Genomic DNA, 230,686 nt, shown 5'->3' with positions numbered 1-230,686 from the left:
TCGCGCGCGCCGGTCAGTTTCGGCATGAGCGCTGTGAGCGTGGCGCCGACATCGCCGACCAGGCCGATATCGATCGCCGTCCGTCGGCCGAGATTTTCCGGGAGCAGGTCGATCTGCGCGACCTTCGCCTTTTCGGGATAGAATTGGCGATAGGGAAAGTCGGTGCCGAGCATCAGCAACACGTCGCAGGCCATCATCGCATCGTAGCCGCTCGAGAAGCCGATCAGCCCGGTCATGCCGACGTCATAGGGATTGTCGTACTCGACGAATTCCTTGCCGCCGAGCGCATGCACGATCGGCGCCTGCAGGATTTCGGCGAGCTTCACCAGTTCGGCATGCGCGGTCCGACACCCCCGCCCCGCCAGGATCGTCACCTTCTGCGCGCCGTTGAGCAGCGCGGCTAGTTCGGCGATCTGCGCCTCCTCCGGCACCGTCATCGATCGCGACGGCAACAGCGCGCCGGCCGAGCGCGCGAGCATACCCGTGGTCGAACGCAGCGCGACATCGCCGGGCATGGCCACGACCGAGACGCCGCGATGGCCGACCGCGGCACGAATCGCCGTTTCCAGTGTGCGAGGCATCTGGTCAGCGTCGGAGATCGTCTCGCAATATACGCTGCACTCGCGGAACAGCGCCTCGGGCCGCGTCTCCTGGAAATAGTTCGAGCCGACCTCGCCGCTTGGCACCTGTGCGGCGATCGCCAGCACGGGCACGCGAGTCCGGTGGCAGTCGTACAGGCCGTTGATGAGGTGCATGTTGCCAGGTCCGCACGACCCTGCACAGACGGCAAGCTTGCCGGTCAGTTGCGCCTCGGCACCGGCGGCGAACGCTGCGGCCTCCTCGTTGCGGACGTGGATCCACTCGATCTTGCCTTGCCGGCGCAAGCTGTCGGTAAGGCCGTTGAGACTGTCGCCGACGACGCCGTAGATCCGCTCCACGCCCGCGAGATGCAGCGTTTCGGCGAACAGATCGGCGATGATGGTCTTGGACATGGGAATGGCTCCAGGCGTGAAGAAGAACTGCCTCGATCGGCGCGACGGGCGGGCAACAAACGCGGCGAGGCGCGATCGGGATGCACCTGCAGATCGTGCATCCGCTTTCGCATTTCGGTTACGCACCGGAACGCTGCCGAACCGTTGGGCGCTGGCGATGACGCGGCATCTAGCCCGCGCCGCGCACTTGCGCTAGCAATCGGGCATGACCGTACCCGCTATTCTAAAAAACCTGCGACTGCCCGTGATCGGGTCGCCGCTCTTCATCATCTCGGGTCCCGACCTGGTGATCGCGCAGTGCAAGGCCGGGATCGTCGGATCGTTCCCGGCGCTCAACGCGCGGCCGCAGGCCATGCTCGACGAATGGCTGCACCGCATCACCGAGGAACTCAGCGCGCACAACCGTGCCAACCCGGACCGGCCCGCCGCGCCGTTCGCGGTCAACCAGATCGTCCACAAATCCAACGATAGGCTCGAAAGCGATCTCGCAACCTGTGCGAAGTGGCAGGTGCCGATCGTCATCACGTCGCTCGGCGCCCGCGAAGACCTGAACACCGCGGTGCACGGCTGGGGCGGGATCACGCTGCACGACGTGATCGACGACCGGTTCGCGCGCAAGGCCATCGAGAAAGGCGCCGACGGCCTGATCGCCGTCGCCGCCGGTGCCGGTGGCCATGCCGGTCGCCTGTCGCCGTTCGCGATCGTCCAGGAAATCCGCCAGTGGTTCGACGGCCCCCTCGCGCTGTCCGGATCGATCGCGACCGGCGACGCAGTGCTTGCAGCCCAGGCGATGGGTGCGGACTTCGGCTATATCGGATCGCCGTTCATCGCGACCACCGAGGCCAATGCGGACGAGGCGTACAAGGACGGCATCGTCGCGGGCCGAGCATCCGACATCGTCTATTCGAACCTGTTCACGGGGGTTCACGGCAACTATCTGCGCGCCTCGATCGTCGCGGCGGGGATGGATCCCGATGCACTGCCCGAGGGCGACCTGAAGACGATGGATTTTGGCGGCGGCAACGGCTCCAAGCCGAAGGCATGGCGCGACATCTGGGGCTCGGGCCAGGGCATCGGCGCAGTGACCGAAGTCGAGAGCGTGGCGCTGCGTGTCGATCGCCTGGAACGCGAATATCGCGCTGCCCGGGCGCGTCTCGCGCTCTGAACGCCGTACCGGAGCCCGCTCAACAGCCGTTGCCGGCTGGTTCCTAAAACGCGCTGGCGAGGCGGCGTTGCATCGACAGCGCCGGGCTCGCGCTGACGATCGGCGCATCCTGCGCCAGATCCAGCACCGTAACCCGGCGATGCAGGTCGATGCTGGACTGAATGAGATACCGGGCCTTAGACGGTAGCGCATCGATCACGACCTGCTCGGTCTCGGGCGCATCGCCTAGCCGCCGCGCCGGGTCCAGCGCGTCGCGGAACTCCAGTTCACCGGCGCGAACCGCGCGCTGGACCAGGAACCAGGCAATTACATGCATCAGCCGGGTCGTGACCTTCAGCGATTCGCAGCTGAACCGCACCCGCGTCGGGGGATCAAGCGAGTCGCGCTCGATCCGTCCACCCTCGTCGAAATAGTCGCGGGCTTCATCGGCCAGCAGCATCGCTTCGGAATACAACGCATCGATCAGGCGGTGGTGCATGCGCATTTCAGGGCCGGCGTTCGTCATCCCGATCGCAAATGCCATATCTTTACAATTCGGGCATCCGAGTTAACCACTCGTTAACTACTATCCGTCCCAAAACGCTACAATTTCTGGACGCACGCGGGCATGTCGGTCAGGCGATGATATCCGGGATGAGATGGTCTTCCAGCATGGCGATCTCGTCACGCAGCCGCAGCTTGCGCTTCTTGAGCCTCGCCATCTGAAGCTGGTCGGGAGTTGTCGCCATCGCCAGCGCCGCGATGGCATCGTCCAGGTCGCGGTGCTCGATCCGCATCCCGTCCAGTCGTATCCTGATCTGCGCGTCGTCCACCTCAGCCCCCGGTTTGTGCCGCTACCGCCGCGTCCTTAGCAAATGCGCAGCGACACGCGAGTGTTAAACCGATCGCGACCGATGGGTTCGCGACGACAGGCTGAATCGGGTCGTCGCCCAAAATGCCTCGATCAATCGATTCGATCGATTTCGGATGAAGACATTTCCGTGACGGAGTGGTTTACTTCGCTCCCCAACCCGAATGCAGGAGGCATCCCACCGTGCAGACGACTCATCAGACAGCCCTGGAAACCAAGCACGCCGTGCTGGATCAGCGGATCGCCGACGAGATCCATCGCCCGCTGCCCGACGCGAACGTGCTCGCGAGTCTCAAGAAGCAGAAGCTCCGGCTGAAAGAAGAGATCGTAAACCTGTAACACCGCTACAGCCGCCCCCGGTGTTCCGACTGGGGGCGTAAGCGCTGGCCGCCGTGTCGACCCACGGCGCGATCAGGGTGCCTTGATTTCGAACAGCTTACCTTCCGGCCTTGGTCCGACCGGCTTGCGCGCCATCTTCGGATCGATCGGCACATCGAGTGCAACGCCTGCTCGACCCGCCGTATACCAGGCGATCTTGCCCGATACCTCGCCGATCCCCCGAAGTCTCAGGAGGATCGACGTTCCGACCTCGACCGCCTTGTCGAGCTCGATCATCAGGCCACCCTCGGACAGGTTGCGCACCCGCCCCTCACGGATCCGCGTCTCGCCGCCCAACTGCAACTCCGCCATCAGGAGCAGGCTGTCGCGCGCCCGCTGGCGCTTGCCGTCGACGCCATCGACGGGAGGGTCTGTCGGGTCGGTCATGCAGGTTTCCGAATCGATGCATGCCATACGACATGCGACCCTTGGTTCACCCGTATGCGATTGAAGCTGTCCATACGCGATCCCGCATACCGCCTGTTCCGCCGCCGCACATCCTTAAAGTCTGCACGGTCGCATCCAAGCCTGCCTCCAGCGAATGCTTCCGCCCGATGCGTGGCCGTTCAATCCTCGCGCGAGACCTTCTCGTTCCGCTCGTGACGTTCCTGAGCCTCGACCGTCATCGTCGCGATCGGCCGCGCCTCGAGCCGTGCAAGGCTGATCGGCTCGCCGGTCACTTCGCAATAGCCATATTCGCCTTCGTCGATCCGACGGATCGCCGCCTCGATCTTCGATACGAGCTTGCGCTGGCGATCGCGCGTGCGCAGTTCGATCGACCAGTCGGTCTCGCTCGATGCGCGATCGGTCAAGTCGGCTTCCCGCAGCGAATCGACCTGCAACTGCGACAACGTCTCCTGCGATTCCCGGAGGATCGCATCCTTCCATACCTGAAGCTTGCGGCGGAAATACGCCTGCTGCTTCAGGCTCATGAACGGCTCGTCCGCCTCCGGCCGGTATCCTGCCGACGATTGGTCATCCGCAGCGTCATTCGCCGCATCGCGATCGAAACTTCCGGTATCGTTCATACGATTCATCACGGTCGCCATACCATTCTCCTCTGACATCGTCGGATCGACCTCGCCGATCTCCAGATGTCGCCCCCAGATGGTGAAAGCGCCTATAGTCGTACGCCCTGCCGACCACAAGCGACCGGACTTGCGCATACAACGCCGTCTACGACATTTTATGATACTGACCTGGATCATGGTTGCGCGAAGGATTTGATTTGCGCGAACGGGACGTATCGATCGCGCCAACCGATCGCCCGGACGGTAAACGACGAACTTCTGTCCCATGCCGGCACGTTAAGGATCACGTCGTGTCACGGCTTGAAGTAAATTCTTCTTTTACCATCCGGAATGTGGTTAACCGTCTTGCACTTAACGGTTTGTTTTGCAGTTAGTCGGATAGCGGCATCTGCGTGCTGTAACGGGGATCCGACACCCAGCAAAAAATGTCGGCAACGAAAGAGTGACGATATGTCAGTGCGGATGGCCTTGGCGAAATTGTGCGCATGCGCATGTGGCGGTGCCCTGATCGGCGGCGGCGCCGTGCATGTCGCCGAGAGTTCCAACCGAACCGCCAACACCAAGCGCGTCCTCGTCAAGCGCATTGCCCGACCGCAGATCGCGGCGGTGCGGCGCCCGCATGTCCGTCGCGTGACGACCACGACGCGGACGACCTGCGCACCGACGATCGTGACAGTCGCGAACGCCGCGCCTGTGCCTGTTCCGGACCCTGGCAATGGCTATATCGGTGGAGGCGGTGCTGGGGCGGCCCCCGCCGTCGTCGGCGGTAGCGGCGGTTTCTTCAGCGGCAGCGGCTTTGGCGGCGGTTTCGGTGGCGGCTTCGGCGGCAGCGGCGGATCGAGCGGCAGCGTCGTGATCTCGTCGACGTCGAGCGGCGGATCGACCTCGACCGGAGGGTCTTCGAGCAGCACCGGCGGTGCAGAGGTATCGAGCACCTCGTCCTCCGGCGGCTCCAGCGGCAACGTCTCGTCCGCGTCGGGCGGTTCGAGCGGCGACGTATCGTCGTCATCGAGCGGCAACGTGTCCACGTCGTCGAGCAGCGCTTCGTCGGCTTCGTCCGCATCGTCGGCTTCGTCAGCCAGCAGCGGTAGCTCGTCGGGGTATGGATCGAGCAGCAAGGGTTGGGGATCGAGCGGTGGCTGGAACTCTACCGGTGGCTGGAGTTCGAACGGATCGTCGGGCAGTTCCGCGTCCTCGGGCAGCAGCGGCTCGTCCGCCAGCAGCGGATCGAGCGCAAGCAGTGCCAGCAGCGCCTCGAGTGCGAGCAGCGCGAGTTCGAGCGGCAGCACAGGCTCAAGCGGTGGCCCGCCTGCTCCCGTGCCCGCCCCGCCGATGGTGTTGCTGTTCGGCGCGGCAGCAGCGGCGCTGGTCGCTCGCAAGCGCTTCGCCAAGCCAAAGGCGATTGCGGCCTAAGTATTGGAATAACGGAAAAGCCCCGCCGGACCTGATCCAGCGGGGCTTTTTTGTGCCTGTGGTTCAGGCGTTCTGGAGCGCCTTCTCGATGTCCTTGATCGGATGCCCGGTCAGGTCCTTGTCAAGTTCGCCCTTGAGGCGGCTGGTGACTTCTTTGTGATAATGCTTGCGCAGTTCGCCAAGCGTCTTCGGCGGCGCGATGACGATCAGCGAGTCGTATGTGTTCTTCAGCGCCCCCGTCTTCAGGAAGTCGGCGGCGTCGGCGACGAAGCGATCTTCCTCGATCTGGTGGAAGTCGGTCGGCTCTACAGAGCTCTGCACACCACCTTGCGGCGACGAGGCGCGTCCTGCTGAATCGGTCGCCTGGTCGCGCGTCGCCGGATTGTCCTGCTCCTGCGCGTTTTCGACGACGAGATTGGGGAACTCGGCATCGCCCTCGTTGCGCAGGAACAGCATTTTCCGGCCGTCCGCGACGAGCACGACGGAGTTGTGGGGAAGATGCATGCGGGTCTCTCCTTTTCGCTATGCGTATGCGGGATGAACGCGCCGCCTGCCGGGGAGGTTGCGCCGCCTTGCGCACGCCCCTCGCCCTCGGCATAGCCCAGCCATGCACGACATACGCCTGATCCGCGACGATCCCGCCGCCTTCGACGCCGCCCTCGCCAAGCGGGGGGTCGCACCGCAGTCCGCCTCGCTGGTAACGCTCGACGAGCAGCGCCGCGCGACGATCGCGGACTCGCAGACCGCGCAGACCCGCCGCAACGAACTGTCGAAGGCGATCGGCCAGGCCAAGGCGCAGAAGGACGAAGCCAAGGCGCAGGCGCTGATGACCGAGGTTGCGACCCTGAAGGAAGCGCTGCCCGCGCTGGAGGCGGAGGAAGCCCGGCTGGGTGGCGAACTTCAAGCCATGCTGGCCGCGATCCCCAACCTTCCCGCTGCCGATGTGCCGGAAGGCGGTGGCGAGGACGACAACGCGCTCGTCCACACGCGTGGCACGCCAACGACGTTCGCCTTCGCGGCGCGCGAGCATGACGCGATCGGTCCTGCGATCGGCCTCGATTTCGAGACCGGCGCGGCGATGTCGGGCGCGCGCTTCACGCTCGTCCGCGGACCTGCCGCCAAGCTGCAACGAGCGCTTGGCCAGTTCATGCTCGATCACGTCGCCGACGCTGGCTTCGAGCAGGTCTCGCCGCCGCTTCTCGTCCGCGACGAGGCCGTATTCGGTACCGGCCAACTCCCCAAGTTCTCGGAGGACCTGTTCCGCACTACCGACGGCCGCTGGCTGATCCCGACCGCCGAGGTGAGCCTTACCAACATCGTCCGCGAACAGATCCTCAGTGAGGCCGAACTGCCGCTGCGCTTTACCGCGCTGACACCGTGCTTCCGCTCCGAGGCGGGGGCCGCCGGCCGCGACACGCGCGGCTACATTCGCCAACATCAGTTCGACAAGGTCGAGATGGTCTCGATCGTCACCCCCGACATGTCCGAGGCCGAGCATGAGCGCATGACGGCGTGCGCGGAAGGCGTACTCGACGCGTTGCAGCTACCGTTCAGGCGGATGCTCCTATGCACGGGCGATATGGGCTTCACCGCGGCACGCACCTACGATCTCGAAGTCTGGCTGCCGGGCCAGGCGCGCTATCGTGAGATCAGCAGCGTCTCGACCTGCACCGATTTCCAGGCGCGCCGCATGAACGCGCGCTATCGGCCCGAAGGCGAGAAGGGCACGCGGTTCGTCCACACGCTCAACGGCTCGGCACTCGCGGTCGGGAGGACGCTGGTCGCGGTGCTGGAGAATTACCAGCAGGAGGACGGATCGGTCGCGGTACCGACGGTGCTCCAGCCGTACCTCGGCGGGCTGACCATATTGGAGCCGAAGCGCTGATGCGGATCCTGCTCACCAACGACGACGGCTATCACGCGCCCGGCCTCAAAATACTGGAGACGATCGCCAGGACGCTGTCCGACGACATCTGGGTTGTGGCGCCCGCCGACGAACAGTCGGGCGCGGGGCATTCGCTGACGCTCTCACGGCCCATCCGGGTGCGAAAGCACGGCGAGAAGCGATATGCCGTCGCGGGCACGCCGACCGACGCGGTGATGATGGCGCTGGCCAAGATCATGAAGGACTGCCCGCCCGACCTGATCCTGTCCGGCGTCAACCGCGGTGCGAACCTTGCCGAGGACGTGACCTACTCAGGCACCGTCTCGGCGGCGATGGAGGGTGCGCTGGGCGGCATCCGGTCGATCGCGCTGAGCCAGATCTACAGCCGCGAGGGCATGGGCGACAGCGTGCCGTTCGAGGCCGCCGCCGCCTGGGGCGAGCGCGTGCTGCGACCGCTGGTCGACGCGCCGCTCGCCCCGCGGACGTTGGTCAACGTCAACTTCCCCGCCGGCCCGGCCGATGCGGTGAAGGGCGTGCGCGTCGTCGGTCAGGGCTTGCGCGACTATGGCCGGTTGCAGATCGTCAGCAACACTGATCCCCGCGGCTACGAGTATCACTGGTTCGCGCTTGGCCGGACCGTCGAGACCCCAGCGCACGCGACCGACCTCGAAGCGACGGCGGCCGGATATGTATCGGTCACGCCGCTGCACCTCGACCTGACGCACTTCGAATCGATGGATATGCTCGCGAAAGCCTATCGTTGATGCGGCGTGCGGGCGTCCTGGTTTCGCTGGCGACGCTCGCGCTGACCGCGTGCATTCCGCACGTCGATCGTCCCGCCGGCTACGGCAATGCGCCACCGCGCCCGTACCGAGATCCGCCGCCCCGCCGCGACGATCCGCCACGCACACTTGAGGATACGCCGCGCGAGGACAGGGCGCGCGAGGATAGGCCGCCGCAGGATATTCCGGGACGCGATACCGGCGAGGTCACCACCCTGCCCGCCCCGCGCCCCGCCTGGGAGGCGCGGCCGGTCAATGCCGATGCGACGACGATCCCCGACACGACCTATGTCGTGCGGCCCGGCGATACGCTGAGCCGGGTGGCGGATCGCAGCGGTGCGGGCCTCGAGGCTATCGCGCGCGCAAACAACCTCGACTCGCCCTATTCGATCCGGGCCGGCCAGCGGTTGCAGATTCCCGGCGGGCGCTATCACCAGGTCCGCCGCGGCGAGACCGGCATCGCGATCGCGCGCGCGTACGGCGTCGAATGGTCGCGGATCGTCACGGCGAACGCGCTCGTCGAACCGTACGTGCTGCGCGCCGACCAGCGTATCCAGATCCCTGGCGACGCCAGCGGCGGCACTGCCAGTGCTTCCGAACGCGCGCGCGCCTTCACGCTCGACATCGACGACATCCTCACCGGCGGCGAGCCTGCACTCGCCAGCAATCAGGCGCCGGCGAGACCGATCGCGACGCCGCGCCGGGTGCTGCCGTCGAACGCCGTCGTGACTGCGCCGGCGCGTCTCGCAAGCGGCGGGTTTCTCTGGCCAGTCGACGGCAAGGTCGTGAAACGCTTCGGACACGGCGCGAGCGGCGAGCGCAATGACGGCATCAAGATCGCGGTACCGGTCTCGACCCCTATCCACGCGGCCGCGGATGGCGTCGTCGCGTATGTCGGCGACGGCATCGCCGCGCTCGGCGGGCTGGTCATCATCAAGCACGGCGGCGGCTGGACGAGCGTCTACGGCCACGCGTCGAAGCTGCTCGTGCAACGCGGGCAGAGCGTCAAGCGAGGCCAGACGATCGCGCTGTCGGGGGATACCGGGTTTGCGGATCGTCCCGAACTGCACTTCGAACTGCGCAAAGGGCGGACGCCCGTAGATCCAACGTCGCAGTTGCCGCGAACGTGATTCTCCCCTCCCGCTTGCGGGAGGGGTCGGGGGAGGGCATGGGGGCGAAGAAGCCCTTCCCCTAACCCCTCCCGCAAGCGGAAGGGGAACGAGACGCACCATGACCTACCAGTCCGACCTGCTCACCACGCTGACCTCGCGCGGCTATGTCCACCAGATGACCGATGCGGCCGCGCTCGATGCGCTCGCCGGCAAACAGGTGGTGCCCGGCTATATCGGCTTCGATCCGACCGCACCGTCGCTGCATGTCGGCAGCCTCGTCCAGATCATGCTGCTCCGCCGGCTCCAGCAGACCGGGCACAAGCCGATCGTCCTGATGGGCGGCGGCACCGGCAAGATCGGCGACCCGAGCTTCAAGGACGAAGCGCGCAAGCTGCTCGGCGAGGACGGGATCAAGGCCAACGTCGCGTCGATCCGTCGCATCTTCGAACGCTTCCTGACCTTCGGCGACGGGCCCACCGACGCGGTGATGCTCGACAATGCCGAGTGGCTCGACGCGCTCGAATACATCCCGTTCCTGCGCGACGTTGGCCAGCATTTCTCGGTCAACCGGATGCTTGCCTTCGACTCGGTCAAGCTCCGGCTCGACCGCGAACAGTCGCTGAGCTTCCTCGAATTCAACTACATGATCCTGCAGGCGTACGACTTCCTCGAACTGTCGCGCCGCGCCGAATGCCGGTTGCAGATGGGCGGCTCGGACCAGTGGGGCAACATCGTCAACGGCATCGAACTCGCGCGTCGGATGGACTCGACCGAAGTCTACGGCGTCACCACCCCGCTGATCACCACGGCGGACGGCGGCAAGATGGGCAAGACGATGTCGGGCGCGGTCTGGTTGCACGAGGATCAGCTGCCGCACTTCGATTACTGGCAGTTCTGGCGCAACACCGACGATCGCGACGTCGGCCGCTTCCTGAAGCTGTTCACCGACCTCCCGCTCGACGAGATCGCGCGTCTCGAGGCGCTCGAAGGCGCGGAGATCAACGCTGCCAAAATCGTGCTCGCCAACGAAGCGACCGCGATGTGCCGCGGTCGCGATGCTGCCGAACAGGCCGCCGAGACTGCGCGGAAGACGTTCGAGGAAGGCGCGTCGGGTGACTCGTTGCCGAGCTTTGCTGTCTCGAGCGGCACGATCGGTATCGTCGAGGCGCTCGTCGCACTCGGCTTCGTCGCCTCCAACGGCGAAGCGCGGCGGAAAATCGCCGAGGGCGCGGTGCGGGTTGACGGCGAACCGGTGCGCGAACCGACGACCAGCATCGATGTCGCATCACCCGTGCGCCTGAGCCTCGGAAAGAAACGACATGGGATGCTAACCCCTTCGTAATAGACGCATTCTCGTTTCGAAGTACACGCCGTTAAGCATGACCGTTCCGATCGGGTTCACTGCGTGCACCCTAGGTTGATGCGGTATTGATGACGGAGGAACGATCGATGCCGAGTTATGCAATGGCCGTTCAGGATGTCCGCGGTGCGCCGCGCGACGAGGTGATGCATGGCACGCGTGCCGTCGACGCGGCGGGGCACGCCATGAAACTGGTGCTGGTCAACATGTCCGCCAGCGGACTGATGGCGCGGTGCGAGGGCAGTCCCAAAGCGGGCGATTCGCTCCGTATCCAGTTGCCGATCGTCGGCGACGTCGATGCGGTCGTACGCTGGTCGCTCGGCGGGCGGATCGGATGCGAGCTGCGGCAGGTTTTGCCGCTTTCGGACTATTACGGGATGCTTTCGGTCATGATCCGCCACGCCTGAGGCGTTAGCCGGCGCGGACCAGCACCACGCCGCCGATCACCAGCGCGACGCCGGCAAGCCGCGCCATGCTGATCGGCTGCTGGCTGAGCCCGAGCAGCCCGAACCGATCGAGGATCAGCGCCGTGACGAGTTGGCTCGCGACCGCAAGCGTAAGGGCCGACGCGAGCCCCAGTCGCGGCGTTGCATAGGCTAGCGCAGCAACGAAACACGCGCCGTACAGGCCACCAAGCCATGCCCAGCCCGGCGCGCCTTTCAAGGCCGCCGGCATCGTCCGGTCGGTCGCCGCCCACACGCCGAACAGCACGATCGTACCCACGGCAAACGACACGAGCGATCCGAGCCAGAGCGACCCGGACGCCTTGACCAGCGCGGCGTTGGTGGGCGGCTGGATCGCGAGGCCGATGCCGGCGAGAAGTACGACGATGATCGGGAACAAGGCGGCCATGTCGGGTCCGTGACCGCTCGCCTTGCGAAGGTCAACCCGAGCGGAGCAGCGCCACGCCGGCGTCGCGGTCGAACAGATAGAGCGCGGTGCGCGCCGCCTGCCCTCTCGGCCCTTCCAACCCACCGTCGCGATCGATCAGTAGCCGCGCGTCATCGTGCGCGCATTGCAACAGGTCGGCCATCATGTCCGGAGTCGCGAGCCGGAACGCCATCTCGCCCGATTGTTTCGTGCCGAGCAGTTCGCCCGCGCCACGGAGGCGGAGGTCCTCCTCGGCGATGCGGAAGCCGTCGTTAGTCTCGCGCATCAGGGCAAGGCGCGCGCGCGATGTCTCGCTGAGCGACGATCCGCGCATCAGCAGGCAGATCGATCGCCCGGTGCCGCGCCCTACCCGCCCGCGGAGCTGGTGGAGTTGGGCGAGGCCGAAGCGGTCGGCGTGCTCGATCACGATCAGCGTCGCGTTGGGGACGTCGACGCCGACCTCGATCACCGTCGTCGCGACGAGGACCGAGGTGCGCGCGGCGGAGAACTCGGCCATCACCGCGTCCTTTTCCGCGGGCTTCATGCGGCCGTGGACGAGCGCGACCTTGTCCCCGAACCGCGCGCGTAGCACTTCCGCGCGCATCTCGGCGGCGGCAAGGTCGCTCTTCTCGCTCTCCTCGACCAGTGGGCACACCCAGTATGCCTGCCCGCCATCCGCAAGGTGGCGCCCCAGCGCGTTGACCACGTCGTCGAGCCGGTCCTCGGAGATCACGCGCGTCTCGATCGGCTGGCGGCCCGGCGGCATTTCGTCTAGGCGGCTTACATCCATCTCGCCATATTGCGCGAGCGTCAGCGTGCGCGGGATCGGCGTCGCGGTCATCGCCAGCAGGTGCGGCGGTGCGACACCCTTGGCCTGCAACGTCATCCGTTGCGCGACGCCGAAGCGGTGCTGCTCGTCGACCACGACGAGGCCGAGGTCCTTGTACCCGACCGCATCCTGGAAGATCGCGTGCGTGCCGACGAGGATGTCGATCTCGCCACTCGCCAGCGCCATCAGCGTCGCCTCCCGCACGCGGCCCTTGTCGCGACCAGTCAGCACGCCGATCTCGATCGGCAGGCCGGCGAGCGTTTTCCGCAGCGTCTCGTAATGCTGGCGCGCGAGGATCTCGGTCGGCGCGAGCATCGCCGCCTGCGCGCCGGCCTCGACCGCGATCAGCATCGCCATCGCCGCGACCAGCGTCTTGCCCGAGCCGACATCGCCCTGCAGCAGCCGTAGCATCGGCGCGGTCTGCGCGAGATCGCCCTCGATCTCGCCGACCGTCCGCGATTGCGCGCCGGTCAGCGTGTAGGGGAGCTTCAGCAGGTCGCGCAGCCGCCCGTCGCCTTGCAACGCGCGGCCCCGACGCTTGCGGGTATCCGCGCGGACGATCGTCATCGCCAACTGGTTCGCGAACACCTCGTCATAGGCAAGCCGTTCGCGCGCCTTCGCGTCCGATGGGTCGGCGTGGATGCGCTCCAGCGACTCGTGCCAGCCCGGCCATTCCCGTTTCGCCTTCAGCCCCGGCTCGATCCACTCGGGCAGGTCCGGCGCGCGCGCGACCGCCTGCGTGGTCAGTGCCGCCAGTCGCCGCGAGGTGAGGCCTTCCGACAGCGGATAGATCGGCTCACGCTCGCGCAACTCCTCGTCAGGTTCGACGATGTCGGGATGGACGATCTGCAATTCCTGGCCGTATTCGTCGAGCCGGCCCGAGATCCGCTTGGCTTCGCCGATCGGCAGCAGCTTCTTCGCCCAGCCGGAACTCCCGCCGAAGAAGACCAAGCTGACGTAATTGCCAAGCTCGTCGGTTGCCTGAACCCGCGTAGGCCCCCGCCCCGCACTGATCCTGTAATCGCGCGGAGTCAGCGTGATCGTGATGATACGCCCCGCATCGCTCGACATCAGCTCGGTGCGCGGCAGGCGATCGACGTAGCCGGTCGGCAGATGGAAGGCGACGTCGACCACGCGCGCGAGCCCGAGCCGGTCGAGCGGCTTGGCAAGCGCAGGCCCCACCCCTTTCAGAACGAGGGTTTCGGCGAACAGCGGATTGAGGATTTCGGGTCGCATGACTATCTGGCCTCTATAGCCTAGCCGACGCCCGCCGCCAGCGGGTCGCCGGCTCTTCGTGTTTGGAGATACGATGGACCACGAGACCCGCCTCAAGCGCCTGGGCTTCCGCAGCTCGCACCGCGGCACCCGCGAAGCCGACATGATGATCGGCGGCTTCTTCGCCACCTACGGCCGGACGTGGACGCCGGAAGAGCTCGACTGGTTCGAGGCGCTCTTGGAGGAACAGGACGTCGACATCATGGGATGGGCGATCGGCTCGATTCCGTGCCCGCCCCAGTGGGACGGCCCGATGATGCAGGCGATGCGCGACATCAACTACGTGACGGTCGTGAAGTAATCTTCTGCGCCCCTCCCTGGAAGGGAGGGGTTGGGGGTGGGTCGGCCGCTTGGCGGTCGTGACACGCGCCCCATACCAACCCACCCCCAGCCCCTCCCTTCCAGGGAGGGGGGAGTTCGAATGCCAGACCTCAAGACGATCCTTTCCGCGACGAGCCCACTGATTCTCTCGGGCGTACCGTCCGGCTTCCAGCCCTCGCTGCTCGCCGACCTCGCGCGTGCCGCGAAGACCCGCGCAGTGTTCATCGCGCCGGACGATGCGGCGATGCGCGCGGTCGCCTCGACCGCGGCGTATTTCGCGCCCGATCTCGAAGTGCTGAGCTTCCCGGCCTGGGACTGCCTCCCCTACGACCGCGCCTCGCCGACGCTCCGCATCATGGCCGAGCGCGTCGCCGCGCTGCAACGACTCCAGGGCAAGCCCAAGGGTCCGCAGCTCCTGCTGACCACCGCCAACGCCGCGACGCAGCGCGTCCTCACCCCGTTCCGCATCCGCCAACTCGTCGCGCGGCTTGCGCCCGGCGAACGGATCGGCCGCGACAAGCTCGCCATGCTGCTCCAGGCGAACGGCTATGTCCGCACCGATACCGTCCACGACCAGGGCGAGTATGCGGTGCGCGGCGGGATCGTCGATCTCTACCCGTCGGGCGAAGACCACGCACTGCGCCTAGATTTCTTCGGCGACGAGATCGAGAGCGTTCGCACGTTCGACGCGGCGGACCAGCGCACCACCGGCCGGATCGACGGCTTCGTCCTGCTCCCCGCCTCCGAAGCTTTGCTCGACGAAGACTCGATCAAACGTTTCCGCACCCGCTACCGCGACGCGTTCGGCGCGACCGCGACCGGCGATCCGATGTACCAGGCGATCTCCGAAGGCCGCCGCACCGCGGGCATGGAGCATTGGCTGCCGCTGTTCGAGGAGAAGATGGCGACGCTGTTCGACCATCTCGGCGCCGACGACGTGGTAGTCCGCGACAACGGCGTCGCTGCGGCGGTCGAGAGCCGGCTCGAATCGATCGCCGACTATTACGAGAACCGCAAGCGCGCCGAAGCCGCCCAGCCCGGCAGCTATCGGCCGATGCCCGCCAAGGCGCTCTATCTCGACGCGCAGGAATGGTCCGGCGGCGTCGAGGCGTTCGCGGCGCACATCACCTCGCCGTTCCACGAACCGCCAAGCGACACCGTGCTCGACTTCGACGTCGACGGCCCACGCGATTTCGGACCCGAGCGCGCCGCGCAAACGAACATCTACGAAGCCGTCGCCGACCACGTCGAGAAGCTCCGGAAACAGGGGCGGAAACCGATCCTCGCGAGCTACTCGATCGGCGCACGCGAACGCCTGGGGAGCCTGCTTGCCGACCACGGCATGAAAGGCGGCAAGCACGCCGAGACCTGGCAGGACGCGCTCGGCATCGCCGACGCCGCCAAAAGCTTCGGCGTCGCGCTGATCGTCCTGCCGCTCGATCACGGCTTCACCGCGCCGGGGATCGCGGTGCTCACCGAGCAGGACATGCTCGGCGACCGCCTCGTCCACCGCAAGAAGCGCAAGAAATCCGCTGATGCGTTCCTCGCCGAACTCGCGACGCTGACGCCGGGCGATCTGGTCGTTCACACCGAGCACGGCATCGGCCGGTACGAAGGCCTGACCTCGATCCCGGTCGGCCAGAGCCCGCACGATTGTGTCGCGCTGAGCTATGCCGGCGGCGACAAGCTGTACGTGCCGGTCGAGAACATCGACGTCCTCTCGCGCTACGGTTCGTCGGAGGAAGGCGCGACGCTCGACCGTCTCGGCGGCGAAGGCTGGCAGCGCCGTAAGTCGAAGATGAAGGAGCGGATCCGCGAGATCGCCGGCGAACTCATCGCGACCGCCGCCGAACGCGCGCTGCATCCGGGCGACGTGCTCGAACCCGATGCGAGCGGCTATCCGAGCTTCGTCGATCGCTTCCCGTACGAGGAAACCGAGGACCAGGACCGCGCGATCGAGGACGTGCTCGGCGATCTCGCGGCAGGCAAACCGATGGACCGGCTAGTGGTCGGCGACGTCGGCTTCGGCAAGACCGAGGTTGCGCTGCGCGCCGCATTCGTCGCGGCGATGGGCGGCAAGCAGGTCGCGATCGTCTGCCCGACGACACTGCTCGCGCGCCAGCATTACAACAACTTCGTCGCCCGCTTCGAAGGCTTCCCGATGAACATGGGCCGGCTGTCGCGGCTCGTCACCGCGAGCGAGGCGAAAGCGACCAAGGAGGGGCTGGCGAACGGCACGATCGACGTCGTCATCGGCACGCATGCGCTGCTGGCGAAGAATATCGACTTCAAGCGGCTCGGGCTGGTGGTGGTCGACGAGGAGCAGCGGTTCGGCGTCACGCACAAGGAGCGGCTGAAGGCGCTGCGGGCGGACGTCCACATGTTGACGCTGACCGCGACGCCGATCCCGCGCACGTTGCAGATGGCGATGTCGGGGATTCGCGAACTGTCGGTGATCCAGACGCCGCCGGTCGATCGCCTCGCGGTGCGGACGTACATCATGCCGTTCGACCCGGTCGTGCTGCGCGAGGCATTGCTCCGCGAGCATTACCGCGGCGGGCAGAGTTTCGTCGTCACGCCGCGGGTCGCGGATTTGCCCGAGATCGAGGACTTCCTGCGCGAACAGGTACCCGAGATCCGCTTCGTCGTCGCGCACGGCCAGATGTCGCCGACCGAAGTCGAGGAGCGCATGTCGGCGTTCTACGACAAGAAGTTCGAGGTGCTCGTCTCTACCACGATCATCGAGAGCGGGATCGACATCGCCTCCGCCAACACGATGATCGTCCACCGGGCCGACCGCTTCGGCCTCGCGCAATTGTACCAGTTGCGTGGGCGCGTCGGCCGGTCGAAGACGCGCGCCTACGCGTATCTGGTGACGCCGCCCGAGCGGCAGATGACGGTGACGGCCGAGAAGCGCCTCAAGGTGCTGTCCGATCTCGATTCGCTGGGGGCTGGCTTCCAGCTGGCGAGCCACGATCTCGATATCCGCGGCGCGGGCAACATGCTCGGCGACGAGCAGACCGGGCATATCAAGGAGGTCGGCTTCGAGCTCTATCAGGCGATGCTGGAGGAGGCTATCATGGATGCCAAGGCCGGCGGCATGACCTCGTCGCGGCCGCGCGATTTCTCGCCGCAGATCACGGTCGATGCGCCGATCCTCATTCCCGAGGATTACGTGCCCGATCTCGACCTGCGGATGGGGCTGTATCGTCGCCTCAACGATCTCGACGAGGGCCAGGAGATTGAGGCGTTCGCCGCCGAGATGATCGACCGCTTCGGCCCGCTGCCGGATGCCACCGAGAACCTCATCAAGGTCATCGAGATCAAGCTGAACGCGAAACGCGCGTGCGTGTCGAAGATCGACGTCGGTCCGAAGGGCGTGCTGGTGTCGTTCCACGACGACAAGCCGCCGAACATCGACAAGCTGCTGGCGTATGTCGAGCGGCTGAACGGCGTCGCGCGCTTGCGGCCGGACAGCAAGCTGGTGCTACAGCGGGCCTGGGGCGATCCGAAAGCGCGGCTGCACGGCGCGCTGCAGCTGTCGAAAGGTCTGGCGAAGGCCGCGGGGTAAGTTCTTGTTAGCCCTCTCCCCTCCGGGGAGAGGGTTGGGTGAGGGGCGCCGCGAGCGCTGCCCTCTGCAACAGCCCCTCACCCCAGCCCTCTCCCCGAAGGGGAGAAGGAGCAGCGTAACAAAAAGGCCGGACTACCCTCGGGTAGCCCGGCCTTTTTGGCATCTCGAAATCGACAGCTTACTTCGGCAGCACGACGCTCGGCCCGATGCTGTCCACAACCTTGCGTGCGTCAAACGCGCGGATGTTGTCGCGCGGGATCGGACCCTTGCGCATCACGATCTCCGCGGTCGCCTCATACCGATCGATCGTACGGATATCGAAGTCGTTGCCCCATGGGCCACCACCGAAACCGCCATAGCCGCCGCCGAAACCACCACCGAAGCCGCCATAGGGGCTCCAGTTGCGCCAGCCGAAACCGCGGCCGTAATAGCGCCACGACGGACCCCAATAGCCGCCGAAGCCGCCATAGCCAAACCCGCCACCCAGGCCCGGCGTCGAGTAGGTCCGCGACTGGAGGTTGGTGTCGCGGTCGGCCATCAGGTAATAGTCATAGCCGTTCTGCAACGTCAGTTCGGCGGCACGGAAGAACAGGTAACGCTCGACCGTATCGCGCGACGTCACGCTGTTGCCGGCGAAGCTGACGAGGAAGCGGCCCGGCTCGACCTGACGGTCGCTGTAGCCGGTGCGGCTGAACCCCTGCCCCGTTGCGGGCCGATAGGTGGTCTCGGTCGCGCATCCGGCCAGCAGCAGCGCGCCCGTTGCGAGCGCTGCGAGTGCGACCTTGCGACCCGGTGTCTTGAACATGGTGTCGTCTCCGTTCGCGGCGAATGCGGCGAAACGCCGCTTATTAGCCGTCAGTTGTGGAACGGTTGATGAACGGTATCGCTCCAATGCGCCACCATACTGACTCATTTTTCATGATCTGGGTCAGTCGCCGATGACGTGCAGCGCCAGTGTGCGGCGGTGCGGGCGACGGCGGTGTTCGAAAAGATAGATGCCCTGCCACGTGCCGAGCGCGAGTCGGCCATCGATCAGCGGAATCGAGAGTTGGACTTGGGTGAGCGCGGTGCGGAGGTGCGCGGGCATGTCGTCCGGGCCTTCGTCGTCGTGTTCATAGTCATGCGACTCGGGGGCGATCCGGGCAAAATAGGATTCGAGGTCGGTACGGACTTCGGGCGCGGCGTTTTCCTGGATCAGGAGTGAGGCGGAGGTATGGCGGCAGAATACCGTCAGCAAGCCCTCCGATATGCGTTGGTCGCGGGTCCAGCGGGCGATCTTGTCGGTGACGTCGACGAGGCCTTGGCGGGTGGTGTCGATGGTTAGGATCGTGGTGGCTTGGCGCATGGGGTCCTAACGATCAATCGGGAGAGTTGCTCCAGATACTGTTCCCCCGCGAAAGCGGGGGCCCAGGAATTGCATATACCATCGCCGATAGCCTGGACTCCCGCCTTCGCGGGAGAACGGAGGGCCACCCGCATCCTATTCACCACCCCGGCGAAGGCCGGGGCCCAATTGGGGGACGCCGCTAACGACGGATGCGCCCCGTTACTTTGACCTCACCAATTGGGCCCCGGCCTCCGCCGGGGTCGCAACACTTGGTAAGCTCAGCCCCTCAAACAGCCCCGTGGCACTGCTTGTACTTCCGCCCCGAACCGCAAGGGCAAGGCGCATTGCGGCTGACCACACCTTCCCAGTTCGCCGGGTCCTCGCCAATATCGGCCTCCTGCGGCTGAGGGATCTGCAAGGGCGGCATCGTCGAGGTGATGTGACCGCGCGTGCCCGCATCGAAGTCGTTCGAATCATCCTCACCCGTGAACGGGTCAAAATGCGTCGTGATGAAGTCCGGCAGCTCGGGCAGCCCGACCGGCGCCTGCATCTGGAACTGCGCATGCGCGATCGTCTTGGTCACGTCCTCGCGGATCGTCTCGAGCATCCGCTGGAACAGCGAGAACGCCTCCTGCTTATACTCGTTGATCGGCGTCTTCTGCGCGTACGCACGCAGATGAACGACCTGACGCAGCGCATCGAGCGTCGCCAGATGCTCCTTCCAGTGATGGTCGAGATTCTGCAACAGGATCGACTTCTCGACCGACGTCCACGTCTCCGTGTCAAGGTCGGCCGACTTCTGCGCGATCGCCTCGTCCGCCATCGCGCGCACGCGCTCCTCGATCACCTCGGGGTCGACCGACTCCTCCAGCAACCATGCATCGATCTGTGGCTCGAGGTTCATCACCTCGGCAAGCCGCGTCTTCATGCCCGCGACGTCCCACTGCTCGGGATACGAGTTGGGCGGGCACGCATCGCCGACGATCACGTTGACCGTCTCCGCGCGCATGTCGGTCACCACGTCGCCGACCGTATCGGCATCCATGATGTCCGCACGCTGCTCGTAGATCACCTTGCGCTGCTCGTTCATCACGTCGTCATATTCGACGACCTGCTTGCGAATGTCGTAGTTGCGCGCCTCGACCTTCTTCTGCGCGGTCTCGATCGCCTTCGACAGCCACTTGCTGCCGATCGCCTCGCCGTCCTCGATGTTGTTGCGCATCATCTTGGCGAACAGCGTGTCCGGTCCGAAGATGCGCAGCAGATCGTCGTCGAGGCTCAGATAGAAGCGCGACAGGCCCGGATCGCCCTGACGCCCCGAACGCCCGCGCAGCTGGTTGTCGATACGCCGGCTCTCGTGCCGCTCGGTGCCGAGCACGAACAGCCCGCCCGCGGCAAGCACCGCCTGCTTCTCCGCCTCGATCTCGATCGTGATCCGCGCCGCCGCCTCGTCATACTCAGGCGTGCCCTCGACCAGTTCGGGATGCTCGTCGAGCATGCGGAATTCGAGGTTGCCGCCGAGTTTGATGTCGGTGCCGCGACCCGCCATGTTGGTCGCGATCGTCACCGCGGACTTGCGCCCCGCCTGCGCGACGATGTGCGCCTCCATCTCGTGGAAGCGCGCGTTGAGCACCTTGTGATCGACGTTCTCGCCGACCAGGAACTCGCTCAGCATCTCGGACTTCTCGATCGACACGGTGCCGACCAGCACCGGCTGGCCCAGGTCCGCGTGGTGCTTGATCTTCTTGGCGATCGCCGCGAACTTGTCCTTGGTGTCCTTGTAGAACTCGTCTTCCTCGTCGACGCGCTTCACTTCGACGTTGGTCGGGATGCTGACGACGTTGATCTTGTAGATGTCGTAGAACTCGGCTGCCTCGGTCGCCGCGGTGCCGGTCATGCCGCCGATCTTGGGGTACATGCGGAAGTAATTCTGGAACGTGATCGAGGCCATCGTCTGGTTCTCGGGCTCGATCTGGACGCCCTCCTTCGCCTCGACCGCCTGATGGAGGCCGTCCGACCAGCGCCGACCGTCCATCATGCGACCGGTAAACTCGTCGATGATGATGACCTTGCCGTCCTTGACTATGTAGTCGATGTCCGACTTGAACATCACGATCGCGCGCAGTGCCTGGTTGAGGTGATGCACGACCTGCGTGTTCTCGAAGTCGTACAGGTTCTGCCCCTCGAGCAGCCCGGCCGCCTCGAGCATCCGCTCGACCTTCTCGGTGCCGTCCTCGGTGAGGATGATCGTCTTCTGCTTCTCGTCCTTGTCGTAATCGATCGGATCGAGCTGCTTCACGACCGCGTCGACCTGCATGTACAGCTCGGACTTGTCGTCGGTCGGGCCGGAGATGATCAGCGGCGTGCGGGCTTCGTCGATCAGCACCGAATCGACCTCGTCGACCACCGCGAAGTTGAACGCGCGCTGCGTCATCGCGCTGCGCTCGTACTTCATGTTGTCGCGGAGATAATCGAACCCGAACTCGTTGTTGGTGCCGTAGGTGATGTCGGCTGCGTACGCGGCGCGGCGTTCCTCGTCCGACAGGTTCGGGATGATGACGCCGATCGTCATGCCGAGGAAGGTATAGACCTGCCCCATCCACTCGGCGTCGCGCGCCGCGAGGTAGTCGTTGACGGTGACGACGTGGACGCCGTCGCCGGGGAGCGCGTTGAGATAGGTCGCGAGCGTCGCGACCAGCGTCTTGCCCTCGCCCGTGCGCATCTCGGCGATCTCGCCGCGGTGGAGGACGATGCCGCCGACCATCTGCACGTCATAGTGACGCTGGCCAAGCACACGGTGCGCGGCCTCACGGACGGTCGCGAACGCCTCGGGGAGCAGGTCGTCGAGCTTCTCGCCCTCTGTGAGCCGCGCGCGGAACTTGACGGTCTGCGCGGAGAGCTCCTCGTCGGACATCGCCTGGAGCGACGGTTCGAACGAGGCGATCTTGGCGAGGATCGGGTTGAGCGACTTGACGTAGCGGTCGTTGGACGAACCGAACAAGGATTTGGCGAGGCCACCGAACATGGGCTGATTTCCTGAATTTAAGACGCGGCGGCACACGGGGGGCGCACGCGGAAGCGGATCACGCGGATCCAAAGGTTACGATAAGGTCACACCAAGACGCTATTCGCGGCGGCGCTCTGCCCATAGCGGGGAGGCCACCACAGCGATCGTACGCAGCACGTCTGCGACGGCGATGTGAGGAAGCGTAGGAAGGCCAGACACAGGCCGTACCAAGACCTTGGCCGGCGTTGCTGCCACCGACTGCGAGCAGACGCTGCCTTGCGCGACGGCCTGCGCGGACTGCCCACGCACGCCCGGCACCGCACCAGTCAGCGCAGAGAGCAAGGCGGAAAGGAGCAGCAGCAGGTTCATGCAGGGCCGGACATAGGGAGTGTCATGGCGCTCGTCCAACCGAAACCTCATCGTCATGCGGTACGTGGCGCGTTACAGGGCCGCTGCGGCTAAACGCCATCCGGGCTTGGGCGACGACGCCAACCCGATCGATCGGTCACAACGCCGTCGGTCGCGACCGGCGAGCCGTCGAATGTCCGGTACCGCGGGGCTTCGGCGCAGGGCGACCTTGCAGTGCTGAACAATTCGCCGGATCTCTCTTCCCTACAGTCCGTAGCTCGACCCGTCTCATCGACGTGAAACCGGACCGTACGCCGTCCGATTTCGGTCAGCGGCTGCGGGGCCACCCCGGCGATCGGCTTCCCGGTAAATTCCGTCGTCGATTCGCTCACCAAAAATACGCCGTCAGGCGAATCCGGGCGATGCGCCACCCCGACGCGCGTCGCCGTTTCGCGCATCGATCGGCAAATCTCCATCGGCGGCGGTTGGTCTTGCGAACCGAACGTCATGCGACAGTTCACCAACGCACCTTCACGATCGAGTGTCGCGGAAAAAACTATCCGCATTGAGGTCGTCGGCATCCCCGCACTTGCGTCCTGAGGCACCGTCCAGGTGACCTTGCCATCATACGCACCCGAGCGAACCCGGCCGGCTCTGTCCTTCGCGGGTATGAACCGAGCCCTTTGCATGATGGACGCGCAGGACTGGTTATCGAGTGCCGGGACGCCGGACGACTTGGTCACGATGCAGGAAATGACGCCCCCATCATCGCCGACGAATACGCGGTAGCTTACCGTGCCATGCTGCCCAACTTTGACGGCCGACACCGGATAATCGTCGTACGAAAGCCAGGACGCAGGGTCGATCGGTACGGGTGCGGTGGCCTGGCCCCCGCCATACGCTGTGCCGGACACCAGCATCGAGACGATCGCCGCTACAAACCCGAACTTCATCGCTCCCCCCATGACGTCCGCCCGGTTTCATCCTATGGCGCAACCATGTCGACGTCTACATCCCCCCTCGCCCTGCCCTTTCCTGCCGCGCCGGCAATCGACGGAGTCACGCTGCATGTCACGCGCGCACAGTACAAGGCGTGGGATCGGTGCGATCTGACGTTCGTGACGCTCGATCCGGGGACGGTGGTTGCGGGCGTGCTGACGACGAGCAAATGCCCGTCGCCCGAAGTCGAATGGTGCCGCGCGGCACTGACGCTTGGTCAGGCGCGGGCGCTGGTGGTGAATGCTGGGAACTCGAACGCGTTCACCGGCTCGCGGGGGCGTGCGGCGGTCGAGGCGATCGCGGCGCGGACGGCGGCGCATCTCGGGTGCCAGCCTTCGGACGTGTTCGTGTCCTCGACGGGCGTGATCGGCGTGCCGTTGCCGATCGACAAGGCCGAGGCCGGGCTCGACGCCGCGTTCGCCGCCGCGCCGTGCGGCTGGGAAGACGCCGCCGCGACGATCATGACCACCGACACCTTTACCAAGGGCGCGGTGACGACGGCGGTGATCGGCGATTGCACGGTCACGCTGGTCGGGATCATCAAGGGCTCGGGGATGATCGCGCCGGACATGGCGACGATGCTCGGCTTCATCTTCACCGACGCCGCGGTCGAGCCGGAGTTCCTGCAAGTCGCGTTGTCGAAGGCCAACGCACCGAGCTTCTCGTGCATCACGGTCGACAGCGACACCTCGACCAGCGACACGGTGCTGGCGTTCGCGACGGGCAAGGCTGGTAACGTCGCGCTGGCGGACGATGACAGCGTGGGGGCGGACGCCTTCCGCGCTGCCCTGACCGACCTGTGCCATCAACTCGCCATGCTCGTAGTTCGCGACGGCGAGGGCGCGCAGAAGCTGATCGAGATCCAGGTGACCGGCGCGGACGGCGACCGCAGCGCACACCGCATCGCGATGAGCATCGCCAACTCGCCACTGGTGAAGACCGCCATTGCTGGAGAGGACGCCAACTGGGGGCGCGTGGTCATGGCGGTCGGCAAGGCCGGCGAACCAGCCGATCGCGACACGCTGTCGATCCGGTTCGGGAATACGCAGGTTGCCGAAGGTGGCTTGGCGCTGAGCGGCTACGACGAGGCTCCGGTCGCTGCGCACCTCAAGGGCCACGAAATCGAAATCGGCGTCGATCTGGCGCTGGGCGAAGGACGAGCCACCGTTTGGACCTGCGACCTCACGCACGGCTACATCTCGATCAACGCCGACTATCGAAGCTGATACCGCTAATGCCGTCACCCCAGCTTTCGCTGGGGTGACGGAGGGAGTTTAGCTTAGGCCAGTTCGCCTTCGAGCCAAGCCTTCAGCCGGCCCTTGGGCTCCGCGCCGACCTTGGTCGCTGCCGGTGCGCCGCCCTTGAAGAGGATCATCGTCGGAATACCCCGGACGCCGTACTTGCCGGGCGCGTCGGGGTTCTCGTCGATGTTGAGCTTGGCAATCGTCACCTTCTCACCGAGTTCTTCCGAAATCTCCTCGAGCGACGGCCCGATCATCTTGCACGGGCCGCACCATTCCGCCCAGAAATCGACGAGCACGGGGCCGTCGGCGTTCAGTACGTCTGCATCGAAGCTGGCATCGGTGATCTGCTTGGTCGCCATCGTGAATTCTCCTTGGTTGAGTCGTATCTAAGGTCGCTCGCGTGTGCGCTCAACCACCGGGGCGCTAGCTTTGCTCCGTGGGACGATAGTGCGGCTTGTTTGCGGCCAGCGTCTCGTCGTTCAGCACGATCAGACGCGGACCGGCCGTGTACAGCAAGGCTGCCTCGACCGACCGCCCTGGAAAGATCACGCTCAAGGCTTCGGCATAGGCCGCCATCTGCTTCAGATGGTATTCCGGCACGTCGTCGACGCTGCGCGGTGCGCGCCGCCCGGTCTTGAAGTCGACGACGCGTACGCGGTCGGGCTCGATCAGCAGGCGATCGACCGTCCCCGACACGACCATGCCGTTCGCGAGGGTCGCGGCAATCGGTGCTTCGGCGAGCGTATCCGCGCTGAAAAGCTCGGCAAAGCGCGGATCGTCGAGCACTGCGACCACGCTCTGCACGATTTCGGACCGTGCTGCGGGATCGTCGACGCCGCCTGCTTTCGCCAGCCAGCGGTCCGCGGCCTTCGCGCGGTCGGTGGCGGCAACCGCCGGCAGCCGCTCGAACAGTGCGTGGATCAGCCGCCCCCGCTCGGCTGCCACACGCATCGCTGGCGTCGGCGGTGGATCGGACACCGCGTCGTCACCCAGCGCCGACGGTGACAGCGGACGAGCCGGACGCGCTTCTTGCGGTGCAGGTTCGTGTGCCCAAGCCGGCAGCTGCGCATTGGCCGCAATCTCGACCGAAGCCGAAGCCTTGGCGATCACGGCAGGCTGAGGCTCGACCCCGGCAAACGTCCGCGCGCCCTCACCCCCCGGCACCTCGAGTGCCGTCAGCGCTCGATCGGACGCGGCGTACCAGCTGTTCTCCGGCGGCACCCCCTTGGCGCGAGGCCCGAGCGCACCGGCGATCACCAGCCGCTCTTCCGCGCGGGTGGCCGCAACGTAGAACAGCCGCCAATGCTCCTCCAGTTCGCGCTGCTCGGCGGCTGAGACGACAGCATCCAGCGGCCCGCCACGCTCGCTCGACCGTGGGCGGAACACCGGGATCGGCGCCGCCCCAGGCTCGGGCGCCCATTTCAGGATCGAGCGCGGCGCCGCCAACGGGTCCGCCGTCGCATCCGCCAGAATCACCAGAGGCGCCTGCAACCCCTTCGCGCCGTGTGCGGTCATCACCCGGACCGCATCGAGCGGCGCCGACGGATCGCGGACGATCTCGACATCGCCGCGGTCGAACCAATCGAGGAAACGCTGCAACGACGGCGTCGTCGTGCTCTCGAACGTCAACGCGGCATTGAGGAGTTCCTCGATCGGATCGCGCGCCTCGGTGCCCAGCCGGCGGATCAGTTTGCGGCGACCGTCGAGCGGGCCCGAGAGCAGTTCCTCCAGGAACTGGTACGGCGTGGCGATGTCCGCGCGCGCCAACATCGCCAGCAGTGGGGCGAGCCGTGTCGCGGGTTGCGTGCGTTGCAAGTGGCGCCACAACGGCCCGGCCTCGCGCGGTGCCGCGGCCATCAACTCGTCCTGCGTCCAGCCGATCAGCGGCGACACGAGCAGCGCCGCGACGCTGAGATCGTCCTCGGGCTGCAACACGAAGCGGATCGTCGCGAGCAGATCCTGCACCGCGAGCGGCGCGTTCAGCCGCAGGCGATCGACGCCCGCCACCGGCACGCCCTCGGCATACAGCCGCGCGACGATCAGCGAGGCGAGATCTCCGCGTCGCTTAACCAGGATCATGACGTCCTCGGGCCGCAACCGCCGCCCCTTGCTCTCCAGCATCAGGCCTGTCTCGGGCGCGAGCCAGCCCTTCACCGCGCGGGCGATATCGCTGGCGAGTTTGCGCACCGCGTCGTCGACCCAGCCTTCTTCGTCGTCCTCGCTGCCGCCAGCCGACACCGGCGGCCACAAGGTCACGGTGCCGGGGCCGGCGACCTCGCTGGCATGCTGTTCGACTTCGCCCGCGATCCCGAGCCCCGGCTCGCCGATCGCGTCGATTGCCGCGTCGACGAACTCCAGCACGGTCCGCGTCGACCGGAACGAGTGGCGGAGGGACAGTCGCGCCAATGGGAGCCCGCGCTCCTCCTCGGGCCAGCCATCGTCGCCTTCCGCCTCGCTCGCACGACCGCCGAAATACTGCTCGGCCGCCTGGAAGTTGAGCGGATCGGTGCCCTGGAACCCGAAGATCGCCTGCTTGTAATCGCCGACCGTAAACAGCGTCCGCGTCGACGGCGCATAAATGCCGCGGCCGACGAAGAACTCGTCGGCCAGCGCGCGGACGATCCGCCATTGGTGGCCGTTGGTGTCCTGTGCCTCGTCGATCAGCAGGTGCTCGGTCGCCTGGTCGAGCTTGTAGCGCACCCATTCGCCGATCCCCGGCTGGTCGAGCAGCGCCACCGTCGTCGCGATCAGGTCGTCGAAATCAACCGCCCCCGCGCGGCGCTTGGCCAGCGCATAGCCGCGCGCATAATCGCGCCCGACTTCCAGCCCGTCGGCGAGCAGGTCGCAGTACGTCGCGCGCTGGACCATCGACAGTACGTCGGTGCACGCCTCGCCCAGATCGCGGGCAAGCACCTCGTAATCCGGCTCGGCATCGATCAGCTTCTTCGACGCCTTGCGCTGCGTGCCAGTGCCGGTCAGCACGACGCTGGCGAGCTCATCCAAGGTCGCCGCGCGATCCTCGGTGTCGAGCCAGCGTTGCACGGTCGCCGCCGCGGCCTGCCCGGTTGCGGTCCCCCACGCGCGGTTCGCCGCGGCAATGCGCGCGATCGCATTGAGGTCGAGCGCATCGCACCATTCCGCGGTCGCCTCGTCGATATCCCCGGACGGAAGCCCGAGTTCGCGCCGAAGCCAAGGCTGGATCCCGACCGGCAACGCCTCCAACGCCGGGAGCGCACGCGCACAGGCGAGCAGAAAAGCCTCCGCCCCACCCTCGCCCATCCGCAGCGACAGCCGCCCGACGATCTCGACCGGGCGCTCGCGTCCCTCGCGCTCGGCATCCGACAGCATCGACGCCAGCGCTTCGCGGGCCAGGCCGGCTTCCTCGCGCGCTTCCAGCGGTCGGAAGCCTGGCGTCAGCCCAGCCTCGACGGGGAACGCAGCGAGTAGTCCTTGGCAGAATCCGTGGATGGTCTGGATGCGCAGGCCCCCGCCCGGCGCGTCGAGCACCTTGGCGAACAGGGTGCGGGCGCGGTCCTGCAACGCTTGGACCGGGCTCTCGCCCAGCGCGATCAGGTCCGCCGCCAGCGCCGGCGCGGGCATGCGCACCCATGCGGCGAGCCGCCCGTTGATCCGCTGCGCCATCTCCGCCGCGCCCGCCTTGGTGAAGGTCAGGCACAGGATCGCGCCGGGATCGACACCGCGCAACAGCAGCCGGAACACGCGGGCTGCCAGCACCTGCGTCTTGCCCGTGCCCGCCGAGGCGGACAGCCAGACGTGCGAGGCGGGGTTGCTCGCATCCGCCTGCGCGCCCCTCAGCCTAGGCAGCGTGGCGAGTGCATCACCGCTCACGGCCATACCATTCGTCGCGTCGCATCAACTGGTCATACTCGGCATAGGGGGCGTATTCGGGGACGAGTTTGGCGGTGAACGCGGCGCTGCCGGTCAGCCATTCGCCGACGACTTCGGTGAAGTTGTGCGCGGCGATAGCGGTGAACTCGGCGGTCGGGATCTTGTCACGCTTGCCCTCGGGATCGACCGGGCTCTCGATATAGCCGAACGCGTCGCGCTTCTTGCCGAGCGACCAATATTCGAACGCGCCCGCGGTGCCGGAGACGTCGGCGAACCCGCCGCGCTCGGCGATCAGTCCGAGCAGGCCAAGCTGGAGGCTGTAACCGGCGCGGACGGCGGTGGGCGAAGGGGGCTTGCCGGTCTTGTAGTCGATCACCGCGAGGCGTCCGTCGGGCAGCTTGTCGATGCGGTCGTAGCGACCCGACAAGGTCACGCCGGCAATCTCGATCTTGCCCTTGCCCTCGGCGCTGGCGACCGTGCGGCCGTCCTCGCCCTGCGCGACTATGGCGCCGGCAATCCAGTCGATCGCTTCGAGCAACCGCGGCTGCCACAACGCGCGCATCATCGGGTGCGTCCGCTCGTCATCGAGCATCGCCTTCGCGCGCGTCCGCAGTGTGTCGACGGTGCAGTTATCCTGCTTCCACCATTGCTCCAGGATGTCGTGCACCGCCGTCCCGCGCCATGCTGCGCTCGGATCGGCATCGACCGGATCGAGTGGCATCAGCCCGAGTACGCGGCGGGCGTAGAAGGCGTAGGGATCGGCCTTGAGGCGATCCACCTCGGTGACGGAGATCGCCTTCGGACGCAGCAGCGCTGGCGGCGACGGCGCGGGACGGTCGGCGGGAAGATGCTCGCCCGGATCGTCGAGCGCCCGGGTCCAGCCTTCCAGCGCCGAAGCCCGCTCGAACCTATCGCCTGCAAGCGCCTGCAACCGCAACCAGAGACGCGAGGCTAAAGCGGGTGACTTCGCGTCCCGCCGAGCTCGCGTGACGACCGCGCGAGGTGCGCCTAACGCCTGCGCAAAATCATGCGCCGCCGTGCCGACACGCCGCTCCAGACCCGGTAGGCCGAGCTCGATACGGATGCGCGGCGCCAGCCAGGGATCGGGCGCAGGTCGCCCCGGCCACACGCCTTCGTTCAGCCCGCCCAGCACCATGACGTCGGCGGTCTGCAACCGCGCCTCGATCAGGCCGTAGATTGCGAGACGGGGATGGCCGCCCGGTGCCGGCCGCACCGCGACCTCGTCGAGCAACGTGCGCAACAATTGTGGCAGCTCCCGCGGATCGATACGCGGTGGACCCGCGGGCGCTTCAGCTTCAAGGTCAGCCAGAAATTCGGCCGCCGAGCGTCCGGCGAGGCCCGACCAAAGATTGTCGCCGCACAAGGTCTGCGCCGTCTCGCGCAGGCAGGCGAGCACCGACGCCAAGGGTTGCGGCCCCTGGTCGAACGCGTTCGCCAGCGGTGTCAGCAACGGCTGGACGTCGGCCCACCATGTCGCTGCCGTGCCCTTGCGCTCCTCAAGATGCCCCGCGATCCCGTCGAGCCCCGCTGCCGGTCGCGGGCCGCGCAGTCTGCGATCGAGTGCGCGCGCGCCGTCGAGCCATTCGAGACGTATCGGCCGTTCGGAGGGCTTTTCGCCCGCGCGCACCAGCGGATGCTTCAGCAACGCCAGCAACGCGAGCGGCGAGAAGCGCTGCGCCGCCGCTTCGGCCAGCGCGAGCAGCAACGTGCCCGGCGGCAGAATCGACAGGGGCCGTCCCGCGCTGTCGTCGATGCCGATGCCCCAGCGCCCGAGATGTGCTGCCACTCTCCGTGCCAAGGCCCGGTCCGGCGTGACCAGCGCGGCGGTCCGCTCGGGCACTTCCAGCGCCTCGCGCAACACGAGCGCGATCGCTTGCGCTTCCTCTGCGGGCGTGGCGAGTTCGGCGGCGGTCACGCCCTTTAAGCGGCGATCCTCCGCCGCGATCTGTGTCCACTTGCCGGTGAAATCCGCGGGCGCCAGCGCGTTGGCGATCGCTCGGCCGCGCGCGGCGTCGGCGTCGTGCCCACCACCTTCGCGCCAAGTCTGCACCTCGCCTCGGGCGACGCCCATGCGCAGGAGCATCAACTTCGCGTCGAACTGTGGATGCGTCTCGATCGAACGACGCGTGAGCCCGGTCACCGGGTGCGGATCATGCGGGCCGAGCGCGTCCCATTCCTCGTCCGGCAGCGCGAGGTCGAGGCCGGCGAACACCACCATCCCCTGCGGCATATCGGCAATGCACCGGAGCAGACGCGCGACCGCGGGCGCGGAATCGGTAACGCCCGCCGCGCAGACGATCCCCGCGGGCGGCGTGTTCCGCCAGCGCTGGGCGAGCCGGTCGAGCAACGCCGAGCGCCGCGTCGCCGCGTCGATCCGCTCCAAACGCGCGAGTTCGCCCGGCCAGCGTTGCAGCACGATCTCGAACGTCGCCAGCGCGCGACGCCAATGCTCGGTGAGTTCGGGTCCAAGCTCGATATCGCGCAACCTTGTCGGCGGCACTTCCTCGACCAGCAACTGATCGAGCGTCCGCGCGAGTTCACCCGCGAGCAGCACCGCCTCCGCCGCATCGACCGGATGCCCTTCGCGCGCCCGCTCTTCCGACACCAGCCGCGCGAGGATCATACGCCGCTGATACGGCGGCACCGCAGGCAGCGGCGGATCGATATCGTCCGCCGGATCGAGCGCGGCGCCGACCGCCTCGCCCATCTCCGGATCGCCCAGCGCTACCAGCCGCGGCAGCACGAGCCCGCCGCCGCTCGCGCGCACGAACGCCTCAGTCACCGCCTTTACCGCGCGGTTGTTCGGCAACACGACCAGCGCGCGGGCGAGCGCCAGCGGATCGCGCCCCGCCCGCCGGGTCAGTCCGGCGACCAGCGCATCCGCAAACGCACGATGCGCGGGGATCGTGTACAGCGTCGGGCGAGCCGTGCCGTCGACATCAGGCATCCGCGAGCATCGCCTCGGTCTTCGGGATCGCGGCGGGCGTGCCGACATCGAACCACAAGCCCTGGTGGACCTGACCATAAGCGCGCCCGGCGGCGATCGCGCGGTCCCAGAACAGGTTGGTCGAGAATGGCCCCTCCGGCCAGTCCGCGATCAGCCGCGGGTGCAGGATCTGGATGCCGGTATAGGCGAACGGCGCGACCCGGCCGGGCTTGCGCCGCCCCGCGATCCGCCCGTCGCTGCCGAGATAGAAGTCACCCATGCCGCCGTGATTGTTGGCGCGCGCGAGCGGCACCATCAGCAGCAGCGCGTCCATCTTCGCGTCGTCCCAGCGCGACGCCAGCAGCCTGATCGCGTCGACCGGCCCGTCGATCCACAGATTGTCGCTGTTGACCACCAGCACCGGTGCGTCGCCGAGCAGATGCCGCGCCTGGACGAGCCCGCCGCCCGTCTCCATCAGCATTTTCCGCTCGTCGGAGATCACCACGTCGATCCCATCGAACCGGTCGGTGACGTGCGCCTCCAGCGTGTCCGCGAGATAATGCACGTTGACCACCGCGCGCTTGATGCCCGCGGCCTGCAACCGTTCGAACACATGGTCGATCAACGGCTTGCCCGCGACCTGCACCAGCGGCTTCGGCCGCGTCGCGGTCAGCGGGCGCATCCGCTTGCCCAGGCCCGCCGCCATCACCATCGCGGTTTCCGGCACGATTCCGCGCGGGACGGGGCGGATCGTCTGCTGGCGGCTCACGCGCTCAGGGCCAGCGGATCGCCGCGCAACGCCGTCGGCACGTTGGCATCGAACCATGCCGCGACCGGCGCCATCACCGGCTGCGCCAGATCGCGCTCCAGATAGGCCCACACGCGCGGGCACATCGTCGCGTAATGCGGCTTGCCGTCGCGTTTCCACAGCCGCGTGAAGATGCCGAGGATCTTCGCATTCCGCTGCGCGCCGAGCACGTGATACGCGTTCATGAAGGCATCATCCGTCTCTGGCCCCGCGTCCGCCGCCGCGCGATATCGCTCCAGCATGGCGGCCTCGACCGTCGGATCGACCGTCCGCCGCGCATCCTGCAACAGCGACACCAGATCATAGGCCGGATGCCCTGCCAAGGCGTCCTGAAAATCTAGTAGCCCGAGCGACCGCGCCGGTCCGACCAGCATCAGGTTTTCGGCATGATAATCGCGCAGTACCGTGACCGGCGTCTCGGCGATCGCATGATCGAACACCGCCTCCCACGCCGCGTCCCAGCCTGGCAGATCGGGCTCGATCCCGACCGCGGGGCAATACCATTCGACGAACAGCCGCGCCTCGCGGCGCAGGACTGCGCGGTCGTAGGGAGGAACGGGCCCCGCCGGATGGCCGCGTAACCGGATCAGCAAGTCGATCGCCGGCGCATACAGCGACAGTTCCTGCTCCGGTGAAGCATCGACTGCCTCGCGCAGCCGATCGTCGCCGAAATCCTCGATCAGCACGAGCCCCTGGTCGAGGTCGCACGCCAGAATGGCGGGCGCGGCGAAATCCCGTTCGACCAGCCATTCGGCGACCGCGATGAACGGCCGCGGATCCTCGTGTGGCGGCGGCGCGTCCATCAGGATCGCCTGACGGCCGCCCTCCTTGGCGCCATCGATCGCGCGGAAATAGCGCCGGAACGAGGCGTCGCCCGCGACCGGGAGGATCTGTGCCCCGCCCCAGCCATGAGCGTCGAGAAAAGCGGCGGCGCCGGGCGGCGGGGTCATGTCGGCCATCGCGACCTCCAAGCTTCCGGCACGCCGATAGTCAAGCCGCGCGTGCCGTCCGGCTCGATCGTGAGGCTGAGCCGAAGCGCATCCGGCCAGTAATCCGGGCCTGCGCGCTCCGGCCATTCGACGAGGAGCAGCGAATCGTAGCGCGCGTCGTCGAGCGCGAGTTCCTCGATCTCGGCGGGGTCGTCGATGCGGTAGAGGTCGACGTGCAGTACGGGAAAGCGCACTTCGGGTGGCTCGTAGGGCTGGACGATCGCGAAGCTCGGCGATGGTGCCTCGCCGGCGAGCCCGAGTGCGGCGAGCAGCCCGCGCGCGACGCTCGTCTTGCCCGCACCGAGCGTACCTTCGAGGGTGATCACGTCGCCGGGTTGGACGCGATCTGCCAACAGCGCCCCGAATGCTTCGGTAGCTTGCGGATCGGGTAGAAGGATCACGCGCATGAGCCCTCTCCCCTCCGGGGAGAGGGTTGGGTGAGGGGCTGTTCCGGGCAGAGCACTGCTTGGCTGCCCCTCACCCCAACCCTCTCCCCGAAGGGGAGAGGGAGTAGGTTCAAAATCATCATCGCCGCGGCAATTCTACGGTGATCAGCGTGCCGGCGCCCGGTTCGGAGACAAGTTCGATCGTCCCGCCATGCGCCTCGACGAACTGCTTGGCCAACGGCAATCCCAATCCCAACGCCCGGTCCCCCATCGGCTTGGACTCCGCAAACCGGTCGAACGCGTGCGCGACCGCCTCCGCGTCCATGCCTACCCCGTCGTCCGACACCACGATCCGCGCCGACGTCGCGTTGCCATCGGTGTGCAGCAACACGCGCCCGCCATCCAGCGTCGCCGCGACCGCATGCCGCAGCAGGTGCTCGACGACCTCCTTCAATCGCTTCGGATTCCCGTTCACGCGCCCCGTCGAGCGCGCAACCTCGATCGCGAAGTCGAGTTTGCGCCGTTTGGCCGACGGCAGGATCGTTTCCGCCGCAGCGCGCACGGTGGCCGCGAGATCGACATCGCTGCGGTCGGTCTCCGCACGGTCGCTCTCCGCCCGGGTCAGGTCGAGCACGTCGTCGACCAGCAACCCCAGCCGCTCGACGGACTCGAGGATCGCCCCGACATACCCCTCGGCCTGCGGCGTCAGCGCGCCCGCATACCCGCCATGCAGCATCTCCGCGAACCCGCTGATCGAGGTCAGCGGCGTGCGCAGTTCGTAGCTCATGTTCGCGACGAACGCGGTCTTCACCTTGTCGGTCGCTTCGAGCGCGTCTGCGCGGTCGCGCAACGCCTGCTCCGCGCGCCGGCTGTCGGTGATGTCGAGCATCGTGAACAGCGCATTCCCGTCGGGCAGCGGCACGCCGGCAAACTCGAAATGCCGCCCGTCCGCGAACGCCACGCGCCCGCCACGCTGCTGGCGACCGACGGTCGCCGACCGCACGAGGTCCGGGATCAGCACGGACCGCCCCGGCGTCGCGAGCTTGGCCCCAGCCGCCTCGGCAAACGCATCGACGCGGGGGTGCGAGGCGAGAAACTCCTCTTCCAACCCCCAGAGCGCGCGGAACCGGTTGTTCCAGAGCTGCAGCCGGCCATCCGCCGCGAACACGCCGAGCGCCTCGAACAGGTTGTCGAACGTCGCCGTCCGCACGCGCAGCAACGTGTCGCGCGCGCTGGCGAGCTGGACCTGTTCGGTGCGGTCCTCGAAGATCAGCAGCAAGCCGCCATCGGGCAGCGGCTGCGCGACGACGCGAAGGTGGGTGCCGCCGCGAAGGTGCCAATTCTCCTCCATCGCCCCCCCGCCGACAGAGCCGCCCTGGGCCGAGCCGGTCTGCATGAACCAGTCGCGCCGTTCCGCCTTCCAGCTGGGAAAGTCGCGTACTTCGGGCAGCCGGTTCGCCTCGCGCATGCGTTCCAGCACCCGGTCGAACTCGGGTCGGTCGGCGAGCCATTCGCTGCGCATCGCGAACATCCGGCGGAACGGCTGGTTGCAGAACACGAGCGAGCGATCGCCGCCGAACTGCGCCACGCCTGCCGACAACCGGTCGAGCATCGCGCGCTGCGCCTCGGCAAAACGCTTCGCGCCGGACCGCGCCTGCTCCAGTTCCTCGATGTCGATCGCAAATCCGGCGACCCCGCCGCTCGACAACGGCACGTCGTAGATCTGCAACGATCGCCGCGCACCGTCGATCGTCGCGGGCAGGACCTGCTGGTGCGGCCGCCCCTGCTCGCGCGCGACTGCCGCGCCGGCGAGCGGTCCTCCGCGACCCGATCCCTCGACCAGTTCCAGCCCCCGCGCCACGACGTCGGCCGCATCGCGCCCCTCGACCGCATCGACATAGGCGGTATTCACCATGGCCAGCCGCAAGTCGGTCGCGCGGTACCACATCGGCATCGGCGCAGCCTCGATCAGCCCGGTCAGCGATTCATACGCCTCGCCCAGCCGCGCGGTTTCGGCACTGAGCCGGGCGATCTCCGCCTCGCTGTCGGTCGCATCGAACGCCCAAAGCAGCACCGCACCGGTCGCCCCCATCTCGCCCGGCGCCCGCCCGCCGCGAAACGTGATCGCGCGCGTCGAGCCCTGCAATCGCACCGAGCGCACGAACGCGCGCCCCGATCGCTGCGCCGCGGTGACGTCGGCAATCAACCGCGCCGCATCGTCCGCCGAGAGCCCCGTCCCCCCGGCAGCAAGCTCCGCAATCGACCGCGGCGGCGCGTCGAGCCCGAGCCAGTCCGCCATCCGCTGCGCCATCTCGATCCGCCCACCCGACCGGATCACCGTCACGATCGCCGGCGCCCCGTCGAGGATCGCGTTCAGATGTGCGTTGTTCTCCAGCGCCTGACGTGACTCGGCACGGAGCCGCAGGCCGAAAAACGCAAGATATCCCCCGATCATCAGGAACAGCAGGATCACCGCCCCTGCCGACAGGCTCCAAAAGGATGCGGTTACGGTCATCGCGAAGGTGACATCAAACGGGCATGCGGCGAGGCGAGATCATACGGCCGACTGTAGGAGCGTCGGTCGCGACGGGGAAGTCGCCGCAAAACCGATAATGTGCAGCGTGTGCAATCGGATCGCCTCGACGCAATCTATTGTGTCAAATTTGTAACGGTCCGCAGCATTCGAACGCCGGAGTGCGACAGGGCGTCATTAACGATTGTCTCTTTATGTCATCCCCGTTCATATTCGGGACATAGCGCGCCATACGCGCATCTCACAGGGGCCATCATGATTCTGAAAACCGTCCTTCTCGCGACCAGCGCATTTACGGCAACAATGCTGTCGATGCCGGTCACCGCGACCGCGCAGGTTGCGCCTACCCAGACGGATTGCAGCGTAGATCCCCGCGGACCGGGTTGTCCCCCGGCGCAAGGCGCTTCGACCGCCGACGACTCGATCGTCGTCACCGGTTCGCGCATCCGTCGTCCCGATCTCGAATCGGCGTCGCCGGTAGCGGTCGTCGACAGCCAGCAGATCCAGTCGCAGGGCATCGTCAATACGCAGGACCTGCTGCAGAAGCTGCCGCAGGTCGGCATTCCCGGCCTGAGCCGCACGAACAGCAACTTCCTGACGTCGGGTAACGGCGTCGCGACGATCAACCTTCGCAACCTCGGCGATTCCCGCACGCTCGTGCTGGTCAACGGCCGCCGCTTCGTGCCAGGCGTCGCCGGCACGTCGATCGTCGACGTGAACAACATCCCGGCTGATTTCGTCGAGCGCATCGAAGTCGTCACCGGCGGCGCATCGGCGATCTACGGCTCGGACGCCATCGCGGGCGTCGTCAACTATGTGCTCAAGACCGACATGCAGGGCATCACCGCCCGCGCACAATATGGACTGACCAGCCGCGGCGACAATCCGAACTACACCGCCAGCATCACCGGCGGCACGAAGTTCGGCTCCGACGGTCAGGGTTCGATCATCCTGAACGGGACCTATTCAAAGGATCTCGGCCTGCTGTCGAACAAGCGCGCCATCTCGGCGCAGGATTGCTCGGCGGCCGGTTGCGGACCGCAGTCGTACAGCTCGTATCCTGCCCAGGGCCGCTTCCAGTTCACCAACGCCAACGGCGCCTCGACCAACGCGGGCGGTTTCGCCAGCAACCTGTTCACGTTCAACCCGGACAACTCGGTCGTCACCGGCTTCCCGACCGGCTATGGTTTCAACCGTAATGCGGTGCGTCGTATCTCGACCCCGGTCGAGCGGTATCTCGCCGCGGGTGCAGCGCAGTACAAGTTCAGCGATGCCGTGACGGCGTTCCTCGAGGGCACCTACGCCAAGACCAAGTCCAGCTCGCAGATCGAAGCGCTCGCGCTCGATTCCGGCCTCGATGTCGGTGCAGGCTATGCGATCGACAATCCCTACATCCCGGCGTCGATCCGCCAGCAGATCATCGCGCGCAACAGCGACGGCATCGCATCGAACGACGTCACGTCGATCGCCTTCCGTCGTCGCCAGAACGAGGTGTTCAGCCGCAGCAACACGAACAGCCGCGACACGTTCCGCATCGCCGGTGGCTTCCGCGGGGATATCAGCCCCAAGTGGCAGTATGAAGTATCGGGCGTCTATGGCCAGCTGAAGGACAACACCCGCAGCCAAGACATCGACATCACGAAGTACGCGAACGCGCTCGATGCCGTCACCGACGCGACCGGCACGATCGTCTGCCGCGACCCCGCCGCACGCGCAGCGGGCTGCGCACCGATCAACCTGTTCGGCTACAACACGGCAAGCGCTGCGGCATCGGCCTATGTTCAGTCCGCCCTGCCTCGCTCGGTCGCGATCAAGAACACGCAGTTCGTCGCGAATGCGAGCCTCAGCGGCTCGCTCTTCACGCTGCCTTACGGTGACGTGAAGGTTGCATTCGGCGGCGAATATCGTCGCGAGAAGAGCAGCGAGAACTGGGACGCGCTGACCAACGCCGGCCTGAATTCGGGTAACCAGACCCCGGATACGGTTGGCCAATTCAACGTGAAGGAAGCGTTCGGCGAAATCGACATTCCGCTGCTGAAGGACCTGCCGTTCGTCAATTCGCTGAGCCTGCAGGGTGCTGCGCGCTACTCGGATTATTCGACGATCGGCACCGTGTTCAGTTGGAACGCAGGCGGCGAATATTCGCCGGTCCGCGGTCTTCGCTTCCGCGGCAACTACGCGGTTGCAAACCGTGCCCCGAACATCGGCGAGCTGTTCTCGTCCGCATCGGAAACCTTCCCGTCGGTCCAGGATCCCTGTGACGGCGTGACCGCAGCCTCCACCGGCACCTACGCCAATGCCTGCCGCCAGATCCCCGCGATCGCAGCGGCAGTCCGCAACGGCGGGACGTTCCAGTACACGCTGGCCGACATCCAGAGCATCAACGGCTTCGATGGCGGCAATCGCAACCTGACCGAGGAGAAGGCGAAGACCATCACCCTCGGCGCAGTGATCGCCCCGGACCAGATCCGCGGGTTCAGCCTGACGGTCGATTACTTCAACATCAAGCTGGACAACGCGATCGGCATCGTGCCGCGCGCCACGTCGATCCAGCAGTGCCTGCTCACCAGCCAGCCGCAGTTCTGCAACAACGTCATCCGCTACGACAACACCGGCTACATCCGCACGGTGAACGCGCAGAACATCAACATCTCGGATACCAAGACGAGCGGCATCGACGTCAACCTGCGCTACGGGCGGGCACTCGGCCTGATCACCGACGATCGGCTCGACCTGAGCGTGCTCTACACGCACACCATCAGCTACAAGTCGCAGTCCGATCCGGCAGCTCCCGTCAACAGCGGCGTGGGCAACCTGGAATTCGGCGGTGTCTTCCGCGACAAGGTCAATGCGACGGCCAGCTACAGCGCCGGCCCGTTCAGCGTGAACTGGACCGCGACGTATCTCAGCCCGATGGTCGACACCGTTCGCGACGAGTTCGCCGAATATGCCGACTCGATCGGCCTGGCGCCCGAGATCGCCGCGCATAACGAGATCAAGGCGCGGATCTATCACGACGTCCAGCTGCGCGCGCGCGTCGGCGAGGAGAGCAGGCAGATGGAGGTGTTCTTCGGCGTCACCAACCTGTTCGACCGCAAGCCGCCGAAGCTCGAGGACTCCGTGTTCTACGGCACGATCACCGGCACGACGACCGCAGCGGATATCTACGATCCGATCGGCCGCCGCTTCTACGTCGGTGCACAGCTGAAGTTCTAGTAGTCGAAGACCCTGGAACGATCAGGCGGGCGGGGCAGGCAACTGCCCCGCCCGTTTGCGTTTGAAGACGGTTCGTCCGGTTCGGCCGGTTCGCCGAAGACGCGGCTGTCCGGATAGGTGGCTAGATCACTTCGTCCCCAAGTCCTTCTCCCCCAAGTCCTTCGCGACGCCCGCGCGCAGGATCTTCCTCTGGGTCAACGCCGGCCGACGACCATCCATCGCGTACAGATTGGCCAGCACGCTTCGATCGATCTGTGTCATCGCCAGTGACTTCAGCACGGGGCGCAACGCCGGATCGGTACGCGACCGGTCCCGCAGACCGAACAGCCCGAGAATGGTGGATGACTCGTAGTTTGGCACCAGCTTGGGCCGCGACAAGGTTACCAGGCATAGATAATCGCCCAACTGCCCCCAGGTGACATCGGCGATGTCGCCCGCATCGATCACCGCCACGGTCTTGACCAACCGCTGTCGCGTTTGCTTCCTCAGCCGGGATACCGCTCCTCCCGCCTCCGACAGATCGATCTCGTCGAGACCCATCCACGTCACCGGGCGGGGCATCAACAGTTCCTCCCATTCGGATTTTCGTGCGAACCCATATTGCGGATCGCGCAGCAATTCGGGCGCTCGCTTCCTGATATCCAGCAGCACGTCGCGCGGCCGGTCGGTGAACACGATCACGATGTTGGGCTCACAGTCACGCTTGGCGTCGACCGGGATCTTGAGCGTTCGCGCGGTCGCCTCGATACGATCTCTTAAAAAGCCGGCGTGCCCCGCTTCGAGGCCGACGACCCCGACGCAAACGCTCCACTCCCATTTCGCGATTTGTCGCCCGCCGCGTAACGGCGCAAGATTTTCGATCAGGCGCGCCAACTCGCCGGCTCTCCGGCCTTCGACGACGATCCGATCGTCCTGCGCGGGGCTCGGTGCATCCTGCGCCAGCAAAATTGTCGGACCCATGCCGGTCATCAGGGCGATAAGCGATAACGCGGTACGACGTAGCGCGAGACTGGGCATCATCCACTTCTCCGGAGATGGGGATACAGCAGTCTAATCGGCTGATTGCGACGGGGACAACCCTTCGGCCTATACATACGAAAAGGCCGCGCCCACCGATTGGTGGACGCGGCCTTTCGCGCGGTGATCGCAGTACCGCTTAGTAGCGATAATGATCCGGCTTGAACGGGCCTTCGACCGGCACGCCGATGTAGCCGGCCTGCTTGTCCGAGAGCTTCGACAGCTTCACGCCGAGCTTTTCGAGGTGGAGCATCGCGACCTTCTCGTCGAGGTGCTTCGGCAGGACGTAGACTTCGTTCTTGTAGTTCTCACCCTTGGTCCAGAGCTCGATCTGAGCGAGCGTCTGGTTGGTGAACGAGGCCGACATCACGAACGACGGGTGACCGGTGGCGCAACCGAGGTTCACCAGGCGACCCTTCGCCAGGATGATGATCTGCTTTCCGTCCGGGAACTTCACCAGGTCGGTGCCGGGCTTCACTTCGGTCCAGTCGTAGTTCGACAGCGCGGCGATTTGGATTTCCGAGTCGAAGTGGCCGATGTTGCAGACGATCGACATCGGCTTCATCGCCTTCATGTGATCGGCAGTAATGACGTCGGCGTTGCCGGTCGCGGTGCAGAAGATGTCGGCGCGGGTCACGGCCTCTTCCATCGTCACGACCTCGAAGCCCTCCATCGCCGCCTGCAGTGCGCAGATCGGATCGACTTCGGTGACCATCACGCGCGCGCCGCCGTTGCGGAGCGACTGGGCCGAGCCCTTGCCGACGTCACCGAAGCCGGCGACGCAGGCGACCTTGCCAGCGAGCATGACGTCGGTCGCGCGACGGATCGCGTCGACCAGCGATTCCTTGCAGCCGTAGAGGTTGTCGAACTTCGACTTGGTGACCGAGTCATTGACGTTGATCGCGGGGAACGGCAGTTCGCCCTTCTTGGCGATCTCGTAGAGACGATGAACGCCGGTGGTGGTCTCTTCCGAGACGCCCTTCAGGTTCTTGACCGTCTCGGTCAGGTAGCCGGGGTTCTTCGCGACGTACGCCTTGAGCGCACGCTGCATCTCGACCTCTTCCTCGTTCTCGGGCTCGGGCATCGTGTGGCCGGCTTCGAGCTTGGCGCCCCAGAGTGCGAACATCGTCGCGTCGCCGCCGTCGTCGAGGATGATGTTGGCGGTCTGGCCTTCTACGTCGCGATCCCACGAGAAGATGTCGCCGACATAGTTCCAATAGTCCGCGAGGCTCTCGCCCTTGATCGCGAACACGGGGACGCCCGATGCGGCGATCGCTGCGGCGGCGTGGTCCTGAGTCGAGAAGATGTTGCAGGTCGCCCAGCGGACGTCGGCGCCGAGCGCGGTCAGCGTCTCGATCAGCACCGCGGTCTGGATCGTCATGTGCAGCGAGCCGGTGATGCGCGCGCCCTTGAGCGGCTGCGCTGCGCCGAATTCGGTGCGCAGCGACATCAGGCCGGGCATTTCGGTCTCGGCGATGTTGATCTCGGCGCGGCCGAAATCGGCGAGGCTGATGTCGGCGACGACGTAATCGGTCTTCGCGGGGGCGAGGGTGGTGGCCACGATGGGTCTCCTGGAAATTCTGTGATCGGCGAGCCTCATGCCCGTGCCGGATGCCGTGCCACTTAGGCGATCGAAGGGCTCAAATCAAATATAAAGATATCTTTATATGACGCTCGGGGATGCCGTTGGCGTTAGCTGCATCGCCCTTCTTCGACCCCCCTCCCTGGAAGGGAGGGGTTGGGGGTGGGTCGGCTTGAGGCGCGTGCAGAGCCAGCCAACCGGCCGACCCACCCCCGGCCCCTCCCTTCCAGGGAGGGGGGAAGATTAGGCCCTGCCCGTCTCCGCAACGAGCAACCGCGGATCCACGCCGGCCTGCGCGAAGGCCATCGTCCAGCGATCCTCCGCCGCGGTTTCGAACAGCAATTCCGTATCCCCCAGCACATCGAACCACCCCGGCCGCGACAGCTCGCCCTCGAGCTGTCCGCCATCCCAACCGGCATAGCCGAGCGCCACCACCCAGTCCGACGGGCCCTTCCCCTCGGCGATCGCGCGCAGCACGTCGACCGTGCTCGACAGCTTCCACCGCCCGGCGACGTCTACCGAGTCCTGCCCGCCCCAGTCGGACGAATGCACCACGAACCCGCGCCGCGGCTCGACCGGGCCGCCGAAATGTACCGGGGCATTGGGGGCATCGCCCGGCTCGATCCCGAACTGTTCGAGCAGGTCGTGAAAGCCCAAGCCGTCGATCGTCGCGCCGATCCCGATGCCGATCGCGCCATTCTCGTCATGGCTGCACATCGCGATCACCGCGCGCGCGAACCGCGGGTCGCTCATCCCCGGCATCGCGAGCAGGAATTGTCCGGAAAGAAAGGGCGTCTTGTCCATGCGTTGGACCATAGCGACGCGGACGGACGCCCGCCACGCTTGAAATACCCGCCACCGCGTCCAAGGTACGGCTCGCCCGCGACCAACGCGCGGCGACAGGAGATTTCAGATGACGATCAGCGTCGGCGACCGGCTTCCCACCACCAATCTCGTCAAGGCCACTGCGGATGGCCCCGACCAGGTCGATACCGATACCTTCTTCAAGGGCCGCAAGGTCGCGCTGTTCGCGGTCCCCGGCGCGTTCACGCCGACCTGCACCGCCAAGCACCTCCCCGGTTTCGTCGAGAAGGAAGCCGAACTGAAAGCCAAGGGCATCGACGAGGTCGCGTGCGTTTCGGTCAACGATGCGTTCGTGATGGGCGCGTGGGGCAAGTCGGCAGGCGCTGGCGACATCACGTTGCTCGCGGACGGCAATGGCGATTTCGCCAAGGCGATCGGGCTGACGATGGACGGCTCCGGTTACGGCATGGGCATCCGCAGCCAGCGGTATTCGATGCTGGTCAACGACGGTGTCGTCGAGCAGCTGAACGTCGAGGCTCCGGGCGAGTTCAAGGTGAGCTCAGCCGAGCACCTCCTCAGCGAGATCTGATCCTCCCCCGGCGGGGAGCACGCTATCTTCACCCCTCCCTGAAAGGGAGGGGCCGGGGGTGGGTCGGCGTGGGGCGCATACCAGCGTTCCCTCGAGAGCAACCCACCCCTAACCCCTCCCTTCCAGGGAGGGGAATGGCGCAGTCGGCACGGTCACCCGAACCATTGGCGTGGTCTTGCCACCGTAACGTCCGCCACCTAACACTGCCCGATGACAATCGCATCCGACCTCGTCGCCGACCTCGACCGCCTCTACCGCGCCTCCGTCGAGCGCCTCCAAGCCGCGATGAGCGCCTACATCGCCGACGGCACCACGCCCGATCCGGCCAGCCGCACCGACGGCTCGTTCGCCTATCCCGAAATCCGCCTCACCTATAAGGGCGGCGTCGACCGGCCCACTCCGCTCCGGTCGTTCGGTCGACTGGTCAACGCAGGCGAATACCGCATCAGCGTCACCAAGCCGGCGATCTTCGCCGAATACCTGACCGAACAGCTCACCCTTCTGATCGAGGACTACGACGTCACCGTCGAAGCGGTCGAGGGTCGCCAGGAAATCCCGTTCCCCTATGTGATCGAACCCGGCCACGCGCTGAGCCTCGACGAGGTCTCCGCGACTGAATTGTCGCGCCACTTCCCCGCGACCGAACTCGCGCATATCGGCGACGAGATCGCCGACGGCCTGTGGATCGCGCAGGACGAAACGCGCCCGCTCGCGCTGTTCGACGGCCTGCGCACCGATTTCAGCCTCGCCCGCCTGCGCCATTACATGGGGACACCGGCGGAGCACGCGCAGCGCTTCGTGCTGTTCACCAACTACCATCGCTACGTCGACGAGTTCGTCCGCTGGGCCGGCACGCAGTTGGGGGAAGGCTCACGCTTCACCAGCCTCTCCGGCGCGGGCGGGATCACGATCTCGTCGGGCGACGACATCGACAAGATCATCTCCGACAGCGCGTGGCGGCGTCACCAGATGCCAGCCTATCACTTGATGGCGGACGACCGCACCGGCATCACGCTCGTCAACATCGGCGTCGGCCCGTCGAACGCCAAGACGATCTGCGACCATCTCGCGGTATTGCGTCCCGAGGCGTGGCTGATGATCGGCCATTGCGGCGGCCTGCGTCCCAGCCAGCGGATCGGCGATTACGTCCTCGCGCATGCGTATCTCCGCGACGACCACGTGCTCGACGACGTCCTGCCGCCCGAAATTCCGATCCCCGCGATCGCAGAAGTCCAGCTCGCCATGGCCAAGGCCGCGGAGATCGTCTCGGGCCAGTCGGGTGAGGAACTAAAGCGCCGCCTCCGCACCGGCACGATCGTCACCACCGACGATCGCAATTGGGAACTCCGCTACTCGAAGTCCGCGCTGCGCTTCTCGCTCAGCCGCGCCGTTGGCATCGACATGGAATCCGCGACGATCGCCGCGCAAGGCTACCGGTTCCGCGTCCCCTACGGCACGCTGCTCTGCGTCTCGGACAAGCCGCTCCATGGCGAACTCAAGTTGCCGGGCCAGGCCAACCGCTTCTACGAACGCGCGATCAGCGAGCATCTGCGGATCGGGATCGAGACCTGCGAACAGCTCCGTCTGGAGGGTTCGAAGCTCCACAGCCGCAAGCTCCGCGCGTTCGACGAGCCGCCGTTCCGCTAAAAATCGGAGCGGATCGCGCGGGAATGCGTTACGCTTCCGCAATCATTGCTGAGGGAAGATAGAAGTGGCCGACACCGACACGCCCGATACGGAAGCAAAGAAGCCCGTCACCCGCCGCCGCGCCCCGCGCAAGTCGAGCGCGCCAAAGGCCGCTCCCGCTGCGACGTCGTCGGCAAAGCCGGTCGCCCCCAAGCCTGCACCGACAGCGAAACCCGTCGCGGACAAGCCCGTAGCTGCCGCACCGGCGAAGCCCGTAGCCAAGCCGACGCCAAAGCCACGCTCGACCAAGCGCAGCACCCCCCGCCCGGTCCCCGCGCGCAACACGGCCACCCCGGCCCCGGCCGCCAAGCCTGCTGAAAAGACGCGCGGCAAATGGGGTGCCGCCGCGATCTTCAGCGGTGTCGCGGTTGCAGGAGCGGCCGTCGGCGCGCTTTTGACCTTGCGCGGCAGCACGCCGAAACCTGCAACGCCGCCCGAGCCTAAGGGCAAGCACGCCCATCAGGCGGACGGTACGGACTCGTCGAAATCGTTCGACGCAGGGATCGCGGACGCCGGAACCGTTCCCGAGTAAACCGCTCCGTCCGCCGAACGCCCCGTCGCCTTTCGACGGCGGGCACGTAAACGAAAATGGGCGACCCGCAGGCCGCCCATCCTCGTTGCATGGACCAGTCGATCAGAACTGATAGCCGATCCCGCCCGAGGCACCGGCCTTGCCCTGCGAGTCGTACGTGCCGCTCAGCTTGACGACGGTGTGACCGTCGTTGAACGCCTTCGACATGCCGACCGCGACCGCCGATTGTCCGGCATAGGTGCCGCCGCCGACCGCGACCATGCCCTTGCCGGCTTCATAGGCTTGCGGCAGCCCCGCGGCGGCGAGTGCGCTCGACGTGCCCGCATAGCTGTCGCGCCGGACCGAGCGGATATCGAAGTTCAGCGCGGCGATCCGCCCGTCGGTATAGCTGTTGGCCTGCGTCACCGCGGAATTGATGCCCGAGTTCAGCTGGCCGACATTGACCGCATCGGTGGTCGACACGCCTGCCGCGACGTTGCTCAGCACGGTCGCCTGACCGCCTGCGTTGAACGTCACGTTGGTGCGCGACGGGCCATATTGCACCGAGTTGCTGCCCAGCGCGAGCGCGCTGTCCGCGGTGCCCTGCGCCGTCGCGACCGCCTGGTTGGTGGTGTAGAGCTGCCCACCATTCACCGCGTCGGCAGATCCCGCCGCGACCGCACCCGCGGCCACGTTGCCGATCGTCACCGGTGCCGCCGCATTGCCACCCGCCAGCGTCACGGTGTTGGTCCGCACGCCATTGGCATCGGTGTTGTACGACACCGCGTTCACCGCCGTCAGCGCCAGCGCATAGACCTGCCCGCCATTGACCGCGTCGGTCGACCCGGCCGCGATCGAGCCGCCGGCGACATTGTGCAGGCCGACGGGGCCAGCCGCCGCACCCACCAGCGTCAGGTCGTTGGTCTTCGTGCCACCGTTCGGCGTGGTGGCGCTGCCGGGGTTGGAATATTGCACCGGCCCGGTCGCACCGTTGCTGATCTGGTTGCCCAGGTTGGTGATCGCGGTCGTGTTGTTCGTCACCTGCGTGTTGGTCGCGGCGAGTTGCGCCCCGTTGACCGCGTCGGTCGACCCGGCGGCGACATTGCCTGCTGCGACGTTAGTGATGACCGTCCCGCCGGCACCGCCCAGCGTGATCGAGTTCTTGGTGCCGTTGTCGTACTGGACGGTGGTCGTGCCCAAGGCCGCGACCTGCGCCGCGACGCCCGCGACCTGACCGACATTGGCGGCATCGGTTGCCGCTGTGCCTGCCGCGACGTTGGTGATCTGACGCTCCGCACCGACCGAACCGACCGACACTTCGCCGACCGAGTTCTGCAAGTCCGCAAGCCCCAGCGCGGCATAGCCGAGCGTACCGCCCCGCAGCGCCGAGGACCCGGTGCCGATGGCGACGCTGTTGCCCGCAGTCGCGGTCGCTTCCGGCCCGATCGCGATGCTGTCGGTGCCCGTCACGACGCTGTCGCCGCGAGTCGAGAGGACCCGGAAATACCGGATGCCCGCACCGCCGTTGATCGCGCCATCGACCGCGTCGAAGACCGACTGGACATTGCCATATTGCACCCCGCCGAACCCGATCGAGGCGAGCACGCGGTTGGTCGCAGCGTCATAGCTCGACAGGCCGCCGAGGCCTGCCGCCACGCTGTTGCCGAGACCGACGAACTGGCCGCCGTTGACCGCCTCGGTCGAGCCCGCCGCCAGCGTTCCCGCGGCGACGTTGCCGAGCACGACCGGCGCCGCGCCTGCGCCGCCAAACGTCACGCGCGTCCGGGTCGGATCGTCATACTGTACCGACAGCGCGGCGAGATTGCCGACCTGGCCGGAGACGGTTGCCAGCTGGCCGCCGTTGACCGCATCGGTCGAGCCGGCCGCAACCACGCCGTTGCCGACATTGTGCAAGGCGACGGCACCAGCGGCACCTCCGACCAGCGTCACGTCGTTCGACGGTACGCCACCATTCGGCGTGGTCGGTGCACCTGCGCTCGAATATTGGAGCGCACCGATCGCGCCATTAGCGATGCTCGTCGTCAGGTTCGAGACGTTGGTGTTGGTCGCGAACAGCTGGCTGCCGTTGACCGCCTCGGTCGAGGTCGCGCCGAGCGTCCCTGCCGCGACGTTGCCGATCACGACGGGGGCCGCACCCGTGCCGACCCCGCCGAGCGTGATCCGCGACCTGCTGACATCGTCATACTGCACCGCGAGCGCGGACAAGCCGCTGACCTGTCCGGAGACGCTGGCGAGCTGCCCGCCGTTGACCGCGTCGGTCGATCCGGTCGCGACGACGCCGTCCGCGACGTTGTGCAACCCGACCGGACCCGCCGCCGCGCCGACCAGCGCGACGTCGTTGCTCGGCACGCCGCCATTGGGCGTGGTCGGCGTGGCGGCATTCGAATATTGCACCGCACCGATCCCGCCATTGGCGATGTTGGTCGTCAGGTTGGTCAGCGCCGTGTTGGTGTTGGTGACGTTGGCGTTGGTCGTGAACAACTGGCTGCCGTTCACCGCCTCGAGCGAGGTGGCGCCCAGCGTCCCCGCGGCGACGTTGCCGAGCACGACGGGTGCAGCACCCGCGCCCCCGAAGGTCACGCGCGAGCGGCTAAGGTCGTCATACTGCACCGCCAAACCGTTCAGCGTGCCGACCTGCCCCGAGACCAGGGCAAGCTGGCCGCCGTTGACCGCGTCGGTCGAACCCACCGCGACAGTCCCATCGGCGACATTGTGCAGCGCGACCGCACCGGCGGCACCGCCCACCAACGTCGCATCGTTCGACGGCACGCCACCGTTCGGCGTGGTGGGTGCACCTGCGCTCGAATATTGCAGCGCACCGATCGCGCCATTGGCGATGTTGGTCGTCAAGTTGGTGACGTTGGTGTTGGTCGCGAACAACTGGCTGCCGTTGACCGCATCGGTCGAGGTCGCGCCGAGCGTACCCGCCGCGACGTTCCCGATCGCGACCGGGGCTGCTCCCGTGCCGACGCCGCCGAGCGTGACGCGTGTCCGGCCGAGGTCGTCATACTGGACCGCCAGCGCGGACAGGCCGCTGACCTGGCCGCTGACGTTTGCCAGCTGGCCGCCATTCACCGCATCGGTCGATCCGGCCGCAACATTGCCATCTGCCACGTTGTGCAACGCGACCGGTCCTGCCGTTGCACCGACCAGCGCGACGTCGTTGGTCGGCACGCCGCCGTTGGGAACGGTCGGCGTCGCAGCGTTCGAATACTGGACCGCGCCGATGCCGCCATTGGCGATGTTGGTCGTCAGGTTGGTCAGCGCCGTGTTGGTATTCGTCACGTTGGTGTTGGTCGCGAACAGCTGGCTGCCGTTGACCGCGTCGGTCGAGGCCGCGCCGAGCGTGCCCGCCGCGACGTTGCCGAGCGCGACCGGCGCCGCGCCGGTGCCGGCACCGCCCAGCGTTGCCCGCGTGCGCGTCGCATCGTCATACTGCACCGCCAGCGTGGCTAGGTTCCCGACCTGTCCGGTGACCGTGGCAAGCTGTCCGCCGTTGACCGCGTCGGTCGACCCTGCGGCGACCGTGCCGTTGGCCACGTTGTGCAGCCCGACCGCGCCCGGTGCCGCGCCGACCAGCGCGACGTCGTTGGTCGGGGTGCCACCGTTCGGGACGGTCGGCGTCGCGGCGTTGGCATATTGTACCGCGCCGATCGCACCGTTGGTGATGTTGGTTGTCAGGTTCGAGACGTTGGTGTTGGTCGCGAACAGCTGGCTGCCGTTGACCGCGTCGGTCGAGGCCGCGCCGAGCGTGCCTGCGGCGACGTTGCGGAGCGCGACCGGCGCCGCGCCGGTGCCGACACCGCCCAGCGTCACGCTCGCACGGGTCGCATCGTCATACTGGACCGCGCCGCTCGCGACCGTGCCGATCTGCGCCTGCACGCCAGCGAGCTGCCCGACGTTGACCGCATCGGTTGCCGCAGTGCCGGCCGCGACGTTGGTGATCTGGCGCTGCGCGGTTGCCGTGCCGACCGAGACCTCGCCCGCCGAATTCTGGACGGCCGTGCCGAGGCCGACCGCGGTATAGTTCGCCAGCGGTCCGCGCGCGGCGACGCTGCCTGCGCCGAGCGCGACGCCGTTGGCACCGGTCACGCTGGCGCCCGTACCCAGCGCGATCGCGCCGGTTGCGTTGGCGCCGACCGCCGATCCGGTGCCAAGTGCGATCGCCCCGAGTGCGGTGGCATCGGTCCGCGCCGCGTTGCCGAATGCGATCGAATTGCCTTCGCCGGCAACCGCCACCGGCCCGGTCGCGCCGAGGCCGGTGATCCTGTTGCCGCCGATCGCGATGCCGGCCGGATTGCGCAGCGTGAACCCGTCGGCTTGCGTGACGCAGGAGTCGTTGGGACCGACTGCGACGCCGGTCGTGCTCAGCACGCCCAGGGTGATGTTGTTGCCGTCCGCGGCATCGTTCAGCAGACCGGTGGCATTGAGGCTCACGTTCGGCGATGCGATCTGGCCCAATCCCAGCAACGGGATGCTGGCGATGACCCTGACGTTGCCCAGGACGCCGTTCAGCGTCGTTTCGGTCGGCGTGGCGATGCCGGTGATCACCGGGCGCAGGATGTCGGTGACCACCGATCGCGGCAGGCTGACGCCCGAACAGGCACCGACGATGTTGGGCGGCGGAACGACTTGCGCGGTGGCGGATTGCGCGGCGAACAGCGACGTGGTCGCCAGTCCGATCAGCGAAACGCCGTCGCGCAGCCGGCGCATGCCGCGTGCGGTCAGCACGGACTTCAGGACGGGAGACGCAGCGGTCGCTTCGACGCCAGTCGGCATCACGGCGTCACGAAATTGCGGGCGAACAAACGCGTCGGTCATCAAACAACCCTCCACTGGCGGCCGCAACAGCAGCCCAAACTTTCCAGGTCGTCGAATGCCAGATCCGACTACCGGAACAGCAGAATGTTCAGCCCAATGATCCTAACAGCAGGTTACCGTAATAAATAAGAACAGTTCAGGAACCGCAACAGTATAGATCCGTTGGTGACGCAGATTATACTCAAAATGGTATTATATCAAAACCGTTCTTGTTTCACCGAAGCGCGTCGAAGTGGACTTCGTCGAAAATCTGCTGGCTTCCACAGTTAACATTGAAATCCAATCTGGGTCTGATCGGAACCGCGGGTCGAATTACGGCAGGAACGGTTCGATCGCACGACAACCGCGCCGTCGTCGTTTCCGGATGCGAATCGCAAAAACCGCGCCGTCACCCTGGGTGACGACGCGGTTTCAAAACGGAAATACGACCGGATACGGGCCCTGACGACCCCGTTCGACTCAGGCCTTTTGCAGATGCCTGCGCCCGAGCAGTTCGGCGATCTGCACCGCGTTCAGCGCCGCACCCTTGCGGAGGTTGTCGCTGACGCACCACAGATTGAGGCCGTTCTCGACGGTCGGATCCTCGCGCACGCGGCTGATATAGGTCGCGAAATCGCCGACGCACTCGATCGGCGTGATATACCCCCCGTCCTCGCGCTTATCGACCAGCATGATGCCGGGCGCCTCGCGGAGGATGTTCTGCGCTTCCTCGGCCGAGATCTCGTTCTCGAACTCGATGTTGATCGCTTCCGAATGGCCGACGAACACCGGCACGCGGACGCAGGTTGCAGTGACCTTGATCTTCTTGTCGAGGATCTTCTTGGTCTCGACGACCATCTTCCACTCTTCCTTGGTCGAGCCGTCGTCGAGGAAGCTGTCGATGTGCGGGATCACGTTGAAGGCGATCTGCTTGGTGAACAGCTTGGGCTCGGCCGGATCGCCGACGAAGATGTTACGGCTCTGCTCGAACAGCTCGTCCATGCCCGCCTTGCCCGCGCCGGACACCGACTGATAGGTCGAGACGACCACGCGCAGGATCTTCGCGGCGTCGTGCAACGGCTTGAGCGCGACGACCATCTGCGCGGTCGAGCAGTTCGGGTTGGCGATGATGTTGCGGACCTTGTAGCCGTCGATCGCCTCGGGGTTCACCTCGGGCACGATCAGCGGCACGTCGGGGTCCATGCGGTAGAGCGACGAATTGTCGATCACGACGCAGCCGGCAGCGGCGGCGATCGGTGCGTAGACAGCGGTGCCTTCCGAGCCGATCGCGAACAACGCCATGTCCCAGCCGTTCCAGTCGAAATGCTCGATGTTCTGGCATTTGATCTGCTTGCCGGTGTCGCCGTAATCGACCATCAACCCCTGGCTGCGCGACGACGCGACGCAGGCGATCTCGTCCGCCGGAAACTCGCGCTCCGCCAGGATATTGAGCATCTCGCGCCCGACATTGCCGGTCGCCCCTGCGACCACCACCCGATAACCCATGTCTTAACTCCGATTGGACTTGGGCGGGCAGTACCGACGTTGCGCGACGAGGTCCAACGGCTTTCGACTTGTTGCGCGGATAGGGGGAGTTTGGGGTTTGAGGTTTGGCCGGACCTGGGAGACGGCACCCCCTCTTCCGTGTTCTCCCGCGAAGGCGGGAGCCCAGTCTGGGCCCCCGCCTTCGCGGGGGAACACGCTAGTGCTGCTCGACTTGGACCACCCGTACCGCCCAACATCCCCCCCGGCGAAGGCCGGGGTCCAATTGGAAAGGTCGCAGTAACGGGGAACTGCGTTCAGTTAGCGCCGTCCCCCAATTGGGCCCCGGCCTTCGCCGGGGTGGTGCCGAATGTAAGGTGAGGTCTGTGCCCGCTCAATCATGCGTCCGCGCCTGCCAGGTCGCATGCTCGATACCATGCACCTTCGCGAGGTGATCCGTAATCGAATCCAGCTCCTCCGCCGGCACGTTCGTCGCCACCAGCGTCGCGGCAATCTCGACCCGGTCCTCCCCCCGCTCGGTCACGTCCAGTTCCGCCACCTGCAACTGCGCGGCTTCCAGATGCTCGACCACCAGATCGCCGATCGGCCCCGCATCCGCCGCCGCCGCGGTCACCATCACGCTATAAGTAGCCTCGATCGTCCGCCCCTCGGTCGGGATCCGGTTGATCCCGTCGACCAGCGGCCGCAGCGCCGTGTTCGCCAGCAGCACGACGAACGTCAGCAACCCCGCCTCCGCGATCATGTCGCTACCCGCGCACGACCCTACGGCCGCCGAGCACCAGAGCGTCGCCGCGGTGTTCAGCCCGCGGACGTTCATCCCCTCCTTCATGATCACGCCCGCGCCGAGGAAGCCGATCCCCGACACGACATAGGCGATGATCCTGATCGACTCCACGTCCCCGCCCAGCCGCTGCCCGAGGTCGACGAACGCCGCCGACCCGAGCGCAACCAGCGTGTTCGTCCGCAACCCCGCGGTCCGCTGGCGGTATTGCCGCTCCGCCCCGATCAGCGTCCCGAACACGAACGCGGCGATATAACTCACCAGCGTGTCGAGGAACGGCCAGAAGTGAAACGTCTCGACGAACCGCACCGGCGTCTACTTCGCCGGTGCCGGTGCAGTCTCGGCTGGAAGCGGCTTGTCCTTCACCGTCCGGTCGAGGAAGTTCAGGATCGTCCCCCAGACATGCTCGCTGATCCCCGGCCCCGCCACGCGGTGCGTATAGCCCGGGTAGAACATCATCTCGAACGGCGTATCCGTCGCCTGCATCCGCGCGGCAACCTTGGTCGAATTGTCGAGGAACACATTGTCGTCCGCCATGCCGTGGATCAGCAGCAACGGATCGACGATGCGGTTCGCCTCCTCGACCGCCGCCGACGTCGCATAGCTCGCCGGGTCCTTTGCCGGATCGCCCAGATAGCGCTCGGTATAATGCGTGTCGTACAGCTGCCAGTCGGTCACCGGCGCGCCCGATACCGCGGCGGCATACACGCCCGGCGTCTTCTCCAGCATCTTCAGCGACATATAGCCGCCATAGGACCAGCCATAGGTCGCGATCTTGCTCGGCTCGACGAACGGCAAGGACTTCAAATAGTTCGCACCCGACAGCTGGTCCTCGACCTCGACCGTCCCCATCGCATGATAGATCTGGTCCTCGAACGCCTTGCCGCGGTTGAAAGAGCCGCGATTGTCGATCTTGAAATAGATATAGCCGCGATCGACGAGATACTGCGGCAGCGCGCCCTGCCAGCCACGCGTGACGACCTGGCCGGTGCCGGGTCCGCCGTAATGCTCGAAGAACACCGGGTATTTCTTGCCCGGTTCCAGCGGCGGCGTGATCATCTCCCAGTGGAGCGTCATGCCGTTCTTGGCCTTCAGCGTCCCGAACTTGGTCTCCTGGTGGCTCGACAGATACGGATAATAGGGATGCCCCTCGACGACGGCATTCTCGTTGATCCACGAGAGCCGCTTGCCGGTCGCGTCCGCCAGATACACCTGCGTCGGCTGCTTGGGGTTCGAGCGCGAGATGATGAACCGGCTCGCGGCCGCATCCATCGTCGCGCTGTTCCACCAGCCGGCTTCGGTCAGCCTGGTGATCACGTTCGGCTTGGCGACGTCGACCGAATAGAGCTGTTGCTCGAGCACGTCGTCCTTGTTGCCGAGGAAGAACAAGCGGCCCTTGGCTTCGTCCACGCCGACCAGATCGGTGACGACCCAGTCGCCCTTGGTCAGCTGCGTCCATTTCCCCGACGCGAACCGGTAGAGCTGGCCATAGCCGCTCCGCTCCGAGCGCCAGATCAGGCTGCCGTCCTTCAGCACGCGATACGCGTCGGACAGGTTGAGCCAGCTCTTCACGCCCGACTTCTCAGTGAACAGCACCGTCGACTTGCCCGTCGCCGGATCGACGCGGAGCATCTCCAGCAGCTTCTGGTCACGACTCTGGCGCTGGACGAGCAGCATCCGGCCATCCGGCGTCCAGTCGACGCGCGCGAGATAGATGTCCGGGTTGGTGCCGAGATCGACCTTCACCTGTCCCGAGCCGTCGGGCTTCATGATATAGAGATCGACCAGCACGTTCGGCGTACCAGCGGCCGGATAGCGCTGCTCGTAGACCTTGGTCCCGGTCGCGCCGATCGACGCGCGCGTCGCGGTATGGACGGGGGCCTCGTCGAACCGCTCGACCGCGACATAGCGTTCGTCGGGCGACCACCAATAGCCGGTGTCGCGGTGCATTTCCTCCTGCGCGACGAACTCCGCCTCGCCGAAATGCACGGTGCCGCCACCGCCGGTCGTCACCGCCCGCGCGTCGCCGCCGGCGAGCGGCTGGACGAACAAATTCTGGTCGCGGACGAACGACACGAAGCTGCCCTTGGGGCTGACCACCGGGTTCAGCTCGCCGCCGGGCGTGTTGGTCAGCCGCTTGACCTTGCCGTCGAGCCCGGCGAGATACAGGTCGCCGTCGAGCGGCACGAGGATCGACTTGCCGTCGGGCGCCCAGTCATACGCGACGATGCCCTTCTGGCCGCCGATCCGCGCACGCTCGCGCTGCATCTTCTCGGCTTCGGTCAGTTCGGCGCCGCTACCGACGGTCTTCGAATCGACCAGCATGCGCGCCTGCCCGGTCGCGGTATCGACCGCCCAGAGATCGAAGCGTTCCTTCTCGTCGTCGCGATTGCGCAGGCTCGTCAGCAGCGTGCCGTCCGGCGACAGGCGGACCGCTTTCGGCTGCGATCCCGACAGGTCCGGATTGCCGAACACGCGCGCCATCGTCAGGTCACCGGGCTTGGCCGCTTCGACCGGGCGAACAGGCGCAGGAGCCGGCGTGGCCGGTGCGGCGGGCGGCGCAACCTGATCAGCGGCCATCGCGGCGGTTCCGACCGAAGCAAGTGCAAGCCCGAGCAACCATGTGCGCATCCTGTAGTCTCCGTGGGATCATCCCGCCGGATACCGCCCGGCAGACCCGAAAATGTTCGGTCGCGCGTTATCGCGGCGGCACTCGCTGGCGTAAAGGGCGCATTGGGCGCGGGTTCAACGAAATAGCCACGGCCCGCACGATCGTCGAAACCATCGACCGCGTCATGATGAACGCCGCGTACACTTCGTCTTTACGTCCTTCGTTTATCGAGAGCGGGACATCGTCGCGGATCAGGCTTTCCGTGGTGCAGCATGGCCGGGGAATAATGGGTTCGAACGCGGGCAGACAGGACGGGGAGCCAGGCGAGCGCAGCGCATGGGATGCGCTCGTCCTCCTCGCCGACGCGGACGGCAGCACGGCGCATCCGCATTATGCACGCCTCATCGCCGGCAGCCCCGGCCAGCGCAACCTGTCCGACGCGGTCCACGCACTGTGCGCGGTGCATGGCGACCATCCCGACATGATCGCCGACGTCCTGGCGAACGCCGTCCAGCCCGAGGCACGGGACTGGCTCGCGATCGCCGCTACCGGGTTCGTCGACGAGCGCGCATACCTGGCCCGGTTGACGGCCGCGGTCGGGCCACTCCCCTCGACTCCCGGCCAGGCGGAAACCGAATCGGCGCTGGTCGGAGAACGTCACGCGCTGGAGATGCTGGCTCGCTCGGAGCGTCGGGGCTGCGCGACCGGCGCCGTCGCCGCGTTGCTGCAGGACTGGCGTTCGATCCGTCGCGTGCTCGATGTCGCAGCCGATCGGTTCGGGGTAGCCGTCGCGCCGCTCACCCTTCCGTCAGAGACCGACACCGCCGCGATCATTGCGGAGCTCGGCACCTCTCCTGGCACCCAGCGCGCAATCCTGTTTGGCGCGCAGCAACTCTTCGCGCAGCACCGTGGCTTGTGGTCGCTGCTCGAAGCACGGTCGAGCGCTCGCGGCGACCTGTAACCGGCTTGCGTCATCTGGCGGAAACCCTCTATCCATACCGGGTATTCAGAACCGGACGGGACATCGCATGAAGCGCTTCGAGGGCACCCAGAGCTACGTCGCGACCGACGATTTGAAAGTCGCGGTCAATGCCGCCGTGACGCTGCGCCGTCCGCTGCTGATCAAGGGCGAACCCGGCACCGGCAAGACAGTCCTCGCCTACGAGATCGCGAAAGCCTTGGGCGCACCGCTGATCGAGTGGAACATCAAGTCGACCACCAAGGCCCAACAGGGCCTCTACGAATATGATGCGGTCGCCCGCCTGCGCGACGGCCAGCTCGGCGATGCGCGTGTCCACGACATCGGCAACTATATCCGCAAGGGCAAGCTGTGGGAGGCGTTCACGCAGCCCGCGCCGCCGGTCCTGCTGATCGACGAGATCGACAAGGCCGATATCGAGTTCCCCAACGACCTGTTGCAGGAGCTCGATCGGATGGAGTTCCACGTCTACGAGACCAAGGAAACCGTGCGCGCGGTCGAGCGCCCGATCGTCATCATCACCAGCAACAACGAGAAGGAACTGCCCGACGCGTTCCTCCGCCGGTGCTTCTTCCACTACATCAAGTTTCCCGATCGCGGCACGATGCAGTCGATCGTCGACGTCCACTTCCCCGGTATCCAGAAGATCCTCGTGTCGAAGGCGATGGACCTGTTCTACGACGTCCGCGACGTGCCGGGCCTGAAGAAGAAGCCCTCGACCAGCGAATTGCTCGACTGGCTCAAGCTGCTGCTGCACGAGGACATGCCGCTCGACATCCTCCAGAACCGCGACCCGACCAAGGCGATCCCGCCGCTGCACGGTGCGCTGCTCAAGAACGAACAGGACGTCATGCTGTTCGAACGCCTCGCCTTCATGGCGAAACGACAGAAGAACCAGGGGTAAGGACGTCCTTAACCAAGTCGCGCCATAGGCCTGGACGACGATTGCAATCCTCCCCCGCCAGGGGGAGGTGGCGCCGAAGGCGACGGAGGGGGAGGACACGAAACCGATGTGGCCCCTTACCGCCCCCTCCGTCAGGCTCCGCCTGCCCCCCCCCCCTGGCGGGAGAGGATCGATAGGTCCGCGCGCGCCTGACGGGCAGCACGCCCCAGCCCGTGTAGACAATACGCGTGCCACCGCCCTGCTCCTGGCAATAGTTCTGATCGGCCTCGCCCTGCGCCTGTGGAGCGCCCGCGGTGGCCTCTGGGTCGACGAGGCGTGGTCCGCCGTCATGGTCGAGCGCGCGCGGACGCCGCTCGGGATCGTCACTGCGATCAATCATGACAACAACCACCATCTGAACAGCCTGTGGATGTGGCTGGTCGGCTTCGGCGCCCCCCCGCTCGCACTGCGCGCGCTGTCGATCGCCACCGGCACCGCGATGATCGTCGTCGCCGCGGCGATCGGGGCGCAGCGCAGTACCCGTTACGCGCTCGTCACCGCCGCACTCGTCGCGGTGGCGCCGATCATGGTCGATTACGGCTCGGAAGCGCGTGGCTACATGCCGATGCTGCTCGCGCTGACGACGATGGTCTGGCTCGTCCTGCGCTGGCTCGCCGCGGCCAGGGACGAGAACGGGCCGCGGTGGCAACTGGCCGCACTCGCCACACTTGGACTCTTCTCGCAACTGACGATGGTCTTCGGACTCTGCGCGATTAGCCTGTGGGTTGCGGTCGCACTGCGAAACCGGCATCCCGGAGACGGTGCGACGCCGCGCGCGATCCGGCTCCTGCTGCCGACGATCGTCGCGACAGCCGCCGTGTTCGGCGTGGTGCTGGGCGCTGCGGCGGCGAGCCCGACCGGGATGCAGGTCGGCGATTACGTCGCGTTCTCGCCCGCCGCGCTGGGTCATGCTCTCGTCGTCATGGTCGCTGCCAGCGTCGGCGGTCTCGCCGCACCGACCTGGATCGCGGGCATCGCGATCGTCGGCATCGCGCTCGCCCTCGTCACGGTCGTCCGGCGGCGCGATCCGGTCGCGATCTTCTACCTCGCCGCGATCGTCGGACTGCCGCTCGGCCTTGCCGTGCTGCGCGTCGGCAACACCGGCATGCCGCGCTATTTCCTCGTATCCTCGCTGGCGCTGATCCTGCTCATCGCCACCCTCCTCACCGATGGCCTCGGCAAAGCGCGCGGAACCCGGATCGTCAGCGGCATCATCCTCGCCCTAATCACGGTGGCAGGTATCCGCGACGATCTCTCGCAAGCCGCACTGCGCCGGGGCGACACCGGGGCGGCAATCGCGGCGATGGCGGCGCTCAGCCCGTCGGGTGCGAGCGTGTCGGTCGATCATCTCCGCCCGATCGCCACCTTGCGCGTGGCAGCGGCTGAGCGCGGCTATCCGCTTCGAATCGTGCATGAATGCCCCGCTGCAGGGTTCCTCCACGTCGACCTCGACGACGATGCACCCGCCGCGCGCACCGTGTCGCGATGCGCCGCGCACTATCGCCTGCTGATCGTCCGGCGGAGGGCCGTCCTGTCGGGTGTCGACTGGGCGCTGTATGCGCGCGCCGATCCGCCCGAAAAACGCGGTGGAGCCATTCGTTAACCATAGGCCGCAACCCACCGGTCACCAACCGCACGATAGCATCGGTGCATGAAGCGAATCCCCCGAACGCTCTTCACGCTCGCGCTTGCTGCCGCCTCGGCCGTCGGCGCTCGAGCCAGTTCGCTGCTCGACTATGTCGGCCAGTGCGTGCCCTTCGCGCGTGCCGCATCGGGGATCCAGCTCTACGGCAACGCCTGGACCTGGTGGGACCAGGCGGACGGCAAGTATGAACGCACGCACAAGCCCAAGGAAGGCGCGGTCATCGTCTTCGCCAAGACCCCGCGCCTGCCGTTCGGCCATGTCGCGGTCGTCAGCCGGGTGGTCGAGAAGCGCGTCGTCATGCTCACTCACGCCAACTGGTCGCGCCAGAACGGCGAGCGCGGCCATGCCGAACAGGACGTCACGCTGTTCGACGTCTCGCGCAACAACGACTGGAGCGACGTGAAGGTCTGGTACAAGGACGTCGATGGCCTAGGCGGCGGGGTGTATCCGGTGTACGGCTTCATCTACGGTCATGCGCACGCCGCCGCTGAACTGACGAGCCGCAACCCTGATTATGTGGGCGCGCTGATCGACGCGTATGTCCCGGTAAGTGGCGAACCCATCGCCCGCTAATTTCCCCCCTCCCTGGAAGGGAGGGGTCGGGGGTGGGTCTGCTTCCACATATCCGACGGGCGTGACTCAAGCCGGCCAACCCACCCCCAACCCCTCCCTTCCAGGGATGGGAGCCAGAAGACCCCACACTCTCCAACACTAGCCATTGCCGCCACCCTCGAAACCGTGCCACCACCATCCGGCAAAATACGGTGAGGAAAACGATGCGGCTCAAGGCTCTTACGACGATCACGCTGGCCTTGCTCGCGACGTCCGCCCCCGCGATCGTCGGGGCGCAGAAGGAAAAGGCCCCGCCCCCCGGCGGCGACATCCCCGCCAAGTTCGTCCCCGCCAACGCCAGCTTCGACTTCGACCGCCGTGAGGTCGACATCAAGATGCGCGACGGCGTCACGCTCCACGCCGTCATCGTCCAGCGCAAGGGCCTCACCGACGCCCCCATCCTGCTCCAGCGCACCCCCTACAACGCCGAGAGCAGCGCCAGCCGCTCATCGAGTTCGAGCGGCGCGATGAACCTCCGCGCATCCGACGCGATGTTCTTCGACGCCGGCTACATCCGCGTGTTCGAGGACGTCCGCGGCAAGAACGGCTCGAACGGCGCGTACATCAACGAACGCCCGCTGATCGGCCCGCTCAACAAGACGAAAGTCGATCACTCGACCGACGCCTACGACACGATCGACTGGCTCGTGAAGAACCTCAAGAACTCGAACGGCCGCGTCGGCATCATCGGCACCAGCTACGACGGCATGATGGCCGCGATGGCGCTGGTGAACCCGCACCCGGCGCTCAAAGCCGCCGTCCCGATGAACCCGGTGATCAACACGTGGAAGGGCGACGACGACTTCCACGGCGGCGCCTTCCGCCAGATCGGCTACGACTATTACTACACGCAGGACGCCGCGAAGGGCGAGGCCGGCGACCTCTGGCGCGACGCCTACGACGATTACGACACCTTCCTCCGCGCCGGATCCGCCAGCGACTTCGTGAAAAGCCGCGGACTCGGACAACTGCCGTTCGTCAATCGCATGCACGATCACCCGACCTATGACGCGTTCTGGCAGGGCCAGGCGCTGGAGACGATCCTCCCCAAGCAGCCGCAGACCGTGCAGACGCTCTGGGTCGGCAGCCAATGGGACCAGGAGGACATCTACGGCGCCGTCGCGGCGTATGAAGCCGTATCGAAAGTCGACCCCAACCACGTCAACCACCTCGCGCTAGGCCCCTGGGCGCACGGCGGTGCCAACGGCGATGGCTCTACCTTAGGCGCGATCCGCTTCGATGCGGACACCGCGCTCTGGTTCCGCAAGAACGTCCTGCTCCCGTTCTTGAACGGCGCGCTGAAGACGGGCGCGACACCGCCTACGCTCGCGCCCGTCACGGCGTTCCAGACCGGCACCAACCAGTGGCAGACGCTCGCCAGCTGGCCGAACTCGACCGCCACGCAGAAACTCTACTTCCAGCCCGCCAGCGGCCTCGCCCCGACCGCCCCCGCGAGTGACGGCCACGACGACTATATCTCCGACCCCGCCAAGCCGATCCCCTACCGCCTCCGCCCGATCCGCCCGACGTACGCGACCGGCTCGACCTGGCGACAATGGCTCGTCGACGACCAGCGCCCCTTCTCCGACCGCACCGACGTCCTGACCTACCAGACGCCGCCGCTGACCAGCCCAATCGCGATCGCCGGCGCGCCCGTCGCAGACCTGATCGCCAGCACCACCGGCACCGACGGCGATTTCGTGGTGAAGCTGATTGACGTCTACCCCGCCGAATATTCCGACAAGCCCGAGATGGGCGGCTACCAGCTCGCCGTCTCGATGGACATCCTGCGCGGCCGGTACCGCGATAGCTTCGAGAAGCCGACCCCGATCGTCGCCGGCCAGCCGACGCATTTCCGCGTCGTCCTGCCCAACGCCAACCACGTCTTCCTGCCCGGCCACCGCATCATGGTGCAGGTCCAGTCGAGCTGGTTCCCGCTCTACGACCGCAACCCGCAGACCTACGTCGCCAACATCTTCGACGCGAAGCCCGCCGACTACCGCAAGGCCACGATCAGCGTCTTCCACTCGGCCGCGCAGCCCAGCGCGATCGAACTGCCGATCGCGGCTACCAAGTGAGGACGTGACCCCATGTTCCTGAACTTCCTCGACGAACTCCGCAGCGCCGGCATCCCAGCCAGCCTCAAGGAGCACCTCATCCTGCTGGAGGCGCTCGACGCTGAGGTGATCGAGCGGACACCCGAGGATTTCTACTACCTCTCCCGCGCGGTGTACGTGAAGGACGAGGGGTTGCTCGACAAGTTCGACCAGGTCTTCGCCAAGGTCTTCCGCGGCCTCGCCACCAGCTACGGCACGCCCACCGGCGAGGTCCCAGAGGACTGGCTGAAGGCGGTCGCCGAGAAATTCCTGACCCCCGAGGAAATGGCTGCGATCAAGTCGCTCGGCTCGTGGGACGAGATCATGGAGACTCTCAAGAAGCGCCTGGAGGAGCAGAAGGAACGCCACCAGGGCGGCAACAAATGGGTCGGCACCGGCGGCACGAGCCCGTATGGCAACGGCGGCTACAACCCCGAAGGCGTCCGCATCGGCGGCGAAAGCACGCACAAGCGCGCGCTGAAAGTCTGGGACCAGCGCGAGTTCCGCAACCTCGACAACACCAAGGAACTCGGCACCCGCAACATCAAGGTGGCACTCCGCCGCCTGCGCCGCTTCGCGCGCGACGGCGCCGCCGACGAACTCGACATCGATGGCACGATCGCCGGCACCGCGCGGCAGGGCTATCTCGACATCGTCATGCGCGCCGAGCGCCGCAATGCGGTGAAGCTGTTGCTGTTCCTCGACGTCGGCGGCTCGATGGACCCGTTCGTCAAGCTCTGCGAGGAGCTGTTCTCGGCGGCGACCACCGAGTTCAAGAACCTCGAATTCTTCTACTTCCACAATTGCCCGTACGAAGGCGTGTGGAAGGACAACACGCGGCGCTTCGCCGAGCGTACGCCGATGTGGGACCTGCTCCACAAATACGGCCACGACTACAAGCTGATCTTCGTCGGCGACGCGTCGATGAGCCCGTACGAAATCACCCACCCCGGCGGCTCGGTCGAGCATTTCAACGAGGAGCCCGGCGCGGTCTGGATGCAGCGGCTGACGAATACCTATCCGGCGGCGGCATGGCTCAACCCGGTGCCCGAGGCGCAATGGGGCTATTCGCAGTCGGTGCGGATCATCCGCGAGCTGATGACCGACCGGATGTACCCGCTGAGCCTCGCCGGGCTCGACGACGCGATGCGCGAGCTGACGCGCAAGCGGTGAGTTTGGCGCGGTGAGCGGCTGACCGTAACGGAACCGTCACGGACGCGATCGGTTTATCGGGCATCATCCCCTACCGAAGGACAAGCCCTATGTCGTCGATCCCCAACTCCGCTATGCCGCACGCCAAGGTCCATCACGACGACGACCACAAGCCGAAGCCCGACGCGAAGAAGACGTCGGCGACCAGCGACTGGGTCGAGGACGCGACCGACGCGGCCAAGGCTGGCCTCGCGACGGCGACGGATGCGGTGAAGTCGCACCCGAAGACCGCGATCGCGGTTGGCGCGACGGTGATCGCGGGGATCGCGGGGATCGCGGGGATCGCGGCGGCGATCGCGGCGCCTGCGTTGCGCGCCAAGGATGCGGCAGAGAAGAAGGCGCCGCCGAAGAAGCCCGAGTCGAAGAAGCCGGCCAAGGCAAAGAAGCCCCACTGATACGTTAACACGAGAATACGAGGCCGCCGCCCACCTCACCCTGCACCACCCCGGCGAAGGCCGGGGCCCAGTTGGAAAGGTCGCAGTGGTAGGGCGGAGCCTCAGTTAGCAACGTCCCCCAACTGGGCCCCGGCCTCCGCCGGGGTGGCGTCGTTTCAGGGTAAAGGCGATAGGTTGGGGAGCGGTTGCGAGTACGCGAGCGCCACCCCCGCCTCCTTGTCCTCCCGCGAAGGCGGGAGCCCAGACTGGGCTCCCGCCTTCGCGGGAGAACAAGCTTTTACGCGCCAGCCGGCAAACTAAACCCGATCCACAACCCCACCAGCCATCGCCACCGGAACCCCAGTCGTCCCCGGAAAGCTGATCGCCAGCCCCTTCAGCGTCCGCACCGCCATATACGCGAACCCCTCGGCCTCCAGCGCATCGCCGTTCCACCCGAGCACATCGGTAGGCTCCACCACCAACCCGGTCCGCGCGGCGATCATCGCCAGCATAGTCGGATTATGCCGCCCCCCCCCCGCGACCAGCAACCGAACCGGCCGAGCCGGCAAATGCCGCAAAGCCTCCGCCACGGTAGCGGCCGTAAACGCCGTCAAAGTCGCCGCGCCATCCGCAGCCGAAAGCCCCCGAGCCGGCTGGATAGTAAAGTCATTCCGGTCGAGCGACTTCGGTGGCGGCGCATCAAAAAACGGATGGTCCAGCATCGCCGTCAGCACCGTCTCGTCCACTTGCCCGGACGCTGCCAACGCCCCCCCGGCATCATACCGCGCGCCAGTCTCCGCCTCGACCCAGCTATCGACCAACCCGTTCGCCGGCCCGGTATCGAACGCTACCAGCCCATCGCGGTCCGTCATCTGCGCCCGCTCCGGCGACATCTCGCGCGAATCGTGCATGTCCCGCCCGCCAGGAATGAAGGTGATGTTCCCCACCCCGCCAAGGTTCAGCACCGCGACCGGTCCCTCGAGCCCCGCCGCCAACGCCGCATGATACACCGGCAGCAACGGCGCGCCCTGCCCGCCCGCGGCCACATCCGCCGAGCGAAAATCCGACACCGTCGTGATCCCGGTAGCCCGCGCGACCGCCGCCCCATCGCCGATCTGCCACGTCCAGCGCCGATCCGGCCGATGCGCGATCGTCTGCCCGTGAAAGCCGATCACGTCGACATCCGCCGCCGCGACGCCCGCATCCGCCAGCAGCTTGTGCACCGCAAACACGTGAGCCCGCGTAATCAGCTCGCCCGCAGCAACCACCGGCGGACTTGCGCGCGGCTTGTCGAACGTCAGCGCCATCCGGGTAGCCTCCGCCAACTGCGCGCGCGCCGCATCCGAATACGGCTCGCCACGGAACGCGATTGGCCGCACGAACGCCTCGCCGTCGGTCTCGATCAACGCGGCGTCGATCCCGTCGAGCGACGTCCCCGACATCAGTCCAATCGCCAGCATATCGGTTCCTTCCCGCGCAATCCGCCCACCCATGCAGGATGCATTTTCCGCCGCCTAGAAAAAACCGAACTTTGCGCCTATGTGCGCGGGCTTCATGGCAACAACACTCCCCTCCCCGCCGAAGATCGGCATGGTCTCGCTCGGCTGTCCGAAGAACCTCGTCGACAGCGAACGGATCCTCACGCAGCTGCGCGGCGATGGCTATCAGATGTCGCCCGACTATGCCGGCGCCGACATCGTGCTCGTCAACACCTGCGGCTTCCTCGACTCCGCCAAGGAGGAGAGCCTCGAGGCGATCGGCGAGGCGATCGCCGAGAACGGCCGCGTCATCGTCACCGGCTGCATGGGCAAGGAAGCCGACGCGATCCGCGCGCGCTTCCCGCAGGTCCTCGCAATCACCGGCGCACACGAATACGAGCAGGTCGTCGGCGCGGTCCACGAGGCGGCACCGATGCCGCCCTCCGCATTCCTCAACCTGATCCCCGACGCCGGCTTGAAGCTGACCCCGCGCCACTACAGCTATCTGAAGATTTCCGAGGGCTGCAACCACCGCTGCTCGTTCTGCATCATCCCGTCCCTGCGCGGCGACCTCGTCAGCCGCCGCCCCGACGCGATCCTGCGCGAGGCGGAGAAGCTCGTCGAAGCCGGCACCAAGGAACTGCTGGTCATCAGCCAGGACACGTCGGCGTATGGCGTGGACCTGCGCCACGCCAGCTGGCCGGTAAAGACCGGTGGCCCGATGTCGCGCAACGAAGCCCGCGAGGTCCGCGCGCACATGACCGACCTCTCGCGCGAACTGGGCAAGATCGCGCCGTGGGTCCGCCTCCACTACGTCTACCCCTACCCGCACGTCGATCACGTCATCCCGCTGATGGCGGAGGGCCTCGTGCTGCCATATCTCGACATCCCGTTCCAGCACGCCGCGCCATCGGTGCTGCGCCGGATGAAGCGCCCCGGCAACGATGCGAAAGTGCTCCAGCGCATCCACAACTGGCGGACGATCGCGCCCGACATCACGATCCGCTCGACCTTCGTCGTCGGCTTCCCCGGCGAGACCGAGGAAGATTTCCAGTATCTGCTGGATTGGCTCGACGAAGCGCAGCTCGATCGTGTCGGCGCGTTCCGCTTCGAGCCGGTCGAAGGCGCCGCGGCGAACCTGCTCCCCGATCACGTGCCCGAAGAGCTCAAGGAAGAGCGCTACGCCCGCATCATGGAAAAGACCGCGGCCATCTCCGCGGCCAAGTTGCAGGCCAAGATCGGCCGCACGCTCGACGTGATCATCGATGCGGTCGACGAAGAAGGCGCAACCGGCCGTTCAAAGGCGGATGCGCCCGAGATCGACGGCGAAGTCTTCCTCCGCGATGCCGGCCGCCTGACCGTCGGCGACATCGTCCCGGTCACGATCGAGGATGCCGACGATCACGACCTTTACGGTGTGCCGGCTTAAATCCCTCCGTCACCCCGGACTTGTTCCGGGGTCCACCGTTCCGCAAACTCGATAGCGTCCGATACGCGGAACGGTGGATGCCGGAACAAGCCCGGCATGACGGAAAGTCAGACGACGTTGCGACCGGTGAACAGCTTGATCAGAACGACGATCACGGCGATCACCAGCAGGATGTGGATCAGCCCGCCCGCAACATGGAAGGCGAACCCAGCCAGCCAGAGGATCAGCAGGATGATGGCGATGGTATACAGCATGAGTATGTCCCCTAAGGCGTGACAGGCTCCCGGCCCCGCGATGAAACGTGCGTGTAACACGACGTGTTCCGTCAACATTTCTGCCCTAGCCTAACCCCTTCAACCAGCGCGGAATTAAAATCGCGACGTTGCGTACGCCGGCCGGTTCTGCTTCGTTGCGCGCCATGATCCTCCGCCTCCTCGCCGTCGCCGTGCTGCTCCCCGCTCCCGCCATCGCGCAATCGCTCACCCCCGCCGAAACCGCGCAGATCGACACGCTGGTCACCGGCGCGCTCGGCGATACCGGCGTGCCCTCAGCCTCGATCGCGGTAGTCCGCGGCGGGCGTATCGTGTTCGCCAAGGCGTACGGCAAACCGTCCGAGACGATCGCCACCGCCGACCCCAAGCTCCCCTACCAGATCGCCTCGATCTCGAAGCAGTTCACCGCCGCCGCGATCCTGCTGCTCGAGGACGAGGGCAAGCTCAGCCTCGACGACACCGTCGCCAAATACATCCCCGGCATCACCGACGGCGACCGCATCACGATCCGCCAGTTGCTCAGCCACACCTCCGGCCTCCAGGATTACTGGCCGCAGGACTACAGCTTCGCGGCGATGGCCAAGCCTGTCACGCCGCAGCAGATCGTCGACCGCTGGGCCAAGAAGCCGCTCGATTTCGCACCCGGCACGCAGTGGCAATATTCCAACACCGGCTACGTCGTCGCCGGCATGATCGTCGAGAAGGTCGCGCACCAGCCGCTGCTGAGCTTCCTCCAGCAACGCATCTTCAAACCACTCGACATCCGCGCGCTTGATCAGGACAAGGCGATCGGCAAGGCCTTCCCGCAAGGCTATGGCCGCTTCGCGCTTGGCCCGGTCCGCCCCGAGACGCCCAGCGCGGACGGCTGGCTCTACGCCGCCGGCGAATTATCGATGAGCGCCGAAGACCTCGCCAAATGGGATGTCGCCCGCCTCAACCGCACCACGCTCCCCGCCGACGACTGGGCCGCACAGGAAACGCCGGTGAAACTCGCTGACGGATCGAGCAACGGCTACGGCCTCGGCGTCTTCACCGGCAGCGCGAACGGCCGCCGCTATGTCGAGCACAGCGGCGAAGCGGTCGGTTTCCTGTCCGAGAACACCGTCTATCCCGACGACAAGGCCGCCATCGTCGTCCTCACCAACAGCTGGTTCAGCGACGCAACGGGCCGCATCGCCGCCGGCGTTGCGAAAATCGTCCTGCCGCCCGCAACCGCCAGCGCCGAGGACACCGCCGCACTCGCCCGAGCCCACGCCGTCTACGACCAGCTCCGCACCGGCACGCTCGACCGCAAGGGGCTTACGGAAGACGCCAACTATTACTTCAAGCCGGTCGCGCTCACCGACTACAAGACGAGCCTCGGCGCACTCGGCGAGCCCACCGCATTCGCACAAACCGGCAAGACCCGCTTGCGCGGCGGCTTCGTCAACCGCACCTACCGCATCACCTATCCCGACCGCACGCTCTCGCTCAGCACCTATGCCGAGCCCGGCGCCAGCGGCCGATATGAACAACTTTTGGTGGCACCCGCTCAATGACCGACTTCGCTTCGATGCTCCAACCCGACCGCGGCCAGCCAGCGCGGACTATCCACGTCGTCCACCCCGACGCCTATGAAGGCTGGCTCGCCAAGCAGTCGCAGCGCGTTCGCACGACGGCCGCCGCGCACCGCCTGACCGGCAAGCCCGGCGATCGTGCGGTGCTGCCCGGCGAGACAGCAGACGACTGGTCGATGCTGCTGGTCTGCAACGAGGCCGTCACGTCCCCGTGGCGGATCGCCTCGCTCGGCGCGTCGCTCCCCGCCGGAACGTATCGCCTCGCAGAAGGACCAGTCGGTGCAGCCGGGCTCGGCTGGATGCTCGCCCAGCACCAGTTCACGCGGTACGTGAAACCCGACGCGACCGGCCCCCGCATACTCCTGACCGCAGACGCCGCGCACATTGACGAGACAATCCGCCTCGCCGAAGCAACCGCGCTGGTCCGCGATCTCGTCAACACCGGCGCGTCCGACATGGGCCCCGCCGACCTCGAAGCCGCCGCCGAGACGCTCGCCAAACACCACGGCGCGACCGTCACGACCACGCGCGGCGATGCGCTCGCGACCGGCTACCCGATGATCCACGCGGTCGGCCAAGCCGCGAGCAAGGACCGCGGGCCCCGCCTGATCGAACTCGAATGGGGCGACCCTGCGCACCCGCGCATCGCACTGGTCGGCAAGGGCGTTACCTTCGACACCGGCGGGCTCGACATCAAGCCGTCCGCCGGCATGCGGCTGATGAAGAAGGACATGGGCGGCGCAGCGCACGCCTTGGCGCTCGCGAGCCTCGTGATGGCCGCCAAACTCCCGGTCCGCCTCCACTTGCTGATCCCCGCGGTCGAGAACTCGATCGCCGGCAACGCCTTCCGCCCCGGCGACGTGCTCGCCACGCGCAAGGGCGTGACCGTCGAGAACACAAACACCGACGCGGAGGGCCGCCTCGTGCTCGGCGACGCGCTGACCAAGGCGGGTGAGGGCAATCCCGAACTGATCCTCGACTTCGCGACACTAACGGGAGCGGCGCGCGTCGCGCTCGGTCCCGACCTGCCGCCGATGTTCACCGACGACGAGTCGCTCGCGGCGGACCTGCTTGCGTCCGGACTGGAACAGAACGACCAGATGTGGCGGCTGCCGCTCTGGAACGGTTACGACGAGATGCTCAAGTCCGACATCGCCGACATGGTCAACGCCCCCGATGGCGGTTTCGCGGGAGCGATCACCGCCGCACTGTTCCTCCGCCGGTTCGTGCCGAAGGATACGGCATGGGCGCATCTCGACGTGTTCGCCTGGCGCCCGTCCGCCAAGCCGGGTCGGCCTAAGGGCGGCGAAGCTTACGCCCTCCGCGCCGCGTTCGCGATGTTGGCTAAGCGGTACGCGCGCTGAACAAAAGCAACACCAAACACGCCGTCATCCCCGCGCAGGCGGGGATCCATAACCTCAGGTGTCCGTGATCCCACCGATACGGTAGCCAGTATGGGTTCCCGCCTCCGCGGGAATGACGCCGGTGAGACCGTAACCGACATCACCCCGTCGCGAACTGCCCGAACGGCAGCAGCTTGTCCGCCAGAGCCCTCGTCGCGTTCGCATCGCCAGCCCGCAGCGGCACCAGCACCGCCACCGCGGCCTTGCGCACATATCCGTCGATCGCGGTCGGCGTCGGCGCCTTGCTAGCCGTCTCCACCAGAGCCCGCCCACGCGCATCGTTCGGATCGATCTCCAGCCGCAACAGTCCTGCCAACCCGGCAAACATCGCGCGATTGCCACCCAGTGCCACCGAGCGATCCAATGCCTCGAACCCGGTCGCCTTCTGCGCGCCTGCGACCGCACGCCCGACGAACCGCCCGAGCTTCGCGATCACCCCGACATGCCACGCGCCCAGCGCCGCCTGCGCCTCGGCATTGCGCGGGTAGCGTAACACCAGCGCCTCATATTGCTTCCGCGCGGCGATCGCCTGCCCCCGGTTGCCGAGCAGCTTGGCACGATACCCGTTCGCCATCGCCTGCATGATCGCCGCCTCGGCATCGTTCGGCGAGCGACTCAGCGCCTGCCCCGCCGCCGCCGCCGCCCGGTCGATCCGCGCCAGCGCGACGCTGCGATCGCGGTCGACGAACCCGGCCTGTGTCAGCAGCTCACGCGGCGTCTCCGCGCGCGCCGCGATCGGACACACGACGGCGCTCGCGATCAGCGAAACACTCACGCAACCGGGGAACCACCTGGCCATATCAACCCTCGCACCGAAGTTTCCGATCAACGAACCGGCCGCCGACCCAGCCGTCGACTGGGCTGTCGAATCGCATCACCGACCATAAGACCACCATGTTTATCGAGACTTAACACGATTTGCCGGCGATCCTGACGACAAACGTCACGATCGGGATCAGGATCGACCGGCCCCGCGTCACAGTCCCGCCGCAGCCCGGATGATCGGCACGAACTTGTCCGCGGTCAGGCTCGCGCCCCCCACCAGCGCCCCATCGACGTTCGGCGTATCGAGAATCGACGCCGCATTCGCGCCCGTCACCGAGCCGCCGTACAGGATCCGCACCCCCGCGGCCGCATCGCCGATCAGCATCCGCAGCTTCGCGCGCGCGATCGCGTGGATCGCCGCGATCTCGTCGAGCGTCGGCGTGCGTCCGGTGCCGATCGCCCAGCGCGGCTCATAGGCCAGCGTGAACCAGCTCCCGTCGGCATTGTCCGGCACCGACTTCTCGATCTGCGCCTGGACGACCCGCTCGGCGCGATCCGCATCGCGTTCCGCCTCGGTCTCGCCGCAGCACAGGATCACGTTCAGCCCCTGGCGCCGCGCCGCCGCCGCCTTCGCCCAGGCATCGTGACTCGTCTCGTGCTGATCCGCGCGACGCTCGGAATGCCCGACGATCGTGAACGACGCGCCGACCTCCTTGACCATGGCTGCCGACACGCACCCGGTATGCGCACCGAAGTCCGCCTCGTGCACGTCCTCCGCGCCGATCGCCAATCCAGGCACGCGTTCCGACGCCCCGGCGATCAGCGTGAACGGCACCGCCACCGCGACATCCACCGTCGGCGCAGCCAGGGTCGCCGCCGCGATGGCCTCGAGTTCGACGAGCATCGCCCGCGATCCGTTCATCTTCCAGTTACCGGCTACAAGCTTACGCCGCATCGTCATCTCCCGACTATTTCGTCCAGCGATAGCGCCGCACCCGTCCGGCACAACCCCGCGCGACCCCGCAAGACCCTACGCGACCCCGCAAGACGTTGAGCGCCCGACTTGAAGAGCCGCCCTCGGCCCCGTAAAGCAACCGCGTTCCCTGTCCCTGTCGATCGGCTGTCCATGCTCGCTTTCTTTCGCCGCCTTACCCATTCGAAGGTCGGCGTGGTCATCACGTTCATCGTGCTCGGGGTGATCGCGCTCGCGTTCGCGGCGGGCGATATCACGGGCTTGAGCTCGATGACCGGCGGCGCAGGGATCACCGGTGGCGACGTCGCCAAGGTCGGCAAGGCCGAGGTGACCGTCAACGAACTCAAGACGCAGGCGCAGACCCAGCTCGAAGGCTTCCGCCAGGAACAGCCGACGCTCGACATGGCGAGCTTCGTCAACCAGGGCGGCCTGGACGGCACGCTCGACCGGATCGTCTCCAGCATGGCGCTCGAACAATTCGGCCGTGCGCAGGGCATGGTCGTCAGCAAGCGTGCGGTCGACGGCCAGATCGCGAGCATTCCGTCCTTGCAGGGCCCGACCGGCAAGTTCGACGAGAATCTGTATCGTCAGGTGCTGGCGCAGCGGAAGCTGACCGACGCACAGATTCGCAGCGACATCGTCCGCGATACGTTCGCGCAGCAGCTCACGATCCCGAGCACGGGCGCGACTCAGGTCGCCAGCCAGGTCGCGCTGCCCTACGCGTCGCTGCTGCTCGAAAAGCGCACCGGCACGATCGGCTTCATCCCCGCCGCCGTCCTCCCCGCCGGCCCCGCGCCGAGCGATGCCGACCTCAACATTTTCTACCAGCGCAACATCGCACGCTACACCGTGCCCGAGCGCCGCATCGTCCGCTACGCAGTCATCACGCCCGAGCAGGTCAAGGCGCAGGCCGTGCCGACCGACGCCGAGATCGCTAAGACCTACCAGCAAGACAGCGCGCGTTACGCCGCCACCGAAAAGCGCACGATCACGCAGGTCGTCGTCGCCGATCCGGCCGGCGCCGCAGCGATCGCCTCCAAGGTCAAGGGCGGCACCAGTCTGGCCGACGCCGCGCGCGCCGCCGGCCTCGAAGCATCGACGCAAACCAAGGTCGAGAAGGCCGCCTATGCGAGCACCGCGTCGGCACAGGTCGCCGACGCCGCGTTCGCGACTGCTAACGGCGCGGTGATCGGCCCGGTCCGCACGCAGCTCGGCTGGACCGTCGCGAAGGTCGATGCCGTCGAAACCGTCGCCGCGCGCTCGCTCGACCAGGTTCGCGCCGAGATCGCTGCTGCCCTCGGCATCCAGAAGGCCACCGAAGCGCTGTCGACGATCCACGACAAGATCGACGATTCGCTGTCGAAGAACGCCACGTTCGACGAAGTGGTCGCCGACCAGAAGCTTAAGCCGGTCACCACCCCCGCGCTGATCGCGAACGGTGCGAACCCGGACGATGCGACCAGCAGGCCCGATCCCGCGATTGCACCGCTCGTTGCGGCTGCGTTCCAAGCCGCCGAGGGCGATGGCCCACAGCTCGTCCAACTCGGTACCGATGGTGGATTTGCGGTCGTCGCGCTCGGTCGCGTCGTTCGCGCCACGCCGCGTCCGCTGGCGCAGGTTCGCGCCGCGGTGCTGCACGACGTGACCGCCGATCGCGCGCGTCAGGCGGCGCGCAAGGTCGCTGCCGACGTGCTCGCGCGGATCAACAAGGGGATGCCGATCCAGCAGTCGCTGGCGCAGACCAAGCTGCCGCTTCCCGCCGCGCGTCCGCTGACGGCCTCGCGTGCGCAGATCGCGGCCGATCCGCGCGGTGCGCCGCCGGCACTCGCGCTGATGTTCAGCATGGCGCCGAACACCGCCAAGACGCTGGCCGCGCCCGACGACAGCGGCTGGTTCGTCATCAAGCTCGACAGCATCGCCAGCGGCAACGCTGCCGGCAATCCGGCCGCGATCAAGGCAGCGCGCGCCAATATCGGCCGCTCGGTCGGTCGCGAATATGTCGAGCAGTTCGCCAAGGCGGTCCGCGCCGACGTTGGCGTCAAGACCAATGCCAGCGCCATCGCCCGCGTCCGTGCCGACCTGCTCGGCCAGGGCGGCGCCGGGAACTGATCGGATGACGAGCGCGCGTGAAGCACTCGCCGAAGGGCGCCCCGCGCTCGTCTGGCGTCGTCAGGTTGCCGACACCGAAACCCCGGTCGCGGCGGCGCTGAAACTGATCGAGCCGGGGCGTGGCGACTTCCTGCTCGAATCGGTCGAGGGCGGCGCAACCCGCGGTCGTCACAGCCTGATCGGCCTCGCGCCCGACCTGCTGTTTCGCGCGCATGGCCCCAATGCCGAGATCAACCGCCACTGGGCCACCGATCGCGATACGTTCGAGCCGTGCCCGGTCCCCACGCTCGATGCACTTCGCGCGCTCGTCGCCGAATGCCGCGCTGACGTTCCGGCTGAACTGCCGCGCGCGCTGGCCTGCCTCGTCGGCTATTTCGGCTATGAGACGATCGGCCTGGTCGAGAATTTGCCGCAACCGCCGGTCGATCCGCTCGGGCTGCCCGACATGATCTTCGTGCGACCGACCGTCGTCCTGGTTTTCGATCGCCTGACCGACGCGCTCTACCTCGTCGCGCCGGCCTGGCCCGATCCGGCCCGCGATGCCGACGCGATCGTGACGGAAGCCGAAGAGCGTCTCGACGCGGTCGCCGCCAAGCTCGCCAGCACGCCCGTCCCCACGCCGGTCCGCGCCGACGTCGCCGAACCGACCTACACGCCCGCGCTCCCCGAGGGCCGCTACGGCGAGATGGTCGCGGCGGCGAAGGACTACATCCTCGCCGGCGACATCTTCCAGGTGGTGCTCGCCCAGCGCTTCAGCACGCCGTTCGCACTCCCGCCGTTCGAGCTCTACCGCTCGCTCCGCCGCATCAATCCGTCGCCGTTCCTCTACCACCTCGACCTCCCCGGCTTCGCGCTGATCGGCTCGAGCCCCGAGATCCTCGTCCGCGTCCGCGACGAAGAAGTAACGATCCGCCCGATCGCCGGTACGCGTCCGCGCGGCAAGACCGCCGCCGAGGACGAGGCCAACCGCGTCAGCCTGCTCGCCGACCCGAAGGAGCGCGCGGAACACCTGATGCTGCTCGATCTCGGCCGCAACGACGTCGGCCGCGCCGCGGCACCGGGGTCTGTAAAGGTGACCGCCAGCTACGGCGTGGAATTCTACAGCCACGTCATGCACATCGTCTCGAACGTCGTCGGCACGCTATCGCCCGACAAGGACGCGCTCGACGCGCTGTTCGCGGGCTTTCCCGCCGGCACGGTCAGCGGCGCACCGAAAGTCCGCGCCTGCCAGATCATCGCCGAACTCGAGCCCGAACGCCGCGGTGCGTACGCCGGCGGAGTCGGCTATTTCTCCCCCGACGGCTCGATGGACTCGTGCATCGTGCTGCGGACCGCGGTGGTGAAGGACGGCACGATCCACGTCCAGGCCGGCGCGGGCATCGTCGCCGACAGCATCCCCGAATACGAACAACGCGAATGCGAGGCGAAAGCCGGGGCAATCCTGGCTGCCGCCCGCGAGGCTGTCAGTCGGGCTAAGTCCTCTGGTTTCGGTCAGTAAGTGCGGTCACCCAGAAAGACCGACCCGGTATAGTTATACCTCCCCGGCGAAGGCCGGGGCCCAGTTGGAAAGGTCACAGTAACGATACGCGACCGTCTTTACGAATGTCCCCCACCTGGGCCCCGGCCTTCGCCGGGGAGGTGTTAATGAGCTAATCTTACGGCGTCGTGTTCGTCTCGCTCGCCGGTGCACGACGTTCCGCTGCATAGGCCTGGTTCCGCGCGAGGAAACAGCCCGACTGGCCACCCGTCCCGACTGCCGAACACGTATCCGGCAACCCGCCGGCAACCCGGCCGATCTGGTCGATCGACGCGGCGCGGTTCACCCAGCTCTGGTTCTGCGCCGCGATCGGCTTGTCATCACGCAGCGACTTCGGGATGCGATACGGTTGGTCCAGAGTCGAACAGACGACGATCTCGCCACCGCTCGACTTGGGGCATTTCTGGTCGCCGGTCAGCGTGACGCTGCGGATACGCTGGGGCGGCGTGTCGACCTGGGCGTCCTGCGCCGAAGCCATGGCGGGTAGCGCGATCAGCGCGGCGAGGACGACGGTACGAAACATCGGTTAAGCTCCTTTGAACGGATAACGTCCGTCACGCGGCATTGCTCCGCACTGAATGAAGACCGTCCGGCCAGCGGATATAGGAAGCGCCACGGCCTTTCGCGACTGCGGCACGGCAAAATTATGGCAGGTCGTCGCAGCAACGTCGCCATGTGGCTGCGGCGATGTCGCGGGACACGTTGCATGGCGCCCCGCATCGGCTATGGCGGCGCCATGATCCTCGTCGTCGACAATTACGACAGCTTCACCTGGAACCTCGTCCATTACCTGATGGAACTGGGTGCCGAGGTCGAAGTCGTCCGCAACGATGCGATCTCCGCCGGGCAGGCTCTGTCGTCGGGCGCGGACGCGTTCCTCATTTCCCCCGGCCCCTGCACGCCGACCGAGGCGGGCGTCAGCCTCGACTTGGTCGCCGCCTGCGCGGATGCCGGCAAGCCGCTGCTGGGCGTGTGCCTCGGCCACCAGGCGATCGGCCAGCATTTCGGCGGCAAGGTCGAACGCGGCGGGCTCATGCACGGCAAGACCTCGCCCGTCGTCCACGACGATACCGGGCTCTACGCCGGACTGCCTTCGCCATTCATCGCCACGCGCTATCACTCGCTGATCGTCAACGCGGTCCCCGACACGCTGGTGGTCAACGCGACCGCGCAGGACGGCACGGTGATGGGCTTCCGCCACAAGACGCTGCCGATTCACGGCGTGCAGTTCCACCCGGAGAGCATCGCCACCGAACACGGCCACGAAATGCTCGCCAACTTCCTCAAGATGGCGAACATCCCCCACCAACTCCCCTCCCGCCTGCGGGAGGGGTCGGGGGAGGGCAGCGCCGCACCTACGAAGTCGGCTGGACAGGAAGCCCCTCCCCTGACCCCTCCCACAAGCGGGAGGGGAATGTGACTACCGTCGCCCCGCTCCCCGACCCGTCCTCACCCCTCGCCAGAGAATCCGCCCGAGAGGCGTTCGCCGACATCCTCGACGCCCGCGCGAGCGACGACGCGATCGCCACCTTCCTCACCGACCTCGCGACCCGCGGCGAGACCAGCATCGAGATCGCCGAAGCCGCGCGCGCGCTCCGCAACCGGATGATCCCGATCGACGCCCCCGCCGGCGCGATCGACGTCTGCGGCACCGGCGGCGACGGCCACCACACCCTGAACGTCTCGACCGCCGTCGCGCTCGTCGTCGCCGCAACCGGCGTCCCCGTCGCCAAGCACGGCAACCGCGCAGCCTCCAGCAAGGCCGGCGCCGCCGACACGCTCGAAGTCCTCGGCCTCGACATGGACCGCGCCGGCGCCACCGCCGAGGCCAGCCTCAACGAGATCGGCATCGCGTTCCTGTTCGCCGCCAACCACCACCCGGCGATGAAGCGCATCACCCCGATCCGCCAACGCATCGGCAAACGGACGATCTTCAACCTGATGGGCCCGCTCGCCAACCCGGCCGGCACCACCCGCCAGCTCATCGGCATCGCCCGCCCCGACTACGTCACGCTCTACGCCGAAGCACTCGAACAGCTCGGTACCGAAGCCGCGTTGGTCGTCTCGGGCGAAGAAGGCCTCGACGAACTGTCGGGCGCCGGCCCTAGCATCGTCGCCTCGGTCGGCACCGTCGCGCTCCCCGGCAAGGTCACGCCCGAAGACGCAGGCCTCACCCGCCACGCCATCACCGACATTCGCGGCGGCGACGCGCACCACAACGCCGACGCACTCCGCCGCCTGCTGAAAGGCGAGGCCGGCGCCTACCGCGACGCCGTCCTGCTCAACGCCGCCGCAGCCTTGATGGTCGCCGGCACCGTCCCCACTCTCGTCGACGGCGCGGCCAAGGCCGCCGCCGCCCTCGACACCGGCAGCGCCGACGCGCTGCTCGCCCGCTGGATCGCCTACTGACATGACCATGCTCGACCGTATCCTCGAGACCAAGCGCGCCGAAGTCGCCGCGCGCAAGGCAACGACCTCGCTCGCCGACATCGACGCCGGCATCGCCCGCATGTCGAAGCCGCGCGGCTTCCGCGCCGCGCTTGACGCGAAGACGGGCCACGCACTGGTCGCCGAGGTCAAGAAAGCCAGCCCGTCGAAAGGCCTGATCCGCGCCGATTTCGATCCCGTAGCCCACGCTCGCGCCTATGAAGCCGGCGGCGCCGCGTGCCTCTCGGTCCTTACCGACGAAAAGTGGTTCCAAGGCTCCGACGCTTACCTCACCGCGGCACGTGACGCCGTCTCGATCCCCGTCCTGCGGAAGGACTTCATGGTCGACCCATGGCAGTCGACCGAGGCACGCGCGATCGGCGCCGACTGCATCCTGATCATCGTCGCCGCACTCGACGACATCCAGATGGCCGAGATCGAAGCCTCCGCGCTCGAATGCGGCATGGACGTGCTGGTCGAGGTCCATGACGCGCATGAAATGGAGCGCGCGCTGAGGCTCAAGTCGCGCCTGATCGGCGTCAACAACCGCGACCTGCGCGACTTCTCGGTCGATTTCCAGCGCACCTACGACCTCGTCGGCAAGGCGCCCAAAGACTGCACCTTCGTCGCCGAAAGCGGCCTCACGACGCGCGCCGAACTCGACGCGATGGCCGAACACGACATCCACTGCTTCCTGATCGGCGAAGCGCTGATGCGCCAGGACGACGTCGAAGCCGCCACCCGGGCGCTCATCGGATGACCGGCCTCACCCACATCGACGAAGCCGGCGCGGCCCGCATGGTCGACGTCGGCGGCAAGGCGGTCACCGCCCGCGAAGCCATCGCCTCCGGCCGCATCACCATGTCCGCCGAAGCCGCCGCGGCGATCGGCGCCGGCACCGCGAAGAAGGGCGACGTCCTCGCCGTCGCGCGCGTCGCCGGCATCATGGCCGCCAAGCACACCAGCGACCTGATCCCCCTCTGCCACCCGCTCCCGCTCACCAAGGTGGAGATCGACCTCGTCGTCGACGAAACCGGCGTAACCGCCACCGCCACTGCCTCGACCGAAGGCAAGACCGGCGTCGAAATGGAAGCGCTCACCGCCGCCACGGTCACGCTCCTGACGATCTACGACATGGCCAAGGCGATCGACAAGACGATGGTCCTCACCGACATCCGCGTCCGCGCAAAGTCCGGTGGAAAATCCGGCAACTGGACCGCCTAAAACAAAACCCTCTCCCCAAAGGGGAGAGGGATAGACGCCAAAGGCGGCGAGGGTGAGGGCAAGCCAAGCAAAGCGGGCCTAGCCTGGGACTTCAATCCCCATCCATAGACCAGTCGTGGCTCTCAACGATCGTCGACTCCACCGGCCGCCCCGCCGCATCGAGCGAGGGATCATACCGAAACCGCTCCTCGATCAACCGACACGTCAGATTATCAAGCTCCCGGCTTCCGCTCGACCGGGTCACCCGGCACCGCGACACCCGCCCATCGGTCTGCACCAGATACCGCACCGAGACCCGCCCCCGGATCCCCGTCTCCGCCGCCTCGCGTGGATAGTCCGAATCCTTCAACCGCCCCCTGCGCCACCGCGGCGGCGTCTCCTCGCCCCCACCACCGTCGCCATCGCCATATCCCCCACTCCCGGTGCCATTACCAATCCCGCCACTCCCGGTCCCCGGCCCGCGCACATCCGAGGCCCCCGCAGTAGCCTGCGCCCCCACCCCAGCCTTCTCCGCAACCACGACAGGCGGCGGCACCACAACCGGCACCACCGGCGGTGGCGCCACCACCTCGGTAGCCTTCGACTTCAGATTAGGCGGCGACGCGGCCCCCTCCGGCTTCCGGCTAGGCGAAGGCCGAGGCCTGACCTTCTCCTCGGGCGGCGGTGGCGGAGGCGGCGCCGCATCGAACACCTTCAACGCATCGCTCACCGCCGCCGGCATCGTCACCACCAGCCCGTTGAGCAGCGCATAGCCCAGCACCCCCGGCAACAGGACCGCACCCACCGCCGCCCCGATCCTGTCTCTCGCCCGAGGCTGATTACGCGTCATCATGCTAATCTGGTGTCTCTTTCCTCCAAACAAAGCCCCGCAAAGGATGAACCCGCGCTGGCCAGAGGTACGAAGGACGAATGCCATCACCCGCATCCACTCGCCGACCCGGAAGAAAGCAGCGGCACCAACCTGCCAGCACCACACCAGTGAACTAGCACCACCCCGGCGAAGGCCGAGACCCAATTGGGAAGGCCAGCATTATAGCAACCGCCCTCCGCCCAACTCTTGTTTCCCCGCGAAGGCGGGGACCCAGCCTGGGCTCCCGCCTTCGCGGGAGAACAAGGAGGCAGTAGCGAATGTTCGATATCGATCGAACCAGACCGCTCGCCCGCCGAGACACCAAAGCGTCAGCAGCGGCCAAGCTCTTCGCACCTCGGGCCAACGACACCTGTCCTACATCCCAAACCCATGGCAAAGCACGGAACCTACCCCCACGCCCCGCGCTTCCCCATACAACACGCGAAAAGCGCCCACCGCCAAAACGCTCCCAGCGTCTACACTTCCTATACTTCACTTTTCAGAACCGCCCAAAAACAGAGCCTTAGCATGACCCTAGTCCCCGTCGCCGAAGCCCAGTCCCGCCTCTTCACCATGGCCCCCCGCGTCGGCCACGAGACCGTGACGCTACGCGAAGCCGCCGGCCGCTGGGCCGCCGAGGACATCCTCGCCCGCCGGACCCAACCCGCCGCAGACCTCTCGGCCATGGACGGCTACGCGATCCGCTTCGAAGACCTCCCCGGCCCCTGGAAAGTCATCGGCGAAAGCGCCGCCGGCCGCCCCTTCACCGGCCACGTCGCCCCCAACGAAGCGACCCGCATCTTCACCGGCGCCGCCATGCCCGAAGGCGCCGACACCGTCATGGTCCAGGAAGAAGCCGAACGCGACGGCGCAACCCTGATCCTGGCCGGCGAAGGCCCCCCGACGCTCGGCCGCAACACCCGGCGCAAGGGTCTCGACTTCTCGACCGGCACCCGCCTGATCGCCGCCGGCGACCGCCTCAGCCCCGCGCGCATCGCCGTCGCCGCGACCGGCGGCCACGGCAGCCTCACCGTCAACCGCCGCGTCCGCGTCGCCGTCGCCGCCACCGGCGACGAACTCGTCCCCCCCGGCTCGACCACCGACGGCGTGGCGCTCCCCGAATCGAACGGCATCATGCTCGCCGCGATGCTCGCCGACATGCCCGTCGACATCATCGATCTCGGCATCCTGCCCGACAATCTGGAAGTCCTCCGCGAGGCCTTCGCCAGCGTCCAGGCCGACCTGCTCGTCACCACCGGCGGCGCATCGGTCGGCGACCACGACCTCGTCCGCCCGGCAATCGAAGCCGCCGGCGGCACCATCGACTTCTGGCGGATCGCGCTGCGCCCCGGCAAGCCGATGATGGCCGGCCGGATCAGCGAGATGATGGTGCTCGGCCTCCCCGGCAACCCGGTCTCCGCGTTCGTTACCGCAACGCTGTTCGTCAAACCCGTCGTCGCGCACATGGCCGGCGCAAGCGACCCGCTCCCCCAGTCGACCCACGCGCTACTCGGCGAAGACCTGCCTGTGAACAACGCCCGCACCGACTATCTCCGCGCCGAGCTGCGCGACGGGAAAGCCTATGCCTCAACGATCCAGGACAGCTCGATGCTGCTGACACTGGCCCGCTCGACCTGCCTCATCGTCCGCCCCGGCAACGCTCCGGTTGCAAAGAGAGGCGAATCGGCGGAAATCCTCGTGATCGCATGAAGCGAGCGCTTGACGGCGTTAATTATGTTCCATAGAAGTTCCTCGTCTGTTCCGGACGGAGAACCGCCATGCTCACGCGCAAGCAGCACGAACTCGTCTGCTTCATCAATGATCGCCTCAACGATACCGGCGTCTCGCCGTCGTTCGAGGAGATGAAGGACGCACTCGACCTCAAGTCGAAGTCGGGCGTCCACCGTCTGATCAGCGCGCTCGAGGAGCGCAACTTCATCCGCCGCCTACCGAACCGCGCGCGCGCGCTCGAAGTGCTGCGCATGCCCGAGCGCCCGGAAAAGAAGACGCCGTCCAAGCCATCGAACGTCAAGGCAGCCCCCGCCGCCGCAACGCCACAACCGGCCAACGACGTCATCGAGATTCCCCTCCACGGCCGCATCGCCGCCGGCGTTCCGATCGAAGCGTTCGAAGGCAGCACCATGCTGACCGTCCCCGCCGCACTGCTCGGGACGGGCGAACACTACGCTCTCGAAGTCTCGGGCGACTCGATGGTCGAAGCCGGCATCCTCGATGGCGACTACGCCCTGATCCGCCGCACCGAAACGGCGCGAGACGGCGAGATCGTCGTAGCGCTGATCGAAGACAGCGAAGCCACCCTAAAATACTTCCGCCGCGAAGGCGCCATGGTCCGCCTCGACCCGGCAAACCGAGCCTACGACCCCCAACGCTACGCCCCCGCCCAAGTCCGCGTCCAAGGCAAACTCTCCGGCATCCTCCGCCGCTACGACTGAGCCGCGGAGGGCAGCCGATGTGGTTGCCCGGCGCTTCGGCCTCGTTCTCTAATCGCGCCGACGAGGCCGTATGTCGGACGGTACGACAAAGCCCCCATTTGTCCGAAAACGGGTGCCAGAACTGTTCGGCAAGGCCGGCAATTGCTCATTAGCGTTGACGCTGACGCAGGTGTGTTGATGCCGTTCTTGCAGAATTCTGTGAGGATGGACGTCTATTCTTGATGCGGCATGGCGTTCGGAAGACGATCCGCATTCCATTACAAAACGCCGCTCTAGGCAAAAAAAAGAGATAATCTCAGCGCCTCCGCGCCTCTGCGCGAACATCTCGTCGACGCCCCTCGATGCAGCAGAAGATTAGTTGGCGCGGAGACGCTGAGATGTTCCGCTCAACGAATTACGCCGCTGCGCCAAACGCCTTCGGGATGAGACCCAGACAATCGCGCGCCAAATTTACTCTGCCCTGCAAGACTTCTCCGCGGCTCCGCGTCTCCGCGTGAACTTTAATCTCACTATAATTGCCTACGGCTACGGACGATTGTGTTCACGCGAAGGCGCAAAGCGGTTGTGTCTGGACCAGCCTACCCTTCTTCCCGGGCACCGAGGAAGCCGACATGACGCTCTCGTTTATTGAATGGCCGCGGTCTGCCGAATCGCACCACCTTAGCGCCTTCGCGTGATCAATTTTACGCGTCAGCGTCTCCCATGTGCTCGAAACGCCGATGCTGAGCCCCGAAACGCGCCCTGCTGCGGCTTGAACGAATACGGAGTGCGTTCGAGGATCGGCGGATCGCGCCAGGGGTGGCGGTCGCCCGCGTTGAGTATCGTCACGACCGTCCCCGTTCCCAAGGTCAGCGCGACGCCGCCCGTCCGCCGCAGAACGCGCCGATCCAGTCTCAGCCACCGCGGTACGCACCGCTTCGGCAGACCCCGCTCGCTAACGACGACGTCGGCGCTCCGACAGGCGACAATCAATTCAGTGATCGGGACCATATAAGCGCTGCGCGTCGCAAGGACCCGCCACATACGTCCCCCTGCGGCGATATCGGTGACGCACAGATCGCGACTGCACCGCGCGTCGGGTTGGTCCGCGAGCAACAGCGGCTCGCCATCCACCCCGCCGTTCTCGGCCAGCATATCACGCGTATAGTCGCCCGCCCTATCACGCAGCATCGCGAGTCCTGCCGCCGTCCGCACCGCGACATGGCGCCCGTCGCCGGTCACTAGAACGTCCGGCGCCGGCGTCATCAGCGCCCAGGCTGCGCCGGCTGCCAGGGGTACCAGTCCGAGCCGCCGCCACCGCGTCCGCCACAAGGCGATCCATATGCCACCGAAGATCATCAGCGCGAACGCTGCCGTCGGCATCGCAGGCAAGGACCGCACCGATCCTGGCGCGCTGGCGACGATATGCGCGAGCCACAGCAGCGCATCGAGCGACCGCTGCACCAGCCACCAGATCGGCGCGCCGAGACCGCCCGTATCGAGCAACAATGCCAGCGCTTCAAGCGGCATCACGACGAAGGTCGTCAGCGGGATCGCGATGATGTTGGCGAACGCGCCGTACAGTCCGGCCTTGTGGAAATGATACACCGCAATCGGCATCAGCGCGAGTTCGACCAGTAGCCCTGTCAGTAACAGCGACACGATACCGCGCGCGAGTTTGCGTCCGCGTCCTTCGTCATGCGGTCCGAAGAACGCCCGGATCGCTGGATGCTCGTGCAGCGCCATGATCGCGGTGATCGCCGCGAACGAAAGTTGGAAGCTCGGCCCCGCCGCTGATTCGGGCAGCACGAGCATAACGCACGCCGCCCCCGCCGCGACGAGGCGCAAGGTCATCGCTTCACGCCCCATTGCGAGCGCCGCCAGCACGAGCAGCGCGGCGACGCACGACCGGATCGTTGGAACCTGACTCCCGGTCAACAACGTATAGCCGATCGCCGCCGCCGCCCCGGCCAGTGCGGCAATCAACGGCAGTCGCGCGTGCAAGGCCAGCCATGGACTTAGCGCCAGCAGCCGCAACACGATCAGCATCGTCGCCGCCACCGCAGCCGTAATATGCAATCCGCTCACCGACAGCAGATGCGCGAGTCCCGCGCGGCGCATCGCCTCCGAATCCTCTTCGCTGATCGCGCCGACGTCACCGGTTGCGAGCGCTGCGGCGATACCGCCCGCGCTCCCCTCCAGTCGCGATACGATGTGGTGCGACAGCGCGATTCGGATGCCGGCACCCGAATCGCTCGGCGTCGTCACGACCACCGGCGCGAAACCTCTTCCTGTCGCACCGATCCCGCCAAACCACGCGACCCGCGCGAAGTCGTACGCTCCCGGCACCGCGGGCAGCGGCGGCGGCATCAGCCGGGCCCGCAGTTGCACGATCGCTCCCGTTCCCAGCAACTTGGGCGCATCAGCTTCAGCAAGATTGACGCGGACGCGGTATGGCAAGGCGATCGGTTGCCCGTCGGTCTCGGCGCCTTTCCCAATCGGCAGCAGCGTCAGCCGGACAAGCTTTCGCGCGACCAACGGCTCGATCGCCTCTACCTTCGCCGAGAAACTCGCTATCGTCGGTCCGCTCAGCACTGGTCGCGCCACCGATTCCGATCGCGCCCAGATCAGCCCAAGCCCTAACGCCGTCGTCAGTAGCCCGATCGCCAGCGACCGCGCCGCACGGCCACCCTGCCCCACCGCCAGCCACGCCAACCCGCTCGCCACCAGCAGCAGTATCGCCACGCACCACGCCGCCGGGTCCGGCAGCGCGAACCACAACGCGATTCCACCGCCCAGCATCACCGGCAGCCACAACACCAGCTGGTCGCGCTCAGCCTCCATCCAGCGTTCCACGGCAAGCCCGACGGCAGCCCCCCATCGCGGCACGCCCATTTGTCGCCGCCAAGGACGCATGCTAGGGGCGGCGACGGCTATCATGGCCATCGTTTCTCCATCATTTCATCAGTCTGGGAGCACCCGCGGTTGGGCGCAATATCTGATACGGGCACCGCCGCTTCGGCCGCACCCGTCGTTACCCGTTTCGCTCCGTCGCCGACGGGGTTCCTGCATCTTGGCGGCGCGCGCACGGCGCTGTTCAACTGGCTGTTCGCAAAAGCAAACGGGGGTAAATTCCTGCTGCGGATAGAGGATACCGACCGGGTCCGCTCGACCCAGCCGGCGATCGACGCGATCATCGACGGAATGCGCTGGCTCGGGCTCGACTGGGACGGCGACGTCGTCATGCAGTTCTCGGGCGCCGAACGCCACGCGCAGGTCGCGCACGAAATGGTCGCGAAGGGCCATGCGTATCGCTGCTACATGACCAACGACGAGATCGCCGCGATGCGCGCCGAAGCGCAGGCCGCGAAGAAGCCGCTCCGCATCCGCAGCCCGTGGCGCGATCGCCCGGAAAGCGAAGCGCCGAGCCTTCCCCATGTCGTCCGCCTGCGCGCGCCGCAGGAAGGTGCCGTCACGATCGAGGACCGCGTTCAAGGCGCCGTTACGGTCAAGAACGAGGAGATCGACGACCTCGTCCTGCTCCGCTCCGACGGCACGCCGACCTACATGCTCGCGGTCGTCGTCGACGATCACGACATGGGCGTCACGCACGTCATCCGCGGCGACGATCACCTCAACAACGCGTTCCGGCAGCTGCCGATCTACCGCGCGATGGGCTGGCCCGAGCCGATCTACGCGCACATCCCGCTGATCCACGGCCCCGACGGCGCCAAGCTGTCGAAGCGTCACGGCGCGGTCGGCATCGAAGCGTACCGCGACGAGATGGGTATCCTGCCCGAAGCGTTCGACAATTACCTGCTCCGGCTCGGCTGGGGCCATGGCGACGACGAGATCATCAGCCGCGAACAGGCAGTCGAGTGGTTCGACCTGTCGGGCGTCGGCAAGTCGCCCTCGCGCTTCGACCTGAAGAAGCTCGAGAACCTCAATGGCCACTACATCCGCGAAGCCGACGACGCGCGCCTTGCGCAGCTTGCCGCCGATCGCCTCGGTCACGACCTGCCGAGCGGCGGACTCGATCTTCTGACTCGCGCGATGCCCGTCCTGAAGCCGCGTGCCGCAAACCTGAACGAGCTGGCCGAAGGATCGAACTTCCTGTTCAGCCAGCGCCCTCTGGCGATGGATGACGCCGCGGCGAGCCTTTTGCAGGGTGAAGCGAGTGCGATTTTGGTCAATGTCCATGCCGAACTTGACGCGCTCGCCACGTGGGATACGGAGGCGCTCGAAGGCGCGGTACGGCGCGTGGCCGAAGCGCGGGGCGTCAAGCTCGGCCAGGTCGCACAGCCGCTTCGCGCCGCGCTGACGGGACGCAAGACGTCGCCGGGGATCTTCGATGTGCTCGATCTGCTCGGGCGCGACGAGAGCCTGGGACGGATCGCCGACCGGATGGCTAGCTGATAAGATTTCGAGGAAGGATACAAGCATGAGCGAGACCGCAACCCTCAAGGTCGACGGCAAGGATTTCGAGTATCCGGTGATGTCCGGTACGGTCGGACCCGATGTCATCGATATCCGCAAGCTGTACGCGCAGACGGACAATTTCACCTATGATCCGGGCTTCACCTCGACGGCGTCGTGCCAGTCGAAGCTGACCTATATCGATGGTGACGCGGGCACGCTGCTGCACCGTGGCTACACGATCGGCGAGCTGGCCGAGCAGTCGAACTTCATGGAAGTCGCGTACCTCCTGCTCAACGGCGAACTGCCGAGCGAAGACGAGCTGGCGAACTTTTCCAACACGATCACGCGCCACACGATGGTGCACGAGCAGCTCGCGCAGTTCTTCCGTGGCTTCCGCCGCGACGCGCATCCGATGGCGATCCTGTGCGGCGTCGTCGGCGCGCTGTCGGCCTTCTATCATGATTCGACCGACATCCATGATCCTGCGCAGCGCGTCATCGCGTCGCATCGCCTGATCGCGAAGATGCCGACGATCGCCGCGATGGCGTACAAGTACAGCGTCGGTCAGCCGTTCGTCTATCCGGACAACACGCTGAGCTACACCGGCAATTTCCTGAAGATGACGTTCGGCGTACCCGCCGAGAAGTACGTCGTGAACCCGATCGTCGAAAAGGCGATGGACCGCATCTTCATCCTCCACGCCGATCACGAGCAGAACGCGTCGACCTCGACCGTCCGTCTCGCCGGTTCATCGGGCGCCAATCCGTTCGCGTGCATCGCGGCGGGCATCGCCTGCCTGTGGGGCCCCGCGCATGGCGGCGCGAACGAAGCCGCGCTCAACATGCTGCACGAGATCGGCACCGTCGACCGCATCCCCGAGTACATCGCGCGCGCCAAGGACAAGAACGATCCCTTCCGCCTGATGGGCTTCGGTCACCGCGTCTACAAGAACTACGATCCGCGCGCGGCGGTCATGCAGACGACCGTCAAGGAAGTGCTCGGCGAGCTGGGCGTCACCGACCCCGTGTTCGACGTCGCGATCGAGCTCGAGCGTCTGGCGCTCAGCGATCCGTACTTCATCGAGAAGAAGCTGTTCCCGAACGTCGATTTCTATTCGGGCGTGATCCTGTCGGCGATCGGCTTCCCGACCTCGATGTTCACCGTCCTCTTCGCGCTCGCCCGCACCGTCGGCTGGGTCGCGCAGTGGAACGAGATGATCACCGATCCTGACCAGAAGATCGGCCGTCCGCGCCAGCTCTACAGCGGCCCGACCGCGCGTGACTACGTCCCGATGGCGTCACGCTGATGAAGACGCTCCGGCCGATCCTGATGGTCGTCGGCGTACTCTGCGCGCTGATGGGTCTGCTCTGGATCGGTCAGGGGCTCGGTTACGTCCACTGGCCGCAGTCGAGCTTCATGCTCGACCAGCGGCCATGGGCGGATCGCGGCGCATTCCTCGCCGCGTTCGGCCTCGCGCTGATCCTAGTGGCGCGCCGGATCCGCCGGTAAGGTCAGCACGAACCGTGCGCCTTCGCCGGGCGCGCTCTCGATCGTGAGATCCCCCTGCATCGCCCGCGCCAAGCGCCGTGCGATGTACAGGCCGAGGCCATTGCCGCCGGCTTCCGACGGATCGACCCGCTCGAACTTCTCGAAAATCCGGATCTGATCCTCGGGTGCGACGCCCTTGCCCTGATCCGCGACGACGAGGATCGCCTGCGTTTCGGACCGCTCCACCGACACCGTGACATGCGACACAGCGGGGGAATAGCGCACCGCGTTGCCGACCAGATTGACGAGGATCTGCAGCACACGCCGGAAATCACCGAGTGCCGGCACGCGGGCGTCCATCGCCGGCCGCACGATCGTCACCTCGGCATTGCTCGCGCGTACGGTCAGCAAACCTGCGGCGCGGCGGGCGACGTCGGCGAGGTCGATCGGCTCGGGTGCCAGCGCGAAGTCTGGACGCTCGACCGCCTGGAGATCGACAAGGTCGTCGACCAGTTCGAGCAGATGCCGTCCCGCGCTGGCGATATCCGCGGCATAGTCGGCATAATCATGCTGCACCGGGCCATCGGCCTGCGCGTTGATGCTGTCGGCATTGGCGACGATCCGCGCGAGCGGGATCCGCAACGCCTTGTCGAGCCCGCTCGTGAAGGTCGGCGACAGCGTCGCGGTTTCAACCGGCGGTGAGACGTCCTCAGCGACCATCCGCGCCGCGCCGACGAACCCGGCAAAGTCGCCTGCGGCGTCATGGCGGACGTTCGCCGTGAGCGTTACCGCACGCCCCGAACTCCGCAGTCGCGCAGGTTGTGCGGTCATCGCACGCCGACGTGCCAGCGAATCGAGGATCGGCAACGTGCCGTCGGAGCCCGCATCAAGCGAGAACATCGCGGTCAGCGGCTGGCCCAGCAGCGCGAAGGCATCGAAGCCGTGCTTCGGCCCCGCGTCGAGCGTCACGAACGTCAACCGCAGTGCGGAATCGGTCTCCCATCGCCAGTCGGTATCGCTGCCGAGGAAATCATTCTGGGCATCGGGCGCAGGCCGGGTCGGACGCCACGCGGCGATCTCGCGCCAGCCGCTGACCGTCAGCCGCACATTCTCGCCGTCCGGTTGCGCACGCACCCAGAGGTCGACGTCGGTCTCGTCATCCGCGACCACCACGCCGCGCGACACGACGATCCCGAGCCGCCGCGCCAGCCGCGCGATCGTCGCGAGTTGCGGCACCGCCAACGGCGCACCGCGCATCCCGCCCGCGCGCTGGTTGAGGGCGATCAGCGCCGGATCCGCGAACGACAGCGAACCGTCGGGTGCGACGATCGCGTGCGCAATCGGACTTTCGATCGAAGGGTCGAACACGCTCATCGCCGATCCGTACGCGCCAGCGCGCGCAACGCCATCCGAAAATCGCGGTTCAGTGCCAACGGCGCGATCGACGCCCGCGCATCCTCGACGCCGATCGACACGATCGCATCCAGCGCATCGGCAAACGCCTCGATATCGCGCCGCGGATCGGCTTCGGACAGCGCCAGCCCGATCCTCGCGATCGTCGGTCGATCCATATCGAGCGCACGCAACGCCAGCCACAGCCGATCGCCGTCCGGCTCGAGCGTGATTGATCGCGCCTGATCGAACGCGATGCCGAGCGCGTGCGCGAGGACCGCGACGAACAGCGACAGCCGCCGATCACCAATCGATTCGACCAGCACCGCGGCGAGCTCATTGGGCCGCGCGTCCAGCGCCTTGGCCAGCCGCGTCGCGACCGCGGCGGGCTGTTCGCCCTCGTCATGCGCCGCCAGGCTCCGCTCGGCTGCCTCGGTGATCGCCCGGTCGCTCTCACGTGTCGCGGCGTTCAAGCCGTCGCGGATCGCCGCTGCGACCCACCAGACCAGCCGGTGATGCAGTTCGGCCGGCAGTTCGCTCCCGCCTGCCGATCCCAGCTCGTTCGCGACCCGCCGCCGGCTCTCCGCTGCGAGAAGGGCCGAGGCTGCCGACGCCACGATGCTGTCCGGTACCCCCGCCAGCCGCACGAGGAGGCTCGCCTCTTCGGGTTCGGCCACCTCGACGGGCAACGACGCCGCGATCAGGTCATGGCGGACGCGGGCGATGAGTTCTTCCATCAGATCCTCGTCACGGAGCAGCCCTGCGCGCGTCAGCTGCTGGACGACGCCCCCCGCCCCCGCCTTGAGGATCGCCTCGCCCGCGCGCGTCGAGCCGACCCCTGCCAGCAGCCGCGCCGCATGACGGCGGATATCCCACTCGATCGCGCCGACGATCGCGCCCAGCACATGCGCGAGCATAAGCCGCGTCCGGTCGTCCAGCCGCGCATCCGCATCGAGGAAAAAATCGGCGATCGTACCCGCTAGCCGCGCTTCCGCTCGCAGACGCGCGGTCTCCGCTCGCGTCACCGGATCGTAGGACGGCATAGCGTCAAGCATCGTTGGGCCGACCGACATGATCCCTTGCTTAGCCCCCGGACGTTAAGGTCCGCCTAAGGCGTGCGACGCAATCGTTCTATTGCCGCCGCCAGCGTAGCGGTCGCATAAATGGCCGTCAGTCCCAGGCCGAACACCGGAAACCCGACCAGCGCAAACACCGCAACGACCAGCAGATACGCCGCTGGACTACCCCACCAGAGCCTGCGTTCGCGTTCGACGATGGCGCGCTCCGCGAGCCCGCCGATCGCGACGAGCGCTATGCCGATCGCCAAGGCCGTGTTCTCACCCGCATAGCCGCTGACGAAGAACGCGAAGACGAGGATCGCAGCGGCAACGACACCGGCAATCGCCAAGGTCTGGCCGTGCGCCATCGGCTCCTCGTCGCGCAGCCCGCTCAGGACAGAGCCGAGCGCCAATGCGATACAGCCGATCAACGAGACCAAGAGACCGACCGACGAGAGCCCGAAGCCGATCGTCACCAGCCCGGCCGCGCCCAGCGCAAGTCCAGCCGCGCCGACGGTCGTTCCCGCTGCGCCACGATCGACCAGCAGCGGCAGTGCGAGCCGCGCGATCGGCGCGAGCACGAACCGGTCGAACCAGCCGCGCCGCCCCGACACGATCGTCATCAGCACCGCACGCCCGCGTTCCTCCAGCGTCCGCGCCTGACGCTCGATCCCGTGCCCACCGCGCACCGCATCGGTCGGCAACAGAACATGGATCGCGCGCGACTGCACCGCCAACCGCAACAATGACGACTGGAGATCGTAATCCTGCGGCAACGCGGCCACCTCGGCGATCCGCCTCGAACTCAGGCGCGCGACGCCGGCCCAGGCCATCTGCCCGCCGACACGCTCGAACCCCGGACCCGCATCGCTCTCCGGCACGACGAGCAGGCAATCGCCCTCCTCGCCCGCCATTGCCTTGACGATCGCCTCGGTCGTGACCAGCCCATCCCCGAGCATCAGCACGCGGGCGAGTGGGTGAAGTTTCTCCACCGCTTCGGTTGCGGAGCGCACCGTATCGACGCTGACGCCGCGTCGTCCGATCCGGTTGATCGCGCCGAGAAGTTCCGGCGTCATCCGCGCGACGACGACGATCACCTGCGACACCCCGGCCGCTATCAGCAACCGCGCCTGGTATTCGATAAGCGTGACGCCACTGAACGGCAGCGTCGCGGCCAGACGATCGGGACGATCGTCGGCGTCGTGAATTGCAAATAATAGGCCGGCAAGCATGCGGGGCTGTTAGGCGGTACGCGTCGTCCTGCAAAGCCCGCGTTCGGCCGACCCGCCCTCCGTCAAGGCTCAGTTCGGCGTTACAGTCGCAAAACCGCACGTCTTAGGGTCCCCGAGTTCTCCCACATTCCCTCAATCAACGGTCCCTGCCCGTATCGTCGTGGACCGCACGCCGTGCCGCCCTGCTTACCGGACGGATGAACGCGCGAAGATCGCATCATCCGTTTTGTCCGGCTGCAATCCATGATACTTCAGCGGCTCATGAACGGGGGTTCGTCAATGATCGGGTTTCGCGCGTCGGCAGGCAATGCCCATCCCATTCGCGCGGATATCGTGATGGATCCGGTGGTAGAAGACATGTCCGACACCGTCGCTGAAGCTGGGTTCGCTGAGGTTTATCAAGAGCCTGCGCCTGACCGCGGACGCCTTTACGTGGGTATCGCGGTCGGGATCGTGCTCGTCTGGCTGGCGGCGATGCTGTGGTTCGCACGCGGATCGTTCGCCACCATCGAGCCCGTTGCGCTAGTCCAGTTCATTGCCGCGCTTTGCGTCGTCCCCGCGCTGATCGGCATCGTCTGGCTGCTCGCGATGCGGACCAGCCGTAGCGAGGCGCATCGGTTCGGCATCACCGCGCAGGCGATGCGCGACGAGGCGGCCAGCCTCGAACGCACCGTCGCCGCCTTGTCGAACACGATCGACGCCAACCGCCAGCAACTCGCCGAACAATTGAACGCGTTGATGGCGATGGGCGGTGGCGCGACCGAGCAACTCGCAGCGATCGGCCGCGGCATGGTCTCCGAGATCGACCAGGCCGCGGCGCACGCGCGCAACCTCGCGACCTCGACGGCCGGCGCGCAGACCAGCCTCGGCGTCCTGATCGCCACCCTACCCCGCGCACAGGCCGATATCGACGACGTCGCCAAGCGACTCGAACGCACCGGGCTGTCTGCGAGCGAACACGCCGCAGCGCTCGACGCGCAGATCGTAGCGCTGGCCGAACGCGGCCGCGACGCCGACGCGATGGCGAGCGGCGCCGCACAGCGCCTCGCCGCCCACATCGTCCGCATGGAGGCCACTAGCCAGACCGCCGGCGCACATCTCGAATCTGTCACCGACGGCATGTCCGCGGCGGTCGACGCACTGCTCAACCGCACCGCCGACGCCGTCGATCATTCACGCCGTGGCATCGCCGCGCAGGGTGATGCGATGCTGGCAATGATCGGCGCGAACCAGGCCGCGCTCGACAGCGCCGCCCGCGACAGCGCCGAAGCGCTCGCCAAGCGCATCGCCAGCGTAGAGGACGCGATCGAACGCGTCGCGATCCGCCTCGATCTGCAACGTAGTGCCGGCGACCGGATCGTCGACGATCTCCACACCGGACTCGGCGAAGTCGAATCGCGGATCGAACTGCTCCATCGCCACGGCACCGAGCGCACGCAGGACCTCGCGGCATCGATCAGCGCACTCGGCGGCTCTGCCGATGCGATGACCGAGGCGTTGCGGGCGGGCGACGACATGGCGCACCGGACGATCGCGACGACCGAGACGCTGCTCGTCGCACTCGATGCCGCCGCGCGCGAAATCGACGAGACTATGCCCGAAGCACTCGGCCGCCTCGATACGCAGGTGCTCGCCAGCAAGAGCATCGTCGTCTCGGCGCGCCCCGAACTGCTCGCGCTCGTCACCGCTGCGGAGAGCACGCACGACGCGATCGAGGCGATCGCCGGGGTCATCGGCGAACAGCGCCATGTGCTCGACACGCTCTCGACCGACCTACTCAACACGCTCAACACCGGCCGCGCGAAGGCCGATGCCTTGGGCCAGATGGTCGACGAGGCGATCGGCCGCACGCAGCATTTCGCCGAAGACGCCGCGCCGCAGTTGATCGAGGCGCTCCACCGTGTCCGTGAGACCGCTGCCGTCGCCGCCGACAAGGCACGCGAGACGCTGTCGAAGGTCATTCCCGAAGCCGCAGCCGCACTCGAAGCCGCCAGCGCCGACGCCATGCGCCGCGCGACCAACGACACCGTGGAACGGCAGGTCAAGGCGCTCACCGACGCCACCGGCGCGGCGGTCGACGCCGCTACCGGCGCGACCGAACGCCTAGCGCGCGAAGTCCAGGCGATCGTCGACACGACCGCGATCGTCGAGACGCGGATCCAGGAGGCTCGAACCGAGCGCGAGGACGCCGACCAAGACACCTTCGCACGCCGCGTCTCGCTGCTGATCGAATCGCTCAACTCGGCGTCGATCGACATTACCAAGGCGATCGCCCCCGAAATCTCAGACAGTGCTTGGGGCGCGTATCTCAAGGGCGACCGCGGTGTCTTCACGCGACGTGCAGTCCGTATCCTAGACGCCAGCGAAGTCCGCGAGATCGCCGGTCTCTACGACGAGGACGAGACCTTCCGCGAGATGGTCAACCGCTACATCCACGACTTCGAAGCGATGCTCCGCACGATCCTGACGCAGCGCGACGGCTCGCCGCTCGGAGTGACGTTGCTGTCGTCAGACATGGGCAAGTTGTACGTGGCACTGGCACAGGCGATCGAGCGGCTGCGCTGAACCGGACCTCAAAGGAGCTTTCGAAGTGATCCAGCGCCACCGCTAACGCGGCCCTCGCCAGCGGAGCAATCCGCGGAACGGACTCATATTTCGAGGCTTACATGCCAAGACTGAACACTAAGATCTGCGTCGTCACCGGCGCTGCGCGCGGTATCGGCCGTGCGATCGCCGAGCGCTTTCATGACGAAGGCGCCATCGTCATCCTCACCGACATCGATGAAACCGCCGGCGCCGAGACGGCCGCTGCGATCGGATGCATGCTCGAAAAGCTCGACGTCCGCGAAGAGGCGGATTGGCAACGCCTGGCGGAGGTCGTTCCGGTGGCAGACGTGGTCGTGAACAATGCCGGCGTGACGGGTTTCGAGCACGGCATGACCGCGCATGATCCCGAGCATGCGACCTTGTCGGACTGGCGCGCGGTCCATGCGGTCAACCTCGACGGCACGTTCCTCGGCTGCCGCTATGCGATCGGTGCGATGAAAACGGCGGGCACGGGTTCGATCATCAACATCTCGTCGCGATCCGGGCTGGTCGGGATCCCCTTAGCCGCGGCCTATGCGTCGTCGAAGGCGGCCATCCGCAATCACAGCAAGACGGTAGCGCTGTATTGCGCGCAGCAGGGGTGGAAGATCCGCTGCAACTCGGTGCATCCCGCGGCCATCCTAACGCCGATCTGGGAGCCGATGCTCAGGGACGGGCCGGACCGCGAGGCGCGGATGGCGGCGCTGGTCGCCGATACGCCGTTGAAGCGGTTCGGGATGCCGGAGGAAGTGGCCGCGGTTGCGGTGATGCTGGCGTCGGACGAGGCGACGTATATCACGGGGACGGAGATCAATATCGATGGCGGTTTGCTGGCAGGCTCGGCCGCGTCGCCGGGGTGACGGCTAACGTGTAATCCTCCCCCGCAAGGGGGAGGTGGCTGGCACTTGCCAGACGGAGGGGGAGGTAAGCGCAAACCGCTGTTGCGTGGCCCCCCCTCAGTCACCTACGGTGCTACCTTCCCCTGGCGCGGGAGGATCAATGGGCCTTCCTAGCGCGTGACCATGTTGCCGCGGTCGAACAGGTCGACGCTCTGCGGCGTGATCCACCCATAAGAATAATTCAGCTGGAACAGCACGAACAATACCGTCGCCACCACGGTCACCCGCCACGCCGTCCGCCCCGAGCGAAACTCGTGCGGCGCGCTTTCGGCCTGGCCGGGGACGTGTTCGCCCCCGACCTCACGCGTCGTCTTCACCCCGAATGGCAGGACCAGGAACACCGAGAACGACCAGAACAGGACGTAGATCGCCAGTGCCGAGGTCCAGCGCATCGGCTTAGCCCTCGATCAACAGGACATCGACGATCGGCTGCTTGCCGGTCCAGCGCTTGGCGACCTTGCGCACCGCGAGACGAATCTGCTCGCGCATCTTCTCGCTCTCGCGCTTGCCGCCGCGCACCGTATCGGCCGCCGCCTGGACCGCGTCGGCGATGAACGCAGCCCGATCTTCCTCGACCGGTACGCCCTGCACGCGAACCTGCGGCTGGCCGACCATCCGGCCGTCCTTGCCGAGCGCGACACCGACCGAAATCTGGCCGTTGATCGCCAGCTTGCGCCGCTCGCTCAGCGTCGCGCCGTCCGCGGGCAGGATCACGTCGCCGTCGAGCACCAGACGCCCAACGGTCGCATTGCCGATCTTCGCCGGGCCCTTGGGCGCGAGACGAATGATGTCGCCGTTGCTCTGCACGATCGCGCGCGGAATGCCCTGCTCGAGACCGAAGCGCGCATGCTCCATCATATGGCGCATCTCGCCGTGCGTCGGCACGAGCACCTCGGGCCGCAGCCAGTCGTACATCTGCGCGAGTTCCGGCTGACCCGGATGACCCGAGACATGGACGTGCGCCTGGCGCTCTGTGATCATGCGGATGCCCTTGGCCGCCAGCGTGTTCTGAATACGGCCGATCTGGACCTCGTTGCCCGGGATCTGCTTCGACGAGAAGATCACCGTGTCGTCGGCCTCAAGCGTAATCGTGTGCTGGCCATTGGCGACCCGCGCCAGCGCCGCGCGCTCTTCACCCTGTCCACCGGTGGCGATGATCAGCACCTTGTTCTTGGGCAGGCGCATCGCCTCGTCGGGGCTGATCGTGTCGGGAAAATCCTTCAGATAGCCCGTCGCGCGCGCCACCTTGATAATCCGGTCGAGCGAACGCCCGGTGACGCACAGCTTGCGCCCGGTTTCCTTCGCGACTTCGCCGAACGTGTGCAGCCGCGCTGCGTTCGACGCGAAGCTGGTGATCATCACGCGGCCCTTGGCCTTGCTGACCTCCTCGAACAGCCCCTTGCGGACGGTGCTCTCGCTGCCCGATGCGGTGGTGTTGAAGATGTTGGTCGAATCACAGACAAGGACGTCGACGCCCTTGTCGCCGATCGCCATGAAGCCCTCGGGCGTCGTCGGATTGCCGATCACCGGGTTCTTGTCGAGCTTCCAGTCGCCCGTGTGGAATACGCGACCGTAAGGTGTGTCGATCAGCAGCGCGTTCGCTTCGGGGATCGAATGCGACATCTCGACGAAGGTGAAGCCGAACGGCCCGAGCTGGAAGTTGCCGCCCATCGGGATCATCTTGAGCTTCACGCGGTTGGCGATGCCCTCTTCCTCAAGCTTTCCGCGGATCAGGCCCATCGTGAACGGGGTCGCGTAGATCGGCACGCCGAGGTCTTCGGCGAGATACGGCAGCGAGCCGATGTGATCCTCATGGCCATGCGTGATCACGATGCCGAGCAGGTCGTCGATCCGGTCCTCGATAAAGGACAGGTCGGGCAGGATCACGTCGACGCCGGGATATTGCGGATCGGCGAAGGTGATGCCGAGATCGACCATCACCCACTTGCCCTGGCAGCCGTACAGATTGACGTTCATGCCGATTTCGCCGGAGCCGCCAAGGCCACAGAAAAGGAGTTCGTTCTTCGGAGTCATTGATTACTTTCAGGATTATACAGGAATATGGCCCGCAGGCCAGTCGGCGCGAGCCCAATGGCCCTAGATATGGTGACGATCCCACATCATCGCCAGCCCCTGGATCGTCAGGTCGGCTTCGATGACGTCGAACACGTCGGTCTGTTTCTCAAATAATGTCGCAAGCCCGCCAGTGGCGACGACCTTCACGGGACGGCCGATCTCGCGCTTCATCCGCGCGACCAGCCCCTCGATCATCGCGACATAGCCCCAATAGATGCCGATGTGCATCTGCGAGACGGTATTGAGCCCGATAACGCTGGTATCCGTCGGCGCCTCGATCGCGATCCGCGGGAGTTTCGCCGCGGCGGTCACCAGCGCGTCGAGCGACAGGTTGATCCCCGGCGCGATGATCCCGCCCTTGTACGCGCCGCTATAGTCGACGACGTCGAACGTGGTCGCAGTGCCGAAATCGATCACGATCAGGTCGCCGGAATGCAGCGCATGCGCAGCGACCGTGTTGACCGCACGGTCGGCACCCAGCGAGGCAGGCTCGTCGACGTCGATCGCGATGCCCCATTCGACTGGCGCGTGGCCGGCGATCAGCGCGTCAGTGTTGAAGTATTTCGACGCGAGCACCTGGAGATTGTGGAGCGCGCGCGGGACTACCGTGGCAACGATCACGCCCTCGACCGCGGTACGATCATGCCCGCCGAGCTGCATCAACTGGCTCAGCCACACCGCATACTCGTCCGCCGTCCGCCGCGGATCGGTCGCGATCCGCCAGCGCGCGACGATCTCACCGCTCTCGACGAGCGCGAACACGACATTGGTATTGCCGGCATCGATCGCGAGCAGCATCAGCGGGGCCTCAAAGCAGGAAGACGTCGGCAGCGTGAATGACACGCCGCTCGCCAGACGCCAAGCGGAGGATCAGCGCGCCGTCGGTGTCGAGCCCGACGAACAGGCCGTCGATCCCGCTGCCATCGGGAAGCCGAGCGGTCAGCGCTGTGCCAGCCGGGTGAGCGCAATCGACCCAACGCTCGCGGACGGGCGCGATGCCCTCGGTCCGCCAGCGGCCGATCCAGCGCGCGAAACTGTCGGCGAGGATGTCGAGGAACATCGCCGGATCGACCACCACGCCGTGCGCAGCCAGATCGGTCGTCGCACGGTCGGGCAAATCGGGATGATGCGCGATGTTGACGCCGTAGCCGACGATCACCGCGTCATCCGCGCGTTCGAGCAGAATGCCTGACAGCTTAGCGTCCGCAAGCAACAGGTCGTTGGGCCATTTCAGAACCAGCGTCTCGCTCGCATCGGTCGTGCCCTGACAGATCCCGGCAACGAGGAACGTCGACACGGTTTCCTGCAAGGCGACCGCCGCGACCAGCGCGAGGCTGGCGGCCGGCGGATCGTTCGGCCGTAAACGGACGAGCGTGCTCGCGTAAAGGTTACCCTCGGGCGACGACCATTCGCGCCCGAGCCGCCCCCGCCCCGCCGTCTGGCGGATCGCACGCAGCCAGAGACCGTCTTCGGCACCGCCGCGTGCAAGCTCCAGCAGGTCGGCGTTGGTCGATCCTGTCTCCGCGACGGTGCGGATGATGCTCAGAACAGCGCCCGTGCGGCCGCCATCGTCCACGCGCCGAGCACGGGGATGAGGAGATAGCCGGCTGGCGACACAAACACCGCGGCGATGGCGATCAGGCCACCCTCGACCTTGCTCTCCATCGGCGCGAATGCCGGGGCGGGATCGTCGAAGTACATCGTCTTGACGACGCGCAGATAATAATACGCGCCGATCACCGAAGCGGCGATGCCGACCACTGCGAGCGGGAACAGCCCGGCGTCGACCGCTGCGCTGAACACCGTGAACTTCGCGTAGAAGCCGAACAGCGGCGGGATGCCGGCGAGGCTGAACATGAAGATCGCGAGCGCTGCGGCGAGTGCAGGCCGGGTCCGCGACATGCCGGCAAGGCTGTCGATCGTCTCGACCGGCTGCCCGTCGTCACCACGCATCTGCAACACGACCAGGAACGAGCCCAGCGTCATCGCGACATAAATCGTCAGGTACATCAGCACGCCCGACACGCCTTCCGGCGTACCGGCCGCAAGACCGATCAGCGCGAAGCCGACGTTATTGATCGACGAGTAAGCGAGCAGGCGCTTAATGTTGGTCTGGCCGATCGCCGCGACCGCACCGAGGATGATCGAGGCGAGCGCCGCGAAGATCACGATCTGGCGCCACTGGTCGGTCGCCGGACCCATCGCATCGACCGCCACGCGGACGCTGAGCGCAAGCGCCGCGACCTTCGGGGCCGACGCGAAGAACGCCGTGACCGGGGTCGGTGCACCTTCGTATACGTCGGGCGTCCACATGTGGAACGGCACGGCGCTGATCTTGAATGCGAGCCCTGCGAACACGAACACCAGACCGAACAGCAGGCCTAGCGACTTGGTGCCGGCATAGGCTTCCGAGATACCCGAAAACAACGTCGTACCGCTGAACCCGTAGACCAGCGAAATGCCGTACAGCAGGATGCCGCTGGCGAGCGCGCCGAGCACGAAATACTTCAGGCCGGCTTCCGCCGAACGCCCGTCGCGTCGCATGAAGCTGGCGAGGACATAGGCCGCAAGGCTCTGGAGCTCGAGACCGACATACAGCGTCAGCATGTCGGTGGCCGAAACCATGATTCCCATGCCGCAGGCCGACAGCAGGATCAGCACCGGATATTCCGGACGCAGATCGTCGCCGTGCGAGCGCGCGAAGAAGCTCGGCGCCATGACGATCGCAACCGCCGAGGCGATGTAGATCAGCACCTTGGCGAACGCGCCGAACGCGTCTGCGCGGTACAGGCCGTCGAACGCATACCCACCCGACGATGCCGGACCGACGAGGGCGATGCCCGCCCCGACGAGAACGAACACGGCGGCGATCGATACGGCGCGCGTCGATTTGTCCCCGCCCCAGGCGGAGACGAGCATCAGGGCGATCGCACCCAACGCCAGCACCAATTCGGGCAGCGTCATTGCGATGTTAGCGGCGTAATCCATCAGTGTGCCTCCCCGTGCGCGGCACTATGGACGGTTGCGGCGGGCTTCCCCGCGGTTGGGTTGGAATCGCTGGCAGGCTTGGCGCGATCGACACGAGCGAGAAGCACGCCCACGTCCTTGCGCATCGGTGCCAGGAAGCTCTCGGGATACACGCCCATCCACAACACGACGGCAGCGATCGGTGCCAGCAGCCACATCTCGCGGCCCGACAGATCGACCATTGCACGGACGTCGTCCGACTTGATCTCGCCGAACACGACGCGACGGTACAAGAACAGCATGTATGCGGCGCCGAGGATGATGCTCGTCGTGCAGAGCAGCGCGGTCCAGGTCGAGACCTGATACGTGCCCATCAGCGACAGGAACTCGGCGACGAAGCCGCTGGTACCCGGCAGACCGATCGAGGCCATCGTGAAGAACAGGAAGAAGATCGCATACTTCGGCATGTTGATCGCGAGGCCGCCATAGCGCGAGATTTCGCGGGTATGGAGCTGGTCGTAGATCACGCCGACGCACAGGAACAACGCACCCGATACCAGGCCGTGGCTCAGCATCATGATCATCGCACCTTCGATGCCCTGCCGGTTGAACGCGAACAGACCGATCGTGACGATCGCCATGTGCGCGACCGACGAATAGGCGATCAGCTTCTTCATGTCCGACTGCACGAGCGCGACGAGCGACGTGTAGATCACCGCGACCGCCGACAGCCCGAAGATCAGCCAGGTCAGCTGGCCCGAGGCTTCGGGGAACATCGGCAGCAGGAAGCGCAGGAATCCGTATCCGCCTAGCTTCAGCAGCACGCCAGCCAGAATCACCGAGCCCGCGGTCGGCGCCTGGACGTGCGCATCGGGCAACCAGGTGTGGACCGGCCACATCGGCATCTTGACCGCGAATGACGCGAAGAACGCGAGCCACAGCCACGTCTGCACGTGCGCGGGGAAATCGTAGTTCATCAGCGCCGGGATGCTGGTCGTGCCCGCGGTCTTCGCCATGTACAGCATCGCGATGAACATCAGGACCGAACCGAGCAGCGTGTACAGGAAGAACTTGTACGACGCGTAGATCCGGTTTGCGCCGCCCCAGATGCCGATGATCAGGTACATCGGGATCAGGCCGGCTTCGAAGAACACGTAGAACAGGAACAGGTCCTGCGCCGCGAACGTGCCGATCATCAGCACTTCGGTGAACAGGAACGCCGCCATGTATTCGGGCACGCGCGTGGTGATCGAGCGCCAGCTGGCGCCGATGCAGATCGGCATCAGGAACACGCTGAGCATGATCAGCATCAGCGCGAAGCCGTCGATGCCGAGCGACCAGCCGAACGGGCCGAATATGCCGGGAGCATGCTCGACGAACTGCCACTGCGCGCCGCCGATATCGTAGTTCATCCACAGCATGATGCCGAGGACGAAGTCGATCAGCGTTGCCGCCAACGCCAGCGTCCGCGCCGTGTTCGCCGAGACGAACAGGCACACGACAGCCGCGATCATTGGGACCGCGATCAGGACGGAGAGGATAGGAAAGCCGGTCATTACAGTCCGATCGCCCAGGTTACGGCTGCGGTCAGCCCGATCAGCATGACGAAGGCATAGGTGTAGAGGTATCCCGTCTGGAAGCGGTTGGCCACTCGGCTGCCGATCTGGACGATCCAGGTCGCGCCATCAGGCCCGAACCGGTTGATCGTCTTTTCATCGCCGCGGTGCCACAGGAAGCGGCCGATCGCGAACGCCGGACGGACGAAGATCAGGTCGTACAGCTCATCGAAATACCACTTATGCAGCAGGAAGTCGTAGAGCACGCCGAACTGGTCGACGACCTTGGCCGGGAACGTCGGTGCCTTGATATAAGCGTACCAGGCAGTCAGCAGGCCGAGCAGCATCGCGATCGTCGCCGACAGTTTGATCAGCAACGGCACGCCGTGCATCTCGTGCATCAGATGTTCGCGAAACGCGAGTGCGCCCTTCCAGAACTCTTCGCCGGCGGTCGGCTCGATGAAGAAGCCGTGGAACACGAAGCCGGCAAGGACTGCACCGATCGACAGGACGATCAGCGGGATCAGCATCGGGAGCGGGCTCTCGTGCGGGTGATACCCACCATCGCCTTCGGCCGGCGCGTGCTGCGCGTCGTGATGATCGTGCGGCGCATGACCTGCGTCCTCGGCCTGCGCCGGATTCGCGTGGTGGTCGTCCGCATGATGCGCGTCGTGTGCGTGGTCGTCATGCCCGTGGGCGTCGTGGAGCGCATGCTGGATGTGCTCCGATGCGGCCCAGCGCGGCTTGCCCCAGAAGGTCAGGAACATCACGCGCCACGAATAGAAGCTTGTCAGCAACGCGACGAGCACGCCGACGAACCACACGCCCGGCTGACCCGCAGCCCAGCTCGCCTCGATGATCGCATCCTTCGAATGGAAGCCTGCGAAGCCGATAGCGGTGTTGCCGAAGATGCCGGGGATGCCGACGCCGGTGATCGCGAGCGTACCCGCCATCATCGCCCAGAACGTCACCGGGATTTTCTTACGCAGACCGCCATAATAGCGCATGTCCTGCTCGTGGTGCATCGCATGGATGACCGAACCGGCGCCGAGGAACAGCAGCGCCTTGAAGAACGCGTGCGTGAAGAGGTGGAACATCGCCGCGCCGTACGCGCCGACACCGGCCGCAAAGAACATGTAGCCGAGCTGCGAGCAGGTCGAATACGCGATCACGCGCTTGATGTCGGTCTGCACGAGGCCGCAGGTTGCCGCGAACAGGCACGTCGCGGCACCGACCGAGGTGACCACGGTCAGCGCGACCGGGCTCATCTCGAACATCGGCGACAGGCGGCAGACCATGAACACGCCAGCCGTAACCATCGTCGCCGCGTGGATCAGCGCCGACACCGGGGTCGGGCCCTCCATCGCGTCCGGCAACCACGTGTGCAGGCCGAGCTGCGCCGACTTGCCCATCGCACCGACGAACAGCAGCAGACAGAGCACCGTCATCGTGTCGAAGCGGTAGCCGAGGAAGCCGAGCGTCGAGCCCGCCATGCCGGGGGCCGCGGCGAGGATCTCGGGGATCGAGACCGTGCCGAACACCAGGAACGTGCCGAAGATACCGAGCATGAAGCCGAGATCGCCGACGCGGTTTACGACGAACGCCTTGATCGCCGCTGCGCTGGCAGAAGGCTTGCGGAACCAGAAACCGATCAGGAGGTAGGATGCGAGACCCACGCCTTCCCAGCCGAAGAACATCTGGACGAGATTGTTGGCCGTCACGAGCATCAGCATCGCGAAGGTGAACAGCGACAGATACGCGAAGAAGCGCGGCTGGTCGGGATCCTCATCCATATAGCCCCAGCTATACAGGTGGACGAGCGCCGAGACCGACGTGACGACCACGAGCATCACCGCGGTCAGAGCGTCGACGCGCAGCGACCACGCGACGTTCATGTCGCCGGAGTGGATGAAGTCGAGCAGCGGCGCGACGGTCGCCGTGCTGGTGCCCGAGAGGAAGCCGATGAAGATCGGCCAGGACAACAGGCACGATGCGAACAGCGCAGCCGTGGTGACGAGTTTTGCCGGCACGTTGCCGATCGCGCGATTGCCGAACCCGGCAACGATCGCGGCCAGTAACGGCAGGAAGACGATAAGCTGGATCAACCGTATTACCCCTTCATCCGGTTGACGTCGTCGACCGCGATGGTGCCGCGACCGCGGAAATAGATCACGAGAATGGCGAGGCCGATCGCGGCTTCACCCGCGGCGACCGTCAGCACGAACATCGCGAACACCTGTCCGACGAGATCGTGGAGGAACGCCGAGAACGCGACGAGATTGATGTTCACCGCCAGCAGGATCAGCTCGATCGCCATCAGGATGACGATGAGGTTCTTGCGGTTCAGGAAGATGCCGAGCACCCCCATCGTAAACAGGATCGCCGCAACGACCAGATAATGGACGAGACCGATCGTCACAGTTCGACTCCCTGCCCGACGACCGGGCTCGTGTTGCGCGTGGCGTCCTGCGGACGACGCGCGTTCTGGCGGCTGATGTTCTGCGCCTTGACGCCGCCACGCTGGCGGTGGGTCAGCACGATCGCCCCGATCATCGCGACCAGCAGCACCAGGCCGGCACCCTCGAACACGAACAGATAGCGCGTGTAGAGCAGGTTACCGATCGCCTGGATGTTCGGCACGGTGTCGTCGATCGGCGCGGCACGACGCGCGAGCTGGATCGGGCCGGTGCTCCAAGCCCCGATCGCGATCATCACCTCGGCGGCAAGCGCGACGGCGAGCGCGAGGCCGATCCCGAAATACCGGGCGACGCCTGCGCGCAACTCGGTGAAGTCGATGTCGAGCATCATGACCACGAACAGGAACAGCACCGCGACCGCACCGACATAGACGATGACGAGCAGCATCGCGATGAACTCGGCGCCGACCAGGATCATGAGGCCGGCCGCGTTAAAGAACGCAAGGATCAGCCACATCACCGAATGGACCGGGTTGCGCGACGCGATCGTCAGCGCGCCAGACAGGACGACGACGAAGGCGAAGAGGTAGAAGGCTAAGGCCTGAATCACGATTGCGGCCCCTTAGACGCCCACGAGAAGAATGAGCGCGCCATTAACGGTACGGCGCATCGGCGGCAAGGTTCGCCGCGATCGCGCTTTCCCAACGGTCGCCATTATCGAGCAGCTTCGACTTGTCATAGATCAGCTCTTCGCGCGTTTCGGTCGCGAACTCGTAGTTCGGCCCCTCGACGATCGCATCGACCGGGCATGCCTCGGCACACAGGCCGCAGTAGATGCACTTGGTCATGTCGATGTCGTAGCGCGTGGTGCGGCGCGAACCGTCGTCACGCGGCTCGGCTTCGATCGTGATCGCCTGCGCAGGGCATACGGCCTCGCACAGCTTGCACGCGATGCAGCGCTCTTCGCCGTTCGGATAGCGACGCAGCGCATGTTCGCCTCGGAATCGCGGCGACACCGGATTGCGCTCGTACGGATAGTTGATCGTCGCCTTTTCCTTAAAGAAATAGCGAAGCGTCAGCGCGTGCGCCTTCACGAATTCCCACAAGGTAAACGACTTGATGATCTGAGCGACGCTCATGAACTCACTCCAACGCGCGTCAGCATGAGATAGCCCGACACGAGGAAAACCCAGAACAGCGAGACGGGGAGGAAGACTTTCCAGCCGAGCCGCATCAACTGATCGTAACGATACCGCGGCACGGTCGCCTTCACCCAGCTGAACAGGAAGAAGAAGAACAGGATCTTGGCGAACAGCCAGATGATCCCCGGCACGTAATAGAGCGGCGCCCAGTCGACCGGTGGCAGCCAGCCGCCCCAGAACAGCGTCGCGTTCAGCGCGCACATCAGCAGCACGTTGGCATACTCGCCGAGCCAGAACAGCGCGAACGACATCGACGAATATTCGGTCTGGTATCCGGCGACGAGCTCGCTCTCCGCCTCGGTCAGATCGAACGGTGCGCGCTGCGTCTCGGCCAGCGACGAGATGAAGAACATAACCGCCATCGGGAACATCAGCGGGTTCAGGATGTACCCGTTGAAGAACCAGACGTGCGACTTCTGCGCCATCACGATCGCCGACAGGTTGAAGCTGCCGGTCCACAGCACGACCGAAATCAGGATGAAGCCGATCGCGACTTCATACGACACCATTTGCGCGGCCGCACGAAGCGCCGAATAGAATGGGTATTTCGAGTTCGACGCCCAGCCCGACAGGATGATGCCGTACACACCGAGCGACGAGGCCGCGAGCACGTAGAGCAAGCCGACGTTGATGTCCGCGAGCACGACGCCGACCCCGAACGGCACTACCGCCCAGACGATCAGCGCGACCGTGAAGGTGATGATCGGTGCCAGCAGGAACAGCGTGCGGTTGGCGGCTGCGGGGACGATCGTCTCCTGCAGGAACACCTTCAGGCCGTCGGCAAAGCTCTGCAACAGACCAAACGGCCCGACGACGTTGGGACCACGCCGCAACGCCATCGCCGCCCAGATCTTGCGATCGGCATAAATGATCATCGCCACCGCCAGCATCAGCGGCAGCGCGATCACGAGGATGTCGATGATCGTCGCGAGAAAGAAAGCCCAGTCGTAACCGAGCGAGGATTCGAACCAGGAGATCATTCGGCTGCCTCCGCGTAATCTTCTCCGTGGAGAAGTTCGGCCGAGCAGCGCTGCATCGTCGGCGACGCACGGCAGATCGCATTGGTCAGGTAGAAGTCCTTGATCGGATAGCCGGCGAGGACACCCTGCCCTTCACCGCTAAGCGAAGGCGGGTTCCACTCGAACGTCGCGAGCGCCTGATGACGCAACGCAGGCACGTCCGCGTACATTTCCTCGCGCAGACCCTCGAAGCTGTCGAACGGCAGCGTGTGGCCGAGCGTGTCGGACAGCGCGCGGAAGATCGACCAGTCGTCACGTGCGTCGCCGGGTGCGAACACCGCACGCTCGCCGCGCTGCACACGGCCCTCGAGATTGACCCACGTGCCCGACTTCTCGGCATAGGTGACACCCGGCAGGATGACGTCGGCAGCAGCCGCACCCTTGTCGCCGTGATGCCCCACGAACACCTTGAAACCGGCGAACTGCGAATAATCGACCTCGTCCGCGCCGAGGAAGAAGCCGAGCTTCGCCCCCATCACGTCGGCGATGCCGCCCTTCTGCGCGTAGCCGAGCATCAGCCCACCCATCCGCGAGGCCGCCATGTGGACGACGTTGAAGCCGTTCCAGTCCGCCTTCACGAGACCCAGTGTATCGACGAGCTTCAGCGTAGCCGCATGGCCGCCCTTCAGCGCGCCGCCACCGACGATCACCATCGGACGCTCGGCCTTGCCGAAAGCCTCGGTCACCGCCTCGGGCAGAGCGCCAAGCAGCGCCAGATCGTCGCCGAGCCACTCGACCTTGTACGTCAGGTCCGTCTCCGGCCCGATCGCGAACACCTTCGCGCCCTTCTTGATCGCTTTGCGCACCCGCGTGTTCACCAGCGGCGCCTCCCAGCGCAGGTTGGTGCCCACCAGCAGGATCGCGTCGGCACGCTCGGTGCCGGCGATCGTCGTGTTGAAATTGACCGCGGCGATGCTCGTCGCGTCATAGTCCATGCCGGTCTGACGGCCTTCGAGCAGGCTCGACCCCATCTTCGCGAGCAGCGCCTTGGCGGCGTACATAGTCTCGCAATCGACCAGATCGCCGGCGACAGCCGCAACGCTCGACCCGGCGTTCACAGCCTTGATCGCCGCAAACGCTTCGTCCCACGTCGCGGGAACCAGCTTGCCGTTCACCCGGACATAAGGCTTGTCGAGGCGACGACGCACGAGACCATCGATCGCGTGGCGCGTCTTGTCGGTCGCCCACTCCTCGTTCACATCCTCGTTGATCCGCGGTACGCAACGCAGCACCTGGCGACCACGGCTGTCGAGCCGGATGTTGGTGCCGACCGCGTCCATCACGTCGATCGTCAGCGTCTTGCGCAATTCCCAAGGGCGCGCCTCGAACGCATACGGCTTCGACGTCAGCGCACCGACCGGGCACAGATCGACGACGTTGCCGGAGAGCTCGCTCTTGACCGCATTCTCGAGATACGAGGTGATCTGCATGTCCTCGCCGCGGAAGATCGCACCGATCTCCTCGACGCCGGACACTTCCTCGGCGAACCGGATGCAGCGCGTGCACTGGATGCAGCGGGTCATGACCGTCTTGACGATCGGCCCCATATACTTCTCGGTGACCGCGCGCTTGTTCTCGTCATAGCGCGAATGGCCGCGGCCGTACGCGACCGACTGGTCCTGCAGATCGCACTCGCCGCCCTGATCGCAGATCGGGCAATCGAGCGGATGGTTGATCAGCAGGAATTCCATGATGCCCTCGCGGGCATTCTTGACCATCGGCGAGTTGGTGAAGATCTCCTGCTTGTCCGCCGCCGGCAGCGCGCACGACGCCTGCGGCTTGGGCGGACCAGGCTTCACCTCGACTAGGCACATCCGGCAATTGCCAGCGATGCTCAGCCGCTCATGATAACAGAAACGCGGGATCTCCTTGCCGGCAAGCTCACACGCCTGCAGCACGGTGGCACCCTGCGGCACCTCGATCTCTACGCCATCGACTTTGACTAAGGGCATATCAGTGTTCCGTGTCGGTCAGGCCAAGGCGACGCTCGATGCGATCGACCCGGTCCTTCAGATGCGCGACGTCGACTTCGACGCCGTGAATGGACGTGACGACGCCCATCAACGACGTGATCATGCCACGCTGATGATCTTCCATCGCCAGCAAACGCGTGCTCTGCGACGTCTGTTCGCGACGCCCCATGGAGACGTCCGATTGGATCTTCTTCAGTATTTCCAGCATGAAGTCGGCACGGTCATCGGTCATTCCGCGGCCTCCATCATCGGGTTCAGATCGCCACCGCGCTCACGGATACGGCGTTCCATCTCTGGGCGGAAATGCTTGATCAGGCCCTGGATCGGCCATGCGGCTGCGTCGCCGAGCGCACAGATCGAGTGGCCCTCGACCTGCTTGGTGACCTGCTGGAGCATGTCGATCTCGGACAGTTCGGCGTCGCCGGTGCGCATCCGCTCCATCACGCGCCACATCCAGCCGGTGCCCTCGCGACACGGCGTGCACTGGCCACAGCTCTCATGCTTGTAGAAGTACGAGATGCGGCTGATCGCGCGGACGATGTCGGTCGACTTGTCCATGACGATGATCGCCGCGGTGCCGAGGCCCGAGCCGACCGCCTTCAGGCCGTCGAAGTCCATCGCGCAGTCCATGATCTGCGCGGCGGGCACGAGCGGCACCGAAGAGCCACCGGGGATAACCGCGAGCAGATTATCCCAACCGCCACGAATACCGCCGCAATGCGTCTCGATCAGGTCGCGGAACGAGATGCTCATCTCCTCCTCGACTACGCACGGCTTGTTCACATGGCCGCTGATCTGGAACAGCTTGGTACCGCGATTGTTCTCCGCGCCGAAGCTCGAGAACCACGCCGCACCGCGCCGCAGGATCGTCGGCGCGACTGCGATCGACTCGACGTTGTTGACCGTCGTCGGGCAGCCGTAAAGACCGGCGCCTGCCGGGAAAGGCGGCTTCAGCCGCGGCTGGCCCTTTTTGCCCTCGAGGCTCTCCAACATCGCGGTCTCTTCGCCGCAGATGTACGCGCCCGCGCCACGGTGCACGAACACGTCGAAGTCGTAGCCCGACCCACACGCGTTCTTGCCGATGAAGCCGCGGTCATATGCCTCGGCCACGGCTGCGAACAGCGTCTCGGCCTCGCGGATATACTCGCCACGGATGTAGATGTACGCGGCACGCGCACGCATCGCGAACCCGGCGATCAGTGCGCCCTCAATCAGCTTGTGCGGATCGTGGCGGATAATCTCGCGATCCTTGCAGCTGCCCGGCTCGGATTCATCGGCGTTGATGACGAGGAAGTTCGGCCGGTCCGGCTTCGGCTCCTTCGGCATGAACGACCATTTCGTGCCGGTCGGGAAGCCCGCGCCGCCACGGCCGCGCAGCCCCGACGCCTTCATCACGTCGATGATCGCGTCCTGGCCAAGCGCCATCAGGTCCTTGGTATTGTCCCAATCGCCGCGCATGATCGCCGCGTCGATGTTCCACGGCTGGAAACCGTAGACGTTGGTAAAGATGCGGTCCTTGTCGGCGAGCATCAGGCCCACTCCCCCCGGTAATCGTGGTTCGCGTCGACCATCGCCTTCAGCGAGGTCGGGCCGCCTTCGGGGCAGCTTGCGCGGCGACCGAATTGCGGACCCGGCGTCGGGTGCCCGCCATTGGCCAGCGCCTCGAGGATCTCGGTCGTCTTGTCGTAATCGAGGTCTTCGAAGTTATCGTCGTTGATCTGCACCATCGGCGCGTTCGCACACGTGCCCAGGCACTCGACCTCGGTCAGCGTGAACATGCCGTCTGGCGTCGTGCCACCCTTGACCAGTCCGCGGTTCTTGCAGGCGGCCAGAACGTCGTCTGACCCGCGCAGCATGCACGGCGTCGTGCCGCAGACCTGAACGTGGAAGCGACCGACCGGCGCCAGATTGAACATCGTGTAGAAGGTCACGACCTCATACACGCGCATGTACGGAACGCTGATCTGACGCGCGACGAACTCGATCACCGGGACCGGCAACCAGCCCTGCGTCCGCGTTTCCGCGCCGACCTGGCGCTGCGCCAGATCGAGCAACGGAATCGACGCCGACTGCTCGCGACCCTTGGGATAGCGCCCGAGGATCTCGTTCGCCTTCACCTGGTTCTCGTCCGTCCACGCGAACGAGCCCCAGCGTGCGCGGGTCTCGGCCTCGTCGGGAATTTTCGGAGCTTCAGCCATTAGCGGTCACATTCACCAAAAACGATATCCATCGCACCGAGGATCGCGGTCGTATCCGCCAGCATGTGGCCCTTCGCCATGAAGTCCATGGCCTGCAGATGCGAGAACGCGGTCGGGCGGATCTTGCAGCGGTACGGCTTGTTCGAACCATCGGCGACCAGATACACGCCGAACTCGCCCTTGGGGCTTTCGGTCGCGACATAGACGTCGCCGGCGGGTACGTGGAAGCCCTCGGTATAGAGCTTGAAGTGATGAATCAGCGCTTCCATCGACTGCTTCATCTCGGCCCGCTTTGGCGGCACGACCTTGCGGTCGAGCGACGCGATCGGACCCTCGGGCATGTCACGAAGGCACTGCTTCATGATCCGTGCAGACTGACGCACTTCCTCGACGCGCACCATGAACCGGTCATAGCAATCGCCGCGCGTGCCGACCGGCACCTCGAAGTCCATCTTCGCATAGGCGTCATAGGGCTGCGACTTGCGCAGATCCCAGGCAATGCCCGAGCCGCGGATCATCGGACCGGAAAAGCCCCACTTGATCGCGTCGTCGCGGCTGACCACGGCGATATCGACGTTGCGCTGCTTGAAGATGCGGTTGTCCGCGACGAGCGAGATCGCGTCCTCGAACAGCCGCGGCAGGCGCGTGTCGAGCCAGTCGCCGATGTCGGCGAGCAGCTTCAACGGCGCGTCCTGATGCACGCCACCCGGACGGAAATAATTCGAATGCATGCGCGCGCCGGAGACGCGCTCGAAAAAGTTCATGCAGTCTTCGCGAATCTCGAACAGCCACAGGTTCGGCGTCATCGCGCCGACGTCCATGACGTGCGAGCCCAGATTGAGCATGTGGTTCGAGATGCGCGTCAGTTCGGCGAAGAACACCCGCAGATACTGCGCACGCTCGGGCACTTCGAGGTCGAGCAGCTTCTCGACCGCCAGCACCCAGCTATGCTCCATGCACAGCGGCGAGCAGTAATCGAGACGATCGAAATACGGCAGCGCCTGCGTGTAGGTCTTGTACTCGATCAGCTTCTCGGTGCCGCGATGCAGCAGGCCGACATGCGGATCGACACGCTCGACGATTTCGCCGTCGAGCTCCATGACGAGCCGCAGCACGCCGTGCGCGGCCGGATGCTGCGGACCGAAGTTGATCGTGTAGTTCTGGATCGTGACGTCGCCGGTCGTCGGATCGGCTGCGTCGGCTTCGCCCAGAAGCTCTTCGACATACAGACTCACTGGTTCTGTCCTCCACCCTTCGTCGGCACGACATCCGGGTTCGCAGGCTTCGGAGTCGCGTCGGACTCCGGCTTGCCGGCGCCCGTCTGCGCGGTCGACTCGGTGCTCTTTGGCTCGCTTGGCGCCTGAGTAGGCGACTGCGCGGCATCCGCCTTCATGATCGTGTCGGCCTTGAGCGGCGTCGGCGCGCCCTTGGCCTCGGGCAATGCGCCCTTCTCGTCGCCGGGAAGTACGTAGTTCGCGCCCTCCCACGGGCTCATGAAATCGAACGTACGGAAATCCTGTGCAAGCTGCACCGGCTCGTACACGACGCGCTTCGACTCTTCCGAATAACGCAATTCGACATACCCGGTCAGCGGGAAGTCCTTGCGCTGCGGATGACCACGAAAACCGTAATCGGTCAGGATGCGGCGCAGGTCCGGATTGCCGCTGAACAGCACGCCGTACATGTCGTACACTTCGCGCTCGAGCCAACCGGCGACCGGCCAGATGTCCGTAACCGACGGCACAGGCTTTTCCTCGTCGGTCGCGACATGCACGCGCAGGCGGTGATTCCGCGTGAGCGACAGCATGCAATAGACGACCTCGAACCGCTCTGCGCGATCCGGATAGTCGACGCCGGCGATCTCCATGAGCTGCTGGTAGGCAAGCCCCGGCGTATCGCGCAGCGCGATCATCGCGTCATACAGGTCTTCGCGACGCACATGAAGCGCGACTTCGCCGACATGGTCGACCGCGTCGAGCAGAATGCCGCCGAGCGCCGCGCGGGCGCTGTCGATCACACCGTCGTTCGACGCGTAAGCTGGTGCGGGAGCCCTCAACGCTCGATGCTCCCGGACCGCCGGATCTTCCGCTGCAACTGCATTATACCGTACAGCAATGCCTCGGCGGTCGGCGGACACCCGGGGACGTAGATGTCCACTGGCACGATGCGGTCGCAGCCACGCACGACGCTGTAGCTGTAATGATAATAGCCGCCGCCGTTCGCGCACGACCCCATCGAGATCACGTACTTGGGCTCCGACATCTGGTCGTAGACCTTGCGCAGCGCCGGGGCCATCTTGTTGCAGAGCGTGCCGGCAACGATCATCACGTCCGACTGACGCGGGGACGCGCGCGGTGCGGCGCCGAAACGCTCCAGATCGTAGCGGGGCATGTTGACGTGGATCATCTCGACCGCGCAACAGGCGAGCCCGAACGTCATCCACCACAGCGAGCCGGTACGGGCCCACTGGAACAGTTCCTCGGTCGACGTGACGAGGAAACCCTTGTCCGTCAGCTCACCGTTCAATCCGTCGAAAAAGCCCTGGTCGGGTGGCACCAGCGAGCTGGGCGAACCGGGTGCGGGCTGAAGCTCTACTCCCAATCGAGTGCTCCCTTCTTCCATGCGTAGACGAGGCCAAGGGCCAATTCGCCGATAAAGATCATCATCGAAATCCACGCGGTCCAGCCGAGCGTGAAGACCGAGACAGCCCAGGGATACAGGAACGCGGCCTCGAGATCGAAGATGATGAAGAGGATGGCGATCAGGTAGAAGCGTACGTCGAACTGGCTACGCGGATCCTCGAATGCGGGAAAGCCGCACTCGTATTCGCTGAGCTTCTCAGGCGTAGGCTTGTGTGATCCGGTGAGGCGCGAGACGGCCATCGGCAGGAACACGAACGTGCTCGACAATGCGATGGCGATCCCGAGGAACAGGAGGATCGGAAGATAGTGCGACAGGTCGACCAAATTGCTTCTCGCAAGTGCGAACGGAACGGGGCCGCTTTAGGCCGATGGGGGGTGATGGGCAAGGCGTGGAGGGTGTGAGAATCACTCGCAAGTGGAGGGGCCGGGGTGGCGGGAAACATGCGTTACTTCGCGTGCACGAGCGTTTGCGCTCCATGGCGTCGCCGATACCGATCCGTCACCTCGGACGTGTTCGGCGCCTCCCTGAGAAGCAAGGACGACTCCGCGTTCAAACGACAGCTCCCTCCTTCTTGTTCTCCCGCGAAGGCGGGAGCCCAGTCTGGATCCCCGCCTCCGCGGGGAGACAAGCTGACTTCGGCTTTAGGCAACACCGAGTAGTTCCGAGGTCCCCTGGCGCCGCAAACAAACGATGGACCAGATTGTGCGCGAATGGATGCCGGAACAAGCCGGCATGACGGACTGCGCGCTGAAGCCGTCCAACCTCACGATCCTCCCCTGCCAGGGGGAGGTGGCACCGAGGGTGACGGGAGGGGAGGACGCGGAATAGAGGTTTCCCTTACCTCCCCCTCCGACTGGCAAGCGCCAGCCACCTCCCCCTTGCGGGGGAGGATCGTGCATTCGCCTTAACGCAGCGCGCCGGCCACCAGCTTGTGCAGACGCGAGTGCAGCGCGTCGTTCGCCGCGAGGAACTCGTTACGCTCCATCGCGCGGTCACCGCCGCGGAAGTCGGTGACGAAACCGCCGGCCTCCTTCACCAACAACATCCCCGCCGCAACATCCCATGGCTTCAGGTTCGATTCCCAGAACCCGTCAAACCGCCCCGCCGCAAGCCACGCCAGATCGAGCGCCGCAGCGCCCAGACGACGGATCCCCGCAACCTCAGGTGCAACCGCACCGAAAATCCGGCTCCACTGCGCGAAGTCGCCATGTCCCAGGAACGGGATCCCCGTCGCGATCAGCGATTCGGACAAATCACGCCGCGACGATACGCGCAGACGCTGGTCGGTAAGCCAAGCGCCCCGGCCCTTCTCGGCCCAGAAGCTTTCGTCGGTCAGCGGCTGATACACGAGCGCAGTCGTGACTTCGCGCTTGCCGTTAGGCATCGGCTCCTCGACCGCGATCGAGATGCAGAAATGCGGGATGCCATGGAGGAAGTTCGACGTGCCATCCAAGGGATCGACGATGAAGCGCGGCTTGTTGGGATCGCCCGCGACCTCGCCACGCTCTTCCATGAGCATGCCCCAGTCGGGACGGGCGTGAGACAGTTCTTCAAAGATCGTCTGCTCGGCGCGCTGGTCGGCCTGGCTGACGAAGTCGGCCGGACCCTTGCGGCTCACCTGGAGCTGCTGGACCTCGTTGAAGTCGCGACGCAAACGCGGCGCGGCCTTGCGCGCGGCGCGCTCGATGACGGTCATGATGCCGGAATGGGAAGCCATTTTATTCTATCTCCCCCCTCCCGCAGGCGGGAGGGGTCGGGGGTGGGCTCGCGCTGTCGACATCATGCAACATCGACGTAGTTCGCGCTTATGTACGTTACGCGACGTGGAGGGCGGGCGCCCACCCCCCGGCCCCCTCCCGCTTGCGGGAGGGGGAGCAGAACTTAGTCCGCGCGCCTTACGTACGTCTGCTCGTAAACATCGACCACGATCCGCGTGCCGGCACCGATATGCGGCGGGACCATCACGCGGACGCCGTTTTCCAGCACCGCAGGCTTATACGAAGACGAAGCGGTCTGCCCCTTCACGACGGCATCCGCCTCGACGATCAGCGCCTCGATCGTGTCGGGCAGCTGGACCGAGATCGGCCGCTCTTCCCAGAGCTCCATCACCACGTCCATGCCGTCCTGCAAGAACGCCGCGGCGTCGCCCAGGATGTCGGCGTCGAGCGAGATCTGCTCGTAATTGATCTTGTCCATGAAGGTGAGCATGTCGCCTTCGCGGAACAGGAACTGGAAGTCGACGGTCTCGAGCCGCACCTTCTCGACGCTCTCGGCGGAGCGGAAGCGGATGTTGTTCTTGCGGCCGTCGATGAGGTTCTTCATCTCGACCTGCATATAGGCACCGCCCTTGCCGGGCTGGGTGTGCTGAATCTTGACGGCGCGCCAGATGCCACCCTCATATTCAAGAATGTTGCCGGGACGAATCTCGACCGCGTTGATCTTCATGACCTATTCCTGCTGGAAAGAGCTAGGGGCCGTCCGCCAAGCATGGCCCTGAAGGCGTGGCTCTGCGGAAACCCGAAGCCGCGCGCTTTAGCGGGCGCGCTCGCGTCCGGCAAGCAGCGGGTACGGGTTGACGTTCTCGCCCTGCCACCAGCGGTCGCCCGGCTGCATCTTCGTCAGCCCGAAATGCAGGTGGTAATTGCCCGCCCCCGCATCGCCGGTATCGCCGACATAGCCAAGCGTGTCGCCCGCCTTGACCGCCATCCCCTCGCGGATGCCGGCCGCGTACCCGGCAAGGTGCGCGTAATAATAGGTCCAGCGACGATCGGGCGAGCGAACGTACAACGTGATCCCGCCGAGCCCGCTCTGGAACAACTTCTCGATCCGCCCCGGTGCAGCGGCGACGACCGGCGTGCCGCTCGCGGCCATGATATCAGTCCCGTGATGGCCGCGCAGTCCGCCGCCCCGCGCGTCGTTCCAGCTATCCGCGATCGCCTTGCGCGGCACGCCCGCAACCGGGACGGCCAATGGACCGTCCTGGACAGGAACGGCAGCGACTTCGGTCGGCGGTGAAGGTTTTCGCCACGACACTCGCCGATCGCCACCGCTTCCGAACGACACCATCGACGCGAACCCGCCGACCACGACCACGATCAACCCGAGAATGATCCAGAACGTCCGCGTCATCGCCTCAAGCCTGGAACACGGCCTTGATGCCCGGATGGATCATCATCGACAGCCGCGCCGCGTCCCAGTTGGTCAGGCGGATGCAACCATGACTTTCCGCGCGCCCGATCGTCTCCGGGTTGGGCGTACCGTGGATGCCGTAATGCTCCTTCGACAGGTCCATCCAGACGACGCCGACCGGACCGTTCGGCCCGGGAGGCAGCATCTCCTTCTTCTGCCCCTTCTTCGCGTCCCAGAAGAGCGCGGGGTTAAAGTGGAATTTAGGGTTGTAGTCGGACCCGTAGATCTTCCACGTGCCGAGCGGCAGCGGATCATGGCTCGACCCCATCGTCGCCGAGAACTGCGCGATCAGCTTGTCTTTAGCGTCGAGCACGCGCAGCACGCCGTCCGACTTGTCGACGACGATGTGATCGGCCTGAGGCTGCTTCGCATCGACGTTCAGCATGGTGAGCGTGGCGATCCAATCCGGCTTCAGCTTCGGATCATACGCGCGAGAAGACGGAAGCGCGTTCGGGAACACCACCTTCGTGCCCGGCGTCAGCTTCGTCGTCGGCGAATTCAGCGCCACGATCACCGCGGGCGTCGTGTGGAACATCTCGCCGAGCTTCTCCATGACGTTCTTGTAGCCCAGCGATGGAAGCTCGGCCTGCTTCGCAGGATCCTTCGGGAACGGATTGACGAACGGGCCCGCCAGCATCTCCGGCGTCAACGCGACCGTCACGGTCGGCCGCGCCGCCCGGTACGGGTATAACGCCTGCAGCGTCCGCGCGTCCGGCTTGCCGGTGATCGGCAAGCCCTTCGCCTCTTGGAACCCCTTCAGCGCGGCGACCAGCGACTGCCCGCCGCGCCCGTCGAGCACGCCCGGTCCAACGCCGAGATGATCGAGAATTACCTGAACGTGCAGGACGTTGCGATCGATCGGTACCGGCTTCGTTGGCGCAGTCTGTGCAGATGCGGGCAATGCAGCGCCCAGCAAGCAGGCCGCCAGAACCGAAGCCTTCGTCGTAAATGCTGTCATGCCCGTCATCCCAAACCGTTACGCTCCTGCATCAAACGGTCGGGACGACGGTTGTTTCCAACGGTTCAGCGCGATCTCAGCGTCGGGCAAGGACCTCGCCAAACGCCTTGACCGCAGCGACCTCGTCGCCACTCCAGACGGCGCTCGATACGGCGATGAAGTCGGCACCGGCGGCGACGAGCGGCGCGGCGTTTTCCGGGGTGATCCCGCCGATCGCGACGCACGGCATCTCGAACAGCGTCGACCACCAGGACAGGATGACCGGCTCCGCGGTATGCGTCGCGACCTTCGTCGTGGTCGGATAGAAGGCGCCGAACGCGACGTAGTCGGCCCCCGCCTCGCCCGCTTCCATCGCCAGATGGCGACTGCCGTGACAGCTCACGCCGATCTGCGCATTGGGCCCGAGCTGCGCGCGCGCCTCGCGCGGATCGCCATCGTCCTGCCCGAGATGCACGCCATCCGCGTCGAGCCGCTTCGCCAGCCCGATATCGTCGTTGACGATGAACGCGACGTCGCGCTCGGCACAGATCGCGCGCAACGGCTCGCCCAGCGCGGCAGCCGCATGCTGGTCGATATCCTTCACGCGAAACTGGAACGCGGCAACCGGCCCGGCATCGAGCGCTCGCACCAGACGCGCGGGGAAATCACCCCCTACGTCCAGCGGCGACACCAGATACAACTGGCAAGCCGGCCGGCGCATGTCGCGGCGGAAATTCTCGGCGAAATTGGGATCGAGCGGGCCCAGCGGATCTTCGAATTCGGTCATGCCCGCCCCCTAGCCTTTCATGCCTGCCACGTCACCCCGGCGCAGGACCGGGATGACGTGACGGCAAACCGCAGCTTATTCCTCGTTCTTGTAAATCCGGATGATCCGGTCGAGCATCGCCAGCGCCTCGTCGCGCGGGCGCTGGAAGGTGTTGCGGCCGATGATCGAGCCGTTGCCGCCACCGTCGCGGATGTCGCGCGCGTCCTGGAAAATCGCGTCCTCGCCCTTCGACGCACCGCCCGAGAAGACGTTGATGCGACGTCCGGCAAAGCTCGACTGGACGACGTGCTTCACGCGATCGGACTGCTTCGACCAATCGGTGTTCGCATAGAGCGGCTTGGCTTCCTTCTGCTCGATGTGCGCGGTCGGCAGCTTGGTCTTGATGATGTGCGCACCGAGCAGCGCCGCCATGTGCGCGGCATAGGCACCGACGTCCAAAGCGAGTTCGCCGTCCTTGGTCAGCTCGCCGCCGCGCGGATAGGACCAGATCACCGTCGCGATACCGACCGACTTGGCCTCTTCGCTCAGCTCGCGGATTTCCTCGACGAGATCGAAGAACTGGTCCGCGCCCGGATAGATCGTGAAGCCGATCGCCGCCGACCCGAGCCGTACCGCGTCCGACACCGTCGCCGTCACCGCCTGGTCGATCGTCGTCGCCCAGCTGTTCGAGCTGTTGCACTTCAGGATCGTCGGGATCTGCCCGGCAAACGTATCCGCCCCCGCTTCGAGCATGCCGAGCGGCGCTGCATAGGCGCTCAGCCCCGCATCGATCGCGAGCTGATAATGGTAATGCGGATCGTAGGCCGGCGGATTGACCGAGAAGCTGCGCGCTGGGCCGTGCTCGAACCCCTGGTCGACCGGCAGGATCACGAGCTTGCCGGTGCCGCCGAGCTTGCCCTGCATCAGGATGCGCGCGAGGTTCGCCTTCACCGCCGAACTGGTGGCTTCGTACTTGTCGAGAATGGTTTTGACTTGGGGAGTGATCGTGGATGTCATGGGTAAATCCTCTCTAAGTATTTAAAGGGCCAACCATCGGCGAAGTGCCTGATCGACCGCAAACATGGTTTCGTTGGAAGCAGCACCGACTCGTCGACCGATCCGATGCCGCCAGACTGACTGCACCTTGTCGATACTCACCTCGCTCGGCTTGAAGAGCCCCGTGTCGGGGTTTGCAGCGATCGGAATACGGAACATGCCGAGGCCGGCAAGCTGGCTGGTAATCAAACACACCGTAACGCTGTCATGGTCCCGCAGGAACGCGTCGGTCTGAACGACGAGCGCCGGGCGCGGCTTTCTGGCAAAGTCCCCCGCATCGGCGTCGGCAATAGTAACGATATCACCGCGTTTCATTCGGCGGCATCACGGCGATTGCTGGCAGGCTCCGGATCATCCCAGGCGACACCCAACCGCTCCCATGCGTCGTCTTCCTCGGTCCAGCCGAGTGCTGCCGCCGCAAGCGACTGCCGCTTCGCCTCCGCCAGGAAAGCCTCGTCGTGGCGTTCGACATAGCGTCGCACGGCTTCGCGTGCGATATCGCTCTTGCTGCGCCCTTGGGTACGCGCAACCGCCGCGAGTCGCTCTTCGAGTTCGCTATCGAGCCTGACGCCAAGCATCCGAGTCTCCGTTTAACATGTTAAACATAGGCGTGGGGATGTCGCGGATCAAGCCCCGGCCAGAGGGCAAACCTAGTGATTGACGTTGGATCTTTCGACGCCGACATTCTCGCAATACAGGGCGGGCAGCACAGGGGCGGGGCAATGAGGATTTTGCAGGGCATCATCGCATGCGCGACGATCGCGATCGCCTCCGCAGCGACGGCCGCGGTAAAAATGGGCGAGCCGGCGCCGCCATTCGAACTGACGTTGATCGACGGAACCAAGGTGCGCAGCACCGAACTCCGTGGCCAGGTCGTCGTCCTGAACTTCTGGGCGACCTGGTGTGGGCCCTGCAAGGCCGAACTGCCGTTGCTCGACAATTACTACCGACTTCGCAAGCCCAACGGACTGCGCGTATTTGCGGTTGCTACGGAAGATTCGCTGCCTGCGTCCAAGTTGAAGCCCCTGTTCGCAGCGATGGCGATACCGTCCGCACGGCGGATCAAGGGACCGTTCGCGGCGATGGGCGCCCTCCCCACCAACTACATCATCGATCGCGCCGGCGTGGTTCGCTATGCGAAAGCCGGCGCGTTCGACCTGGACGACCTAAATACCTTACTGGTCCCGCTGCTGCGGGAACCCGCGCCTTAGCGCGTCAGCGCCGCGACGCCGGGGAGGTCCTTGCCTTCCATCCACTCTAGAAACGCACCGCCTGCGGTCGAGACAAACGTGAACGCGTCCGCAACGCCCGCGTGGTTCAGCGCCGCAACCGTATCGCCACCGCCTGCGACCGAGACGAGCGAACCGCCTTCGGTCAGTGCTGCGGCGGTCTTTGCGAGGGCGACGGTCGCCTTGTCGAACGGCACCGTCTCGAACGCGCCGAGCGGGCCGTTCCAGACCAAGGTGCGGCAGTTCTTCAGCACGTCGCCGAGCGACTCGACCGCAGCCGGGCCGACGTCGAGGATCATCTCGTCGGCGGCGACTTCGTGCACGTTGACCGTACGGGTGGCGGGGTTCGGCTTGAACTCCTTGGCGACCACGACGTCGTACGGCAGGTGAACCGTGCAGTTCGCCTTGTCCGCAGCTTCCATGATCTGTTCGCACACGCTTGCAAGCTCATGCTCGCAAAGACTTTTACCGACATCGACGCCGCGTGCCGCGAGAAAGGTGTTGGCCATGCCGCCGCCGATGATCAGGTGATCTACCTTGGTGACGAGGTGACGCAGCACGTCGAGCTTCGACGAAACCTTCGCGCCGCCGACGACCGCCGCGACAGGATGCTCGGGCTCGCCAAGTGCCTTCTGCAAAGCGTCGAGCTCAGCTTCCATCGCCCGGCCGGCAAAGGCGGGCAATACGTGGGCAAGACCCTCGGTCGAGGCATGCGCGCGGTGCGCAGCTGAGAAGGCATCGTTGACGTAGAGATCGCCAAGGCTTGCGAAACGCTGGACGACCGCCGCGTCGTTGGTCTCCTCGCCGCCAAAGAAGCGCGTGTTCTCTAGAACCGCGATATCGCCGGGTTCGAGCGTCGCAACGGCGGCGTCGGCCCCTTCCCAATCGATGTAGCGGACTTCGCGGCCCAGCACTTCGCTGTACGGCTTCACGACTTGCGACAGCGAGAATTCGGGGCTCGGCACGCCCTTGGGACGACCGAAATGCGCGAGCACTAGGACGATCGCGCCCTTGTCGGCGAGTTCGCCAACCGTCGCGACGGTGGCGCGCAGGCGGGTATCGTCGGTGACGTGACCCTCGGCCATCGGCACGTTGAGGTCTTCGCGGACGAGCACGCGCTTGCCGCGGATATCGCCAATATCGTCGAGCGTCTTGAATGGCTTGGTCATGGTTCTTCGATCCTGATCTCATCACCGACGGCGATTCTGCCGCCCATCAAAACTCGGGTACAGGCCCCGCCCCGCCAGTCCGGCGTCAGCGCAGCGAACAATCCTGGCGCCAGTGCATCCATGCGGTCGCACGGATCGGTGTGGCGCGTCACCTCCAGCACGACGTCCGCGCCGATGCGGAGCCGCGTGCCAGGTATCTGGGGAAGGTCGAAGCTGTCGACGAGCAGGTTCGCACGCCGCTCGTACCACGGAATATCGCGCCCGACTTCGGCCATCGCCGCGTCCCAGTCGCCACGTTCGAGCAACGTGACCTGCCGCCGCCCCTTGCCACCGGGCTTCACGCGACCGCGGAAGTCGCCGTGCAGGCCAGCCTCGATGGTGATCTCGACATCGTCGATGACCTCCATCGGGCTCTTGGCGCGGGCGTGGCGCGCGATGCCGGCGATCGAGCCAGCCATCGTCGAGGCCGGGGCCTGAGCCACCGCCCCCTCCCCGTTCGTGTCGAGCGCAGTCGAGACGCCATCTGTCACGGGAGACGACTTCTCGACTGCGCTCGAAGCGAACGGAACAGGGGACGCATAAATCGCGAGCTTAGATGAACTTCGCCATCGCGGTCGCCGTATCGACCATCCGGTTCGAGAAGCCCCACTCGTTATCGTACCAGCTGACGACGCGGACCAGCTTGCCGTCGATCACTGCGGTCTCCAGGCTGTCGATCGTCGACGAGGCCGGAGTATGCTGGAGATCGATCGAGACGAGCGGCTCGTCCGACCAGTCGAGCACACCGACCAGCGGGCCGCTCTCGGAGGCCGCCTTCAGCACCGCATTCACCTCTTCACGCGTCGTGTCGCGCGACGGCGTGAAGGTCAGGTCGATCAGCGACACGTCCGGCACCGGCACGCGGATCGCCGAGCCGTCGAGCTTGCCCTTCAGCTCCGGCAGAACTTCCGCAACCGCACGAGCCGCACCCGTAGTCGTCGGGATCATCGACATCGCAGCAGCGCGCGCGCGACGCAGGTCCGGGTGGATCTGGTCGAGGATCTTCTGGTCGTTGGTGTAGGCATGCACGGTCGTCATCAGGCCGCGCTCGATGCCGATCGCATCGTTCAGCACCTTGGCGACGGGCGCGAGGCAGTTCGTGGTGCACGACGCATTAGAGACGATCGTGTGCTCGGCGGTCAGCTTGTCGTGGTTCACGCCGTAGACGACGGTCAGGTCGACGTTCTTGCCCGGCGCCGAGATCAGCACCTTCTTCGCGCCCGCGTCGAGATGCTTCTGGCAGCTCGCCTTGTCGGTGAAGAAGCCGGTGCACTCGAGCACGATGTCGACGCCCAGCTCGGCGTGCGGCAGGTTTGCCGGGTCACGCTCGGCGGTGACGCGGATGCGCTTGCCGTCGACGACCAACTCGTTGCCTTCGGCCGAAACCTCACCCGGATACTTGCCGTGCACGCTGTCGCGCTTGAACAGCCAGGCGTTCGACTTGGCATCGCCGAGATCGTTGATCGCGACGAGTTCGAGTGCGCCGTTCGACTGTTCGAGTACCGCACGGGCGACGAGACGGCCGATGCGCCCGAAACCGTTGATCGCAACCTTGACCGTCATTGCTGTCTCTCCGCTACGCCCGCGAGTCCGTTCCGGGCGCGCAGCCTTTGCGGGGCGGTGGGGCGCCCTGTCAACACCGTGGATCGCTGATCGCAAGGGCGAAACCGGCTTGTCGCGCCTCCCGGCCATGCTATCTCGCATGCTATGTCAGACACAATTACCGATGCGCCGACGCCCGTCGACCGGGGCGACGCGCCTACTGCCGTAGAACGGATCGACGCGGCGATCGCGCGGATCGAATCCGCTATCGCTGCCCGTGCCGAAGCCGGCGATGCCCTCGCCAAGCGCCATGCAGCCCTCAAGGCGCGGATGGCCGAAGCCGTCGCCGCACTCGACGACGTGATCACCCGCGGGAGCCCCAACTGATGGCACAGGTCATGCTCGATATCGGCGGTCGTCCGCATGCGGTCGCCTGTCGCGACGGCGAAGAGTCGCGCGTCCGCCTGCTGGGTGCGATGGTCGCCGAGCGCTGGGCGACCGCGGACCGTGCCGCAGGCGGTCTCAGCGCCGAGCGCGCGATGCTGTTCGTCGCGCTGATGCTCGCCGACGACCTCGACGAAGCCGCGCATCGCCCACCCGAAGGTTCGGCGGTCAGCGAGATCGCACTCACGCGGATCGCCGATCGTCTCGAAGGCCTCGCGCAAGCCCTTGAGCTTAGCCCGCCCAACGCCTAGATTGGCTGTGGCGGGTTCTGCCCGGTACGAGCCTTTATTATCCCTGAGGCTATTCATCATCCATAGGGGGCTGTCCCTGTTAGGATCCTGGTCCGAAGCACATGGTCCCCACCTGACGTACCGTGCGTCAGTGGATAACCCGGCACACGGCCATGGTGGGCCCGCCACAACACCACATTCGAAGGTCGCGTGCGCATGACCGACAAGAGCGCGCTGAGAGCCTCGCTCCGCGCCGCGCGAGAAGCGCGCCGGCCGGTCGAGCTTCCTGTTCCGTCGGCGTTTCTGGCACGGCTGAAATCCGGATTGACGGTCGCCTCCTATGTCCCGTTCGGCGGCGAAGCGGACCCCTCGCCTTTCGCGCGCGCCGCGGTCGATGCCGGATGCGTCATCGCCCTGCCCCATGTCGTCCGCCGCTCGCTGCCGATGCGCTTCCTTGCCTGGGCAACCGAGGCGGCACTGGTCGCCGGGCCGTTCGGGTTGCACCAGCCAGCAGAGGACGCAGCCGAACTCGAACCCGACATCATCCTGACCCCGCTCGTCGGCTTCGATCGCAGCGGCAACCGGATCGGACAAGGCGCCGGCTATTACGACCGCGCTTTCCTCGCACATCCGAACGCGTGGCGCGTCGGGGTTGCGTTGTCGGTGCAGGAAGTCGACACGCTGACCCCAGACCCGTGGGACGTCCCGCTCCACGCCATCGCCACCGAATCAGACTGGATCACGCCATGACGCCAACTTGGCGCAAACCCGTCGGCATGCTCGGCATCCTGCTCCTGATCCTGGTGTGGTGCGTGGCCATCGTGAGCTTGTCGAACATCGTCGGCAGCTGGCACTGGCTGGGGCAATTGGTGTTCTACCTGTTCACCGGCCTGATCTGGATAGCACCGCTGAAGCCGGTCCTGCGCTGGATGGAGCTTGGGCGGTAGCGCACTCCGCCTGCCGGCTCCCTGCGCCGACGCGCTCCCCTGCCCCCCTCTACCGCTCGTCCTGAGTAGCCATCGAGTAGTCGCCGGAGGCGGCGTATCGAGAGGGCGTATCGAAGGATGAGGTTGGCGCGCGGAACCCATGCTTCGATACGAGCCCTCGATACGCTCCTGACAGAGCTACTCGGTCTCTACTCAGCACGAACGGTATGGGGGGAATGGTCCTGACCGGAAGGTAGGACTGGATGCTCGCAGCATCCAAAGCTTTGAAGGGTCTCGGCCACCCCTACAGGGTGGCGCGAGTGACGGGACTCGAACCCGCGACCTCCGGCGTGACAGGCCGGCGCTCTAACCAACTGAGCTACACCCGCATTCCCAATGACGAACCCTAGCGCCCCAAGGGACACGCGGGAAGGCTCGTCAAAACCTCAACACAATCTCGAACCACCTAAACGATGGCGCGAGTGACGGGACTCGAACCCGCGACCTCCGGCGTGACAGGCCGGCGCTCTAACCAACTGAGCTACACCCGCTGAAACAGCGTGGAGGCGGCAACTAGGCGAGGGTTCGGATACCGTCAACCCAAATTATCCGCCAGTTTCACGTTGTGCCTCGGGCGGGTCGCCACGACGACGATTTCGCCCGGTCTTGGGCTGCACTAGCGTCCCGTGCTCGAACAGGAACCCGGCGATATCGGGCTTGCCAGCGGCCTTCACGATGGTCTGGATGATGATGAGCAACGGAACCGCGAGCAACGCGCCCGACGTGCCCCACACCCATCCCCAGAAGCTCAGCGAGATCAGGATCAGCAAAGGGCTGATCGTCAGCCGGTGCCCGACCACGAACGGCGTGATCGCGTTCGCCTCGACCAGGTGCAGCCCGTACATCAGCGCCGGCGGCAGCATCGCCATCCAGATGTCCGAAAACGTCATCAAGCCGCCCAACGCGAGCAGGAACGCCCCGATCACCGGCCCGAAATACGGGATGTAATTAAGCAGCGCGACGATCCCGCCCCACATCGCCGGATACGGCATGCCGATGAACCACAGCGCGGTGCCCGTGACGATCCCGAGCACGATGTTGATGAGCGTGATCGTCCCCAGATACGCCGACACGTCATCGACGATATCCTGGATCACGCGCGCGGTCGCCATCGCCCCATCGAAGCTAGTCCGCCCGGTGATCGTCTGCCGCCGCATCCGCGTCCATCCCGAGAGGAAAAAGAACACGATCAGGACGCCGAACAGGAACTGGACAATGACGGCCGGCGCCGACGTCGCGGCGAGTTCCAAGATCGAACCCGGCGCTGCGACGCCCGCAGTCGCCGGCTGCTTGATAGGGGTCGACGCGACCTGACGGAGCGTCTTGTTCACGTATTTCTCGAGGCTCGAATAGAGGTCGAGCAGGGGCGCGAGGTTGCTCTGGATCCGGTCCAACCGTGTCGGGAGCAGGCGGAAGAAGTCGGTCGCGGGCACGAGGATCGCTGCGATCGCGATGTTCGCGGCGATCAGGAACACCAGGATGCACAAGATCGCGGCGAGCGGCGACGGTACGTGACGCCGCTCGAGCCATTCCAGCACCGGCACGAGCGCCACCGAGATCACGAGCGCGATCGTCAGTGGCAGGAAGAACTCCGCCCCGGATTTCAGCGCGAACGGCGTGGCAAGGATCAGCCCGACGCCGGCGGTCAGCGTCAACGCGGCCAGCAACCGATCGCGACGCTGTGCGATTCGCATCGCATCCTCGACCCCGACCGCGATCGGCAGCCCGAACGCACTTTCGGCTGGGGGACCTTCCACAGCGACGCCGTCCCCGCCCTGTGGCTGGTACGTTTCCTGGCGAAGACCCTCGTCCGACATGGTAATTCCTTTGTTCCTCCATCCCGTAATCGTGGCTAGCATTCAAGCATGCCGAACGATGCCACCGATCTAATTCTCGTCATCGACGAGGGCACCACGTCCACCCGCGCGATGCTGTTCGCGACCGACGGCCGTTGCATCGCCAGCGAAGCCCGCGCGCTCGACCAGAAATACCCGCGCGCCGGGTGGGTCGAGCATGACGCGGCCGAGATTTGGCGCAAGACGTTGCGCGTAACCGCGGCCATGGTCGCTCAGGCAGGCGGCGCACACCGGATCGCCGGGATCGGCATCACCAACCAGCGCGAGACGATCGTCTTCTGGGACCGCGAGACCGGCGAACCGCTCGCGCCCGCGATCGTCTGGCAGGACCGGCGTACCGCCGCGACCTGCCGGGACTTGCGCGAACAGGGTCACGAGGCCGAGGTCCAAGCCAAGACCGGCCTCCTTCTCGACCCGTATTTCTCTGCCTCGAAGATCGGCTGGGCCATGCGCGAATGGCCGCAACTCGCCGACGCCGGAACGCGCCTCGCGATCGGCACGGTCGACAGCTGGCTGATCTGGAAACTGACCGGCGGATTGCATGTGACGGACGCGACCAACGCCTCGCGCACCGCCCTGATGGACGTGCACATCGGCGACTGGGACGACGGGCTTTGTGCGCTATTCGGCGTGCCCCGCGCGTCGTTGCCGGAGATCGTCGATTGCGCCGGACGGTTCGGCGAGACGACCGCGTTCGGCGCGGCAATCCCGATCTGCGGTATCGCCGGCGACCAGCAAGCCGCTGCTATCGGCCAGGCCTGCCTCGCGCTCGGCCAGACCAAGGCGACGTTCGGCACGGGTGCGTTCATCCTCACCCATGCCGGGGCGACGCCGCCGACCTCGGGGCACCGGATGCTGTCGACGGTCGCTTGGCAGCTCGGCGGCGAGCGCGCCTATGCGCTGGAAGGGTCGGTGTTCGTCGCCGGCAGCTTGGTACAGTGGCTCCGCGACACGCTGGGCCTGATCGACACGGCCGCGGAAACCGAAGCACTGGCCCGCAGCGTGCCCGACACCGGCGGCGTGTACCTGGTGCCTGCGCTCAGCGGCCTAGGCGCGCCGTGGTGGGAACCGGACGCCCGCGCGAGCATCTCGGGACTGAGCTTCGCCACCGGCAAGGCGCACGTGGCTCGCGCTGCGCTGGAGGCGATGGCGTACCAGGCGCACGATCTGAAGACTGCGTTCGCCGCGGACGGGATCGACTGGCACAGCCTGCGGATCGACGGCGGCATGGTCGCCAACGACTGGATGGCGCAGGACATGGCGGACCTGCTCGGGATCGAGGTGGAACGGCCGAGGTTCGCCGAGACGACCGCACTGGGCGCGGCGATGTTGGCTGGGGTCGGCGCCGGGTTGTTTGGAGGGTTAGAGGAGGCCACCGCGATGCGTGGCGAGGTCGAGACGTTCACGCCGTCGCTGGGAGAGGACGAGCGGCAGGCGAGGCTCGCAGGTTGGAAGACCGCCGTCGATGCGGTGGTGGCTGCCAGCCGTTCATAAAACGCACCGAGCTCCCCTTCCTGAAAGAGAAGGGTTGGGGGGGGTGGCCGGTTCGATCCACGCGGCATCGAGTATGCGGCAACCGACCCACCCCCAGCCCCTTTCTTCCAGGGAGGGGAGCCGAAGAATTATGCCGTCACTTGAGCCAGATCCTCGAACAACACCTGCAATTCCTCCGCGGGTCTTCCCTTTCGCTCCGTCCTAAACTCTCGAGCAGGAGCGGCCGCGGCCGACCATGACCGACGCCAAGAACACCACATGCCCCCCTCCCTGAAAGGGAGGGGTTGGGGGTGGGTCGGCCAGCTTGAGACACAACGGTCGGGTTTAGCGGAAGCCGACCCACCCCGGCCCCTCCCTTTCAGGGGGGAGTAGAAGCCTACCCCATCACCCCCACCCGATCCTCGAACAGCACCTGCAGGTCCTTTTTCAAGATCTTCCCGTTCGCATTCCGCGGCAGCGTCTCGTGCACGAAGCGCACCGCAACCGGCGTCTTGAACGCCGCCAGATGTTGCCGCACCCAGCCCTGCAACTCGGCCTCGGTCGTCACCGCACCCGGCGCGAGGTGCACCACCGCCGCGGGCTCCTCACCCAGGATACGATGCGGGATACCGATCAGCGCCGCGTCAGTCACCGCGGGGTGCGCGTAGAGGACGTTCTCGACCTCGCTGGAATAGATGTTCTCGCCACCGCGGATGATCATGTCCTTGGCGCGGTCGACAATGTAGCAGAATCCCTCGTCGTCCAGCCGCGCGAGATCGCCGGTTCGGACCCAGCCGTCCACAAAGGTCGCGGCGGTCGCATCCGGCTTGTTCCAGTAGCCTTTCACGATCATCGGTCCGCGTGCCCAGAGTTCGCCGACCTCGCCCACAGGCATCTCCGTCACGCCGTCGTCCGCGATGATCTTCAGGTCGGCAGCCGCCACCGGAGGCCCCGCGCTGGTCGGGCGGTTGAGATAGTCCTCCCCGCCGTGATGCGTGACGGTCGCCATCGTCTCGGTCATGCCCCAGCCATTGCCGGGCATCGCGCCGAACTCGGCATGGATGCGCTTCACCAGTTCGGGCGCTGCGGGCGCGCCGCCATAGGCGATCGATTCGAGCGACGAGAGGTCATAGCGGCCACGGTCGGGATGCTCCAAAAGCTGCCAGGCGATGGTCGGCACGCCGCCGGTGATGTTGACCTTCTCGCGCTCGATGATCTCCATCGCGCGGATCGTGTCCCATTTCCGCATGAAGATCATCGTGCTGCCCGTCGCGATCACGCCCATCATGCCCGCCGAGCAGGCGGTGACGTGGAACAACGGGATCACCGTCAGCGTCACGCGCGGCGTCGGTTCGGGCGGTGCCTCACCGCGGCGCAGGAACGAGCGCGCCGAGGAATAGCCGCCCGACAGGATGTTCGACATCATGTTGCGGTGCGTGCCGAGTGCCCCCTTCGGTGCGCCGGTGGTGCCGCTGGTGTAGAAGATCGTTGCATCGTCGTCGGGTGCGATGGTCGCGTCGGGCAAGCCAACGTCAGGCAACGCAGCCCAGTCGTGCGGGGTGCCGATCACGTCCTCCAGCCGCGTCACGATCCCGGTCAGCGGTTCTGCGGCGCGCGCGACGAACACGTGCTCCAGCGCCGGCAACGTCGCATACGCCGCCTCCAGCCGATGATGCCGCTCGTCATCGGTGATCAACACGCGCGCACCCGAATCGGCTAAGCCGTATTCCATCTCCGCGCCGGTCCACCACGCGTTGAGCGGCACCATGATCGCGCCGATGCTCGCGCCCGCAAAGAACGCGACCGGCCATTCGGGCAGGTTGCGCATCGCCAGCGCGACGCGGTCGCCGGGGCGGATCCCCATCTCACGCAACCGATGCGCCAGCACCGCAATCGCACGAAAGTTCGCCTCGTAGGTGACGCGCTCGTCCTCATACGCTGTGAACACCCGGTCGCCATGCGCGCGCGCCGCCTCGGCCAGCCAGCGCAACGACGGTGGCGCGTTCTTCCAGATGCGCGTCTCGATGCCGTCGATCGTCAGCATCTCCATCTCGAACTTCGCGCCGGGCGCGGTCAGCATTCGCTCGGCATCGGCGAGCGACATTGCCGGCCAGGAGGGATCGAGTGCGATGATCGGTTCGCTTGCCAAGACCGGTTGACTCCAGAGTTGAATTTCGGGTTTGGCTTATCGCCTGTTCGAAGACAGGTTATAGTTGATTCCTGCCGCACTCAAGGCAATAGAGGCACGAAGTTCGAACTAGGGGTATGGAGCGGGTCATGACACGGACGGTCGAATCGTGAAAATCGCTGAACCTGCCGCGCACGGCTTCGATGCGAGCCGATTGGCGGCGATCGATACGCTGCTCCAGACGCGCTACATCGATTCGGGCAAGCTGCCGAACGCGCAATTGCTGATCGCGCGCGACGGCGAGATCGTCCATTTCTCGAACGCGGGCGCGGCACGTGAGGGCGGCAAGGCAATCGATGAGGGTTCGCTGTTCCGGATTGCGTCGATGACCAAGCCGATCACCTCGGTCGCGTTCATGATGCTGGTCGAACAGGGCCTCGTCGCGGTCGATACGCCGGTCCACCACGTGCTACCCGAGTTCAAGGATATCGGCGTCTATGATGGCGGCGGTGGCGGCGTGCCGTTCGTGACCAGGCCGACCGCCGAGCCGATGCGGATGATCGACCTGCTCCGCCACACCTCGGGGCTGACGTACAGTTTCCAGAACCGTTCGAACGTCGATGCCGCCTACCGCGAAGGCAAGATCGAAGGCTGGCATGGCGGGTATGATCTCGACGGCTTCATCGGCGCACTGGCCAAGATCCCGCTCGAATTCTCGCCCGGCACCGCGTGGAATTATTCGGTCGCGACCGACGTGCTCGGCGCGGTCGTGCAGCGCGTGTCGGGCCTGCCGCTCGACCAGTTCTTCAAAGAACGCATCTTCGCGCCGCTGAAGATGGACGACACCTTCTTCCAGGTTCCCTCCGACAAGCTCGACCGGTTGACCGATTGCTACACGCTCGCGCCGGGCAAGGGCCGCGTGATGTACGATCGCGGGACTGAGAGTGCGTGGAGCCGGCAGCCGAAGCTCGTTTCCGGCGGCGGCGGGCTCGTCTCGACCGCGCTCGATTATCACCGGTTCAATACGATGCTGCTGAACGGTGGCGAGCTAGACGGCGCGCGCATCCTCGGGCGCAAGACGCTCGACCTGATGACGCAGAACCACCTGCCCGGAAAATCGGATCTCGCGGCGATGTCGAAGTCGCTGTTCAGCGAGGCGTCGAATGCGGGTACCGGCTTCGGGCTCGGGTTCGCGATCACCGACGACGTCGCGAAGACGATGGTGCCGGGGTCGAAGGGCGAGTTCTACTGGGGCGGGATGTTCTCGACCGCGTTCTTCGTCGATCCCGTCGAGCGGCTGTCGATGGTGTTCATGACGCAGCTTTCGCCGAGCAGTTTCTATCCCATCCGCCGCGAACTGAAGACGATGATCTACGCGGCGATGACCTGAGTTTCCGTTCTCCTGCGCACGCAGGAGTCCAGTATCACGCAGGGCTGCCGATGTGGCCCTGGGCTCCTGCTTTCGCAGGAGAACAAGGAGAATATGATGACCCCGTCGACGAACACTGGCCCGATCCGCACCGAACGCCATGACGACGTGCTCGTCATCATCTCGAACAATCCCCCCGTCAACGCGCTCGGCGCCGCGGTCCGGCAGGGCCTCGAAGCGGCGATCAAGGAAGGCGTGAACGACGACGGCATCACCGCGATGGTAATCCGCTGCGACGGCCGCACGTTCTTCGCGGGCGCCGACATCACCGAGTTCGGCAAGGAGATGGTCGAGCCCGGCCTGCCGACCGTCGTCGACATGATCGAGGCGTCGTCGAAGCCCGTCGTCGCGGCGATCCACGGCACCGCGCTGGGCGGCGGCTGCGAGGTAACGCTCGGCTGCCACTACCGCGTCGCCGTCGCCTCGGCGAAGATCGGCACGCCCGAAGTGAAGCTCGGGCTACTCCCCGGCGCAGGCGGAACGCAGCGTATCCCGCGCATCGCCGGTGTGAAGCTCGCGCTGGAAATGACCGCGAAGGGCGATCCGATCTCGGCTAAGAAGGCACTCGATGCCGGTCTGATCGACAAGATCGTAGGCGAGGACTCGCTCGAGGCCGATGCCGTCGCATTTGCGCGCGAGATCGCGACCAAGCGTCCCCTGCCCCGTGCGTCCGAGAAGACCGCGCAGGCCGATCCCGATGCGGTCGCCGCGTTCAAGAAGGAGAATGGGCGGCGTTTCCGTAACTTCGACGCGCCGGCCGCGAATATCGCCTGCGTCGAGAAGGCCGCGGACGGCTCCAGCTTCGAGGAGGGCATCGCGTTCGAACGGCAGGAATTCATGAAGCTGATGACCGGCGTGCAGTCGGCCGCACAGCGTCACATCTTCTTCGCCGAACGCCAGGCCGCCAAGATCGACGACGTCCCCGCCGACACCAAGCTGCGCGAGATCAAGCGCGTCGGCGTGATCGGCGCGGGCACGATGGGCGGCGGCATCTCGATGAACTTCCTGTCCGCGGGCATCCCCGTGACGATCGTCGAGATGCAGCAGGACGCGCTCGACCGCGGCACCGGCGTCGTGCGGAAGAACTACGAGGCCACTGCCGCCAAGGGCCGGATGAAGCCCGAGCAGGTCGAGCAGGCGATGGGTGCGCTGAAGCCGACGCTGGACTTTGCTGATCTGGCGGAATGCGACCTGATCATCGAGGCGGTGTACGAGACGATGGAGGTGAAGAAGGAGATCTTCACCAAGCTCGACGCGATCGCAAAGCCGGGCGCGATCCTGGCGTCGAACACCTCGTATCTCGACATCGACGCGATCGCGGCGTGCACCAAGCGGCCGCAGGACGTGGTCGGGATGCACTTCTTCTCGCCCGCCAACGTGATGAAATTGCTCGAGGTGGTGCGCGGCGACAAGACCGCGGACGACGTGCTGGCGACCGTCATGGCGCTCGCGAAGAAGATCAAGAAGGTCGCCGTTGTGGCGGGCGTCACCTACGGGTTCATCGGCAACCGGATGCTGATGCCGCGGCAGATCGAGGCGACGAAGCTGCTGCTGGAAGGCGCGAGCCCGGAGCAGATCGACAAGGTCCATGTCGCGTTCGGGATGCCGATGGGGCCGTTCCAGATGAGCGATCTGGCGGGCGTCGACATCGGCTGGCACCGCGATCCGAGCCGGATCGAGAACATCCGTGATGCGCTGGCGGCGGAGAACCGCTGGGGCCAGAAGACCAAGGCGGGCTTCTACGATTACGACGAGAAGCGGACGCCGTCGAACTCGCCACGGGTGACGGAGATCATCGACGATTTCCGCAAGAAGTCGGGCGTGACGCCGCGCGAGATCAGCGACGAGGAGATCGTCGTGCGGACGCTCTACACGATGGTCAACGAGGGTGCGCTGATCCTCGAAGAAGGCAAGGCGCAGCGCGCGTCCGACGTCGATGTGGTGTGGATCTATGGCTATGGCTGGCCGGTGTACCGCGGCGGGCCGATGTTCTGGGCGCAGTCGAAGGGTTTGGCGAAGGTCGTCGCGGGGCTCGAGAAATACGGGTTTACCGTTGCCAAGTCACTGAAGGATGCGGCCGCAACCGGCGGTAAGATCAAGTAAACCTGATCCCTCGCCCCTTCGGGGAGAGGGTGGCTGAGCGAAGCGATGCCGGGTGAGGGGCAGTGAGGCTCGGACGATCCGTTCCACAGCCCCTCACCCCAGCCCTCTCCCCGACGGGGAGAGGGAGCAAGAGGGAGAAAGGACCATCATGACCGACCTCGATACCTTCCGTACCGAAACCCGCGCGTGGCTCGCGGAGAACTGCCCGCCCGAGATGCGCAAGCCGGTGCGATCGGAGGACGACGTCTGCTGGGGGGGGCGTCAGTTCAAGCCTTCGAGCCCGGCGCAGAAGGATTGGCTCGACAAGATGGCGGCCAAGGGCTGGACCGTGCCGGATTGGCCAAAGGCCTATGGCGGCGGCGGGTTGTCGCCTGCGGAGACGAAGATCCTGCGCGAAGAGATGGCGGCAATAAAGGCGCGCAACCCGCTCAATTCGTTCGGGATCTCGATGCTCGGGCCGGCATTGCTCAAATACGGGACCGAGGAGCAAAAGCTCGATCACCTGACCAAGATCGCGCGTGGCGAGATCCGCTGGTGCCAGGGCTATTCGGAGCCGAATGCGGGGTCCGACCTTGCCGGGCTCGCGACCTCGGCAGAGGACAAGGGCGACCATTATCTGGTCAACGGGCAGAAGGTATGGACGTCCTATGCCGACAAGGCCGACTGGATCTTCTGCCTCGTCCGCACCGACAAGACGTCGAAGCAGGGCGGGATCAGCTTCGTGCTGTTCGACATGGCCTCGCCGGGCGTGTCGACCAAGCCGATCCTGCTGATCAGCGGCAATTCGCCGTTCTGCGAGACGTTCTTCGACAATGTCGAGGTGCCCAAGGTCAACCGTGTCTACGAAGAGAACAAGGGCTGGGACGTCGCGAAATACCTGCTCGGGCATGAGCGCGAGATGATCTCGGGAATGGGGCTGGCGTCGAGCGGCGGCAACCCGCTGATCGACGGCGCGATCGCCACCGTTGGGCTCGGGCATGACGGGCGGCTGGCCGATCCATTGCTGCGCGCGTCGATCGCGTTGTTCGAGGTGCGCGCGAAGGCGTTCGGGGCGATGTCCGAGCAGTTCATCGACGAGCTGAAGGCGGGCAAGGCGCATCCGGCGCAGCCGAGCATGATGAAATATTACGGTACCGAGCTGAACAAGGGTCGGTACGAATTGATGATGGCGGCGGGCGGATCGGATGCGCTCGAATGGGACAGCGATCGGTCGCGCGGCGGGGCGATCCCGCGGTCGTGGCTGCGGACCAAGGCGAACTCGATCGAGGGCGGGACGAGCGAGATCCAGCTCAACATCATCGCCAAGCGGATTTTGGAATTGCCGGCTTAAATCCCTCGCCCCTTCGGGGAGAGGGTGCCGCAGCGAAGCGTAGGCGGGAGAGGGGGGCTCGGGCGATCCGACCCAACAGCCCCTCTCCCCGACCCTCTCCCCGACGGGGCGAGGGAGCAGAAGGACGAAGACATGCCACTGTATCTAGACGACGACCAGACCGTCCTTCAGGACACCATTCGCGACTTCGTGGCCGAGCACGCGCCCGTGAGCCACATGCGGGCGTTGCGCGATGCCGACGACGCAACCGGTTTCTCGCGCGACCTGTGGAAGCAGTTCGCGGAGATGGGCTTTACCGGCATCCTGATCGGCGAGGACCAGGGCGGGCTCGGGCTCGGCCATGTCGAGGCGGGCGTGGTGCTGGAGGAGATCGGGCGCAACCTGTCGCCCTCCCCGTTCCTCTCCACCGCGGTCGCGGCGGTCGAGGCCTTGAAGGGCACGGGTCAGGCCGAGCGCTGGTTCCCCGGCATCATCGCCGGCGAGACCGTCGCCGCCCTCGCGATCGACGAAGGCGCCAAGCACCGCGACACCGTGGCGATGACCGCCGAACGCTCGGGCAACGGGTTCAAGCTGACCGGCGCCAAGCGGTTCGTCACGCATGGCCACACCGCCGACCTGATCATCGTTGCCGCGCGTACCGGTGGCAGCACCGACGACAAGGACGGCATCACGTTGTTTGCGGTGCCGAAGAACGCTGCCGGACTCTCCGCGAACGCCGAACGCCTCGCGGATTCGAGCTTGGCCGCGCGGCTTGAGTTCGAGGGCGTCGAGGTCGATGCCGACGCGGTGATCGGTGAGGTCGACGCGGGCCGCACGCCGCTCGATCGCCTGCTGCGCGCAGGGCGGACAGGCGCTTCGGCGGAACTGCTCGGCGTCGGCGGCGGGGCGATGGACATGACGATCGGCTACATGAAGGAGCGCAAGCAGTTCGGCACGCTGATCGGCAGCTTCCAGGCGCTCCAGCACCGCGCTGCGCATCTGTATTCGGAGATGGAGGTGGCGCGGGCTGCCGTTCTCAAGGCGCAGCAATTGCTCGATCAGGGCAGCGACCGCGCGGACGAGGCAGTGTCGGTCGCCAAGGCTATGACCGCACTGGCAACGACGCTCAGCGTGCAGGAGGGCGTGCAGATGCACGGCGGGATCGGCATGACCGACGAATACGATATCGGCTTCTACATGAAGCGCGCGCGCGTGCTCGCCGAAATGTTCGGGGATGCGAACTTCCACGCGGACCGGCTGGCCCTGGCCGCGGGGTATTGACCATAGGGTGTCCCCCCGCGAAGGCAGGGGCCCAGTCTGGGCACCCGCCTTCGCGGGTGAACACGGAGGTCAGATGAACTTGGACACTGCCGATACTTCCCCCGAAGCGCTCGCCAAGGGTCTCGTTGACCTGCTCGAGATCGAGGAGGTCGACACCGATCTCTACGTCGGCAAGCGCCAGCCGGGCGGGGTCGGTCGCGTGTTCGGCGGACAGGTGATCGCGCAGGCACTCCAGGCCGCGCAACGCTCGACCGATGGCCCGAAGGCCGCGCATTCGTTGCATGCGTATTTCATGCGGCCGGGCAACGAGGACTATCCGATCGTCTACCGCGTCGTTCGCGACTTCGAAGGCCGCAGCTTCGCCACCCGGCGCGTGATCGCGATGCAGAAGGGGCAGCCGATCCTCAACATGGCGGCATCGTTCCAGATGCCCGAAGAGGGGCTGCATCATCAGCACGCGATGCCCGACGTGCCGCCGCCGGAGGACCTGCGCTCCGATCGCGACCTGCGGCTCGAGAATATCGACGGCATCCCCGAGAAATTTCGCGCGCACATGCTGCGGTGGCGACCGATCGAGGTGCGCCCGGTCAATCCGCGCAGCTGGATCGATCCCGAACCGCAGGAACCGCACTACGCCAACTGGTTCCGCCTCGTCGCGCCGATCGGCGACGATCCGGCGATGCACCGTGCGATCCTCGCCTACGCGTCGGACATGGCGCTGCTCGGCACCGCGCTGCTGCCACACGGGAAGAACTGGATCACGCCGGGGCTGCAGACCGCCAGCCTCGACCACTCGCTCTGGCTGCACGAGGACTTCCGCGCCGACGACTGGTTGCTTTACGCCTGCGACAGCCCATGGTCGGGCCATGCGCGCGGCTTCAATCGCGGCAAGATCTTCGCGCGCGACGGGCGCCTCGTCGCCAGCGTCGCGCAGGAGGGGCTGATCCGGATGCGCCAGTAACCCGCGCGGTTACTTGCGCACCCAGACCTTCTCGCCGCCGATCCACGTCTCGCTGACCTTGGTCGCGCGCAGGTCGGTCGGCGAGGCCGTCGTCGGGTCGCGGTCGACGACGATGAAGTCCGCGCGCTGGCCGGGCGCGAGCGCACCGAACTGCTTCTCGGCGAACCCGGCATAGGCCGCCGCCCCGGTCATCGCCCACCACGCCTGTTCGCGCGTCACCAGTTCCTGCGGTTGCCAGCCACCCTGCGGTTGACCATCGGCACCCTGACGCGTGAACGCCGCTGCCCAGGTTGCGAACGGATCGGGCTTCTCGACCGGGAAGTCGGTCCCGAATGCGAGCTTGGCGCCATTGGTCAGCATCGATTTCCACGCGTAGGCGCCCGCCAGCCGGTTCGGCCCAAGCCTTGCCTCGGCCATCGTCCGGTCGCTGGTTTCGTGCGTCGGCTGCATTGAGGCGATCGTCCCGAACCTGCCGAATCGCGGCAAGTCCTCGGGCGCGACGACCTGCGCATGCTCGATCCGCCAGCGGCGATCGCCGGTGTACGTCTCGCTCTCGACCTGGATCGCGTCGAGCACCAGCTGGTTGGCCTTGTCGCCGATCGCGTGCACCGCGACCTGATAGCCGTCCATCGCCGCACGGCTCATCTGGTTCTGAAGCTGGTCGTCGGTGAGGAAACCGAGCCCCGACTGGCCGGGTGCGTCGGCATAGGGCTTGATCAGCCATGCGCCGCGCGAGCCCAACGCGCCGTCGGCATAGAGCTTCACCCCGCCCATGCGCAGGCGATCGTTGTACAGCCACGGCGTCGGCCCCTTGCCGCCGATCCGGCTCGCGGTCTCGACACCCATCGCGTAGCTCATGATGCGGACGCGCAGCCCGCCGATGTCCGCCATCCGGCGATAGGTCAGCCAGTCGTCCAGCGTCGTGCCCATGTCGGCGACCGCGGTGACGCCGTAGCCGAGCAGGATGCCCTGCGCGGTCAGGAATGCGGCGTCGCGCTCCTTGGGCAGCGGTTGCGGGACGACCTTCTCGACCAGTGCCTGCGCGCCGTCGACGAACACGCCCGCGGGGGCGCCACCGATCTTCTCGATCCGGCCACCCGGCGGCGATACGGTCGAGCCGGTGACTCCAGCCTCGCGCATTGCCTCGCGGTTCGCCCAGCTGGCATGGCCATCGGCGCGCGACAGCCAGATCGGGTGGCCGCCCGACACCGACTCGAGGTCGGCGGCGGTCGGGAAGCGACCCAGCCCCCATGCCTCCTGATTCCAGCCGCGGCCGATCACCCACTTCCGGTCTGGATTACCGGCGATGTAGGCGGCGATCCGGGACTTGGCCTCGTCGAGCGACTTGGTCATCGACAGGTCTAGCGACAGAGCGCCGAACCCCATCTCGATCACATGGCCATGCGCGTCGACGAAGCCCGGCAGCACCGTCTTTCCACCCATGTCGATCCGCCAGTCGTAAAGCGGCTTGCCGGCGTTCTTCTTCAATTCCTTGCGGTTGAGCTTGGGCGCGTCCTCGCCCGGCGGCACGAGCCGCGTGACGCGACCGTCCTTGTCGATCAGGATCGCCTTGAAGTGGATAACGCGGCCGCCGTCGGCGACCGTGATGCCGTTGACGTTGTCGACGATCCCGTCGGCAAGCGCGGGGGTCGGGAGGAGTAACGCCGAAAGCGCCAATACTGCTCCCCTTCCCGAAAGAGAGGGGGGTGCTGTCGGGATCTTGGGAGGGGTCACTTCGGCAATCTCCGTACCAGCGCGCTCGTATCCTGACGCGCGCCACCCATCGCCTGAACATCGGCGTAGAATTGATCGACCAGCGCCGCGACCGGCAGCACCGCGCCGTTGCGCCGCGCTTCGTCGAGCGCCAGCCCGAGGTCCTTGCGCATCCAGTCGACCGCGAAGCCGAAGTCGAACTCGTCCTTCGCCATCGTCGGCCAGCGATTGACCATCTGCCAGCTCTGCGCCGCCCCGCCCGAGATCGCCTCGAACACCTTGTCGAGGTCGAGCCCCGAATTTTGCGCGAACCGCAACGATTCGGCGACGCCCTGGATCACGCCGGCGATCGCGATCTGGTTGCACATCTTGGTGGTCTGGCCCGCGCCTGCCTCGCCAACGTGGACGATGCGCGCGGCGTAGGCCTGCATGAAAGGTTCGGCCTTCGCCATCGCCTCGGCGGAACCGCCGCACATGATCGAGAGCTTGCCGTTCTCCGCGCCAGCCTGTCCGCCCGACACCGGGGCGTCGACTACGAGCGCGCGCTCGCCCGCGAGCCGTCGTGCGATCGAGGCCGAGACGGTGGTGTGATCGACGAACACGGCGTCGTCGCGCATCGCGGCGAACGCGCCGTCCTCGCCTAAAGTGACACCGGCCAGATCGTCGTCGTTGCCGACGCAGGCGAACACCGCATCGGCGTCCTTCGCCGCCGCGGCCGGCGTGTCGGCGACCTTGCCGCCATATTTATCGGCCCATGCCAACGCCTTGGCCTGAGTCCGATTGTAGATGGTGACGTCATGCCCTGCCGCGGCGAGGTGTCCCGCCATCGGCGCGCCCATGACGCCGGTTCCGATGAATGCCAGTTTTGCCATAGCGTCCGCGCATAAGCGGTGTTTCCCATGCGCGCCAGATGGTCTAGCGGGTCGGGCATGGCTACCCACGCTGCCGTAGCGGCACCCACCCTTCCCGTCTCGATCGACGACGTCCGCGTCGCGCATGACCGGATCCGCGACTCGATCGTCCGCACGCCGACGCTGATCAGCAAGACGCTGAGCAAGATGACCGGCGCGACGGTGTATCTGAAGTTCGAGAACCTCCAGTTCACCGCGGCGTACAAGGAGCGCGGCGCACTCAACACGTTGTTGCAGCTGTCGGCCGAAGCGCGCGCCAAGGGCGTCATCGCCGCGTCGGCGGGCAACCATGCGCAAGGCCTCGCCTATCATGCGAACCGGCTCGGCATCCCGACGACGATCGTGATGCCGACCAACACGCCGACCGTGAAGGTCATGCAGACCGAGGGGCACGGCGCCAACGTCGTGCTCCACGGCGAGACGTTCGACGCGGCCTATGCGCACGCACGTATCCTAGAGGGCGAGTGCGGCTTCACCTTCGTCCATCCGTTCGACGATCCGCGCGTCATCGCGGGGCAAGGCACGGTCGCGATCGAGATGCTGGAGGACGTACCGCAGCTCGATACTTTGGTCATCCCGATCGGCGGCGGCGGGCTTATCTCGGGCATGTCGACGGTCGCGCGGGCGATCAGCCAGCAGGCCGGCGGTCACCCGATCGAGATCGTCGGCGTGCAGGCCGAGCTGTTCCCGTCGATGTACAACCGCATCAACGGCACCGACATGGCTTGCGCCGGCGATACGCTGGCGGAGGGTATCGCGGTCAAGGAGCCGGGTGCTATCACCTCGAAAATCGTCGCCGAACTGGTCGACGACATCGTCCTTGTCAGCGAGCGCAGCCTCGAAGAATCCGTCAGCCTGCTTCTCCAGATCGAGAAGACGGTGGTCGAGGGGGCTGGCGCTGCCGGGCTCGCTGCGCTGCTGTCGCATCCCGAGCGGTTCGCGGGGAAGACCGTCGGGATCGTATTGTGCGGCGGCAATATCGATACGCGGCTGCTCGCCAACGTGCTGTTGCGCGATCTGGCGCGGTCGGGTCGCCTCGCAAGGCTCCGGATCCGGTTGCAGGACAAGCCGGGTGCGCTGTTCCATGTCGCGCGGATCTTCGACCAGGAACGCGTCAACATCATCGAGATCTATCACCAGCGGGTCTTCACGACGCTGCCGGCGAAGGGCCTGATTACTGACATCGAATGCGAGCTCCGCGACCGTGCGCATCTCGATCGGCTGGTGGGCGCGTTGCGGGCCGGCGGGTATGAGACGTCGACCGTCGAGCTGGCATAATCCCATTCTGATACGGTGATTTACCGCGTTAACCGACATTCGTGGTAAACCGATTGCACGTTGCCGCAGGGCAGCCATATACGGGGCGACGCGGCTGATCGCGCCTGCCTGAAGGACTTTCCGCTCGGTGACCGCGCCCTTTCGTTTCCCGCGCTTTTTCGTCACCAGCCCTGCGCCTTGCCCGTATTTGCCGGATCGCCAGGAGCGCAAGGTGTTCACCGAGCTGACCGGTCCGCACGCGAACGAGTTGAACGATGCGCTCGGGCGGATCGGCTTTCGTCGCAGCCAGGGCGTGGCGTATCGGCCGTCTTGTGCGGGGTGCACGGCGTGCGTTTCGGTCCGCGTGGTGACCGACGAATTCGTGCCCAACGCGACGCAGCGCAAATTGCTCAAGCGGCTGGGCGATATCGAGGTGACCGCGTGCAAGGCGTGGGCGACCGACGAGCAGTTCCAGTTGCTGCGTCGTTACCTCGGGACGCGGCATCCGGGCGGCGGCATGGCGGGGATGGACGAGGACGACTATGCCGACATGATCGAGCATTCGCCGGTCAATTCGGTTATCGTCGAGTATCGCGAGCCTAGCGTCGACGGCGTGCCGGGAGCGCTGATCGGCGCCTGCCTGACCGATCGGCAGGCTGACGGACTGTCGATGGTCTACAGCTTCTTTGCGGCCGATGATGCGGCGCGACCGGGCTTAGGCAATTTCATCATTATGGATCACATCCTGCGCGCGCGCGATGCTGGGCTGCCGTACGTGTATCTCGGATACTGGGTGAAGGGTTCGCCACGGATGGAATACAAGACGCGGTACCGGCCGCTGGAAGTGCTGGGGCCGGCGGGGTGGCGGCGGCTGGAGGATGCGGATCTGGTGACGAAGGCTGCGCGGGTTGCTGAACTGGTTTGAGTTGTCGCTGGGGAAGTTGGGTGGCTCGCCAGCACATCAATAGCCCCCCCGGCGAAGGCCGGGGTCCAATTGGGAAACGCTGCTAATTGAGTGCAGTTCTCCGTTACAACCACCTTGCCAATTGGGCCCCGGCCTTCGCCGGGGGGGTGCCTTTTCGCATTCCGCTTCTCATGTTCTCCCGCGAAGGCGGGAGCCCAATCTGGGGCTCCGCCTTCGCGGGGAAACAAATCTTAGTCTTCGCGCTGCACCACCACGTCGACGTCGAGTTCCTCGCCACCCTCGCCCAATCGCGAGCCCGCCACCGGCGCAGCTCCCGCCGCATCGAGCGCCATCGCAACGCGAACGTAATGCTCCTCCGGCGACATCCCCGTGCAGGGATCGAACCCGACCCAGCCGAGCGCGTCGACGAATGCCTCCGCCCAACCGTGCGGGGTCGGCAGATGCACGACCTCGTGATCGTTATGATGATAGCCCGACACGTACCGCGCAGGCGCGCCGAGTGACCGTGCGGCGACGGCGAACATCTGCGCCATGTCGCGCGGCGTGGCGCTGTCCATGCGAAACGCGGCGGCGGCCGTCCGACCGGGTTCGGGACGCCCGGCATCGAACGCGAACCGCTTGTGGAATGCCCGGTTCAGCCGATGCAGTGCACCGATCCGGTCGCGCGCGCCTTCGGCCGCATTGGCAGCGAACTTCGCGATCGCCGTATCGAGAACGGTCGCCTCGGTGGACCGGAGGAACAGCGCGGGCGGGAGCGTTTCGTGCACGCCGTGCAGGACGCCGTCCGAATGGCTGGTCAGCACCTCGCCCTTGACGGTGATCTCGATCCCGTCGACCGGTCCTTCGGCATACAACATCGTCACCGCGTTGCCGAAGCCATCGCGGCCGGGCCGCAGCCGTGCATCGCAATCGACGTCGATCCGCCACGACGCGACCGTCTGATCATGCGTGTTCTCGGGCGTGAGGCGGAGCATCTGCACCAGCCGGCCCTGCGGCTGCGCGAAGCGGTAGATCGTGTGATGATCGATCGATAGCCGCATCAGAGGAACTTGAACTGACGGCCGATCGCGCCGTGCAGCAGCGCGTTCTCGGCGATGAACGCCTGCAGATACTGGTGCAGCCCGGAGGCGATGACCTCGCCCGATCGCGTCTTTGCCATCCGCGACGCACGCATCCGGGCCATTCTGTCCGCCTCGCCGTGGTTGCCGGTCCGCTTGGCGAGCAGGTTTAGCACGTCGACCGTCTCCTCCACAGACGCAGCTAGACTGCGCGGCAGTTCGGACCGCGCCAGCAACAGATCAATGACGTCGGCTGGACGAAGGCCGTCATTGTAGAGCCAGCGATAGGCGGTCACCGCGGACACCGTCTGGAGAATCGTCGTCCACTGATCGCGGTCTATCGCGCCGCCGAGCCGTTCGCCCTCGGGCAGCAGAATGTGATATTTGACGTCGAGCAGCCGCGCCGTGTTGTCCGCGCGCTCGACTGCCTGGCCGAGCCGGATGAACCACGTCGTCTGGTTGCGGAGCATGCGGTGGACCGCGCCCTCGAACCCGCGCGTCTCGTTCTTGACCGCCTCGACGAGATTCAGCTGCGAGGTCGTGCTACCCGGCGTGGCGCGGTTCTCGAACAGCAGCCAGGCGCGATTGATCGCCGTCCAGGCCTCGCGCGTCAGCGCGGTGCGGACCGCCTTGGCATTGTTGCGCGCCATGTCGAGGCAGCGGACGATCGATCCTGGATGGCTCGAATCGAGCGTCAGGAACCGGACGACGTCGCGCTGGCCGATCTCCACGCCGGTCGCGGCGAAGGCCTCGTCGGTCTCGGTGACGGCCAGGGCGGATGCCCAGGCGGCGTCCCCGGAGGGTTGCGACGAGAGCACGTCCAGACGAACGGTCGCCTCGACCAGCCGGGCGATGAAGTCGGCACGCTCGAAATAGCGGCCGAGCCAGTAGAGCGAGGATGCGGTGCGCGACAGCATCAGGCGGTCCCGCCTGAGGTCTGCGCGCCTAACGTCTGCGTCGTGCCGCCCATCGTCTGCGTCATCCCGCCGGCGTTCATCCGCTGCGACTGATCGGCCATGAGCACGAAACTGTCCTTGGTGCCGCCGCCCTGGCTGGAATTGACCACCAGCGATCCTTCCTTCAGCGCAACGCGGGTGAGGCCGCCGGGGACGACCTGGACGCCCTTCGCGCCGCTCAGCACGAAGGGGCGGAAGTCGACGTGACGGGGGCTAAGGCCGCCTTTTGCCATCGTCGGAACGGTGGAGAGGGCAAGCGTCGGTTGCGCGATGTAACGGTGTGGCTCCGCGATCAGCGCGGCGCGGAAATCCTCGATCTCCTGCTTCGACGCGGTCGGGCCGACGAGCATGCCGTAGCCACCCGATCCGTCGACCAGCTTGACGACGACGTCTTCGAGGTTGTCGAGGACAAACTTGAGCGCCTGGGGTTCTCGGCAGCGCCAGGTTTCGACGTTGCGCAACTTGCACTCGCCGCCGGAATAGAATTTCACGATGTCGGGCATGTAGCTGTAGATTGCCTTGTCGTCGGCGATGCCGTTGCCCGGCGCGTTCATGATCGCGACGTTGCCGGCGGCATAGGCGGCGATCAACCCAGGGACGCCGAGCGCGGAATCGGGACGGAACACGAGCGGATCGAGATAATCGTCGTCGATCCGGCGATAGATTACGTCGACCTTCACCCGCCCTGCGATCGTCCGCATCCAGACCACATCGTCGTCCACGACGAGATCGGCAGCCTCGACGAGTTCGATACCCATCGAATCCGCGAGGAAGCTGTGCTCGTAATAGGCGGAGTTATAGTGGCCGGGGGTGAGCAGCACGCAGGTCGGGTTCGAGCCCGTACCGTGCGGCGCGACCGACTTCATCGTCTCGAGCAGGAGGTCAGGATAGCTGTCGACCGCCGCAACGCGAAATTCGCGGAACAGCTCGGGGCAGAGGCGGAGCATAGCCTCGCGGTTTTCGAGCATGTAGCTGACGCCGGACGGCGTGCGCGCATTGTCCTCGAGCACGAAGAAATCGTCGGGGCCGGTGCGAACGAGATCGATCCCGCAGATATGCGCCCATACGCCGTGCGGCGGGCGGATACCCGCGATCTCGGGCCGGAACTGCGCGTTGCCGAGCACGAGGTCTTCGGGGAGGATACCCTCCTTCAGGATGCGCCGTTCGCCGTAGATGTCGTCGAGGAACGCGTTGATCGCCTCGACGCGCTGGACGAGACCTTCCGAGAGCCGGGTCCACTCGTCATGCAGGAATACGCGCGGCACGATGTCGAACGGGATGATCCGCTCGGCCGCCTCGTTCTCGCCGTAGACCGCGAAAGTGATGCCGAGTTGGCGGAACGTCGTCTCGGCGGCTTCCTGCCGGCGTCGCAACTCGGCGTCGGGCGTATCCTCGATCCACTGCCCCAGAGCCGCCAGTTCGGGCCGAGCGGTCGTATCGCCCGGTGTGCCCATGATCTCGTCGAACGCTTGTTTCCCCATCGAAACGGTCAATTCCCCATCAAGCGTTGCGGTTCCATGCTGCAACGCATCGCTGCGCTGCACAAGGTCTGAATATTACCCCGGTCAATAATGCTCCCCTCCCTGAAAGGGAGGGGCTGGGGGTGGGTCGGTTTGAGGCGGGTGCTGCGTCAGCCAAGCGGCCGACCCACCCCTAACCCTTCCCTTCCAGGGAGGGGGATTCCGTTAAGCTCCAAGGCCTTCCAGTAGGCCCGGTGTCAGGACCTGTGGGAGGACAGTGGGTTCGGCAGCGCCCGGGGCGTAGTAGAGGTACAGCGGCACGCCGGCGCGGTTGTGGGCCTGGATGAAGCGACCCATTACCGGGTCGCCATCGGTCCAGTCACCGATCAGCGCAGCGACGTTGTGCTTGGCGAAGGCATCGCGGACGCCGGTCGTGTCGATCGCCGCCTTCTCGTTGACCTTGCACGTCAGGCACCAGTCGGCGGTGAAGTAGACGAACACCGGGCGCTTCTCGGCGCGGAGCGAGGCGAGCTTGGCCTCGGTGAATGCCTCGTCGCCCGCAGTGGCGGTCTTGGCGGCAACCGGCGGCGCGCGCGAGATCAGCACTGCGCTGCCGACGAACACGACCAGCAACAGCACCTGCGCGACGACGCCGAACGACTTGCCCTTGCGCTGGCGCGAGCCGCCGATCCACAGCACCGCGCCGACCGCCAGCACCGCGACCAGCGCGAGCGTCAGCGTGTCCACACCGGTCTGGCGCCCGAGCACCCAGCCGAGCGCGATCGCGGTCAGGAACATCGGCACCGACAGGATGTGGCGGAACGTCTCCATCCAGACGCCGGGCTTCGGCAGCCAGCGCCGCCACGATGGGATGAACCCGATCGCGAGGAAGGGGAGCGACAAGCCGATCCCGAGCCCGCCGAACACAGCAAGCGCCGCCGGCCACGGCAGCACCAGCGCTGCGCCCAGGGCCGCGCCCATGAACGGCCCGGTGCACGGCGTCGCGATGAACGCCGCCAGCGCGCCGGTCGCGAATGCGCCGCTCGCACCGCTCTCGCCGGCAAAGCGGGGGGTGGGGACCTCGAACAGGCCGGCAAGGTTGAACGCGATCGCGGTGCTCAGCAGCAGCAGCGCGACGATCGCGCCGGGATGCTGCAACTGGAACGCCCAACCAACTGCCGATCCGCCAGCGCGCAACGCCAGAATCGCGCCACCGAGACCGAGGCAGACCAGCACGACGCCTGCGGTGTAGGCCAGCGCCTCGCCCCGCGCGTCCTTCTCGCTCGCGCCGCCGCGGGCGAGGCTCAGCGCCTTGAGGCTGAGGATCGGGAAGACGCACGGCATGATGTTGAGGATCAGCCCGCCGAGCACTGCGCCGGCGAACGCGATCAGCGCGGTCAGCCAGAGGCTCTCGCCGTTCGCGCTCGTCGCGTCGCCGCCGGCCGCTTCAGCCACCGCACCTGGCGTCGCCTTGACGCCGAGCCCTTGCCCGTCGCCAATCCGGAGCACGCCCTCGATCGGTCCGCCAGCCGTCGCGTTCGTCGCGACCTTAGTGTTAATCGTCAGCCGGTCGCCGTCGCGCGTCACCGTCTGCGCCGCGCCGTTCTCGATCGCGCCGGTGGTGACGGGGAAGAAATACGCCTTGTCGATCTTCGCGCCCGCCGGAAACGGGACCGCGATCCGCATCGTCCCGTTGCTCGCGGCATAGGTCGCACCGGCATCGAGCGGCTTGGGGATCGCCTGCCGCCACCCGGCGAACGCCGGCGCCTGCGACGGTGCGCCATCGCCGATCGTGAGGTCGAGCGACAATGCCTTCTCTTCGGGCACGCAGATCGTCGCCGAGCAAACGAGATAGCTCGTCTTCAGGCGGATCGGAAATTTCGTGCCCGGCGCCAGTCCAGCCGGGACCTGGATCGTCACGAGCGGCGCATAGGGTGCCTCGTAGACATAGTTCATCAGGCCAGCGATCAGCAGCGTCGTCGGCACCGGCCATTCGGGCTCGCCTGCCTTCGCGCCGGTCGGCAAGGTCCAGTCGAAGGTCGCCGGAAAGCCCGCATCGCCGGGGTTGCGCCAATAGCCGTGCCAGCCGGTTTCAGGCGTCGTCGCCAGGGCGATCGTCATTGGGGCGCCGGCCTTGGGGTGATCGCTTTCGGCGACCAGCTTCATCATCAGATGCTGGCTGGAGCCGTTCAGCGATTCCGCAAACGCGGGCGCACTCGCCAGCCCGCAGACGGCCAGCAAGACCGTCATCAGGACGCAACGTAATCCGCGCATGGCCATCCTTGTTTCGTTCATCGTGCAAAGCCATAGCGGTGACGATCTCGTATTGCACTTCAAAGCGACGCGCCGGATCGCCGGCGTTCGCTTGAAGATTGGCGCTTGCTAAAGGACTGTTCGTGAAAGCACTTATCGCCGCGCTCTTGCTGACTTCGGCCGCTTCGGTGTCCGCCCAGACCGCGCCCGTACCAGCGCCCGCGGCGGCTCCGACCACCCCGCCAAAACTGATCGTCGCGATCTCGGTCGACCAGTTCGCCGCCGACCTGTTCCAGCAATATCGCAACCGCTACACCGGCGGCTTCACGCGATTGCTGAACGGCGCAGTGTTTCCGAGCGGGTATCAGAGCCATGCCGCGACCGAGACGTGCCCGGGCCACTCGACGATCCTGACCGGCATGCGGCCCGCGCATACCGGGATCATCGCCAACAACTGGATCGACCAGCGCGCCGGACGGCCCGACAAGATCGTCTACTGCTCGGAGGACGAGCGCGTCGCCGGCAGTACCCACGACAGCTACACCGTGTCCGACATGCATCTGAAGGTGCCGACGCTCGGCGAGATGATGAAGGCGCGCGATCCGCGGACGCGCTCGGTCTCGGTCGCCGGGAAAGACCGCGCGGCGGTGATGATGGGTGGCCACAAGGTCGACGAGCTCTGGTGGTGGGACGGCAAGACCTATGTCTCCTACGCCGGCCGCGCGGTGCCGCCGGCGGTCCAGCGTACGCGCGACGCGGTCGCCGCGCTGATCGCCAAGCCGCAGGCTGCGCTGCCATTGCCCGGCTATTGCGCGGGCGTGAACCATCCGATCGTGATCGCGGGCAAGACCTACGGCCAGGGACGCTTCGAGCGTGAGGCGGGTGACGCGAAGGGCTTCCGCGTGTCGCCAGCCTCCGACGCCGCGGTATTCGCGATGGCGGCGGCGCTGGTGCAGGACATGAAGCTCGGCAAGGGCCCGCAGACCGACATCATCGATATCGGCGCGTCGGCGACCGATTATGTCGGGCATACCTACGGCACGCAGGGCTCGGAGATGTGCATCCAGATGGCGCAGCTCGACAAGACGCTCGGGGATTTCTTTGCGGTGATGGACGAAACCGGCGTCGATTACGAAGTGGTTCTGACCGCGGATCACGGTGCGCACGACGCGACCGAGCGCCAGCAGCAGCGCGCGATGCCGATGGAGGCGCACATGGACGAGAACGTCCTCGCCAAGCAGGTCGGCACCGCGATCGCCAAGGACATGGGGCTGCCCGGCAGCGTGCTGCTCGGCACCGAAGGCGACGTCTATATCGACGATACCCTGCCGGCGAAGACTCAAGCGAAGGTGCTTGCGGAGGCGCTGCGCCGGTATCGCGCGATGCCGCAGATCGCGGGCGCGTACTCGGCTGCCGAGATCATGGCGACACCGATGGCGAAGTCTCCGCCCGAGACTTGGACGCTGATCGAGCGGGCGCGGGCGTCGTTCTATCCCGAGCGCTCGGGCCAGATGGTAGTCCTGCTCAAGCCGCGCGTGACGACGATCGTCTCGCCCGCGGGTGGCTATGTCGAGACGCACGGATCGCCCTGGGACTATGACCGCCGCGTGCCGATCCTGTTCTGGCGCAAGGGGATGACCGGGTTCGAGCAGCCGCTGTCGGTGGAGACGGTGGATATCGTGCCGACGCTGGCCGCGACGATCGGGTTGCCGGTGAGCGGGCTGGATGGGCGGTGCCTGGATCTCGACCCGGGGGCTGCGAGCACCTGCGGGAACTGAGCGCCGCCTTCCCCGAAAGCGTGTTCTCCCGCGAAGGCGGGAGTCCAGCCTGGGCTCCCGCCTTCGCGGGAGAACACGCTTTTTTGGGGGGAGCCACCCCGACTGATCGCTCCACCAGCGTGCTACCGCGTCTCGAACGCCCGCAACCCCGCGCCCAGCCGGTTCGCCCCAGGCGCGAGCTTGTCATGGCTGTAATCCGCCAGGAACACCGGGCTGCTGCTATCTCCAGGCGACAATCGCGCGTCGTTCCCCTCGACCCGCAAACCGGTCGATCGATACGTCTTCGCCTCTGCGGCAACCACGATCAGCCCGGTGTGGTTTTCCTTGTTCCGACCTTGCACGAACGTATTGCGCGCGATCAGGCCGGTCGCGCCATCGGGAAGGTCGATCATGTAGTTGGTCTTGCGCCCCGCAGTATCGTCGAAGCTGTTGTCCGTAATCGACACGTTGGGCACGCGCAGCTTGACGTAGTGGCCGCCGGTGCCGCGCTCGAACCGCGAATTGGTGATCGTCACGCTGCCCTTGTTCGCGAGGTAGATCGCATGCGAACAACTGGGCGACTCGTCGCACTGGCCGAGCCCTGCGAAGGTCGAATGGTCGATGACGATCTTCTGGCCGGTCGGCTCACCGCCGAGAATACCCTCCTGGCTGTCGAGGAACATCGCGTTGGTGACGGTCAGGTCGCCGAGTTCGGTCCGGATACCCGCACCATTGCCATCCGACACGCGGTAGCCGCGGAATACCAGGCCGTCGACGACCGAGCCCGCCCCGCGCAGCACGAGCGCGGCCTTGTCCTCGCACGCAACCTTCTCGAAGATCGCGGTGCCGGGCTTGACCGCTTTGAAGGTGATGTGTCCGCCGGCCTGTATCGCACATTGCCGATAGGTGCCCGGCGCGATCAGGATCGTCGCGGTACCCAGCCGGATCGACGAAACCGCCTCCTGCAGCGTCGCGAACCTTTGCCCGTTCACCGTGAACGGCGCTGCACTTTGTGCAAATGCGGGCGCGGCAAACAGCGCAAGTGCCAGCAACGATCGTTTCATCCGAGATCCTCTTCGTCTTGCGCCGATGGGCCGCTGACATTGCTTGTGATCGCATGGAACGCCGCGCTTCGGCCAGCCGGTCCGCGTCCGTTTGTCGGCGCCTGTCCCGATATGATCCATTGGGACGAATGAACCGCGATGGCTCGGTCCCGGCATCCGCATATTGCCGCGCCCGCTTCCCCCCAATACTATCGCTACCGAAACGAAGCCGGCGGGGGGAACCGATCGGCGCCGGGAGAACCACATGCACGCCATGACGCCGACGGAGGTCTTCCTCCTCGCGATACTCATCATCTTTACCGGACCGTATCTGGTGTGGCGGCTCGGGCGCACAGATTACTGGGCGCCGCTGGTGGTGGTGCAGATCTTCGGCGGCATCCTGCTCGGGCCGGGCGTGCTCGGCGCGGCGTATCCCGACTATTACGCGACGGTCTTCACGCCCGCGACCCTGGGCTCGCTGAACGGTATCGCGTGGTGGGCAGTCATGATGTTCGTGTGGGTCGCTGGCATCGAGCTCGACCTCGGCGAGGCCTGGAAACGGCGCGGCGAGACCGGCGTGACGGCGGGGTTGGCGCTAGCGGTACCGCTGGTCACCGGCAGCGTCGCGGCGGTGCTGATGCTGCGCTACCCCGGCTGGCGGGGGCCGGACGGCGCGACGTGGCAGGTGGTGCTTGGCATCGGCATGGCGTGCGCGGTCACCGCGCTGCCGATCCTCGTGCTGTTCCTCGAAAAACTCGACGTGCTGCGCCAGCCGATCGGGCAGCGCATCCTGCGCTATGCGAGCCTCGACGACATCGCGATCTGGGGCGTGCTCGCGCTGATCCTGCTCGATTGGGAGCGCGTCGGCCGGCAGGGCGGCTTTCTCGTCGGGTTCGCCATCGCCACGTTGCTCGTGCGCAAACTGATGGCGCGGATCGAGGAGCGCGACCGCTGGTATGTCAGCCTGATCTGGCTCGCCGGATGCGGGTTTGCAGCGGACTGGGCGGGGCTGCACTTCATGGTGGGCGCGTTCCTGTCGGGGGCGGTGCTCGATTCGAAATGGTTCACCACCGCGAAGATGGACCAGTTCCGCCATTTCGTGCTGCTCGCGGTGATGCCGGTGTTCTTCCTGTCGACCGGGTTGAAGACGCAGTGGGCGGTCGGCGGTTATGCGGTGTTCGGCGCGGCGGCGTTGCTGCTGGTCGCGTCGGTCGGGGGCAAGCTGGCCGGGGTTCACGCCGCCGGGCGGATCCTGAAATGGCGGCCGGGCGAGGCGTCGGCGATCGGCTGGCTGCTCCAGACCAAGGCGCTGATCATGATTATCTTCGTCAACATCCTGCTGGATAAGAAGATCATCACCAACGAGACGTTCACCGCGCTGCTGCTGATGGCGCTGGCGAGCACGATGCTGACCGTGCCGATCGTTGCGCCGAAGTTGAAGAAGCTGGCGGGGTTGGTGGGGAAGAGCAGCTAACGCTTTTCTTCCCCCCCTCCCTGGAAGGGAGGGGTTTGGGGGTGGGTCGGCCGGCTTGTGCCGCTGGCGTCGCCTGATGCGGAAGCCGACCCACCCCCAACCCCTCCCTTTCAGGGAGGGGGGAAGTAGGTCAGGCGCCCGCGTTCAGGAGATCGTGGCGTTTCAGGGCGTGGCGGAGTTGGTCGTAGCTCAGGCCTAGCGCTTCGGCGGTGGCGCGTTGGTTGAAGCGGTGTTCGGACAAAGCGCGTGAGAGCAGGTCGCGTTCGAAGCGGGATACGCGCGACTTGAAGTCCGAGGGGCCTTCTTCGCAGGCTACGACCGGGTCCTCGCCTTCGTCCGGTTCGGCTGCGCGCGGCGCCACAATCATAGGCTTCGGCGCGGTCGCGGCGCCCGGCCGGTGCGGCGACTGGAACGGGTCGATCTCGATCGCGTCGATCGGCCCCGCCTGTTCCCAACGATACACCGCGCGCTCTACGACATTCCGCAACTCACGGACGTTGCCGGGCCAGCGATACGCGATCAGTGCATCCATCGCCGCGGGGCCGAACCCTTCCCAGCGTTCGCGTCCCAACTCTGACGCCATCCGCCGGCCGAAATGCTCGGCCAGCACCACGACATCCCCGGTACGCGCGCGCAGAGGCGGCAGGGTCACAACCTCGAACGACAAGCGATCGAGCAGATCGGCGCGGAACTCGTGGCGGTCGACCTTGTCGGGGAGATGCTCGTTGGTCGCCGCCACGATCCGGACGTCGACGCGCATGGGTCGCGATGAGCCGATCCGCGTGATCTCGCCATATTCGACCGCGCGCAACAGCCGGTCCTGCGCCGCCATCGACAGCGTCCCGAGTTCGTCGAGGAACAACGTCCCCCCGTCCGCCTCCTCGAACCGCCCTACCCGCGCCTTGGTCGCGCCGGTGAACGCGCCCGCCTCATGCCCGAACAACTCCGCCTCGATCAGCGTCTCGGGCAGCGCCGCGCAGTTCATGATCACCAATGGCTGATCCCACCGCGGCGACAGGCGATGGAGGCGCTCGGCGACCAGTTCCTTGCCCGTGCCACGCTCGCCGATCACCAGCACAGGACGATCCAACGCCGCCGCCCGTGACGCGCGTTCGAGTGCCGCCATGAACGTGCCGGACTCACCGATGACCTGGGTTGTTCGCTCCATGGCGAAGATGTGGCGCGAATTCCCAACTCTTGGCAAGCTTGCGGTACCCGGTTGACAGTCGAAATCGCGCAAACCCCTGCAATTTCGCCATTTTCGAAACTGGCACGACAGATGCAACGCTTCAGGCAACCCGCCGAATAGCGGAACCAACCATCCTTAAAGGGGACCCACCATGTTCAACACCACCATCGCCCGCACCGTCGCCGCCACCCTCTGCACCATCGTCGTCAGCGCAACCTGCGTCCTCGGCGCGGTCGGACCCGCCATCGCAACCAACGTAACGCCCATCGCGGCAACCACCGCAATCGTGGCATAAGACTCCCGACGGACTCGCTGAGAGCCTCGGGCCGACCCCTGGAGTAGGATTTACATGGGCATCTTTTCCCGCACCCGCGACATCGTCGCCGCCAACTTCGCCGACTTGATTGAGAAGGCCGAAGACCCGTCGAAGATGATCCGCATGATCATCCTCGAGATGGAGGAAACGCTGGTCGAGGTTCGCGCCTCCGCTGCGCGCACCATCGCCGACCAGAAGGAGATGCGCCGCCATATCTCGAAGCTAGAGCAGCTCCAGGACAACTGGACCGAGAAGGCCGAGCTGGCGCTGAGCAAGGACCGCGAGGACCTTGCCAAGGCAGCCCTGGTCGAGCGTCAGAAGGCGTTCGACATGGCCGAGCAGTTGAAGGCCGAGGTCGGCGTGCTCGACGATGCACTTCGGGCTTCCGAAGAGGACATCGCCAAGCTCCAGACCAAGCTCCGCGAGGCGCGCACCAAGCAGAACGCGGTGCAGACCCGGCTGGAAAGCGCGAACAACCGCACCCGGCTGCGCGAGATGTACAACGGCCCGAAGACACACGAGGCGTTCAGCCGCTTCGACATCCTCGATCGCCGCGTCGACGAAGCCGAGGGCCGCGCGGACGCGATGGGGCTCGGGGTCGTCAAGACGCTTGAAGAGGAAATCGCCGAGTTGCGCAGCAACGACAAGGTCGACGCCCAGCTCGCCGCGCTCAAGGCGCGCATGAAGAAGGACGATTGAGATGCCTTTCGGTGCAGTAATCACAGTCCTCGCAATATTCATCGGCCTTCCTTGGGTCATTCTCCACTATGTCACGAAGTGGAAGCAGGCTCCGAAGATTACCGAAGAAGATGAGCGCCTTCTCGACGATATGCAGCTTCTGGCGCGGCGCTTGGAAGATCGTTTGATCACAGTCGAGCGTATCATTTCGGCCGATAACCCAGACTGGAAACCTGGTCTGACAGCGCAATCGCAATACGACACCGATCGAATTGTGGAACGCCCGATTGATCGCAGCTTCGAACGGAGGAATTGATATGTCTGCCAGCCGCACACAATTCTACCTCGACAAGCAGAACGCCAAGTTCAAGGGTGTATGCTCCGGGATAGCTGACTATACGGGTCTCGATATCACTCTTGTTCGGGTCGCAATGGTAATATTGGCGTTCGCTACCAGCGGATGGGTGATCCTTGGCTACTTTGCCGCCGCCTGGCTGGCGCCGAAAAAGCCGATCGGCCTGTACGAGACGCCAGACGACGCGAAGTTCTGGCAGGGCGTGCGCTCGAACCCGAAGCGGTCGACCGCCGAGGTCCGCAGCAAGTTCCGCGACATAGACCGCCGCCTCGCCGACATCGAGACGCACTATACCAGCCGCAACAGCAACAGCCTCGCGGCAGAGATCGACAGCCTGCGCTGAGACGCGGCGTCAACAGGGAGATAGACTATGGCTTGGGGTGGACCAGGTTTCATTATTGCCATCATCGCGATCACGACCGTCGGTTGGATCGTCAACAACTGGATCCGTACGAAACACGGCTACCCGCCGAGCGACGACTGGGGCAACACGATGAACTGGGGCGGCGCGCAGAAGCAAGATCCCGCCGCCGACCGGAAGGTTGAACTGCTGAGCACCGAGAACGACCGTCTTAACGGCCAGGTCTCGCGCCTCGAGGAGCGCATCGCAGTCCTCGAGCGCATCGCCACCGATCCCGCCGAGCGCACCGCTCGCGAGATCGAAGCCCTTCGCGACCGCTGAAGGACACGATCATGCTCAGCCCCTTGCTCATCCCGATCCTCGGCATCTGCTGCGGACTGCTCGCGATCTTCGGCGGTGTCTTCGTCAGGCCCTGGTTCGCCTACCGGCACCGCCGCATGGAACTCGACGCCCAGATGATCGCCGAGAAGTCCGCACAATATGCGGCGCATACCGACCGTCTCGAACAGCGCGTCCGTGTGCTCGAACGGATTGTCACCGACCGCGGGATCGAGCTCTCGAACGAGATCGACCTGCTCCGCGATACCGGTCCCGCGACCGAACGCCTGACCAACTAGACCGACCCGTTAGGAGATAAGATCATGAATGGTGGACAGGTGATGGTCGTGATGATCGTCCTGATCGTAATGATTACCGGCATCTTCAAATCGCGCCACAAGAGTGCGCGCCACGGCGAGGCACAGTCGCTGATGAACGATCCCGAGGCAGCCCGACTGCGCGACGAGGTGCAGCAGATGAAGGAGCGCATCCAGGTGCTGGAGCGCGTGATCACCGACAACCACAAGAGCGTCGATCTCGACCGAGAGATCGAACGGCTCCGCGACCGCTAGAGGAGGCGGACATGATCGACCCTAATCTCTACATCACCCTGGCGTTGGCGAGCCTTGCGGGGCTGGCGATGATCGTGGCCGGTGGCTTGGCCGGATGGCGCGGATGGCTCTCGCTGCGGCGGATGGAACTCGATCACGCGCACGACGGCCGGATGCCGGTCTCCGTATCGACCGGATCGCGGATCGAGATCGCGGATTTGAAGGAGCGGATCAAGAAGCTCGAGGCGATCGCCGCCGGGGTGGACCTTTAGGCCCCGCCGACCAGAAGACTTGTTCCCCCGCGAAGGCGGGGGTCCAGACTGGGGCCCTGCCTTCGCGGGGGAACACTGGAGTTGTGGCGCAACACTCGACCCGCTACCGACCGCCCATGGCCACTCTCACCGACATTCGCGAGGAATACGACTTCCTCGAACCCGACGATCGCTACCGCCTGCTAATCGATCTCGGCAAAGAGCTTGAACCGATGCCGGATGCGCTGAAGACCGATGCAACGCTGGTGCGCGGGTGTTCGGCTTCGGTCTGGGTGTATCCGACGTCCACCGACGACGGCCGGCTGCATTTTCTGGCGGATTCGAATGCGGCGATCACCAAGGGGATCATCGCGCTTGTGTTGCTGACCGTGCAGGATCAGGCGCCGCGCGCGATCGTGGCGACCGACATCAAGGCGGAACTGGCGCCGTTCGATCTAAGCAAGCAGCTGAGTTCGAACCGGACGCAGGGGATCCCGAACATGATCGCGATGATCCGGGAGACGGCGGAGCGGTACGCCGCCTAACGTGAAAACCGTGCCCTCACCCTTCCCACGGCCAAGCAGCCGCGGGCCCCTTCCCTCTGGCCTCAGGGGAGAGGGAGAGACGCCGGAGGCGGCGAGGGTGAGGGCACGTCGCGGTGTTCGGTAAGGGTTGCAACGATTTCATCCGTATCCGCACCGGCCGGCACGAGCATCCACCGGTCCGGCCGGGCGCCGTCGACCATCACGACCGCATTCTTCGGGCAAACCCCGAGGCATTTCACCTCGACCACGCCGCGATCTGACTTGCGGCCCTTCTTCACGCCGAGTGCCTGACGCAGCAATTTGACCAAAGGCGTACGGCCCTTCTCGCCGAACCCGCCGTCGAGCTTCTTCGAACACTTGCCGCAGACCAGAACGCTACCCTGCCAGCGACTGGCGAGGACGCGGATCACGCCGGCTTCCACGTCCGCTGGTCTTCGGCCACCTTCAGAACCTCATACGCCGCCTGCACGCCCTGGAACCGCTTCGCCGCGTCCTTGTCGTTCGGCCGCACGTCGGGATGGTTCGCCTTCGCCATCCGCCGCCACGCCGCGCGCACGTCCTCGAACGTCGCGTCGGGCTCCAGGTCCAACACCTCGAGCGCGCGCATCTCGTCACGCGACCGGCTGCCGTCGCCCGAACATGCCCAGGCATAATGCTTGGGATCGGTGTAGCCGTCGGCAGTACGCGTTTCCGCCGCCTCGCGCTCGGCCGCTTCCTCCGCGCTTAAGCCTTCGAAATAATTCCAGCCACGATTATATTCGCCGGCGTGGTTCATGCAGAAATACCAGCGGTCCGGGCTGTTGGGCGATTTCGGCGCCGGACAATTGCCGGGCTCGTTGCAACCATGGCGGTCGCACAGCCGGACGGTCACCGCCTCGGTGCTCGCGCCATACTCGCGCCAGCGGGGAAAACCCCAGTCTGAAGATCGTGTCGTGCTTCTCGCCATAGCGGCCCGAGATAGGCGTCCCCGCGGACAACGCAACCGCACGCTGCGAAGAGGGCCAAAACTCGTCCCATCCGACAATCTTCCGCGCCGCAACATTCCGCCTTGAGTCAGCCACCATTCATCGATTAATGAACATGAACTATTTGTCATGTGGCATGGATAGATGCGTCCGGTGCGGACGTATTCCCAGCCGACACCTTAGCGACAGGAGCCCTGGTGCCGACTCTCATTCCAAAGCTTACCACATGGCGCGCGGATCTTCCCGCCTCCATCGTCGTCGCGCTGGTCGCGCTTCCCCTCTGTCTCGGCGTCGCGCTCGCATCCGGTGCACCGCTGTTCGCCGGCATCATTTCCGGCATCGTCGGCGGCATCGCGGTCGGCCTGTTCTCGAAATCGCCGCTGTCGGTCAGCGGCCCCGCCGCCGGCCTGACCGTGATCGTGCTCACCGCAATCGAGAGCATGCCCAGCTACCAGATGTTCCTGATGGCGGTCGTGCTGGCGGGTGTGCTCCAGATCTGCTTTTCGCTGACGCGCGCGGGTATCCTCAGCGAGTTCGTACCGTCGTCGGTCATCACCGGCATGCTCGCGGCGATCGGCCTGATCCTGATCCTCAAGCAGATCCCGCACGCCGTCGGTTTCGACCGCGAAGCCGAGGGCATCTTCGAATTCACCACCGCGAACGGCATCAATACCTTCTCGCGTATCCTTGACAGCCTCAGCGCGGCCGTCACCCCCGGCGCGATCCTGATCGCCTCGGTCAGCCTCGCCTTCCTGTTCTGGTGGGACGGTGCCAAGCCGAAGGACGGCCCGCTGCGCTTCGTTCCCGGCCCGCTCGTCGTCGTGCTGATCGGCATCTTCGGCAACATGTTGCTCGGTGTCGTGAAGCCCGACTGGCAGCTTCAGGCGACGCATCTGGTGCAGGTGCCTATCACGCAGACGCTGTCACAATTCCCGTCGCTGTTCACCTTCCCCGATTTCTCCGGGATCACGATGGGCATCGTCTGGAGCAGCGCCGTCACGCTCGCGATCGTCGCCAGCCTCGAATCGCTGCTGAGCGTCAAGGCGGTCGACGAGATCGATCCGCGCCGTCGCTCGACCGACAAGAACTGGGAGCTGATGGCACAGGGCGGCGGCAACATCCTGTCCGGCCTGATCGGTGGCCTCCCCGTCACGTCCGTCATCGTCCGCTCTTCGGCCAACGTCGATGCGAAGGCGGAGAGCAAGCTTTCGACGATCCTGCACGGCTTCTGGCTGCTGGTCAGCGTCGCGCTGATCCCTGCGGTGCTGAACCTGATCCCGCTGTCGGCGCTTGCCGCGGTTCTGATCGCGACCGGCTACAAGCTGACCAAGCCGAAGCTGTACACCGAACGCTTCAAGCAGGGTTGGACGCAGTTCATCCCGTTCGTCGTCACCGTGGCTGCGATTCTCTTCACCGACCTGCTCGAGGGGATCGTCATCGGTCTTGCGGTCGGCTTCGTGTTCGTCGTCGCGCGCAACTTCCGCACCGCGATCACCTTTGCCTGCGACGACGAGGACTGCCTCGTCCGCGCCCGCCGCAACCTGTACTTCATCCACAAATACGAACTGCAGAAGTCGCTCGCCAAAGTGCCCGACAACGCGAACCTGCTGATCGACCTGTCGTCGACCAGCTATGTCGATCTCGACAACGTCGACATCATCAACGCGTTCATCAAGGGCGCCGAGTATCGCGGCATCACCGTGCTCATCCGCGGCGATCTCGCGCTGCGCACGGTCAAGCTGATCAACGCCCCCCAGACCGAGGTCCGTTTCGCATGAGGCAGTACAAGCAGCTCCTGCTCGCCAACAAGGCGTGGGCGGCCGAGATCATCGAGGAGAGCGCCGACTTCTTCCAGCGCCAGCTGGTCGGCCAGAACCCGGAGTTCCTGTGGATCGGCTGCTCGGACAGCCGCGTCGGCCCGGAACAGATGACGATGACGCCGCCCGGCAACATGTTCATTCACCGCAACATCGCCAACCTCGTCAACGACGACGACATGAACCTGATGTCCGTGCTGCAATATGCGATCGACGTGCTCGGCGTGCGGCACATCATCATCTGCGGCCATTATGCGTGCGGCGGGATCCGCGCGACGCTGGACGGCGGCACCACCGGGCCGGTCGACGACTGGCTGAAGACCGCGCGCTGCGTGCTGCACGACCATGCCGACGAGATCGACGCCCAGCCCGACCGCGAGCAGAAGGTCAACCGGCTGGTCGAGGTCAATGTCCGCGACCAGCTCGTGAGGCTCGCGCGCACCGCGACGATCCAGGGCGCGTTCGCACGCGGGCAGGAAGTGCTGCTCCACGGCTGGGTCTACGATATCCGCGACGGGCTTATCAAACCGATGATGGAGATCGATTCGACGACCGTGCTCGAAGAGGTCGGCCGGCCGGACAAGGTGTTGGTGTAGGCCGGCGGAATCCGCGTCTCGCTCATCCTCCCCCGGCAGGGGGAGGATCGGCAGGCGCCCACTCACCCCGGCATCTTGAACCGCACCTGCTGCGACAGCCCGCCGCAACCGACGCCGCCATCGGGGCGGAAGGTCTTGCTCCACCGGGCGCCCGCCACCGTCTGCACGCCCGCCTTGGTGAACACGAACGGGGGATAGCTGAGCACAGCGCGCTGGTTCAAGACGCGGCCGTTGGCATCGACGTCGAACTGCGTCTTGGTCCAGCCTTCGAAGCCCCAGGCCATCGCTTCGTTCGGGAACACGCCCCCCGCCGACAGGAAATGTGGTGGCGCATCGAGGATCGCGCATTGGTTCGCAGCCAGCCCCGACCGTTCGAACGTCGCACGCGCGGTAGCGGTCTCGCCGGCCTCTTGCTGAAGCGAGGCAAGGCGAATCAGCGCACCGACGCGGAGCGGATCGTTCGCGACGAGGCGCTTGTCGTCGGTGACCTCTTGCAACAGAACGGTGCGGCGGCTGCGCGACTCGGTCCGCTCGGCAATCAGCAACAGGATCGCCGACCGCGCCTTGGGATCGTTCGCGTACACCGGCATCGACAGCAGCGGCGTGACGGCCCGTGCGTATGCGCCATCCTTCCAGCCGTCCGCGCTGTCGGTCTCGCGGACGCTTATGTCGAGCGGCAGTCGCGCGGTCGGCGGCGCGCCCTGCGCCGCGGCGATCGCGAGCGCACGACGCGCCAGAAGGTTGCTCTCCTCGCGCCCGACGACCGCGTTGTTCACGAGTTGATAAAGCGGTGGCAGCACGGCGAGCGAAGTGGTCCCGGACTTCGCTTCCGCCGCGGCAAGCGCCGCGCGCTGGCGAACGACCGCGACCGCATCCGCCCCACGGTCCTCGGTCGGCAGCGCGAGGCCCTTCGATTCGAGCCATGTCGCCATGTCGGCGTCGAGGAACTTGGTGATCGACGGACGCTCGAACGCGGTGGAACAGCGCATCTCGACGCGGACATTGTAGCGGAAGAACGCCGGCAGAGCCTTGACTTGCTCGGGCGTCCACGACCAGTCGCGGACGGCGCGTGCGAATTCGAGCGCGACCGCACCGCCGCCCGCCGCATAGATCGGCGAGACCGCGCTCACTACGCCGTCGTCGCCGATCGTGAACTCGACCACCGCCATGTCCGCGGGGCGCAAATCGGCCTCGCCGCCACAGGGCGGTACGTCCATCTGCACGGCCGGATCAAACTCGCCCTTGGTCAACCGCCCGGCCCCGGTCATCGCCATGTAGCGGCGCGCTTCGTCGGGCTTGCCCGCCAATAGCGAGGCGATTGCCGCATCGGAACGCGCCGAAACGTCGTTCACGTCGGTTTGCGACGTCAAGCCACCAAGCTGTTTGACCGCGTCGACGGCATAGACGCGTGCCGGTTCGTAGGCGCCACGATTGAGCAGCAGGATGGCGTGGCGACGCGCGACCAGCGCTTTCAGTTTGCCATCGACTTTGGCCGCCTTCAACAGCGCGTCGACCCGGACGAGCGCCGCCTCGGCGGCTGCGGGGTCGGTGAACGTCTTGGTGTTCGCCAACGCCAGCATCGACGCGGCTTTCAGCGAAGGCGTATCCGCGGCTGTCTCGGCGCTCGCGTAGGAATCGGCTGCACCGGCATAGTCGAGCGCGTTCTCCGCAATGATGCCGAGATCGTAATAGGCACGCCAGCGGTCCTCGGCGAGCGTCGGATCGCTGGCCGGGAGGAGCGCAAGCCCCGCACGGGCCGCCGTGACGGCGTCGTCGGAGCGATCGAGCTTGAACAGCGCGGCGCTCTTGCGGATCAGCGCGACGCCGCGGCTGCGCGACCCCGGCTTGGTGCGGGCCTCAAGTTTTTGCCAGGCGGCGAGTGCGCCGGCCTTGTCGCCCTTCGTGTCGAGTGCCGCGGCCGCGTCGAAATCCTGTTGTACCGTCGTCGCAGGGATCTGCGCCGCTACCGGGGCTGCCACCTGGACCGTCGCAGCGGCGACCGCTGCCATCCCCGCGCCAAAGGCCCCTACCCTGTCGAACCGCATCGCATCCCCCACGTCGCAACCTTGCGCGTCAATTGCTCGCAGTTTGCAATGGTTCGAAGAAGGATGCCAGAGGGTCTGTAAGCCGGGTTCTGTCCATTTCCGACCCTTCGGTCGAAAGTTAGGCGACCATTCCTCTAGGACGACGGTTGCCCGCCGCCTCAAGCAATCAACCCGGGTGACGAGCTGAAACGAAGCCCATGTGCCACCCCTATTCGATCTTGCTCCCGGTGGGGTTTGCCGTGCCGCCCCTGTTACCAGGCGCGCGGTGCGCTCTTACCGCACCCTTTCACTCTGACCGCCCCGGCTTGCGCCGAGGGTTGGCCGTCTGCTCTCTGTGGCACTTTCCCTGAGGTCACCCTCGCCGGGCGTTACCCGGCACCGTCGTTTCGCGGAGCCCGGACTTTCCTCGCGTGTCCGAAAACACCCGCGGCCGCCCGACCCTCTGGCGAGGCGAGCCCTAGCGCGGGTGCGGGCGATGCACCACCGTTTTTAGTGGGGGCGCTTTCCAACCGCTCTCCCCTCCCTGAAAGGGAGGGGCTGGGGGTGGGTCGGCCAGCTTTGGTCGCGACCGTCCCATGATACGGAAACCGACCCACCCCCAACCCCTCCCTTTCAGGGAGGGGAGAAAGACGTCAGTCGTCACCCATCGGTTTCGGCAGCAACAGCGCCAGCAGGATACACCGGCACTCCGCGTCGACCTCGCCATCGACCAGTTCGGGACGGAAGCGCCGCTGGAACGCCATCGTCGCCGCCATCCGGTTCTCGACATCGTAGCCGAACCGTTCGAGCGCGAGGCAGAAGCCGCCTTCGGTCCAGCCCGGGTCCATCAGATTCTTGGTCGGTCGCGGCAACGCCAGCCGACGCCGTGCCAGTTCGTGCCACGGAAACAGCTCGCCCGGATCGCGTTTGCGCACCGGTGCGATATCCGAATGGCCGACGATGTTGCCGCGCGTGATCTCGTGGCGGTCCTTGATCTCGGCGACCAGCGCCACGACCGACGCAATCTGCTCAAGGGGGAACGGGCGATAGCCGAACTCGTGGCCGGGATTGACGATCTCGATGCCGACGCTCGCCGAGTTGACGTCCTCGACGTCGCGCCAGTGCGATTTGCCCGCGTGCCAGGCGCGCTTGTCCTCCGCGACCATCCGCAGGACCGTGCCGTCTTCCTCGACCAGATAATGAGAGGATACCTTCGCCTCGGGATCGCGCAGCCGAGCGATCGCCGACGCGCCGTCTTGCATTCCGGTATAGTGCAGCACGATCATCGTGATCGGCAGCGAACGATCGTCGAAATTGGGTGACGGGGTCTCGATGAACTTCAAGCCAGCTTCCCTCATAGCCACCGGGCCAGCACCGATGGCGCAGTCTCGATCGTGGCGATCGTGACGCCGCATTGTGACGCCACCGCCCGACCGCATCAATAGCCAACGCGCGGGAGGCGACGCTTCGTAGAGGCATCGTGGACGAGGATAGACGTGATTCGGCTCGTCCCTCTTGCCGTCTGACCGCATCCGCGCGAAAGCCGCTCGCGAAAAGGGAGTTGCCATGTCCGTGATGTCCGACCGCTGGATCCGCGAGCGCGCGCTGGGCGATGCGATGATCGAACCGTTCCACGAAGCACAGCGCCGCGACGGCTGCATCTCGTACGGGCTATCGTCCTATGGATACGATGCGCGCGTTGCCGACGAGTTCAAGATCTTCACCAACGTCGACAGCGCGATCGTCGACCCGAAGGACTTCGCAGCCAACAGCTTCGTCGACCGCAAGACCGACGTCTGCATCATCCCGCCGAACAGTTTCGCGCTCGCCCGCACCGTCGAATATTTCCGCGTACCCCGCGACGTGCTGGTGATCTGCCTCGGCAAATCGACCTACGCGCGGTGCGGCATCATCGTCAACGTGACGCCGCTGGAGCCGGAATGGGAGGGGCATGTGACGCTGGAGTTCTCCAACACCACGCCGCTGCCGGCCAAGATCTATGCCAATGAGGGTGCATGCCAGTTCCTGTTCCTCAAGGGGAACGAACCCTGCGAGGTGAGCTACAAGGATCGAGCGGGGAAATACATGGGTCAGCGCGGGGTGACGTTGCCGCGGCTCTAGGCTTGGGCTTGGGCTTGGGCTTGGGCTTGGGCTTGGGCTTGGGCTTGGGCTTGGGCTTGGGCTTGGGGTTCGGAGTGACGCTGGCGGCCGCCAAGAGTTCGAGCTCGGACTTCTGTTACTGGGTCGACCGGCGCCCTTTGCCTCCGAATATCGAAGCTCCCTTACGACAAGGTCCCAGCCATCCTGAGGTGGGGTAATCCGACCTCATTCCGTACCACACCCCCCGGCGAAGGCCGGGGCCCAAGTGGTGAGGTCTCAGTAATAACGCTCACCGCTCAGTTGGCAGCATTCCCAACTGGGCCCCAGCCTTCGCCGGGGTAGTGCGGTACTTGTCGAGGTAGACGGGTTTCCAGCTAACGACGACGGTGAGGTCGTACCTGGGCAAGTAGGACACGTCGTCGGTATGCGGCCCAACCGCGGACGGTTCCGCCCTCGCTGCCGTGACAGAACATCCATACGGCATCGTGCTTTACGGCCCATAACGGCTCGCCGCTCGACAGATACCGATGCCGAAGCTTGTTTCCCGGCGAAGGCGGGGACCCAGGCTGGGCTCCCGCTTTCGCGGGAGAACAAGGAAAGACGCGCAAGCATTCAAGCAAGGCCGCGCGCCATCCTAATCGCCGTCGCAAACCCTCCCGATCATGACCGCGCGCGAACGCTCACCGAGTCGCGATCTGCTGCGACTGCCGCGCCAAGGCACGGCTTGCGAGATCGTGCGACGAAACCACCGCCCCCGATGGCAAATCCATCGCGACGGCGGGCCGCTCCAGCACGGCTGCATACAGCGCACGCGCCTCCGACTCGCGTCCGGTACGGTGATACACCGACGCTAGATTAAGCATCAGTTCGGGCCGCTGCGGGAAGATCTTTCGCTCGGCGACGATTCGCTGTTCCGCCATCGAAAGGTCACCTGCCGCGATCGCGGTGTAGCCAGTGCGATCGACCGACGCCGACTGACCCGCCAACGCCGGAGTCGCGGCACCCACGGTTGCTAGAACGAACAGGACGGTCTTGCGCATCATCCATCTCCACTGACCTTCGCGTATCGGAAGGTTTCATTTTTGTGACAACGGTGTGTCACTTCGATGACTGTCATACAAGTACATTGATCAAGTTCGAAAAGGCGCACGCATAATCCTGCGGCGGAAATGCGCCCCGCCCCGCTCTACGTTGCGCCACGCCACGCCACGCCACGCCGCTCCACCCCGGCCCGGTCACCGCCCGGCCACAACCACGCAAAGAAAAAGGGCGGCCCCGGAGGACCGCCCTTTGGAAGTTCGATACTGTACGCTTCGATGCCGGTCGCGGAGCGACCTAGAAGTCGTTGCGGTACTGCTCGTTGCCGATGAAGCCGAGCTTGGTGATCGCAGACCGCTTGATGACGGCCAGCGTGCGATCGACCACTTCGTACTTCGACTGCGGATCGGGCTGGAAGTGGAGTTCAGGCTCGGGCGTCATGCCAGCAGACTGATCCAGATACTGGCGCAGCGTGACTTCGTCGACCGGCGAACCGTTCCACGCGACCACACCAGCGGCATCGATCGAGATCTTGTTCTTCTGGGGATCGACCGGGTTCTGCGGCTGGTTCTTGCTGTTGACCGGAAGGTCGACCTTGACCGCGTGCGTCTGGATCGGGATCGTGATGATGAACATGATGAGGAGAACGAGCAGGACGTCGATCAACGGCGTCATGTTCATTTCCATCATCGGCGCGCCGTCTTCTTTGCCGCCGCTCATTGCCATTTTATGCTACTCCTAAATACGTCCGAGCGACCATCAGCGTTCGGCATCAGCGTTCGGTGGTCCCGCCGGGAGGCGGTTCGGAGATGAAGCCGACCCGAGCGAACCCGGCCTGCTGCATCGTGTAGATCGTGGCGCCGATGCAGCGATACGGTGCGTTCACGTCGCCGCGGATGTGCGCCTCGGGCAGTTCGAGACCAACGGCATTGACGCCGCCCTGACGCGCGATTTCCGCCTTCAGCTTGTCGACGGCCCGCTGCAGCAACTCTTCGTGAGTCACTGGCGAGAGACCCCAATACACCTGGCACTGGCCGTTGGCCGACGTCACCGACAGCGAGACGTTCTCTGGCTTGGTCATCGTCGGATCGAAGCGAACATCCGGCAGCTTCAGCTGCACTGCCTGGACCGCGACGGTCGTCGTCACCAGGAAGATGATCAGGAGCACGAGCATGACGTCGACCAGCGGCGTCGTATTGATGTCCGATATCGAACTCTCGGTGGAATCGCCACCAACACTCATCGCCATGTGCGAACTATCCTATCCATATAATCGCCACCGGAACCGCCGGCGGCAATGAAGCGGGGCCGCTGCGAACAGCAGCCCCGCCTTTTGCGCGTCTTAGTTGGCGCGCGGTACGCCACCGGTCTGGCCGGCGGTCGTGGTCGTCGTGGCAGGCTTGGCCGAAACCGGCTTGGCAGCCGATGCCATCGACGGACGCACGGCGCCGTTCGAAGCGAGGAAGCCGAGCACGTCGTTCGAGAAGGCCGACAGGTCCTCTGCGATCGACTTGTTGCGGCGCTGCAGCCAGTTGTACGACAACACGGCAGGAACCGCGACGACCAGACCGAGGGCAGTCATGATCAGTGCTTCACCGACCGGCCCTGCGACCTTGTCGATCGACGCCTGACCCGATGCACCGATCTTCACGAGTGCGCGGTAGATGCCGATAACCGTACCGAACAGACCGATGAACGGCGAGACCGAACCGACCGTCGCGAGGAAGGCGAGACCGCCACCCAGCTTCGAGTTGATCGCGGCTTCCGAGCGCGCCAGCGAACCGTGCAGCCAGTCATGGGCTTCGACCGGATCGGTCAGCTTCGAATGCTGCTCCTGAGCGGCGAGACCGTCGTCGACGATCTGCTTGTAGGCGGAGTTCTTGTCGAGCTTGGCCGACCCTTCGCGGAGGTTGTTCGACGACCAGAAGGCCTGACGGACGCGCTTGCCCTGGCCAATGATCTTCTGCTGCTCGAACAGCTTCGAGAACAGGATGTAGAACGACACGACCGACATCAGCACGAGGATGCCGAACACGGTCTGCGAAATCAGGCCGCCTTCGCGGAGTGCGGCTTGCAGGCCGTACGGGTTGGCGTCGGCTGCGGCGGGCGCTGCCGCTGCAAGAATGGTGGTGATCATGTTCGGTTAGTCCTCTGACTATAGTCTATGTCTGAAACGAAAGGTGCAGCGTTTAAACTGACCCGATTACTGGGGCGGGATCTTCCACGTCACGCGACGCGAAGAACTCGACCGGATCGGGTTGCCCGCCGTGTCCATTGCCGGCGAATACCGACCACGCCGTGTGATCGCGGCGCAAGCAGCGCGATCCAGCGCGGACGAACCGCTCGACGACGTGACGCGGCAATTCTCGACGCGACCCTGGGCGTTGATGTCCCATGCGATCCCGACGGTGCCTTCTTCCTCGGCGCGCAGCGAACTCGGCGGATAGTCGTCCGTCGAAACCCACTGAGCAGGATCACCCTTCGGACCGGCCGCCTTGCTGACGACTGGCGGCGCTGGAGGCGACGGCGCAACCGCTGGCGATGGCGGCGACGGCGGAGCCGTTGGCTGGAACCGCGGAATGATCTGCGACGTCTGCATCTGCGGCGCAGGCTGAGGCGTCACGACGACCGGCGGCGGCGTCACGACCGTGGTCGGTGGCGGCGGCAGGTTTGGCTGGTCAGGCGGCGGCGGCGGGGGCTCGTCGGGCGGAGGCGGCGGCGGTGGCGGCTCCACGTCGAACGTCGTCATCTTTTCTTGGGCCTTTTTCACGTACTGATACGCGAGGCCCGTGACGAAAGCGTAGCCCAAGGCCGCATGAATCAGCGCGACGATCACGATCGCGACGATTTTGCCTCCGGACATCTTCTGGTCAGTATAGGCCATTCAGAAACGACACTCCCTTAATCTGCCTGCTCCGTACGCACGTATCCGCACCGGGTACGCGACACATACGTCTGCCGTTGGCCGGAATAACCACGGGGCAGTGCCCAAGTCCTATCGCCACGTTCTGCGACACGCAAACGCTTTGTCAGACGCAACAAACGTACAACCGTACGATGGCAGAATTATTTCTGTATCGTTCAGCTTCTGTCGCGTAGCCTGATCGCATGAATCCATTGCTTCACGTTACGGCTTCGGCCCTCTCGATCGCACTTCTGGCGTTGCCGGCCATGGCCGGCCAAACCGCGGAACAGCGGCCCGTTTCTGCCGATGCCGCCGCCCTCACGCCGGGTCAGCCACAGCGGGAAATCCCTAGCGCAGTACCGGGCGGAATGGGGTATGCCGACATCGCCGACCTCGTTCTTTCAGCACCGATCATCGCCGATGCGACCATCCGGTCGACGGCAAAGATCAAGCCGGCCGAAGCGCCGAATCTCGCACCGGGCCTTGTCCGACTATATGTCGAGGTCGACGTCACGGCGCTGATCCGCGGCGCCGATGGCCTGCCTCCGCGAATCGGGTACCTGCTCGACATCGCGCCCGATGCCGCCGGCAAGGTGCCCAAGTTCAAGAAAGCCCGGGTGCTTGTTTTTGCGCGGCCGGTGGCGGGTGCGGTCAACCAGGTCCAGCTGGTCGCGCCTGATGCGCAACTCGACTGGACGCCGACCTCCGACGCTCGGGCGCGAAAGATCGCCCGCGATGCGCTGGCCAGCGACGCGCCACCGGTCATCACCGGGATCGGCAATGCCTTCCACGTTGCCGGTGCGCTGCCCGGCGAAGGCGAGACCCAGATATTCCTGACGACCGCGGATCAGCGCCCGGTCTCGTTGTCGATTCTGCGACGGCCCGGCGAGCAACCGCGCTGGGCGGTCGCACTCAGCGAGATCGTCGACGAATCGGCCGCCCCGCCTGCCCCCGAGACGTTGCTCTGGTACCGCATGGCGTGCGCGTTACCGCCAAGCTTGCCCGAACGGAGCACCGGGTCGCTGGAAGCCGCCGACGCAGCGATCGCACGCGAGGATTACGCGTACGTGCTTGCCGCGCTCGGCCCCTGTGGGCGTACGCGGAAGAGCTAGTCGGAAGGTTTGCCCCCTCTGGCCAGGGGGTGCTGCCGAAAATGACGGAGGGGAATTCCGGCGGGGTCAGCGTGGAAGAATCTCGATAACCTGCCCGGTAGTCGACTGCGCCTGTTCGAGAAAATTTACCGCGGCATCGACATGAGCTGAGGCGGCGCCCTCGACCAGGACGATCGCATTCACGCGAGTCGCGGGGGACCGCTCGATGGCCAAGGGGCCGATCGATGCCCGCGCCTGTGCCATCGCCAGCGAGTCCAGCATGGATGGGATGACGACGACGAGCGACTCGCCCGCCCCTGCGCGTACCAACGCCGCGATATCGTCGCCCGGCTCCAACGTCAGCCGCATGCGATCACCGCCTGTGACGAACGAGCGTGACCCCGATGGCTTCATCGGCTTCGGCGATCGCCAGCTTCACGATCTTCACCTTCACCCGCAACACGCGCGCGTCCTGCAGGAACAGCGTCTCGCAGATGTGATCCGCCACGCCCTCGATCAGCGTGAAATGCACGCCGGGCGGCAGCGCGGTGGTCGCCGCGTTCTTCAGGTCGAGATAATTCTTGGAGGCCGACAACGGCGTATCCGGCGCAAAGTGCTTCGGGCAGACCATGTCGACGGTCAGCGAGATCCGCAGCGGCTGCGGCAGGTGCGTCTCCTCCGAATAGATGCCGGTCAGGACCTGCACTTCGAGATCGTGGACTTCGAGTTGAAGACTGTCTTCCATCGTCGCGCCTCTAGCAGACGCACGGCGAGATGAAAGTCGGCGATGCGAGTGAGCGCGCGCGGTTGGACATGCCGCCCTTTCGATCCTTCCCCGCCAGGGGGAGGAACGCTGTGTCCCGACCGATCGATTCACGAAATAGGCCGACCTTACCTCCGGGCACCCACACCCTCGGTTATCCTTGCGTTCAGCGTCGCCACGGCTAAAGCGCGCTGCCCTCATCGTCGACACGCGACGCAATCGGGGCAGGAGATGCCGGTGATCACGCTCGTCCCCCTCGATGTCATCAATCCGACCGCCGTCGAGATGCTGCTCGATGCCGCGTTCGGGCCGGATCGGTTCACGCGGACGGCCTACATGATTCGCGGCACCGGCACGCTGATCGCCGCGCTGAGCTTCGCCGCGGTCGAGGACGGCGTATTGGTCGGCTCGATCCAGTGCTGGCCGATCGCGCTGATCGACGACGACCGCCAGAGCCCGCTGGTGATGGTCGGTCCGGTCGCCGTCGCTCCCACCCGCCAAGGAGACGGCATCGGCCGCAGCCTCGTCGCGCGCGTGCTCGACGCTGCCGCCGCGAACGACCTCGACGATGCGTTGATGCTGATCGGCGACCCCGACTATTACGGCCGCTTCTTCGGCTTCTCAACCGAGCGCACCGCACGCTGGAACGCTCCCGGCCCGGTCGAGCGCCACCGTCTGCTCGCGCGCGGCGATGCCGTGCCCGACGCCGCCGGCATGCTCGGCCCCCGCACGCCGGTGACCGCACCGGCATAAGGCGCCGCTTTACCTCGGCCCCCTGCCCGCCTAGTCCGCCGCCATGCCCATGGATCCCCTTCCCGATATCGCCTCGCTCAGCCTCGCCGAGATCGCCAAGCTCGTCGAGGAGGCCAAATTGCCGCCGGTCGAGAAATGGAACCCGACGCATTGCGGTGACAGCGAGATGCGGATCGCGCGCGACGGCACCTGGTATCACCAGGGCTCGCCGATCGGACGGCCGGCGATGGTCCGGCTGTTCTCGACGATCCTGCGACGCGAACCCGACGGTACGCACGTCCTCGTCACCCCGGTCGAGAAACTCGATATCGAGGTCGAGGACGCAGCCTTTATCGCGGTCGAGATGAAGGCCGAGGGCAGCGGTAGCGAGTCGAAGCTCGCGTTCCGGCTGAACACCGGCGACCTCGTCACCGCAGGCCCCGAGCATCCGCTGCGGTTCGTCGAGGATACGGATGGCCCTCGCCCCTACCTCGCCGTGCGCGGCGGGATGGAGGCGCTGGTCGTGCGCTCGGTCTATTACGAGCTTGCCGAACGCGCGATCGCCGACGACGCGACGCCCGCCGGGCTGTGGAGCGACGGCGCGTTCTTCCCGCTGGAGCCCGCTGCATGAGCCTCACGGAACGGATGACCGCGGCGCTGGCGAAGGGCGCCGGGTCGCACATGATCCTGCTGACCGGCGACCAGCATGACGGCGATCTCACCGCCGCCGACACGTTACTTCCCGCTGCGGTGCTGATCGCAGTGACGGACCGCGCCGATCCCGGCGTGATCCTGACGCAGCGCACCGACACGATGAGCCGCCACCCCGGCCAGATCGCGTTCCCCGGCGGTCGGATCGATCCTGGCGAGGACGTCGTGACCGCGGCGCTGCGCGAGGCCGAGGAGGAGATCGCCCTCCCCCGCGACAAGGTCCGCGTGATCGGCGAGGCCGACAGCTACCGCACCGTCACCGGGTTCCAGGTGACGCCGGTGATCGGCATCATCCCGCCCGACCTGATCTTCACGCCGAGCGAAGCGGAAGTCGCCAGCGTCTTCGAAGTCCCGCTCGCGTTCCTCCTCGACGAGGCGAACCATGTCGAGGCGACGCTCGAATGGCAGGGCCACGACCGGCATTATTACGAGATCATGTGGAACGAGCGCCGCATCTGGGGTGCGACCGCGGCGATGATCGTCAACCTCGCGCGCCGCCTGAGATGGTCTTGATACTCCCGGCTGCGGCGTGGCGCGACCGTGACGGCCTGGACGCACTGACCAAGGTTCTTGGCGCGGTGGAGGGCGAGTCGCGCTTCGTCGGTGGCGCGGTGCGCGATACGCTGCTCGGAATCGACGTCGCCGATGTCGATATCGCCACCCGCCTGCCCCCGCAGGAGGTGATCGAGCGGCTTCAGGATGCGCGGATCAAGGCGGTCCCGACCGGGCTCGCACACGGCACGATTACCGCCGTCACGCCCGCGGGGCCGGTCGAGGTGACGACGCTGCGGCGCGACGTCTCGACCGACGGCCGCCATGCGATCATCGCCTATACCGACGACTGGCGCGAGGACGCGGCGCGCCGCGACTTCACGATGAACGCGCTCTACGCCGATCCCGCGACCGGCGAGATCTTCGATTATTTCGGTGGTCTCGACGATCTCGCGGCGCGGCGCGTGCGCTTCATCGGCGACCCGTGGCAGCGGATCGCCGAGGATCACCTCCGCATCCTCCGCTTCTTCCGATTCCACGCACGGTTCGGCACCACGATCGACCAAGCCGGGCTGGACGCCTGCACCGTACGTGCCAACGACCTGATGGCGCTGTCCCGCGAACGCGTGGCGAGCGAAGTCCTGAAGCTGCTGGTCGCGGCCAACGCCGTGCCGGTCGTCGCGCTGATGGTCGAGCGCGGCATTTTCCGTGCCGTACTGCCCGAGATCGACACCGAAGGCGCGGTACGTCTCGGCGTGCTCGCCAAGCGCGAAACGCAAGCCGGTATCGCGGCGGACCCGATTCGCCGCCTCGCGATGACGATCGCCCCCGCGGCGGCCGAAGCCGTCGGCGCCCGTCTGAAGCTCTCCAACACCGACCGAAAACGCCTGATCGCGGCCACCGCCGGCCCCGGCACCGAAGGCCCGCAGGCACTCGCCTACCGCGCCGGCATGACCATCGCGCTGGATCGCCTTCTGATCGCGGGCGACGACGTCACGGCGATCAAGGACCGGACCCCGCCCGTATTCCCGTTCTCCGGCGGGTCGCTGGTAGAACGCGGCCTGCGCAAGGGCCCGGACGTTGCAGCGATGCTGCGCCGAGTCGAGACGCAGTGGATCGCAGAAGGCTTCCCCGATGCGGCCCGAGTGGCGGTCATCGCAGACGACATGGTCGCCGACGCACTGGCCTAGCGCGGATCGCCCCAAAGCTCGCGATCGCCTCCCGTCAAGGGAGGGATCGCTGGCTGGTCGTGGATTGTCTCAGCTATCGATGACGCCAGCCTGACGCCAGCGGCCTGGACGGCGCAATACGACGGCGTTGGAAACGGCGCCAACATCGGCACGCCTTCGCCTATGGCTTGATCATCGCATACGCCGCATCGGCTTCCAGCGGCTCGGCATAGAAATACCCCTGCCCATAGGTGCAGCCGAGCGCCGCCAGGGTCTGCGCCAGTTCGTTGGTCTCGATCCCCTCCGCGGTCGTCTTCATGCCCAAGGCCTGCGCAAGGCTCAGGATCGCGCGCACGATCGATACCTTGTCGCGGTCCGCAAGCATGCCGGTGACGAAACTTCGGTCGATCTTCAGCACATCGATCGGCAGCTTCTGCAGATACGCCAAATTCGAATAGCCGGTCCCGAAATCGTCCATGGCGAGCGTCGTGCCGAGTGCCTTCAGCGCATGCATCGTCCCCGCAATCCGGTCCGGATCCGGCACGATCGCGCTTTCGGTCAACTCCAGCGTGAATCGATCGCCCGACAGTCCCGTTTGCGCCAGCGCGTTTTCCAGCACGGGTGCGATGTCATCGCGCTGGAGCTGGATCGCGGACAGGTTGACGGCCATCTTGACGCCGCAACGGCTGCCATAGGCTTTATCCCAGGCCGCCAGCATCCGTGCGGCTTCGTCGATCGCCCAGCGCCCCAGCGGCACGATCAACCCGGATTCCTCCGCGACCGGAATGAAATCGATCGGCGAGTGATGCTGCCCCTGCTCGTCGGTCCACCGCGCGAGCGCTTCGAAGGCGACGATCCGGCCGGTCGCGAGATCGCTGATCGGCTGATATGCCAGCCGCAACTGCCGGTTCTCGATCGCGCGTCGTAGTGCGGTCTCCATGCTGAACTGTGCGCGTGCGATCGCGAAGTCCTGCGGCATGTAGCTTTCCGCGCGGCCGCTCGACTTGGCCCGCTTGACCGCAAATTGCGCGTGGCGGATCAGTTCGGCGACATCGCCGGCCTCGTCCGCGCCGTAGGCGATTCCAACCGAGCATTCGACGCGGATCTCGTAATCGGTAAGGCGAAACGGCGTTGCCAGCGTCTGCTGGATACGTTCGGCAAGCGCGTGAGCCTCGGTCCGATCGTCGTCGATCGTCGTCAGGATACCGAATTGGTCGCCACCGATCCGGGCGATCGTGTCACGGGACCGGAGCGCCCCCTTGATCCGGCGGGCAACGGTAATCAGCAACTCGTCGCCCGCCAGCGAACCGAGACACGAGTTCAGACGTCCAAACCGATCGAGATCGATCGCAAGCACCGCGCTGTTGGTCCGATTCTCGACGCGTTCGATCAGCTCCTCGAAACCCTCCCGGTTGGGCAATCCGGTCAGGCTGTCGGTCGACATCTCACGCCGCAGGCTGCGTTCGGTCTGGACCTGCGACGTCTGGTCGATGAGGCTGATCGTGCAACGGTCGCGAAACGCGGCGAACGAACGCGCGATCGTGACCCGGTAGTGGCGACAGTCGATCGCGTCGCCCAACGCCCATTCGAAATCGGATCGCAGGTTCGGCGACGCCAGGAACGCGAGAATGCGGTCGCCGAGTTCGGCGATCATCGGCGATCGATCCGCCACGACGCCCAACCCGGCCAGGCGATACGCACGATTCATGGCGAACAATTCGAACTCGCCGGCCGTGACGACGACGTGCGCCGCCGGAATAGGCATGAGTTCGAGCGCGCGCGCGACCAGCTCGGTCGCGACGAATGATTGCATTATCGCATCCGGGGCGGTCGCTGGCATCCGATCGGCCTAGCAACCGATCGTTAAGACGTCCTAAAGGAACCAGAACGACTTGTTATTTCAGTTTTCTCAATCAGATGGCTTTTCAATATTTTAGCCGAAATGATTGTCGCGCGGGAAACCTGTTGGCGGCATTCTCCCGGCCGCCCCCCTTGCCGCGCGCCACGGCCCAAGGTCCGACTCGGTCCTTGTGCGACCGGTACCACCGCCCATCGCCCAGCTCAGGCCCTCGGCGAAGACGAAGGTGATCGCATCCGCCAGTCCGCCATCGCGGTAGCGCTGCAACTGGAGGCCCTGCCCGCGCGTCATCTCGACCAGTTCGGCCAGCGGGAACACCAGCATCTTCCGGTTGTCGCCGATCGCCGCGACGTAATCGTCGCCGGGTCCAATCGGCCGGACTATCTTCAACTGCGCACCCGGTCGCGGCGTCATCACCGTCTTGCCCTTGCGGGTCTCGGCGATCACCTCCGCCGAACTCACCGAGAAACCGCGTCCGTCGGTCGCCACTACCAGTAGTTTCGGATGCTTGCTCGCCGGTAGCAGCGCGACGATCCCGTCGCTGCCATCGAGGTCGATCATCGCGCGAACCGGCTCGCCGAACCCGCGCCCGCCCGGCAGCTTGTCCGCCGCCAAGGTATAGAACCGCCCGTTCTCGGCGGCGAGCAACAGCTTGTCGGTGGTCTGCGCATGGAACGCGAACGCCGGGCCATCGCCCTCCTTGAACTTCAGCGCTTCCGGGCTCGCCAGATCATTGTGCCCCTTCATCGCCCGGATCCAGCCACGCTGCGACAGGATCACGGTGATCGGCTCGCGTTCGATCATCGCCTCCAGCGGGATGTCGCGCGTCGGGGCATGCTCCTCGATCGTCGTGCGTCGTTTACCAAGTGGGGTCTCCAGCCCATAGCGATCGCGGATCTTCGCCATGTCCCGCTTCATCCGCGCGCGCTGCTTCTTCGGATCAGCGAGCAACGCCGCGAGCGTCGCCTGTTCCTTGTCGAGCTTGTCGCGCTCGGTCTTGATCTCGAACTCTTCGAGCCGGCGCAACGAGCGCAGCCGCATGTTGAGGATCGCCTCGGCCTGACGATCGGTCAGCGAGAACTCGGCGATCATCACCTTCTTGGGCTCGTCCTCGGTGCGGATGATCTCGATCACGCGGTCGAGATTGAGATACGCGATCAGATAGCCGTCGAGCAGTTCGACCCGGTCGGCGATCTTCGCCAGCCGGTGCTCGGTCCGCCTGCGCAACACGACGAACTGGTGATCGACCCACGCCGCCAGCGCCTCGCGCAACGACATCACCCGCGGCGTGCGATCCTTGTCGAGCACGTTGAGGTTGAGGCTGATCCGCGTCTCGAGATCGGTCAGCCGGAACAGCCCGTCCATCAGGATCTGCGGATCGACCGTGCGGCTGCGAGGCTCGAGCACGATGCGGATCTCGGTATCCGATTCGTCGCGCACGTCGGCGAGGATCGGCAGGCGCTTGGCGTTGATCAGATCGGCGATCTGCTCGATCAGCTTGCCCTTCTGCACGCCGTACGGGATCTCGGTGACGATAAGCTGCCAGCCGCCGCCCTTCTCGCGCTCGGTCTCCCAGCGCGCGCGTACGCGAAAGCCGCCGCGCCCGGTTGCATAGGACTCGCGGATGACCGCGGGTGGGTCGACGACCAGCCCACCGGTCGGGAAGTCGGGCCCCTTCACATGTTCCAGGATCGCCGCATCGTCCGCGTCGGGCGTATCAATCAGGACGATCGCCGCCTCCAGCAGTTCGGCTGCGTTGTGCGGCGGGATGCTCGTCGCCATCCCGACCGCAATCCCGCTCGCGCCGTTCGCCAGCAGGTTCGGGAACAGTCCGGGGAACAGCTCGGGTTCGTGATCCTCGCCATTATAGGTCGGGCGATACGCGACCGCGTCCTCGTCCAGCCCGTCCATCAGGTCGATCGCGACCTGAGTCAGCCGCGCCTCGGTGTAGCGGTAGGCGGCGGCGTTATCGCCGTCGATGTTGCCGAAATTGCCCTGCCCGTCGACCAGCGGATAGCGCATCGCGAACGACTGCGCCAAGCGGACCATCGCGTCGTAGACCGACTGGTCGCCGTGCGGGTGATATTTACCGATGACGTCGCCGACGACACGCGCGCATTTCTTGTAGCCTTGGGCCGGGTCGAGCTTGAGCAGCCGCATCGCCCACAGCAGGCGCCGATGCACCGGCTTCATCCCGTCGCGGACATCGGGTAGCGACCGCGCGGTGATCGTCGACAACGCATAGACGAGATACCGCTCGGACAGCGCACTGTCGAAGGGGGCGTCGACAATGGAGTCGAACGGATCTTTGAAATCGGTGGCCATTGCGCGCAGCGATAGCAGCCGGGAACGAAACGATCAAAGCATGAACGTATGTCGCGCATCACGTGCTCATCACGACGATATGCCCGCATGACGCGGTCGATCGAGCCCGCTACACCAACCCCATGATCCGCCTCGCCTTTCTCGCGCTTACCGCGATGTCCACGCCCGTCATGGCGCAAACGCCCGCTCCCCCGCCGCCCAAGCTGCTGACGTGGCCCGACCTGACCAAGCGGCAGAAACCGATGCCCGATGCGACCGTCGACTATGGCACCGACCAGATGCAGAAGGTCGACGTCTGGCTCCCCCACGGCAAGGGGCCGTTTCCGGTGGTCGTAATGGTTCATGGCGGCTGCTGGACGACGAGCATCGCCGATCGCAGCCTGATGAACTGGATCGCCGACGACCTGCGCAACACCGGTGTCGCGGTCTGGAACATCGACTATCGCGGTATCGACCGTACCGGCGGGGGCTATCCCGGCACGTTCGCGGATGCTGCGAAAGCCGCGGACCAACTCACGGTAAACGCGAAGAGGTTTAACCTGGACACGCGCCGCGTGCTATCGATCGGACACTCCGCCGGTGGCCACCTTGCACTGTGGCTCGCTGCCCGTCCGAAGCTTCCAACGTCGAGCCCGCTCTACACCGCGCATCCGCTCCGTATCCGTCACGTCATCAGCCTCGGCGGCCTGCCCGATCTCGAAGCCACCGCGACCAACGCCGACAATGGGTGCGGCACCGAAGTCGTCGCGAAACTGGTCGGCGCGCCCACCCCGCAGCACACCGACGTCTACGCCGACACCTCGGTCCCGCGCCTCCTGCCGCTCGGCGCGAAGCAAGACTTGGTCAACGGCCGCGAGGACCGGATCATCCCCTTCGTCATGGCCACCGACTACGTCGTCAAGGCAACCGCAGCCGGTGACACCGCCACGCTCCACGCGATGCCCGCTACCGGCCATGTCGAACTGATCGCGCCCGAAACGCCCGCATGGGCCGAAGCCAAACGCCTGATCCTGTCCTATTTCGGAAAGACCCAGTGACTCTCGAACCCGTGACCCTCGAAGACGCCCGCGCACTCGACGCGACCGATCCGCTCGCCGCGTACCGCGACAAGTTCGCGCTGCCGGAAGGCGTGATCTACCTCGACGGCAACTCGCTCGGCGCGTTGCCCAAGGCCACGCCCGCCGCGCTCGCCGACGTCGCCACCCGGCAATGGGGCAACCGCCTCATCCGCAGCTGGAACGAAGGCTGGATCGAGGCCCCCCAGCGGATCGGCACGAAGATCGCTCCCCTGATCGGCGCGGGCGAGGACGAGGTCATCATCGGCGACACGACGTCGACGCATCTTTTCAAGGCCTTGGTCGCCGCTCTGCGCAGCAACCCGAATCGCCACGCCGTCATCAGCGAAGCCGGCAACTTCCCCACCGACCTGCACGTCGCAGAAGGTGCAGTCGCCTGCGTCCCCGGCGCGCGACTGAAGGTCGTCGCGCGCGAAGACCTCGCAGCAGGGCTCGACGACGACACCGCGGTACTGCTGCTCACGCACGTCCACTACAAGACGAGCGACCGCTTCGACATGCCCGCTTGGACCGCCCGTGCGCACGACGCCGGCGCGCTCATGCTCTGGGACCTGAGCCACAGCGTCGGCGCGGTTCCGATCGACCTCGACGGCGCGAACGCCGACCTCGCCGTCGGGTGCACATACAAATATCTCAATGGCGGCCCCGGCGCGCCCGCATTCCTTTACGTCGCCAAGCGCTGGCAGGAGGCGCTGGCCAGTCCTCTCTCCGGCTGGATGGGCCACGCCGCACCCTTCGCGTTCGAGGATTCCTACCGCCCCGCCCCCGGCATGAAGCGCTGGCTCGCCGGCACGCCCGCGATGCTCTCGACCGCCGCACTCGAAACCGCACTCGACCTCTGGGCCGACATCGACCAGCAACTGGTTGCCACCAAGAGCGCGCAACTGTTCGACATCCTCGCTACAGCCGGCGACGCGTTAGGCCTCGACTGCGTGAGCCCCCGAGACCCCGCCAAACGCGGCAGCCACATCAGCTTCCGCCACCCGCACGCCTATGAGCTTACTCAAGCCCTCATAGCGCAAGGCGTAATCGGCGACTTCCGCGCCCCAGACATCCTCCGCCTCGGCCTGACGCCGTTGTACTTGAGCCATGAAGATATTTGGCAGGCGTGTGAGATGCTGCATAAAATTATTATCAGTGAAAGTTGGAAAGACCCACGCTTCTCGACACGACTTGCTGTCACCTGATGTCAATTGACCGCAATCCTGATCGCATTGATAGTATATCCCGACGAACGGGAGAGCGGGCATGCGATACGTGGTTATTGGTGCGGTCATCCTGTCGCTTACGGCCTGTAGCAAGGCACCAAACGGAGCGCCGGGACAGAAGCTGAACACCTACGACGTTGAGCCGTCGGCGCAGGAACTCGCTAAATCACCGAGCGCGGCGAATGCGCCGCAACCGATCGCGGTAGCGATCCCGCAAATGGCGTATTCCTATAAATACGCGTTCCGGCTGGCCGGCGACGCGATTGGCCGAGCCGAACAGACGCACGTCGCGTTGTGCGACAGGCTCGGTCCCGCCCGATGCCAAGTGCTTGCGTTGGACAGCGGCAAAAGCGACGGTACGGCATCGACCGGCACGCTAAAACTGCGCGTCCAAAGTAGTATTGCCCGCCGCTTTGGCCAACAATTGCAGGACACCATCGCCAAGGCCGGCGGTCGCGCGGTATCGAGTTCGATCGCGGCCGAGGACGTGTCGAAGGATATCGTTGATACCGAAGCGCGTCTCCGCCAGCGAACGCTCTTGGTCGAACGCTTGACGGAGATACTCAGGACGCGAACCGGCAAGGTCTCGGAACTCGTCGAGGCCGAACGCAGCGTCGCCGCCGCGCAGGAAGAGATCGATCAGGCCAAGGGCTGGCTCGGCGAACTTCGCGGACGCGTCGCCATGTCGACGATCGACATCAGCTACGATGCGGTCGCGGCCGATCCCAGCAGTCCGCGGTCCGGGCTAGGCGAGGCGATTGCCGGCTCGTGGAGCACCTTCTCGATCGGCATCGCGGCCATACTCAGCACACTGATCTTCCTTGCGCCTTGGGCCTTGCTTTTGGGGCTCGGTTACTTCGGATGGCGTACGGTCCGCGGTCGCGTCCGCCGCCGCGAAGAGAACGATCACGCCTGATTGCACCCCCCGCACCCTTCGCCTATAGGCGCGGCCTATTCCGGCCTCGGCTTCGCGGTACATATCGCGTAGGCTGGGGCCGCTCGATTTTCACCGCTCGATTTCCAGGGGACCGCGCATGGCTCGCCGCCGCCAGATCTACGAAGGCAAGGCCAAGATCCTCTACGAGGGTCCCGAGCCGGGCACGCTGATCCAGTATTTCAAGGACGACGCGACCGCGTTCAATGCCCAGAAAAAGGGCACGATCAACGGCAAGGGTGTGCTCAACAACCGGATTTCCGAGCACATCTTCACGCTGCTCGATCATATTGGCGTGCCGACGCACTTCATCCGCCGGCTCAACATGCGCGAGCAGCTGATCCGCCAGGTCGAGATCGTCCCGATCGAAGTCGTCGTGCGTAACGTCGCCGCAGGCTCGATCTCGACGCGTCTCGGGATCGAGGAGGGCACCAAGCTGCCCCGCACGATCATCGAATATTACTACAAGGACGATGCGCTCGGCGATCCGATGATCTCCGACGAACACATCGCTGCGTTCGGCTGGGCGAGCCAGGAGGAGATGCACGACATCGCCGACCTCGCAATCCGCGTGAACGATTTCCTCTGCGGGCTGTTCGCAGGCGTCGGCATCCGCCTGGTCGACTTCAAGCTCGAATTCGGCCGTATCTTCGACAACGACTTCGGCCGGATCATCCTCGCGGACGAGATCAGCCCCGATGGCTGCCGTCTGTGGGACATGGAAACCAACGAGAAGATGGACAAGGATCGCTTCCGTCGCGATCTCGGTGGTGAAGTCGAAGCGTATCAGGAGGTTGCACGCCGTCTCGGCCTGCTCCCCGAGGGCGCGGACAACGCTGTCCTCGACCTCGAAAAGCATCGCAAGAACCGGGGCAAGTAAATGAAACTCAAGGTTTTCGTGACATTGAAGCCCGGCGTGCTCGATCCGCAGGGCCGGGCGATCCACCACGCACTCGGCAGCCTCGGCTTCGACGGCGTGCAGGACGTCCGCCAGGGCAAGCTGATCGAACTGGAGGTCGCCGACGATACCGACGACGCGACGATCGACGGCATGTGCCGCAAGCTGCTCGCCAACACGGTGATCGAGAATTACCGGGTCGAGCGCGCATGAAGACCGCGGTCATCGTCTTCCCCGGCTCCAACTGCGACCGCGACATCGCCGTCGCGCTGGAGGCGGTGACCGGCGTCAAGCCGCTGATGGTCTGGCACGGTGATGCGGACTTGCCGGCGGACGTCGGCCTGGTCGCGGTGCCCGGTGGCTTCTCGTACGGCGACTATCTCCGCTCGGGCGCGATCGCGGCGCGGTCGCCGATCATGCGGGCGGTTGTCGAGCAGGCAGGCAAGGGGTTGCCCGTGCTCGGTGTCTGCAACGGTTTCCAGGTGTTGACCGAAGCGGGTCTCCTGCCCGGCGCGCTGATGCGCAACGAGGGGCTGAACTTCGTCTGCCGCGATGTTGCGCTGACCGTCGAGACGGCAAGCTCGACCTTCACGTCGGGCTATTCCGCGGGCGAACGCGTGTCCTTCCCGGTCGCGCATCATGACGGCAACTACTTCGCCGACACCGAAACGCTCGACCGCCTCGAAGGCGAAGGCCGCGTGGCGTTCCGTTATGCCGAGAGCGTCAACGGTTCGGCTCGCAACATCGCCGGGTTGCTGAACGACAAGGGCAACGTCCTCGGCGTGATGCCCCACCCGGAGCGCCGCATCGAAGCCGCGCACGGCGGCACGGATGGCCGCCGGTTGTTCCAGGGCTTGCTGGAAGCGGTGGGCTAAACCTTTAGCACCTTTGCGCGGGCGAGCAGGACGATCACGCTGGGCCAGAACAGGGTGTTCCAGATGTCGTGCCAGTTCGCCCAAAGGTGGATCGGCGTGCCGTAGACGACGCTGTCCCGAAGATCCCATATCTCTCCGGCGATGGCGGCCAAGAGAACGGTCAGCCACGGCCGTCGATCGGACAATCGCCATTTGAACAGCGTGGCGCTGCCCAGAAACATCGCGAGCGCAACGTAGACGTGGAGCGCGTCCTTCGCCAAATCCATATGCCCGACCATCCAGAATTTGACGGTCTGGAGCGGGCTCATACCCGCGTGCGGAACGGCGAGAAGTCCGTCCCCCGGTCGTAGACGTCGACGCCCTCGCGCCGCTTCAGCCACCCCACCGCCACATACGTCAGCGGCGTCAGCAGCACTTCCCACGAAACCTTCAGCAGGAACTGGCTGACCATCACCATCAGCATCGCCTCCACCGGCCAGTCCGGCGCGCCGTAGAACGCGAGCGGATAGAAGATCAGGCTGTCGAACGCCTGCCCCACGACCGTGCTGCCGATCGTGCGCGTCCACAGCATCCGCCCCTGCGTCCAGATCTTCATCCGCGCGAGCACGAAGCTGTTGGCAAACTCTCCCACCCAGAACGCGCAGATCGACGCGAACACGATCCGCGGCACCTGCCCGAACACGGACTCATACGCCGCCTGCCCCGTCCACCCTTGGTCGGGCGGCAGCGCTACGACGACCGCCGACATGAACACCATGAACAGCATCGCGCCGAACCCCACCCAGATGCAGCGCCGGGCGTACGCATAGCCATACACCTCGGTCAGGACGTCGCCGATCACATAGCTGACCGGGAAGAACAGGATTCCGGCGCCGAACGGCCACGCGCCGATCAACGGCAAGTCGATCACCGCACGCTTGCCCGCGCCGATCACGTTCGACAGCAGCAGGATCGTGACGAACGCCGCCATCACGAAATCGAAATAGCGAAACTGCGCGCCACTGACCGCGCTTGCGGCAATCGGCTCCGGGCCCGGCGCCGGCCCCCGCGCGCGTTCCGTGTCCTTGGCCGTATCAATATCCATTCGCGCGTTATGATCGAGGTTCCAAGCCCGCACAATCCGCGCTAGTCGTCGCCGCAGCGCGCGCCCGTAGCTCAGCTGGATAGAGCAAGGAGCTTCTACCTCCTCGGTCGGGGGTTCGAACCCCTCCGGGCGCGCCACCCTCCACCGATCTACTGCCGCCAGCAAATATGGCTGAACCCCGATCCTGCGCGCGACGCCACTAACCGGTTCAGGTATCGCGCGATCATGGCAAAGAAGAAACGCTATCTGACCGCAACGATGGCGGACGGCTACACCAAGAAGATCGGGCCGACCTCTGCCCCATTTACGCACTATTGGCGCATCGTCGCGCATTTACGCGGCGGCACGACCGAGGTCTTCTGGGGTCATTCGAAATCGATCGCCGACGCAACCGGCAAGAAAACCGCAGCCGCCGATGCGGCCCGACAGCGCGATTGGCAAAGCTTCGACTTCGAGATTGTCGAACTGATCGAATCGTAGGTCGCCCGGCAAAACACGAGCGCCCATTTCCAATCCGATCGAACCGCCACCGGGTGCCGTGGCCTACGGTTTGGTGCAACGTTACGAGTGCAGCGGCGCGCGCCAGGCGACCGTACCTCCCAAAAGCTTCCGTCAAAGACTCGTCACCACGATTTATATGATTAATTCATAGCGGCGGTCATTCGAGCGCGACGAAACGCCGGTCAAGGGCTTGACGCCTTCGCCACGAAGCATACGGTACCGCTAACAACTGGAGGGGATTACATCGTGGAGATCGCATTCGCATCGGCGTCGGCGTTGCCTGCTGATTGGGAACAGGCGACGTTGCTCGGTCGGATCGATCGGGGCGATGGCCCTACCCCAGTGCTGGTCGTGGCCGGGCAACTGTACGATATGTCCGCAGTTGCGCCCACTGTGGCCGACCTGATCGCGACGGGAACGTTCGACGTCGGCGGCGGGCTATGCTTGGGCAGACTCGACGATCTCGCACTGTCACCGGAACCCGGTGCCGCGATGCGCCTTTTGAGCCCGATCGATCTTCAGTGCGTGAAAGCATCGGGCGTAACCTTCGCGGTTTCCGCGCTCGAACGCGTCATCGAGGAACAGGCGCGGGGCGATTCGGCGGCAGCGGCAATGGTCCGCACCCGACTGGAGGAGCGAGTGGGTGGCAGCATCCGATCGGTCGTTCCCGGCTCGTCCGAAGCCGCGGCGCTCAAGGCGGCACTGATCGAAGACGGAATGTGGTCGCAATATCTCGAAGTTGCGATCGGCCCCGACGCGGAAATCTTCACCAAGAGCCCAACGCTTTCCACCATCGGCTGGGGCGACGAGATCGGCATCCGCTCGGACTCGACGTGGAACAATCCCGAGCCCGAAGTCGTGCTGGTCGTCGATCGGAACGGCCGTACGGTCGGTGCCGCATTGGGGAACGACGTCAATCTGCGCGATTTCGAAGGTCGCTCGGCGCTCCTGCTCGGCAAGGCCAAGGACAATAACGCGTCCTGTTCGATCGGGCCGTTCATCCGCCTGTTCGACGCCGAGGGAAGTGGGGGCTTCGGCATGGACGATGTCCGCGCCGCCCAAATCGCGCTGACGATCGAAGGCGCAGACGGCTACCGCCTCGAGGGCAGCAGTTCGATGGACCAGATCAGCCGCGATCCCGAAGAGCTCGTTCGCCAGGCGATGAGCGAGCACCAGTATCCCGACGGCTTCGTCCTGTTCCTCGGCACGCTGTTCGCGCCGACGCAGGATCGCGACGAGCCCGGCCGCGGCTTCACGCATGCGGTGGGCGACGTCGTCACGATCTCGAACCCGAAGCTCGGCGCACTGGTAAACCCGGTGACGACGTCCAGGGATGCCGCGCCGTGGACCTACGGGATCGGCGAACTCATGCGCAATCTCGCAAGCCGGGGGCTGCTAGGCCCCAACAAGAATCATGGAGCGTAAGCGCGTGTTGCAGAAGACCCAGACGGCCGACCAGGCCGCAATCTACCCTAGTCTGAAGGGCAAGCGCGTCCTGATCACCGGCGGCGCATCCGGGATCGGCGCCGGCCTGGTCGAGGCGTTCGCGCGTCAGGGCGCGCATGTCGCGTTCGTCGACATGGCCGAGGACGCGGCACAGGCGCTGATCGAGACGCTGACGCCCGATGTCGAGGCCGCTCCCATATTCCTGCCGCTCGACCTGCGCGACATCGACGCGTTGAAGACGACGGTCGCGACGATCGAGGATAGGCTTGGCGGCATCGACGTGCTGATCAACAATGCCGCGAACGACGATCGCCACACGATCGAGGAGATTACGCCCGCCTATTGGGACGAGCGGATGGCCACCAACCTGCGTCATCTGTTCTTCGCAGGGCAAGCCGTGGTGCCGTCGATGAAGCGCGCAGGCGGCGGCGTCATCCTCAATTTCGGCTCGATCTCCTGGCATCTCGCCCTGCCCGAACTGCTGCTCTACCAGACGGCCAAGGCCGGCATTGAGGGCATGACCCGCGCAATGGCCCGCGATCTCGGCTGCGACGGCATTCGCGTCAACACGATCGTTCCCGGCAATGTCGAGACGCCGCGTCAGCTGAAATGGTACACGCCCGAGGGCGAGGCCGAGATCATCGCCGCGCAGTGTCTCAAGACTCGCGTCCAGCCTGCGGACGTTGCGGCGCTGGTGTTGTTCCTCGCATCCGACGATGCGCGGATGTGCACCGGGCACGACTATTTCGTCGATGCCGGTTGGCGCTGATATGAGCCGCGTGATCCCTGCCGAAATTACCGCAGAGAGCATCTGCGACGTCGGCGCGACGCTCGGCGAAGGCCCGATCTGGATCGCGCGCGATGCAGCGCTCTGGTTCGTCGACATCAAGTCGCCGTGCGTGCATCGGTTCGATCCGGCGACGGGCGCGCTCGACACATGGGGCGCCCCCGATCAGGTCGGCTGGTTGATTCCAGCGGACGATGGCGGGTTTCTTGCCGGCGTCCGTGGCGCCTTGCATCGGTTCGATCCGACGACAGGCGCGTTCGACGAGGTCGCGGTCGTCGATGCCGAAACCCCCGGCAATCGTCTCAACGATGCTGCGCGCGATCCTGCCGGGCGCGTGTGGTTCGGGACGATGGACAACGCCGAGTCGGAGGACACCGGCCACGTCTATCATTGGCATGACGGTGAACTGACCAAGACCGACATCCCGCCCGTCGCGATCACCAATGGTCCCGCGATCTCGCCCGATGGTCGCACGCTCTATGCGGTCGACACGATCGGCAAGCGCATCGATGCCTACCCGATCGACGCGGCCGGTACGATCGGCGAGCCACGCCTTTTCCTGACGATCGGCCCCGACGACGGTCATCCAGACGGCGCGATCTGCGACTCCGAAGGTGGCGTCTGGGTCGGGTTCTTCGGCGGTTGGGCGGCACGCCGGTTCGCGCCGGACGGCACCTGCACCGACGTCGTCCACTTCCCGGTCGCGAACATCACCAAGATCGCGCTCGGTGGTCCCGACGGTCGCACCGCCTATGCGACGACCGCCGCCAAGGGCCTCGACGACGACGCGCTCGCAGCCCAGCCGCTAGCCGGAAACCTGTTCACCTTCCGCGTCGCCATACCCGGCGTCCCGGTCGAACCCGTCACACTTTAGTGCAACCCATTTTACGACACCCCATTCACGATAAGCGTCGCCGTTAGAGCGCCGTCACGGAGAGGAAAACCAATGACTTTAGCGGCAGATTCCGCGCCCCAAGTGAACCGAGCCCTGATTGCGATGATCGTCGTCGTCGCGACCATCGGCGGGTTCATGTTCGGCTATGACTCGGGCGTCATCAACGGCACGCAGGCGGGGCTCGAAAGCACGTTCGCGCTGTCGTCGCTCGGCACCGGCTTCACCGTCGGCGCGATCCTGATCGGGTCGTCGGTCGGCGCGTTCATGGCCGGTCGGCTTGCCGACAATCTCGGTCGCCGCAACGTCATGATGATCGCCGCAGTGCTGTTCATCATCAGCGCGCTCGCTGCGGGTGCGGCGACTTCAGCGACGATGTTCGTGCTCGCCCGCATCGTCGGCGGCCTCGGCATCGGCGCCGCCAGCGTGCTGGCCCCGGTCTACATCTCCGAAGTCGTCCCCGCGAACGTGCGCGGCCGGCTTTCGAGCGTGCAGCAGATCATGATCATCACCGGCCTGACCGGCGCTTTCATCGCCAACTGGTATCTCGCCCGCATCGCCGGGTCGTCGACCGCGTTGTTCTGGCTCGACTATCCGGCATGGCGCTGGATGTTCTGGATGCAGGTCATCCCCGCTGCGATCTATCTCGCGACGCTGTTCCTGATCCCCGAAAGCCCGCGCTTCCTGGTGCTCAAGGGCCGTTACGACGAGGCGCAGGTCGTCCTCACGCGCCTGTTCGGCGCCGCCGAGGCCACGCGCAAGGTCGCCGAGATCCGCGGCTCGCTGTCGGTCGACGCGCACCGTCCGAAGCTGTCCGACCTGATCGACAAGGCGAGCGGCAAGATCCGCCCGATCGTCTGGACCGGCATCGGCCTGGCGATCTTCCAGCAGTTCGTCGGCATCAATATCGTGTTCTACTACGGCTCGGTGCTGTGGCAGTCGGTCGGCTTCAGCGAGAGCGATGCGCTGCTCATCAACATCCTGTCGGGCTCGCTGTCGATCATCGCCTGCCTGCTCACCGTCGCGCTGGTCGACAAGATCGGGCGCAAGCCGCTCCTGTTGATCGGGTCTGCGGGCATGACCGTCGCGCTGGCGATCGTCGCGGTCTGCTTCGCAAGCGGTGCGATCGTCGAGGGTTCGCTGCACCTGTCAGATCGCAACGGCCTGATCGCACTGATCGCGGCCAATGCCTATGTCGTGTTCTTCAACCTGAGCTGGGGCCCGATCATGTGGGTCATGCTCGGCGAGATGTTCCCGACGCAGATCCGTGGCTCGGGTCTGGCAGTCGCGGGCTTTGCGCAGTGGTTCGCGAACTTCACGATCTCGGTGAGCTTCCCGACGATGGCGATCTCGCTCGGCCTGTCGCTCACCTACGGCTTCTACGCCCTGTCCGCGTTCGTCTCGTTCTTCTTCGTCTGGAAGATGGTTTCGGAAACGCGTGGCCGCGAGCTGGAAGACATGGTCGGCTAACCCCAACCGCCGGACCGCGGCTTGGGCCGCGGCCCGGTTATAAGTGATGGGTCACAGTGACTCGACCTGGGACGCTCGATTTAGCTCTGAATGGGTCATGCAGCCAATGACCTGTGCCCCTCATGTACTACCCCGGCGAAGGCCGGGGCCCAATTGGGGAACGGTGCTAACGGAGGGAAGTGCGCGGTTACCTCGGCTTTGCCAACTGGGCCTCGGCCTCCGCCGGCGAGGTACGCGCGGGTAAAATCGCTCTAAATCCCGGACCTCAAGGCGCCCAGCCCCCCTTTCCGTCACCCCAGCGAAAGCTGGCGTATTTCGCGGGCAGATGACGCCCGCATCAGAGTGAGATCCCAGCTTTCGCTGGGATGACGGTGTGTAGGGACGGACGCGTTCAGGACGAACGTTCGTCGATAGGGTGGACGGGACGAGTGGCTGAGGTCCACCGCAGCGGCGGGGAATCCTCGCCACCTCTTCCGTCATTCCCGCGGAGGCGGGAAACCATACTGGCGGGCCCCTACTAGCGTATCGTAGCGCTCGCGGTTGTAGATCCCCACCTGAGGGAACAGCGATCAATCATACGACGAAGGGCGAGACACCAAGCCCCGCCCTCAGACCTCAGTGGTTATGCCGCGGCGTCTTCGCCGAAATTCCGCGATACTTCACCGCAAAGTCGAGCACGCCGCCCTCGGCCAACTGCCCGGTCTTCTCGCGGTACAGTTCCTCCCACGGCGTATTGCTCTCAGGCACCGGTGGAAGCCCCTCGCCCTTGCGCCGCGCGATCTCGTCGGCCTCGACCAGCGCATCGCAGGTCCCCGCAACCAGATCGATGCGCACCACGTCGCCCGTCCGGATCCACGACAACCCACCGCCGACCGCGCTCTCGGGCGACACGTTCAGGATCGACGGACTGTCCGACGTCCCCGACTGCCGCCCGTCGCCAAGCGTCGGCAGCGCCAGCACGCCGCGCTGGATCAGCGCGTCGGGTGGCTGCATGTTGACGACTTCCGCCGACCCCGGCCAACCGATCGGTCCCGCGCCGCGGATCACCAGGATACAGCCCTCGTCGATGGCGAGCGCAGGATCGTTGATCCGGTGGTGATAATCGTCCGAACCCTCGAACACGATCGCCCGCGCCTCGAACCGGTCTTCCGCGCCCGGCGTCGAGAGATAGCGCGCGCGGAACGCCGGCGAGATCACCGACGTCTTCATGATCCCGAAGTCGAACAGGTTGCCCTTCAGCACCAGGAAGCCCGCACGCTCCATCATCGGCGCGTCGAACGGCTTGATCATCTCGCGGTCGCGCGTCTCGCGTCCGGCGATGTTCTCGCCGATCGACCGCCCGGTGACGGTCAGGCAGGACGTATCGAGCTTCCCGCCCGCGATCAGTTCGTGCAACACCGCCGGCACGCCGCCAGCACGGTGGAACCGTTCGCCGAGATACTTCCCCGCCGGCTGCATGTTGACCAGCAACGGCAGGTCGTAGCCATGATCCGACCAGTCCTCCGGATACAGCGTGACGCCGGCGTGCTGCGCCATCGCCATGATGTGCGGCTGCGCGTTGCTCGACCCGCCGATCGCGCTGACCACGCGGATCGCGTTGAGGAAGCTGTCACGCGTGAGGATTTTCGACGGGCGTAGATCCTCATACGCCATTTCGACGATTCGCCGCCCCGTCTCGTACGCCATCTGTCCGCGCTCGCGGTACGGCGCCGGAATCGCCGCGCAGCCGGTCAACGACAACCCAAGCGCCTCGGCGACCGCGTTCATCGTCGAGGCCGTGCCCATCGTGTTGCAATGCCCCGCCGACGGAGCGCTGTCGGTGGCGCGGTTGAGGAACTCCTCCTCGTCGATCTCGCCCGCCGCCAGCTTGCGCCGACTGCGCCAGATCACCGTCCCGGACCCGACCAGTTCGCCATCATGCCAGCCGTCGAGCATCGGCCCGCCCGACAGCACGATCGCGGGGATATCGACGGTCGACGCCGCCATGATCCCCGACGGCGTCGTCTTGTCGCAGCCGGTGGTCAGCACGACCGCGTCGATCGGATAGCCGTACAGCGTCTCGACCAATCCCAGATATGCCAGGTTGCGATCGAGCGCCGCAGTCGGCCGCCGGCAATTCTCGAAGATCGGATGGACCGGAAACTCCATCGCGATGCCACCAGCATCCCGGATCCCGTCGCGCGTCCGCTTGGCGAGTTCGAGATGGATGCGGTTGCACGGCGATAGGTCGCTGCCCGACTGCGCGATGCCGATGATCGGCCGTCCCGAGCGCAACTCCGCCGGGGTCAGCCCGTAGTTCATGAAGCGTTCGAGATAGAGCGCGGTCATGTCGGAGCGGGCGGGATCGGCGAACCAGTCGCGCGATCGGAACGGCTTCACCGGTACACGGTCCACTGCAAACTCTCCTGAACGCGGTCAATTATAGTATGGGAGCGCTACCGCCACGATCGTCGGTCGGTCAAGCGCCAGTCGCTGCTACACGTGAACGCGCGATGGTGGGCGGCGGCGCGGCGCGGCGTCCGATTGACGCCGGACCAGCGTATAATCGAGGACGACATGACCGTTCGCATCCTTGCCGCCGCTGCGACGATTGAAGATCGCCGAGACGAGGAGTTCGACGGCCGCGCGCGACATGTCGGCGATCGGCTGGTGGATCGTCGTCAGTTCGGGCCAGATCGTCGTCGCGAGCGCGCTGTCGTCGAACCCGCATACCGTAAGGTCGCCCGGCACGTCGAGACCGCGACGATGCGCGACCGCGACGCTCGCCGCCGCCATGTCGTCGTTGCTCGCGAAGATCGCGGTGGGCGGATCCTTCGCATCGAGCAATTGCTCGGCTCCGTCGAGGCCGGACCGATAGGTGAACAGCCCGCCGACCACGAGTGACTCATCCGGCGCCAGGCCGGCATCGGCGATTCCCGCCAGATACCCCTCGTGACGCAGTCGGCTCGCGGTCTGGTTCGGATTGCCGATGATGAACCCGATCCGCGAGTGACCCAGTTTCACAAGATGTTCGGTCATCGCCCGCGCCGCTTCGAAATCGTCGATGGTTACGGCGGCGGACCCAGCCGGCGGCGATCCGGTCGCGACGACCACGGTCGGCACGCCGGCTTCCGTCAACACGTCGAGCACTGCGCGTGAATCGCACAGCGGCGGCGGCAGGATCACGCCGTCGATCCCGCTTTCGATCATGTGTCGCGCCACCTCGATCTCATGGTCGCCGATGTCGCATTTCTCGACGATCAACTGCACGTCGCTGCGGCTTGCCTGTTCGAGGCTGCCGACGAGAAACTCGCTGAGATACGCCGAACTCGGGTTGCTGTAGAGCAGGCCGATCCGCATCTGCCCGCCGCCGGCCAGGCTGCGCGCGGCGCGGTTGGGGGCGTATCGGAGCGTGTCGATCGCGACGTTGACCGCTTCGCGCGTCGCCTCGCGGACCTTGGCCTCGCCATTGATGACGCGCGAAACGGTCATCGGTGAAACGCCTGCGAGAACCGCGACGTCGGAAATGGTGGGCGCGCCGCTTCTGCGGCCCGAAGTGTTGCGCGGCTTGCGCGTGGCTAGGCTCATGCCACGCTTTTTAGCAGGTGATTGCAATATTATCAGCATGCAATCGCAGTCGTCATGGTCGTATACCCGGACCACGTTGCCCCGCCGGTTCGCGCTTGCGTGTTATCGCTCCCAACATTAGTCGGACAATCTAGTATTGCGGTGATGGGCGCTCGGTCGTTAGTTCGGCATCGACTGGTAGTACGTATCGGATAGAGGGAGGGGAACGCATGCGTCACGATTTGCCCGTCCGCTCTATCCATTCTTTCTGGTCTGGGTGTCACACTGCCGCGCACGACCGATGCTACGCACTGGAACATGGTTCGCCATCACCCACATTGGATCACGGGTACGGGAGTGATAGCGCGACCGTCATCGCCGACGCGCATCCCGGCCAACGATTTTCCGACGCACCGCCACTCTGGTCGGCGCGTCCCTCGATTTGATTTGGAGAACTGACATGGACGGTACCTTCCCGATCGGCGCACGCGCCGTAGACAGCGACATCACCTTCCTCGCGATCGATCCGTCGACCGACGCGAAGATCGAGCCCGCCTTCGCCGTATCAAGCGAGGCCGATGTCGCCGAGGCGTGCAAGCTCGCCGAGGCCGCCTTCGACATTTTCCGCGAGACCGACCCGGAAACCCGCGCGAAATTCCTCGAGACGATCGCCGACGAGATCGAGGCGATCCACGAGCCTCTCGTCGCCCGTGCGATCCAGGAAAGCGGCCTGCCCCGCCCACGCCTCGAAGGCGAGCGCGGCCGTACTACCGGTCAGCTCCGCCTGTTCGCCAAGCATCTCCGCGCCGGCACCTGGGCCTCGGTCATCATCGACGAAGCACAGCCCGATCGTAAGCCGATGCCGCGGTCGGACCTCCGCCAGCGCCGCATCGCGGTCGGCCCGGTCGCAGTGTTCGGTGCCTCGAACTTCCCGCTCGCCTTCTCGGTCGCAGGCGGCGACACCGCGTCGGCACTCGCCGCCGGTTGCCCGGTCGTGGTCAAGGGCCACCCCGCGCATCCCGGCACGTCGGTAATGGTCGGCAAGGCAATTCAGGCCGCAGTCGCCAAGTGCGGCCTGCCTGAAGGCGTGTTCTCGCTGGTCCAGGGTCCAGCGAACGAACTCGGCGCAGCACTCGTCAAGGACGCGCGGATCAAGGCGGTCGGCTTTACCGGCTCGCGCGGCGGTGGTCTTGCGCTGGTGGCACTCGCCGCAGCCCGCCCCGAGCCGATCCCGGTCTACGCCGAGATGAGCAGCGTCAACCCGGTGATCCTGTTCCCGGCGGCGCTCGCTGCGCGCGGCGAAGCGCTCGGCAAGGCGTATGTCGGCTCGCTGACGATGGGCTCGGGCCAGTTCTGCACCAACCCCGGCATCGTCGTCGCAGTCGATGGTCCTGATCTCGACACCTTCGTCGAAGCCGCTGCCGCTGCGCTTGGCGAAGCTGCGCCGCAGGTCATGCTGACCCCCGGCATCCACGCCAGCTATGACAAGGGCGTCGCAGCGCTTGCCGGTCACGACGCGGTCGAGACGCTCGCCCGCGGCACCGAAGCCGAGGGTGCAAACCGTGGTCGTGCGGCGTTGTTCTCGACCACCGGCAAGGCGTTCGTCGCCGACCCTGCGCTGTCGCACGAAGTGTTTGGTGCGGCCTCGATCATCGTCCGCTGCGCCGATCTCGCCGAGGTCCGCCAGGTTCTCGAACAGGTCGAGGGTCAGCTGACGATCACGCTGCAGATCGACGAAGGCGATTACGCCGACGCTGCGGCGCTGGTGCCGGTGCTCGAGCGCAAGGCCGGTCGCATTCTCGCGAACGGCTGGCCGACCGGCGTCGAGGTTGCCCCGGCCATGGTCCATGGCGGGCCTTTCCCTGCCACCTCGGACCCGCGCACGACCTCGGTCGGTACGGCGGCGATCGAGCGCTTCCTGCGCCCGGTCTGCTACCAGGATCTGCCGGACGCGCTGCTGCCGAAGGCGGTCAAGCACGACAACCCGCTGGGCCTGCCGCGCACGGAGGGCTGATCGACTTGAGAGTACGAGAAAGGTGGTGCCGTCGCAGGGCGGCCCCCTCTTCCTTGTTCTCCCGCGAAGGCGGGAGCCCAGTCTGGGTCCCCGCCTTCGCGGGGAAACATGCTTGAGTTCGAATGACTGTTACTGTCCACCACCCCGGCGAAGGCCGGGGCCCAGTTGGAGAGGTGGTGGTAACGAAGGGCAACGCTCCGTTAGCAAGGTCCCCCAACTGGGCCCCGGCCTTCGCCGGGGTGGTGCTAGGAGGCTATGACGGGATGGATGGCAAATCCGCCTCATCCCCTCCCCCACACCCCTAATCATTGACAGCCGAGCGCCGCATATCCACTAGTCCGGCATGACAACGCCTGACTCGTCGCGCACCATTTCCCTGCCCGCAGACCTCGGCAGCTACATCGACGAATTGACCGACGGAGGGCACGGCGACGCCGCCGCCATCGTCCGCACCGCGCTCCAACAGATGCGCGACCGCGACGCTGCCTTGGCCGCACCAGCGGAAATCCTGATCGGCGGCGGCGAATGCGGGATGCTCGTCCGCCAGCGTGACTGGAGCGCGACCTCGCTCGGCCCGATCGACTCGTGGCCCGCCGAACTCCGCGTCACGCTCGCCAACATCCTCAACTCACCCGTCGCCAAGGTCGTGATGTGGGGCCCTGAACACATCATGCTCTACAACGACAGCTACCGCGCCGTCGCAGGAGACCGCCACCCCGCCGCGCTCGGCAGCCCGGTTGCGACCGCCTTCCCCGAGGTGTGGGACTGGAACCGCGCGGTCCTCGAAGCGGGCTTCCGCGGAGAGACCGTCGCCTATCGCGACCAGCCGATCCTGTTCCAGCGCCCCGAAGGCCCCGAAACGCTGACGCTCGATCTGTTCTATACGCCCGTCTACTGCGCCGGCGGTACGGTCGGCGGCGTCCTGTGCACGATGGTCGACAATAGCGGTCGCATCGAAGCCGAGCACCGGCTCGCTGCCAGCGAAGCCGAACTGCGCCGCGTCACTGACGCCGTGCCGATGCTGATCTCGTACATCGATCGCGACCACGTCTACCGTCTCGCCAACGCGCAATATGACGAGTGGCTCGGGGTCGCGCCCGAGTCGATGATCGGCAGGCCCGTCCGCGAGGTGCTCGGCGACACGGTCTACCAGGATCGCCGCCCCTCGTTCGAGCGCGCGCTGGCGGGCGAGAGCTTCATCGCACAGACCGTCTTCCCGCACCGCGACGGCCGCCCGCGCCGCTCCGAATTCCGCTATGTTCCGCATGTTCAGGCGGACGGCTCGGTCGCCGGCATCTACGTGCTCGGGATCGACGTCGAGGACCGCGCCGAGCGTGAGGCTGCGCTCGGCATCAGTAACGGCCGCTTCCGCACCGCGATGGACGCGGTCCACGGCGTGCTCTGGACCAACAGCCCCGACGGCCGGATGATCGGCGAGCAACCCGGCTGGGCGACGCTTACCGGCCAGTCGATCGACGAATACCAGAATTTCGGCTGGGCCGACGCGATCCACCCCGACGACGTCGCATCGACGATCAAGGCGTGGACCACCGCCGTCCTGAACAAGTCGATGTTCGTGTTCGAACACCGCGTCCGCCGCCATTGCGGTACGTGGCGCACCTTCGCGGTCCGTAGCCTGCCAATCCTCGATTCGGCGGGCGAAGTCATCGAGTGGGTTGGCGTCCACACCGACATCACGCACCAGCGCGCCGCCGAAGCCGCCCTGCGCGAACAGGCCGAAGCGCTCGCCCGCCAGGTTCGCCACCGCGAGCGTGCCGAGGACCAACTCCGCCAGCTCAACGAAACGCTGGAGGCGCGCGTCATCGCCGAGATCGGCGAGCGCCGCGAGGCCGAGGCCAAGCTCGCGCAGTCGCAGAAGATGGAGACGGTCGGCAAGCTCACCGGCGGCGTCGCGCACGACTTCAACAATCTGCTCCAGGTCGTCTCGGGCAATCTCCAGCTGCTCGGCAAGAACCTCGCCGGGAACGAGCGTGCGGAGCGCTGGGTCGCCAACGCGATGGCCGGCGTCACGCGCGGGTCGAAGCTTGCGTCGCAGTTGCTCGCGTTCGGGCGTCGCCAGGCGCTCGAGCCCAAGGTCGTCAACGTCACGCGGTTCGTGCGCGGGATGGACGACATGCTGCGCCGCGCGATCGGCGAAGGCGTCGAGATCGAGACCGTGGTCGGCGGTGGCCTCTGGAACACCTTCATCGACCCTGCGCAGATCGAGAACGCGCTGCTCAACCTCGCGATCAACGCGCGCGACGCGATGGAGGGCCAGGGCAAGCTCACCATCGAACTCGGCAAAGCGCATCTCGACGATGCCTATGCGCGCAGCCACGAGGAGGTCGAAGCCGGGCAATACGTCCTCCTTGCGGTGTCCGACACCGGCAGCGGCATGAGCCCGGAAATCATCGAAAAGGTGTTCGAGCCGTTCTTCTCGACCAAGAGCGAAGGCAAGGGCTCGGGCCTCGGCCTGTCGATGGTCTACGGCTTCGTCAAACAGTCCGGCGGCCATGTGAAGATTTATTCTGAGGTCGGTGAAGGCACCACGATCAAGCTCTATCTGCCGCGCGCGATGGAGAGCGAGGACGTCGAGGTCGTCGCGGATGCGGGGCCGATCTGCGGCGGCACGGAAACGGTGCTGGTGGTCGAGGATGACGACGAGGTCCGCACCACCGTCGTCGAACTGCTGACCGATCTCGGCTACAGCGTGCTGAAGTCGGTCGACGCCGCCAGCGCGCTCAACGTGGTCGAGAGCGGCGTGCCGATCGACATCCTGTTCACTGACGTTGTGATGCCCGGAACCCTCAAAAGTCCGGAACTGGCGCGCAAGGCGAAGGAGCGGCTGCCCAATCTCGTGGTGCTGTTCACATCGGGCTATACCGAGAACTCGATCGTGCACGGCGGCAAGCTCGATGCCGGCGTCGACCTGTTGTCGAAGCCGTATTCGCGTGAGGCGCTGGCGCGGAAATTCCGCGAAGTGCTGGCCAATCGGCAGCGCGGCGATTCTCCAGCCGCCAAGGTTGCTCGCGACGCGCGGATCGAGGCGGATCGACGGCTGGACGCGTCGGCACGGCGCACCGTCCTGCTGGTCGAGGACGATGAGATGATCCGCGCGAACACTGCCGAGATGCTGCAAGGCAGCGGCTTCGTGGTGGTGGATGCCGCCAGTGCGGAGGACGCGATGACCGCGCTTCAGACCGTGCCGATCGACGCGCTGGTGACCGACATCAACCTCCCCGGCGTATCGGGCCCGGACTTCGCCCGCACTGCGCGCGCGCTGCGACCGGGTGTAGGGATCGTCTTCGCGAGCGGCGATACCGCGTCGGTTCAGGGCGATACGGATGCGATCATGCTGGAGAAGCCGTATGGGCTCGACGCTCTGACAGCTGCGGTGCTGGCATCGCTGGGTGAGACGGCGCTGGCGGAACCGCTTGCGGCGGACCGATGGGACCCGGCGGAGTGAAATTGGTCGGCAGTTTAACGATCCTCCCCCGCCAGGGGGAGGTGGCAGGCGTAGCCTGACGGAGGGGGAGGGTAAGGTGACCGATGTTCCGTGTCCTCCCCCTCCGTCACCTTCGGCGACACCTCCCCCTGGCGGGGGAGGATTGGCCGGATGCAAATGTTCGTCAGGAGTATTCTTCGATACTAAGCTACGTGCCGCGGCAAAGCCGCGTCGTCGGACGGGGCTTTTGGCCCCGCCGGCCGGGCGTGATGCGGTCGCGGCGGAGCTTTCGCTCCGCCTGCTGCATCACGCTGCGAACTGGTTCATCGTATTATGCGCTCCCCCAGCCTTCAGCGCAGCCTCACCCGCGAAATACTCCTTATGGTCGTCGCCAAGATCCGAGCCAGACATGTTCTGGTGCTTCACGCAGGCGATGCCCTCGCGGATTTCCTTGCGCTGCACGCCCTTCACATAACCGAGCATCCCCGCGTCGCCGAAATACTCCTTGGCGAGATTGTCGGTCGAAAGCGCCGCCGTGTGATACGTCGGCAGCGTGATCAAATGGTGGAAGATCCCCGCCCGCTTCGCCGAATCCGCCTGGAATGTGCGGATGCGTTCGTCGGCTTCGTCCGCGAGCTTGGTGCCATCGTAATCGACGCTCATAAGCCGCGCGCGATCATAGGTGGAGACGTCCTCCCCGGCAGTTGACCAGGCATCGAACACCTGCTGGCGGAAGTTCAGCGTCCAGTTGAAGCTCGGCGAGTTGTTGTAGACGAGCTTTGCGTTCGGCACGACCTCGCGGATGCGGTCGACCATGCCGGCGATCTGCTCGATATGCGGCTTCTCGGTCTCGATCCACAGCAGGTCGGCACCGTTCTGTAGCGACGCGATGCAGTCCATGACGCAGCGATCCTCGCCGGTCCCCGCGCGGAACTGGAACAGGTTCGACGGCAGGCGCTTCGGCCGAAGCAGCTTGCCGTCGCGGTTCAGGATGACGTCGCCGTTTTGCGCGGTCACCGGATCGATCTCCTCGCAATCGAGGTACGAGTTATACTGGTCGCCAAGGTCGCCCGCTTCCTTGCTGACCGCGATCTGCTTGGTGAGGCCGGCGCCCAGCGAGTCGGTGCGCGTGACGATGATCCCATCCTCGACGCCGAGTTCGAGAAACGCGTAGCGGCACGCGCGAACCTTCGCGAGGAAGTCCTCGTGCGGCACGGTGACCTTGCCGTCCTGGTGACCGCACTGCTTCTCGTCGCTGACCTGGTTCTCGATCTGGAGCGCGCAGGCCCCCGCCTCGATCATCTTCCGCGCGAGCAGGTAGGTCGCTTCCGCATTGCCGAAGCCCGCATCGATATCGGCGATGATCGGCACGACGTGCGTCTGGTGGTTCTCGATCGCGTTCAGCAGGCGCTGCTCCTCGATCGCGTTGCCCGCGGCGCGCGCGGCATCGACGTCGCGGAACATCATGCCGAGCTCGCGTGCATCGGCCTGACGGAGAAAGGTGTAGAGCTCCTCGATAAGCGCAGGCACGCTGGTCTTCTCGTGCATCGACTGGTCAGGCAGCGGGCCGAATTCGCTCCGCATCGCCGCAACCATCCAGCCCGAAAGATACAGATACCGGCGGTCGGTCGTGCCGAAATGCTTCTTGATGCTGATCATCTTCTGCTGCGCGATGAACCCGTGCCAGCACCCCAGCGACTGCGTGTAGTTCGTCGGATCGGCGTCATAGGCCGCCATGTCCTTCCGCATGATTGCCGCGGTGTAGCGCGCGATGTCGAGCCCGGTGGTGAACCGGTTCTGGAGCCGCATCCGCGCAACCGATTCGGGCGAGATCGCGTCCCAGGTGCCGTTCTGGTCGGCGATGAGGTTGGTCAACTGGGCGATGTGCGTCTGGTAGGTCACGGGCGATCCTTCGCTGCTGCGTTGATCGTCGTGTACGGTTGTTGACAGGACATCCCGACGATTAACGCTGGGAAAGCAGGTATCGCTGTCATCGCGGCGGCAAGTTCTCTGTCGATCTGTCAACAAAGTGACAGGGTCATGCCGGGTTATTTGTGATCGGCTGGAAAGCGCATCGTTCCACGGCTAGGCGTTCGAGATGGATACCGATATCGCCATCGCCCGCAGCGTCGCCCTGCGCCCCATCGCCGCCATCGCCGACAGCCTCGGCATTCCGGATACGGCGATCGAGCCCTATGGACGGTTCAAGGCGAAGATTTCGCTCGACTGGCTTCAAACGCGCGAGAAGGGCAAGGGCGGACGCCTGATCCTAGTCACCGCGATCAACCCGACTCCGGCTGGCGAAGGCAAGACCACCACCTCGATCGGCCTCGCCGATGCATTGCGCCATACCGGACGGAACGCGGTGCTGGCATTGCGCGAACCCTCGCTCGGGCCGTGTTTCGGCACCAAGGGCGGCGCGACGGGTGGCGGTCGTGCGCAGGTCGCGCCGATGGAGGATATCAACCTTCATTTCACCGGCGATTTCCACGCGATCACCGCCGCGCACAACCTGCTCGCAGCGATGATCGACAACCACATCCATTGGGGCAACGCGCTCCAGATCGACGTCCGCCGCGTGGTCTGGCGCCGCGTGCTTGACATGAACGACCGCGCGCTTCGTGACATCGTCCAGTCGATCGGCGGCGTCGCCAACGGCTATCCGCGCGAATCGGGCTTCGACATCACCGTCGCCTCCGAAGTGATGGCGATCCTCTGTCTTGCCAACGACCTCGCCGACATGGAGCGTAGGCTCGGCGATATCGTCGTCGCGTATACCCGCGACCGCCAACCGATCACCGCGCGCGACCTCAAGGCCGATGGCGCGATGGCGGTGCTGCTGGCGGAGGCGATCAACCCCAACCTCGTCCAGTCGCTGGAAGGCACGCCCGCGTTCCTGCACGGCGGCCCGTTCGCCAACATCGCGCATGGCTGCAACTCGGTGATCGCCACACGCGCCGCCCTGTCGCTCGGCGACTACGTGGTCACCGAAGCCGGCTTCGGTGCGGACCTCGGCGCGGAGAAGTTCTTTGACATCAAGTGCCGCCAGGCGGGGCTCTCCCCCGACGCCGTCGTGATCGTCGCCACCGCCCGCGCACTCAAGATGAACGGCGGCGTCGCCAAGGCCGATCTTGCGCACGAGAATGTCGAGGCGGTCCGCAAGGGTGCGGTCAACCTCGTCCGTCACATCGAGAACATTCGCCAGTTCGGCGTCCCCGCGATCGTCGCGATCAACCATTTCTACACCGACAGCGACGCGGAAATTGCAGCTATCGTGGAGGCCGCCGCGCAGCACGGTTCGCGCGCGATCCTCTGCCGGCATTGGGCCGAGGGCGGCGCGGGCGCGGTCGAACTGGCCGACGCGGTCGCCGAGATCTGCGAGACACATGGTGGCGGCTTCGCACCGATCTATGGCGACGAACTGTCGTTGTTCGACAAGATCGACACCGTAGCCCGCCGCATCTACCGCGCAGAACACGCGGTCGCCGAGCCGAGCGTGCTGGCGCAACTCAAGCGCTGGCAGGATGCGGGCTATGGCCACCTCCCCGTCTGCCTCGCCAAGACGCAGTACAGCTTCTCGACCGATCCCGCGCTGCTCGGTGCGCCGACCGGGCATATCGTACCGGTACGTGAAGTACGCCTCGCGGCAGGCGCCGGGTTCGTGGTGGCAATCTGCGGCGAGATCATGACGATGCCGGGCCTCCCGCGCGTACCGGCGGCAGAAGCGATCCGGCTCACTAACGACGGCCTGATCGAAGGGTTGTTCTAAGGCTAAATCCTCTCCCGCAAGGGGGGGTGGCTGGCACTCGCCAGACGGAGGGGGAGGCACGCGAAACGCTGGTTCCATGTCCTCCCCCTCCGTCGCTTCGCGCCACCTCCCCCTGGCGGGGGAGGATCAGGAGCTACCCGAACATCCGCTTCATCGAGCGCTCCAGCATCACGAACTGCCACAAGGTCCGGCCGTGCTCGACCCGGCCCATCCGGTGTTCGTCGGCGATCCGCGCGATCGTGGGCATGTCGAACCACCCCGTCTCACCGAGCGTACGAGACTTCGCCAGCGCGGAGGCCTCCCCCGCAAGCGCCTCGCGGAACCACGCGCTGATCGGCGTCACGAAGCCCATCTTCTGCCGATAGAGGATCTCGCGCGGCAGATACGGCTCCATCGCCTTCTTCATCAGCCATTTGCCCTCGCCGTGCCGCAACCGCATGTTCGCCGGCAGCGTCGCGCAGAACTCGATCAGGCGATGATCGAGCAACGGCTCGCGCGCTTCCAGCCCGACCGCCATGCTGGTCCGATCGACCTTGGTCAGGATGTCGCCGGGAAGCCAGTGCTTGATGTCCGCATATTGCGCACGGTCGATCGCGTCGCGCGCCGGCGCGTTCGCCATCGTCGCGACATAGCGATCCTCAGCGCGATAGCCACCGAGTGCAGCGCGCGCACTCGGCGCGAAGAGATGCGCGCGTACCTCGGGCGTGGTGACGCCGACCGATCGCGCATACGCCTCCCCCCCGCCCTGCGCGAGCGCGAGCAACGTCGACTTCGCGCGCAGCGGACGTGGTGCCCAGTCGGCCTTCGGATACCAACGGCCCAGTGCGCCGAACACGTCCGCGCGCAGATGTGCCGGAAGCAGGCCGCGAACGCGCTCTTCCACCGACTGGAACTTGTAGCGACGATAGCCGGCCAATGCTTCGTCCGCGCCGTCGCCCGACAGCGCGACGGTGACGCTTTCGCGGGCCAGCGCGCAGACCTGGTACGTCGCCAGCGCGGACGCGTCGGCGAAGGGTTCGTCGAAGCTCGCGACGAGGGTGTCGATCAGCGAGACGTCGCCCGACTGGACGACGCGCTCGCGGTGATCGGTGGCGAATCGGCGCGCGACACTGGTTGCAAACCCGCGCTCGTCGTGCCCCGCTTCGTCGAATCCGATCGTGCAGGTACGGACCGCCTTGGGGCTCGCCTCGGCCATCAGCGCGACGACCGCCGAGCTGTCTACCCCGCCCGACAGGAACGCGCCGAGCGGCACGTCGGCGACCATCCGCGAGCGCACGCCCGCGCGCATCCGGTCGACCAGTTCCTCGCCGAGCGCCTTGGCGGACCCGGTCGCGCGGTTGGAGAAATCGATGTCCCACCATTTGCGCGGTTGCGGCACCGCACGGCCACGCTCGACCAGCAGGAAATGCCCCGCCGCCAGCTTCTTCACGCCAGCGACCATACAGGAATCGTCGGGGACGTAGCCCAGCGCCAGGTAATCCTCGACGGCGTGGAGATTGGGCACGCGCCGGAGTTGCGGGTGCGCAAGCAAACCCTTCAGTTCCGAGGCGAAGGCGAGCGAACCGTCCGCGAGTTCGACATAATATAGCGGTTTCACGCCCATCCGGTCGCGCGCGAGGAACAGCGTGTGCGCGGCGGAATCGTGGATCCCGAACGCGAACATGCCGTTCAGCCGGTCGAGCATCGACGGCCCCCACGCGCGCCACGCGTGGAGCAGCACTTCGGTATCGCCCGCGGTACGGAAGATCGCGCCCTTTGCGATCAGTTCGTCGCGCAACTCGGCGAAATTATACACTTCGCCATTGTAGGTGATCGTCAGCGAGCCGTCCGACATCGGCTGCGGCGAGCCTTCGAGGTCGATGATCGACAGCCGGCGGTGGCCGAGACCAACGCCCGGCGCGGTCCAGATGCCGTCGCCGTCGGGCCCGCGATGCGCCAATGCGGCGATCATCGCGTGGACGCGGTTGGGGTCGACCGGCTTGGGCGTACCCGGATGGAAGATCCCGGCAATCCCGCACATCTAGCGCATCCCCGCGGCGTGATCGGCAATCGGCGCGATCGGGCCGAGCGCGGCAAGAAAGCGCGCGATCGGACGCGGATCGCCACCCTCGACGGACAGGTGGATCGCCACCGCGCGTTGCGGACCGCCGAGCAGCCGCGCCTTCATCGTCTCGATCTTCACCAGCGTCTCGTCCTGCGTGGTCGCGTCGCCGACCCGGTACCACGTCGCGACGATCCGCTCCACGGGCCCCGGCGCAGTGATGCGCATCGCCGAACCGCCTGAAATCGAAGGTAGGGTCTCGACCCGGACCCAACGGTCCTCCTGCCGCAGGACGCCGGTGCCGAAGGCGATCAGTTCCTTGCCCTCATGCTGGCTACCGAACATGGCGATGCTCATGTCGACGGTCGCGCCCGACGCGTCGGCATAGCGACCGAACAGATAATGGTCGGCGCCAGGGTAATAGGGCATCCAGGGCGCGCGCGTGCTGACCGGAACGCGGTGCCAGCCGGCAATGACGGGAAGGTCGATATGCGCGGGCAACACTTGCGCCCGGCTCGCGATCGCAGCGCTCCAGAGCGGAAAGACCGCGACTGTGGCAAGCGCGAGCGCGGTAGCGACCGGGAGGTCGATGCGGTGACGGGGTGTCGCCTGAAGCTTTGCCAGATCGAACGCGGGATCGTCGGGCGCACGGTCGAACCAGCGCCAGCCGATCGCCAGCACGCCCGCCATGACGAGCGCGAAGAATACCCAGCCATAGACGATATGGTCGAGGCCGGTCGCGGCCTCGACCGACGTCAGGTCCGCCGCCCAGATCGTTCCGAACGCGCGAAAGCCGTTGGCGATGACCGGCACGACGACGGACACTACGAGGAACACCGCGCGGCGCTTCCACGACACGAAGCAGAGGTTGGCGACCAGCACCCCGAACGCTACCATCGCGATGACGAACTTTGCGCCCGAACACGCTTCGGCGACCTCGAAATAATAGCGACCGGCATGGATCAGCACGCCGTCGACCACCGCCGGCACGCCGACAAGGTGAAGCAGCGGCATCACGATTGCGACCGTGACGGTCTGCAACGGCGGTTCGAGGCCTTCGCCGAACGGTACGAGGAAGAATGCGTAGGCGAGCGGAAACAGCAGCCCGCGCGCCACGTTGGGACCGAGGATCGTGACCACCGCGCCTTGCAGCATCATCACGAGCCCGAGCTGGCGCGCGAAACCGACCGAGGCGGCGTCACCCATCAGCCAGCCGAACCCACCGATCGCGATCAGCGCCAAGCCCGGCCACCAGCCGGTCGGTGTCAGCTGGCCAAGCTCCGTACGACGCTGCCAGACCAACCACGCGACGACCGGGCCGATGAACAGGCAATGCCCGAAGGTCGTGCTGTTCCACCAGATCTCCACGAGATCGCGCACGTCGCTGCGGAAGGTCAGCAGGATCAGGACGAACGCGACCGCCAGCGCGATACCGTGCCGGCGCCAGACGGTCATGCGGACAGGCCGAGCAGCGCGTCGAGCGGTGCGAGACGTGCGGCCCAGCCATAGCGGCGGATGACCTGCGCGCGGGCAGTCTCGCCAAGACGCGCCGCGTCCTTAGGGGCTTCGAGCAGCGCGATCACCTCGGCGGCGAACGCCGCGGCGGTCTCGGCGACGCGGATCGTACCGGCGTGGTCGATGCCCTCGGCGGCGGCGGCGGAGGCGACCACGGGACGCGCCATCGCCATCGCCTCGAGCACCTTGTTCTGGATTCCGCGCGCGAGTTTGAGCGGTGCGACGCAAACCTCCGCAGCGGCGAGCCACCCGCGGACGTCGTCAACCGCGCCAGTCACGGTGACGTCATCGCTCGCAAGCGCCTGCACGGCCGAGGTCGGCGCGCGTCCGACGATCGCGAAATGCACGGGGCGGTGTCGGCGGATCAGCGGCAGGATGTCGCGCGCGAACCAGGTCACTGCGTCGATGTTGGGTCGGTAATCCATCTGGCCGGTGAAGACGAGAACGGGCCGACCAACCTCCTGCTCCCCCCCGGCGAAGGCCGGGGTCCAATCGGGAGACGTCGATAACGACGGGTTGTGCGCCGTTACCGCGACCTCACCAATTGGGCCCCGGCCTCCGCCGGGGTGGCGGCTTGGGTTGAGGAAGCTCGCGGTCGGATCGAACTTTACTGAATCGATGCCGTTCTCAACGGCGAGCACCCGCCCTTGCGCACCACTGTCGCGAAACAGTGCCGCTTCGGCCTCGCTGACGAACAGGCTGGCGGAGACCCGCGCGGCGATCTCCCGTTCGAAAGCTCCCAGCAACCGCGCTTCGCGGCGCATCATCCAGCGCATCGGGCCGCGCGCGTCCTCGGCGAAACCCGCGAACTTCGCGGAGTCCATGTCGACGAAATCCATCACGACCGGCGGCCCGCCAGCCGGCAGATACTGCGCCATCTGACCCGAGAAACAATAGACGCCGCCGACCTGCGGCACGACACGATCGACCGCGGCCTGCATCGCCGGATGCGCGAACGCGGTCAGCGATACCGGCTTGCCCGTGGCGAGCGCTTCGACGGCAGCACGCGTCTGCGACTTCGCGCGCGGAATGATCGTGCAACTCGCCAGCATGTCGGTGAACACCGCAGGCGGGTCGAAGTCCGCCTTGTCGTCGGCGAACGCCACCAGATGCACCGGCGTACGCTGCGCGAGATACTGGAGGATATGGAAGCTGCGGATCTTGTCGCCGCGGTCGGGCGGAAACGGCACGCGGTGCGCCAGGAAGAGCAGGCTCACCCCAGCCCTCGGGAAATCCACGGCCCTGCTGCGTTCGCCGCCCACAAGGGGAGCTTCTTCCACGTCCGCACCATCAGCGCGTATTTGGGGTTCAGCGGGTTCACCTCGCGCGCCGGGCCGCTGCTGCGCTTGGCGTAAAGCCGCGGCTCGGGCGTGAAGCCCCAGTTCTTCTTGAACGCCGCCGCGCCCGTCCCCGTCTTCGAACGCCCGAAGTCGAACCGCGTGCAGCCGCGCGCTCGGGCGTGCGCCATCAGCGCGAAATACATTCGGTCATTGGCGCGAAGCCCACGCGCGGCGTCGGTCCCGCCACCCCAATAGGGATACACCGTGCCGTTGAAGTACAGGCTCAGGACGCTGGCGACCGCCCTACCATCGTGCCGGACGGTTAGAACATCCGCATCCATCGCGCCGGCGACGCTACGAAAAAGCTTGGCCGGAAACACCGGTGTGCCGAGATTGCGGACCGATTCCGCATAGACCCGGTAATGCTCGGCAAGCAGTTTCCGGTCGTTGCCCGTGACGATCTCCAGGTCGAAGCCAAGCGCACGGCGGACTTCGGCGCGCTGCTTGCGCGGGATAGCGAGCAGTTCGGCATCGTCGTCCGCCGCCAGGTCCCGCACGAAACCGAGATAACTGCCGTCGTCACTATCCCAGCCGTTCGGCGCAACGCCGCCACGCAGTTCGACCGAAGGGCACCCGGTACGCAGGGCAAGGTTCCATGCGCCGGCGGCAAGCGGCTCGACCGCATCGCCGAGCACGCCGCCATCGACGCCGAACCCGGTCGATACCAGCGCACGCCCGAACAGCGGCGAGCGCATCTCGGTCAGCGGCAGCACGCCGACGATCGTGCCATCAGTCTCGGACACGAGATACCGCGCGCGCTGGCCGCATCCGTCCTGCACCGCACGGCTCCAGGCCGGCAGGTGAAACGGCGTCGCGCCCTCCGTCGCGTCGACGAACGCCGTGATCCGCGCGCACTCGCCCGCATCGCGAAGGTCCGCCTCGCGCACGCCGACGGGCATCGGTGCGGTCACGCCAGTCGGGCCGCTTCGCGCGCGACGACCGCATCGACGCGGCCCCATTCGTGACGACCAAGCAACCCGCGCAATTTACCCGCCATCGCGCCGAGCCGCGAATAATGACGGATCTTCGATCGCATCGGCGCCGCCGCCACGCGCGGCTGCGACGGATCGATCTCCCACGGGTGAAAGTAGAACATCGCCGGCCGATCTTCGCGATTGACCTGCCGCACCGCGAAGTCCGTGATCGCAGCGGGGAGCAACCGGAAGAACCCGCCGCCGGTGGCCAGCTTGCGCTCGCCGAACTTGGCCACCGTCACCGGAACCTCGATCAGCGCGCTGTCGGCAAGCGGCTTGAACCCGTAGCGCGGCGCGTCGAGCCAGCCATAGTGGTCGTGCTTCACCGGCGCGACGCTGGAGGAATAGGCATAGCCCGCCTCTGCCAGCGCGACATGCGCCCAGGGCGTACGCTGATCGATCGAGAAACTCGGCGCACGATAGCCCGTAACCTTGGTGCCCGCCGCATCCTCGATCGCGGTCCGTGCACGGACGAGGTCGGCACGAAACATGTCCGGCGTCATCGTGAAGACACGCTGATGGTCCCAGCCATGGCTGGCGATCTCGTGCCCCGCATCGACGATCCGGCGGATCAGCGCGGGATAGCGGTGCGCGACCCAGCCGAGCGTAAAGAACGTCGCCTTCGTGTCGTGTTCGGCGAACAGCGCGAGGACCGCGTCGGTGTTCGCCTCGACCCGCGGCTGGAGTGAATCCCAGTCCGCCTTGTCGATCACCTTCTCGAACGCGCCGACCTGGAACCAGTCCTCGACATCGACCGACATGCCATTGAGCACGCGCATGCTACGCGGCATCATGCCAGGCAGCCACACCGCGGATCGGTGCGTATTCCGGCTTGGCGTCGTCGCTTTCGACCCAATCGACCAGGAGCGTCAGTACGCGACGAAGCGCCTTGTCCTGCAACTCGACGCGCGCTTCCAGTTCGGCGATGCGGTCCTCGATCGCGGGGTCGGTGCGCAGTGGTTCCGCCAGCGGCGTCGGCGTCGAAACTGTCGCGGCGAACGCCGGCGCGCCCTTGCCCTTGTCGTTCGCGATCATCGGCAGGTCGCCCTCGAGATCGCGCTGCACCGCGCGTACCGTGGCGCCGTCGATGATCTTGAGATCGTCGATGGCGGCATGCAGCATCACGCGTCCGGCCAGCTGGTTCAGGCGACGCGGCACGCCAGCCGATCCGGTGAAGAACGCGGCGAAGGCATCTTCCGTGAAGTCAGGATTGCCCGTCCAACCGACCACCGTCAGGCGATGTGCGAGATATTCGGAAACCTCATGCTCCTCCATCGGATCGAGATGGTGGATCGCGATCACCCGCTGCCGGAGCTGTTCGAGCCGGTCCGAGCCGTGCAGGCGGTCGCGGAACTCGGGTTGGCCGAGCAGGACGATCTGCAACAGCGCATGGCCGCCCGCCTGGAAATTGGACAGCATCCGCAGTTCCTCAAGAGCGTCCACCGGCAGAGCCTGCGCCTCGTCGACGATCAGCAGCGTCCGCTTGCCGGTCCGGGCGACGGCGTGCAGCCCGCGCTCGATCGCGGTGAGCAGTTCGGCCTTGCTCAGCCCCGACGGATCGACGTGCAGTTCGGTGGCGACGATCCGCAACAGGTCGTCGGCCTCGATCGCGGTCGACACGAGCTTGATCGCGTTCAACTGCTGGTGATCGATCGTGTCCATCAAGTGACCGACCAGCGTCGTCTTGCCCGCGCCGATATCGCCGGTGATGACGATGAAGCCCTCGCCTTGCGCCAGACCATAGCCGAGATACGCCATCGCCTTGCGATGCGTGGCCGTCTCGAACCAGAATTTGGGATCGGGGGTGAGCTGGAAGGGCCGACCCGTCAGTCCGTAATGTTCGTCGTACATAAGCTGCTCGCCTTCAGAACTGGTACCGCGCACCGATCAGCGCCTGCGCCGACCAGTCGCTGTCGAGGTCACCGACCTTGAAGCTGTAGAGACCGACGGACGCGGTGGTCCCGAGCCGTCCGAAATTTCGATAATAGGTGCCGGTACCGCCATAGGACCAAACGCTGGTGTCGCCGGTGATATCCTCGACGCCCGAATCATAGTAATTAACGAACAGGTTGGCGTTGACGCCCGACACCGCGGTCAACACGCGCCCGTAGAAAAGCTGCCCATAATAGCTCTGGTCGTCGAGACCGCTGACCACGACGCCCGGCGCGAGGCTCGGTGCGTAGAGCTTGCGGCTGGCATAGCCCAGGCCCGCCCCCCAGGTCGAACGCCCTCGAGTCGCGACGAGCACGCCGTCGATGCCGCGCGCGCGATAGCTCGACGTGGAGATCGACTGGAACACGTCGTCGAGACACGCTCCCGGCTGCGCCCCGCTGGAGCCGAACACGCAACCGTTGAACTGCTGGCCAAAGCCCTGCTGCTGGCCCGAGACGAAGCTGGTCGGGAGATTGCTGAGGCCGGTGCGGAGCTGGCGACCGAACGTCTGCACGCCGTCATACACGTTGACCGCCAGGCCGATCGACTGCGAGGCCTGGTAGGTGGCGGTACCGGTATAGCTGAGCGAGCCGTAGCGCTTGCCGATGTGCCCTTCGACCGAGGTGCGGCGGTTCGGCCGCCACACGACGCCGGCGTCGTAGTAGATCCCATCGGTGCGGTAGGCGATCCGCCGCGGAGACGCCGCGTTGGTCACGAACCGGCCATCGTCGTCGAGAACCGGCGCACCGGTCGCATCGACCAGCGCATCCTTCTGGCTCGTCTCGATCTTTTCGTAGCCGACACCCGCGGTCAGCGCGACATACGGGGAGATTGGCTGGAGCACGTCGCCGCGGCCGTAATAGCCTTCATACCGCTGCTTGAGCTGACTGGCGGTTTCACGGTCGTAGGCCCCGCTCAGCGTCACGCCGAACGGCGCGATCATGCCGGGAGCGACCGTCGCGCTGGCATTCGCGGTATGGCCGATCGAATCGTCGTAATAATCGAGCCGCTGGCCGCCGATGCTCGTATCGGCGAACGTCGGCGTCTCGACCTTGGTGTAGCCGAGCCGGTAATTGGCGTTGAACGTGACCGGGCCGGCGGTGCTGGTGAAGCTCGGACCGGCATAGACGGCATAGACCTGCGAGACATTGTCGTCGTTGCCGACGAGTATGCCGGGCGCCGCGCCGCGAATGTCCGAACGAGTACGCGTGGCGATGCCGCCCGCCTCGATCGTGAAATTGTGGTTCAGCTTCGCGTCGACGCGCGCAAGGCCCGAATGAATGTCGTTGTCACCGACATCGTCGTTCCACGCGAAGCGGCGTTCGTAGCGATAGCTGACCTGCCCCGCCACCCGCGGCGTCGCGATCGCCGCGTCCACCCCGGCTGCCAGGCTGGTATAGGTGAGCGTGTCACCGCCGTTGAGATCGGCGTCGAGAACCTGGCTCGCCTCGATATACGGCGTGATGGTCACCCGCCGCGTTTCCTGCGCGACCGCAGGCACGGCCAGCGCGGCGAGCGTCATCACGCTGCCTGCACCTGCGATGCTGCGAGTTGAAAGGCGCATCATTGGGCGCTGTCCTGACCGTAATAACTGCCGAAACGCGCGCCGCCCTGCACGAACGACACCGCATTGAGGACGAGCTGGATATGCTCGCACCCGTCGAGAATGTTGACCGCGGCGCGCAGTTCGCTCTCCGGCGTGCGATCGGCGCGGACGACGAGCATCACCTGCCCGACGCGCATCGCCAGCACGGAGGCTGCAGAGGCGGCCAGCGCGGGCGGCGAATCGATGATGATGATGCGGCGGGGATTGGCCGCAAGCAGGCGCGCGATCACCGCTCTGGTGCGCGCGCTGGCCAGCAGTTCGGTATCCATCGCGGTCTTGGTGCCGGCGGGCAGGATCGCCAGATGCGGCACGTCGGTGTGGATCACGAGATCCTCGACGTCGATCCGCGAATCGCCCAGCGCATCGAGCAGGCCGGGGCTGTCCGTCATCCCGAGCTGCTTGACGATATCGGGCTTGGCGACGTCGGCATCGACCAGCAGCACTTCGGTATCGCGCTCGGCGGCGATCGACAGCGCCAGGTTGATCGCGCAGAACGTCTTGCCGTCCTCGGGTCTTGCCGAGCACACCAGGATCATGCGCGCCTTGTCGCCGCTGTCGCTCTCCGCGATCCGCGTGCTGGCGATCAGCAACTGGCGCTTGATCAGGCGAAATTCCTCGGCGAGAGGACCCACTGGCGCGCCGGGCACGATCATCCCGTTCGCGGCCAGCATGCCGCGGTCGATCCGCGTGGCGTCGTCGGACTCTGGCGGATAATAGACGTCGTCGGCGAATTCGTCGCCGATCGGCGCGCGGAGTTCCTCGGGGATCGCAAGGAAGGTCGCGTCCGTGAAATCGAGCGCCGGCGCGGTACCGGCCTGGGGCACAGCCACAATCGTCTCGACCACCGGAGCGTCCGGTTCCTCCGCAGCGGCGGCTGCCGGCGGCACGATGTTGCGAGCCCGCGCATGGGCGTTGAAATCATACACCTTGGCTGCGCGCTCGAGCAGCGAGGGTTCGCGATCTGGTTTCGTCACGGTCATACCCTTCAGGCCGCCAGGCCGCGCTGGAGGATCTCGACCCCCAGCAACAGCACATACGCGGCGCCCAGCGCGGCCGTACCGCCCAGGAACATCTTGAACTTACGCCGCCTATGGTTCGATTGCACGCGCGTAACGACTTCGCCGATCGAGCCGATCACCGGCATCCCCGCGACCTTTTCCAGGCGGCTGCTGGTCGAGAACGTCGCACGTAGCTGGCCCATGGCAAACGCCGCACCGATGCCCGCCGCCAGCCCCGCCACCAGGACGCCGGTCAGCAGCAGCATCCGGTTGGGCGCGCTGGGCTTGCTCGGCATCGTCGGCGGATCGATCACGCTGAACTTGACGTGATCGCTCTGCGACTGCGCCTGACCGACCAGGGCAGTCTGCTCGCGCTGCCGCAAAAGGGCGTCGTACTGGTCCTTCAGCACCTGATAGTCGCGATCGATCGAGCCCTGCTCGGCTGCGACCTCGGGATCGCCCGTCAGCTTCGAGTTCAGCAGATCGAGATCACCCTGCAACTGGTTCCGCCGTATCCGCAGCGACGCGACCGTCGCCGCACGATCCGCGACCATCGACTGAAGCGACGCATAGAGCGGGTTCTGGGCGCTTCCCGCGCCGCTGCCGCCCGACAGAGGCTCGTTCCGCGCCGCAGCCGTCGCCGATGCGAGCTGGCTCTTGAGCGCCACCACGTCGGGGTGATTCTCGGTATAGCCACGCGCACGCGCGTCGGCGAGCTGGCCCTGGATCGCCTGGAGACGCGCACGCGCCGGGCCAGCGGCGCCGGCAACGCCACCCGCGCCCGCCACGGTGGCCGGCGTTCCCGCCATCTGCCCCTGCACCGCGGACAGGCTCGATTGCGCCGCCGCGAGGTCGCCGTCGACCTGTGACATCTGCGATCGCGCCGCGCTGATCCGGTCGCTGACCGAACCCGTACCCGGCAGGCTGCCGAGATACCGGTTCTGGAAATCGGCACGCTTCGCCTCGGCGTCCGCAAGCTGCTTCTGCCGAGCGGCAAGCTGCTGGTCGAGGAAAGTCAGGCTCTGCGTCGTCTTCGACCGGTCGCCAGCGAGGTTCTGCTCGACGAACAGGTCGATCAGCTTCTGCGTGATCTGGCGTGCGAGCTTGGGACTGGAGGCGCTCGTCGTGATCTGGAAGACATTGTCCTGCTGCGACGCGATCTTGATGTTCGGCGCCAGGCTCGCGACCCGGTCGGCGACGTCACGGTCGCTCGACACGGTGTTCGCCAGGTCGGTGCCGCGCACGACCTTTTCGAGGTTCACCGCGGAGATCAGCGTGGTGCGGATCGTGTCGACGGTCATCGGCACGCTCTGCGGCACGCCGTCCATCCCCGCGGGCAGGATCGTCTGCATCTGGACGAACACGCGCGAGGTCGATTCGTAGCGGCTCGGGATCTGCGACACGACCAGCCAGCCGAGCACGCACACGCCCCACGCCACTGCCAGCGCCAGCCAGCGCCGCGTCCATATCGCGTGGAGCGCGATCCGTACCTCGTCGTAGATCCCGTTCATCCCTTGCGCCTCAGAACATCGATTCGGGGATGATGATCACATCGCCCGGCGCGAGCTGGACGTTCGCCGACGAATCACCCTTTTTGAGCAGGTTGCCGATCTGCAACGCAAACTCGGTCTGCTTGCCGGTTGCGCGATCGTAGCGCACCAGCCGCGCCTTGTTGCCCGCCGCATATTGGCTCAGGCCGCCGACGGCGATCATCGCGTCGAGCAGAGTCATGTTGGCGCGGTACGGGATCGACGCTGGCTTCTCGGTCGCGCCGACGATACGGACCTGCTGGCTGTAGGTGCCGCTGAAATTCTCGACGATCACCGAGACGATCGGATCCTTGATATACGCCCCGAGCGCCTTCTTGATGTCGTCGCTGAGCATGGCGGGCGTCTTGCCCACCGCGGGCATGTCGTTGATCAGCGGCGTCGTGATCCGGCCGTCGGGACGTACCTGGACCTTCGACGACAGCTCCGGATTGCGCCAGACGAAGATGCTGAGCTGATCGAGCGGCCCGATGACGTATTCCTCGCCCGGCAATTCCTGCTTCGCGACGAACGACGCGGGCGGCAGTTCCGGACGCGTCGGCGCGGTCGTGCACGCACCCAGCGTGGTCGCCGCAAGGCCGATGGTCAGCACTGTCTTCGAAACGGATCCGGAACGCATGGGCACTTTTCTCCTGGCGCCACACCCACCGCCGGACATCCGGCGATCGGCTAAACTCAGCCTCGGCTATGCAAGGAACAGGTGAAGATAGCGTTAGGAGCGCCCCGTAACCATGCACACCCAAGCCATTGGCAGTCGGGGCTTATAGACCAGTAACGATCTCGATGGCTGGTGGATGCCCGAGAAATGCGGCGGGGCTGGCGCTGGCGCCATACGCGCCAGCCATGAAGATGGCGATCAGGTCGCCGACCTCGACCGACGGGAGCGCGACCTTGTCACCGAGCCGGTCGAGCGGGGTACAGAGCGGGCCGACGACCGTGACCGGTTCGGTGCTGAGATCACCCATCCGCGAGGCGACCGCGATCGGGTAGTTGCGGCGAACGACGGTGCCGAAATTGCCACTGGCCGCGAGCTGGTGGTTGAGCCCGCCATCGACGATGACGAACGTCTCGCCCTGGCTTTGCTTGATGTCGATGACGCGGGTCAGATAGACGCCGGCCTCCGCAACGAGCCAGCGCCCGAGTTCGATCGCGAACCGCGTATCGGCAAGGGTTTGCGGCCGCGCCGCGAGCGATTCGGCGAGCGCATCGCCTACGCGTTCGACGTCGAGCGCAACGTCGCCGGCGAAATACGGTACGCCGAATCCGCCGCCGAGATTGACGAGCGGTGGGGCGCAGCCCGCCTCGTCCGCCAGCCGCGCCGCAAGCGCGATCGTCGCAGCCTGCGTCTCGACGATCGCGCCGGCATCGAGCGCCTGGCTGCCTGCGTAGATATGGAACCCGCGCCAGTCCGCCCCCGCCGCGACGATCGCCTTCACGAGCGCCGCGGCGCGCACCGCATCGACCCCGAACGGCGACGCGCGCCCGCCCATCCGCATGCCCGAACCGCGCAGCTCGATATCAGGGTTCACCCGCACCGCCATCCGCGGTGTTTGCCCGAGCCGCTCGCCGATCGCGAACGCCCGAGCCGCCTCGCCTTCTGATTCGACGTTGAGCGTGGCGCCGGCCGAGATAGCGACTACGAGTTCGTCGTCGCGCTTGCCAGGCCCGGCAAAGCTGATCGCCTGCGCGGGTTTGAAGGTCAGCGCCTTTTCGAGCTCGCCCGCGGAAGCGACATCTAGCCCGTCGACCAACGGTGCAATCGCGGTCAGCAGGTCGGCGTGCGGATTGGCCTTGATGGCGTAATGGAGGTCGATCGCCGGCATCGCCGCACGAAACCGCGCGATGCGGGCAGCGACGATCTCCATGTCGTAGACGAACAGCGGCGTGTCGCCGGCCTGCGCAGTCCAGTTGGCGGCCGTCCGACCGCCGATCGCCAGCAGGCCATCTTGCTGTGCGAACTCAGGAGGAAGGGCACCCATCGGTTTCATGATGCGCTCCCTTCCGTGTTCCCCCGCGAAGGCGGGGGCCCAGACTGGACTCCCGCCTTCGCGGGAGAACAAGCTTTTACCTCCGACGCAATGCTAGACCTGTCCAGCTTCCCATTGGCATTACGCGGCAATTCGTCCCGCCATAGATACGCACCCGGCTGCATGAAGCTCGGCAGAGCAGTCCGCAATCGCGCCCGCAAGACCGCTTCCTCACCCGCATCCCCCGCCAGCATCACCACGATCGCCTGCCCCAGCCGCTCGTCCGGCACACCGACCGCGACCGCCTCGCGCGCCTCGCCCCCCGCCAGCACCGCCTCCTCGACTTCCAGCGGACTGATCCGGTTGCCCGCGCTCTTGATCATCTCGTCATCGCGGCCGACGAATCGGAGCAAGCCGTCCGCGCCCTCGACGACGGTATCCCCCGACCAGACCGCCATGCCGTTGCCACCGGGCGCTAAGCGGAACCGCTGCCTCGTCCGCTCCGCATCCTGCCAATAGCCCTGCGCGACGAGCGGCCCCGAATGCACGAGTTCCCCCGCCTCCCCCGGCGCAGCGCGCATGCCGTCGGCCTTCACCACCGAAACCTCGGCGAACGGGATAGCCCGCCCCATCGCGTCGGGATGCGTATCGATCAGCGCGGGATCGAGATAGGTCGACCGGAACGCCTCGGTCAGCCCATACATCGCGTACACGTCCGCCGCCGGGAACCGCTCGCGCAGGCCCCGCACCAGCCGCGCCGTCAGCGCGCCCCCAGAGTTGGTCAGCCGCTTCAACCGAGCGGCGGTTTCCACCGGCCACTCCGCTTCCAGCAACTGCACCCATAGCGGCGGCACGCCCGCGAGCGTCGTCGCGCCTACTCGCTCGACTGCCTTCACGACATCCCGCGGGACCAGATAATCCAGCGGCGCCACCGACGCGCCGGCCGCCCAGGTAGAGAACAACTGGTTCTGTCCATAGTCGAACGACAGCGGCAACACGCCGAGCACACGATCTTCAGGCTCCAGCCTCAGATAATGCGCGACGGAGATCGCCCCAAGCCATAGGTTCGCATGGCTCAGCATCACACCCTTCGGCCGCCCAGTAGAGCCAGAGGTATAGAGGATCGCGGCAAGGCTGTCGGGATCGGCATCGGACGGCGCCATTGGAAAACCGGTGTGGGACCCAACCCCGTTCCCCCGCGAAGGCGGGGGTCCAGGAGTCCCAGGCATCGCAATCTGCAATCCTGCCCTCCCACGTTCGCGAGGGAACAGGAGCGGAAGATCAATCTCGTCGACGATCGCACAGCTGCCCGGAACGTCGCCTTCGTTCAGCGTCCCGGCCCGTACACCCTGCGTCACCAGCAGCCGTGCCCCGCTATCCCCAAGGATATGCGCGACCTGCGCGCGCCGGAGAAGCGGGTTTACCGGGACATGCACCAGCCCCGCTCGCGCCGCCGCAAGCGGCATCAGGCACGCCACCCGCGTCTTCGGCAGCCACGTGGCGACGCGATCGCCCGCCGACAGCCCCCGGCCAGCAAGCCACCCCGCCAGCGCACCGACGCCGGCCTCGAGCTCGGCAAAGGTTATCGCGCCCGCCTTGTCGACCAGCGCAATCGCGTCCGGCGCACCACGCAGCGCGATGTGGTCGATAGGGCACGGCTTGGGGTGGAGCGCGATCATGCGCTCCTAATAGCGCCAAGCCCCCTTCAGCGCGAACCCGTTGCCGAATTCACCCCCACACGCTAGCGGGGCCGGGTTCCTAACCGTTCAGGCGATGCTCGTGATCTTCGAAGGCACTTCCCAAGTCGAAACGACGGTACGCGCCGTCCTCGCCGATATCCTCGGTCTGAGCGCGGACCGTGTCGCCGCGTTCACAGCCGACACACCGCTGTTCGGCGCGCTGCCAGAACTCGATTCGATGGCGGTGGCGAGTGTGCTGACCGAGCTCGAAGACCGGCTCGGCATCCTGATCGAGGACGACGAGATCGACGGCGAGATGCTCGAGACGTTCGGCGCGCTCGTCCAGTTTGCTGCCAGCAAGGCACTGGTCTAGCTTTAACGGGGGGTCTAGCCTCACCCGGGATGACCGCCCTGCGCTTCGATACCTATGACTGGAGCGGCGGCCGCGAAGCGATGCTGCGGTTCGGCCCCGATGCCGGCCCGATCGTCATCGCAGCCCTCCCGCTGTTCGAAGAAGCGAACCGGACCCGTCAGTTCCTCGTCACGATTTTACGCGAACTTGCGGATCATGGGATCGGCAGCGTGCTTCCCGATCTCCCCGGCACCGGCGAAAGCGTCATCGTCACCGGCGAAGCGCGACTCCGCGACCAGCGGACAGCCTATACCGAGCTTGCTCAGCGACTTGGCCGGAATACTTACGGCATTTCGATAAGAAGCGGCGCGCTCTTCGATATCGACGCTGCCCTCTCCGGCCGTTGGCAGCTGTCTCCGCAATCAGGCGAGAATCTGTTGCGCGAGTTGGATCGCACGCGAGCGACCCCCCGCTCCGCTCCCGCCAGCGAAACCGAATATGCAGGCAACACGCTCTCCCGTGAAATGCTGGCCGACCTCCACGACGCCAAACCCTATGCTGGAGCGAGCCCCCTGCGCGTTGTCAGGCTCGAATCCGACCCGCGCGAAGCAGACGTAAAATATGCTGCATCGCCTCTGTGGCGCCGGTCAGAGCCGGACAATGATACTACACTGGCTCAAATACTTGCCGATGACATCTCACACTGGATCGCATCGTGCGAACGCTGATCGCGTTCCCCTGCGACGGCGAAAGCCTCGTCGCAACGCTGGACGAGGCGGACGGGTCTACAGGATTGCTCATTGTGTCCGGCGGCAATGAAATCCGCAGCGGCGCACATCGCGGCATGGCGATGCTGGCACATCGATTGGCCGCCGCTGGCACACCCGTATTCCGTTACGACCGCCGCGGCGTCGGCGATTCGACGGGCGACAATAACGGCTTCCTCAGCGCCGAACCTGACCTGATCGCAGCCGCCACCGCGTTCCGCCGCGCGGCCCCTAGTGTCACCCGATTGGTCGGCTTCGGCAATTGCGACGCGGCCAGCATGCTCGCGCTGTTCGGACGATCGGCAGGGATCGACCGGATCATCGTCGCCAACCCCTGGGTCGTGCAACCGATCGACGACCTCCTCCCCGCCGCCGCGATACGGGCCCGCTATCACAGCGCGCTTCGCGACCCCGCAACCTGGGGACGCGCGCTGAAAGGAAAGGTCAGCGTTACCAAGCTTCTCAGAGGCTTAAAAAGGGTTGTGACCGCCAAGACTGAAGAGCGTGCTTCACTAGCGACCAACGTCTTGACCGCGCTTGACGGCTGGCACGACGACGCCGCCATCGTCCTCGCGACGGGCGACGCGACCGCGATAGCCTTTGCCGCCCGGTATCGCGGTGGCGCGAAAGTGAAGCGGTTCGACACGGCGTCACATAGTTTTGCCGGGGCGGAGAACGCCGCAGCGCTCCACGCCGCGATTGTTGACGTGATGGCGCAGAAGTAGCTGCTCTGGTCCTTATGAACGCAGGACCAGAGCCATAACCGCTATCGTTTGGAACCTTGGTATCGACTGTCGTCAGGATGACGATGACGAAGGCCGCGAGCGTTATTCCGCGGCTTCGGCCAACTCTGCAAACTCGGCCGCCGCTAAGAACCGCTCGGCATCCAGCGCCGCCATGCAGCCCGTCCCGGCCGCCGTCACGGCCTGCCGGTACACCTTGTCCGCGACGTCGCCACACGCGAACACGCCCTCGACGCTAGTCCGCGTCGAACCCGTCTCGACCGAGATATACCCGTCCGAATCGAGGTCGATATGGCCGCGGAACAGCTCGGTCGCCGGATGATGCCCGATCGCCACGAACCCGCCATCGACCGCGAGCCGCGAGCGCTCGCCGGTCACTGTGTCCTCCAGCTCAAGCGCGACCAGCCCTGCGTTGCCGCCGCCGTCGACGAACTCGCGAACCTCCTTGTTCCAGAGCACCGTCACGCCCTTGTGCGCGAAAAGGCGTTCCTGGAGGATCTTCTCCGACCGCAGCGAATCGCGGCGGTGGATCAGCGTCACGTCGGGCGAGTGGTTGGTCAGGTACAGAGCCTCCTCGACCGCGGTATTGCCGCCGCCGATGACGGCGACCTTCTTGCCGCGATAGAAGAATCCGTCGCAGGTCGCGCAGGCGCTGACGCCCTTGCCCTTCATCGGCTCCTCGCTGTCGATGCCGAGCCACTTGGCCTGTGCGCCGGTCGCGATCACCAGCGTGTCGCCCTCGTACACGTCGCCGCTGTCGCCGATCAGGCGGAACGGGCGGCTGGTCAGGTCGACCTGCACGATCGTGTCCCACATCATCCGCGTGCCGACATGCTCGGCCTGTGCCTGCATTTGCTCCATCAGCCACGGCCCCTGAATCACGTCCTTGAAGCCGGGGTAATTCTCGACGTCGGTGGTGGTTGTCAGCTGGCCGCCGGGCTGGATGCCCTGCACGACGATCGGCGCCATCCCGGCACGCGCGCCATAGATCGCGGCGGATAGCCCGGCGGGGCCCGAGCCGAGGATAAGCATGCGTGTGGTATGGGTAGTCATTGCAGTTCCTTGGAGATTCGAGACTGCATCTAGGGGATGCGCGGTCGGATTTGAACCGTCGGTAAATCTGTGGTGCCTGCATCGAAAGCTTTGCCACTGCGTTGGACAATAAAAGCGGAGATGAGCATGAGCGACGACCGGACCGTAGAGATCGAGGATTACACCGCACCAGCAGGCGGCTGGGGCTCGATGAAGTCGCTCGTCGAAATCTCGGCGCGCGAGAAGGTCGGGCCGGAAGTGATCCGCGAACTGGCCCGGCAGAACAAGCCGGATGGCTTCGCGTGCGTGAGTTGCGCATGGGGCAAGCCTGCGCATCCGCATGTTGCTGAGTTCTGCGAGAATGGCGCGAAGGCAACAGCGTGGGAGCTGACCTCGTTCCGGGTGACGCCGGCGTTCTTCGAGCAGCATGCGGTCAGCGAGCTGATCGGTTGGAAGGATTACGATCTCGAACAGGCCGGGCGGCTCACGCATCCGCTGAAATATGATGCCGCGACCGACAAGTATGCGGCATGCAGCTGGGATGAGGCGTTCGCGGGTATTGGCGCCAAGCTGAAGACGTATGATCCGACCAAGGTGATCTTCTACGCGTCGGGTCGCGCGAGCCTCGAGACGTCGTACATGTATAGCCTGCTCGCGCGGATGTATGGCAGCCAGAACCTGCCCGACAGCTCGAACATGTGCCACGAGACAACCTCGGTCGGGCTCAAGTCGGCGATCGGTTCCGCGGTCGGCACGATCCACCTGTCGGACTATGAGAAGTGCGACGCGATCTTCTACTTCGGGCAGAACCCTGGCGTGAACAGCCCGCGATTCCTGCATCCGTTGCGTGACTGTGCAAAGCGCGGGGTCGAGATCGTCGTGTTCAACCCGCTCAAGGAGCGCGGGCTCGAGAAATTCCAGGATCCGCAGAACCCCCTGGAGATGGTGACGGGCAAGTCGACGCCGATCGCCTCGCAATATCACCAGCTCAAGACCGGCGGCGACGTCGGCGCGATCATGGGGATGTGCAAATACCTGATCGAAGCCGACGACAACGCCAAGCGGATCAATGGCCTGCCGGTGCTCGACCACGCGTTTCTCGCCGAGCACACGACAGGGTTCGAGGCGTTCGCCGATGTCGCGCGCGCGACCGAGTGGGCGACGATCGAGCATGAGAGCGGCCTGCCCCGCACCGAGATCGAGGCGGCGGCGAAGGTCTATGCCAAGTCGAAGGCGGTCATCGCGGTGTATGGCATGGGGCTGACGCAGCACGTCGGCGGGATCGACAACGTCCACATGGTCGTCAATCTGATGCTGCTCCGCGGCAACATCGGCAAGCCCGGCGCGGGCATGGGGCCGGTCCGTGGTCATTCGAACGTGCAGGGCCAGCGCACCGTGGGCATCACCGAGAAGCCCGAACTCGCGCCGCTCGACAAACTCGCCGAGCAATACGGCTTCGAGCCGCCGCGCGAGAAGGGTTGGGATACGGTCGAGGCGTGCGAGGCGGTACTCGACGGCAGCGCACAGGCGTTCGTCGGGCTTGGCGGCAATTTCGTCCGCGCGATCCCGGATCATGCGCGGATGGAGCCGAAATGGCGCGCACTGGACCTGACGGTGCATATCGCGACCAAGCTCAACCGCTCGCACCTGCTGCCTGGCGAGACGTCGTATTTGCTCCCCTGCCTCGGTCGGATCGAGACCGACATGCAGGGCACCGGTCCGCAAAGCGTGTCGATCGAGGATTCGTTCAGCCAGATCTACGGGTCGAAGGGCAAGGCGACGCCGGCTTCCGAGACGTTGCTGTCCGAGCCTGCAATCGTCGCGGGAATCGCCAAAGCGACGCTCGCGCCCAATCCGAAGCTCGATTGGGATGCGTGGGTGCGTGATTACGCACGCGTCCGCGATGCGATCGAAGTGACGTATCCGGACCTGTTCAAGAACTTCAACGACCAGATGTTCACGCCCGGCGGGTTCTGGAAGGGCGTGCCGGCGGCGCACCGCGAGTGGAAGACGAAGAGCGGCAAGGCGGAGATCAACGTCCCGCAGGCGCTGAACGTGACCGGGTTCGAGGAGGCGGAGGGCCGTTTCCGACTGATGACTCTGCGGTCGAACGACCAGTTCAACACGACCGTCTATGGCTATCACGACCGCTTCCGCGGCGTGAAGGGCACGCGCGACATCGTCTTCATGAACCGCAGCGACATGATCCGGATGGGGATCACCGATGGCGACGACGTCGATCTGGTCGGCGACGCGGGCGACAATTCGGATCGCCGCCTGAACAAGCTGCGCGTGGTCGAATATGCGATTCCCGAGGGTTGCCTCGGCGCGTATTACCCCGAGTGCAATCTGCTCATACCGGTTGCTCACCATGCCCGCGAAAGCCATGTTCCGGCAGCGAAATCCGTGCCGGTGCGGATCGAGAAGACGCGCTGACCGAGCAGCGTATTCTCGGCGTCGTACTGGCGGGCGGGCGGTCGTCGCGCTTCGGGTCCGACAAGGCGATGGCGGTGTTGGACGGGCGCGTGCTGGCCGAGCATGCGCGGGCGCTGCTGTTGCCTCATGTCGCGACCGCGGTAATCGCGGGACGTGACGGCGCGATCCCTGACCTGCCGAGGGCGGATATCGGGCCATTGGGGGGCATCGCCGGCGCGCTCGGTTATGCGGCCTCGCGCGGCTTCACGTCAGTGGTCACGATCGCGTGCGATATGCCGTGGTTGCCGGACGGGTTGCTGACGGCGCTGTCCCGACGTGCCTCCGCCTATTGCCCCGACGCCCCGGTGCTCGGGCATTGGGAGACGGGTTTGCTCGGCAATTTGCTGACCCATATCGAGACCGTGCCGCGGCGATCCGTGCGCGGTTGGGCGGAGGCGATCGGGGCTATCCCGATCCCGGCGGGTGCGCCTATCCCGAACGTCAACACGCCGCAGGACCTTAAGACCCTATGACCACGTCGCACACGCAAGCGATCAAGATCCTGCGGCCTGATTCGATTACCGCGGGTGAGCGCGCCATCGCGATCGAAGTGCCCGTCGCGATCGAGATCGACGGGCTTGGTTATGCGGTGATGATGATGACGCCCGCCAACCTGGAGGAATTCTCGACCGGCTTCCTGTTGACCGAGCGCCTCGCCGACAGCGCCGACGACGTGCGCGACATCGATATCTTCGAGGCAGAGGCGGGCTGGATCGTCCGTGTAGGGCTGTCCGATCGTTGCAAGGGCCGCATCCACGACCGTGTCCGCCACCGGACCAGCGACACGAGTTGTGGGCTGTGCGGGATCTCCGGGCTCGAACAGCTCCGCAAACCGGTCTCAAGGACGCCGCCAAAGCCCGACACGCCTGTCGACGCGCTGTTTGCCGCTCTTGGTGGCCTGCGCGCTCACCAGCCTCTGAACGCGGCTACGGGCGCGATCCACGCCGCTGCCGCGTGTGATCGCGAGGGTCGGATCGTTTCGGCGTACGAAGACGTCGGCCGTCACAATGCGCTGGACAAGCTCGTCGGCGGCATCGCGATCAAGGGGCAGCCGATCGACGGCTTCATCCTCGTCACGTCGCGGATCAGTTTCGAGATGGTCGACAAGGCGCTGATCGCCGGTGCGCCGATGCTTGTGGGCATATCCGCACCGACCAGCCTGGCAATCGATCATGCGCGCGGGCACGGCCTGACGCTGCTCGCGCTCGCCCGCAGCGACGCGATCCTAGTCGTCAACGATCCGTGGGACGTGTTCGCGTAGCAGCAGAGCCGCTGCTGCTACGCGAAACCGCCGTTACTTGGCGGCCTGTACCGCGTCCGTCTTCGACGCGACCAGATAGCCGCCGACGACGAAGACCAAGGCACCGATCGTGTTGCCGACGGTGACGATCGCAAGGTTGCGGATCATGCCGGCGAGGTCGATCGACGAGTTGGGCACCAGCAGGCCGAGCGTCAGCGCAGTCATGTTGGCGACCGAATGCTCGAACCCGGCGGCGACGAACGCGAGCAGGATCCAGGCCATCGCAATGCACTTGGCGGTGTCGCCGGTCATTCGCGCCGCGGTCCAGATCGCGAGGCAGACGAGCCAGTTGCACAGAATCGCGCGGGCCATCAGCGCGGTCGCGTCGACCGATACCTTGTGCAGGACGTACGCGTGGAACATCGTATCGGCGTTGGCGAAGATCGCCCCGCCGCCGCCTGCCGCGAACACCACCGACAGCACAACGCCGCCGACCAAGTTACCAATCCACACGACGCTGGCGAGCTTGAGCGCGTCTCCGATCGTGATCGTCCGGCGCGCGAGGCCGAAGCCGAGATACATCACATAGCCGGTGAACAGCTCGGCGCCTGCGAACACGGTCAGGATCAGCCCGAGCCCAAAGGTCGCGCCCATCACCAGCGGACGCACGCCGGGTTCGAGCCCCGAACCCGTGCTGAGCGCGAGGATCATCGCGATGCCGATATACGTGCCCGCGAGGATCGCGCCCGCGAAGAACCCCGCGGGAGAACGCCGCAACGCCTCCGCCTTGGTCGCCGCGAGGGTCGCGTAGGTGTCGATCGTCGACGAATAGCCGGTGCTCATGCGTGTACTTTACTCTCGTGCCCGACGATCCCCGCGCGCACCACGCCGCGATCCGAACCCATGTCGGCAGCGGCGGGACGGACGGTCACCGGGATGGATTTGTAGGAAGGGGTGAAGCTCTGCGGATCGTGATCCTCGAGCGCAATCAACGGCTGCGTTTCGGGGTAGTAGGAGGCGACGCAGCCATCGGGCAGCGCGTAGCGGACCAGCATCAGCTTCTGCACGACGCGGTCGGGCCGGGCGAACTGGAGCGCGGTGGCGATGTCGACGACGTCGCCCTCCTTGTGCCCGAGCCGCGCCATGTCGCGCTCGTTCATGAACAGGATGTCGCGGCGCCCGAACACGCCACGATAGCGATCGTCGAGGCTGTAGACGGTGGTGTTGTACTGATCGTGCGCGCGCAGCGTGGTGAGCCGCAGCACGGTCGGATCGCCTGCGCTCTCGTCCTCCTCGACGCCCTTGGCGACGATGAAGTTCGCCTTACCGCTGTCCGTCTTCCACTCGCGCATCGCTGCCGAGTTCGGCAGGTGAAAGCCGCCCGGCTTGCGGATACGTGCGTTGTAGTCGGCGAACGCTGGGAACACCGCCTCGATCTTGTTGCGAATCAGGCTGTAGTCGCCGACATACGCATCCCAGTCGATCTCGATCGGCGCGCGGCCCTTGGCAGCAAAGGTCGCCTTGGCGATCTCGCCGACGATCCAGATCTCCGACTTCACGTTGTCGCCCGGCGGCATCAGGAAGCCGCGCGAGGCGTGGACCATCGACATCGAATCCTCGACCGTCACCGACTGCTGGCCGGTCGCCTGCATGTCGAGTTCGGTCCGGCCGAGGCACGGCAGGACGTACGTCGCCTTCGCCATCAGCAACTGCGTTCGGTTGAGCTTGGTGGTGATGTGGACCGCGAGATCCAGGTTGCGGAACCCTTCCGCGCAAGCCTGCGGATCGGATGAGGCGATCGCGAGGTTGCCGCCGAGGCAGACGATCGCCTTGGCGTGGCCGTCGCGCATCGCGGCGATGCTCTCGACCACCGAGTGGCCGTGCTCGCGGGGCGGCTCGAACCCGAATACGTCGCGCATGTTGTCGAGTAGCAAGGGCATCGGGCGCTCGGTGATGCCGACGGTGCGGTCGCCCTGGACGTTGCTGTGACCACGCAAGGGGCAGATGCCCGCGCCGGGGCGGCCCATGTTGCCACGCAGGAGAAGCAGATTCGCGATCTGCTGGACGTTGGTCGTGCCGGTGCGATGCTGCGTGACGCCCATGCCGTAGCAGCAGATCGTGGACTTCGACTTCGAATAGGCGAGCGCGACTTCCTCCAAATCGGTGCGCGAGAGCCCGCTGGAGCGCTCGATATCCGCCCATTCGGTCGTCGCGAGATCGGCGATATAGTCGTCGAGGCCCGCGGTATGCTCGGCGATGAATGCGTGATCGAGCGCGCGCTCGCCACCGGACACCTTGGCAGCCTCGTCGAGTGCGACGAGCGCCTTGGCGATGCCCTTCAGCGCAGCCGCATCGCCGCCGACCTTCACCTGGTAATAGCTGCTGGCGATCGGGGTGGCCGACATCGTCGCCATCTCGACCACCGACTGCGGCGATTCGAAACGTTCGAGCGAGCGTTCCTTGAGCGGGTTGAAGACGATGATCTTGCCACCGCGCTTCGACACTTCGCGTAAAGTCGCCATCATCCGCGGATGGTTGGTGCCGGGGTTGTGGCCGATCGACAGGATCAGGTCGGCGTGGTCGAAATCCTCGAGGCTGACGGTGCCCTTGCCGATGCCGATCGACTTCGGCAACCCGACCGAGGTCGCCTCGTGGCACATGTTCGAGCAGTCGGGAAAGTTGTTGGTGCCGTAGAGCCGCACGAACAGCTGGAACAGGAACGCCGCCTCGTTCGAGCAGCGGCCCGAGGTGTAAAATTCGGCCTGGTTCGGATCGGGAACGGCGGCGAGGCCAGCGCCGATCTCGCGCATCGCATCCGCCCAGCTCACGACTTCATAGTGATCGGTGGCGGCGTTGTAGCGTAGCGGCTCGGTGACGCGGCCCTGGTCCTCGATCCAGTGATCGCTCTGCTTCCAGATGTCGGACACGCTGTGCGCGGCGAAGAAATCGGCGCCGATCGTCTTGGCGGTAGACTCCCACGCGACAGCCTTGGCGCCGTTCTCGCAGAATTCGAACGAGGAGGTATGTTTCGGGTCGGGCCATGCACAGCTCGGGCAATCGAAGCCGTCGGGCTGGTTCGACTTGAGCAACGTCTGACCGCCGCGCACGACGATCTGCTGCGCCTTGAGCGAGACGGCAACCGCCTTCAGCGCGCCCCAGCCGCCAGCCGGACCCGTATAATCGGCGATCCCATCAGGGCGTTTGTCACGCATGCTCGTCTCTCCCGTAAGGCCGGACCGAAGCGAACACCGAATACACAGCGCGACGACCATTAACCCAAGGCAATAGAACGGCATTTTGCGATTGCGAAGACGAGTTTCCCGCACTTGGTGATCGCTTGCGTATGTCGCGGGAGCTGGACCACGAGCGCCGTGCGCTAGGTCTAAAATGGTAGCGAAGGAGGGACTTGAACCCCCGACCCCAGGATTATGATTCCCGTGCTCTAACCAACTGAGCTACTTCGCCGTACCGTCCGTCAGGGAAGCGTTCTTCCCTGCGAGGCGCGGCCTATAGGAAGCGGTTTCGAGGCGGTCAAGCGAACATGTGCCGGGAAATCGCTTCCCATGGTCCGCCGCGATACCACCACGCGCCCAGACCGGCGATTTCGACGTCCTTCGGCGCGAAATCGCGCTGCAGATTGCCGAGCAGAAGCTTGGCGACCTGCGGGCTGACCTTGTTCTGGATGGTGACGTGAGGCCGCCACCCGCCGGCGTCCTGCGGGGTGAGCATGCCGGTGAACGCGTCGGCAAGGCGCGCACGGATACCAACCAGTTCTGGGGACTCGATCCGGTAGGCGACACCCCGCCCTAGCGACATCAGGCCGCCCACACGCGCCTGTGGAGCACGAATGCCGCGCGTTTCCTGGTTGAGCCGGTGCTTGAGCTCGTCGAGGCCCGAGGGCGGCAGGTGGTGGAACAGCGTCAGGTGCGCGTCGAGCTGGTTGCGCTCGGGCGGAAAATGCTCGCGCCGCATGGCATCGAAGAACGCGGTGTCTTGGCGGCCGAACAAGGCGGTGACGATGATCGGGGCTACTTCGGTAGGGCCCGTAGTCATAGAAAAACCCCCCCGGCGAAGGCCGGGGTCCAATTGGGGGACGTCGATGACGAGCGTCGCGCTCCGTTACGATGACCTCTCCAATTGGACCCCGGCCTTCGCCGGGGGGGAGTAATCGTCCAGGAAAGAGGCGCACAGAACCAATCGGGGGTTTGAGTCGAACGACGCATCAAATCTCGACCTGGCTACCCAACTCCACGACGCGGTTGGTCGGCAGGCGGAAGAACTCCATCGCGCTTTCCGCATTGCGCAGCATCCACGCGAACAGCTTTTCGCGCCAGATCATCATGCCGGGCTTGTCCGACGCGAGCAGCGTCTGGCGCGACAGGAAGAAGCTGGTGTCCATCATCTTGAAGTCCGCACCGCAATTATGGACCTGGCGCAGTGCCGCGGGCACGTCGGCGTCCTCCATGAAGCCGTAGCGCAGCACGAGCCGGTGGAAGCCGTCGCCAAGCTCCTCGCGCACCGCACGGTCGTGCGCAGGCCAATAGGGCTGGCCGACGATCTTCACGGTAAGCAGGATGACGCGCTCGTGCAGCACCTTGTTGTGCTTGAGGTTGTGGAGCAGCGCGTGCGGTACGCCATCCGCGGTCGAGGTCATGAACACCGCGGTTCCCGGCACGCGCGACGCCGAGCTGGCGGCCGAGCCGATGAACACCTTTATCGGCATCGCCGCCTCGTGCATCCGGTCGATCATCAATTGCCGCCCCTTCGACCAGGTAGTCAAGAAGGTGAAGATGATGAAGCCGACCAGCAGCGGGAACCAGCCGCCCGCGGGTACCTTGGTCAGGTTGGCCGCGAAATACGCGCCGTCGACGGTAAAGAAGATCGCCAGCAGCGGGATCGCCGCGATCTTCGGCCAGTTCCAGAGGCGGAACAGCACGACGCCGAGCAGGCACGTGTCGATGAACATCGCGCCGGTCACCGCGATTCCGTACGCGCTCGTCAGGTTCGACGAGGTGCGGAAGAACAGCACGAGCAGGATCACCATGACCATCAGCGCACCGTTGACGAGCGGGATGTAAATCTGGCCCGCGGTCGAGGCGCTGGTGTGCTCGATGCGAAGGCGCGGAATGAAGCCGAGCTGGATCGCCTGCTGCGTCACCGAGAACGCGCCCGAGATCACCGCCTGCGACGCGATCACCGCGGCCATCGTCGCCAGGATGACGAGCGGGAGCTGGAGGCTTTCGGGGGCGAGATTGTAGAACGGGCTGACCAAGGCCTCGCGACCGTCGCGGAACAGCAGCGCACCCTGCCCCATATAGTTGAGGATCAGCGCGGGGAGTACGAAGAACAGCCACGACAGACCAATCGGCTTGCGGCCGAAATGCCCCATGTCCGCGTACAGTGCCTCGGCGCCGGTGACCGCAAGGACGACCGATCCGAGTGCCAGAAAAGCCCGTTCGGGATCGATGATGAAGAACTCGACCGCGTAGTGCGGCGACAATGCCCAGAGCACCTCGGGCGTCTGGACGATGCTGAGGATACCGAGCACCGCGATGACGCTGAAATACACTAGCATGATCGGCCCGAACACGAGCCCAATCCGTGCGGTACCACTCTTCTGCACCCAGAACAGCGCGATCAGGATCACGATCACGATCGGCAGCACCAGGCCACCGAAAGCGGGCGCCGCGACCGCGAGACCTTCGACCGCAGACAGCACCGACACCGCGGGCGTGATCATGCTGTCGCCGTAGAACAACGCGGTCGCGAATACGCCAAGCAGGATGATCCCGCGGCTCCAGCGCTTGGTCTTGGTCTTGCCCGAGACGAGCGCGAGCAGCGCAAGGCTGCCGCCTTCGCCCTTGTTGTCGGCGCGCATGATGATGATGACGTACTTGACCGTCACGACGATCATCATCGACCAGAACATCAGGCTGATGACGCCCATGATGTGCGCCGCGTCGAGCGCGAGCTTGTGGTGGCCGGCAAAGGTCTCACGGAAGGCGTAGAGCGGGCTGGTGCCGATATCGCCGAAGACGATGCCGATCGCACCGAAGGCGAGCTTCAGCATGCCGTCGGAGTTGTGATGCCCCGTCTCGAGATCGAGATTGGCGGGTGGCACGGTCGAAGCCGCGGCGGTCTGGTCGACGCTCACTGGACGGTGAATCGACCCGAAAGTGCAGCAATCTTCATCGAATTTCCGATTTCACCCTGTGCCCCAAGCGCGCGCATTTAGCATGCGGGGTAGAGGGCGGCAACGGCGAGGCGGTTAGCGTGGATTAACTGGGGCTGATCCGACCAGCGTGGAGAGAGAGAGAGAGAGAGAGAGAGATGCCGACGATCCTCTCCCCTCCCTGGAAGGGAGGGGTTGGGGGTGGGTCGGTCCGCTTGTGTCGCCAGCGTTCGGTAATACGGAAGCCGACCCACCCCCGCCCCTCCCTTCCAGGGAGGGGAGAAGAGTCGCCGGCGTTCAGCGCCGTACGACCTCACGAATGACGAAGTGCGAGGCCAGCCGAGTCACCCCCGGCAATTGCGACAGCGTCTCCCGGTGGATGCGCTCGAACGTCTCGCCGTGACGGATCTCGACGTGGAGCATGTAATCCGCCTCCCCGCTCATCAGGAAGCATTGTACGACCTGCGGGCACTCGACGATCTCGGCCTCGAACGCGGCCATCGTCTCCTTGCGCTGATCCCGCAGCGTGACGTTGACGAGGACGATGCTGGGATCACCCCGCGCCGCCTGCGACAGCACCGCACGATACCCCGTGATCGCGCCGCTCTCCCGCAACTGCGCGACCCGGCGATGCGCCGCGCTCGCCGACAGACCGACCGCGTCGCCGAGCTCCGCGCTGGTCACGTCGGAATTGGCGGCGAGCAGGTCCAGAATCCTGCGTTCGATCGTCATGCTCAAGATTATCCCGTTTTGGTGACGATAGATGCAATCATCTTGCAGATGCGATATCGCACCGAGACCAGTTTGCGAACCCTTCCCGTCCAAGGCGCGCTAGTATGGCGCAAACGATAATGGAGTGGAATCAATGCGCGTCGGTGTCCCCAAGGAAATCAAGAACCACGAATACCGCGTCGGCCTGACCCCGCCGTCGGTCGCCGAACTGGTCGCCGCCGGTCACGAGGTCGTCGTCGAGACGCAGGCCGGATCGGGCATCGATTTCGAGGACCAGGACTATATCGACGCGGGTGCGACGATCCTGCCGACTGCCGCCGCGGTCTTCGCCGGCGCCGACATGATCGTGAAGGTCAAGGAGCCGCAGCCGAGCGAGATCGCGATGCTCGAACCGCGCCACCTGCTGTTCACCTACCTCCATCTCGCCGCCGACAAGCCGCAGGCAGAGGGGCTGATGAAGTCCGGCGCGACCTGCATCGCGTACGAGACCGTCACCGACAACCGCCGCGGGCTGCCGTTGCTGAAGCCGATGTCCGAGGTCGCGGGCCGCATGTCGGTGCAGGTCGGCGCGCATTATCTCGAGAAGGAGCAGGGCGGACGTGGCGTCCTGCTCGGCGGCGTGCCCGGTGTCGCGCCGGCGAAGGTCGCGATCCTCGGCGGTGGCGTGTCTGGCGTCAACGCGGCGCAGATGGCGGTCGGCATGCGCGCGGAC

General features: G+C 65.9%; 204 protein-coding genes, 4 tRNA genes and 1 other RNA gene (2 of these 209 only partly in view). 91 read left to right on the top strand and 118 right to left on the bottom strand.

Features of this window, described 5'->3' with window-relative positions; translation table 11 throughout:
* Nucleotides 1–992 carry the 5' portion of a ubiquinone-dependent pyruvate dehydrogenase gene (poxB, locus tag BM244_RS03475; protein ID WP_093397385.1) on the bottom strand. Its footprint begins 757 nt before the window's first position, so 992 of the gene's 1,749 nt are visible here — the first part of the coding sequence; the start codon lies at nt 990–992; the stop codon falls past the left edge of the window.
* A 205-nt stretch (nt 993–1,197) separates the two neighbouring features.
* On the opposite strand from poxB, the gene BM244_RS03470 reads away from it, so the two are divergent.
* The gene (locus BM244_RS03470) at nt 1,198–2,157 is read left to right on the top strand and encodes an NAD(P)H-dependent flavin oxidoreductase (protein ID WP_093397384.1); all 960 of its coding nucleotides are present in this window, start codon (nt 1,198–1,200) and stop codon (nt 2,155–2,157) included.
* Between the two features lie 43 nt (nt 2,158–2,200).
* Here BM244_RS03470 and BM244_RS03465 read toward each other — a convergent pair whose 3' ends face one another.
* The gene (locus tag BM244_RS03465) at nt 2,201–2,680 is read right to left on the bottom strand and encodes a DUF1465 family protein (protein ID WP_254784247.1); all 480 of its coding nucleotides are present in this window, start codon (nt 2,678–2,680) and stop codon (nt 2,201–2,203) included.
* A gap of 91 nt (nt 2,681–2,771) precedes the next feature.
* The gene (locus BM244_RS03460; RefSeq protein WP_093397382.1) at nt 2,772–2,969 is read right to left on the bottom strand and encodes a YdcH family protein; all 198 of its coding nucleotides are present in this window, start codon (nt 2,967–2,969) and stop codon (nt 2,772–2,774) included.
* A gap of 221 nt (nt 2,970–3,190) precedes the next feature.
* On the opposite strand from BM244_RS03460, the gene BM244_RS03455 reads away from it, so the two are divergent.
* Nucleotides 3,191–3,346 (top strand): YdcH family protein, encoded by a 156-nt coding sequence (locus tag BM244_RS03455; protein ID WP_093397381.1) that lies wholly within the window; start codon nt 3,191–3,193, stop codon nt 3,344–3,346.
* A gap of 72 nt (nt 3,347–3,418) precedes the next feature.
* On the opposite strand, the gene BM244_RS03450 is transcribed toward BM244_RS03455, so the two are convergent.
* The 4 genes from BM244_RS03450 to BM244_RS03435 form a co-directional block, all read right to left on the bottom strand.
* Nucleotides 3,419–3,772: a PilZ domain-containing protein gene (locus BM244_RS03450; protein WP_093398086.1), complete on the bottom strand. Its 354-nt coding sequence runs from the start codon at nt 3,770–3,772 to the stop codon at nt 3,419–3,421.
* Between the two features lie 179 nt (nt 3,773–3,951).
* Nucleotides 3,952–4,434, bottom strand: a complete 483-nt coding sequence (gene dksA, locus BM244_RS03445; protein WP_093398085.1) for an RNA polymerase-binding protein DksA — start codon at nt 4,432–4,434, stop codon at nt 3,952–3,954.
* A 701-nt stretch (nt 4,435–5,135) separates the two neighbouring features.
* Nucleotides 5,136–5,807, bottom strand: coding sequence for a hypothetical protein (locus BM244_RS23000; protein ID WP_175518029.1), 672 nt, complete (start codon nt 5,805–5,807; stop codon nt 5,136–5,138).
* A gap of 85 nt (nt 5,808–5,892) precedes the next feature.
* A complete protein-coding gene (locus BM244_RS03435) occupies nt 5,893–6,333 on the bottom strand; it encodes a host attachment family protein (protein ID WP_093397380.1) in 441 nt (146 codons plus the stop codon).
* A gap of 103 nt (nt 6,334–6,436) precedes the next feature.
* On the opposite strand from BM244_RS03435, the gene serS reads away from it, so the two are divergent.
* The 5 genes from serS to BM244_RS03410 all read left to right on the top strand — a co-directional run bounded on the left by serS (nt 6,437) and on the right by BM244_RS03410 (nt 11,375).
* Nucleotides 6,437–7,714 (top strand): serine--tRNA ligase, encoded by a 1,278-nt coding sequence (gene serS / locus BM244_RS03430; protein ID WP_093397379.1) that lies wholly within the window; start codon nt 6,437–6,439, stop codon nt 7,712–7,714.
* Nucleotides 7,714–8,478, top strand: coding sequence for a 5'/3'-nucleotidase SurE (surE, locus tag BM244_RS03425; protein ID WP_093397377.1), 765 nt, complete (start codon nt 7,714–7,716; stop codon nt 8,476–8,478). The genes serS and surE overlap by 1 nt, the downstream gene beginning before the upstream one ends.
* A complete protein-coding gene (locus BM244_RS03420; RefSeq protein ID WP_093397376.1) occupies nt 8,478–9,626 on the top strand; it encodes a M23 family metallopeptidase in 1,149 nt (382 codons plus the stop codon). Before surE ends, BM244_RS03420 begins: the two co-directional genes overlap by 1 nt.
* A gap of 100 nt (nt 9,627–9,726) precedes the next feature.
* Nucleotides 9,727–10,950, top strand: a complete 1,224-nt coding sequence (gene tyrS, locus BM244_RS03415) for a tyrosine--tRNA ligase (RefSeq protein ID WP_093397374.1) — start codon at nt 9,727–9,729, stop codon at nt 10,948–10,950.
* Between the two features lie 107 nt (nt 10,951–11,057).
* Nucleotides 11,058–11,375, top strand: coding sequence for a PilZ domain-containing protein (locus tag BM244_RS03410; protein ID WP_093398084.1), 318 nt, complete (start codon nt 11,058–11,060; stop codon nt 11,373–11,375).
* A 4-nt stretch (nt 11,376–11,379) separates the two neighbouring features.
* Here BM244_RS03410 and BM244_RS03405 read toward each other — a convergent pair whose 3' ends face one another.
* Both BM244_RS03405 and recG read right to left on the bottom strand, forming a co-directional pair.
* The gene (locus BM244_RS03405) at nt 11,380–11,820 is read right to left on the bottom strand and encodes a DMT family transporter (RefSeq protein WP_093397373.1); all 441 of its coding nucleotides are present in this window, start codon (nt 11,818–11,820) and stop codon (nt 11,380–11,382) included.
* A 31-nt stretch (nt 11,821–11,851) separates the two neighbouring features.
* A complete protein-coding gene (gene recG / locus BM244_RS03400) occupies nt 11,852–13,903 on the bottom strand; it encodes an ATP-dependent DNA helicase RecG (protein WP_093397371.1) in 2,052 nt (683 codons plus the stop codon).
* Between the two features lie 73 nt (nt 13,904–13,976).
* On the opposite strand from recG, the gene BM244_RS03395 reads away from it, so the two are divergent.
* Both BM244_RS03395 and mfd read left to right on the top strand, forming a co-directional pair.
* Nucleotides 13,977–14,243: an FAD assembly factor SdhE gene (locus BM244_RS03395; RefSeq protein ID WP_093397370.1), complete on the top strand. Its 267-nt coding sequence runs from the start codon at nt 13,977–13,979 to the stop codon at nt 14,241–14,243.
* Nucleotides 14,244–14,363: 120 nt separating this feature from the next.
* A complete protein-coding gene (gene mfd / locus BM244_RS03390) occupies nt 14,364–17,834 on the top strand; it encodes a transcription-repair coupling factor (protein WP_093397368.1) in 3,471 nt (1,156 codons plus the stop codon).
* Nucleotides 17,835–18,012: 178 nt separating this feature from the next.
* On the opposite strand, the gene BM244_RS03385 is transcribed toward mfd, so the two are convergent.
* From BM244_RS03385 to BM244_RS03365, 5 genes are all read right to left on the bottom strand, one after another.
* The gene (locus BM244_RS03385) at nt 18,013–18,639 is read right to left on the bottom strand and encodes a CC0125/CC1285 family lipoprotein (protein ID WP_093397367.1); all 627 of its coding nucleotides are present in this window, start codon (nt 18,637–18,639) and stop codon (nt 18,013–18,015) included.
* A 123-nt stretch (nt 18,640–18,762) separates the two neighbouring features.
* Nucleotides 18,763–19,179 carry a secondary thiamine-phosphate synthase enzyme YjbQ gene (locus tag BM244_RS03380; protein ID WP_093397365.1) on the bottom strand — a complete coding sequence of 139 codons (417 nt, stop codon included), beginning with the start codon at nt 19,177–19,179 and terminating at the stop codon, nt 18,763–18,765.
* A 268-nt stretch (nt 19,180–19,447) separates the two neighbouring features.
* Nucleotides 19,448–22,186, bottom strand: a complete 2,739-nt coding sequence (gene secA / locus BM244_RS03375; protein ID WP_093397364.1) for a preprotein translocase subunit SecA — start codon at nt 22,184–22,186, stop codon at nt 19,448–19,450.
* A 99-nt stretch (nt 22,187–22,285) separates the two neighbouring features.
* Nucleotides 22,286–22,594 carry a hypothetical protein gene (locus BM244_RS03370; RefSeq protein WP_093397362.1) on the bottom strand — a complete coding sequence of 103 codons (309 nt, stop codon included), beginning with the start codon at nt 22,592–22,594 and terminating at the stop codon, nt 22,286–22,288.
* A 32-nt stretch (nt 22,595–22,626) separates the two neighbouring features.
* Nucleotides 22,627–23,436 carry an energy transducer TonB gene (locus BM244_RS03365; protein ID WP_175518027.1) on the bottom strand — a complete coding sequence of 270 codons (810 nt, stop codon included), beginning with the start codon at nt 23,434–23,436 and terminating at the stop codon, nt 22,627–22,629.
* A gap of 78 nt (nt 23,437–23,514) precedes the next feature.
* Between BM244_RS03365 and argJ the strand changes: the two genes are divergently transcribed.
* A complete protein-coding gene (argJ, locus tag BM244_RS03360; protein WP_093397359.1) occupies nt 23,515–24,741 on the top strand; it encodes a bifunctional glutamate N-acetyltransferase/amino-acid acetyltransferase ArgJ in 1,227 nt (408 codons plus the stop codon).
* A gap of 53 nt (nt 24,742–24,794) precedes the next feature.
* On the opposite strand, the gene trxA is transcribed toward argJ, so the two are convergent.
* From trxA to BM244_RS03325, 7 genes are all read right to left on the bottom strand, one after another.
* Complete coding sequence (trxA, locus tag BM244_RS03355) at nt 24,795–25,118, bottom strand: thioredoxin TrxA (RefSeq protein ID WP_055877560.1); 324 nt, start codon at nt 25,116–25,118, stop codon at nt 24,795–24,797.
* Nucleotides 25,119–25,182: 64 nt separating this feature from the next.
* Nucleotides 25,183–28,614, bottom strand: a complete 3,432-nt coding sequence (gene addA, locus BM244_RS03350) for a double-strand break repair helicase AddA (protein ID WP_175518025.1) — start codon at nt 28,612–28,614, stop codon at nt 25,183–25,185.
* A complete protein-coding gene (addB, locus tag BM244_RS03345) occupies nt 28,598–31,576 on the bottom strand; it encodes a double-strand break repair protein AddB (RefSeq protein WP_093397358.1) in 2,979 nt (992 codons plus the stop codon). The genes addA and addB overlap by 17 nt, the downstream gene beginning before the upstream one ends.
* Nucleotides 31,569–32,324, bottom strand: a complete 756-nt coding sequence (locus BM244_RS03340; protein ID WP_254784246.1) for a nucleotidyltransferase family protein — start codon at nt 32,322–32,324, stop codon at nt 31,569–31,571. The genes addB and BM244_RS03340 overlap by 8 nt, the downstream gene beginning before the upstream one ends.
* On the bottom strand, nt 32,321–33,313 hold the full coding sequence (locus BM244_RS03335) for an aminoglycoside phosphotransferase family protein (protein ID WP_175518106.1): 993 nt from the start codon (nt 33,311–33,313) through the stop codon (nt 32,321–32,323). Before BM244_RS03335 ends, BM244_RS03340 begins: the two co-directional genes overlap by 4 nt.
* Nucleotides 33,310–33,759, bottom strand: a complete 450-nt coding sequence (gene tsaE / locus BM244_RS03330) for a tRNA (adenosine(37)-N6)-threonylcarbamoyltransferase complex ATPase subunit type 1 TsaE (RefSeq protein ID WP_093397353.1) — start codon at nt 33,757–33,759, stop codon at nt 33,310–33,312. Before tsaE ends, BM244_RS03335 begins: the two co-directional genes overlap by 4 nt.
* Before the next feature lie 118 nt (nt 33,760–33,877).
* Entirely contained in the window at nt 33,878–36,253 is a 2,376-nt protein-coding gene (locus BM244_RS03325) for a PAS domain-containing sensor histidine kinase (protein WP_093397352.1), read from the bottom strand.
* A 273-nt stretch (nt 36,254–36,526) separates the two neighbouring features.
* On the opposite strand from BM244_RS03325, the gene BM244_RS03320 reads away from it, so the two are divergent.
* Nucleotides 36,527–39,487 (top strand): TonB-dependent receptor domain-containing protein, encoded by a 2,961-nt coding sequence (locus BM244_RS03320; protein WP_093397350.1) that lies wholly within the window; start codon nt 36,527–36,529, stop codon nt 39,485–39,487.
* A 126-nt stretch (nt 39,488–39,613) separates the two neighbouring features.
* Here the strand turns inward: BM244_RS03320 and BM244_RS03315 are convergent, their stop codons facing one another.
* The 3 genes from BM244_RS03315 to BM244_RS03305 form a co-directional block, all read right to left on the bottom strand.
* Nucleotides 39,614–40,507 carry a hypothetical protein gene (locus tag BM244_RS03315; RefSeq protein WP_139226857.1) on the bottom strand — a complete coding sequence of 298 codons (894 nt, stop codon included), beginning with the start codon at nt 40,505–40,507 and terminating at the stop codon, nt 39,614–39,616.
* 136 nt (nt 40,508–40,643) lie between these two features.
* On the bottom strand, nt 40,644–42,065 hold the full coding sequence (gene ahcY, locus BM244_RS03310; protein WP_055877589.1) for an adenosylhomocysteinase: 1,422 nt from the start codon (nt 42,063–42,065) through the stop codon (nt 40,644–40,646).
* A gap of 264 nt (nt 42,066–42,329) precedes the next feature.
* Nucleotides 42,330–42,890 (bottom strand): YqgE/AlgH family protein, encoded by a 561-nt coding sequence (locus tag BM244_RS03305; RefSeq protein WP_093398082.1) that lies wholly within the window; start codon nt 42,888–42,890, stop codon nt 42,330–42,332.
* Nucleotides 42,891–42,999: 109 nt separating this feature from the next.
* Here BM244_RS03305 and BM244_RS03300 point away from each other — a divergent pair, with 109 nt between their 5' ends.
* From BM244_RS03300 to BM244_RS03290, 3 genes are all read left to right on the top strand, one after another.
* A complete protein-coding gene (locus BM244_RS03300; protein ID WP_093397347.1) occupies nt 43,000–43,479 on the top strand; it encodes a peroxiredoxin in 480 nt (159 codons plus the stop codon).
* 210 nt (nt 43,480–43,689) lie between these two features.
* Entirely contained in the window at nt 43,690–45,126 is a 1,437-nt protein-coding gene (locus tag BM244_RS03295; RefSeq protein ID WP_093397345.1) for an AMP nucleosidase, read from the top strand.
* 64 nt (nt 45,127–45,190) lie between these two features.
* Nucleotides 45,191–45,697: a hypothetical protein gene (locus BM244_RS03290; RefSeq protein ID WP_093397343.1), complete on the top strand. Its 507-nt coding sequence runs from the start codon at nt 45,191–45,193 to the stop codon at nt 45,695–45,697.
* Between the two features lie 102 nt (nt 45,698–45,799).
* Here BM244_RS03290 and BM244_RS03285 read toward each other — a convergent pair whose 3' ends face one another.
* From BM244_RS03285 to BM244_RS03270, 4 genes are all read right to left on the bottom strand, one after another.
* On the bottom strand, nt 45,800–50,518 hold the full coding sequence (locus BM244_RS03285) for a beta strand repeat-containing protein (RefSeq protein WP_093397342.1): 4,719 nt from the start codon (nt 50,516–50,518) through the stop codon (nt 45,800–45,802).
* A gap of 459 nt (nt 50,519–50,977) precedes the next feature.
* Nucleotides 50,978–52,003, bottom strand: a complete 1,026-nt coding sequence (locus tag BM244_RS03280; protein WP_093397340.1) for an aspartate-semialdehyde dehydrogenase — start codon at nt 52,001–52,003, stop codon at nt 50,978–50,980.
* Between the two features lie 370 nt (nt 52,004–52,373).
* Nucleotides 52,374–53,090 carry an MgtC/SapB family protein gene (locus BM244_RS03275; protein WP_093397338.1) on the bottom strand — a complete coding sequence of 239 codons (717 nt, stop codon included), beginning with the start codon at nt 53,088–53,090 and terminating at the stop codon, nt 52,374–52,376.
* Nucleotides 53,091–53,096: 6 nt separating this feature from the next.
* Nucleotides 53,097–55,412 carry a S9 family peptidase gene (locus tag BM244_RS03270; protein ID WP_093397337.1) on the bottom strand — a complete coding sequence of 772 codons (2,316 nt, stop codon included), beginning with the start codon at nt 55,410–55,412 and terminating at the stop codon, nt 53,097–53,099.
* A gap of 164 nt (nt 55,413–55,576) precedes the next feature.
* Between BM244_RS03270 and BM244_RS03265 the strand changes: the two genes are divergently transcribed.
* The 7 genes from BM244_RS03265 (at nt 55,577) to BM244_RS03235 (ending at nt 63,274) form a co-directional block, all read left to right on the top strand.
* Nucleotides 55,577–56,353, top strand: coding sequence for a DUF6975 family protein (locus tag BM244_RS03265; RefSeq protein ID WP_254784245.1), 777 nt, complete (start codon nt 55,577–55,579; stop codon nt 56,351–56,353).
* Between the two features lie 67 nt (nt 56,354–56,420).
* The gene (locus BM244_RS03260; RefSeq protein ID WP_093397334.1) at nt 56,421–57,275 is read left to right on the top strand and encodes an AAA family ATPase; all 855 of its coding nucleotides are present in this window, start codon (nt 56,421–56,423) and stop codon (nt 57,273–57,275) included.
* Between the two features lie 328 nt (nt 57,276–57,603).
* On the top strand, nt 57,604–58,917 hold the full coding sequence (locus BM244_RS03255) for a hypothetical protein (protein ID WP_093397332.1): 1,314 nt from the start codon (nt 57,604–57,606) through the stop codon (nt 58,915–58,917).
* Between the two features lie 48 nt (nt 58,918–58,965).
* Entirely contained in the window at nt 58,966–59,532 is a 567-nt protein-coding gene (locus tag BM244_RS03250) for a CHAP domain-containing protein (RefSeq protein ID WP_093397331.1), read from the top strand.
* A 203-nt stretch (nt 59,533–59,735) separates the two neighbouring features.
* Nucleotides 59,736–61,649: a CocE/NonD family hydrolase gene (locus BM244_RS03245; RefSeq protein ID WP_093397330.1), complete on the top strand. Its 1,914-nt coding sequence runs from the start codon at nt 59,736–59,738 to the stop codon at nt 61,647–61,649.
* Between the two features lie 12 nt (nt 61,650–61,661).
* Nucleotides 61,662–62,840 carry a vWA domain-containing protein gene (locus tag BM244_RS03240; protein WP_093397328.1) on the top strand — a complete coding sequence of 393 codons (1,179 nt, stop codon included), beginning with the start codon at nt 61,662–61,664 and terminating at the stop codon, nt 62,838–62,840.
* A gap of 89 nt (nt 62,841–62,929) precedes the next feature.
* Nucleotides 62,930–63,274 (top strand): hypothetical protein, encoded by a 345-nt coding sequence (locus tag BM244_RS03235; protein ID WP_093397327.1) that lies wholly within the window; start codon nt 62,930–62,932, stop codon nt 63,272–63,274.
* A gap of 296 nt (nt 63,275–63,570) precedes the next feature.
* Here BM244_RS03235 and BM244_RS03230 read toward each other — a convergent pair whose 3' ends face one another.
* Entirely contained in the window at nt 63,571–64,713 is a 1,143-nt protein-coding gene (locus BM244_RS03230) for an anhydro-N-acetylmuramic acid kinase (RefSeq protein WP_093397325.1), read from the bottom strand.
* A 94-nt stretch (nt 64,714–64,807) separates the two neighbouring features.
* Here BM244_RS03230 and rimO point away from each other — a divergent pair, with 94 nt between their 5' ends.
* On the top strand, nt 64,808–66,160 hold the full coding sequence (rimO, locus tag BM244_RS03225) for a 30S ribosomal protein S12 methylthiotransferase RimO (RefSeq protein WP_093398081.1): 1,353 nt from the start codon (nt 64,808–64,810) through the stop codon (nt 66,158–66,160).
* A 107-nt stretch (nt 66,161–66,267) separates the two neighbouring features.
* On the opposite strand, the gene BM244_RS22555 is transcribed toward rimO, so the two are convergent.
* The gene (locus BM244_RS22555; protein WP_139226855.1) at nt 66,268–66,414 is read right to left on the bottom strand and encodes a lmo0937 family membrane protein; all 147 of its coding nucleotides are present in this window, start codon (nt 66,412–66,414) and stop codon (nt 66,268–66,270) included.
* Nucleotides 66,415–66,578: 164 nt separating this feature from the next.
* On the opposite strand from BM244_RS22555, the gene BM244_RS03220 reads away from it, so the two are divergent.
* Together BM244_RS03220 and BM244_RS03215 are read left to right on the top strand one after the other, a co-directional pair.
* Nucleotides 66,579–67,970 (top strand): serine hydrolase domain-containing protein, encoded by a 1,392-nt coding sequence (locus tag BM244_RS03220; protein ID WP_093397324.1) that lies wholly within the window; start codon nt 66,579–66,581, stop codon nt 67,968–67,970.
* Complete coding sequence (locus BM244_RS03215) at nt 67,967–69,352, top strand: leucyl aminopeptidase family protein (RefSeq protein WP_093397322.1); 1,386 nt, start codon at nt 67,967–67,969, stop codon at nt 69,350–69,352. Before BM244_RS03220 ends, BM244_RS03215 begins: the two co-directional genes overlap by 4 nt.
* 139 nt (nt 69,353–69,491) lie before the next feature.
* Here BM244_RS03215 and BM244_RS03210 read toward each other — a convergent pair whose 3' ends face one another.
* Nucleotides 69,492–70,166: a hypothetical protein gene (locus tag BM244_RS03210; protein WP_254784244.1), complete on the bottom strand. Its 675-nt coding sequence runs from the start codon at nt 70,164–70,166 to the stop codon at nt 69,492–69,494.
* 201 nt (nt 70,167–70,367) lie between these two features.
* The gene (tpiA, locus tag BM244_RS03205) at nt 70,368–71,117 is read right to left on the bottom strand and encodes a triose-phosphate isomerase (RefSeq protein ID WP_175518023.1); all 750 of its coding nucleotides are present in this window, start codon (nt 71,115–71,117) and stop codon (nt 70,368–70,370) included.
* Between the two features lie 165 nt (nt 71,118–71,282).
* On the opposite strand from tpiA, the gene BM244_RS03200 reads away from it, so the two are divergent.
* Nucleotides 71,283–73,238 carry a peptidylprolyl isomerase gene (locus tag BM244_RS03200; protein WP_093397319.1) on the top strand — a complete coding sequence of 652 codons (1,956 nt, stop codon included), beginning with the start codon at nt 71,283–71,285 and terminating at the stop codon, nt 73,236–73,238.
* 4 nt (nt 73,239–73,242) lie between these two features.
* Nucleotides 73,243–74,736, top strand: coding sequence for an anthranilate synthase component I (gene trpE, locus BM244_RS03195; protein ID WP_093397317.1), 1,494 nt, complete (start codon nt 73,243–73,245; stop codon nt 74,734–74,736).
* 157 nt (nt 74,737–74,893) lie between these two features.
* On the opposite strand, the gene BM244_RS03190 is transcribed toward trpE, so the two are convergent.
* Nucleotides 74,894–75,298, bottom strand: a complete 405-nt coding sequence (locus tag BM244_RS03190; RefSeq protein ID WP_093397316.1) for a hypothetical protein — start codon at nt 75,296–75,298, stop codon at nt 74,894–74,896.
* Nucleotides 75,299–75,511: 213 nt separating this feature from the next.
* On the opposite strand from BM244_RS03190, the gene BM244_RS03185 reads away from it, so the two are divergent.
* Genes BM244_RS03185 through moaC form a run of 4 tightly spaced genes read left to right on the top strand, consistent with a single transcriptional unit; the run spans nt 75,512 to nt 78,426 of the window.
* Nucleotides 75,512–76,195, top strand: coding sequence for an anthranilate synthase component II (locus BM244_RS03185; protein ID WP_093398079.1), 684 nt, complete (start codon nt 75,512–75,514; stop codon nt 76,193–76,195).
* Nucleotides 76,192–77,184, top strand: a complete 993-nt coding sequence (trpD, locus tag BM244_RS03180; RefSeq protein ID WP_093397314.1) for an anthranilate phosphoribosyltransferase — start codon at nt 76,192–76,194, stop codon at nt 77,182–77,184. The genes BM244_RS03185 and trpD overlap by 4 nt, the downstream gene beginning before the upstream one ends.
* Before the next feature lies 1 nt (nt 77,185).
* Nucleotides 77,186–77,962 (top strand): indole-3-glycerol phosphate synthase TrpC, encoded by a 777-nt coding sequence (gene trpC, locus BM244_RS03175; RefSeq protein ID WP_093397313.1) that lies wholly within the window; start codon nt 77,186–77,188, stop codon nt 77,960–77,962.
* Complete coding sequence (moaC, locus tag BM244_RS03170) at nt 77,959–78,426, top strand: cyclic pyranopterin monophosphate synthase MoaC (protein ID WP_093397311.1); 468 nt, start codon at nt 77,959–77,961, stop codon at nt 78,424–78,426. The genes trpC and moaC overlap by 4 nt, the downstream gene beginning before the upstream one ends.
* A gap of 91 nt (nt 78,427–78,517) precedes the next feature.
* Here the strand turns inward: moaC and BM244_RS03165 are convergent, their stop codons facing one another.
* The gene (locus tag BM244_RS03165) at nt 78,518–79,255 is read right to left on the bottom strand and encodes an energy transducer TonB (RefSeq protein WP_093398078.1); all 738 of its coding nucleotides are present in this window, start codon (nt 79,253–79,255) and stop codon (nt 78,518–78,520) included.
* Between the two features lie 549 nt (nt 79,256–79,804).
* Between BM244_RS03165 and BM244_RS03160 the strand changes: the two genes are divergently transcribed.
* Complete coding sequence (locus tag BM244_RS03160; RefSeq protein ID WP_093397310.1) at nt 79,805–80,986, top strand: molybdopterin molybdotransferase MoeA; 1,182 nt, start codon at nt 79,805–79,807, stop codon at nt 80,984–80,986.
* Nucleotides 80,987–81,054: 68 nt separating this feature from the next.
* Nucleotides 81,055–81,729, top strand: a complete 675-nt coding sequence (gene lexA / locus BM244_RS03155; RefSeq protein ID WP_093397308.1) for a transcriptional repressor LexA — start codon at nt 81,055–81,057, stop codon at nt 81,727–81,729.
* 690 nt (nt 81,730–82,419) lie between these two features.
* Here the strand turns inward: lexA and BM244_RS03150 are convergent.
* Nucleotides 82,420–84,552, bottom strand: coding sequence for a ComEC/Rec2 family competence protein (locus tag BM244_RS03150; RefSeq protein WP_254784301.1), 2,133 nt, complete (start codon nt 84,550–84,552; stop codon nt 82,420–82,422).
* A 141-nt stretch (nt 84,553–84,693) separates the two neighbouring features.
* On the opposite strand from BM244_RS03150, the gene gltX reads away from it, so the two are divergent.
* The 3 genes from gltX to BM244_RS03135 are packed head-to-tail and all read left to right on the top strand — an operon-like array spanning nt 84,694 to nt 87,636.
* On the top strand, nt 84,694–86,124 hold the full coding sequence (gltX, locus tag BM244_RS03145; RefSeq protein WP_254784242.1) for a glutamate--tRNA ligase: 1,431 nt from the start codon (nt 84,694–84,696) through the stop codon (nt 86,122–86,124).
* A gap of 25 nt (nt 86,125–86,149) precedes the next feature.
* Nucleotides 86,150–87,433 (top strand): citrate synthase, encoded by a 1,284-nt coding sequence (locus BM244_RS03140; protein WP_056048581.1) that lies wholly within the window; start codon nt 86,150–86,152, stop codon nt 87,431–87,433.
* Nucleotides 87,433–87,636: a hypothetical protein gene (locus BM244_RS03135; protein ID WP_056058354.1), complete on the top strand. Its 204-nt coding sequence runs from the start codon at nt 87,433–87,435 to the stop codon at nt 87,634–87,636. The genes BM244_RS03140 and BM244_RS03135 overlap by 1 nt, the downstream gene beginning before the upstream one ends.
* On the opposite strand, the gene BM244_RS03130 is transcribed toward BM244_RS03135, so the two are convergent.
* Genes BM244_RS03130 through BM244_RS03120 form a run of 3 tightly spaced genes read right to left on the bottom strand, consistent with a single transcriptional unit; the run spans nt 87,610 to nt 91,297 of the window.
* Entirely contained in the window at nt 87,610–88,989 is a 1,380-nt protein-coding gene (locus BM244_RS03130) for a sensor histidine kinase (RefSeq protein WP_093397306.1), read from the bottom strand. The genes BM244_RS03135 and BM244_RS03130 overlap by 27 nt on opposite strands.
* A complete protein-coding gene (locus tag BM244_RS03125; protein WP_175518021.1) occupies nt 88,986–90,062 on the bottom strand; it encodes a DUF2336 domain-containing protein in 1,077 nt (358 codons plus the stop codon). Before BM244_RS03125 ends, BM244_RS03130 begins: the two co-directional genes overlap by 4 nt.
* Before the next feature lie 53 nt (nt 90,063–90,115).
* A complete protein-coding gene (locus BM244_RS03120; protein ID WP_093397302.1) occupies nt 90,116–91,297 on the bottom strand; it encodes a hypothetical protein in 1,182 nt (393 codons plus the stop codon).
* A 279-nt stretch (nt 91,298–91,576) separates the two neighbouring features.
* Between BM244_RS03120 and BM244_RS03115 the strand changes: the two genes are divergently transcribed.
* Both BM244_RS03115 and BM244_RS03110 read left to right on the top strand, forming a co-directional pair.
* The gene (locus tag BM244_RS03115; protein ID WP_254784241.1) at nt 91,577–93,862 is read left to right on the top strand and encodes a coiled-coil domain-containing protein; all 2,286 of its coding nucleotides are present in this window, start codon (nt 91,577–91,579) and stop codon (nt 93,860–93,862) included.
* 101 nt (nt 93,863–93,963) lie between these two features.
* Complete coding sequence (locus BM244_RS03110) at nt 93,964–94,743, top strand: SDR family oxidoreductase (protein ID WP_093397300.1); 780 nt, start codon at nt 93,964–93,966, stop codon at nt 94,741–94,743.
* 149 nt (nt 94,744–94,892) lie between these two features.
* Here the strand turns inward: BM244_RS03110 and BM244_RS03105 are convergent, their stop codons facing one another.
* The 27 genes from BM244_RS03105 to BM244_RS02975 form a co-directional block, all read right to left on the bottom strand.
* Nucleotides 94,893–95,174: a DUF1467 family protein gene (locus BM244_RS03105; protein ID WP_093397299.1), complete on the bottom strand. Its 282-nt coding sequence runs from the start codon at nt 95,172–95,174 to the stop codon at nt 94,893–94,895.
* A 4-nt stretch (nt 95,175–95,178) separates the two neighbouring features.
* Nucleotides 95,179–96,816, bottom strand: coding sequence for a ribonuclease J (locus BM244_RS03100; protein ID WP_093397297.1), 1,638 nt, complete (start codon nt 96,814–96,816; stop codon nt 95,179–95,181).
* A gap of 63 nt (nt 96,817–96,879) precedes the next feature.
* Entirely contained in the window at nt 96,880–97,656 is a 777-nt protein-coding gene (locus tag BM244_RS03095; RefSeq protein ID WP_093397295.1) for a type III pantothenate kinase, read from the bottom strand.
* 10 nt (nt 97,657–97,666) lie between these two features.
* The gene (locus BM244_RS03090; protein WP_093398074.1) at nt 97,667–98,398 is read right to left on the bottom strand and encodes a biotin--[acetyl-CoA-carboxylase] ligase; all 732 of its coding nucleotides are present in this window, start codon (nt 98,396–98,398) and stop codon (nt 97,667–97,669) included.
* Nucleotides 98,399–98,400: 2 nt separating this feature from the next.
* On the bottom strand, nt 98,401–99,846 hold the full coding sequence (nuoN, locus tag BM244_RS03085; protein ID WP_093397294.1) for an NADH-quinone oxidoreductase subunit NuoN: 1,446 nt from the start codon (nt 99,844–99,846) through the stop codon (nt 98,401–98,403).
* Nucleotides 99,846–101,381: an NADH-quinone oxidoreductase subunit M gene (locus BM244_RS03080; RefSeq protein ID WP_093397292.1), complete on the bottom strand. Its 1,536-nt coding sequence runs from the start codon at nt 101,379–101,381 to the stop codon at nt 99,846–99,848. Before BM244_RS03080 ends, nuoN begins: the two co-directional genes overlap by 1 nt.
* A complete protein-coding gene (gene nuoL, locus BM244_RS03075) occupies nt 101,381–103,486 on the bottom strand; it encodes an NADH-quinone oxidoreductase subunit L (protein ID WP_093397290.1) in 2,106 nt (701 codons plus the stop codon). Before nuoL ends, BM244_RS03080 begins: the two co-directional genes overlap by 1 nt.
* Before the next feature lie 5 nt (nt 103,487–103,491).
* The gene (gene nuoK / locus BM244_RS03070; protein WP_175518104.1) at nt 103,492–103,794 is read right to left on the bottom strand and encodes an NADH-quinone oxidoreductase subunit NuoK; all 303 of its coding nucleotides are present in this window, start codon (nt 103,792–103,794) and stop codon (nt 103,492–103,494) included.
* 2 nt (nt 103,795–103,796) lie between these two features.
* Complete coding sequence (locus BM244_RS03065; protein ID WP_056048540.1) at nt 103,797–104,408, bottom strand: NADH-quinone oxidoreductase subunit J; 612 nt, start codon at nt 104,406–104,408, stop codon at nt 103,797–103,799.
* Between the two features lie 43 nt (nt 104,409–104,451).
* Nucleotides 104,452–104,937, bottom strand: a complete 486-nt coding sequence (gene nuoI / locus BM244_RS03060) for an NADH-quinone oxidoreductase subunit NuoI (RefSeq protein WP_055877898.1) — start codon at nt 104,935–104,937, stop codon at nt 104,452–104,454.
* Nucleotides 104,934–105,980, bottom strand: a complete 1,047-nt coding sequence (nuoH, locus tag BM244_RS03055; RefSeq protein ID WP_093397288.1) for an NADH-quinone oxidoreductase subunit NuoH — start codon at nt 105,978–105,980, stop codon at nt 104,934–104,936. The genes nuoI and nuoH overlap by 4 nt, the downstream gene beginning before the upstream one ends.
* On the bottom strand, nt 105,977–107,971 hold the full coding sequence (nuoG, locus tag BM244_RS03050) for an NADH-quinone oxidoreductase subunit NuoG (RefSeq protein WP_093397287.1): 1,995 nt from the start codon (nt 107,969–107,971) through the stop codon (nt 105,977–105,979). Before nuoG ends, nuoH begins: the two co-directional genes overlap by 4 nt.
* Before the next feature lies 1 nt (nt 107,972).
* Nucleotides 107,973–108,224 (bottom strand): hypothetical protein, encoded by a 252-nt coding sequence (locus BM244_RS03045; RefSeq protein WP_093397285.1) that lies wholly within the window; start codon nt 108,222–108,224, stop codon nt 107,973–107,975.
* Nucleotides 108,221–109,522, bottom strand: a complete 1,302-nt coding sequence (gene nuoF / locus BM244_RS03040; RefSeq protein WP_093398073.1) for an NADH-quinone oxidoreductase subunit NuoF — start codon at nt 109,520–109,522, stop codon at nt 108,221–108,223. Before nuoF ends, BM244_RS03045 begins: the two co-directional genes overlap by 4 nt.
* A complete protein-coding gene (locus tag BM244_RS03035) occupies nt 109,522–110,190 on the bottom strand; it encodes a complex I 24 kDa subunit family protein (protein WP_093397284.1) in 669 nt (222 codons plus the stop codon). Before BM244_RS03035 ends, nuoF begins: the two co-directional genes overlap by 1 nt.
* Nucleotides 110,190–111,425 (bottom strand): NADH-quinone oxidoreductase subunit D, encoded by a 1,236-nt coding sequence (locus BM244_RS03030; RefSeq protein ID WP_093397283.1) that lies wholly within the window; start codon nt 111,423–111,425, stop codon nt 110,190–110,192. The genes BM244_RS03035 and BM244_RS03030 overlap by 1 nt, the downstream gene beginning before the upstream one ends.
* Nucleotides 111,422–112,246: an NADH-quinone oxidoreductase subunit C gene (locus tag BM244_RS03025; protein WP_093397282.1), complete on the bottom strand. Its 825-nt coding sequence runs from the start codon at nt 112,244–112,246 to the stop codon at nt 111,422–111,424. Before BM244_RS03025 ends, BM244_RS03030 begins: the two co-directional genes overlap by 4 nt.
* Nucleotides 112,243–112,791: a NuoB/complex I 20 kDa subunit family protein gene (locus tag BM244_RS03020; protein WP_056058310.1), complete on the bottom strand. Its 549-nt coding sequence runs from the start codon at nt 112,789–112,791 to the stop codon at nt 112,243–112,245. The genes BM244_RS03025 and BM244_RS03020 overlap by 4 nt, the downstream gene beginning before the upstream one ends.
* Nucleotides 112,782–113,156, bottom strand: a complete 375-nt coding sequence (locus BM244_RS03015) for an NADH-quinone oxidoreductase subunit A (RefSeq protein WP_056048518.1) — start codon at nt 113,154–113,156, stop codon at nt 112,782–112,784. Before BM244_RS03015 ends, BM244_RS03020 begins: the two co-directional genes overlap by 10 nt.
* A gap of 581 nt (nt 113,157–113,737) precedes the next feature.
* Nucleotides 113,738–114,550 (bottom strand): inositol monophosphatase family protein, encoded by an 813-nt coding sequence (locus BM244_RS03010; RefSeq protein ID WP_093397281.1) that lies wholly within the window; start codon nt 114,548–114,550, stop codon nt 113,738–113,740.
* 164 nt (nt 114,551–114,714) lie between these two features.
* Entirely contained in the window at nt 114,715–115,278 is a 564-nt protein-coding gene (efp, locus tag BM244_RS03005; RefSeq protein WP_093397280.1) for an elongation factor P, read from the bottom strand.
* Nucleotides 115,279–115,365: 87 nt separating this feature from the next.
* The gene (locus tag BM244_RS03000; RefSeq protein ID WP_093397278.1) at nt 115,366–115,962 is read right to left on the bottom strand and encodes a M23 family metallopeptidase; all 597 of its coding nucleotides are present in this window, start codon (nt 115,960–115,962) and stop codon (nt 115,366–115,368) included.
* Nucleotides 115,963–115,966: 4 nt separating this feature from the next.
* Nucleotides 115,967–116,980: a L,D-transpeptidase family protein gene (locus BM244_RS02995; protein ID WP_093398072.1), complete on the bottom strand. Its 1,014-nt coding sequence runs from the start codon at nt 116,978–116,980 to the stop codon at nt 115,967–115,969.
* A 76-nt stretch (nt 116,981–117,056) separates the two neighbouring features.
* Complete coding sequence (gene thiE / locus BM244_RS02990; RefSeq protein WP_093397277.1) at nt 117,057–117,746, bottom strand: thiamine phosphate synthase; 690 nt, start codon at nt 117,744–117,746, stop codon at nt 117,057–117,059.
* Nucleotides 117,747–117,821: 75 nt separating this feature from the next.
* Nucleotides 117,822–118,742, bottom strand: a complete 921-nt coding sequence (locus tag BM244_RS02985) for a class I fructose-bisphosphate aldolase (protein WP_056058299.1) — start codon at nt 118,740–118,742, stop codon at nt 117,822–117,824.
* Nucleotides 118,743–118,763: 21 nt separating this feature from the next.
* Nucleotides 118,764–119,096, bottom strand: coding sequence for a type II toxin-antitoxin system PemK/MazF family toxin (locus tag BM244_RS02980; RefSeq protein ID WP_093397275.1), 333 nt, complete (start codon nt 119,094–119,096; stop codon nt 118,764–118,766).
* Complete coding sequence (locus BM244_RS02975; protein ID WP_093397274.1) at nt 119,093–119,359, bottom strand: type II toxin-antitoxin system RelB family antitoxin; 267 nt, start codon at nt 119,357–119,359, stop codon at nt 119,093–119,095. Before BM244_RS02975 ends, BM244_RS02980 begins: the two co-directional genes overlap by 4 nt.
* A gap of 144 nt (nt 119,360–119,503) precedes the next feature.
* Here BM244_RS02975 and BM244_RS02970 point away from each other — a divergent pair, with 144 nt between their 5' ends.
* Nucleotides 119,504–119,992 (top strand): TlpA family protein disulfide reductase, encoded by a 489-nt coding sequence (locus tag BM244_RS02970; protein ID WP_093397272.1) that lies wholly within the window; start codon nt 119,504–119,506, stop codon nt 119,990–119,992.
* Here BM244_RS02970 and pgk read toward each other — a convergent pair.
* From pgk to gap, 3 genes are all read right to left on the bottom strand, one after another.
* Nucleotides 119,989–121,179 (bottom strand): phosphoglycerate kinase, encoded by a 1,191-nt coding sequence (pgk, locus tag BM244_RS02965; RefSeq protein WP_093397271.1) that lies wholly within the window; start codon nt 121,177–121,179, stop codon nt 119,989–119,991. The genes BM244_RS02970 and pgk overlap by 4 nt on opposite strands.
* The gene (locus tag BM244_RS02960) at nt 121,176–121,637 is read right to left on the bottom strand and encodes an MOSC domain-containing protein (protein WP_093398071.1); all 462 of its coding nucleotides are present in this window, start codon (nt 121,635–121,637) and stop codon (nt 121,176–121,178) included. The genes pgk and BM244_RS02960 overlap by 4 nt, the downstream gene beginning before the upstream one ends.
* A gap of 133 nt (nt 121,638–121,770) precedes the next feature.
* On the bottom strand, nt 121,771–122,781 hold the full coding sequence (gene gap / locus BM244_RS02955; RefSeq protein ID WP_056048489.1) for a type I glyceraldehyde-3-phosphate dehydrogenase: 1,011 nt from the start codon (nt 122,779–122,781) through the stop codon (nt 121,771–121,773).
* A 144-nt stretch (nt 122,782–122,925) separates the two neighbouring features.
* Between gap and BM244_RS02950 the strand changes: the two genes are divergently transcribed.
* The 4 genes from BM244_RS02950 (at nt 122,926) to BM244_RS02935 (ending at nt 124,381) form a co-directional block, all read left to right on the top strand.
* Entirely contained in the window at nt 122,926–123,147 is a 222-nt protein-coding gene (locus tag BM244_RS02950; protein WP_093397269.1) for a hypothetical protein, read from the top strand.
* Nucleotides 123,147–123,455: a cell division protein ZapA gene (locus tag BM244_RS02945; RefSeq protein ID WP_056048487.1), complete on the top strand. Its 309-nt coding sequence runs from the start codon at nt 123,147–123,149 to the stop codon at nt 123,453–123,455. Before BM244_RS02950 ends, BM244_RS02945 begins: the two co-directional genes overlap by 1 nt.
* Nucleotides 123,456–123,650: 195 nt before the next feature.
* Nucleotides 123,651–124,184, top strand: a complete 534-nt coding sequence (locus BM244_RS02940) for a 5-formyltetrahydrofolate cyclo-ligase (protein ID WP_093397268.1) — start codon at nt 123,651–123,653, stop codon at nt 124,182–124,184.
* Nucleotides 124,181–124,381: a DUF2842 domain-containing protein gene (locus BM244_RS02935; protein WP_056048481.1), complete on the top strand. Its 201-nt coding sequence runs from the start codon at nt 124,181–124,183 to the stop codon at nt 124,379–124,381. The genes BM244_RS02940 and BM244_RS02935 overlap by 4 nt, the downstream gene beginning before the upstream one ends.
* Before the next feature lie 291 nt (nt 124,382–124,672).
* Here BM244_RS02935 and BM244_RS02930 read toward each other — a convergent pair.
* The 3 genes from BM244_RS02930 to BM244_RS02920 all read right to left on the bottom strand — a co-directional run bounded on the left by BM244_RS02930 (nt 124,673) and on the right by BM244_RS02920 (nt 126,114).
* Nucleotides 124,673–124,749, bottom strand: a tRNA-Asp gene (locus tag BM244_RS02930).
* 85 nt (nt 124,750–124,834) lie between these two features.
* Nucleotides 124,835–124,911, bottom strand: a tRNA-Asp gene (locus BM244_RS02925).
* Nucleotides 124,912–124,965: 54 nt separating this feature from the next.
* Nucleotides 124,966–126,114 (bottom strand): AI-2E family transporter, encoded by a 1,149-nt coding sequence (locus BM244_RS02920; RefSeq protein ID WP_093398070.1) that lies wholly within the window; start codon nt 126,112–126,114, stop codon nt 124,966–124,968.
* A 171-nt stretch (nt 126,115–126,285) separates the two neighbouring features.
* Here BM244_RS02920 and glpK point away from each other — a divergent pair, with 171 nt between their 5' ends.
* On the top strand, nt 126,286–127,770 hold the full coding sequence (glpK, locus tag BM244_RS02915) for a glycerol kinase GlpK (RefSeq protein WP_093397266.1): 1,485 nt from the start codon (nt 126,286–126,288) through the stop codon (nt 127,768–127,770).
* 376 nt (nt 127,771–128,146) lie between these two features.
* Here the strand turns inward: glpK and BM244_RS02910 are convergent, their stop codons facing one another.
* Nucleotides 128,147–129,853: a class I adenylate-forming enzyme family protein gene (locus tag BM244_RS02910; protein WP_093398069.1), complete on the bottom strand. Its 1,707-nt coding sequence runs from the start codon at nt 129,851–129,853 to the stop codon at nt 128,147–128,149.
* Nucleotides 129,854–130,046: 193 nt separating this feature from the next.
* On the opposite strand from BM244_RS02910, the gene BM244_RS02905 reads away from it, so the two are divergent.
* From BM244_RS02905 to BM244_RS02885, 5 genes are all read left to right on the top strand, one after another.
* Complete coding sequence (locus BM244_RS02905; protein WP_093397264.1) at nt 130,047–131,267, top strand: serine hydrolase domain-containing protein; 1,221 nt, start codon at nt 130,047–130,049, stop codon at nt 131,265–131,267.
* A gap of 93 nt (nt 131,268–131,360) precedes the next feature.
* The gene (locus BM244_RS02900) at nt 131,361–133,409 is read left to right on the top strand and encodes a 3-hydroxyacyl-CoA dehydrogenase NAD-binding domain-containing protein (protein ID WP_093397263.1); all 2,049 of its coding nucleotides are present in this window, start codon (nt 131,361–131,363) and stop codon (nt 133,407–133,409) included.
* A 145-nt stretch (nt 133,410–133,554) separates the two neighbouring features.
* Nucleotides 133,555–134,739, top strand: coding sequence for an acyl-CoA dehydrogenase family protein (locus BM244_RS02895; protein WP_093398068.1), 1,185 nt, complete (start codon nt 133,555–133,557; stop codon nt 134,737–134,739).
* Nucleotides 134,740–134,871: 132 nt separating this feature from the next.
* Complete coding sequence (locus BM244_RS02890; protein WP_093397261.1) at nt 134,872–135,999, top strand: acyl-CoA dehydrogenase family protein; 1,128 nt, start codon at nt 134,872–134,874, stop codon at nt 135,997–135,999.
* Nucleotides 136,000–136,072: 73 nt separating this feature from the next.
* Entirely contained in the window at nt 136,073–136,960 is an 888-nt protein-coding gene (locus BM244_RS02885; protein WP_093397260.1) for an acyl-CoA thioesterase, read from the top strand.
* A gap of 9 nt (nt 136,961–136,969) precedes the next feature.
* On the opposite strand, the gene BM244_RS02880 is transcribed toward BM244_RS02885, so the two are convergent.
* A complete protein-coding gene (locus BM244_RS02880) occupies nt 136,970–138,637 on the bottom strand; it encodes an amidohydrolase (RefSeq protein WP_254784240.1) in 1,668 nt (555 codons plus the stop codon).
* Nucleotides 138,638–138,690: 53 nt separating this feature from the next.
* The gene (locus BM244_RS02875) at nt 138,691–139,545 is read right to left on the bottom strand and encodes an NAD(P)-dependent oxidoreductase (RefSeq protein ID WP_093397258.1); all 855 of its coding nucleotides are present in this window, start codon (nt 139,543–139,545) and stop codon (nt 138,691–138,693) included.
* Nucleotides 139,546–139,602: 57 nt separating this feature from the next.
* Between BM244_RS02875 and BM244_RS02870 the strand changes: the two genes are divergently transcribed.
* Together BM244_RS02870 and BM244_RS02865 are read left to right on the top strand one after the other, a co-directional pair.
* Entirely contained in the window at nt 139,603–140,862 is a 1,260-nt protein-coding gene (locus tag BM244_RS02870; protein ID WP_093397257.1) for a threonine ammonia-lyase, read from the top strand.
* A 127-nt stretch (nt 140,863–140,989) separates the two neighbouring features.
* Nucleotides 140,990–141,766: an arginyltransferase gene (locus BM244_RS02865; protein WP_093397255.1), complete on the top strand. Its 777-nt coding sequence runs from the start codon at nt 140,990–140,992 to the stop codon at nt 141,764–141,766.
* Between the two features lie 230 nt (nt 141,767–141,996).
* On the opposite strand, the gene BM244_RS02860 is transcribed toward BM244_RS02865, so the two are convergent.
* The 4 genes from BM244_RS02860 to BM244_RS02845 all read right to left on the bottom strand — a co-directional run bounded on the left by BM244_RS02860 (nt 141,997) and on the right by BM244_RS02845 (nt 147,490).
* Entirely contained in the window at nt 141,997–142,806 is an 810-nt protein-coding gene (locus BM244_RS02860) for a transglutaminase family protein (protein WP_093397254.1), read from the bottom strand.
* On the bottom strand, nt 142,806–143,741 hold the full coding sequence (locus BM244_RS02855; protein ID WP_056048449.1) for an alpha-E domain-containing protein: 936 nt from the start codon (nt 143,739–143,741) through the stop codon (nt 142,806–142,808). Before BM244_RS02855 ends, BM244_RS02860 begins: the two co-directional genes overlap by 1 nt.
* Entirely contained in the window at nt 143,741–145,261 is a 1,521-nt protein-coding gene (locus BM244_RS02850) for a circularly permuted type 2 ATP-grasp protein (protein ID WP_093398066.1), read from the bottom strand. Before BM244_RS02850 ends, BM244_RS02855 begins: the two co-directional genes overlap by 1 nt.
* Nucleotides 145,262–145,465: 204 nt before the next feature.
* Complete coding sequence (locus BM244_RS02845; RefSeq protein WP_254784239.1) at nt 145,466–147,490, bottom strand: protein-disulfide reductase DsbD family protein; 2,025 nt, start codon at nt 147,488–147,490, stop codon at nt 145,466–145,468.
* Between the two features lie 146 nt (nt 147,491–147,636).
* On the opposite strand from BM244_RS02845, the gene BM244_RS02840 reads away from it, so the two are divergent.
* Nucleotides 147,637–149,271, top strand: coding sequence for an alkaline phosphatase family protein (locus BM244_RS02840; protein WP_093398065.1), 1,635 nt, complete (start codon nt 147,637–147,639; stop codon nt 149,269–149,271).
* Nucleotides 149,272–149,393: 122 nt separating this feature from the next.
* Here BM244_RS02840 and BM244_RS02835 read toward each other — a convergent pair whose 3' ends face one another.
* Nucleotides 149,394–150,314, bottom strand: coding sequence for a right-handed parallel beta-helix repeat-containing protein (locus tag BM244_RS02835; RefSeq protein ID WP_093397251.1), 921 nt, complete (start codon nt 150,312–150,314; stop codon nt 149,394–149,396).
* A gap of 244 nt (nt 150,315–150,558) precedes the next feature.
* Between BM244_RS02835 and BM244_RS02830 the strand changes: the two genes are divergently transcribed.
* Nucleotides 150,559–151,767: a cation:proton antiporter gene (locus tag BM244_RS02830; protein WP_093397249.1), complete on the top strand. Its 1,209-nt coding sequence runs from the start codon at nt 150,559–150,561 to the stop codon at nt 151,765–151,767.
* A gap of 130 nt (nt 151,768–151,897) precedes the next feature.
* Here the strand turns inward: BM244_RS02830 and pspF are convergent, their stop codons facing one another.
* On the bottom strand, nt 151,898–152,935 hold the full coding sequence (gene pspF / locus BM244_RS02825; protein WP_093397248.1) for a phage shock protein operon transcriptional activator: 1,038 nt from the start codon (nt 152,933–152,935) through the stop codon (nt 151,898–151,900).
* A 172-nt stretch (nt 152,936–153,107) separates the two neighbouring features.
* Here pspF and BM244_RS22995 point away from each other — a divergent pair, with 172 nt between their 5' ends.
* The 9 genes from BM244_RS22995 (at nt 153,108) to BM244_RS02785 (ending at nt 156,331) form a co-directional block, all read left to right on the top strand.
* Nucleotides 153,108–153,251: a hypothetical protein gene (locus tag BM244_RS22995; RefSeq protein ID WP_175518017.1), complete on the top strand. Its 144-nt coding sequence runs from the start codon at nt 153,108–153,110 to the stop codon at nt 153,249–153,251.
* A gap of 54 nt (nt 153,252–153,305) precedes the next feature.
* Nucleotides 153,306–153,971 (top strand): phage shock protein PspA, encoded by a 666-nt coding sequence (pspA, locus tag BM244_RS02820; protein WP_055878009.1) that lies wholly within the window; start codon nt 153,306–153,308, stop codon nt 153,969–153,971.
* Nucleotide 153,972: 1 nt separating this feature from the next.
* Nucleotides 153,973–154,266, top strand: coding sequence for an envelope stress response membrane protein PspB (pspB, locus tag BM244_RS02815; protein WP_093397246.1), 294 nt, complete (start codon nt 153,973–153,975; stop codon nt 154,264–154,266).
* A gap of 1 nt (nt 154,267) precedes the next feature.
* Entirely contained in the window at nt 154,268–154,648 is a 381-nt protein-coding gene (gene pspC / locus BM244_RS02810; protein ID WP_093397245.1) for an envelope stress response membrane protein PspC, read from the top strand.
* Between the two features lie 27 nt (nt 154,649–154,675).
* On the top strand, nt 154,676–154,987 hold the full coding sequence (locus BM244_RS02805) for a hypothetical protein (protein WP_093397243.1): 312 nt from the start codon (nt 154,676–154,678) through the stop codon (nt 154,985–154,987).
* Between the two features lie 11 nt (nt 154,988–154,998).
* Nucleotides 154,999–155,283: a hypothetical protein gene (locus BM244_RS02800; RefSeq protein ID WP_093397241.1), complete on the top strand. Its 285-nt coding sequence runs from the start codon at nt 154,999–155,001 to the stop codon at nt 155,281–155,283.
* Between the two features lie 24 nt (nt 155,284–155,307).
* On the top strand, nt 155,308–155,556 hold the full coding sequence (locus BM244_RS02795; RefSeq protein WP_093397240.1) for a hypothetical protein: 249 nt from the start codon (nt 155,308–155,310) through the stop codon (nt 155,554–155,556).
* Nucleotides 155,557–155,567: 11 nt separating this feature from the next.
* Nucleotides 155,568–155,807 (top strand): hypothetical protein, encoded by a 240-nt coding sequence (locus BM244_RS02790; RefSeq protein WP_093397238.1) that lies wholly within the window; start codon nt 155,568–155,570, stop codon nt 155,805–155,807.
* A 116-nt stretch (nt 155,808–155,923) separates the two neighbouring features.
* Nucleotides 155,924–156,331 (top strand): SufE family protein, encoded by a 408-nt coding sequence (locus BM244_RS02785; RefSeq protein ID WP_093397237.1) that lies wholly within the window; start codon nt 155,924–155,926, stop codon nt 156,329–156,331.
* A gap of 62 nt (nt 156,332–156,393) precedes the next feature.
* Here the strand turns inward: BM244_RS02785 and BM244_RS02780 are convergent, their stop codons facing one another.
* A complete protein-coding gene (locus BM244_RS02780) occupies nt 156,394–156,741 on the bottom strand; it encodes a hypothetical protein (protein ID WP_093398064.1) in 348 nt (115 codons plus the stop codon).
* Nucleotides 156,738–157,277 carry a J domain-containing protein gene (locus tag BM244_RS02775; RefSeq protein WP_093397235.1) on the bottom strand — a complete coding sequence of 180 codons (540 nt, stop codon included), beginning with the start codon at nt 157,275–157,277 and terminating at the stop codon, nt 156,738–156,740. Before BM244_RS02775 ends, BM244_RS02780 begins: the two co-directional genes overlap by 4 nt.
* A gap of 216 nt (nt 157,278–157,493) precedes the next feature.
* Here BM244_RS02775 and BM244_RS02770 point away from each other — a divergent pair, with 216 nt between their 5' ends.
* Together BM244_RS02770 and BM244_RS02765 are read left to right on the top strand one after the other, a co-directional pair.
* Nucleotides 157,494–159,074: a SulP family inorganic anion transporter gene (locus tag BM244_RS02770; RefSeq protein ID WP_093397234.1), complete on the top strand. Its 1,581-nt coding sequence runs from the start codon at nt 157,494–157,496 to the stop codon at nt 159,072–159,074.
* Nucleotides 159,071–159,709: a carbonic anhydrase gene (locus tag BM244_RS02765; protein WP_093397232.1), complete on the top strand. Its 639-nt coding sequence runs from the start codon at nt 159,071–159,073 to the stop codon at nt 159,707–159,709. Before BM244_RS02770 ends, BM244_RS02765 begins: the two co-directional genes overlap by 4 nt.
* A 62-nt stretch (nt 159,710–159,771) precedes the next feature.
* On the opposite strand, the gene BM244_RS02760 is transcribed toward BM244_RS02765, so the two are convergent.
* From BM244_RS02760 to BM244_RS02750, 3 genes are all read right to left on the bottom strand, one after another.
* Nucleotides 159,772–161,754: an energy transducer TonB gene (locus BM244_RS02760; protein ID WP_139226854.1), complete on the bottom strand. Its 1,983-nt coding sequence runs from the start codon at nt 161,752–161,754 to the stop codon at nt 159,772–159,774.
* A gap of 62 nt (nt 161,755–161,816) precedes the next feature.
* Nucleotides 161,817–162,200: RNase P RNA component class A (gene rnpB, locus BM244_RS02755), an RNA gene on the bottom strand.
* Between the two features lie 186 nt (nt 162,201–162,386).
* Nucleotides 162,387–163,076 (bottom strand): N-acetylmuramoyl-L-alanine amidase, encoded by a 690-nt coding sequence (locus tag BM244_RS02750; RefSeq protein ID WP_254784238.1) that lies wholly within the window; start codon nt 163,074–163,076, stop codon nt 162,387–162,389.
* 223 nt (nt 163,077–163,299) lie between these two features.
* Between BM244_RS02750 and dcd the strand changes: the two genes are divergently transcribed.
* Nucleotides 163,300–163,854, top strand: a complete 555-nt coding sequence (gene dcd, locus BM244_RS02745) for a dCTP deaminase (RefSeq protein WP_093397227.1) — start codon at nt 163,300–163,302, stop codon at nt 163,852–163,854.
* Nucleotides 163,855–164,513: 659 nt separating this feature from the next.
* Here the strand turns inward: dcd and BM244_RS02735 are convergent.
* From BM244_RS02735 to BM244_RS02715, 5 genes are all read right to left on the bottom strand, one after another.
* On the bottom strand, nt 164,514–164,873 hold the full coding sequence (locus BM244_RS02735; RefSeq protein WP_093398063.1) for a tetratricopeptide repeat protein: 360 nt from the start codon (nt 164,871–164,873) through the stop codon (nt 164,514–164,516).
* A gap of 295 nt (nt 164,874–165,168) precedes the next feature.
* Nucleotides 165,169–165,597: an ExbD/TolR family protein gene (locus BM244_RS02730; protein ID WP_254784237.1), complete on the bottom strand. Its 429-nt coding sequence runs from the start codon at nt 165,595–165,597 to the stop codon at nt 165,169–165,171.
* Between the two features lie 46 nt (nt 165,598–165,643).
* Complete coding sequence (locus BM244_RS02725) at nt 165,644–166,120, bottom strand: ExbD/TolR family protein (RefSeq protein ID WP_093397221.1); 477 nt, start codon at nt 166,118–166,120, stop codon at nt 165,644–165,646.
* A 93-nt stretch (nt 166,121–166,213) separates the two neighbouring features.
* Complete coding sequence (locus BM244_RS02720) at nt 166,214–167,008, bottom strand: MotA/TolQ/ExbB proton channel family protein (protein ID WP_093397218.1); 795 nt, start codon at nt 167,006–167,008, stop codon at nt 166,214–166,216.
* Nucleotides 167,009–167,074: 66 nt separating this feature from the next.
* Nucleotides 167,075–167,755, bottom strand: a complete 681-nt coding sequence (locus BM244_RS02715; RefSeq protein ID WP_093397216.1) for an energy transducer TonB — start codon at nt 167,753–167,755, stop codon at nt 167,075–167,077.
* Between the two features lie 224 nt (nt 167,756–167,979).
* Here BM244_RS02715 and BM244_RS02710 point away from each other — a divergent pair, with 224 nt between their 5' ends.
* On the top strand, nt 167,980–168,888 hold the full coding sequence (locus BM244_RS02710; RefSeq protein WP_093397214.1) for a hypothetical protein: 909 nt from the start codon (nt 167,980–167,982) through the stop codon (nt 168,886–168,888).
* Nucleotides 168,889–168,954: 66 nt separating this feature from the next.
* Here the strand turns inward: BM244_RS02710 and BM244_RS02705 are convergent, their stop codons facing one another.
* Nucleotides 168,955–169,236 (bottom strand): Rossmann fold domain-containing protein, encoded by a 282-nt coding sequence (locus BM244_RS02705; protein WP_093397213.1) that lies wholly within the window; start codon nt 169,234–169,236, stop codon nt 168,955–168,957.
* 4 nt (nt 169,237–169,240) lie between these two features.
* Nucleotides 169,241–169,612 carry a dihydroneopterin aldolase gene (locus BM244_RS02700; protein WP_093397212.1) on the bottom strand — a complete coding sequence of 124 codons (372 nt, stop codon included), beginning with the start codon at nt 169,610–169,612 and terminating at the stop codon, nt 169,241–169,243.
* A gap of 255 nt (nt 169,613–169,867) precedes the next feature.
* Between BM244_RS02700 and BM244_RS02695 the strand changes: the two genes are divergently transcribed.
* From BM244_RS02695 to BM244_RS02680, 4 genes are read left to right on the top strand one after another with little or no spacing between them, the layout of a single operon-like run.
* Nucleotides 169,868–170,383, top strand: coding sequence for a GNAT family N-acetyltransferase (locus BM244_RS02695; RefSeq protein ID WP_093398062.1), 516 nt, complete (start codon nt 169,868–169,870; stop codon nt 170,381–170,383).
* 43 nt (nt 170,384–170,426) lie between these two features.
* Entirely contained in the window at nt 170,427–170,993 is a 567-nt protein-coding gene (locus BM244_RS02690) for a DUF1285 domain-containing protein (protein ID WP_093397210.1), read from the top strand.
* Nucleotides 170,990–171,586, top strand: a complete 597-nt coding sequence (locus BM244_RS02685) for a CoA pyrophosphatase (RefSeq protein ID WP_093397208.1) — start codon at nt 170,990–170,992, stop codon at nt 171,584–171,586. The genes BM244_RS02690 and BM244_RS02685 overlap by 4 nt, the downstream gene beginning before the upstream one ends.
* Nucleotides 171,577–172,755: a CCA tRNA nucleotidyltransferase gene (locus BM244_RS02680; protein ID WP_093397207.1), complete on the top strand. Its 1,179-nt coding sequence runs from the start codon at nt 171,577–171,579 to the stop codon at nt 172,753–172,755. Before BM244_RS02685 ends, BM244_RS02680 begins: the two co-directional genes overlap by 10 nt.
* A 160-nt stretch (nt 172,756–172,915) precedes the next feature.
* On the opposite strand, the gene BM244_RS02675 is transcribed toward BM244_RS02680, so the two are convergent.
* Together BM244_RS02675 and parC are read right to left on the bottom strand one after the other, a co-directional pair.
* Entirely contained in the window at nt 172,916–174,547 is a 1,632-nt protein-coding gene (locus BM244_RS02675; protein ID WP_254784236.1) for a putative bifunctional diguanylate cyclase/phosphodiesterase, read from the bottom strand.
* Nucleotides 174,548–174,667: 120 nt separating this feature from the next.
* Complete coding sequence (parC, locus tag BM244_RS02670; RefSeq protein ID WP_093397205.1) at nt 174,668–176,917, bottom strand: DNA topoisomerase IV subunit A; 2,250 nt, start codon at nt 176,915–176,917, stop codon at nt 174,668–174,670.
* 62 nt (nt 176,918–176,979) lie between these two features.
* On the opposite strand from parC, the gene BM244_RS02665 reads away from it, so the two are divergent.
* From BM244_RS02665 to purQ, 6 genes are all read left to right on the top strand, one after another.
* The gene (locus BM244_RS02665; protein ID WP_368086046.1) at nt 176,980–177,954 is read left to right on the top strand and encodes an alpha/beta hydrolase family protein; all 975 of its coding nucleotides are present in this window, start codon (nt 176,980–176,982) and stop codon (nt 177,952–177,954) included.
* An 11-nt stretch (nt 177,955–177,965) separates the two neighbouring features.
* On the top strand, nt 177,966–179,180 hold the full coding sequence (gene kynU / locus BM244_RS02660) for a kynureninase (protein ID WP_093398060.1): 1,215 nt from the start codon (nt 177,966–177,968) through the stop codon (nt 179,178–179,180).
* Nucleotides 179,181–179,241: 61 nt separating this feature from the next.
* Entirely contained in the window at nt 179,242–180,117 is an 876-nt protein-coding gene (locus tag BM244_RS02655; RefSeq protein ID WP_093397203.1) for a DUF4349 domain-containing protein, read from the top strand.
* Nucleotides 180,118–180,235: 118 nt separating this feature from the next.
* A complete protein-coding gene (gene purC / locus BM244_RS02650; protein ID WP_056050712.1) occupies nt 180,236–181,015 on the top strand; it encodes a phosphoribosylaminoimidazolesuccinocarboxamide synthase in 780 nt (259 codons plus the stop codon).
* Nucleotides 181,016–181,246, top strand: a complete 231-nt coding sequence (purS, locus tag BM244_RS02645) for a phosphoribosylformylglycinamidine synthase subunit PurS (RefSeq protein ID WP_056050714.1) — start codon at nt 181,016–181,018, stop codon at nt 181,244–181,246.
* Entirely contained in the window at nt 181,243–181,908 is a 666-nt protein-coding gene (gene purQ / locus BM244_RS02640) for a phosphoribosylformylglycinamidine synthase subunit PurQ (RefSeq protein WP_093397202.1), read from the top strand. The genes purS and purQ overlap by 4 nt, the downstream gene beginning before the upstream one ends.
* Here the strand turns inward: purQ and BM244_RS02635 are convergent.
* Complete coding sequence (locus BM244_RS02635; RefSeq protein WP_093397200.1) at nt 181,905–182,216, bottom strand: hypothetical protein; 312 nt, start codon at nt 182,214–182,216, stop codon at nt 181,905–181,907. The genes purQ and BM244_RS02635 overlap by 4 nt on opposite strands.
* On the bottom strand, nt 182,213–182,992 hold the full coding sequence (locus tag BM244_RS02630; RefSeq protein WP_093397199.1) for a queuosine precursor transporter: 780 nt from the start codon (nt 182,990–182,992) through the stop codon (nt 182,213–182,215). Before BM244_RS02630 ends, BM244_RS02635 begins: the two co-directional genes overlap by 4 nt.
* Nucleotides 182,993–183,052: 60 nt before the next feature.
* Between BM244_RS02630 and BM244_RS02625 the strand changes: the two genes are divergently transcribed.
* From BM244_RS02625 to BM244_RS02600, 6 genes are all read left to right on the top strand, one after another.
* Nucleotides 183,053–183,129, top strand: a tRNA-Arg gene (locus BM244_RS02625).
* An 88-nt stretch (nt 183,130–183,217) separates the two neighbouring features.
* Nucleotides 183,218–183,472 (top strand): hypothetical protein, encoded by a 255-nt coding sequence (locus tag BM244_RS02620; RefSeq protein ID WP_093397197.1) that lies wholly within the window; start codon nt 183,218–183,220, stop codon nt 183,470–183,472.
* Nucleotides 183,473–183,739: 267 nt separating this feature from the next.
* Nucleotides 183,740–184,918, top strand: coding sequence for a fumarylacetoacetate hydrolase family protein (locus BM244_RS02615; protein ID WP_254784235.1), 1,179 nt, complete (start codon nt 183,740–183,742; stop codon nt 184,916–184,918).
* A complete protein-coding gene (locus tag BM244_RS02610; RefSeq protein WP_093397195.1) occupies nt 184,908–185,708 on the top strand; it encodes a D-xylose 1-dehydrogenase in 801 nt (266 codons plus the stop codon). Before BM244_RS02615 ends, BM244_RS02610 begins: the two co-directional genes overlap by 11 nt.
* A gap of 1 nt (nt 185,709) precedes the next feature.
* Nucleotides 185,710–186,600, top strand: a complete 891-nt coding sequence (locus BM244_RS02605; protein ID WP_254784234.1) for an SMP-30/gluconolactonase/LRE family protein — start codon at nt 185,710–185,712, stop codon at nt 186,598–186,600.
* Nucleotides 186,601–186,672: 72 nt separating this feature from the next.
* Nucleotides 186,673–188,088: a sugar porter family MFS transporter gene (locus BM244_RS02600; protein ID WP_093397191.1), complete on the top strand. Its 1,416-nt coding sequence runs from the start codon at nt 186,673–186,675 to the stop codon at nt 188,086–188,088.
* Nucleotides 188,089–188,703: 615 nt separating this feature from the next.
* Here the strand turns inward: BM244_RS02600 and BM244_RS02595 are convergent.
* Both BM244_RS02595 and BM244_RS02590 read right to left on the bottom strand, forming a co-directional pair.
* Nucleotides 188,704–190,482: an IlvD/Edd family dehydratase gene (locus tag BM244_RS02595; protein ID WP_093397190.1), complete on the bottom strand. Its 1,779-nt coding sequence runs from the start codon at nt 190,480–190,482 to the stop codon at nt 188,704–188,706.
* Nucleotides 190,483–190,563: 81 nt separating this feature from the next.
* On the bottom strand, nt 190,564–191,655 hold the full coding sequence (locus BM244_RS02590) for a LacI family DNA-binding transcriptional regulator (protein ID WP_093397188.1): 1,092 nt from the start codon (nt 191,653–191,655) through the stop codon (nt 190,564–190,566).
* 439 nt (nt 191,656–192,094) lie between these two features.
* Here BM244_RS02590 and BM244_RS02585 point away from each other — a divergent pair, with 439 nt between their 5' ends.
* Both BM244_RS02585 and BM244_RS02580 read left to right on the top strand, forming a co-directional pair.
* A complete protein-coding gene (locus BM244_RS02585; RefSeq protein WP_093397187.1) occupies nt 192,095–193,648 on the top strand; it encodes an aldehyde dehydrogenase (NADP(+)) in 1,554 nt (517 codons plus the stop codon).
* Between the two features lie 343 nt (nt 193,649–193,991).
* A complete protein-coding gene (locus tag BM244_RS02580) occupies nt 193,992–197,114 on the top strand; it encodes a PAS domain-containing protein (protein ID WP_093397185.1) in 3,123 nt (1,040 codons plus the stop codon).
* Between the two features lie 285 nt (nt 197,115–197,399).
* On the opposite strand, the gene BM244_RS02575 is transcribed toward BM244_RS02580, so the two are convergent.
* Nucleotides 197,400–198,995: an isocitrate lyase gene (locus tag BM244_RS02575; protein ID WP_093397184.1), complete on the bottom strand. Its 1,596-nt coding sequence runs from the start codon at nt 198,993–198,995 to the stop codon at nt 197,400–197,402.
* A gap of 196 nt (nt 198,996–199,191) precedes the next feature.
* Here BM244_RS02575 and BM244_RS02570 point away from each other — a divergent pair, with 196 nt between their 5' ends.
* Nucleotides 199,192–200,862: a formate--tetrahydrofolate ligase gene (locus BM244_RS02570; protein WP_093397182.1), complete on the top strand. Its 1,671-nt coding sequence runs from the start codon at nt 199,192–199,194 to the stop codon at nt 200,860–200,862.
* Nucleotides 200,863–200,995: 133 nt separating this feature from the next.
* Here BM244_RS02570 and BM244_RS02565 read toward each other — a convergent pair whose 3' ends face one another.
* The 12 genes from BM244_RS02565 to BM244_RS02510 all read right to left on the bottom strand — a co-directional run bounded on the left by BM244_RS02565 (nt 200,996) and on the right by BM244_RS02510 (nt 216,461).
* Nucleotides 200,996–202,882, bottom strand: coding sequence for an XrtA/PEP-CTERM system amidotransferase (locus BM244_RS02565; RefSeq protein ID WP_093397181.1), 1,887 nt, complete (start codon nt 202,880–202,882; stop codon nt 200,996–200,998).
* Nucleotides 202,883–204,358 (bottom strand): exosortase A, encoded by a 1,476-nt coding sequence (gene xrtA / locus BM244_RS02560; protein ID WP_093397179.1) that lies wholly within the window; start codon nt 204,356–204,358, stop codon nt 202,883–202,885.
* Nucleotides 204,355–205,635, bottom strand: coding sequence for a glycosyltransferase (locus BM244_RS02555; RefSeq protein WP_254784233.1), 1,281 nt, complete (start codon nt 205,633–205,635; stop codon nt 204,355–204,357). Before BM244_RS02555 ends, xrtA begins: the two co-directional genes overlap by 4 nt.
* Nucleotides 205,632–206,669, bottom strand: a complete 1,038-nt coding sequence (locus BM244_RS02550) for a FemAB family XrtA/PEP-CTERM system-associated protein (RefSeq protein WP_093398058.1) — start codon at nt 206,667–206,669, stop codon at nt 205,632–205,634. The genes BM244_RS02555 and BM244_RS02550 overlap by 4 nt, the downstream gene beginning before the upstream one ends.
* On the bottom strand, nt 206,666–207,511 hold the full coding sequence (locus tag BM244_RS02545) for an XrtA system polysaccharide deacetylase (RefSeq protein WP_254784232.1): 846 nt from the start codon (nt 207,509–207,511) through the stop codon (nt 206,666–206,668). Before BM244_RS02545 ends, BM244_RS02550 begins: the two co-directional genes overlap by 4 nt.
* A 1-nt stretch (nt 207,512) precedes the next feature.
* Nucleotides 207,513–208,583, bottom strand: coding sequence for an ExeA family protein (locus BM244_RS02540; protein WP_093397176.1), 1,071 nt, complete (start codon nt 208,581–208,583; stop codon nt 207,513–207,515).
* A 13-nt stretch (nt 208,584–208,596) separates the two neighbouring features.
* Nucleotides 208,597–210,231 carry a hypothetical protein gene (locus tag BM244_RS02535; RefSeq protein ID WP_254784231.1) on the bottom strand — a complete coding sequence of 545 codons (1,635 nt, stop codon included), beginning with the start codon at nt 210,229–210,231 and terminating at the stop codon, nt 208,597–208,599.
* Nucleotides 210,228–211,250 carry an AAA family ATPase gene (locus BM244_RS02530; RefSeq protein WP_093397173.1) on the bottom strand — a complete coding sequence of 341 codons (1,023 nt, stop codon included), beginning with the start codon at nt 211,248–211,250 and terminating at the stop codon, nt 210,228–210,230. Before BM244_RS02530 ends, BM244_RS02535 begins: the two co-directional genes overlap by 4 nt.
* 5 nt (nt 211,251–211,255) lie before the next feature.
* Nucleotides 211,256–212,779: an XrtA system polysaccharide chain length determinant gene (locus BM244_RS02525; protein WP_093397172.1), complete on the bottom strand. Its 1,524-nt coding sequence runs from the start codon at nt 212,777–212,779 to the stop codon at nt 211,256–211,258.
* A 10-nt stretch (nt 212,780–212,789) separates the two neighbouring features.
* Complete coding sequence (locus BM244_RS02520) at nt 212,790–213,434, bottom strand: XrtA/PEP-CTERM system exopolysaccharide export protein (RefSeq protein WP_093397170.1); 645 nt, start codon at nt 213,432–213,434, stop codon at nt 212,790–212,792.
* A gap of 142 nt (nt 213,435–213,576) precedes the next feature.
* A complete protein-coding gene (locus BM244_RS02515; protein ID WP_093397168.1) occupies nt 213,577–214,803 on the bottom strand; it encodes a pyridoxal-dependent decarboxylase, exosortase A system-associated in 1,227 nt (408 codons plus the stop codon).
* On the bottom strand, nt 214,800–216,461 hold the full coding sequence (locus tag BM244_RS02510; protein WP_093397166.1) for an acyl-CoA ligase (AMP-forming), exosortase A system-associated: 1,662 nt from the start codon (nt 216,459–216,461) through the stop codon (nt 214,800–214,802). The genes BM244_RS02515 and BM244_RS02510 overlap by 4 nt, the downstream gene beginning before the upstream one ends.
* A 94-nt stretch (nt 216,462–216,555) precedes the next feature.
* On the opposite strand from BM244_RS02510, the gene BM244_RS02505 reads away from it, so the two are divergent.
* From BM244_RS02505 to BM244_RS02495, 3 genes are read left to right on the top strand one after another with little or no spacing between them, the layout of a single operon-like run.
* Entirely contained in the window at nt 216,556–216,834 is a 279-nt protein-coding gene (locus tag BM244_RS02505; protein WP_093397165.1) for an acyl carrier protein, read from the top strand.
* Between the two features lie 29 nt (nt 216,835–216,863).
* On the top strand, nt 216,864–217,541 hold the full coding sequence (locus tag BM244_RS02500) for an alpha/beta hydrolase family protein (protein WP_093397163.1): 678 nt from the start codon (nt 216,864–216,866) through the stop codon (nt 217,539–217,541).
* Entirely contained in the window at nt 217,529–218,305 is a 777-nt protein-coding gene (locus BM244_RS02495; RefSeq protein ID WP_093397162.1) for a hydrolase 1, exosortase A system-associated, read from the top strand. Before BM244_RS02500 ends, BM244_RS02495 begins: the two co-directional genes overlap by 13 nt.
* 102 nt (nt 218,306–218,407) lie before the next feature.
* Here the strand turns inward: BM244_RS02495 and trxB are convergent, their stop codons facing one another.
* The gene (gene trxB, locus BM244_RS02490; RefSeq protein ID WP_056048273.1) at nt 218,408–219,376 is read right to left on the bottom strand and encodes a thioredoxin-disulfide reductase; all 969 of its coding nucleotides are present in this window, start codon (nt 219,374–219,376) and stop codon (nt 218,408–218,410) included.
* Nucleotides 219,377–219,502: 126 nt separating this feature from the next.
* On the opposite strand from trxB, the gene BM244_RS02485 reads away from it, so the two are divergent.
* Genes BM244_RS02485 through fdhD form a run of 3 tightly spaced genes read left to right on the top strand, consistent with a single transcriptional unit; the run spans nt 219,503 to nt 223,091 of the window.
* Nucleotides 219,503–221,791 carry an FdhF/YdeP family oxidoreductase gene (locus tag BM244_RS02485; protein WP_093398057.1) on the top strand — a complete coding sequence of 763 codons (2,289 nt, stop codon included), beginning with the start codon at nt 219,503–219,505 and terminating at the stop codon, nt 221,789–221,791.
* The gene (locus BM244_RS02480) at nt 221,758–222,303 is read left to right on the top strand and encodes a molybdenum cofactor guanylyltransferase (RefSeq protein WP_368086056.1); all 546 of its coding nucleotides are present in this window, start codon (nt 221,758–221,760) and stop codon (nt 222,301–222,303) included. The genes BM244_RS02485 and BM244_RS02480 overlap by 34 nt, the downstream gene beginning before the upstream one ends.
* Nucleotides 222,300–223,091 (top strand): formate dehydrogenase accessory sulfurtransferase FdhD, encoded by a 792-nt coding sequence (gene fdhD, locus BM244_RS02475; protein WP_093397160.1) that lies wholly within the window; start codon nt 222,300–222,302, stop codon nt 223,089–223,091. The genes BM244_RS02480 and fdhD overlap by 4 nt, the downstream gene beginning before the upstream one ends.
* 33 nt (nt 223,092–223,124) lie before the next feature.
* Here fdhD and BM244_RS02470 read toward each other — a convergent pair whose 3' ends face one another.
* From BM244_RS02470 to BM244_RS02445, 6 genes are all read right to left on the bottom strand, one after another.
* A complete protein-coding gene (locus BM244_RS02470) occupies nt 223,125–223,913 on the bottom strand; it encodes a formate/nitrite transporter family protein (protein ID WP_093397159.1) in 789 nt (262 codons plus the stop codon).
* Nucleotides 223,910–226,282: an FdhF/YdeP family oxidoreductase gene (locus tag BM244_RS02465; RefSeq protein ID WP_093397157.1), complete on the bottom strand. Its 2,373-nt coding sequence runs from the start codon at nt 226,280–226,282 to the stop codon at nt 223,910–223,912. The genes BM244_RS02470 and BM244_RS02465 overlap by 4 nt, the downstream gene beginning before the upstream one ends.
* Before the next feature lie 176 nt (nt 226,283–226,458).
* Nucleotides 226,459–226,535 (bottom strand) — tRNA-Met (locus BM244_RS02460).
* 66 nt (nt 226,536–226,601) lie between these two features.
* Nucleotides 226,602–227,123 (bottom strand): 2'-5' RNA ligase family protein, encoded by a 522-nt coding sequence (locus tag BM244_RS02455; RefSeq protein ID WP_093397156.1) that lies wholly within the window; start codon nt 227,121–227,123, stop codon nt 226,602–226,604.
* A 169-nt stretch (nt 227,124–227,292) separates the two neighbouring features.
* Nucleotides 227,293–229,140 (bottom strand): potassium transporter Kup, encoded by a 1,848-nt coding sequence (locus BM244_RS02450; RefSeq protein ID WP_093398055.1) that lies wholly within the window; start codon nt 229,138–229,140, stop codon nt 227,293–227,295.
* Between the two features lie 399 nt (nt 229,141–229,539).
* Nucleotides 229,540–229,974: an Lrp/AsnC family transcriptional regulator gene (locus BM244_RS02445; protein ID WP_368086045.1), complete on the bottom strand. Its 435-nt coding sequence runs from the start codon at nt 229,972–229,974 to the stop codon at nt 229,540–229,542.
* A 133-nt stretch (nt 229,975–230,107) separates the two neighbouring features.
* On the opposite strand from BM244_RS02445, the gene ald reads away from it, so the two are divergent.
* Nucleotides 230,108–230,686 carry the 5' portion of an alanine dehydrogenase gene (gene ald / locus BM244_RS02440; RefSeq protein WP_060524450.1) on the top strand. Its footprint extends 528 nt past the window's final position, so the window shows 579 of its 1,107 coding nt (coding positions 1–579); its start codon is at nt 230,108–230,110; its stop codon lies off the right edge, out of view.

Source organism: Sphingomonas sp. OK281, from assembly GCF_900115295.1.
Lineage (GTDB): Bacteria > Pseudomonadota > Alphaproteobacteria > Sphingomonadales > Sphingomonadaceae > Sphingomonas.
Note: the sequence above shows the minus strand (reverse complement) of the source record. Positions and strands in the feature narration are given on the sequence as shown.

What these genes read in the sequence shown, in the direction of transcription:
- BM244_RS02685 (WP_093397208.1), top strand. Translation starts at nt 170,990, where the DNA reads ATGAGCCTCACGGAACGGATGACCGCGGCGCTGGCGAAGGGCGCCGGG.
- BM244_RS02690 (WP_093397210.1), top strand. Translation starts at nt 170,427, where the DNA reads ATGCCCATGGATCCCCTTCCCGATATCGCCTCGCTCAGCCTCGCCGAG.
- BM244_RS03120 (WP_093397302.1), bottom strand. Translation starts at nt 91,297, where the DNA reads ATGCTTGCCGGCCTATTATTTGCAATTCACGACGCCGACGATCGTCCC.
- pspF (WP_093397248.1), bottom strand. Translation starts at nt 152,935, where the DNA reads ATGGAGCGAACAACCCAGGTCATCGGTGAGTCCGGCACGTTCATGGCG.
- BM244_RS03240 (WP_093397328.1), top strand. Translation starts at nt 61,662, where the DNA reads ATGTTCCTGAACTTCCTCGACGAACTCCGCAGCGCCGGCATCCCAGCC.
- BM244_RS03280 (WP_093397340.1), bottom strand. Translation starts at nt 52,003, where the DNA reads ATGGGTTATCGGGTGGTGGTCGCAGGGGCGACCGGCAATGTCGGGCGC.
- BM244_RS02545 (WP_254784232.1), bottom strand. Translation starts at nt 207,511, where the DNA reads ATGCGCGTGCTCAATGGCATGTCGGTCGATGTCGAGGACTGGTTCCAG.
- BM244_RS02655 (WP_093397203.1), top strand. Translation starts at nt 179,242, where the DNA reads ATGCGATACGTGGTTATTGGTGCGGTCATCCTGTCGCTTACGGCCTGT.
- BM244_RS03315 (WP_139226857.1), bottom strand. Translation starts at nt 40,507, where the DNA reads ATGATGCCCAGTCTCGCGCTACGTCGTACCGCGTTATCGCTTATCGCC.
- BM244_RS02525 (WP_093397172.1), bottom strand. Translation starts at nt 212,779, where the DNA reads ATGAACGGGATCTACGACGAGGTACGGATCGCGCTCCACGCGATATGG.
- purC (WP_056050712.1), top strand. Translation starts at nt 180,236, where the DNA reads ATGGCTCGCCGCCGCCAGATCTACGAAGGCAAGGCCAAGATCCTCTAC.
- BM244_RS03380 (WP_093397365.1), bottom strand. Translation starts at nt 19,179, where the DNA reads ATGCGCCAAGCCACCACGATCCTAACCATCGACACCACCCGCCAAGGC.
- BM244_RS02715 (WP_093397216.1), bottom strand. Translation starts at nt 167,755, where the DNA reads ATGGCCTATACTGACCAGAAGATGTCCGGAGGCAAAATCGTCGCGATC.
- BM244_RS03215 (WP_093397322.1), top strand. Translation starts at nt 67,967, where the DNA reads ATGACCGACTTCGCTTCGATGCTCCAACCCGACCGCGGCCAGCCAGCG.
- BM244_RS03220 (WP_093397324.1), top strand. Translation starts at nt 66,579, where the DNA reads ATGATCCTCCGCCTCCTCGCCGTCGCCGTGCTGCTCCCCGCTCCCGCC.
- BM244_RS03010 (WP_093397281.1), bottom strand. Translation starts at nt 114,550, where the DNA reads ATGGCTTCCCATTCCGGCATCATGACCGTCATCGAGCGCGCCGCGCGC.
- BM244_RS02950 (WP_093397269.1), top strand. Translation starts at nt 122,926, where the DNA reads ATGTCAGACACAATTACCGATGCGCCGACGCCCGTCGACCGGGGCGAC.
- tsaE (WP_093397353.1), bottom strand. Translation starts at nt 33,759, where the DNA reads ATGCGCGTGATCCTTCTACCCGATCCGCAAGCTACCGAAGCATTCGGG.
- BM244_RS03465 (WP_254784247.1), bottom strand. Translation starts at nt 2,680, where the DNA reads ATGGCATTTGCGATCGGGATGACGAACGCCGGCCCTGAAATGCGCATG.
- BM244_RS02515 (WP_093397168.1), bottom strand. Translation starts at nt 214,803, where the DNA reads ATGAAACCGATGGGTGCCCTTCCTCCTGAGTTCGCACAGCAAGATGGC.
- xrtA (WP_093397179.1), bottom strand. Translation starts at nt 204,358, where the DNA reads ATGACCGTCTGGCGCCGGCACGGTATCGCGCTGGCGGTCGCGTTCGTC.
- BM244_RS02795 (WP_093397240.1), top strand. Translation starts at nt 155,308, where the DNA reads ATGAATGGTGGACAGGTGATGGTCGTGATGATCGTCCTGATCGTAATG.
- BM244_RS03365 (WP_175518027.1), bottom strand. Translation starts at nt 23,436, where the DNA reads ATGCTGGTGTCCGGCACAGCGTATGGCGGGGGCCAGGCCACCGCACCC.
- BM244_RS02600 (WP_093397191.1), top strand. Translation starts at nt 186,673, where the DNA reads ATGACTTTAGCGGCAGATTCCGCGCCCCAAGTGAACCGAGCCCTGATT.
- BM244_RS02900 (WP_093397263.1), top strand. Translation starts at nt 131,361, where the DNA reads ATGATGACCCCGTCGACGAACACTGGCCCGATCCGCACCGAACGCCAT.
- BM244_RS02535 (WP_254784231.1), bottom strand. Translation starts at nt 210,231, where the DNA reads ATGATGCGCCTTTCAACTCGCAGCATCGCAGGTGCAGGCAGCGTGATG.
- BM244_RS03305 (WP_093398082.1), bottom strand. Translation starts at nt 42,890, where the DNA reads ATGGACAAGACGCCCTTTCTTTCCGGACAATTCCTGCTCGCGATGCCG.
- BM244_RS03160 (WP_093397310.1), top strand. Translation starts at nt 79,805, where the DNA reads ATGACCCTAGTCCCCGTCGCCGAAGCCCAGTCCCGCCTCTTCACCATG.
- pspA (WP_055878009.1), top strand. Translation starts at nt 153,306, where the DNA reads ATGGGCATCTTTTCCCGCACCCGCGACATCGTCGCCGCCAACTTCGCC.
- parC (WP_093397205.1), bottom strand. Translation starts at nt 176,917, where the DNA reads ATGGCCACCGATTTCAAAGATCCGTTCGACTCCATTGTCGACGCCCCC.
- BM244_RS03385 (WP_093397367.1), bottom strand. Translation starts at nt 18,639, where the DNA reads ATGTTCAAGACACCGGGTCGCAAGGTCGCACTCGCAGCGCTCGCAACG.
- BM244_RS03370 (WP_093397362.1), bottom strand. Translation starts at nt 22,594, where the DNA reads ATGACGATGAGGTTTCGGTTGGACGAGCGCCATGACACTCCCTATGTC.
- rimO (WP_093398081.1), top strand. Translation starts at nt 64,808, where the DNA reads ATGGCAACAACACTCCCCTCCCCGCCGAAGATCGGCATGGTCTCGCTC.
- BM244_RS02510 (WP_093397166.1), bottom strand. Translation starts at nt 216,461, where the DNA reads ATGATCGCGCTCCACCCCAAGCCGTGCCCTATCGACCACATCGCGCTG.
- BM244_RS02760 (WP_139226854.1), bottom strand. Translation starts at nt 161,754, where the DNA reads ATGCGGTTCGACAGGGTAGGGGCCTTTGGCGCGGGGATGGCAGCGGTC.
- BM244_RS02970 (WP_093397272.1), top strand. Translation starts at nt 119,504, where the DNA reads ATGAGGATTTTGCAGGGCATCATCGCATGCGCGACGATCGCGATCGCC.
- secA (WP_093397364.1), bottom strand. Translation starts at nt 22,186, where the DNA reads ATGTTCGGTGGCCTCGCCAAATCCTTGTTCGGTTCGTCCAACGACCGC.
- trpE (WP_093397317.1), top strand. Translation starts at nt 73,243, where the DNA reads ATGACGAGCGCGCGTGAAGCACTCGCCGAAGGGCGCCCCGCGCTCGTC.
- BM244_RS02605 (WP_254784234.1), top strand. Translation starts at nt 185,710, where the DNA reads ATGAGCCGCGTGATCCCTGCCGAAATTACCGCAGAGAGCATCTGCGAC.
- BM244_RS03450 (WP_093398086.1), bottom strand. Translation starts at nt 3,772, where the DNA reads ATGACCGACCCGACAGACCCTCCCGTCGATGGCGTCGACGGCAAGCGC.
- BM244_RS02875 (WP_093397258.1), bottom strand. Translation starts at nt 139,545, where the DNA reads ATGGCAAAACTGGCATTCATCGGAACCGGCGTCATGGGCGCGCCGATG.
- nuoH (WP_093397288.1), bottom strand. Translation starts at nt 105,980, where the DNA reads ATGATCTCCTGGTTCGAATCCTCGCTCGGTTACGACTGGGCTTTCTTT.
- BM244_RS02620 (WP_093397197.1), top strand. Translation starts at nt 183,218, where the DNA reads ATGGCAAAGAAGAAACGCTATCTGACCGCAACGATGGCGGACGGCTAC.
- BM244_RS02635 (WP_093397200.1), bottom strand. Translation starts at nt 182,216, where the DNA reads ATGAGCCCGCTCCAGACCGTCAAATTCTGGATGGTCGGGCATATGGAT.
- BM244_RS02590 (WP_093397188.1), bottom strand. Translation starts at nt 191,655, where the DNA reads ATGAGCCTAGCCACGCGCAAGCCGCGCAACACTTCGGGCCGCAGAAGC.
- purQ (WP_093397202.1), top strand. Translation starts at nt 181,243, where the DNA reads ATGAAGACCGCGGTCATCGTCTTCCCCGGCTCCAACTGCGACCGCGAC.
- BM244_RS03405 (WP_093397373.1), bottom strand. Translation starts at nt 11,820, where the DNA reads ATGGCCGCCTTGTTCCCGATCATCGTCGTACTTCTCGCCGGCATCGGC.
- BM244_RS02675 (WP_254784236.1), bottom strand. Translation starts at nt 174,547, where the DNA reads ATGCAATCATTCGTCGCGACCGAGCTGGTCGCGCGCGCGCTCGAACTC.
- BM244_RS02680 (WP_093397207.1), top strand. Translation starts at nt 171,577, where the DNA reads ATGGTCTTGATACTCCCGGCTGCGGCGTGGCGCGACCGTGACGGCCTG.
- dcd (WP_093397227.1), top strand. Translation starts at nt 163,300, where the DNA reads ATGTCCGTGATGTCCGACCGCTGGATCCGCGAGCGCGCGCTGGGCGAT.
- addA (WP_175518025.1), bottom strand. Translation starts at nt 28,614, where the DNA reads ATGGCCGTGAGCGGTGATGCACTCGCCACGCTGCCTAGGCTGAGGGGC.
- mfd (WP_093397368.1), top strand. Translation starts at nt 14,364, where the DNA reads ATGCCAGACCTCAAGACGATCCTTTCCGCGACGAGCCCACTGATTCTC.
- BM244_RS03265 (WP_254784245.1), top strand. Translation starts at nt 55,577, where the DNA reads ATGATGAACGCCGCGTACACTTCGTCTTTACGTCCTTCGTTTATCGAG.
- BM244_RS02935 (WP_056048481.1), top strand. Translation starts at nt 124,181, where the DNA reads ATGACGCCAACTTGGCGCAAACCCGTCGGCATGCTCGGCATCCTGCTC.
- BM244_RS02860 (WP_093397254.1), bottom strand. Translation starts at nt 142,806, where the DNA reads ATGCGGCTATCGATCGATCATCACACGATCTACCGCTTCGCGCAGCCG.
- nuoN (WP_093397294.1), bottom strand. Translation starts at nt 99,846, where the DNA reads ATGGATTACGCCGCTAACATCGCAATGACGCTGCCCGAATTGGTGCTG.
- BM244_RS02785 (WP_093397237.1), top strand. Translation starts at nt 155,924, where the DNA reads ATGGCCACTCTCACCGACATTCGCGAGGAATACGACTTCCTCGAACCC.
- BM244_RS03260 (WP_093397334.1), top strand. Translation starts at nt 56,421, where the DNA reads ATGAAGCGCTTCGAGGGCACCCAGAGCTACGTCGCGACCGACGATTTG.
- BM244_RS03420 (WP_093397376.1), top strand. Translation starts at nt 8,478, where the DNA reads ATGCGGCGTGCGGGCGTCCTGGTTTCGCTGGCGACGCTCGCGCTGACC.
- BM244_RS02450 (WP_093398055.1), bottom strand. Translation starts at nt 229,140, where the DNA reads ATGCTGAAGCTCGCCTTCGGTGCGATCGGCATCGTCTTCGGCGATATC.
- trxA (WP_055877560.1), bottom strand. Translation starts at nt 25,118, where the DNA reads ATGGCGACCAAGCAGATCACCGATGCCAGCTTCGATGCAGACGTACTG.
- BM244_RS03255 (WP_093397332.1), top strand. Translation starts at nt 57,604, where the DNA reads ATGGTCGAGCGCGCGCGGACGCCGCTCGGGATCGTCACTGCGATCAAT.
- BM244_RS02455 (WP_093397156.1), bottom strand. Translation starts at nt 227,123, where the DNA reads ATGACTACGGGCCCTACCGAAGTAGCCCCGATCATCGTCACCGCCTTG.
- serS (WP_093397379.1), top strand. Translation starts at nt 6,437, where the DNA reads ATGCACGACATACGCCTGATCCGCGACGATCCCGCCGCCTTCGACGCC.
- BM244_RS03285 (WP_093397342.1), bottom strand. Translation starts at nt 50,518, where the DNA reads ATGACCGACGCGTTTGTTCGCCCGCAATTTCGTGACGCCGTGATGCCG.
- purS (WP_056050714.1), top strand. Translation starts at nt 181,016, where the DNA reads ATGAAACTCAAGGTTTTCGTGACATTGAAGCCCGGCGTGCTCGATCCG.
- BM244_RS03200 (WP_093397319.1), top strand. Translation starts at nt 71,283, where the DNA reads ATGCTCGCTTTCTTTCGCCGCCTTACCCATTCGAAGGTCGGCGTGGTC.
- BM244_RS02855 (WP_056048449.1), bottom strand. Translation starts at nt 143,741, where the DNA reads ATGCTGTCGCGCACCGCATCCTCGCTCTACTGGCTCGGCCGCTATTTC.
- BM244_RS02445 (WP_368086045.1), bottom strand. Translation starts at nt 229,974, where the DNA reads ATGACGATCGAACGCAGGATTCTGGACCTGCTCGCCGCCAATTCCGAC.
- BM244_RS22995 (WP_175518017.1), top strand. Translation starts at nt 153,108, where the DNA reads ATGTTCAACACCACCATCGCCCGCACCGTCGCCGCCACCCTCTGCACC.
- BM244_RS02800 (WP_093397241.1), top strand. Translation starts at nt 154,999, where the DNA reads ATGCTCAGCCCCTTGCTCATCCCGATCCTCGGCATCTGCTGCGGACTG.
- BM244_RS03080 (WP_093397292.1), bottom strand. Translation starts at nt 101,381, where the DNA reads ATGACCGGCTTTCCTATCCTCTCCGTCCTGATCGCGGTCCCAATGATC.
- BM244_RS03140 (WP_056048581.1), top strand. Translation starts at nt 86,150, where the DNA reads ATGAGCGAGACCGCAACCCTCAAGGTCGACGGCAAGGATTTCGAGTAT.
- nuoF (WP_093398073.1), bottom strand. Translation starts at nt 109,522, where the DNA reads ATGCTCGCCGACAAGGACCGCATCTTTACCAACGTCTACGGTTTCCAG.
- BM244_RS22555 (WP_139226855.1), bottom strand. Translation starts at nt 66,414, where the DNA reads ATGCTGTATACCATCGCCATCATCCTGCTGATCCTCTGGCTGGCTGGG.
- BM244_RS03410 (WP_093398084.1), top strand. Translation starts at nt 11,058, where the DNA reads ATGCCGAGTTATGCAATGGCCGTTCAGGATGTCCGCGGTGCGCCGCGC.
- BM244_RS02735 (WP_093398063.1), bottom strand. Translation starts at nt 164,873, where the DNA reads ATGCGCAAGACCGTCCTGTTCGTTCTAGCAACCGTGGGTGCCGCGACT.
- BM244_RS02845 (WP_254784239.1), bottom strand. Translation starts at nt 147,490, where the DNA reads ATGACGGTCTTGCTGGCCGTCTGCGGGCTGGCGAGTGCGCCCGCGTTT.
- lexA (WP_093397308.1), top strand. Translation starts at nt 81,055, where the DNA reads ATGCTCACGCGCAAGCAGCACGAACTCGTCTGCTTCATCAATGATCGC.
- BM244_RS03435 (WP_093397380.1), bottom strand. Translation starts at nt 6,333, where the DNA reads ATGCATCTTCCCCACAACTCCGTCGTGCTCGTCGCGGACGGCCGGAAA.
- gap (WP_056048489.1), bottom strand. Translation starts at nt 122,781, where the DNA reads ATGACGGTCAAGGTTGCGATCAACGGTTTCGGGCGCATCGGCCGTCTC.
- BM244_RS02505 (WP_093397165.1), top strand. Translation starts at nt 216,556, where the DNA reads ATGCTCGTGATCTTCGAAGGCACTTCCCAAGTCGAAACGACGGTACGC.
- BM244_RS02730 (WP_254784237.1), bottom strand. Translation starts at nt 165,597, where the DNA reads ATGGCAATGAGCGGCGGCAAAGAAGACGGCGCGCCGATGATGGAAATG.
- BM244_RS03125 (WP_175518021.1), bottom strand. Translation starts at nt 90,062, where the DNA reads ATGCTTGACGCTATGCCGTCCTACGATCCGGTGACGCGAGCGGAGACC.
- BM244_RS03095 (WP_093397295.1), bottom strand. Translation starts at nt 97,656, where the DNA reads ATGCTGCTCGCGATCGATGCCGGCAATACCAATGTCGTGTTCGCGCTC.
- BM244_RS02940 (WP_093397268.1), top strand. Translation starts at nt 123,651, where the DNA reads ATGACCGACAAGAGCGCGCTGAGAGCCTCGCTCCGCGCCGCGCGAGAA.
- BM244_RS02870 (WP_093397257.1), top strand. Translation starts at nt 139,603, where the DNA reads ATGGCTACCCACGCTGCCGTAGCGGCACCCACCCTTCCCGTCTCGATC.
- BM244_RS02835 (WP_093397251.1), bottom strand. Translation starts at nt 150,314, where the DNA reads ATGAAACGATCGTTGCTGGCACTTGCGCTGTTTGCCGCGCCCGCATTT.
- tyrS (WP_093397374.1), top strand. Translation starts at nt 9,727, where the DNA reads ATGACCTACCAGTCCGACCTGCTCACCACGCTGACCTCGCGCGGCTAT.
- nuoI (WP_055877898.1), bottom strand. Translation starts at nt 104,937, where the DNA reads ATGAGCGTCGCTCAGATCATCAAGTCGTTTACCTTGTGGGAATTCGTG.
- BM244_RS03150 (WP_254784301.1), bottom strand. Translation starts at nt 84,552, where the DNA reads ATGGAGGCTGAGCGCGACCAGCTGGTGTTGTGGCTGCCGGTGATGCTG.
- BM244_RS02995 (WP_093398072.1), bottom strand. Translation starts at nt 116,980, where the DNA reads ATGACAGCATTTACGACGAAGGCTTCGGTTCTGGCGGCCTGCTTGCTG.
- BM244_RS02700 (WP_093397212.1), bottom strand. Translation starts at nt 169,612, where the DNA reads ATGGAAGACAGTCTTCAACTCGAAGTCCACGATCTCGAAGTGCAGGTC.
- BM244_RS02945 (WP_056048487.1), top strand. Translation starts at nt 123,147, where the DNA reads ATGGCACAGGTCATGCTCGATATCGGCGGTCGTCCGCATGCGGTCGCC.
- tpiA (WP_175518023.1), bottom strand. Translation starts at nt 71,117, where the DNA reads ATGACGATGCGGCGTAAGCTTGTAGCCGGTAACTGGAAGATGAACGGA.
- BM244_RS03295 (WP_093397345.1), top strand. Translation starts at nt 43,690, where the DNA reads ATGACAATCGCATCCGACCTCGTCGCCGACCTCGACCGCCTCTACCGC.
- BM244_RS03300 (WP_093397347.1), top strand. Translation starts at nt 43,000, where the DNA reads ATGACGATCAGCGTCGGCGACCGGCTTCCCACCACCAATCTCGTCAAG.
- BM244_RS03250 (WP_093397331.1), top strand. Translation starts at nt 58,966, where the DNA reads ATGAAGCGAATCCCCCGAACGCTCTTCACGCTCGCGCTTGCTGCCGCC.
- BM244_RS02830 (WP_093397249.1), top strand. Translation starts at nt 150,559, where the DNA reads ATGCACGCCATGACGCCGACGGAGGTCTTCCTCCTCGCGATACTCATC.
- BM244_RS03395 (WP_093397370.1), top strand. Translation starts at nt 13,977, where the DNA reads ATGGACCACGAGACCCGCCTCAAGCGCCTGGGCTTCCGCAGCTCGCAC.
- BM244_RS02630 (WP_093397199.1), bottom strand. Translation starts at nt 182,992, where the DNA reads ATGGATATTGATACGGCCAAGGACACGGAACGCGCGCGGGGGCCGGCG.
- trxB (WP_056048273.1), bottom strand. Translation starts at nt 219,376, where the DNA reads ATGACTACCCATACCACACGCATGCTTATCCTCGGCTCGGGCCCCGCC.
- BM244_RS02585 (WP_093397187.1), top strand. Translation starts at nt 192,095, where the DNA reads ATGGACGGTACCTTCCCGATCGGCGCACGCGCCGTAGACAGCGACATC.
- BM244_RS03270 (WP_093397337.1), bottom strand. Translation starts at nt 55,412, where the DNA reads ATGCGCACATGGTTGCTCGGGCTTGCACTTGCTTCGGTCGGAACCGCC.
- surE (WP_093397377.1), top strand. Translation starts at nt 7,714, where the DNA reads ATGCGGATCCTGCTCACCAACGACGACGGCTATCACGCGCCCGGCCTC.
- nuoG (WP_093397287.1), bottom strand. Translation starts at nt 107,971, where the DNA reads ATGCCCTTAGTCAAAGTCGATGGCGTAGAGATCGAGGTGCCGCAGGGT.
- BM244_RS03000 (WP_093397278.1), bottom strand. Translation starts at nt 115,962, where the DNA reads ATGACGCGGACGTTCTGGATCATTCTCGGGTTGATCGTGGTCGTGGTC.
- BM244_RS03165 (WP_093398078.1), bottom strand. Translation starts at nt 79,255, where the DNA reads ATGACGCGTAATCAGCCTCGGGCGAGAGACAGGATCGGGGCGGCGGTG.
- BM244_RS02775 (WP_093397235.1), bottom strand. Translation starts at nt 157,277, where the DNA reads ATGGCGAGAAGCACGACACGATCTTCAGACTGGGGTTTTCCCCGCTGG.
- recG (WP_093397371.1), bottom strand. Translation starts at nt 13,903, where the DNA reads ATGCGACCCGAAATCCTCAATCCGCTGTTCGCCGAAACCCTCGTTCTG.
- dksA (WP_093398085.1), bottom strand. Translation starts at nt 4,434, where the DNA reads ATGGCGACCGTGATGAATCGTATGAACGATACCGGAAGTTTCGATCGC.
- BM244_RS03320 (WP_093397350.1), top strand. Translation starts at nt 36,527, where the DNA reads ATGATTCTGAAAACCGTCCTTCTCGCGACCAGCGCATTTACGGCAACA.
- BM244_RS02705 (WP_093397213.1), bottom strand. Translation starts at nt 169,236, where the DNA reads ATGCGGCTGACGTTGGAGCCGGGCGACGATATCGCGGCGTTGGTACGC.
- BM244_RS02975 (WP_093397274.1), bottom strand. Translation starts at nt 119,359, where the DNA reads ATGCTTGGCGTCAGGCTCGATAGCGAACTCGAAGAGCGACTCGCGGCG.
- BM244_RS02980 (WP_093397275.1), bottom strand. Translation starts at nt 119,096, where the DNA reads ATGAAACGCGGTGATATCGTTACTATTGCCGACGCCGATGCGGGGGAC.
- BM244_RS02720 (WP_093397218.1), bottom strand. Translation starts at nt 167,008, where the DNA reads ATGATCACCACCATTCTTGCAGCGGCAGCGCCCGCCGCAGCCGACGCC.
- BM244_RS02470 (WP_093397159.1), bottom strand. Translation starts at nt 223,913, where the DNA reads ATGAGCACCGGCTATTCGTCGACGATCGACACCTACGCGACCCTCGCG.
- BM244_RS03190 (WP_093397316.1), bottom strand. Translation starts at nt 75,298, where the DNA reads ATGTTTCGTACCGTCGTCCTCGCCGCGCTGATCGCGCTACCCGCCATG.
- BM244_RS03130 (WP_093397306.1), bottom strand. Translation starts at nt 88,989, where the DNA reads ATGAGCGTGTTCGACCCTTCGATCGAAAGTCCGATTGCGCACGCGATC.
- BM244_RS02580 (WP_093397185.1), top strand. Translation starts at nt 193,992, where the DNA reads ATGACAACGCCTGACTCGTCGCGCACCATTTCCCTGCCCGCAGACCTC.
- argJ (WP_093397359.1), top strand. Translation starts at nt 23,515, where the DNA reads ATGTCGACGTCTACATCCCCCCTCGCCCTGCCCTTTCCTGCCGCGCCG.
- trpC (WP_093397313.1), top strand. Translation starts at nt 77,186, where the DNA reads ATGACCATGCTCGACCGTATCCTCGAGACCAAGCGCGCCGAAGTCGCC.
- BM244_RS02985 (WP_056058299.1), bottom strand. Translation starts at nt 118,742, where the DNA reads ATGACATCCACGATCACTCCCCAAGTCAAAACCATTCTCGACAAGTAC.
- BM244_RS03325 (WP_093397352.1), bottom strand. Translation starts at nt 36,253, where the DNA reads ATGACCGTAACCGCATCCTTTTGGAGCCTGTCGGCAGGGGCGGTGATC.
- BM244_RS02485 (WP_093398057.1), top strand. Translation starts at nt 219,503, where the DNA reads ATGAGCGACGACCGGACCGTAGAGATCGAGGATTACACCGCACCAGCA.
- BM244_RS03335 (WP_175518106.1), bottom strand. Translation starts at nt 33,313, where the DNA reads ATGACCCCGCCGCCCGGCGCCGCCGCTTTTCTCGACGCTCATGGCTGG.
- BM244_RS03035 (WP_093397284.1), bottom strand. Translation starts at nt 110,190, where the DNA reads ATGGCTGAAGCTCCGAAAATTCCCGACGAGGCCGAGACCCGCGCACGC.
- BM244_RS03245 (WP_093397330.1), top strand. Translation starts at nt 59,736, where the DNA reads ATGCGGCTCAAGGCTCTTACGACGATCACGCTGGCCTTGCTCGCGACG.
- BM244_RS02850 (WP_093398066.1), bottom strand. Translation starts at nt 145,261, where the DNA reads ATGGGGAAACAAGCGTTCGACGAGATCATGGGCACACCGGGCGATACG.
- BM244_RS02710 (WP_093397214.1), top strand. Translation starts at nt 167,980, where the DNA reads ATGAATCCATTGCTTCACGTTACGGCTTCGGCCCTCTCGATCGCACTT.
- BM244_RS02500 (WP_093397163.1), top strand. Translation starts at nt 216,864, where the DNA reads ATGACCGCCCTGCGCTTCGATACCTATGACTGGAGCGGCGGCCGCGAA.
- BM244_RS02725 (WP_093397221.1), bottom strand. Translation starts at nt 166,120, where the DNA reads ATGGCGATGAGTGTTGGTGGCGATTCCACCGAGAGTTCGATATCGGAC.
- BM244_RS03135 (WP_056058354.1), top strand. Translation starts at nt 87,433, where the DNA reads ATGAAGACGCTCCGGCCGATCCTGATGGTCGTCGGCGTACTCTGCGCG.
- BM244_RS02960 (WP_093398071.1), bottom strand. Translation starts at nt 121,637, where the DNA reads ATGGCTGGCTCGATCGCCGGCATCGCGCGCCACGCCCGCGCCAAGAGC.
- BM244_RS02530 (WP_093397173.1), bottom strand. Translation starts at nt 211,250, where the DNA reads ATGACCGTGACGAAACCAGATCGCGAACCCTCGCTGCTCGAGCGCGCA.
- BM244_RS03185 (WP_093398079.1), top strand. Translation starts at nt 75,512, where the DNA reads ATGATCCTCGTCGTCGACAATTACGACAGCTTCACCTGGAACCTCGTC.
- efp (WP_093397280.1), bottom strand. Translation starts at nt 115,278, where the DNA reads ATGAAGATCAACGCGGTCGAGATTCGTCCCGGCAACATTCTTGAATAT.
- BM244_RS02885 (WP_093397260.1), top strand. Translation starts at nt 136,073, where the DNA reads ATGAACTTGGACACTGCCGATACTTCCCCCGAAGCGCTCGCCAAGGGT.
- BM244_RS02465 (WP_093397157.1), bottom strand. Translation starts at nt 226,282, where the DNA reads ATGCGTGACAAACGCCCTGATGGGATCGCCGATTATACGGGTCCGGCT.
- BM244_RS03045 (WP_093397285.1), bottom strand. Translation starts at nt 108,224, where the DNA reads ATGACCGATGACCGTGCCGACTTCATGCTGGAAATACTGAAGAAGATC.
- pgk (WP_093397271.1), bottom strand. Translation starts at nt 121,179, where the DNA reads ATGACCAAGCCATTCAAGACGCTCGACGATATTGGCGATATCCGCGGC.
- BM244_RS03110 (WP_093397300.1), top strand. Translation starts at nt 93,964, where the DNA reads ATGCCAAGACTGAACACTAAGATCTGCGTCGTCACCGGCGCTGCGCGC.
- fdhD (WP_093397160.1), top strand. Translation starts at nt 222,300, where the DNA reads ATGACCACGTCGCACACGCAAGCGATCAAGATCCTGCGGCCTGATTCG.
- thiE (WP_093397277.1), bottom strand. Translation starts at nt 117,746, where the DNA reads ATGACCGAATTCGAAGATCCGCTGGGCCCGCTCGATCCCAATTTCGCC.
- moaC (WP_093397311.1), top strand. Translation starts at nt 77,959, where the DNA reads ATGACCGGCCTCACCCACATCGACGAAGCCGGCGCGGCCCGCATGGTC.
- BM244_RS02805 (WP_093397243.1), top strand. Translation starts at nt 154,676, where the DNA reads ATGGCTTGGGGTGGACCAGGTTTCATTATTGCCATCATCGCGATCACG.
- BM244_RS02920 (WP_093398070.1), bottom strand. Translation starts at nt 126,114, where the DNA reads ATGCGAATCGCACAGCGTCGCGATCGGTTGCTGGCCGCGTTGACGCTG.
- BM244_RS02520 (WP_093397170.1), bottom strand. Translation starts at nt 213,434, where the DNA reads ATGCGTTCCGGATCCGTTTCGAAGACAGTGCTGACCATCGGCCTTGCG.
- BM244_RS03235 (WP_093397327.1), top strand. Translation starts at nt 62,930, where the DNA reads ATGTCGTCGATCCCCAACTCCGCTATGCCGCACGCCAAGGTCCATCAC.
- BM244_RS02790 (WP_093397238.1), top strand. Translation starts at nt 155,568, where the DNA reads ATGATCGACCCTAATCTCTACATCACCCTGGCGTTGGCGAGCCTTGCG.
- pspB (WP_093397246.1), top strand. Translation starts at nt 153,973, where the DNA reads ATGCCTTTCGGTGCAGTAATCACAGTCCTCGCAATATTCATCGGCCTT.
- addB (WP_093397358.1), bottom strand. Translation starts at nt 31,576, where the DNA reads ATGCCTGATGTCGACGGCACGGCTCGCCCGACGCTGTACACGATCCCC.
- BM244_RS02540 (WP_093397176.1), bottom strand. Translation starts at nt 208,583, where the DNA reads ATGTACGACGAACATTACGGACTGACGGGTCGGCCCTTCCAGCTCACC.
- BM244_RS02610 (WP_093397195.1), top strand. Translation starts at nt 184,908, where the DNA reads ATGGAGCGTAAGCGCGTGTTGCAGAAGACCCAGACGGCCGACCAGGCC.
- pspC (WP_093397245.1), top strand. Translation starts at nt 154,268, where the DNA reads ATGTCTGCCAGCCGCACACAATTCTACCTCGACAAGCAGAACGCCAAG.
- BM244_RS03105 (WP_093397299.1), bottom strand. Translation starts at nt 95,174, where the DNA reads ATGCGCTGGACCTCGGCACTGGCGATCTACGTCCTGTTCTGGTCGTTC.
- BM244_RS02565 (WP_093397181.1), bottom strand. Translation starts at nt 202,882, where the DNA reads ATGTGCGGGATTGCCGGGATCTTCCATCCGGGTACGCCCAAGCCGGTC.
- glpK (WP_093397266.1), top strand. Translation starts at nt 126,286, where the DNA reads ATGCCGAACGATGCCACCGATCTAATTCTCGTCATCGACGAGGGCACC.
- BM244_RS03470 (WP_093397384.1), top strand. Translation starts at nt 1,198, where the DNA reads ATGACCGTACCCGCTATTCTAAAAAACCTGCGACTGCCCGTGATCGGG.
- BM244_RS02910 (WP_093398069.1), bottom strand. Translation starts at nt 129,853, where the DNA reads ATGTCGCTCGCCGATGCCGAGCGAATGCTGACCGCGCCCGGCGCGAAG.
- BM244_RS02890 (WP_093397261.1), top strand. Translation starts at nt 134,872, where the DNA reads ATGCCACTGTATCTAGACGACGACCAGACCGTCCTTCAGGACACCATT.
- BM244_RS03230 (WP_093397325.1), bottom strand. Translation starts at nt 64,713, where the DNA reads ATGCTGGCGATTGGACTGATGTCGGGGACGTCGCTCGACGGGATCGAC.
- BM244_RS03115 (WP_254784241.1), top strand. Translation starts at nt 91,577, where the DNA reads ATGATCGGGTTTCGCGCGTCGGCAGGCAATGCCCATCCCATTCGCGCG.
- BM244_RS03100 (WP_093397297.1), bottom strand. Translation starts at nt 96,816, where the DNA reads ATGACTCCGAAGAACGAACTCCTTTTCTGTGGCCTTGGCGGCTCCGGC.
- BM244_RS02765 (WP_093397232.1), top strand. Translation starts at nt 159,071, where the DNA reads ATGAGGCAGTACAAGCAGCTCCTGCTCGCCAACAAGGCGTGGGCGGCC.
- BM244_RS02570 (WP_093397182.1), top strand. Translation starts at nt 199,192, where the DNA reads ATGGATACCGATATCGCCATCGCCCGCAGCGTCGCCCTGCGCCCCATC.